Source organism: Arthrobacter sp. D2-10 (assembly GCF_054161285.1).
Genome location: NZ_CP096431.1, coordinates 2,521,202 through 2,748,056, shown reverse-complemented (window position 1 = coordinate 2,748,056; position 226,855 = coordinate 2,521,202). Strand labels below are relative to the sequence as shown.

The 226,855-nt window shown below is 64.3% G+C and carries 223 protein-coding genes, 4 tRNA genes and 1 pseudogene (2 of these 228 cut by a window edge); 151 read left to right on the top strand and 77 right to left on the bottom strand.

Translation table 11 applies throughout. The annotated features are described in order from the left end of the window. The 3 genes in view from M1D74_RS12885 to ccsB are tightly spaced (at most 55 nt apart) and all read left to right on the top strand, a layout consistent with a single transcriptional unit that may run on beyond the window. Positions 1 to 570: the 3' portion of a cytochrome c biogenesis CcdA family protein gene (locus M1D74_RS12885; protein ID WP_309071619.1), read on the top strand. It extends 144 nt beyond the left edge of the window; only the last 570 of its 714 coding nucleotides appear in the window; its start codon lies beyond the left edge, outside the window; it ends in the stop codon at positions 568 to 570. 55 nt (positions 571 to 625) lie between these two features. Further along, the gene (gene resB, locus M1D74_RS12880) at positions 626 to 2,314 is read left to right on the top strand and encodes a cytochrome c biogenesis protein ResB (RefSeq protein ID WP_309071609.1); all 1,689 of its coding nucleotides are present in this window, start codon (positions 626 to 628) and stop codon (positions 2,312 to 2,314) included. Next, positions 2,314 to 3,339, top strand: a complete 1,026-nt coding sequence (gene ccsB / locus M1D74_RS12875) for a c-type cytochrome biogenesis protein CcsB (protein WP_309071608.1) — start codon at positions 2,314 to 2,316, stop codon at positions 3,337 to 3,339. Before resB ends, ccsB begins: the two co-directional genes overlap by 1 nt. A 77-nt stretch (positions 3,340 to 3,416) precedes the next feature. Here ccsB and M1D74_RS12870 read toward each other — a convergent pair whose 3' ends face one another. Then, positions 3,417 to 3,809: a PLD nuclease N-terminal domain-containing protein gene (locus M1D74_RS12870; RefSeq protein WP_458115545.1), complete on the bottom strand. Its 393-nt coding sequence runs from the start codon at positions 3,807 to 3,809 to the stop codon at positions 3,417 to 3,419. Positions 3,810 to 3,839: 30 nt separating this feature from the next. Here M1D74_RS12870 and M1D74_RS12865 point away from each other — a divergent pair, with 30 nt between their 5' ends. Then, positions 3,840 to 4,133, top strand: a complete 294-nt coding sequence (locus M1D74_RS12865; protein WP_309071606.1) for a DUF4229 domain-containing protein — start codon at positions 3,840 to 3,842, stop codon at positions 4,131 to 4,133. An 83-nt stretch (positions 4,134 to 4,216) separates the two neighbouring features. On the opposite strand, the gene M1D74_RS12860 is transcribed toward M1D74_RS12865, so the two are convergent. The 4 genes from M1D74_RS12860 to M1D74_RS12845 all read right to left on the bottom strand — a co-directional run bounded on the left by M1D74_RS12860 (position 4,217) and on the right by M1D74_RS12845 (position 7,763). Beyond that, positions 4,217 to 5,101 (bottom strand): 1,4-dihydroxy-2-naphthoate polyprenyltransferase, encoded by an 885-nt coding sequence (locus M1D74_RS12860; protein WP_309071605.1) that lies wholly within the window; start codon positions 5,099 to 5,101, stop codon positions 4,217 to 4,219. A 63-nt stretch (positions 5,102 to 5,164) separates the two neighbouring features. Next, entirely contained in the window at positions 5,165 to 6,298 is a 1,134-nt protein-coding gene (gene menE, locus M1D74_RS12855) for an o-succinylbenzoate--CoA ligase (protein WP_309071604.1), read from the bottom strand. 6 nt (positions 6,299 to 6,304) lie between these two features. Next, complete coding sequence (locus M1D74_RS12850; RefSeq protein WP_458115544.1) at positions 6,305 to 7,276, bottom strand: 1,4-dihydroxy-2-naphthoyl-CoA synthase; 972 nt, start codon at positions 7,274 to 7,276, stop codon at positions 6,305 to 6,307. Positions 7,277 to 7,325: 49 nt separating this feature from the next. Beyond that, a complete protein-coding gene (locus M1D74_RS12845; RefSeq protein WP_458115543.1) occupies positions 7,326 to 7,763 on the bottom strand; it encodes a VOC family protein in 438 nt (145 codons plus the stop codon). Positions 7,764 to 7,930: 167 nt separating this feature from the next. On the opposite strand from M1D74_RS12845, the gene M1D74_RS12840 reads away from it, so the two are divergent. Both M1D74_RS12840 and M1D74_RS12835 read left to right on the top strand, forming a co-directional pair. Beyond that, positions 7,931 to 8,140 (top strand): dodecin, encoded by a 210-nt coding sequence (locus M1D74_RS12840; RefSeq protein WP_309124782.1) that lies wholly within the window; start codon positions 7,931 to 7,933, stop codon positions 8,138 to 8,140. Between the two features lie 66 nt (positions 8,141 to 8,206). Further along, positions 8,207 to 8,299: an ATP-binding cassette domain-containing protein gene (locus M1D74_RS12835; protein WP_375164466.1), complete on the top strand. Its 93-nt coding sequence runs from the start codon at positions 8,207 to 8,209 to the stop codon at positions 8,297 to 8,299. 49 nt (positions 8,300 to 8,348) lie between these two features. Here the strand turns inward: M1D74_RS12835 and M1D74_RS12830 are convergent, their stop codons facing one another. Further along, the gene (locus tag M1D74_RS12830) at positions 8,349 to 8,510 is read right to left on the bottom strand and encodes a hypothetical protein (protein ID WP_458115542.1); all 162 of its coding nucleotides are present in this window, start codon (positions 8,508 to 8,510) and stop codon (positions 8,349 to 8,351) included. Between M1D74_RS12830 and M1D74_RS12825 the strand changes: the two genes are divergently transcribed. From M1D74_RS12825 to M1D74_RS12810, 4 genes are read left to right on the top strand one after another with little or no spacing between them, the layout of a single operon-like run. After that, positions 8,509 to 9,705 carry a thiolase family protein gene (locus tag M1D74_RS12825; protein ID WP_458115541.1) on the top strand — a complete coding sequence of 399 codons (1,197 nt, stop codon included), beginning with the start codon at positions 8,509 to 8,511 and terminating at the stop codon, positions 9,703 to 9,705. The genes M1D74_RS12830 and M1D74_RS12825 overlap by 2 nt on opposite strands. Then, positions 9,705 to 10,457, top strand: a complete 753-nt coding sequence (locus tag M1D74_RS12820; RefSeq protein ID WP_458115540.1) for an enoyl-CoA hydratase/isomerase family protein — start codon at positions 9,705 to 9,707, stop codon at positions 10,455 to 10,457. Before M1D74_RS12825 ends, M1D74_RS12820 begins: the two co-directional genes overlap by 1 nt. Positions 10,458 to 10,504: 47 nt before the next feature. Beyond that, the gene (locus M1D74_RS12815; protein WP_458117184.1) at positions 10,505 to 11,314 is read left to right on the top strand and encodes a 3-hydroxyacyl-CoA dehydrogenase family protein; all 810 of its coding nucleotides are present in this window, start codon (positions 10,505 to 10,507) and stop codon (positions 11,312 to 11,314) included. 43 nt (positions 11,315 to 11,357) lie between these two features. Then, on the top strand, positions 11,358 to 12,197 hold the full coding sequence (locus M1D74_RS12810) for an endonuclease/exonuclease/phosphatase family protein (protein WP_309072781.1): 840 nt from the start codon (positions 11,358 to 11,360) through the stop codon (positions 12,195 to 12,197). Positions 12,198 to 12,200: 3 nt separating this feature from the next. Here the strand turns inward: M1D74_RS12810 and M1D74_RS12805 are convergent, their stop codons facing one another. Next, on the bottom strand, positions 12,201 to 13,016 hold the full coding sequence (locus M1D74_RS12805; protein ID WP_458115539.1) for an SGNH/GDSL hydrolase family protein: 816 nt from the start codon (positions 13,014 to 13,016) through the stop codon (positions 12,201 to 12,203). Positions 13,017 to 13,130: 114 nt separating this feature from the next. On the opposite strand from M1D74_RS12805, the gene M1D74_RS12800 reads away from it, so the two are divergent. Further along, positions 13,131 to 14,192 carry a class I SAM-dependent methyltransferase gene (locus tag M1D74_RS12800; RefSeq protein ID WP_458115538.1) on the top strand — a complete coding sequence of 354 codons (1,062 nt, stop codon included), beginning with the start codon at positions 13,131 to 13,133 and terminating at the stop codon, positions 14,190 to 14,192. Positions 14,193 to 14,217: 25 nt separating this feature from the next. Next, on the top strand, positions 14,218 to 14,976 hold the full coding sequence (locus tag M1D74_RS12795; RefSeq protein ID WP_458115537.1) for a tyrosine-protein phosphatase: 759 nt from the start codon (positions 14,218 to 14,220) through the stop codon (positions 14,974 to 14,976). A gap of 3 nt (positions 14,977 to 14,979) precedes the next feature. On the opposite strand, the gene M1D74_RS12790 is transcribed toward M1D74_RS12795, so the two are convergent. Further along, positions 14,980 to 15,339 (bottom strand): PaaI family thioesterase, encoded by a 360-nt coding sequence (locus tag M1D74_RS12790; RefSeq protein WP_309072238.1) that lies wholly within the window; start codon positions 15,337 to 15,339, stop codon positions 14,980 to 14,982. 158 nt (positions 15,340 to 15,497) lie between these two features. Here M1D74_RS12790 and paaZ point away from each other — a divergent pair, with 158 nt between their 5' ends. After that, on the top strand, positions 15,498 to 17,582 hold the full coding sequence (gene paaZ / locus M1D74_RS12785) for a phenylacetic acid degradation bifunctional protein PaaZ (RefSeq protein ID WP_458115536.1): 2,085 nt from the start codon (positions 15,498 to 15,500) through the stop codon (positions 17,580 to 17,582). Between the two features lie 68 nt (positions 17,583 to 17,650). On the opposite strand, the gene M1D74_RS12780 is transcribed toward paaZ, so the two are convergent. The 5 genes from M1D74_RS12780 to paaI all read right to left on the bottom strand — a co-directional run bounded on the left by M1D74_RS12780 (position 17,651) and on the right by paaI (position 22,000). Continuing rightward, positions 17,651 to 18,433 carry a hypothetical protein gene (locus M1D74_RS12780; protein ID WP_458115535.1) on the bottom strand — a complete coding sequence of 261 codons (783 nt, stop codon included), beginning with the start codon at positions 18,431 to 18,433 and terminating at the stop codon, positions 17,651 to 17,653. Between the two features lie 195 nt (positions 18,434 to 18,628). Further along, entirely contained in the window at positions 18,629 to 19,459 is an 831-nt protein-coding gene (locus tag M1D74_RS12775) for a DUF427 domain-containing protein (protein ID WP_458115534.1), read from the bottom strand. Positions 19,460 to 19,517: 58 nt separating this feature from the next. Then, entirely contained in the window at positions 19,518 to 20,120 is a 603-nt protein-coding gene (locus M1D74_RS12770; RefSeq protein ID WP_309072233.1) for a TetR/AcrR family transcriptional regulator, read from the bottom strand. Between the two features lie 54 nt (positions 20,121 to 20,174). Continuing rightward, positions 20,175 to 21,506, bottom strand: coding sequence for a phenylacetate--CoA ligase PaaK (paaK, locus tag M1D74_RS12765; protein ID WP_458115533.1), 1,332 nt, complete (start codon positions 21,504 to 21,506; stop codon positions 20,175 to 20,177). After that, positions 21,503 to 22,000 carry a hydroxyphenylacetyl-CoA thioesterase PaaI gene (paaI, locus tag M1D74_RS12760; RefSeq protein WP_458115532.1) on the bottom strand — a complete coding sequence of 166 codons (498 nt, stop codon included), beginning with the start codon at positions 21,998 to 22,000 and terminating at the stop codon, positions 21,503 to 21,505. Before paaI ends, paaK begins: the two co-directional genes overlap by 4 nt. A gap of 185 nt (positions 22,001 to 22,185) precedes the next feature. Between paaI and M1D74_RS12755 the strand changes: the two genes are divergently transcribed. Beyond that, complete coding sequence (locus M1D74_RS12755) at positions 22,186 to 24,027, top strand: gamma-glutamyltransferase family protein (protein ID WP_458115531.1); 1,842 nt, start codon at positions 22,186 to 22,188, stop codon at positions 24,025 to 24,027. 5 nt (positions 24,028 to 24,032) lie between these two features. On the opposite strand, the gene M1D74_RS12750 is transcribed toward M1D74_RS12755, so the two are convergent. Together M1D74_RS12750 and M1D74_RS12745 are read right to left on the bottom strand one after the other, a co-directional pair. Continuing rightward, positions 24,033 to 26,204 (bottom strand): S9 family peptidase, encoded by a 2,172-nt coding sequence (locus M1D74_RS12750; protein WP_458115530.1) that lies wholly within the window; start codon positions 26,202 to 26,204, stop codon positions 24,033 to 24,035. Positions 26,205 to 26,233: 29 nt separating this feature from the next. Continuing rightward, a complete protein-coding gene (locus tag M1D74_RS12745; RefSeq protein ID WP_309071845.1) occupies positions 26,234 to 27,265 on the bottom strand; it encodes a LacI family DNA-binding transcriptional regulator in 1,032 nt (343 codons plus the stop codon). Between the two features lie 144 nt (positions 27,266 to 27,409). On the opposite strand from M1D74_RS12745, the gene pulA reads away from it, so the two are divergent. The 8 genes from pulA to M1D74_RS12705 all read left to right on the top strand — a co-directional run bounded on the left by pulA (position 27,410) and on the right by M1D74_RS12705 (position 36,500). Next, positions 27,410 to 30,478, top strand: a complete 3,069-nt coding sequence (gene pulA / locus M1D74_RS12740; protein ID WP_458115529.1) for a pullulanase-type alpha-1,6-glucosidase — start codon at positions 27,410 to 27,412, stop codon at positions 30,476 to 30,478. Between the two features lie 170 nt (positions 30,479 to 30,648). Continuing rightward, positions 30,649 to 31,638 carry a 1,2-phenylacetyl-CoA epoxidase subunit PaaA gene (gene paaA, locus M1D74_RS12735; RefSeq protein WP_309071843.1) on the top strand — a complete coding sequence of 330 codons (990 nt, stop codon included), beginning with the start codon at positions 30,649 to 30,651 and terminating at the stop codon, positions 31,636 to 31,638. Continuing rightward, the gene (gene paaB / locus M1D74_RS12730) at positions 31,639 to 31,992 is read left to right on the top strand and encodes a 1,2-phenylacetyl-CoA epoxidase subunit PaaB (protein ID WP_309071842.1); all 354 of its coding nucleotides are present in this window, start codon (positions 31,639 to 31,641) and stop codon (positions 31,990 to 31,992) included. Next, positions 31,989 to 32,813 carry a 1,2-phenylacetyl-CoA epoxidase subunit PaaC gene (gene paaC / locus M1D74_RS12725; RefSeq protein WP_458115528.1) on the top strand — a complete coding sequence of 275 codons (825 nt, stop codon included), beginning with the start codon at positions 31,989 to 31,991 and terminating at the stop codon, positions 32,811 to 32,813. Before paaB ends, paaC begins: the two co-directional genes overlap by 4 nt. Further along, complete coding sequence (gene paaD / locus M1D74_RS12720) at positions 32,807 to 33,316, top strand: 1,2-phenylacetyl-CoA epoxidase subunit PaaD (RefSeq protein WP_458115527.1); 510 nt, start codon at positions 32,807 to 32,809, stop codon at positions 33,314 to 33,316. Before paaC ends, paaD begins: the two co-directional genes overlap by 7 nt. After that, positions 33,316 to 34,491 carry a 1,2-phenylacetyl-CoA epoxidase subunit PaaE gene (paaE, locus tag M1D74_RS12715; RefSeq protein ID WP_458115526.1) on the top strand — a complete coding sequence of 392 codons (1,176 nt, stop codon included), beginning with the start codon at positions 33,316 to 33,318 and terminating at the stop codon, positions 34,489 to 34,491. Before paaD ends, paaE begins: the two co-directional genes overlap by 1 nt. Before the next feature lie 34 nt (positions 34,492 to 34,525). After that, a complete protein-coding gene (locus tag M1D74_RS12710) occupies positions 34,526 to 35,305 on the top strand; it encodes an enoyl-CoA hydratase/isomerase family protein (RefSeq protein WP_458115525.1) in 780 nt (259 codons plus the stop codon). Positions 35,306 to 35,633: 328 nt separating this feature from the next. After that, the gene (locus M1D74_RS12705) at positions 35,634 to 36,500 is read left to right on the top strand and encodes an MBL fold metallo-hydrolase (protein WP_458115524.1); all 867 of its coding nucleotides are present in this window, start codon (positions 35,634 to 35,636) and stop codon (positions 36,498 to 36,500) included. On the opposite strand, the gene M1D74_RS12700 is transcribed toward M1D74_RS12705, so the two are convergent. Next, positions 36,435 to 37,130 carry a dTMP kinase gene (locus M1D74_RS12700; RefSeq protein WP_458115523.1) on the bottom strand — a complete coding sequence of 232 codons (696 nt, stop codon included), beginning with the start codon at positions 37,128 to 37,130 and terminating at the stop codon, positions 36,435 to 36,437. The genes M1D74_RS12705 and M1D74_RS12700 overlap by 66 nt on opposite strands. Before the next feature lie 87 nt (positions 37,131 to 37,217). Here M1D74_RS12700 and M1D74_RS12695 point away from each other — a divergent pair, with 87 nt between their 5' ends. The 3 genes from M1D74_RS12695 to M1D74_RS12685 are packed head-to-tail and all read left to right on the top strand — an operon-like array spanning position 37,218 to position 39,381. Beyond that, complete coding sequence (locus tag M1D74_RS12695) at positions 37,218 to 37,715, top strand: cupredoxin domain-containing protein (RefSeq protein ID WP_458115522.1); 498 nt, start codon at positions 37,218 to 37,220, stop codon at positions 37,713 to 37,715. Further along, positions 37,708 to 38,160, top strand: a complete 453-nt coding sequence (locus tag M1D74_RS12690) for a hypothetical protein (RefSeq protein WP_309071834.1) — start codon at positions 37,708 to 37,710, stop codon at positions 38,158 to 38,160. Before M1D74_RS12695 ends, M1D74_RS12690 begins: the two co-directional genes overlap by 8 nt. Before the next feature lie 9 nt (positions 38,161 to 38,169). Then, positions 38,170 to 39,381, top strand: coding sequence for an MFS transporter (locus M1D74_RS12685; RefSeq protein ID WP_458115521.1), 1,212 nt, complete (start codon positions 38,170 to 38,172; stop codon positions 39,379 to 39,381). Here M1D74_RS12685 and M1D74_RS12680 read toward each other — a convergent pair. Both M1D74_RS12680 and M1D74_RS12675 read right to left on the bottom strand, forming a co-directional pair. Beyond that, positions 39,372 to 40,292, bottom strand: coding sequence for a phosphatase PAP2 family protein (locus tag M1D74_RS12680; RefSeq protein WP_458115520.1), 921 nt, complete (start codon positions 40,290 to 40,292; stop codon positions 39,372 to 39,374). The two genes, M1D74_RS12685 and M1D74_RS12680, sit on opposite strands and share 10 nt — an antisense overlap. Positions 40,293 to 40,409: 117 nt before the next feature. Then, complete coding sequence (locus M1D74_RS12675) at positions 40,410 to 42,404, bottom strand: fibronectin type III domain-containing protein (protein ID WP_458115519.1); 1,995 nt, start codon at positions 42,402 to 42,404, stop codon at positions 40,410 to 40,412. 122 nt (positions 42,405 to 42,526) lie between these two features. On the opposite strand from M1D74_RS12675, the gene M1D74_RS12670 reads away from it, so the two are divergent. Next, positions 42,527 to 43,519 (top strand): o-succinylbenzoate synthase, encoded by a 993-nt coding sequence (locus M1D74_RS12670; RefSeq protein WP_458115518.1) that lies wholly within the window; start codon positions 42,527 to 42,529, stop codon positions 43,517 to 43,519. A gap of 55 nt (positions 43,520 to 43,574) precedes the next feature. On the opposite strand, the gene M1D74_RS12665 is transcribed toward M1D74_RS12670, so the two are convergent. After that, positions 43,575 to 45,623 (bottom strand): PhoX family protein, encoded by a 2,049-nt coding sequence (locus M1D74_RS12665; protein WP_458115517.1) that lies wholly within the window; start codon positions 45,621 to 45,623, stop codon positions 43,575 to 43,577. Between the two features lie 137 nt (positions 45,624 to 45,760). Here M1D74_RS12665 and menD point away from each other — a divergent pair, with 137 nt between their 5' ends. Then, complete coding sequence (menD, locus tag M1D74_RS12660; protein WP_458115516.1) at positions 45,761 to 47,428, top strand: 2-succinyl-5-enolpyruvyl-6-hydroxy-3-cyclohexene-1-carboxylic-acid synthase; 1,668 nt, start codon at positions 45,761 to 45,763, stop codon at positions 47,426 to 47,428. 22 nt (positions 47,429 to 47,450) lie between these two features. On the opposite strand, the gene M1D74_RS12655 is transcribed toward menD, so the two are convergent. From M1D74_RS12655 to M1D74_RS12635, 5 genes are all read right to left on the bottom strand, one after another. After that, positions 47,451 to 48,869: a D-alanyl-D-alanine carboxypeptidase family protein gene (locus tag M1D74_RS12655; RefSeq protein ID WP_458115515.1), complete on the bottom strand. Its 1,419-nt coding sequence runs from the start codon at positions 48,867 to 48,869 to the stop codon at positions 47,451 to 47,453. A 90-nt stretch (positions 48,870 to 48,959) separates the two neighbouring features. Further along, positions 48,960 to 49,712, bottom strand: a complete 753-nt coding sequence (locus M1D74_RS12650) for an amino acid ABC transporter ATP-binding protein (RefSeq protein WP_309071590.1) — start codon at positions 49,710 to 49,712, stop codon at positions 48,960 to 48,962. Between the two features lie 3 nt (positions 49,713 to 49,715). After that, positions 49,716 to 50,501, bottom strand: coding sequence for an amino acid ABC transporter permease (locus M1D74_RS12645; protein WP_458115514.1), 786 nt, complete (start codon positions 50,499 to 50,501; stop codon positions 49,716 to 49,718). A 78-nt stretch (positions 50,502 to 50,579) separates the two neighbouring features. Further along, positions 50,580 to 51,383, bottom strand: a complete 804-nt coding sequence (locus M1D74_RS12640) for a transporter substrate-binding domain-containing protein (protein WP_309071592.1) — start codon at positions 51,381 to 51,383, stop codon at positions 50,580 to 50,582. Between the two features lie 127 nt (positions 51,384 to 51,510). Continuing rightward, positions 51,511 to 52,863 (bottom strand): isochorismate synthase, encoded by a 1,353-nt coding sequence (locus M1D74_RS12635; protein WP_309071593.1) that lies wholly within the window; start codon positions 52,861 to 52,863, stop codon positions 51,511 to 51,513. Between the two features lie 83 nt (positions 52,864 to 52,946). On the opposite strand from M1D74_RS12635, the gene M1D74_RS12630 reads away from it, so the two are divergent. From M1D74_RS12630 to M1D74_RS12620, 3 genes are all read left to right on the top strand, one after another. After that, a complete protein-coding gene (locus M1D74_RS12630) occupies positions 52,947 to 53,711 on the top strand; it encodes a demethylmenaquinone methyltransferase (protein WP_458115513.1) in 765 nt (254 codons plus the stop codon). Further along, positions 53,712 to 54,980 (top strand): geranylgeranyl reductase family protein, encoded by a 1,269-nt coding sequence (locus M1D74_RS12625; RefSeq protein ID WP_309071595.1) that lies wholly within the window; start codon positions 53,712 to 53,714, stop codon positions 54,978 to 54,980. It abuts the gene before it with no gap. Positions 54,981 to 55,214: 234 nt separating this feature from the next. Then, on the top strand, positions 55,215 to 56,318 hold the full coding sequence (locus M1D74_RS12620; protein ID WP_309071596.1) for a polyprenyl synthetase family protein: 1,104 nt from the start codon (positions 55,215 to 55,217) through the stop codon (positions 56,316 to 56,318). A 137-nt stretch (positions 56,319 to 56,455) separates the two neighbouring features. On the opposite strand, the gene M1D74_RS12615 is transcribed toward M1D74_RS12620, so the two are convergent. The 4 genes from M1D74_RS12615 to M1D74_RS12600 all read right to left on the bottom strand — a co-directional run bounded on the left by M1D74_RS12615 (position 56,456) and on the right by M1D74_RS12600 (position 59,098). Beyond that, a complete protein-coding gene (locus M1D74_RS12615) occupies positions 56,456 to 56,884 on the bottom strand; it encodes an endonuclease domain-containing protein (RefSeq protein WP_458115512.1) in 429 nt (142 codons plus the stop codon). A 653-nt stretch (positions 56,885 to 57,537) separates the two neighbouring features. Further along, positions 57,538 to 58,011, bottom strand: a complete 474-nt coding sequence (locus tag M1D74_RS12610; RefSeq protein ID WP_309071598.1) for an HIT family protein — start codon at positions 58,009 to 58,011, stop codon at positions 57,538 to 57,540. Continuing rightward, positions 58,008 to 58,430, bottom strand: coding sequence for a hypothetical protein (locus tag M1D74_RS12605; RefSeq protein ID WP_309071599.1), 423 nt, complete (start codon positions 58,428 to 58,430; stop codon positions 58,008 to 58,010). The genes M1D74_RS12610 and M1D74_RS12605 overlap by 4 nt, the downstream gene beginning before the upstream one ends. 35 nt (positions 58,431 to 58,465) lie before the next feature. After that, a complete protein-coding gene (locus tag M1D74_RS12600) occupies positions 58,466 to 59,098 on the bottom strand; it encodes a trimeric intracellular cation channel family protein (protein WP_309071600.1) in 633 nt (210 codons plus the stop codon). Between the two features lie 62 nt (positions 59,099 to 59,160). Between M1D74_RS12600 and M1D74_RS12595 the strand changes: the two genes are divergently transcribed. The 10 genes from M1D74_RS12595 to M1D74_RS12550 all read left to right on the top strand — a co-directional run bounded on the left by M1D74_RS12595 (position 59,161) and on the right by M1D74_RS12550 (position 70,550). Further along, positions 59,161 to 59,919 (top strand): sirohydrochlorin chelatase, encoded by a 759-nt coding sequence (locus tag M1D74_RS12595; RefSeq protein ID WP_458115511.1) that lies wholly within the window; start codon positions 59,161 to 59,163, stop codon positions 59,917 to 59,919. Positions 59,920 to 60,044: 125 nt separating this feature from the next. Then, positions 60,045 to 61,781: a nitrite/sulfite reductase gene (locus tag M1D74_RS12590; protein ID WP_309071602.1), complete on the top strand. Its 1,737-nt coding sequence runs from the start codon at positions 60,045 to 60,047 to the stop codon at positions 61,779 to 61,781. Between the two features lie 98 nt (positions 61,782 to 61,879). Further along, positions 61,880 to 62,560, top strand: a complete 681-nt coding sequence (locus M1D74_RS12585; RefSeq protein WP_458117183.1) for a phosphoadenylyl-sulfate reductase — start codon at positions 61,880 to 61,882, stop codon at positions 62,558 to 62,560. Continuing rightward, positions 62,557 to 63,636 (top strand): sulfate adenylyltransferase subunit CysD, encoded by a 1,080-nt coding sequence (cysD, locus tag M1D74_RS12580; RefSeq protein WP_458115510.1) that lies wholly within the window; start codon positions 62,557 to 62,559, stop codon positions 63,634 to 63,636. Before M1D74_RS12585 ends, cysD begins: the two co-directional genes overlap by 4 nt. Continuing rightward, positions 63,636 to 65,048 carry a sulfate adenylyltransferase subunit 1 gene (locus M1D74_RS12575; RefSeq protein WP_458115509.1) on the top strand — a complete coding sequence of 471 codons (1,413 nt, stop codon included), beginning with the start codon at positions 63,636 to 63,638 and terminating at the stop codon, positions 65,046 to 65,048. Before cysD ends, M1D74_RS12575 begins: the two co-directional genes overlap by 1 nt. Then, positions 65,038 to 66,207, top strand: a complete 1,170-nt coding sequence (locus M1D74_RS12570; RefSeq protein ID WP_458115508.1) for an ABC transporter substrate-binding protein — start codon at positions 65,038 to 65,040, stop codon at positions 66,205 to 66,207. Before M1D74_RS12575 ends, M1D74_RS12570 begins: the two co-directional genes overlap by 11 nt. Further along, positions 66,204 to 66,917 carry an ABC transporter ATP-binding protein gene (locus tag M1D74_RS12565; protein ID WP_458115507.1) on the top strand — a complete coding sequence of 238 codons (714 nt, stop codon included), beginning with the start codon at positions 66,204 to 66,206 and terminating at the stop codon, positions 66,915 to 66,917. The genes M1D74_RS12570 and M1D74_RS12565 overlap by 4 nt, the downstream gene beginning before the upstream one ends. Next, positions 66,907 to 67,830: an ABC transporter permease gene (locus tag M1D74_RS12560; RefSeq protein WP_458115506.1), complete on the top strand. Its 924-nt coding sequence runs from the start codon at positions 66,907 to 66,909 to the stop codon at positions 67,828 to 67,830. The genes M1D74_RS12565 and M1D74_RS12560 overlap by 11 nt, the downstream gene beginning before the upstream one ends. After that, the gene (gene cobA, locus M1D74_RS12555; RefSeq protein ID WP_458115505.1) at positions 67,827 to 69,041 is read left to right on the top strand and encodes a uroporphyrinogen-III C-methyltransferase; all 1,215 of its coding nucleotides are present in this window, start codon (positions 67,827 to 67,829) and stop codon (positions 69,039 to 69,041) included. The genes M1D74_RS12560 and cobA overlap by 4 nt, the downstream gene beginning before the upstream one ends. Before the next feature lie 51 nt (positions 69,042 to 69,092). Beyond that, positions 69,093 to 70,550 (top strand): FAD-dependent oxidoreductase, encoded by a 1,458-nt coding sequence (locus M1D74_RS12550; protein WP_458115504.1) that lies wholly within the window; start codon positions 69,093 to 69,095, stop codon positions 70,548 to 70,550. Between the two features lie 40 nt (positions 70,551 to 70,590). Here M1D74_RS12550 and M1D74_RS12545 read toward each other — a convergent pair whose 3' ends face one another. Genes M1D74_RS12545 through M1D74_RS12530 form a run of 4 tightly spaced genes read right to left on the bottom strand, consistent with a single transcriptional unit; the run spans position 70,591 to position 74,401 of the window. Further along, positions 70,591 to 71,022, bottom strand: a complete 432-nt coding sequence (locus M1D74_RS12545) for an ATP-binding protein (protein ID WP_458115503.1) — start codon at positions 71,020 to 71,022, stop codon at positions 70,591 to 70,593. After that, positions 71,015 to 71,347, bottom strand: coding sequence for an STAS domain-containing protein (locus tag M1D74_RS12540; protein ID WP_309071337.1), 333 nt, complete (start codon positions 71,345 to 71,347; stop codon positions 71,015 to 71,017). Before M1D74_RS12540 ends, M1D74_RS12545 begins: the two co-directional genes overlap by 8 nt. Further along, on the bottom strand, positions 71,331 to 73,283 hold the full coding sequence (locus M1D74_RS12535; protein WP_458115502.1) for a glycosyltransferase family 2 protein: 1,953 nt from the start codon (positions 73,281 to 73,283) through the stop codon (positions 71,331 to 71,333). Before M1D74_RS12535 ends, M1D74_RS12540 begins: the two co-directional genes overlap by 17 nt. Then, positions 73,280 to 74,401, bottom strand: a complete 1,122-nt coding sequence (locus M1D74_RS12530; RefSeq protein WP_458115501.1) for a PP2C family protein-serine/threonine phosphatase — start codon at positions 74,399 to 74,401, stop codon at positions 73,280 to 73,282. The genes M1D74_RS12535 and M1D74_RS12530 overlap by 4 nt, the downstream gene beginning before the upstream one ends. Before the next feature lie 153 nt (positions 74,402 to 74,554). Between M1D74_RS12530 and M1D74_RS12525 the strand changes: the two genes are divergently transcribed. Further along, positions 74,555 to 76,258, top strand: a complete 1,704-nt coding sequence (locus M1D74_RS12525) for a sensor histidine kinase (protein ID WP_458115500.1) — start codon at positions 74,555 to 74,557, stop codon at positions 76,256 to 76,258. Between the two features lie 55 nt (positions 76,259 to 76,313). Here the strand turns inward: M1D74_RS12525 and M1D74_RS12520 are convergent, their stop codons facing one another. Further along, entirely contained in the window at positions 76,314 to 76,946 is a 633-nt protein-coding gene (locus M1D74_RS12520) for a putative glycolipid-binding domain-containing protein (protein WP_309071333.1), read from the bottom strand. 214 nt (positions 76,947 to 77,160) lie between these two features. Here M1D74_RS12520 and M1D74_RS12515 point away from each other — a divergent pair, with 214 nt between their 5' ends. Continuing rightward, entirely contained in the window at positions 77,161 to 77,391 is a 231-nt protein-coding gene (locus M1D74_RS12515) for a TraR/DksA family transcriptional regulator (protein ID WP_458115499.1), read from the top strand. Between the two features lie 3 nt (positions 77,392 to 77,394). Here M1D74_RS12515 and M1D74_RS12510 read toward each other — a convergent pair whose 3' ends face one another. Continuing rightward, on the bottom strand, positions 77,395 to 78,828 hold the full coding sequence (locus M1D74_RS12510; protein ID WP_458115498.1) for a PucR family transcriptional regulator: 1,434 nt from the start codon (positions 78,826 to 78,828) through the stop codon (positions 77,395 to 77,397). Between the two features lie 148 nt (positions 78,829 to 78,976). Here M1D74_RS12510 and M1D74_RS12505 point away from each other — a divergent pair, with 148 nt between their 5' ends. After that, entirely contained in the window at positions 78,977 to 80,407 is a 1,431-nt protein-coding gene (locus M1D74_RS12505) for a gamma-aminobutyraldehyde dehydrogenase (RefSeq protein ID WP_309071330.1), read from the top strand. Positions 80,408 to 80,434: 27 nt separating this feature from the next. After that, positions 80,435 to 81,799: a 4-aminobutyrate--2-oxoglutarate transaminase gene (gabT, locus tag M1D74_RS12500; RefSeq protein WP_309123756.1), complete on the top strand. Its 1,365-nt coding sequence runs from the start codon at positions 80,435 to 80,437 to the stop codon at positions 81,797 to 81,799. An 88-nt stretch (positions 81,800 to 81,887) separates the two neighbouring features. Here gabT and M1D74_RS12495 read toward each other — a convergent pair. Next, positions 81,888 to 81,983 (bottom strand): annotated as a pseudogene (locus M1D74_RS12495) (helix-turn-helix domain-containing protein); the annotation flags it as partial. A 215-nt stretch (positions 81,984 to 82,198) separates the two neighbouring features. Here M1D74_RS12495 and M1D74_RS12490 point away from each other — a divergent pair. Next, complete coding sequence (locus M1D74_RS12490) at positions 82,199 to 83,740, top strand: APC family permease (protein ID WP_458115497.1); 1,542 nt, start codon at positions 82,199 to 82,201, stop codon at positions 83,738 to 83,740. Here M1D74_RS12490 and rarD read toward each other — a convergent pair whose 3' ends face one another. Then, positions 83,741 to 84,703: an EamA family transporter RarD gene (gene rarD / locus M1D74_RS12485; protein ID WP_309071324.1), complete on the bottom strand. Its 963-nt coding sequence runs from the start codon at positions 84,701 to 84,703 to the stop codon at positions 83,741 to 83,743. Between the two features lie 174 nt (positions 84,704 to 84,877). Here rarD and M1D74_RS12480 point away from each other — a divergent pair, with 174 nt between their 5' ends. From M1D74_RS12480 to M1D74_RS12420, 13 genes are all read left to right on the top strand, one after another. Next, a complete protein-coding gene (locus M1D74_RS12480; protein ID WP_309123760.1) occupies positions 84,878 to 86,314 on the top strand; it encodes an FAD-dependent oxidoreductase in 1,437 nt (478 codons plus the stop codon). Positions 86,315 to 86,459: 145 nt separating this feature from the next. Continuing rightward, entirely contained in the window at positions 86,460 to 88,004 is a 1,545-nt protein-coding gene (locus tag M1D74_RS12475) for an ABC transporter substrate-binding protein (protein WP_458115496.1), read from the top strand. Between the two features lie 40 nt (positions 88,005 to 88,044). Further along, the gene (locus M1D74_RS12470; RefSeq protein WP_309123762.1) at positions 88,045 to 88,986 is read left to right on the top strand and encodes an ABC transporter permease; all 942 of its coding nucleotides are present in this window, start codon (positions 88,045 to 88,047) and stop codon (positions 88,984 to 88,986) included. Next, the gene (locus tag M1D74_RS12465; RefSeq protein ID WP_458115495.1) at positions 88,979 to 89,848 is read left to right on the top strand and encodes an ABC transporter permease; all 870 of its coding nucleotides are present in this window, start codon (positions 88,979 to 88,981) and stop codon (positions 89,846 to 89,848) included. The genes M1D74_RS12470 and M1D74_RS12465 overlap by 8 nt, the downstream gene beginning before the upstream one ends. Continuing rightward, positions 89,841 to 91,643, top strand: a complete 1,803-nt coding sequence (locus tag M1D74_RS12460) for an ATP-binding cassette domain-containing protein (RefSeq protein ID WP_458115494.1) — start codon at positions 89,841 to 89,843, stop codon at positions 91,641 to 91,643. Before M1D74_RS12465 ends, M1D74_RS12460 begins: the two co-directional genes overlap by 8 nt. Beyond that, a complete protein-coding gene (locus M1D74_RS12455; protein ID WP_458115493.1) occupies positions 91,624 to 92,997 on the top strand; it encodes an MFS transporter in 1,374 nt (457 codons plus the stop codon). The genes M1D74_RS12460 and M1D74_RS12455 overlap by 20 nt, the downstream gene beginning before the upstream one ends. A 102-nt stretch (positions 92,998 to 93,099) precedes the next feature. After that, positions 93,100 to 94,254 carry an FAD-dependent oxidoreductase gene (locus M1D74_RS12450; RefSeq protein ID WP_458115492.1) on the top strand — a complete coding sequence of 385 codons (1,155 nt, stop codon included), beginning with the start codon at positions 93,100 to 93,102 and terminating at the stop codon, positions 94,252 to 94,254. A gap of 38 nt (positions 94,255 to 94,292) precedes the next feature. Next, a complete protein-coding gene (locus tag M1D74_RS12445; RefSeq protein WP_309071209.1) occupies positions 94,293 to 94,577 on the top strand; it encodes an ArsR/SmtB family transcription factor in 285 nt (94 codons plus the stop codon). Then, entirely contained in the window at positions 94,574 to 94,987 is a 414-nt protein-coding gene (locus M1D74_RS12440) for a VOC family protein (RefSeq protein ID WP_458115491.1), read from the top strand. Before M1D74_RS12445 ends, M1D74_RS12440 begins: the two co-directional genes overlap by 4 nt. A gap of 68 nt (positions 94,988 to 95,055) precedes the next feature. Further along, on the top strand, positions 95,056 to 95,670 hold the full coding sequence (locus tag M1D74_RS12435; RefSeq protein ID WP_458115490.1) for a TetR/AcrR family transcriptional regulator: 615 nt from the start codon (positions 95,056 to 95,058) through the stop codon (positions 95,668 to 95,670). Between the two features lie 18 nt (positions 95,671 to 95,688). Then, entirely contained in the window at positions 95,689 to 98,250 is a 2,562-nt protein-coding gene (locus M1D74_RS12430) for an MMPL family transporter (RefSeq protein WP_458115489.1), read from the top strand. A 99-nt stretch (positions 98,251 to 98,349) separates the two neighbouring features. Next, positions 98,350 to 99,858, top strand: a complete 1,509-nt coding sequence (locus M1D74_RS12425) for an amino acid permease (RefSeq protein ID WP_309071213.1) — start codon at positions 98,350 to 98,352, stop codon at positions 99,856 to 99,858. 45 nt (positions 99,859 to 99,903) lie between these two features. Further along, a complete protein-coding gene (locus M1D74_RS12420) occupies positions 99,904 to 100,536 on the top strand; it encodes a TetR/AcrR family transcriptional regulator (RefSeq protein ID WP_309071214.1) in 633 nt (210 codons plus the stop codon). Positions 100,537 to 100,575: 39 nt separating this feature from the next. Here the strand turns inward: M1D74_RS12420 and M1D74_RS12415 are convergent, their stop codons facing one another. Then, positions 100,576 to 102,072 (bottom strand): catalase, encoded by a 1,497-nt coding sequence (locus M1D74_RS12415; protein WP_458115488.1) that lies wholly within the window; start codon positions 102,070 to 102,072, stop codon positions 100,576 to 100,578. A gap of 14 nt (positions 102,073 to 102,086) precedes the next feature. Beyond that, positions 102,087 to 102,563 (bottom strand): Fur family transcriptional regulator, encoded by a 477-nt coding sequence (locus M1D74_RS12410; protein ID WP_309071216.1) that lies wholly within the window; start codon positions 102,561 to 102,563, stop codon positions 102,087 to 102,089. A 93-nt stretch (positions 102,564 to 102,656) separates the two neighbouring features. Between M1D74_RS12410 and M1D74_RS12405 the strand changes: the two genes are divergently transcribed. Together M1D74_RS12405 and M1D74_RS12400 are read left to right on the top strand one after the other, a co-directional pair. Next, a complete protein-coding gene (locus tag M1D74_RS12405) occupies positions 102,657 to 103,409 on the top strand; it encodes an alpha/beta fold hydrolase (protein ID WP_458115487.1) in 753 nt (250 codons plus the stop codon). Continuing rightward, complete coding sequence (locus M1D74_RS12400) at positions 103,396 to 104,085, top strand: esterase/lipase family protein (protein ID WP_309071218.1); 690 nt, start codon at positions 103,396 to 103,398, stop codon at positions 104,083 to 104,085. The genes M1D74_RS12405 and M1D74_RS12400 overlap by 14 nt, the downstream gene beginning before the upstream one ends. Before the next feature lie 7 nt (positions 104,086 to 104,092). On the opposite strand, the gene M1D74_RS12395 is transcribed toward M1D74_RS12400, so the two are convergent. Further along, a complete protein-coding gene (locus M1D74_RS12395) occupies positions 104,093 to 104,833 on the bottom strand; it encodes an MBL fold metallo-hydrolase (RefSeq protein WP_458115486.1) in 741 nt (246 codons plus the stop codon). 146 nt (positions 104,834 to 104,979) lie between these two features. On the opposite strand from M1D74_RS12395, the gene M1D74_RS12390 reads away from it, so the two are divergent. Continuing rightward, on the top strand, positions 104,980 to 106,251 hold the full coding sequence (locus M1D74_RS12390; RefSeq protein ID WP_309071220.1) for an MFS transporter: 1,272 nt from the start codon (positions 104,980 to 104,982) through the stop codon (positions 106,249 to 106,251). Positions 106,252 to 106,268: 17 nt separating this feature from the next. Here the strand turns inward: M1D74_RS12390 and nagB are convergent, their stop codons facing one another. Genes nagB through M1D74_RS12375 form a run of 3 tightly spaced genes read right to left on the bottom strand, consistent with a single transcriptional unit; the run spans position 106,269 to position 109,562 of the window. Next, positions 106,269 to 107,045: a glucosamine-6-phosphate deaminase gene (nagB, locus tag M1D74_RS12385; RefSeq protein ID WP_309071221.1), complete on the bottom strand. Its 777-nt coding sequence runs from the start codon at positions 107,043 to 107,045 to the stop codon at positions 106,269 to 106,271. A 2-nt stretch (positions 107,046 to 107,047) separates the two neighbouring features. Further along, entirely contained in the window at positions 107,048 to 108,280 is a 1,233-nt protein-coding gene (gene nagA / locus M1D74_RS12380; RefSeq protein ID WP_458115485.1) for an N-acetylglucosamine-6-phosphate deacetylase, read from the bottom strand. Then, entirely contained in the window at positions 108,270 to 109,562 is a 1,293-nt protein-coding gene (locus M1D74_RS12375) for a PTS transporter subunit EIIC (protein ID WP_458115484.1), read from the bottom strand. Before M1D74_RS12375 ends, nagA begins: the two co-directional genes overlap by 11 nt. Positions 109,563 to 109,737: 175 nt before the next feature. Between M1D74_RS12375 and M1D74_RS12370 the strand changes: the two genes are divergently transcribed. The 5 genes from M1D74_RS12370 (at position 109,738) to htpX (ending at position 112,842) form a co-directional block, all read left to right on the top strand. Then, positions 109,738 to 109,968, top strand: a complete 231-nt coding sequence (locus tag M1D74_RS12370) for a glucose PTS transporter subunit EIIB (protein ID WP_309071224.1) — start codon at positions 109,738 to 109,740, stop codon at positions 109,966 to 109,968. Beyond that, positions 109,965 to 110,459, top strand: coding sequence for a PTS sugar transporter subunit IIA (locus M1D74_RS12365; protein WP_458115483.1), 495 nt, complete (start codon positions 109,965 to 109,967; stop codon positions 110,457 to 110,459). Before M1D74_RS12370 ends, M1D74_RS12365 begins: the two co-directional genes overlap by 4 nt. A 2-nt stretch (positions 110,460 to 110,461) precedes the next feature. Continuing rightward, positions 110,462 to 111,187: a GntR family transcriptional regulator gene (locus M1D74_RS12360; protein ID WP_458115482.1), complete on the top strand. Its 726-nt coding sequence runs from the start codon at positions 110,462 to 110,464 to the stop codon at positions 111,185 to 111,187. A 50-nt stretch (positions 111,188 to 111,237) separates the two neighbouring features. Continuing rightward, entirely contained in the window at positions 111,238 to 111,885 is a 648-nt protein-coding gene (locus M1D74_RS12355; protein WP_458115481.1) for a 4a-hydroxytetrahydrobiopterin dehydratase, read from the top strand. A 78-nt stretch (positions 111,886 to 111,963) separates the two neighbouring features. Then, the gene (htpX, locus tag M1D74_RS12350) at positions 111,964 to 112,842 is read left to right on the top strand and encodes a zinc metalloprotease HtpX (RefSeq protein ID WP_458115480.1); all 879 of its coding nucleotides are present in this window, start codon (positions 111,964 to 111,966) and stop codon (positions 112,840 to 112,842) included. A 171-nt stretch (positions 112,843 to 113,013) separates the two neighbouring features. Here the strand turns inward: htpX and M1D74_RS12345 are convergent, their stop codons facing one another. Continuing rightward, entirely contained in the window at positions 113,014 to 113,502 is a 489-nt protein-coding gene (locus M1D74_RS12345; RefSeq protein WP_309071229.1) for a YajQ family cyclic di-GMP-binding protein, read from the bottom strand. 180 nt (positions 113,503 to 113,682) lie between these two features. Here M1D74_RS12345 and M1D74_RS12340 point away from each other — a divergent pair, with 180 nt between their 5' ends. Beyond that, the gene (locus M1D74_RS12340; protein ID WP_458115479.1) at positions 113,683 to 113,904 is read left to right on the top strand and encodes a hypothetical protein; all 222 of its coding nucleotides are present in this window, start codon (positions 113,683 to 113,685) and stop codon (positions 113,902 to 113,904) included. 116 nt (positions 113,905 to 114,020) lie between these two features. Then, positions 114,021 to 114,102, top strand: a tRNA-Tyr gene (locus tag M1D74_RS12335). Between the two features lie 73 nt (positions 114,103 to 114,175). Here the strand turns inward: M1D74_RS12335 and M1D74_RS12330 are convergent. Further along, positions 114,176 to 114,754, bottom strand: a complete 579-nt coding sequence (locus M1D74_RS12330) for a hypothetical protein (protein ID WP_309123771.1) — start codon at positions 114,752 to 114,754, stop codon at positions 114,176 to 114,178. 309 nt (positions 114,755 to 115,063) lie between these two features. On the opposite strand from M1D74_RS12330, the gene trxA reads away from it, so the two are divergent. Continuing rightward, the gene (gene trxA / locus M1D74_RS12325) at positions 115,064 to 115,459 is read left to right on the top strand and encodes a thioredoxin (RefSeq protein WP_309072650.1); all 396 of its coding nucleotides are present in this window, start codon (positions 115,064 to 115,066) and stop codon (positions 115,457 to 115,459) included. A gap of 194 nt (positions 115,460 to 115,653) precedes the next feature. On the opposite strand, the gene M1D74_RS12320 is transcribed toward trxA, so the two are convergent. Then, positions 115,654 to 116,616 carry a DNA-3-methyladenine glycosylase family protein gene (locus M1D74_RS12320; protein ID WP_458115478.1) on the bottom strand — a complete coding sequence of 321 codons (963 nt, stop codon included), beginning with the start codon at positions 116,614 to 116,616 and terminating at the stop codon, positions 115,654 to 115,656. 75 nt (positions 116,617 to 116,691) lie between these two features. Here M1D74_RS12320 and M1D74_RS12315 point away from each other — a divergent pair, with 75 nt between their 5' ends. Genes M1D74_RS12315 through M1D74_RS12300 form a run of 4 tightly spaced genes read left to right on the top strand, consistent with a single transcriptional unit; the run spans position 116,692 to position 119,744 of the window. Further along, entirely contained in the window at positions 116,692 to 118,068 is a 1,377-nt protein-coding gene (locus tag M1D74_RS12315; RefSeq protein WP_309072652.1) for a cystathionine beta-synthase, read from the top strand. A 27-nt stretch (positions 118,069 to 118,095) separates the two neighbouring features. Further along, positions 118,096 to 119,250: a cystathionine gamma-synthase gene (locus M1D74_RS12310; protein WP_458115477.1), complete on the top strand. Its 1,155-nt coding sequence runs from the start codon at positions 118,096 to 118,098 to the stop codon at positions 119,248 to 119,250. Positions 119,251 to 119,310: 60 nt separating this feature from the next. Next, entirely contained in the window at positions 119,311 to 119,496 is a 186-nt protein-coding gene (locus M1D74_RS12305) for a maleylpyruvate isomerase N-terminal domain-containing protein (RefSeq protein WP_458115476.1), read from the top strand. Between the two features lie 5 nt (positions 119,497 to 119,501). Continuing rightward, entirely contained in the window at positions 119,502 to 119,744 is a 243-nt protein-coding gene (locus M1D74_RS12300; protein ID WP_458115475.1) for a hypothetical protein, read from the top strand. Between the two features lie 6 nt (positions 119,745 to 119,750). Here the strand turns inward: M1D74_RS12300 and M1D74_RS12295 are convergent, their stop codons facing one another. Both M1D74_RS12295 and M1D74_RS12290 read right to left on the bottom strand, forming a co-directional pair. Then, positions 119,751 to 120,203 (bottom strand): hypothetical protein, encoded by a 453-nt coding sequence (locus M1D74_RS12295; RefSeq protein WP_309071459.1) that lies wholly within the window; start codon positions 120,201 to 120,203, stop codon positions 119,751 to 119,753. Between the two features lie 3 nt (positions 120,204 to 120,206). Then, positions 120,207 to 121,379 (bottom strand): amidohydrolase, encoded by a 1,173-nt coding sequence (locus tag M1D74_RS12290; protein WP_458115474.1) that lies wholly within the window; start codon positions 121,377 to 121,379, stop codon positions 120,207 to 120,209. Between the two features lie 65 nt (positions 121,380 to 121,444). Between M1D74_RS12290 and M1D74_RS12285 the strand changes: the two genes are divergently transcribed. Both M1D74_RS12285 and M1D74_RS12280 read left to right on the top strand, forming a co-directional pair. Continuing rightward, positions 121,445 to 122,194 (top strand): SDR family oxidoreductase, encoded by a 750-nt coding sequence (locus M1D74_RS12285; RefSeq protein WP_309071457.1) that lies wholly within the window; start codon positions 121,445 to 121,447, stop codon positions 122,192 to 122,194. A gap of 35 nt (positions 122,195 to 122,229) precedes the next feature. After that, a complete protein-coding gene (locus tag M1D74_RS12280; protein ID WP_458115473.1) occupies positions 122,230 to 122,895 on the top strand; it encodes an MOSC domain-containing protein in 666 nt (221 codons plus the stop codon). Between the two features lie 23 nt (positions 122,896 to 122,918). Here M1D74_RS12280 and M1D74_RS12275 read toward each other — a convergent pair whose 3' ends face one another. Next, positions 122,919 to 124,691, bottom strand: a complete 1,773-nt coding sequence (locus M1D74_RS12275; RefSeq protein ID WP_458115472.1) for a BCCT family transporter — start codon at positions 124,689 to 124,691, stop codon at positions 122,919 to 122,921. Between the two features lie 424 nt (positions 124,692 to 125,115). Between M1D74_RS12275 and M1D74_RS12270 the strand changes: the two genes are divergently transcribed. From M1D74_RS12270 to M1D74_RS12205, 14 genes are all read left to right on the top strand, one after another. Continuing rightward, complete coding sequence (locus tag M1D74_RS12270) at positions 125,116 to 127,020, top strand: DEAD/DEAH box helicase (protein WP_309071454.1); 1,905 nt, start codon at positions 125,116 to 125,118, stop codon at positions 127,018 to 127,020. Positions 127,021 to 127,172: 152 nt separating this feature from the next. Beyond that, positions 127,173 to 127,244: transfer RNA gene (locus M1D74_RS12265), tRNA-Thr, on the top strand. A 55-nt stretch (positions 127,245 to 127,299) separates the two neighbouring features. Then, positions 127,300 to 127,373, top strand: a tRNA-Met gene (locus tag M1D74_RS12260). Positions 127,374 to 127,499: 126 nt separating this feature from the next. Continuing rightward, positions 127,500 to 128,924 carry an ATPase gene (locus tag M1D74_RS12255; RefSeq protein ID WP_458115471.1) on the top strand — a complete coding sequence of 475 codons (1,425 nt, stop codon included), beginning with the start codon at positions 127,500 to 127,502 and terminating at the stop codon, positions 128,922 to 128,924. A 67-nt stretch (positions 128,925 to 128,991) separates the two neighbouring features. Next, on the top strand, positions 128,992 to 129,558 hold the full coding sequence (locus tag M1D74_RS12250; protein ID WP_458115470.1) for a type 1 glutamine amidotransferase domain-containing protein: 567 nt from the start codon (positions 128,992 to 128,994) through the stop codon (positions 129,556 to 129,558). Positions 129,559 to 129,649: 91 nt separating this feature from the next. Continuing rightward, positions 129,650 to 130,564: a DUF2797 domain-containing protein gene (locus tag M1D74_RS12245; protein ID WP_458115469.1), complete on the top strand. Its 915-nt coding sequence runs from the start codon at positions 129,650 to 129,652 to the stop codon at positions 130,562 to 130,564. Between the two features lie 148 nt (positions 130,565 to 130,712). Further along, positions 130,713 to 131,741 (top strand): extracellular solute-binding protein, encoded by a 1,029-nt coding sequence (locus M1D74_RS12240; RefSeq protein WP_458115468.1) that lies wholly within the window; start codon positions 130,713 to 130,715, stop codon positions 131,739 to 131,741. Further along, the gene (locus M1D74_RS12235) at positions 131,738 to 133,432 is read left to right on the top strand and encodes an ABC transporter permease (RefSeq protein ID WP_309124574.1); all 1,695 of its coding nucleotides are present in this window, start codon (positions 131,738 to 131,740) and stop codon (positions 133,430 to 133,432) included. The genes M1D74_RS12240 and M1D74_RS12235 overlap by 4 nt, the downstream gene beginning before the upstream one ends. After that, complete coding sequence (locus tag M1D74_RS12230; protein ID WP_458115467.1) at positions 133,422 to 134,570, top strand: ABC transporter ATP-binding protein; 1,149 nt, start codon at positions 133,422 to 133,424, stop codon at positions 134,568 to 134,570. The genes M1D74_RS12235 and M1D74_RS12230 overlap by 11 nt, the downstream gene beginning before the upstream one ends. 5 nt (positions 134,571 to 134,575) lie before the next feature. Continuing rightward, the gene (locus M1D74_RS12225; RefSeq protein WP_458115466.1) at positions 134,576 to 137,131 is read left to right on the top strand and encodes an AMP-binding protein; all 2,556 of its coding nucleotides are present in this window, start codon (positions 134,576 to 134,578) and stop codon (positions 137,129 to 137,131) included. Positions 137,132 to 137,191: 60 nt separating this feature from the next. Continuing rightward, positions 137,192 to 137,443, top strand: a complete 252-nt coding sequence (locus M1D74_RS12220) for a hypothetical protein (protein ID WP_309071447.1) — start codon at positions 137,192 to 137,194, stop codon at positions 137,441 to 137,443. A 65-nt stretch (positions 137,444 to 137,508) separates the two neighbouring features. Beyond that, a complete protein-coding gene (locus M1D74_RS12215; protein WP_309071446.1) occupies positions 137,509 to 137,958 on the top strand; it encodes an FAS1-like dehydratase domain-containing protein in 450 nt (149 codons plus the stop codon). 3 nt (positions 137,959 to 137,961) lie between these two features. Further along, on the top strand, positions 137,962 to 138,402 hold the full coding sequence (locus M1D74_RS12210; protein WP_309071445.1) for a MaoC family dehydratase: 441 nt from the start codon (positions 137,962 to 137,964) through the stop codon (positions 138,400 to 138,402). Further along, entirely contained in the window at positions 138,399 to 139,472 is a 1,074-nt protein-coding gene (locus M1D74_RS12205) for a UDP-N-acetylmuramate dehydrogenase (RefSeq protein ID WP_458115465.1), read from the top strand. Before M1D74_RS12210 ends, M1D74_RS12205 begins: the two co-directional genes overlap by 4 nt. A gap of 21 nt (positions 139,473 to 139,493) precedes the next feature. Here the strand turns inward: M1D74_RS12205 and M1D74_RS12200 are convergent, their stop codons facing one another. From M1D74_RS12200 to M1D74_RS12165, 8 genes are all read right to left on the bottom strand, one after another. After that, positions 139,494 to 139,934, bottom strand: coding sequence for a hypothetical protein (locus M1D74_RS12200; protein WP_458115464.1), 441 nt, complete (start codon positions 139,932 to 139,934; stop codon positions 139,494 to 139,496). 182 nt (positions 139,935 to 140,116) lie between these two features. Continuing rightward, on the bottom strand, positions 140,117 to 141,271 hold the full coding sequence (gene asd / locus M1D74_RS12195) for an aspartate-semialdehyde dehydrogenase (RefSeq protein ID WP_309071442.1): 1,155 nt from the start codon (positions 141,269 to 141,271) through the stop codon (positions 140,117 to 140,119). A gap of 100 nt (positions 141,272 to 141,371) precedes the next feature. Continuing rightward, complete coding sequence (locus M1D74_RS12190) at positions 141,372 to 141,953, bottom strand: dihydrofolate reductase (protein ID WP_309124320.1); 582 nt, start codon at positions 141,951 to 141,953, stop codon at positions 141,372 to 141,374. Next, a complete protein-coding gene (locus tag M1D74_RS12185; protein WP_309072321.1) occupies positions 141,950 to 142,759 on the bottom strand; it encodes a thymidylate synthase in 810 nt (269 codons plus the stop codon). Before M1D74_RS12185 ends, M1D74_RS12190 begins: the two co-directional genes overlap by 4 nt. Positions 142,760 to 142,802: 43 nt before the next feature. Further along, positions 142,803 to 143,768, bottom strand: coding sequence for an NUDIX hydrolase (locus M1D74_RS12180; RefSeq protein ID WP_458115463.1), 966 nt, complete (start codon positions 143,766 to 143,768; stop codon positions 142,803 to 142,805). After that, positions 143,768 to 145,993, bottom strand: a complete 2,226-nt coding sequence (locus M1D74_RS12175) for an RNA degradosome polyphosphate kinase (protein WP_309072323.1) — start codon at positions 145,991 to 145,993, stop codon at positions 143,768 to 143,770. Before M1D74_RS12175 ends, M1D74_RS12180 begins: the two co-directional genes overlap by 1 nt. 71 nt (positions 145,994 to 146,064) lie before the next feature. Beyond that, on the bottom strand, positions 146,065 to 147,048 hold the full coding sequence (gene mshD, locus M1D74_RS12170; protein WP_309072324.1) for a mycothiol synthase: 984 nt from the start codon (positions 147,046 to 147,048) through the stop codon (positions 146,065 to 146,067). Positions 147,049 to 147,266: 218 nt separating this feature from the next. Beyond that, complete coding sequence (locus tag M1D74_RS12165; RefSeq protein WP_458115462.1) at positions 147,267 to 147,971, bottom strand: winged helix-turn-helix transcriptional regulator; 705 nt, start codon at positions 147,969 to 147,971, stop codon at positions 147,267 to 147,269. Between the two features lie 247 nt (positions 147,972 to 148,218). Here M1D74_RS12165 and M1D74_RS12160 point away from each other — a divergent pair, with 247 nt between their 5' ends. From M1D74_RS12160 to M1D74_RS12145, 4 genes are all read left to right on the top strand, one after another. Further along, positions 148,219 to 148,950 carry a hypothetical protein gene (locus tag M1D74_RS12160; RefSeq protein ID WP_458117182.1) on the top strand — a complete coding sequence of 244 codons (732 nt, stop codon included), beginning with the start codon at positions 148,219 to 148,221 and terminating at the stop codon, positions 148,948 to 148,950. A 192-nt stretch (positions 148,951 to 149,142) separates the two neighbouring features. Then, complete coding sequence (locus M1D74_RS12155; RefSeq protein WP_309072326.1) at positions 149,143 to 149,742, top strand: nitrobindin family protein; 600 nt, start codon at positions 149,143 to 149,145, stop codon at positions 149,740 to 149,742. Between the two features lie 80 nt (positions 149,743 to 149,822). Beyond that, positions 149,823 to 150,908 (top strand): CAF17-like 4Fe-4S cluster assembly/insertion protein YgfZ, encoded by a 1,086-nt coding sequence (gene ygfZ / locus M1D74_RS12150; protein ID WP_458115461.1) that lies wholly within the window; start codon positions 149,823 to 149,825, stop codon positions 150,906 to 150,908. Further along, complete coding sequence (locus M1D74_RS12145) at positions 150,905 to 151,306, top strand: ankyrin repeat domain-containing protein (RefSeq protein WP_458115460.1); 402 nt, start codon at positions 150,905 to 150,907, stop codon at positions 151,304 to 151,306. The genes ygfZ and M1D74_RS12145 overlap by 4 nt, the downstream gene beginning before the upstream one ends. Here the strand turns inward: M1D74_RS12145 and M1D74_RS12140 are convergent. The 5 genes from M1D74_RS12140 to M1D74_RS12120 form a co-directional block, all read right to left on the bottom strand. Further along, positions 151,299 to 152,039 (bottom strand): GNAT family N-acetyltransferase, encoded by a 741-nt coding sequence (locus M1D74_RS12140; RefSeq protein ID WP_458115459.1) that lies wholly within the window; start codon positions 152,037 to 152,039, stop codon positions 151,299 to 151,301. The two genes, M1D74_RS12145 and M1D74_RS12140, sit on opposite strands and share 8 nt — an antisense overlap. Positions 152,040 to 152,059: 20 nt before the next feature. Further along, positions 152,060 to 153,085, bottom strand: a complete 1,026-nt coding sequence (locus tag M1D74_RS12135) for a 6-phosphofructokinase (RefSeq protein WP_309071917.1) — start codon at positions 153,083 to 153,085, stop codon at positions 152,060 to 152,062. 132 nt (positions 153,086 to 153,217) lie between these two features. Beyond that, the gene (locus M1D74_RS12130; protein WP_309071918.1) at positions 153,218 to 153,460 is read right to left on the bottom strand and encodes a PspC domain-containing protein; all 243 of its coding nucleotides are present in this window, start codon (positions 153,458 to 153,460) and stop codon (positions 153,218 to 153,220) included. A 59-nt stretch (positions 153,461 to 153,519) separates the two neighbouring features. Then, the gene (locus tag M1D74_RS12125; RefSeq protein WP_309071919.1) at positions 153,520 to 153,741 is read right to left on the bottom strand and encodes a hypothetical protein; all 222 of its coding nucleotides are present in this window, start codon (positions 153,739 to 153,741) and stop codon (positions 153,520 to 153,522) included. Beyond that, positions 153,738 to 155,213 (bottom strand): PspC domain-containing protein, encoded by a 1,476-nt coding sequence (locus M1D74_RS12120; RefSeq protein WP_458115458.1) that lies wholly within the window; start codon positions 155,211 to 155,213, stop codon positions 153,738 to 153,740. Before M1D74_RS12120 ends, M1D74_RS12125 begins: the two co-directional genes overlap by 4 nt. Positions 155,214 to 155,337: 124 nt before the next feature. Between M1D74_RS12120 and M1D74_RS12115 the strand changes: the two genes are divergently transcribed. After that, positions 155,338 to 156,582 (top strand): ATP-binding protein, encoded by a 1,245-nt coding sequence (locus M1D74_RS12115; RefSeq protein WP_458115457.1) that lies wholly within the window; start codon positions 155,338 to 155,340, stop codon positions 156,580 to 156,582. Continuing rightward, positions 156,575 to 157,225, top strand: a complete 651-nt coding sequence (locus M1D74_RS12110; protein ID WP_309071922.1) for a response regulator transcription factor — start codon at positions 156,575 to 156,577, stop codon at positions 157,223 to 157,225. Before M1D74_RS12115 ends, M1D74_RS12110 begins: the two co-directional genes overlap by 8 nt. Before the next feature lie 120 nt (positions 157,226 to 157,345). Here M1D74_RS12110 and M1D74_RS12105 read toward each other — a convergent pair whose 3' ends face one another. After that, positions 157,346 to 158,578: a pyridoxal phosphate-dependent aminotransferase gene (locus M1D74_RS12105; protein WP_458115456.1), complete on the bottom strand. Its 1,233-nt coding sequence runs from the start codon at positions 158,576 to 158,578 to the stop codon at positions 157,346 to 157,348. Positions 158,579 to 158,844: 266 nt separating this feature from the next. Between M1D74_RS12105 and M1D74_RS12100 the strand changes: the two genes are divergently transcribed. The 8 genes from M1D74_RS12100 (at position 158,845) to rplL (ending at position 164,151) form a co-directional block, all read left to right on the top strand. After that, positions 158,845 to 158,917 (top strand) — tRNA-Trp (locus tag M1D74_RS12100). Between the two features lie 48 nt (positions 158,918 to 158,965). Next, a complete protein-coding gene (gene secE / locus M1D74_RS12095) occupies positions 158,966 to 159,283 on the top strand; it encodes a preprotein translocase subunit SecE (RefSeq protein WP_375164425.1) in 318 nt (105 codons plus the stop codon). A 59-nt stretch (positions 159,284 to 159,342) separates the two neighbouring features. Then, entirely contained in the window at positions 159,343 to 160,167 is an 825-nt protein-coding gene (nusG, locus tag M1D74_RS12090) for a transcription termination/antitermination protein NusG (RefSeq protein ID WP_309071925.1), read from the top strand. 119 nt (positions 160,168 to 160,286) lie between these two features. Further along, a complete protein-coding gene (gene rplK / locus M1D74_RS12085; protein WP_309071926.1) occupies positions 160,287 to 160,715 on the top strand; it encodes a 50S ribosomal protein L11 in 429 nt (142 codons plus the stop codon). Between the two features lie 198 nt (positions 160,716 to 160,913). Continuing rightward, entirely contained in the window at positions 160,914 to 161,621 is a 708-nt protein-coding gene (gene rplA / locus M1D74_RS12080; RefSeq protein ID WP_309071927.1) for a 50S ribosomal protein L1, read from the top strand. A 123-nt stretch (positions 161,622 to 161,744) separates the two neighbouring features. Continuing rightward, on the top strand, positions 161,745 to 162,839 hold the full coding sequence (locus tag M1D74_RS12075) for a GNAT family N-acetyltransferase (RefSeq protein WP_458115455.1): 1,095 nt from the start codon (positions 161,745 to 161,747) through the stop codon (positions 162,837 to 162,839). 271 nt (positions 162,840 to 163,110) lie between these two features. After that, complete coding sequence (rplJ, locus tag M1D74_RS12070) at positions 163,111 to 163,710, top strand: 50S ribosomal protein L10 (RefSeq protein ID WP_309071929.1); 600 nt, start codon at positions 163,111 to 163,113, stop codon at positions 163,708 to 163,710. A 60-nt stretch (positions 163,711 to 163,770) separates the two neighbouring features. Continuing rightward, a complete protein-coding gene (rplL, locus tag M1D74_RS12065; protein WP_309071930.1) occupies positions 163,771 to 164,151 on the top strand; it encodes a 50S ribosomal protein L7/L12 in 381 nt (126 codons plus the stop codon). Between the two features lie 71 nt (positions 164,152 to 164,222). On the opposite strand, the gene M1D74_RS12060 is transcribed toward rplL, so the two are convergent. Further along, a complete protein-coding gene (locus tag M1D74_RS12060; RefSeq protein ID WP_458115454.1) occupies positions 164,223 to 165,425 on the bottom strand; it encodes an acetyl-CoA C-acetyltransferase in 1,203 nt (400 codons plus the stop codon). Positions 165,426 to 165,813: 388 nt separating this feature from the next. Here M1D74_RS12060 and rpoB point away from each other — a divergent pair, with 388 nt between their 5' ends. The 37 genes from rpoB (at position 165,814) to M1D74_RS11875 (ending at position 196,674) form a co-directional block, all read left to right on the top strand. Beyond that, complete coding sequence (gene rpoB / locus M1D74_RS12055; protein ID WP_458115453.1) at positions 165,814 to 169,323, top strand: DNA-directed RNA polymerase subunit beta; 3,510 nt, start codon at positions 165,814 to 165,816, stop codon at positions 169,321 to 169,323. A 173-nt stretch (positions 169,324 to 169,496) separates the two neighbouring features. After that, entirely contained in the window at positions 169,497 to 173,390 is a 3,894-nt protein-coding gene (locus M1D74_RS12050; protein ID WP_458115452.1) for a DNA-directed RNA polymerase subunit beta', read from the top strand. Between the two features lie 367 nt (positions 173,391 to 173,757). Further along, entirely contained in the window at positions 173,758 to 174,132 is a 375-nt protein-coding gene (gene rpsL / locus M1D74_RS12045; RefSeq protein ID WP_026545668.1) for a 30S ribosomal protein S12, read from the top strand. 1 nt (position 174,133) lies between these two features. Further along, a complete protein-coding gene (rpsG, locus tag M1D74_RS12040) occupies positions 174,134 to 174,604 on the top strand; it encodes a 30S ribosomal protein S7 (RefSeq protein ID WP_026545667.1) in 471 nt (156 codons plus the stop codon). Between the two features lie 83 nt (positions 174,605 to 174,687). Then, a complete protein-coding gene (gene fusA / locus M1D74_RS12035) occupies positions 174,688 to 176,802 on the top strand; it encodes an elongation factor G (protein ID WP_309071295.1) in 2,115 nt (704 codons plus the stop codon). Positions 176,803 to 176,923: 121 nt separating this feature from the next. Beyond that, on the top strand, positions 176,924 to 178,114 hold the full coding sequence (gene tuf / locus M1D74_RS12030; RefSeq protein WP_309071296.1) for an elongation factor Tu: 1,191 nt from the start codon (positions 176,924 to 176,926) through the stop codon (positions 178,112 to 178,114). A 72-nt stretch (positions 178,115 to 178,186) separates the two neighbouring features. Next, positions 178,187 to 178,789, top strand: a complete 603-nt coding sequence (locus M1D74_RS12025; RefSeq protein WP_309071297.1) for a hypothetical protein — start codon at positions 178,187 to 178,189, stop codon at positions 178,787 to 178,789. Positions 178,790 to 179,190: 401 nt separating this feature from the next. Continuing rightward, complete coding sequence (gene rpsJ, locus M1D74_RS12020) at positions 179,191 to 179,499, top strand: 30S ribosomal protein S10 (RefSeq protein ID WP_003803825.1); 309 nt, start codon at positions 179,191 to 179,193, stop codon at positions 179,497 to 179,499. A 16-nt stretch (positions 179,500 to 179,515) separates the two neighbouring features. Further along, positions 179,516 to 180,172 carry a 50S ribosomal protein L3 gene (gene rplC / locus M1D74_RS12015; RefSeq protein ID WP_309071298.1) on the top strand — a complete coding sequence of 219 codons (657 nt, stop codon included), beginning with the start codon at positions 179,516 to 179,518 and terminating at the stop codon, positions 180,170 to 180,172. A 2-nt stretch (positions 180,173 to 180,174) separates the two neighbouring features. Then, positions 180,175 to 180,840: a 50S ribosomal protein L4 gene (rplD, locus tag M1D74_RS12010; protein ID WP_309071299.1), complete on the top strand. Its 666-nt coding sequence runs from the start codon at positions 180,175 to 180,177 to the stop codon at positions 180,838 to 180,840. Beyond that, complete coding sequence (gene rplW, locus M1D74_RS12005; protein WP_309071300.1) at positions 180,837 to 181,142, top strand: 50S ribosomal protein L23; 306 nt, start codon at positions 180,837 to 180,839, stop codon at positions 181,140 to 181,142. The genes rplD and rplW overlap by 4 nt, the downstream gene beginning before the upstream one ends. A gap of 31 nt (positions 181,143 to 181,173) precedes the next feature. Continuing rightward, positions 181,174 to 182,013, top strand: coding sequence for a 50S ribosomal protein L2 (gene rplB / locus M1D74_RS12000; protein WP_309071301.1), 840 nt, complete (start codon positions 181,174 to 181,176; stop codon positions 182,011 to 182,013). A gap of 12 nt (positions 182,014 to 182,025) precedes the next feature. After that, positions 182,026 to 182,307, top strand: coding sequence for a 30S ribosomal protein S19 (gene rpsS / locus M1D74_RS11995; protein ID WP_011692805.1), 282 nt, complete (start codon positions 182,026 to 182,028; stop codon positions 182,305 to 182,307). A 40-nt stretch (positions 182,308 to 182,347) separates the two neighbouring features. Then, on the top strand, positions 182,348 to 182,713 hold the full coding sequence (gene rplV, locus M1D74_RS11990) for a 50S ribosomal protein L22 (RefSeq protein WP_026545659.1): 366 nt from the start codon (positions 182,348 to 182,350) through the stop codon (positions 182,711 to 182,713). Beyond that, positions 182,714 to 183,556 carry a 30S ribosomal protein S3 gene (rpsC, locus tag M1D74_RS11985; RefSeq protein WP_309071302.1) on the top strand — a complete coding sequence of 281 codons (843 nt, stop codon included), beginning with the start codon at positions 182,714 to 182,716 and terminating at the stop codon, positions 183,554 to 183,556. After that, positions 183,557 to 183,973, top strand: coding sequence for a 50S ribosomal protein L16 (rplP, locus tag M1D74_RS11980; RefSeq protein ID WP_026545657.1), 417 nt, complete (start codon positions 183,557 to 183,559; stop codon positions 183,971 to 183,973). Between the two features lie 2 nt (positions 183,974 to 183,975). Next, positions 183,976 to 184,323, top strand: coding sequence for a 50S ribosomal protein L29 (gene rpmC, locus M1D74_RS11975; RefSeq protein WP_309071303.1), 348 nt, complete (start codon positions 183,976 to 183,978; stop codon positions 184,321 to 184,323). Beyond that, on the top strand, positions 184,320 to 184,613 hold the full coding sequence (gene rpsQ / locus M1D74_RS11970; protein WP_309071304.1) for a 30S ribosomal protein S17: 294 nt from the start codon (positions 184,320 to 184,322) through the stop codon (positions 184,611 to 184,613). The genes rpmC and rpsQ overlap by 4 nt, the downstream gene beginning before the upstream one ends. A gap of 326 nt (positions 184,614 to 184,939) precedes the next feature. Further along, entirely contained in the window at positions 184,940 to 185,308 is a 369-nt protein-coding gene (gene rplN, locus M1D74_RS11965; protein ID WP_026545654.1) for a 50S ribosomal protein L14, read from the top strand. A gap of 2 nt (positions 185,309 to 185,310) precedes the next feature. Beyond that, the gene (gene rplX, locus M1D74_RS11960; protein WP_309071305.1) at positions 185,311 to 185,688 is read left to right on the top strand and encodes a 50S ribosomal protein L24; all 378 of its coding nucleotides are present in this window, start codon (positions 185,311 to 185,313) and stop codon (positions 185,686 to 185,688) included. Continuing rightward, positions 185,688 to 186,263 (top strand): 50S ribosomal protein L5, encoded by a 576-nt coding sequence (rplE, locus tag M1D74_RS11955; RefSeq protein WP_309071306.1) that lies wholly within the window; start codon positions 185,688 to 185,690, stop codon positions 186,261 to 186,263. Before rplX ends, rplE begins: the two co-directional genes overlap by 1 nt. 91 nt (positions 186,264 to 186,354) lie before the next feature. Then, a complete protein-coding gene (gene rpsH / locus M1D74_RS11950) occupies positions 186,355 to 186,753 on the top strand; it encodes a 30S ribosomal protein S8 (RefSeq protein ID WP_167994165.1) in 399 nt (132 codons plus the stop codon). A 20-nt stretch (positions 186,754 to 186,773) separates the two neighbouring features. Beyond that, positions 186,774 to 187,310 (top strand): 50S ribosomal protein L6, encoded by a 537-nt coding sequence (gene rplF, locus M1D74_RS11945; protein ID WP_309071307.1) that lies wholly within the window; start codon positions 186,774 to 186,776, stop codon positions 187,308 to 187,310. A 2-nt stretch (positions 187,311 to 187,312) separates the two neighbouring features. After that, positions 187,313 to 187,696, top strand: a complete 384-nt coding sequence (gene rplR, locus M1D74_RS11940) for a 50S ribosomal protein L18 (protein ID WP_309071308.1) — start codon at positions 187,313 to 187,315, stop codon at positions 187,694 to 187,696. Between the two features lie 29 nt (positions 187,697 to 187,725). Next, a complete protein-coding gene (gene rpsE / locus M1D74_RS11935; protein WP_309071318.1) occupies positions 187,726 to 188,424 on the top strand; it encodes a 30S ribosomal protein S5 in 699 nt (232 codons plus the stop codon). Further along, positions 188,424 to 188,636, top strand: a complete 213-nt coding sequence (rpmD, locus tag M1D74_RS11930; protein ID WP_458115451.1) for a 50S ribosomal protein L30 — start codon at positions 188,424 to 188,426, stop codon at positions 188,634 to 188,636. Before rpsE ends, rpmD begins: the two co-directional genes overlap by 1 nt. Continuing rightward, positions 188,636 to 189,184: a 50S ribosomal protein L15 gene (gene rplO, locus M1D74_RS11925; protein ID WP_309071310.1), complete on the top strand. Its 549-nt coding sequence runs from the start codon at positions 188,636 to 188,638 to the stop codon at positions 189,182 to 189,184. Before rpmD ends, rplO begins: the two co-directional genes overlap by 1 nt. A 259-nt stretch (positions 189,185 to 189,443) precedes the next feature. After that, entirely contained in the window at positions 189,444 to 190,757 is a 1,314-nt protein-coding gene (gene secY, locus M1D74_RS11920) for a preprotein translocase subunit SecY (protein ID WP_309071311.1), read from the top strand. Continuing rightward, positions 190,754 to 191,326, top strand: a complete 573-nt coding sequence (locus M1D74_RS11915) for an adenylate kinase (RefSeq protein WP_309071312.1) — start codon at positions 190,754 to 190,756, stop codon at positions 191,324 to 191,326. The genes secY and M1D74_RS11915 overlap by 4 nt, the downstream gene beginning before the upstream one ends. Positions 191,327 to 191,328: 2 nt before the next feature. Continuing rightward, positions 191,329 to 192,156 carry a type I methionyl aminopeptidase gene (gene map / locus M1D74_RS11910; RefSeq protein WP_458115450.1) on the top strand — a complete coding sequence of 276 codons (828 nt, stop codon included), beginning with the start codon at positions 191,329 to 191,331 and terminating at the stop codon, positions 192,154 to 192,156. A 280-nt stretch (positions 192,157 to 192,436) separates the two neighbouring features. Further along, a complete protein-coding gene (gene infA / locus M1D74_RS11905; protein WP_019481515.1) occupies positions 192,437 to 192,658 on the top strand; it encodes a translation initiation factor IF-1 in 222 nt (73 codons plus the stop codon). Between the two features lie 87 nt (positions 192,659 to 192,745). Continuing rightward, positions 192,746 to 192,859 (top strand): 50S ribosomal protein L36, encoded by a 114-nt coding sequence (rpmJ, locus tag M1D74_RS11900; protein WP_024475611.1) that lies wholly within the window; start codon positions 192,746 to 192,748, stop codon positions 192,857 to 192,859. A gap of 164 nt (positions 192,860 to 193,023) precedes the next feature. Beyond that, positions 193,024 to 193,401: a 30S ribosomal protein S13 gene (gene rpsM, locus M1D74_RS11895; RefSeq protein ID WP_309071314.1), complete on the top strand. Its 378-nt coding sequence runs from the start codon at positions 193,024 to 193,026 to the stop codon at positions 193,399 to 193,401. Between the two features lie 52 nt (positions 193,402 to 193,453). Beyond that, positions 193,454 to 193,855, top strand: a complete 402-nt coding sequence (gene rpsK, locus M1D74_RS11890) for a 30S ribosomal protein S11 (protein WP_026545640.1) — start codon at positions 193,454 to 193,456, stop codon at positions 193,853 to 193,855. A gap of 155 nt (positions 193,856 to 194,010) precedes the next feature. Next, positions 194,011 to 195,021 carry a DNA-directed RNA polymerase subunit alpha gene (locus M1D74_RS11885; RefSeq protein ID WP_309071315.1) on the top strand — a complete coding sequence of 337 codons (1,011 nt, stop codon included), beginning with the start codon at positions 194,011 to 194,013 and terminating at the stop codon, positions 195,019 to 195,021. A gap of 65 nt (positions 195,022 to 195,086) precedes the next feature. After that, positions 195,087 to 195,719, top strand: coding sequence for a 50S ribosomal protein L17 (gene rplQ / locus M1D74_RS11880; RefSeq protein WP_458115449.1), 633 nt, complete (start codon positions 195,087 to 195,089; stop codon positions 195,717 to 195,719). Positions 195,720 to 195,744: 25 nt separating this feature from the next. Then, positions 195,745 to 196,674, top strand: a complete 930-nt coding sequence (locus M1D74_RS11875) for a tRNA pseudouridine synthase A (protein WP_458115448.1) — start codon at positions 195,745 to 195,747, stop codon at positions 196,672 to 196,674. A gap of 31 nt (positions 196,675 to 196,705) precedes the next feature. Here M1D74_RS11875 and M1D74_RS11870 read toward each other — a convergent pair whose 3' ends face one another. Beyond that, entirely contained in the window at positions 196,706 to 198,376 is a 1,671-nt protein-coding gene (locus tag M1D74_RS11870; RefSeq protein WP_458115447.1) for a sensor histidine kinase, read from the bottom strand. 259 nt (positions 198,377 to 198,635) lie between these two features. Between M1D74_RS11870 and M1D74_RS11865 the strand changes: the two genes are divergently transcribed. Beyond that, a complete protein-coding gene (locus M1D74_RS11865) occupies positions 198,636 to 199,415 on the top strand; it encodes a response regulator transcription factor (protein ID WP_309072197.1) in 780 nt (259 codons plus the stop codon). Between the two features lie 8 nt (positions 199,416 to 199,423). Here the strand turns inward: M1D74_RS11865 and M1D74_RS11860 are convergent, their stop codons facing one another. From M1D74_RS11860 to M1D74_RS11815, 10 genes are all read right to left on the bottom strand, one after another. Further along, positions 199,424 to 199,876: an Hpt domain-containing protein gene (locus M1D74_RS11860; RefSeq protein WP_458115446.1), complete on the bottom strand. Its 453-nt coding sequence runs from the start codon at positions 199,874 to 199,876 to the stop codon at positions 199,424 to 199,426. A 108-nt stretch (positions 199,877 to 199,984) separates the two neighbouring features. Then, positions 199,985 to 200,872, bottom strand: a complete 888-nt coding sequence (locus M1D74_RS11855; protein WP_458115445.1) for a type II secretion system F family protein — start codon at positions 200,870 to 200,872, stop codon at positions 199,985 to 199,987. Between the two features lie 10 nt (positions 200,873 to 200,882). Then, positions 200,883 to 201,809: a type II secretion system F family protein gene (locus M1D74_RS11850; RefSeq protein WP_458117181.1), complete on the bottom strand. Its 927-nt coding sequence runs from the start codon at positions 201,807 to 201,809 to the stop codon at positions 200,883 to 200,885. 13 nt (positions 201,810 to 201,822) lie between these two features. Beyond that, positions 201,823 to 203,298, bottom strand: coding sequence for a CpaF family protein (locus tag M1D74_RS11845; protein WP_458115444.1), 1,476 nt, complete (start codon positions 203,296 to 203,298; stop codon positions 201,823 to 201,825). Next, entirely contained in the window at positions 203,299 to 204,492 is a 1,194-nt protein-coding gene (locus tag M1D74_RS11840) for an AAA family ATPase (RefSeq protein WP_458115443.1), read from the bottom strand. It lies immediately after the preceding gene. Continuing rightward, the gene (cpaB, locus tag M1D74_RS11835; protein ID WP_458115442.1) at positions 204,489 to 205,253 is read right to left on the bottom strand and encodes a Flp pilus assembly protein CpaB; all 765 of its coding nucleotides are present in this window, start codon (positions 205,251 to 205,253) and stop codon (positions 204,489 to 204,491) included. The genes M1D74_RS11840 and cpaB overlap by 4 nt, the downstream gene beginning before the upstream one ends. Then, positions 205,250 to 206,296 carry a Tad domain-containing protein gene (locus M1D74_RS11830; protein ID WP_458115441.1) on the bottom strand — a complete coding sequence of 349 codons (1,047 nt, stop codon included), beginning with the start codon at positions 206,294 to 206,296 and terminating at the stop codon, positions 205,250 to 205,252. The genes cpaB and M1D74_RS11830 overlap by 4 nt, the downstream gene beginning before the upstream one ends. Beyond that, on the bottom strand, positions 206,293 to 206,700 hold the full coding sequence (locus M1D74_RS11825) for a TadE/TadG family type IV pilus assembly protein (protein WP_458115440.1): 408 nt from the start codon (positions 206,698 to 206,700) through the stop codon (positions 206,293 to 206,295). The genes M1D74_RS11830 and M1D74_RS11825 overlap by 4 nt, the downstream gene beginning before the upstream one ends. Before the next feature lie 74 nt (positions 206,701 to 206,774). Next, the gene (locus tag M1D74_RS11820) at positions 206,775 to 207,011 is read right to left on the bottom strand and encodes a Flp family type IVb pilin (RefSeq protein ID WP_458115439.1); all 237 of its coding nucleotides are present in this window, start codon (positions 207,009 to 207,011) and stop codon (positions 206,775 to 206,777) included. Positions 207,012 to 207,171: 160 nt separating this feature from the next. After that, entirely contained in the window at positions 207,172 to 210,030 is a 2,859-nt protein-coding gene (locus M1D74_RS11815) for a hypothetical protein (RefSeq protein ID WP_458115438.1), read from the bottom strand. A gap of 314 nt (positions 210,031 to 210,344) precedes the next feature. Between M1D74_RS11815 and rplM the strand changes: the two genes are divergently transcribed. The 3 genes from rplM (at position 210,345) to glmM (ending at position 212,791) form a co-directional block, all read left to right on the top strand. Beyond that, complete coding sequence (gene rplM / locus M1D74_RS11810; RefSeq protein ID WP_458115437.1) at positions 210,345 to 210,788, top strand: 50S ribosomal protein L13; 444 nt, start codon at positions 210,345 to 210,347, stop codon at positions 210,786 to 210,788. A 39-nt stretch (positions 210,789 to 210,827) separates the two neighbouring features. Then, a complete protein-coding gene (rpsI, locus tag M1D74_RS11805; protein WP_458115436.1) occupies positions 210,828 to 211,325 on the top strand; it encodes a 30S ribosomal protein S9 in 498 nt (165 codons plus the stop codon). A gap of 113 nt (positions 211,326 to 211,438) precedes the next feature. Continuing rightward, a complete protein-coding gene (glmM, locus tag M1D74_RS11800; RefSeq protein ID WP_458115435.1) occupies positions 211,439 to 212,791 on the top strand; it encodes a phosphoglucosamine mutase in 1,353 nt (450 codons plus the stop codon). 57 nt (positions 212,792 to 212,848) lie between these two features. On the opposite strand, the gene mscL is transcribed toward glmM, so the two are convergent. From mscL to coaA, 3 genes are all read right to left on the bottom strand, one after another. After that, the gene (mscL, locus tag M1D74_RS11795) at positions 212,849 to 213,244 is read right to left on the bottom strand and encodes a large conductance mechanosensitive channel protein MscL (RefSeq protein ID WP_458115434.1); all 396 of its coding nucleotides are present in this window, start codon (positions 213,242 to 213,244) and stop codon (positions 212,849 to 212,851) included. Between the two features lie 106 nt (positions 213,245 to 213,350). After that, positions 213,351 to 214,244 (bottom strand): M15 family metallopeptidase, encoded by an 894-nt coding sequence (locus M1D74_RS11790; protein ID WP_458115433.1) that lies wholly within the window; start codon positions 214,242 to 214,244, stop codon positions 213,351 to 213,353. 35 nt (positions 214,245 to 214,279) lie between these two features. Continuing rightward, entirely contained in the window at positions 214,280 to 215,260 is a 981-nt protein-coding gene (coaA, locus tag M1D74_RS11785; RefSeq protein ID WP_375164463.1) for a type I pantothenate kinase, read from the bottom strand. Between the two features lie 123 nt (positions 215,261 to 215,383). On the opposite strand from coaA, the gene glmS reads away from it, so the two are divergent. The 7 genes from glmS to M1D74_RS11750 all read left to right on the top strand — a co-directional run. Then, positions 215,384 to 217,306: a glutamine--fructose-6-phosphate transaminase (isomerizing) gene (gene glmS / locus M1D74_RS11780; protein ID WP_309072615.1), complete on the top strand. Its 1,923-nt coding sequence runs from the start codon at positions 215,384 to 215,386 to the stop codon at positions 217,304 to 217,306. A gap of 8 nt (positions 217,307 to 217,314) precedes the next feature. After that, positions 217,315 to 217,686 carry a holo-ACP synthase gene (locus tag M1D74_RS11775; RefSeq protein WP_309072614.1) on the top strand — a complete coding sequence of 124 codons (372 nt, stop codon included), beginning with the start codon at positions 217,315 to 217,317 and terminating at the stop codon, positions 217,684 to 217,686. A gap of 10 nt (positions 217,687 to 217,696) precedes the next feature. Further along, entirely contained in the window at positions 217,697 to 219,226 is a 1,530-nt protein-coding gene (locus M1D74_RS11770) for an NAD(P)H-hydrate epimerase (RefSeq protein ID WP_458115432.1), read from the top strand. 112 nt (positions 219,227 to 219,338) lie between these two features. Continuing rightward, complete coding sequence (glgX, locus tag M1D74_RS11765; protein WP_458115431.1) at positions 219,339 to 221,525, top strand: glycogen debranching protein GlgX; 2,187 nt, start codon at positions 219,339 to 219,341, stop codon at positions 221,523 to 221,525. Between the two features lie 44 nt (positions 221,526 to 221,569). Continuing rightward, a complete protein-coding gene (gene treY, locus M1D74_RS11760) occupies positions 221,570 to 223,900 on the top strand; it encodes a malto-oligosyltrehalose synthase (RefSeq protein WP_458115430.1) in 2,331 nt (776 codons plus the stop codon). Beyond that, entirely contained in the window at positions 223,897 to 225,651 is a 1,755-nt protein-coding gene (gene treZ, locus M1D74_RS11755; protein ID WP_309124351.1) for a malto-oligosyltrehalose trehalohydrolase, read from the top strand. The genes treY and treZ overlap by 4 nt, the downstream gene beginning before the upstream one ends. A 15-nt stretch (positions 225,652 to 225,666) precedes the next feature. Further along, positions 225,667 to 226,855: the 5' portion of an FAD-dependent monooxygenase gene (locus M1D74_RS11750; RefSeq protein WP_458115429.1), read on the top strand. It continues 362 nt past the right edge of the window; only the first 1,189 of its 1,551 coding nucleotides appear in the window; it begins with the start codon at positions 225,667 to 225,669; its stop codon lies beyond the right edge, outside the window.

Below are 226,855 nucleotides of genomic sequence, written 5' to 3'. Positions count from 1 at the left end.
GTGGCGGGTATCGGTCTGTTCGTCGTCGGCTTCTCACTGGTGTTCATGGCGTACGGCGCGCTGTTCGGACAGCTCGGAGCATGGATGGCAGGCTCCCAGGAGTGGCTCATCCGGGTTTTCGGTGTCGTCGTCATCCTGCTGGGTATCGTCTTCATGGGCGGACTCTCATGGTTCCAGCAGGACAAGAAGCTTCACGCACGCGTCCCGAGCGGGCTCTGGGGAGCGCCGCTTCTCGGCCTCACCTTCGGACTCGGCTGGGCGCCGTGCATCGGGCCGACGCTTTCGGCGGTGCAGCTGCTCGCTTTCTCGAACGACGGCGCCAGTGCCGCCAAGGGAGCTCTGCTCACCTTTGTGTACTGCCTGGGTCTCGGGCTGCCGTTCGTGCTGATCGCTCTGGGATTACGTCGGGGAATGGGCGCCATGGCGTTCTTCCGGCGCCACCGGTTGCTCCTGCAGCGCTCGGGCGGCGGCATGCTGATCCTGGTTGGTGTGCTGATGGCGTCCGGCGTCTGGAACCTGTGGATCAACGAGCTCCAGCAGTGGCTGGGCAGCGTCACGCTACCGATCTGAGTAAAAAATGGCTGAACCCAAGCCCGAATTGAAGACAGAAGCTAAGGACAGTTCAATGGCAGCGAAAGACCGCGGAGACAACGTCGCGCTCCCCGCTCTTGGGTTCCTTGGCACCCTGCGCTGGATGTGGACGCAGCTGACCAGCATGCGCACCGCCCTCTTCCTGCTCCTGCTGCTCGCCGTGGCTGCCGTACCCGGATCGCTCTTTCCGCAGCGGCCCGCGAACCCGGCCGTTGTCACCCAGTACATCCGGGACAATCCGGAGACCGGACCCATCCTGGACTGGTTCCAGCTGTTCGACGTGTACTCATCCGTCTGGTTTTCCGCGATCTACCTGTTGCTGTTCATCTCCCTGATCGGCTGCGTCATCCCGCGGGCCATCGCCCATGGCCGTGCCTGGCGGTCCAAGCCGCCCCGGACACCCAGCAGGCTGTCGCGGATGCCGGTGCACGGATCGTTCGCCCTGCCGTCCGGGTCGGATTCCCAGTCCGGCGGACAGGCAGGCGGGCGGCCGACGTCGCCGCATGCCGCCGTCGTCGACGCCGCTGCCCTGCTGAAGAAGCGTGGCTACCGTGTCGACGTGCGCGATGAGCAGGGCTCACAGCCCTCCGTCGGTGCCGAGCGCGGCTTCCTGAAGGAACTCGGAAACCTTGTCTTCCACCTGTCCCTGATCGGCGTGCTGGTTTCCGTGGCGGTCGGGGGACTGTTCGGCTACCGCGGTCAGAAGATCGTGGTTGAAGGCGAGACCTTCGTGAATACGCTCGTGGGTTATGACTCATTCACCCCGGGCACCAACTTCTCCGAGGACAACCTCGACCCCTACTCGATCACGCTCGAGAAGTTCGACGTGACGTTTGACCGGCAGCTGACCCACTACGGGCAGCCCATCGACTTCACGGCAACGATGAGCACAAAAACTGCTCCCGGTGCCGAGCCGGAACAACGGATTCTCAAGGTCAACGAGCCGCTGACAATCGGAGGCACCAGCGTCTACCTCGTCGGGAATGGTTATGCACCCGTGGTCACCGTGCGGGACGGCGACGGAAACATCGCCCATCAGGGGCCGGTGGTGTCCATTCCGCAGGACGGACTGTTCACCTCCTTGATGGTGCTGAAGGTACCGGACGCTCGTCCGGAGCAGCTCGGGTTTGTCGGCTTCTTCCTGCCCACAGCGGCCATCGATGAGAACGGAGTTTCCTTCTCGCGCGACCCTGATCCGTTCCTGCCGCAGCTGAACCTGAATTCCTACTACGGCGATCTCGGCCTGGACGACGGCGAGCCCCAGAACGTGTACGTCCTGGACACCGACACACTGACCGAGCTGAACAGCCGGAACAGCGAAGCAGGCGGCATCGTCCTCGACGCCGGGGAAACCTTCGAACTCCCCGAAGGCAAGGGCTCGATCACCTTCGACGGGCTGCGACGCTACGCCGCCCTGGATATCACCCATGACCCCGCAGAGCTCGGCGCCCTGGTGTTCTCATCGCTGGCGTTGGCGGGGCTCAGCGCGTCGCTGTTCATCGGCCGCCGGCGCGTGTGGATAAGGGCGGCCAGTGGTCCGGACGGCCGCGTCACGGTCGAGTACGGGCTGCTGGCCCGCGGGGAGGACCACAGGCTCGCCGGAGAAGGGGCAGCGATCGAGAAGCTGCTGCGGGAACGCTGGCTGGCGGACACCATCGAACACGACGAGAATGAGACAGCGCACGTGGGGGCGTCGGCGCCCGGAAGCGGTAAGGACAACTGATGCAGAACATAAACCAGACTCTGGGGCAGTACAGCGAGCTGTTCATGCTGCTCGCAGCCCTTGCCTACACGGCGGCGTTCCTGGCCTTCACCTGGGACCTCGTCAAGAGCAGCCGGCGTATCCGCGAGATGGAAGCCGGGCTGGCAGAGACCGCCGAGGAGCGTCAGCTCGTGCTCGCCGGCGCGGTTGCCGGTGGTAAGCGCGGCAAGTCAGCGGGCGCGCTGCAGGGGTCCACGGCAGATGATGCCATGGACTACCAGGGCGAAAAGCGCTCGGCCGCGCGCATCGCCGTCGCACTCACCGTTCTTGCTGCTGCTGTCCATGCTGTTGCCGTGGTCAGCCGGGGCGTAGCCGCCGGCCGCGTGCCCTGGGGCAACATGTACGAGTTCTGCACCACCGGCGGGCTGGTGGTCGCGGTCGTCTTCCTGCTGGTCCTCACCCGCAAGGACCTCCGGTTCCTCGGCACTTTTGTGATCGGCCTGGTGGTGGTCATGCTCTGCGCAGCCACCATCGGCTTCCCGACGCCGGTGGCCAACCTGGTGCCCGCACTGCAGAGTTACTGGCTCATCATCCACGTGTCCGTGGCCGTTGCGGCATCAGCACTATTCACCCTCACCTTCGCGATGTCGGTACTGCAGCTCCTGCAGGCCAGCCGCGTGGCACGCCTCGCCGCCGGCGGCGGGGACCGGATGCCGTTCATGCGCCTCGTCCCCTCGGCGCTCAGCCTTGAGAATCTCTCCTACCGCATCAACGCGATCGCCTTTGTGCTGTGGACGTTCACCCTCATGGCCGGAGCCATCTGGGCGGAGAAGGCCTGGGGCCGCTACTGGGGCTGGGACACCAAGGAAGTCTGGACGTTCGTGATCTGGGTGGTCTACGCGGGTTACCTGCACGCCCGTGCCACCCGCGGCTGGACGGGCACGCGTGCCGCCTGGCTCTCGATCGTCGGCTACCTGTGCATCGTCTTCAACTTCACGATCGTGAACATCTACTTCTCCGGCCTGCACAGCTACGCCGGAGTCTGATACTCCGCCTCCCTGATACACAAAGGACCCCCGTACCGCGCAAGCAGTACGGGGGTCCTTGGTGTATGTGGGGTGGACTAGGCTGTTTTGCCGTCGCTGGCTGTGCCCTCGTCATTCTTCTTCTTCTTCTTGTCCGCTTCCCGCGCGCGACGCTCCGCCTCGCGTTTGCGCTGCTCGGCTTCACGGGCCTGCTGGCGCCGACGGACCTCAAGGTTCCGCAGGAACTGGGGATCGTCGTCGGGTGCGGTGGGGCGCCGGGTCTGGCGCTGGCTGGGGCGTTCCTCCCCGCGGGGGCGCCCGAACAGAAACCATAGTCCGGCACCCAGCAGGGGAACAAGGAGGATCGTGAAGAACCACGCAGGTTTCGAGATGCTGCGCACTGATTCCGCCCGGCTCATGATGCAGTCGAACAGCGCATAAATAATGACGGCGATCCCCAGGATCACGAGGAACAGCAACAGGCGCGGCATGCATCAATTGTAGGCGAGTAAACTTGGGACGTGCCTTTCCTCAAATTCACCGCTCTACGCCTCGGCTTCGTCGCGGTGTTCTTTGTGATCTGCTATTCCCTCGGGCTGGGCGCGATCTTCTCCGTGATCGCCGCGGCCATCATGGCCTGGTGCGTCACCTACCTGTTCTTCCGCTCGCTGCGGAACGAGGCAGCCTCGACCCTGCAGCGCAGGTTCCGTGACGGTGCTCCGCCGGTACGCACGGCCAGCGAGCTGCGCGACGCGGACGCCGAGGACAGCCTCGACCCGAATACTCCGGTCAACTCGGACCGCCGCCGGCCCTAAAGCCCGGGCGGCTGACACGCCAGCCCGGGCGGCTGACACGCAAGCCCTGAAGGGCCGTTCAGCAGCAACTGACCAGCCGGAGGCTACGACAGTACGCTGGAGATCACTACGCCGGCGCCGAAGAGCACGCTGAAGCCAAGGTTGATGATGCTCGTCTGCTTCAGCACCGGGATGAGGCTCCGGCGTTTCTTGCCCTTGAGCATCAGCCAGCTCGGCATCAGGCACAGCGGGATCAGCAGCAGGACGAGCAGCACCCAGGGGTAGTCATACACGAGCAGCAGCGGTAGCAGCAGCGCCACGGCGAGCATCATCACGTAGCTGACCCGGGCGGCTGAGTCGCCCAGACGGACCGCGAGAGTAAGCTTGCCGGCTTCCCTGTCGGTCGGAATATCCCGCACATTGTTGGCCATCAACAGGGCCATGGCGATGATTCCGGTGCTGACGGCGCCCACCCAGGCAGCGGCACTGAGCTGTCCCGCCTGCGTATACGTGGTGCCCAAGGTTGCCACCAGGCCGAAGAAGACGAAGACGAACAGGTCGCCGAGGCCCATGTATCCGTAGGGGTTGCGGCCGCCCGTGTAACCCCAGGCGGCGGCGACACAGCCCAGCCCCACGAGCAGCAGGAACCAGGCCTGGGAAAGCACAATCAGTGCGACGCCGGCAACCATGGCCAGCGCGAAGCATCCGAATGCTGCCCATTTGACCTGCTGCGGTTTGGCTGCCCCTGAGCCCGTAAGCCGCAGCGGTCCGACGCGCTCAGCATCCGTGCCGCGGATGCCGTCGGAGTAGTCGTTCGCGTAGTTGACGCCAACCTGCAGCAGAACCGCTACGATCGCGGCCAAAAGTGCGTTCACCGGTTTGAACGCCCCGAGGTCGAAGGCTGCAGCGCACCCGATGATCACGGGCGCCACCGCCATCGGGAGGGTGCGCGGACGCGCTCCCTCCACCCATTGCGCAGCTGTTGCCAAGGTGTTCCTCCGGTTGTCTACGGTTGTTGTTGCTTGTCTGAAGGCTCGCAGCGCCGGAGCGCGTTACAACGCTGACTGCTCGAAGAGGGCACGCACGGCCAGCCGGTCCGGTTTGCCGTTCGGCAGCATGGGCAGCTTGTCGAGCGTCAGCACGATCTTCGGCGCAGCATGCGAGCCCAGATGCTCCTGGGCATGCCGCCGTACCGCCTCCGGATTGACGGAGCCGACGACGGCGGCCGCCACCTGAGCTCCCCACTCCTGGTGCGGAATCCCGAGCACCAGCGCTTCGCTGACCCCTGCCATTCCCTCGATGACGCTGGACACTGCGACAGCAGAGACTTTAAGCCCGCCGGTGATGATGACGTCGTCCACCCGCCCATGGACGGTGACGACGCCGTCGTCAATGGTGCCGTCGTCGTCGGTGCGAAACCAGCGGCGGCCGGAGTTGAAGGGGAACTTCTCCCGCGTCAGTTCGGGCTGGCCGAGGTAACCGTCGGCGAGGACCGGCCCGCCGATCCAGAGCCGTCCGTCGTCGTTGGTGACCTTCACTCCGTCGAGAGGGACGCCGTCGTAGACGCAGCCGCCGCAGGTTTCGCTCATGCCGTAGGTGCGCACTATTTTCAGTCCGTGCGCCCGGGCCCGGTTCCGCAGGCCTTCGGTCACAGCGGCTCCGCCGAGCAGGATCGCGTTGAACCGCTGCAGCACCTTGATGGTTTCTGGCGCCGGGTCCTCGAGCAGTCGGTGTAATTGGGTAGGAACCAGGGAGGTGAAGCGGACCTTGTCGGTGAGTTCACCTGCCGCCTCCGTGAAGCGCTGGGGGCTGAAGCTCCCCGTGAGATCCATCGCCCACGGCCTTGTCCCGGCGTACAGCGAACGCACCAGGACCTGAAATCCTGCAACGTAGTGCACGGGCAGGGTCAGCAGCCACTGCCCCTCTGCCTTCAGCGCGAAGGCGGTGCCCATGGCGGACGCGGCGAGTGCGTCGACGCTGAGCATGGTCTGCTTGGGTGCACCGGTTGAGCCCGATGTGCTGAGTACGGCGGCGATCTCGTCGTTAGGGAGTTCGCCGTTGAAGCTCTGGTGTTCTTCGGCGTGCGGCGCCACAGCGGGACCCTCGCCTGCCAGGGCGGCAGCGAGTGGGGCCAACAGGGTGTGCGGATCGAAGCCCTGGGGAGTGTGAACGGGAAAGAGTTCCATGGGCGCCTAGAAGTAGTAGGGGAAGTTGGACCAGTCAGGGCTGCGCTTCTCGAGGAACGCTTCCTTGCCCTCCACTGCTTCGTCGGTCATGTACGCCATCCGGGTTGCCTCCCCGGCGAAGACCTGCTGGCCGGCCAGGCCGTCGTCAGCGAGATTGAAGGCGAACTTGAGCATACGGATGGCCTGCGGGCTTTGCTTCGCGATATCTGCGGCGTACTCGAGGGCAACGTCCTCCAGTCGCGCGTGGTCGACGGCTTCATTCACAGCCCCCATGGCTACCATGTCTTCGGCCGAGTATTCCCGGGCGAGGAAGAAGATTTCCCGTGCCCGCTTCTGGCCGATTTGGCGGGCGAGGAGGGCCGACCCGTATCCGGCGTCGAAGCTGCCCACGGTCGCGTCGGTCTGCTTGAACCTGCCGTGCTCCCGCGAGGCGATGGTCAGGTCCGCGACGACATGCAGGCTGTGGCCGCCTCCTGCTGCCCACCCATTCACGACGGCGATGACTACCTTCGGCATGGTGCGCATCAATCGTTGGACTTCGAGGATATGGAGTCGCCCGGCGCGCGCCGGATCGATGGTCTCCTTGGTCTCGCCCTCTGTGTTTTGTACTACGTACCGGTAGCCGTCCCTGCCGCGGATCCGCTGGTCCCCGCCGGAACAGAACGAGTGACCTCCGTCCTTGGGGGAGGGGCCGTTACCTGTCAGGAGGACGGTCGCGACGTCCGGAGTCGACCGGGCGTGGTCCATCGCCCGATACAACTCGTCCACCGTGCCGGGCCGGAAGGCGTTGCGTACCTCAGGCCGGTTGAAAGCGATACGCACGGTGGGAAGGTCGCGCGTGGTGTCGCCGCCGTCGTCCTGGCTGCGTTCTACCTGGCGGTGGTACGTGATGTCCTGAAAGTCCTCAAACCCCTCCACGAGCCGCCACCGGGCAGGGTCGAAGATTTCAGATACCTGGGCTGGAAGGTCTGTGGTCACCAATCGAGTCTAGCTTCGGAGACCGGGGGGACATCAAAGCGGCTCTGGCCTAGCTGATGCAGAACTCGTTGCCCTCAGGGTCGGCCATGGTGTACCAGACGTGCGGCCCCTCGTTGCCCTGGTGGAGGAAGCGCGCGCCACGGTTCTCGAGTGCCGCGCGGACTGCGTCCCTGTCATCGCCATCCAGGTGAATGTCGAGGTGAATACGGTCCTTTACTGTCTTCGGTTCTGGCACTTTCATGAAGAGAATCCGCTGGCGGTTCTTTTGGCCTTGCTCTTCCGGGCGGCACACCGCCTCACCGGTTTTCCAGACCCGGATGCCGTTGTGCTCGATGACATCGCCCTCGGTCGCGTAGCCTTCGGCAAGCATCTTGTCGATGAATGCCTGGTCCGTCGGTTCAACCACCCATCCCAGGGTTTCAGCCCACCAGTCGGCCTGTGTATGGGGATCCGAGCTGTCCACTACTACCTGAAAGTTGTACGTCATGGCTTCGAGCGTAAGCACGCGTCCGTCAGCCTGCCAGACCATTCCGGACAGCCCGGGTCCGCTATTGCCGGACGCAGCCGTGCCCGAGGGGTCTGGACCGGAACTGCGGGGAGGACTAGCGTGACACCCACCCGCCGGACACGCCGGCGTCCATCGAAGGAGGAAGCATGGCGAACCACACGTACAGCATCTCTGAGGTTGTCGGAACATCACCCGAAGGCGTGGACGCTGCGGTGACCAATGCGGTGACGCAAGCCGCCAAGACCCTCCGCAACCTTGACTGGTTCGAGGTCAAGGAGATCCGCGGGCACCTGGTGGATGGCGCCGTCGCGGACTGGCAGGTGACCGTCAAGCTCGGATTCCGGCTGGAGGAGTAAGCCCGGCTGTTCCCCACGTGGTCCTAACCCGCACCAGTCTTCTCGCCGGCGTTGAGCCCAGCCCCGATGCACGTGAACCTCACCCTTTCAGTGGGTGAACGTGCGGCGCTCGTCGGAGAGAACGGCTCCGGCAAGTCCCACGGTGCTCGCCAATCATGACAGGGTGCTGCGCCGCTGGTTCTCGGAACTCGGCGGTTCAGAGCTACGCCTAGAGGCGGGCTCCTCGAACCTGCAGGGAACGGACCGTGTTCGACACGCCGGTTGACCGTCTCCGCGCCCCGTGCGATTCTTTATAGAACGAACGGTCGGTAAATAAGCCGCCCTCGAGCAACTCGCTGACTATGACGACGATGATGACGGAGGCTGGCATGGCCGAGGCTTTTCTGGTGGGCGGGGTTCGCACCCCGGTGGGACGGTACGGCGGAGCCCTTTCGTCCGTGCGGCCGGACGATCTGGCAGCCCTCACGCTCCGCGAACTGGTCCACCGCACCGGCCTTGATCCCGAGACCGTCGACGAAGTCATCCTGGGTAACGCCAACGGAGCGGGTGAGGAAAACCGCAACGTCGCGCGCATGGCCACCCTGCTCGCCGGCCTTCCCAACACCATCCCGGGAATCACAGTGAACCGGCTCTGCGCTTCGGGGCTCTCGGCGATCATCATGGCCTCGCACATGATCAAGGCGGGGGCCGCCGACGTCGTGATCGCCGGTGGTGTCGAGTCCATGAGCCGCGCGCCCTGGGTGATGGAAAAGCCGACGACGGCATTCGCCAAGCCGGGCGCTGCCTTCGATACGTCGATCGGTTGGCGCTTCACGAACCCAACCTTCGCCGCGCAGGAGAAAACGACGTTCTCGATGCCGGAAACAGCCGAAGAAGTGGCCCGCGTGGACGGCATCACCCGTGACGACGCCGACGCCTTCGCGCTCCGCTCGCACCAACGGGCTGTCGCCGCGACCGAGGCGGGACGGTTCGCGGACGAGATCGTCCCGGTCAACACCACGCACCGCAAGAAGAACGTCACGGTGGACGCCGATGAGGGCCCGCGTCCGGACACCACCCTTGAGGTACTTGGAGGGCTGAAGCCGGTGGTCGCCAAGGACGGCGTTGTCACTGCCGGCAACTCCAGCTCGCTCAACGACGGTGCGTCCGCGGTGATCGTCGCCTCGGAGGCAGCCCTCAGCCGGCTTGGTCTGACTCCGCGCGCCCGCATCATCACGGGCGCTTCCGCCGGGGTGCCGCCGGAGATCATGGGGATCGGCCCCGTCCCGGCAACGCAGAAGGTGCTGGAACTGGCGGGCCGCTCCGTCGGCGACCTCGACGCCGTCGAACTCAACGAAGCCTTCGCCACCCAATCCCTGGCGTGCATCCGCAGGCTCGGTCTGGATGAGGAGATCGTCAACCGCGACGGCGGGGCAATCGCGTTGGGTCACCCGCTCGGATCCTCAGGATCCCGCATCGCCATCACTCTGATGGGGCGCATGGAGCGGGAAGGTGGAAGTTTGGGCCTTGCCACCATGTGCGTCGGTGTCGGTCAGGGCACCGCGCTGCTTCTGGAGCGCGTGTAGTGGAGACCCTGAAAATCGACGACGGCGGTGACCGCCTCAGTGTCCAGCTCAACCGGCCCGAGGTGCGCAACGCGATCGACCAGCAGATGGTCGACGAGCTACATGAGGTGTGCACCGACCTTGAGCGGAATCCGCGGATTCTTCTGCTCTCCGGGTCCGGCGGCGTCTTCGCCTCCGGGGCCGACATCGCGCAGCTGAAAGAACGACGGCGCGACGACGCTCTCGCCGGAATCAATTCGACACTGTTCTCACGCATTGCGCGGCTTCCGATGCCGGTGATCGCCGCTTTGGACGGCTATGCACTCGGCGGAGGCGCCGAACTCGCCTTCGCTGCCGACTTCCGGATCGGCACGCCCGGACTCAAGATCGGCAACCCCGAGACCGGGCTGGGGATACTGCCCGCGGCGGGCGCCACCTGGCGGCTCCGCGAACTGGTGGGAGAGCCGCTCGCGAAGGAAATCCTCCTGGCAGGCCGAGTACTGAGTGCTGATGAGGCGCTCGCCGCCCGGCTCATCACGGAGATCCACTCACCCGAGGAACTGCTTGCGGCCGCCCATCGCCTCGCCGACCGGATCGCCCGCCAGGACCCGCTGGCCACCCGCATCACCAAGAGCGTTTTCCACGCACCGCCGGAGGCGCATCCAGTCATCGACCAGCTTGCCCAGGGCATCCTGTTTGAGTCAGATGCCAAGTTTGAGCGCATGCAGGCATTCCTGACAAGGAAAGACGCAGACAGGAAGAAGAACAAGTGATCACTCAGGCAATCCCGGACAGGGTCGGCGTCCTCGGCGGAGGACGCATGGGTGCGGGTATTGCACACGCGTTCTGTGTGGCGGGTGCCGCCGTCGTCGTCGTTGAACAGAACGACGACGCGGCGGAAGCCGCCCATGGACGCATCACCGCCGCGCTCGATCGAAGCATCGCCAGGGGGACCACGACGGAGAGTCTTGACGCGCTCTCCACCCGCCTGCAGGTGGCTACCGACTACACCGCCTTCGCATCCTGCGGCCTGGTTATCGAAGCGGTACCGGAGGACTTCGCGCTGAAGTCCGCTGCGCTGCGCAGCGTAGAGGAACAGCTCGACGCCAATGCCTGGCTCGCGACGAACACGTCGTCCCTGTCGGTCGGTGATCTGGCCGGCGTCCTGCAGCGGCCGGAGCGGTTCTGCGGTTTGCACTTTTTCAATCCGGTGCCTGCTTCGACGCTCATTGAGGTGGTGCTGGCGCCCGGAACCTCTGCGGAACTCGCGGAACTGGCGCGCGGGTGGACCGAAGCGCTGGGAAAAACGCCGGTTGTGGTCAGGGACGCGCCGGGTTTTGCCAGCTCGCGCCTTGGCGTAGCGATCGCGCTGGAAGCGATGCGCATGGTCGAGGAGGGCGTTGCTTCTGCCGAGGACATCGATACGGCGATGGTGCTTGGCTACAAACATCCGGTCGGCCCGTTGAGGACAACCGACATCGTCGGGCTGGACGTCAGGCTCGGGATCGCCGAGTACCTTGCGTCAACGCTGGGGGAGCGGTTCGAACCGCCGCAGATCCTGCGGGAGAAAGTGGCACGCGGGGAACTGGGACGAAAGGCCGGTCAGGGCTTCTTCACCTGGGACGACTGAAATAGCCGGCCCGCGCGAGGGCCAAAAGGACTATGGTTTTTTCATGAGTGAGCGGACCGCCCTAGCAGACAAGCCACTGATCGGACCTGTTGAGGCGCCCCAACTGCACATCATGACCTACAACATCCGGCGCCGGGTGGCTCACGTGAACCCATGGAGTCATGATTTCTGGGGACGCCGGGAACCACTGGTCCGCCGCCTGCTTTCGGCCGAGCAACCCACCATCCTTGGCGTTCAGGAAGCCCTTCCTGACCAGTTGCCCGCGATCCTTGAAGGCCTCGGTGAGCATTACAGCAGTATCGGCCGAGGCCGCAACGCCGACGGCGACGGTGAGCAATGCCCGATTGTCTACGACGCCGACCGCCTCGAGCTCCTTGACTGGGACCAGGACGCCCTCTCTAACACCCCGGACAGGCCCGGCTCCAACGACTGGGGAAATCTCATCCCCCGCATTGTCGTGACCGGGCGCTTCCGGGATCGCGCCACGGGTAAAGAACTGACCGCCGTCAATACCCACCTGGACCACATGTCACGAAAGTCCCGTCAGCGGTCGGCGGAGGCAATCCGGTCTCTTGTAGCGCGGACGGAGGGCGCCGTCGTCGTCATGGGTGACTTCAATACCGGCGCGGCGTCGCAGCCCTACGAAGTGTTGACCAGCGGCGAAGTGCTCGCTGATGCCTGGGACGCAGCGCAGGAGCGGCTGACTGAGCTGTGGGGAACTTTTCCGCACTACCGCGCCCCGAAGCAGGGGCGCAAGCGGATTGACTGGCTGATGGTGAACGCGGAAGTCACCGTGTGCGAGATGGGCATCAACACCACGCGCTACAACGGCGCGTGGCCCTCGGACCACACGCCGGTGCAGGCGATCATTACGGTGAAATAGTTCCTAGTTGAGGGCGTTCCGGATCTCGTGAAGGTACCCGTTCTTGTAGCCCTTAGCGTTGGGGTGGAGGGCGCTCGGGTCCGTGAAGGGCTGGATCCAGGGCTGCGGTGAACCGAGACCGTGCTTGTCGAACCGCTTGACGACGTCGACGTAGGTGAAGCCGGCAAGTGTCGCCTGAGTCCGGATGATCTCGTTGAGCACGTCCGTGCCGTCGTTGAGTGTTTGTTGCTCGGCGGTACTGAGGGTAAACGGCTGGCCGGTAGCCGGATTGATGATGGGAAGTGTGATCGCGTTACCGAATTCCGGTGAGAACAGATGCGGGTAGCCCGTCACCACTACCTCGGCGTTCGGAGCCGCAGTCGCAATGTTGCGGTACAGCGCCGCCAACGCGGGGGCGAGATCACGCTGTGCAAGGAATAGCGCCCCGTTCACGGTCTGCTCGCAGGTGTTAGGGCTCTGAACGCAGAGAGAAATGATGTTGAGGTATTGGACATCGTTGCCGCCGACCGTCAGCGTCACGAGCTCAGTACCGGCATCGAGGGCGCCGAGTTCGCCAAAGACCACCGCCACGGTGTCGCCGCCGCAGGTCGCATTGACCGTCAGGTCGATCTGCTTCCGCTCATCGAGCAAACCGGGATATCCGAGCGGAGACTGGCCGCAGACTCCGAGGGAGCCGGCCCCGACACCGGCCGCGTACGAGTCGCCAAGGGCGACATAGTCGAGAGATCCGCGGTCGCCTGCCGACGCTGGCAGAATGGACGAACCCGCAACGAGACCCGACGCCAGGAGTGCGCTGGCCGCAATTCGTAAGTGTTTCATTGGCTCAAGATACTCCTTATCGTCCGCCCCGAACATAGGGCTGCAACTCCTCCTTGTCAGCCAGTTCCCGCGGGTCCATCCTAGGTTCAAACGAACCTCAATCACGGAGGAAACGTGGCTTCCGAACCTGACGCAGAGGCTGTTGCCGAGCGCGTGTTCAACGCGGCCCTCGGCACCATGGACGTGCTTGCCATCCACCTCGGCGATCGGCTCGGCTGGTACAACGCCCTGGCATCAGACGGTCCTGCTTCGTCCACCGAACTCGCGGAGCGCACCGGTACCTCTGAGCGGTATGCACGCGAATGGCTCGAGCAGCAGGCCATCACAGGCCTGCTGACCGCAAACGACGACGGCGACGCCCGCCGCTTCACGCTGCCTGCCGGGGCGGCGGAGGTACTGACCGATTCCACCAGCCTTAATTACCTTGCCCCGCTGGCAAGGATGATCGCGGGTGCGGCGGTGCAGCTTCCGGCGCTTCAGGCCGCGTACCGGGAGGGTACGGGTGTCGGCTGGTCCGAGTTTGGCGAGGACGCGCGGGAATCCCAGGCGGACATGAACCGGCCCTGGTTCGAGCACGAACTCGCCGGTGCGCTGCGGCAGGCGCCGGACCTGGTGGCTCGCTTGCATGGGGAGGGAGCGTCCGTCGCCGACATCGGCTGTGGGGCCGGTTGGTCCACCATCGCACTCGCCCGAACATTCCCTACGGCCCAGATCACGGGGTTTGACATTGACCAGGCATCGATCGAGCTGGCCAACAGCAACGCCTCAAGTGTCGATAGCACCGCCCGGTTCCAGGTGGCCGACGCCGCCGGAATGCCCGAGCAGCAGTTCGACGTGGTCTTCGCCTTCGAATGCATCCACGATCTGCCCTACCCGGTGGACGTGCTCGCGGCGGCCCGGCGGTCCCTTCACAGCGGCGGCACCGTCGTCGTCATGGATGAAGCGGTGGCCGAAGCCTTCGCTCCGCCGGGCGATGAGGTGGAGCGCCTGATGTACGGGTTCAGCCTGCTGATCTGCTTGCCCGACGGAATGGCCCACCCCGACAGCGCCGGTACCGGGACAGTCATGCGGCCGGCCACGCTGCGCCGGTACGCTGCCGATGCCGGGTTCTCGGACGTCCGGATCCTGCCGATCGAGGGCTTCGGCTTCTTTCGCTTCTACGAACTGGTGCCGTAAGCGTCCTTCCTCGCTAACCTGAACCATGACCTTGGACGAATGGGACGAATTGGACGACGTCGGGCGTATCGGTTCCTCGCGGAACGTCGCCTGGGAGGGTGCAGTCAACGCCCGGGATCTCGGCGGGGTCACTCCACAAATCCGGCGTGGACGGCTGTACCGGATGGGCAGGCACGAGTGGCTCACCGATGCAGGCTGGCAACAGGCTTACGACGACGGCGTCCGCACCGTGATCGACCTCCGGAACCCCGGGGAGCGGAGACGGCGCGATACCGACCCCGTGCTGAACACCTCCGTCCTGGACCGCTTCCGGGTGCTCAACTGCCCGACGGAGGACCAGTCGGATGAGGACTTCATGCAACTGGTCGGTCCCTACCTCAACTCGCCGGAGTACTACCGGGAGAACCTGCACCGCTGGCCCGGGAAGATTGCTGCGGTGGTGCGGGCAATTGCGGAAGCGGAGGGCGCCGTCGTCGTGCACTGTGCGGCGGGGCGCGACCGCACCGGCATGGTGACCGCGGTGCTGCTTGCACTCATGGGCGTACCGCCGGAGGACATAGCGGATGACTATGCGCTCGCCGTGCAGGGCATCAATGAACACCACCGTTCCCAGAAGCGGCCGCGAGAGCAGCCGAAGTCACCCGAGCAGTTGCAGGAGTGGATTTCACGCGCCCGAGTTCACCTGCTCGATCTGCTTGAGGGGTTTGACGCGGAGTCGTATCTCCGGAGCGCGGGGCTTTCGGCGGAGGACATAGAGGCCGTCCGGGCGCGGCTGGCCTCATAGGACCTAGTTCTCCGGCTTTTTCTCCAGCAGCAGGTTGGTGATGCGCAGGGTGCAGAGGCGGCCGCCGTCGTCGTTGGTGATCAGCACCTCATGGGTGGTGAGGGTGCGCCCCAGGTGAATCGGCGTGGCGGTGATGGTGATGGTGCCGTTGCGGGCGGACTTGTGGTGCGTGGCGGAGACGTCGACGCCCACAGCAGTCTTGCCGAGGGTGCTCGCGTGGATCACGGCCGCCCAGGAGCCGACGGCCTCTCCGACAGCCAGTGACGCGCCGCCGTGCAGCAGGCCGAAGGACTGGCGGTTGCCCTCCACCGGCATGGTCGCGACGACCCGCTCGACCGACTGCTCGAGGATCTTCACGCCCATCTTCTCGTCGAGTTCGCCGAGGGTAATCTGCCAGGGTTCGACGGTCACTTTGGGCTCCTTGTGGGGTGTGGCGGTATCGGGCGTTCATGTACTCTGGACATATTACCGAACGTCCGTTCAGTAATGTTTCCTGAGCTCCCGAACGCGAAAGGTCAACGATGACTTCGACCGCCCTCAGCGTGGACATCGTCCCCAGCTTCATCCGCGACGCCTGGTGGACCCCCGACCAGCACACCCTCTCCGAGGACAACTCCAGCGAGGTGCGTGACGCCAGTACCGGCGAGATGCTCGCCCTGGTCAGCACCAGTGGGCTCAACACGGCCGACGTCGTCGACTACGCGCGCACAGCGGGCCAGGAGGAGCTCGGGAAGCTCACGTTCCACCAGCGCGCGCTCAAGCTCAAGGCCCTCGCGCAGTTTCTGAACAGGCAGCGGGAGCACCTGTATGAGCTGTCCGCGCGCACCGGTGCCACCAAGATCGACTCCATGGTGGATATCGACGGCGGTATCGGCGTGCTCTTCACCTTTGGATCGAAGGGGCGGCGGGAACTGCCCAACGCGCAGGTGGTCATCGACGGGCCGGTGGAGGTGCTGTCGAAGGACGGGTCCTTCATCGGAGAGCACATCTACACACGTATTCCCGGAGCCGCCGTCCAGATCAACGCCTTCAACTTCCCGGTCTGGGGGATGCTGGAGAAGCTCGCGCCCGCCTTCCTGGCCGGCGTGCCCACGATCGTGAAGCCTGCTACTCCGACGGGGTACCTGACGGCCGCCGTCGTCAAGCTCATCATTGAGTCGAACCTCCTTCCGCTGGGATCGCTGCAGCTCATTTCCGGTCCTGCCCGCGACATCCTGGACCACCTCGACTACCGGGATCTCGTGTTGTTCACGGGCTCAGCGTCGACGGCGAACCGGCTGAAGTCACATGAGAACGTCACCACCGGCGGTGTGCGCTTCTCCTCCGAGACAGACTCCCTCAACGCGGCAATCCTCGGCGAGGATGCCGTACCGGGCACCCCCGAATTCGACGCCTTCATCAAGTCCCTCGTCACGGAAATGACCGTCAAGGCCGGCCAGAAGTGCACCAGTATCCGCCGGACGCTCGTTCCGAAGGCGCTGGTGAACGACGTCGTTGCTGCCGCCCGCGAACGCATCGAACAGCGCGTCACGCTCGGTGACCCGCGCGCCGAAGGTGTGACCATGGGGGCGCTCGCCTCTGTGGAGCAGCTACGCAGCGTACGGGCCGCTGTCGAGTCCATGCTGGCTGCGGGCGGAGAGCTTGCGTATGGCACCCTCGATTCCCCGCGCGTGACCCACGCCGACGGCACCGTGGATGTCGCTGAGGACGGCGCATTCATGGCTCCAGTCCTCCTCACCTGGCAGAACGCCGACGCCGTCGAGCTCCATACGGTGGAGGCTTTCGGCCCTGTAGCCTCGGTCGTCGGGTACGACGACGTCGCGCACGCGGTCCGTCTGGCGGCCATGGGCGAGGGGTCGCTGGTGGCGACCGTGTGCACCAACGACCCGGATATTGCCCGCGAGCTGGTGACCGGCATTGCTGCCCACCATGGCCGGGTGCTGCTGCTCAATCGCGAGGATGCACGGTCCTCGACAGGGCATGGGTCGCCCGTGCCTCATCTCGTCCATGGCGGGCCGGGACGCGCCGGCGGCGGTGAGGAGCTCGGAGGCATCCGGTCCGTGCTGCACCATATGCAGCGCACAGCCCTGCAGGGTTCACCGAACATGCTGACCGCCATCACCGGTGTCTGGCACACCGGAGCTGACCGGAACTTCGACGAGGAGCATCCGTTCCGGAAGAACCTGGCAACGTTACGCATCGGCGACGCAGTGCGCTCTGACCTCCGCCAGGTAACCCTGGAGGACATCACCGCGTTCGCGAACACGACCGGGGACAAGTTTTACGCCCACACCAACGAGGAAGCCGCTGCATCGAACCCGTTCTTCCCGGGGATTGTGGCGCACGGGTACCTGTTGCTTTCGTGGGGTGCAGGCCTGTTCGTGGAACCTGCGCCGGGTCCGGTCCTCGCCAACTACGGGCTGGAGAACCTGCGGTTCATCACGCCCGTTGCCGCCGGTGACTCGATCCGCGTGACCCTGACGGCGAAGAGCATCACGCCGCGCGAGGACGAGGAGTACGGCGAGGTGGCCTGGGACGCGGTGCTGACGAACCAGAACGACGAGATTGTCGCGACGTACGACGTCCTGACCCTCGTCGAGAAGTAGGCCGGCGTTCCTGTCCGGACAGTCCCATCGAACATGAGCGTTCGGTGGGATAGTCCGGACAATCCCAGTCAACCTGCAAGCTCGGTGGGACGGTACTTCGCAATCCCTCGTCGAACCAGTTCAATGAACTCCTCCGGTCGGTCGACGATCAATTGGTAGGTCGCACGCAGCACGGGCGTCCCATTGAGCATCAGGACGTTCCCGCGACGCCTGTCCTCCTCGAACTCTCTCGCGTCGGTGTGATGCTTTCTGCCGTCGGCTTCAATGCCGAGGATGCCCTCCACGAATATGTCGAGACGTCCAACGCCTTTCACGTAGACCTGAGTCTGTACCGAGAACCCACCGGCCTTCAGGCGGTATCGCGCAGCTGTCTCCAGGATCGATTGCGAGTGTGGGTCGATCATCCCCACGATGCGACGAAGTTTACGATCCCGTGCGCCACCCGTACGGCTGCGCAACTGTTGGAGCGTGACAAGCCGCTTCACTACGGCAGACTCCACCACGCACAATGCCTCAAGCTCCGGAAGACATCGCATGCATTGCAGGCAAATGTCCAGCGGCGTCAGCTGCTTCGCCGAGCGGTGTACCCGGAAGTTTCCCTCGAGGGGACGTCCATGATCAACGCAGACGTGGATAAAGCGAGGCTTTGTGAGGATCCAGAGGCCCAGTCTCTCAGCGGCATTCACACATGCAAGTTCGGCTTTGACGCACGCAGCGGCCAAGAGTGCAGGGTCTGCATCGGGCGTCACGTACACTCCGCGAATCGGACGGCTCAGCCGTCCATCCGGGACGGCTTTGAGGATCTCGTGACCGCTGAATCCCGCTTTCTCAAGTTCTCGTCGACGGGCCACGCCACCTTTCCTGCAACCTCACGCACGATGTCCATGCCATCCATGCTCGGTGCGAGTGCCCAACCGTGGTGGGGGAGATGGCCCTATGTGGACAGCTGTCTCAACGGGAGATCCCGTCCACGGAAGGTGTTGAGCGGGATAGTCCGAACAATCCCGCTGACGAGGCGCCTTTGACGGGATATCCCACCGGGGAGGTCAGGACCAGGGGGTGACGGGCTTCGGCTGGGGCTCGCCGTTGACAAGAACATCGACGCGCTCGTTGAAGAAACACACCAGGCCATGGATCTGCGTTGCGTCGGGGAAGCGGGAATCATACTGCCATGCGACGTCCTTCCCCTTCGGCGAGCCTGGGTAGGAGAAGTAGTTTGCCTGGCCCTTATAAGGGCAGACAGTCGTGGTTGCACTTGGCTCCAGCGCATCAAACCTCACGTCCTCGGGCGGGATGTAGAGCCGCGGGGGAAGGAGCGTTTCATACAGGACGGCGGCGCGGGACGTATCCGCGAGTGTGATGCCGTCCATCTGTACGGTGATGCGGTCAGCGGAGTCGCGGATATCGATGCGGTGGAACGGGTCACGCGGATGCCCGATGATCGATTCGTCGTCCTCGCGCCAGCTCAGGGAATCGAAGTCGAGCAGCACATATCCAGCCAGCGCAGGGTCATCCGGGCGGAATGCCGCGCCCGGCAGGACGGCGCCGGCTGCGGTGATGGTGAGGGGAGTCCCCGTGGTGGTGTGCCGGCTGAAGGGCGTCCGCGGGTCGAGGACCGGCGGACCCTCGAGCATGATCGCTACCGGATATTCTTCGCCCGCCTCGTGCCCTGACATGGCGGCAGACAGCTCCGCCCGGAGATCCTCCTCCGGCACCGCGAAGATCGGCGTCACCCGTTTCGGCTCCCAGACAAGCAAAGCCCGTCGGGTATCGATGACCGTGGTCTCACCGAGGTCACCCCGAACCCGTTTCGACGTGGGCTCATACCGAAGATCGGAGAGCATACCCAGCATGGTGTCGGAGAGCTTGACGGACATAGCATCAGCGTCCGCTCAGGATGCGCATCAGTCAAGCGCGCCGCTTCCCCGGGGATAGTCAGACGTGGTGTAAACCCTCAAACGCCATCGCGATGACGTCGTCTGCGAGCTTCTCCGGGGTCAGCGGACCCCCTGGCTTGTACCATTCGACAACGGAGTTGATCGTGCCGAACAGTAGCCTCGTCGTGGTCCGTGGGTCTATGTCCTTGCGGATGGACCCCTCGGACCGGGCAGCCTCAACCAGCGCTGCAACCTGGTGGTCAAACGCACGACGGCGCTCAAGGGCTTCGCGCTCAACCTCCGTATTGCCGCGCAACCGCAGCAGGAGAGTCACGAAGGGAAGCCGCTCGGCCAGGACGTTGATCGTACCGCGCAAGACGTACTCGAGCCGTTGGTCCGCTTTGCCGGACGTCGCCTCCGCATGAGTCAGTACGTCCTCGAGCCCGCCGAGGGCGTGGTCGAGGGCAAGCCGCAGCAGGTCACCCTTCGACGGCACGTGGTGGTAGATCGCCGACTTGCTGATGCCCAGGTTGTCGGCGAGGACTCCCATTGAGGTCGCCTCATAACCGTGCCGGTTGAAGACATCGACGGCGATGTTGAGCACGGTCTGCTGGTCGTATCCGGGTCGTCCGCGGCGGGTAGCGGCCTGTGAACTGGGCATACCGGCTATTTTCGCACGAACGTTCGGTCAGATAGCGCCACCGTGCACACTGGGTCAGGCTTTCGGGCGCAGGTCGTAGATGCGCCGCAGCTTCCCGCTCGAGCGCGCCAGCGACCCGCTTTCGACGACGGACACCGCGCAGCTGGACCCGATGTGGATCTTGATCTGCTGGCTCAGTTCCGACGCCGCCGCGGCGGCTTCATCGGCGCTGACGCCTTCCCGCGGTTCGATCCTGACGGTCAGCTGGTCCATGCGCTGACCTTCCGGGCGTGTGAGCTCCAACTGGAAGTGCGGGCTGAGCGCGGGGATGCGTAGCGCGATCTCCTCGATCTGGGTCGGGAAGAGGTTGACGCCGCGCAGGATGATCATGTCGTCGCTCCGTCCCGTGATGCGGTCCATGCGGCGCATACCCGGTCGGGCGGTGCCGGGGAGCAGTCGGGTCAGATCGTGCGTACGGTAACGGATGATCGGAAGCGCTTCCTTGGTGAGGGAAGTAAAGACAAGCTCCCCAGGCTGGCCGTCGTCCAGTACTGCATCGGTGAAGGGGTCGATGATCTCTGGACGGAAATGGTCCTCCCAGATGTGCGAACCGTCTTTGGTCTCAACGCACTCACCTGCCACACCAGGACCCATCACCTCGGATAGTCCGTAGATGTCGCAGGCATCAAAGCCCATGCGATGCTCAAGCTCCTGGCGCATCTGGTTCGTCCAGGGCTCAGCGCCCAGAACCGCCGTCCTGAGGGACGTGCTGTGCGGATCGATTCCGGCCGCCACCATCGCGTCGAGGATGGTGAGGAGGTACGTCGGGGTGCTGAGGATTGCGTCAGGCTGGAAATCCTGAATGAGCTGCACCTGGCGTTCGGTCTGGCCGCCGGAGATGGGGATCACCGTGCAGCCGAGCTTCTCGGCTCCGAAGTGTGCACCGAGTCCGCCCGTGAAGAGCCCGTACCCGTACGCGTTGTGGACCTTGTCGCCCTTCTTGACCCCGCTCGCGCGGAGGCAGCGCGCAACAAGCGTCGCCCAACGGTCGAGGTCGCCGGAGGTGTAGCCGACGACGGTGGGACGTCCGGTGGTGCCGGATGAGGCGTGAATTCGCGCAACGCGCTCCTGCGGGACGGCGAACATTCCGAAGGGGTAGGTCAGGCGCAGGTCTTCCTTGGTGGTGTAGGGAAACTTCGCCAGGTCCGAAAGTTCCCGAAGGTCAGCGGGGTGGACGCCGGCGTCGTCGAACTTGCGGCGGTACAGGTCCACGTTCTCGTAGGCATACTTCACCGTCCACTGCAGGCGTTCAAGCTGCAGTTCCTCGATCCGGCCCCGGTCGAAGCTCTCCTCAGGATCGAGGGTGGCGGGGTCGGCAGCGGTCGCCTTGATGGCGGTGGTGGTCATGCGTTCCTCGATTCGGAAGAGTCGGGCAGGCTTCCCGTTGGTGTCAGGTTTCGGTTCCGGCGGTTGGGGACGGTTCGCGAGCGTCCACGGAAGAGGGCGACAGTGCGCTCCGCATCAGGCGCGCCGCCGTCCTGGCCCGCGGTGATCGTGATGTCGTAGATGCCGCTGCGCCCGGTTGCGCTGGTTCGAGTGGCGACGGCGGTCAGGATCTCGCCGGGCAGCGCTGAGGACAGGAAATTGATGTCGACGCCGGATGCAACCGTTATGGTTTCCGTTTCGCTGACAGGGTTGCAGGCCAGTGCAAACACTGTGTCGGCGAAGGCGAAGATCATTCCGCCGTGGGCAATGCCGAAGCCGTTGAGCATTTCCTCGCGTACCCGCATGGTGGCCGTGGCATGCCCGTCGCCTAAGTGCAGCACCTCGACGCCGAGCCACTGGGAGGCATAGTCCTTATCCAGCATGGGATGAACAGGGCGGACGTCAGTGTCCCTCATGGAGGCCTCTCAGAATTATTTACCGATCGTTCATTAGGTAATACCGGAACGCCCCTGACTGTCAAGAAGATGTGGATCCTTCCGGGGAATATGAAGCACACAACGAGCGATTGAAGGGGCTGCCCGTCGGCGGTGTCCGCTGCTATTCTTTCCGCACAGCGTCGCTCCGCGAAAGGGGTACGCACATGCGGCATCCGATTGTCCGGTTCCTGGCCATCGTTCTCTGCGCCGGGTCTACCGTCACCGCGTGCACAGCCCAGGATTCCGGTCCGGATCGCACTCCCTCACCGGTAGCCGCGGCCACGGAGTCAGAACCGCCGGGACCGCCGGCATCCACATCCGCCGTCCCACAGCCGTCACCGACGAGCGCTGGGCCCGAACTGCAACCCCAGGTTCAAGCCGTGGTCTGCTCGAATTTCCAGGCGACGGAAGCAGGCGCCGCGATCCTCACGGCTGGGGGATCAGCAGCCGATGCCGCTGTCGCTGTCGCGTCCGTCCTCACCGTCGTGGAGCCCTACTACTCGAGCGTGCTCGGCGGCGACACCTGGGCGCTCTACTACGACGGCGGCACCCGGGACGTCACCAGCCTCAACGCTGTGGGGCCGGTGGGGAGCAAGGCGACGCTCGAGGACTACACGCCCCGGGCAGGCGAGTATGGGATGCATCAGGCAATCCTGCCGGGCGCCTGGGACGGGTGGATGCTCTGGCTGCGGGATCACGGAGAACTGCCGCTGCGCCAGGTTCTGGCACCCGCAATCGACATAGCGAGGGCGGGCTACCCGGTCAGCTCGGAGATGACCTTCTGGCTGACACAGCAGGAACAGGACATCCGCAACAGCCCCCAACTCAGCGAGCTCTACCTGCGCAACGGAGCTCTCGTCGCTACCGGGCAGGCAGTTACCCAACCGGACCTCGCGGCCACGCTGGAAGCACTGGCAACCGCGTACGACGACGGCGCTGCCGCCGCCGGCGAGACAACCGCCCGTCATGCGGCGGGCATCCAGGCGGCGCGTGACTACTTCTACCGCGGTCCGCTCGCAGAGGCGATCGTGCAGTATTCCGACCAGTTCGGCGGCTACCTCACACTGGAGGACTTTGCCCGGTACGAGGCCGAGCTGGTGGCGCCCATCTCGATCGACTGGGCCGACGGTATCCGGGTTCTGCAGAATCCGCCGAACAGCCAGGGCATCGCGATGCTTCAGGCGTTGAACATCCTCAAAGCGGAGGACTGGTCCGGCAGATCGCCAGCTGAACCGGACGTGATCCATCGCCAGATTGAAGCCGTGAAGCTCGCCTTCGCTGACCGGTTCGCGTACGTCGGCGATCCTGATCGAACGCCGGTGCCCGTCGAGGAGCTGTTGTCGGATGATTACGCAGATCAGCTGCGCGGCCGCATCGACATGGGTAGCGCCGCCGAGTGGCCGATCGAGGCCGGACTGGACCGGCAGTCGAGCGATACCACCACCTTTCACGTGACCGACAGCGAGGGAAACGCGGCGGCGGTGACGACCAGCCTCGGAGGCCAGTTCCTGGTGGTGGGAGATACCGGCATCCACATCAACGAACGCATGAAGTTCATGTCAGTGGATCCCGGCAACGTGAATGTCGTCGCGCCCGGTGCCACAGTACGGCACACATCGAACCCATACATGGTGCTACGGAACGGTCGGCCGTATCTTCTCGGAGGGAATACCGGCGTCGACACGCAGCCGCAGGCACAGCTCCAGCAATTCATGAGCGTGGTCGCCTTCGGGCTTGAACCCCAGGAAGCGGTCGCTCAGCCGCGTTTCGTGAGCACAGCGTTCCCGGCCTCAATCTTCCCGCACCCGGCCGACAACATTCTCCATGTGGAAACCAGCTTCCCACCTGCAGGCATCGCGGACCTGCGCGAACGAGGGCACAACATCGCGGTAGGAGTCGGCATCTTCGGCACAGCCAACATGATCGAACTCAGCGAGGACGGCACCGTAGCGCAGATCGGAGCCGAGCCGCGGAACCAGACGGCAAGCGGCGTCGTAGTGCCCTGACGGCGTTACCCCATCACGCTGGCTGTCCCCGAAAGAACGCGGGTCGCACCCAGCGCATCGGCCACGAAGGCGTAGTCCCAGGCCACGTCCTTCCACTGCTCGTAGCGTCCGCTGGCGCCGCCGTGGCCGCCGTCCATCTCGGTCTTGAGAACTATCGGCTCACTGCCCGTCGTCACTTCCCGCAGCCGGGCTACCCACTTCGCAGGTTCAACGTAGAGCACCCGGGTGTCATTGAAGCTGGTTACCGCAGCGATGCGGGGATACGCCGTCGGGCGGATGTTCTCGTACGGGGTGTATTCCTTCATGTACCGGTAGACGTCCGGGTCGGTGATGGGATTGCCCCACTCTTCCCACTCCAGCGCGGAGAGCGGGAGTTCCGGGTCCAGAATCGTTGTCAAGGCATCCACAAAGGGAACCTGCGCGACGATCGCCCGGTACTTCTCGGGGGCGAGGTTGGCAACCGCGCCCATCAGCAACCCGCCGGCTGATCCGCCGATCGCAGCAATGCGCTCCGGGTCCACCCAGCCCGATTCGGCCACATGGGTGGTCGCGTCCACGAAGTCCGTGAAAGTGTTCTTCTTCGCGAGCTTCTTCCCGCTCTCGTACCAGGTTCGTCCCATCTCACCTCCGCCGCGGATATGAGCGACGACGAAGACTACGCCTCGGTCCAGCAACGACAGTCTCGAGATGGAGAATCCCGGATCCATGCTGATCTCGTAGCTGCCGTAGGCGTAGATGACTGCGGGGTTCATCCCGTTCTGCTCAAGGTCACGCCGCCGCAGGACGGACAACGGGATGAGCGTCCCGTCGGCGGCCGGTGCCCACTGGCGCTCCGCAACGTACTCCTCGGAGCGGTAGCCGCCGCGCACTTCGGTCTCCTTGCGCAGAGTCAGGACACCGCCGGCGAGCAGGTAGTCATAGACCCGGGGCGGGGTGAAGTAGGAAGCATAGGAGAGCCGGATCATGGGCGACTCGAACTCGGCACCGGCGAGGTTGCAGGTGTAGAGCGCCTCATCAAAGGCGGGCTCGATGGCCGGCTGCTGCGCCGGCGTTCCAAGGCCCTCCCGGGGCATGATCTGCACGCGCATGGTGGTGTCCTTGCGCACCGACACAAGCACGTGCGTGGCGGTGACGGTGGCGCCGTGGACGCGGACGGCGTCGTCGTGCTCCACAACGGTCAGCCACTCCTGCTCGGCCAGCGGGCGGCTGAACTGCTCGGCGGCAGCAAGGCTCACCATCGAGTTCTTCGCACCGCGGTCGTGGGTCAGCAGGTAGTGGAGCCGGCCCTCGACGCGCAGCGGCTCAGCTTCATAAAGGACCCGCTCGGATCGCGGGATCAGTGTGACGAGGCCGGCGTCCTGGTTCTCAAGGTCCAGCACGCGGTACTCGCTGTACTCCGAGCAGCCGATGCCGATCAGCAGCTGCGTGCGGTCAGCGGACAGGTCGAACCCGGTCCACATTGCGACGTCATCCTCCTGGTACACCAGCTCGTCCTGTTCGACGGCGGTGCCCAGCCGGTGTGATTTCACCTGATAGGGACGCCAGCTGTCATCGACGACGGTGTAGAAGACCTGGGATCCGTCCGGCGAGAACGCCAGGCCGTAGAAGACGTTCGGGATCTCATCGGGAAGTAGCTCACCGGTGCGCAGATCCTTGATCCGCAGGGTGAAGCGCTCATCCCCAGCGTTGTCCACGCAGAATGCCAGCAGGGCACCGTCTTCGCTGACGGTGAGTCCGCCGAGCGAAAAGAAGGGCTTGCCTTCCGCTTCGGCGTTGCCGTCGAGCAGTACCTGCTCGCCGTCGACCGGCTGACCCGGCACTACTTCCGGCGGAGTCCAGTCGCGCGCGAGGTCGCCTGTGTCCGTAGCCCCCACCCGGCAATGGATGCTGTACTGCTTTCCCTCTTCCGTGCGGGAGTAGTACCACCACTCCTTCTTCCGGGCCGGGACGGAGAGGTCGGTTTCCTGGGTGCGGTTCTTGATCTCGTTGAAGATCTCCTGGCGCAGTTCCTCCTGGCCGGCGGTAACCGCTTCGGTGTAGGCGTTCTCAGCCCGGAGGTGCTCCACGACCTCTGCATCATCCTTGGCGCGTAACCACTCGTAAGGGTCGATGAAGGTGTCGCCGTGGTGCGTGCGCTCGGTCAGGACCTTCTTGGCAACGGGAGGAGTGAGAGTCATGAAACTATCCTGCCAGAGGGCGGCGCAGATCAGCTGGGCGCGGCCGCGGTGGATCCCCGGACGATCAGGTCCGACTCGAACAACGACTCCGTGCGGCTGCTGCGTCCGCCCGACAATTCCGTGAGCAGCGCCTGGACGGCCGCCTCTGCCATGCCGGCGACGGGTTGGCGGAGCGTCGTCAGCGGGGGATCAGTGAACGCCATCAGGGGGGAGTCATCGAAGCCCACCACGGATACGTCGTCGGGCACCCGCAGGCCCCGTGAGCGTGCGGCGCGGATGGCGCCGAGAGCCATGACGTCGGACGCGCACACGATGCCCGTGTGGCCAGTCTCCAGAAGCTCGACGGCGGCGCTGTGCCCGCCCTCGATGCTGAACATGGTGACGGCCGTGTGCTCTGACGGATCCGTCTGGCCGAGATGTTGCTCAAGCCCTACCCGAAAACCTTCGAGCTTCCGGCGACTTGGAATGAAGTGTTCAGGCCCGGTGGCAAATCCGACCTTCCGATGCCCAAGCGATGCGAGGTGGCGAACGGCGGTCTGGATGGCCATGGAGTCGTCATTCGCGATGGAGGGTGCATCGACCTCCGGCCGGGTGCCGTTGGTCAGCACAAACGGGATGCCGCGGGCTCGCAGCCGGTGATATCTCTCGACGCTTGCACGGCCATCCGCGTGTGCGGCGCACACGAAAATCAATCCGCGGACGCCTTGATCCAGCAGCAGGGAAACATATTCATCCTCAGTGACGCCGCCGCCGGGGAGGGTGCACAGGGCCGGGATGAAGTCATGGGGGGCAACCAGCGCACTGATGGCTCCGGCGAAAGCGGGAAAGATCGGGTTCACCAGATCGGGCACCACAATGCCGATCTGCCCGTTCGCCCGGCCGGAGAGACGGTCCGGACGCTCGTAACCCAGATCGTCCATTGCGGTGAGGACGGCCTGCCGGGTCTCTCGTGAAGCGCCGCTGCGACCGTTCATCACCCGCGAGACGGTGGGGACGCTGACTCCTGCGCGGCGCGCAACATCCTCCAGCCGGGGCTTGTCGGTCAACGGTGGGAGCGTCACGGATCCATCCTATCTTCCGCGCGATCGACGGGTGAAACTTTCATGAAAATTTCAGTAAACCCTTGACGGTCATTCGGCCGCTTCCTAGGGTGAAGTGGCCTACTACCGAACCGGACGTGCAGTGAAGCGCGTCAAGGAGGATCCATGCACACCACCTCATCCATTCACCGCAGGCGACGGCGCTTCGCCGGGCTCGCTGCCGGTGTCGTGACCGGACCGCTACTGGTCAGCCTGATGCCTTTGCCGGCGCTTGCTGACCACAGCCCATCCCCGCAATCCGTGACCCTCGTGGGCTCGCTCCAGTCAGAGCTTGGGTGTGCCGGCGACTGGCAGCCCGAATGCGCCGCGACGGCCTTGAGTGAAGTCGCTGGGTCGCCGGGAATCTATAGCGGTACGTTTGAGGTTCCAGCGGGTGACTACGCCTACAAAGCAGCGCTCAACGGGAACTGGACCGAAAACTACGGCGACGGCGGCGCAGCAGGAGGAGCCGACATCGCCCTGACCTCGCAGGGAGGGCCGATCACCTTCACCTATAACCACAGCACCCACGTCATCACCAGTGACGTTCAGCAGTCCGCGATTGCCGGGGCTGCGGCGCATTGGCTGGCGCCGGGAACCTTCGCCTGGGACCTGGATGAAGCGCCCGAGGGAGCCTCCTACCGTCTTTACTCCTCGACAAACGGCGGCCTGGAGGTAGTGGACGGGGCGATAACCGGTGGTGACTACCTCAATCTGGAACGCAGGGGCGATGCACTCGATCCCGAGTTCGCTGCGGCCCAGCCACACCTGAAGTCTTTCGATCTCCTGACGCTGCCCAGCAAAGCGGCCGTCCAGGCAAGGAAGCTGCTCAAGGGAGAGTTGCTTGCCGTCCAGGTTGGCGCTGATGGGTCGGTGCTGCAGGCCACGCGCGTCCAGGTGCCGGGCGTCATCGACGCGCTGTACCCAAACGCTGTGAAGCGGTCACTCGGACTGAGCTGGAAGGGACCGCGCCCGCGCTTCGACCTCTGGGCACCAACTGCCCGCGAGGTCAGCCTCCACGTCTACCGGGAGGGTTCCGGCGGGGAAGTCCTGGCCAGCGTTCCCTTGAAGGAAGGGCACGACGGCGTCTGGTCAGTTGTGGGGGAGAAGAATTGGAAGGATGCGTACTACCTCTATGAGGTGGAGGTCTACGTACCTGAGACCGGCCAGGTTGAGCGAAACCTCGTGACGGACCCCTACAGCGTCGGCCTGTCCACCAACTCCGAGCGCAGCCTGATCGTGAACCTGACGGACCCGCAACTGGCGCCTTCCGGCTGGGAGTCGCTCAAGAAGCCGACCCTCGCCCAGCCCGAAGACCTCTCACTCTACGAGCTGCACGTGCGCGATTTCTCGATCAATGACGCTACGGTTCCGGAGGAGCGTCGTGGAACCTACGCCGCCTTCGCCGAGAGGGACAGCGACGGCATGAAGCGCCTTGCGGACCTCGCGGACTCCGGTTTGAATGCTGTACACCTGCTGCCGGTCAACGACATCGGAACAATCGAGGAGCGCCGCGACGTACAGGCCGAGCCGCAGTGCGAGCTTGCGAAGTTCGCCCCAGACAGCGAAGAACAGCAGGCCTGCGTGGCCGCTGTTGCGGGCAAGGACGGCTTCAACTGGGGCTACGACCCGCTGCACTACACGACGCCTGAGGGCTCGTACTCGACAGACCCAAGCGACGGCACCCGCATCCGCGAATTCCGGGAGATGGTCGCAGGCCTGAACACTGCCGGGCTGAGGGTGGTCCAGGACGTGGTTTACAACCACACCGCAGGCGCCGGGCAGGCCTCAAACAACAACCTCGACCGCATCGTGCCGGGCTACTATCACCGGTTGAACGCCACCAGCGGAGCTGTCGAAACCTCGACCTGCTGCCCCAATACGGCAACCGAGAACGCGATGATGGGCAAGCTCATGGTTGATTCGATCGTGACGCTCGCCCGCACCTACAAGCTTGATGGATTCCGGTTCGACCTGATGGGCCACCACAGCAAGCAAAACATGCTCGACGTGCGAGCAGCCCTCGATGAACTGACTCTTGAGCGGGACGGCGTGGACGGCAAGAGCGTCTACGTCTACGGGGAAGGGTGGAACTTCGGCGAGGTCGCAGACAATGCACGCTTTGAGCAGGCAACCCAGGCAAACATGGCGGGCACGGGAATCGGGACCTTCAATGACCGACTCCGTGACGCAGTGCGCGGTGGCGGACCCTTCGATGAGGATCCGCGTGTACAGGGCTTCGGCTCGGGCCTCCTGACGCAACCCAACGGTGCCGAGGTGAACGGCAGCCCCGCGGACCAGCGGGCCAGACTGCTCCTGAACCAGGACCAGATCAAGGTGGGTCTGACGGGCAACCTCCGGAACTACAGATTCGTTGACCGCACGGGCGCCGAAGTGAGTGGAGCCGACATCGACTACAACGGCAGCCCCGCCGGCTACACTGCGGATCCGCAGGAAGCCATCAGCTACGTCGAGGCCCACGACAACGAGACTCTGTTCGACAGCCTCGCCTTCAAGCTGGCCCCGGAGACGACGATGGCGGACCGCATCCGGTTCCAGACGCTCTCGCTCAGTACCACCGCGCTCGGACAGGGCGTGTCCTTCTGGCACGCCGGGGGAGAAGCCCTGCGCAGCAAATCCCTGGACCGTAACAGCTATGACTCGGGTGACTGGTTCAACCTTCTGGACCACACCGGGACGGAGAACGGATTTGCCCGTGGATTGCCGCCGCGCGCCGACAACGCCGACAAATATGAGTTCATGAAGCCGTTGCTCGCGGATCCGGCACTCAAGCCCACACCGGCGGACATCGCCACGGCTCGGGAACAAGCGAAATCGCTCCTTGAGATCCGCAAGAGCTCGTCGCTGTTCCATCTCGGCTCTGCCGACCTGGTTCAGCAGAAGCTGTCGTTTCCCTCCGGTGGACCGGAGCAGACACCGGGCGTAATCGTCATGCACATTGATGACACCACCGGATCGGATGTCGACAGCGAGCGGACCGGCGTCGTCGTCGTTTTCAACGCATCCGACACGACGACCACGCAAACGGTGCCTGCCGCCGCGGGGCAGGCCTTCGCTCTGCACCGGGTCCAGCAGGGCGGCTCGGACGAGGTGGTGAAGGGTGCGGCCTTCGATTCGTCGACGGGCAGCTTTACGGTCCCGCCGCTGACCGTCGCTGTCTTCGAGGCGAAGTAAACCTCAGCAACTCGTGAAGGCCGGACAGCTTGACCAGCTGTTCCGGCCTTCACGTGTGTCAGAGTCCTGCCAGTGTTGACTCTGAAGTCGCGTCGCCGATATCCTGAACGAACGGTCGGTAATTATTTCGGGCCGGCATATCGCCGGCCTCGCACAGTGAGGTGACCATCATGACAACCGCGACTGACACTCCGCAGGACCTGACCGCGGAGCAGGAACAGTTCGACAGGCTGATCGCCGAGGACTCCCGGATCGAACCCCGCGACTGGATGCCTGAGGCATACCGCAAGACCCTCACCCGCCAGATCTCGCAGCACGCACACTCCGAAATCATCGGCATGCAGCCCGAGGCGAACTGGATCACCCGAGCCCCCAGCCTGAAGCGCAAGGCCATCCTGATGGCCAAGGTCCAGGACGAAGCTGGGCACGGGCTGTACCTGTACTCAGCGGCCGAAACCCTCGGGACCACGAGGGACTCCATGATGGCGGACCTCATTGCCGGCAAGGCGCGCTACTCGAGCATCTTCAACTACCCGGCACGCACCTGGGCCGACATGGGTGCGATCGGTTGGCTCGTCGACGGCGCTGCGATCGCCAACCAGGTGCCCCTCTGCCGCGCCTCCTACGGGCCGTACGGGCGTGCGATGGTACGCATCTGCAAGGAAGAGTCCTTCCACCAGCGCCAGGGCTTCGAGATTCTGCTTGAGCTGTCCAACGGAACGCCGGCCCAGAAACAGATGGCGCAGGACGCCGTCAACCGCTGGTACGCACCGAGCCTCATGATGTTCGGTCCGCCGGATGAGGACTCGCCCAACTCCCAGCAGTCGATGGCCTGGAACATCAAGCGGTTCTCGAACGATGAGCTGCGCTCGCGGTTCGTGGGCATGATCGTCGAACAGGTCAAGACCCTCGGACTCACCCTTCCGGATGACCAGATCCGCTACAACGACGCCACAGGCAGGTGGGAACACGGCCCGCTCGACTGGAACGAGTTCAAGGAAGTCCTCGCCGGCCGTGGACCGTGCAACGCCCAGCGCATGGAGCGGCGCAGGGAAGCGCACGACGGCGGCGCCTGGGTTCGTGAGGCCGCCGCCGCTTACGCGGCGAAGCAGGCAGCGAAGCGCGCTGACCAGCGCGATATGACAGTAAAGGCGGCGTAGATGGTCAGCGGATCACAGACGGGCGACGACGGCTCCAAGGCTCCCAGCGCGGAGCAACCCGACCACCCCACAGCAGAGCCCTGGCCGCTCTGGGAAGTGTTCGTCCGCTCCTCACGCGGCCTCAGTCACGTGCACGCCGGGTCGCTGCACGCGCCCGACGCCGAGATGGCTGTCCGCAATGCTCGGGACCTGTACACCCGGCGTAACGAGGGCGTGAGCCTTTGGGTGGTCCCCGCATCCGCCATCATCGCCAGCGATCCGGACGCCAAGGGCCAGTTTTTCGAATCGCCGCAGGGCAAGGATTACCGGCACGCCACGTACTACACGAAGAGCGAAGGAGTGAAGCACCTGTGAGCGAATCCAACGCGAGCGCCACCCGCATCACTCCGGGAAACGCGCTGCGGCCCGAAGACATCGCCGCCTCCGGGGTCAAGCCGACCGGGGCTGTCGGGGAGTATGCGCTGAGACTTGGCGACGACGCGCTTATCCTCGCCCAGCGTCTGGGTTGGTGGATTTCCCGCGCTCCGGAGCTCGAGGAGGACGTGGCCCTCGGCAACATCGCCCTCGACCAGATCGGCCACGCGCGTTCTTTCCTGACCTATGCGGGCCATGCCTGGGACAAGACCGAGGACGACCTGGCGTACTTCCGGGGAGAGGACGAATTCCGCTCCGCGCATCTTGTGGAGCAGCCCAACGGGGACTTCGCCCGGACCATCGCACGGCAGCTGGTTATCTCCCAATACCAGTACGACCTCTACTCCCGTCTGGTGAATTCCGCCGACGCCACGCTCGCAGCGATCGCGGCGAAGGCCGTGAAGGAAGTCGACTACCACCGCGATCACGCCCGCCAGTGGGTCCTGCGCCTGGCGCTCGGAACCGACGAGTCACGCCGCCGCATGATCGAAGGGATCCTCCTGACCTGGCCGTACGTCGGGGAGCTATTTGAGGACGATGAGCTCGTGACCTCACTCGACGGCGTCGCGGTCAAGCCGTCCTCGCTCCGCGCCTCGTTCGATGCGGAGATCGAGGCGCTGTTCTCTGAAGCCGAACTCGAGGTTCCGGACGTTCCCGTTTCCGTTGGCGGCGGACGGCAGGGCCGCCACAGTGAACACCTGGGCTACATCCTGGCCGAGATGCAGGTTCTGGCCCGCGAGCACCCGGGAGCAACATGGTAGCCACCCTGCAGTCGCCGCGAACCGCTCGTGAGGCGACTCTCTGGGAGATCGCCGCCACTGTGGCGGATCCCGAAATTCCAGTGCTCACCATTGAGGATCTCGGCGTCCTCCGTGCGGTCTCCATTGACGACGACGGCGCCGCCACCGTCACGATCACGCCCACCTATTCGGGGTGCCCGGCGATGGACGCGATCCGCGACGACATCATCACGGCCCTTGTCTCCAAGGGTCATACGGATGTGAACGTGAAGCTCGTGCTGTCACCGGCGTGGACCACAGACTGGATGAGTCCGTCGGGCAAGGCCAAGCTGGAAGAGTACGGAATCGCCCCGCCCACCGGTAAGGCCGCCGCCGGCAAGGTGAGCGTGGGGCTGAGCGTCAAGTGCCCGCAGTGCTCCTCGCTGAACACCCGAGAACTTACCCGCTTCGGTTCCACATCCTGCAAGGCGCTCTATGTCTGCCAGGACTGCAGGGAACCCTTCGACTACTTCAAGGTCCACTAATGGCAGTGAAACTCGCACCGTCGACCAAGCGTCGGACGGCCTTCCACGAACTGACGGTCGCTGAAGTTCGACGGCTCACCGAGGACGCCATCGAGGTGACCTTCGCTGTTCCCGAGGAACTGGCCGGGCGGTTCGATTATGTACCGGGGCAGTACGTCGCGCTCCGGACGATGCTCGACGTCGATGGCGAGCCGAAGGAAGTCCGCCGCAGCTATTCCATCTGTGCGGAACCGCGTACTTTCGAAGACGGCAGCAGTGAGATCCGCGTCGCCATCAAAAAGGACCTCGGGGGCACGTTCTCCACCTGGGCCAACGAGTTCCTGAGGGCAGGCGACAAGCTCGACGTGATGAGCCCGATGGGCCAGTTCATCTCGAAGCACCCGATGACCGAAATCAACACCCCCGAGAGCATCGACACGACCACGGAGCATTCCTTCGTGGCCGTCGCTGCGGGTTCGGGCATCACTCCGGTCATTGCCATCGCGCGATCGGTGCTTGCAGCGAACCCGGCGGTGCGTCTGGATCTCATTTACGCCAACAAGGCGGCCATGGACGTCATGTTCCTCGAGGAGCTCGCCGACCTGAAGGACCGTTATCCCGCCCGGTTCGCTCTGCACCACGTGCTCTCGCGCGAGCAGCGCATCTCGCCGTTGCTGAGCGGACGTATCGATGCGGGGAAACTCCGGACCATGCTGACCAGCGTCATCCGGACCGAAGAAGTCGATGAGTGGTTCCTCTGCGGGCCCTTCGAACTGGTTCAACTGTGCCGTGACACCCTTGCCGAGCGGGGCGTGCCGGCTGAGAAGATCCGTTTCGAGTTGTTCACTACCGGTGAGCCCACAAAGCCGGAGGGCCAGATCGGCCGTCCGGTCAGCACTGACGGCAGCGAAGACAGCTACGCCATCAACTTCAACCTCGACGGATTGAAGGGCACCGTGTCGAGCCCCACCCACGCCCGGGAATCCATCCTGAACGCGGCGCTGCGCGTGCGCCCCGACGTTCCCTTCGCATGTGCCGGAGGTGTCTGCGGGACGTGCCGTGCCAAATTGGTCAGCGGAACCGTTGACATGGACGAGAACTACGCTCTTGAGCCGGATGAGCTCGCGAAGGGTTACGTGTTGACGTGTCAGTCCCGACCCACCAGCTCCGAAGTCACCGTCGACTACGACGCCTGATACCTACCGGATATTCATAGAAGAGGAGCGATCGTTGATCGAGTTGATAATCGAGAACGGTGTCGCCGAGATTGTGCTCAACGCGCCGGAGAAGCTCAATTCGCTCGACGAGGACGCTCTTGCCGAGCTGTCGGATGCGTACGACGACGCCGCCTCCGCTGCAGCAGACGGCCGGGTGCGTGCCCTGTTGCTGCGAGGCGAAGGCCGGGCATTCTGCGCCGGTCGCGACATCTCCGGCGTCGAGCCGGAAACGGACGACGCAGTCGCTTACCTCGACGGACTGGTCACCCCGCTGTTGAAGAAGATGTCCGCTTTTCCGGCACCTACGTTCGCGGCGGCTCACGGTGCATGCCTCGGCGTGGGACTGGGTCTGCTTATTGCCACGGACGTTGTTTATGTCGCTGACTCCGCGAAGATCGGTTCACCGTTCGCCAAGCTTGGTGCAACGCTCGATTCCGGCGGCCATTGGCTTTTCACGGAGAGGCTTGGAGCACATCGAACGCTCGACCTCATCTACACCGCCGACCTCATGAGCGGAGCGGACGCCGTCGCCAGCGGTCTGTTCAGTAGGGCATTCCCTGCCGAGGAGTTGCTTCCAGCCACCCGCGTCACCGTTGAACGCGTCGCACAAGGCGCCACTGGTGCGTTCCGGGCGTCGAAGGAGCTCGTCGCTTCCATCCGGGATCGAAGGCTAGGCCTCTGGGAATCACTGGGGGACGAAAACGCGGCACAGGGCCAGCTGTGCAGCAGCGCCGACTATGCGGAGGGTTTCAGGGCTTTCCAGGAGAAGCGGATGCCGGTTTTCCGCGGCTAGCGGTGATTTCTGACCGGTCTGATACATCGGAGCAACGAGTTCTGCAACGTTTTGAACTCAATAACAGATAATTTCCGGTGGAGGTACCACATTTATTCTTTCGTGGCATTTACTAGGACATGTGGCCGGGGCAGTCCGCCGGGGGGCCTCATGGGGGACGGTGACGTTCAGAACGGGACGTCACCTCCAGAACGGCGGACGCCCGGTCATCCACGCGCTCGCACCTGGACCCTGCCGATAGCGCCCATCGGCTCCCCGGAGCTCGCTGCGCTCGCACCGGGACCCTGCCGATAGGCTTAGGGTTTCAGCCGCGACCCGAGAGGAACCTATGTCCGAGCCGCTCGTTGAACAGTCCCACCCATGGAAACAACTGGGGGACCGGGCGTGGATGCTGCAGACAAATCCCTACGCTCTGAACACAGGGCTGGTGCTTGGGACAGAACGCGCGCTCGTGATCGACACGGGGGCCGGGCCGCAGCAGGCTGCCGAGATCTTCGAGGCGGTGCGGCAGATCACAGAGCTGCCGCTCTGCGTTGTGAACACGCACTCCCACTTCGACCATGTCTTCGGGAACGCGTACTTTGCGGCGCAGGGCGTGGCGGATTTCTGGGCGACCGAGCGGTGTGCCGCCGTCATACGTGAAAGCGGCGAGGAACAGCGGGTGGAGGTCACCGAATCGGAGCCGGCCATGGCTGCCGGCGAGGGCGAGCACACCGCAGTCCATCCGGCGAACAGGGTCGTGTCCGGATCGCCGGTCGACCTGGACCTCGGCGGCATATCGGTGACCTTGTTCCACCTGGGAACAGGGCACACGGACAACGACCTTCTGGTAGGCGCAGGCGATGTCCTCTTCACCGGGGACCTGGTGGAGGAAGGTGCCGATCCGGCCTTCGAGGACTCCTTCCCGACGGAGTGGATCCGCACGCTGGGCAAGATCGCGGCGCTCGATGATTTGTACGACATCTTCGTGCCCGGGCACGGGGCCCCCGTGAACGCGGAGTTTGTGGTGACCCAGCTGAACAAGATGCGCAGCGCAGTCCGGGTCACGAAAGTGGCGATGGATGAGGCTTCGGTGGACATGACCAAGGCCATCCCGATCCTGCCGTATGGACCGGAGCAGTCCCGGGCCCTACTGACCCGCCTCCGTACCCTCGCGCACTGGAAGTGGCTGGAGCGGCAGACCGACAGAGGTTGAGCCCTTTGGCGCGAGGAGTTGTAGCAGGGGCTCGACCTTCGCCAGGAACGCAGCCGCCGTCTCGGCGGCAGAGCCATTCGCCTCGATCACTTCATAGCTGCCAAAGTCAGGAAGGCGCCTGTAGGAGGCGTCGAGAACGCTCAGGAACTCCAGCGTTTCCCGGTCGGTGTTACGCGAAGTGATGCGGGCTTTTGCCGTGCGCGGGTCAACACTGAGGTAAACGACGAGGTCCGGTTTCGGGAGCATGCTCAATAGCCAGGGCAACACGACGCCGCAGGGCAAGCCACGCACCTGCCGAAGAGCGAGCTGGCATTGAAGGTGGCGGTCGAAGATGATGACGCCCCGGCGTCGTCGTGATTGAAGGGTTGAGCGAAGCACCGCCAGGACGCGGAGGACCGTCTCCATCCTGTCCAGCATGCGCGCGCCGAGCATCGACTCGGCGGTTTTTGACCAGCGCGACGCCCAGCGGTCAAGGGTGCGCCGTCCGCCGGGATTTCGGAACAACTGGGCGTCGATGCCCCGCTCGTGAAGCTTCTGAATAACCGTTCGCGCAACAGTGGTTTTGCCCGCCCCGTCGATTCCGAGCAGGACCACACGCAGAACCTGTGGATTCCTTGGGAACTGGGTCATTTTGGCCTTTCGCGGGTGTACTCTCTGGAAACAATCATCGCAAGGGCGACTGGGTGAAGACTGGTGGTCCGCAATGAGGGGAGCACCATGAATATCCCACGTAGTGCACTAGGCCTGGTTCTTGCGACGGTGCTGGTCGGCGTCGCCGGTTGCGCGTCCGGCGGTGAACCCACGAGCGAAGCTCCCCCTGCAGAGACCAGCGCCGCGGCAGAGACCACAGCAGAGTCCACGCCCGAGGAGACGGGATCCGCCGAGGAGTCCAGTGAACCCGCCTCGGAGGCACCCAGTGAATCAGCCTCGGAGGCACCCAGTGAAGAAGCACCGGCTGAGGAGATCGTCATTACGATCCGTAACTTCGAGTATGAGATGCCGGAGACCGTTCCGGCCGGAGCCGAGATCACGGTAGTCAACGAGGACACCGCCCCGCATACCGTAACAACCACCGAGACCGAGGACTTCGACGCCATAGTGCAGGGTGGTGAGACCACCACGTTCACGGCCCCGTCGGAAGCGGGCGAGTATCCGTTCTTCTGCACTTACCACCCCAACATGACGGGCACTCTCGTGGTGAGCAGCGATGGCTAACGCAGCCACCCACGGGTCTGTTGCCCGTCCACGGTCGGCACCGCTGATGATGGTGCTTCGTGTCCTCATTGCGGTAGGACTGGCCATCGACGCGTACGTGCACTTTGTCCTCGCTCCGAACTACCAGTTCGCTTACCCGGACGGCATCGGTGGAGGCAACCTCTTCCGGATTCAGGCCGTTGTAGCCATCCTGGCTGCGCTCTATGTCCTAATTCGCGGGAGCCGTCTGTCCTACGCCGTCGCAGCCCTGGTAGCGCTCTCGGCGTTCGCCGCGGTCGTATTGTCGGCCTACATCCAACTGCCGCAGGTCGGACCGATTCCGGCGATGTATGAGCCGCTCTGGTTCTTCGAGAAGACCGCGAGCGCCGTAGCTGAGGGCGTCGCCGGGGTACTTGCCGTCGTCGGATTCTTCCTGGCGCCACGGAAGGATGCCGCACTGCGCTAGCGTTGAACGGTGCGCCAGGAACCGTTCAATCTTCGCAGGATCGCCGTTGGCGCCTACGGTCCGTCGCTTCTCTATGGCGCCGCAACCGGATCGATCGTGCCGGTCATCGTGCTTTCGGCCACCGAACTTGGGGCGGACATTGCGACGGCGGCGCTGATCCTCACCCTGACCGGCATCGGGTCGCTGGTCACGAACGTTCCCGCCACCTTGATCACCTCCCGTTTCGGGGAGCGGTGGTCCCTCGTCGCTGCGTCCCTCTGGTGCTCGGCAGCGATGATCCTCGCGCTGGCCTCAACCAATCTGGCCATGTTCGCTGCCGCGATCTTCATGATCGGCATGGCGGGGGCCGTTTTCGGTCTTGCCCGCCAGAGTTACCTCACTGAGGCTGTGCCCATCCACTTCCGTGCCCGGGCGCTGTCCACGCTCGGCGGAGTCACCAGAATCGGCGTCTTCCTCGGGCCCTTCGCGGGCGCCCTCGCGATGAGTTTTCTCGGGCTCGACGGCGCGTATTGGGTTGGCGCCGTAACCACTTTGATCGCTGCCGTACTGAGCTTCCGTGTGCCGGAACCAGGCAGTTCACACGGCAGATCCGCGCCCGGCGGCACCGACGGTCAACCCGCAGCTCCGCCGACTCTGCGAGCGATCCTGCGCGCTCACGCGCGGATCTTCGCCACTGTGGGCGCAGGAGTGCTGCTGATCGCAGCGGTCCGCGCCACGAGGCAGGCGGTCCTGCCGCTCTGGGCGCAGGAAATCGGACTGGATCCTACGACGACGGCGCTCATCTACGGTGTCTCCGGCGCCATCGACATGCTTATCTTCTATCCCGCGGGGAAGGTGATGGATGTGTATGGCAGGCGCTGGGTAGCGGTGCCCTGCATGCTGATCATGGGCACAGCGCTACTCCTGCTGCCCTTGACCCGTGATGCTTTCAGCCTCCTCGCCGTTGCCCTGCTCATCGGATTTGGAAATGGGATCGGCTCGGGCATTGTCATGACTCTGGGGGCAGACTTTTCGCCGTCGCCCGGCCGCCCCCAGTTCCTGGGGATCTGGCGGCTTCTGACGGACATTGGCACCATGGCCGGCCCGGGGATTGTGTCCGCGGTGACGGCCGCGGCCTCACTGGCGGGAGGAATCTGGACCACCGGTGGTCTGGGGCTGGTGGGGGCAGTCATTCTGTGGCGGTGGGTGCCGCCGAAGCCACAGCGAGTGCGTCAGTCCTGAAGCTCGGTTCCTCGCAGCCGCGCCTGCGAGGCGAACAGCCAGCACGCCGTCGCGCTCAGCGTAAAGCCGACGCCGACAATGAGCGAAAGACCCGACCAGAAGAAGAGGGGAGTGCCGGCAGTGCCGGGGACAGGAGCAGGACCAATTGCCTGCACGTACAGGTACAGTCCGGAGGACAGGGCGAGCCCGATGAGACCGGGAACCCAGCAGAGCATGAGCCACACCCGGGAGGCAGACCAGGACTCCCCAAAACCGCCCCACACGTTCCAGTGGTTGCCGGTACGCATGATGACAAGACCGCCGATCAGTGTCCACGCGCCAACCACCAGGTAGGCAGCCACAACGTCCGCGGGGCGATGCCAGAGGTTGATGAAGGTCGCTGCCCCGGCCAGGACCGAGTACGTGCCGCCGGCCGCCGCGACGAGCGGTCGCCATCGGGGCGAGACCACGAGGAAGACGGCCGCTGCGGCCGACGCCGCTAGCGTGGTGTGCCCGGACGGCAGGGAATTGAAGTCAAGCGTCGGGACGCCCCGGTCAGGGCGGTCGAACAGGAGGTTTTTCAACAGCTGGGTTGTGAGGTTTGCGCCGACAATCGTGGCGAGCGCAACACCGGCTGCCCCCCACCGCCGCCGTCCCAGCGTGACGAAGAGGATCACCGCTGCGGCGATGAAGACTGAAATCAGGGGCAGGCTGTCCAGGAACCGCAGGAAAGGAGCCTGAGTGTCTGGTGCTGCGATGCCCGCTTCAGCCCACGCGGACTCGTCCGCGAACTGGCCGGTGGTAGTGCGCACGAACGCCCAATAGGTCCACCCCAGGGCTACGAAGCATCCGAGTGCGCCGAGAACAAACAGCACGGGGTGCCGAGCGGCCGTTGAGGTACGGCGAGACGTGGTGGATTGCTGGGTGCTCACCTGATTAACACTGACACAACGACGGGATGGTTCCTGAATCGGGAATGCTGCGGCGCACAGAACCCGTCCGCACGCTGGAGTGGCGTGCGGACGGGTTCCTGCTTCAGTGTTCTGCCGTTACCGGGTACTGACGGATACGGTGGTGGATCCGCCTGCCGAAGACGAGATCTTGATCGTCGGCGTCACGGCAACGTTGGAGTTACGAGTGCGGATAGTCCAGCTGCCGTCTGCGGCGACTGTGGCCGTTCCGATCACGGATCCGGCAGTGTTGGTACTGCGCGCCGTGATGGTGTTGCCGGCGGTGATGCTCGCGGTACCACTGATCCGCCATTCCCTCCGGTCAGAGCGGAACTCTGCGGTGGCTGTGAGCTGATCCGCAGGAGTGACCGACGACGGAGCACCCGCGACGAAGGCGGCGGGGGCGCTGTCTCCGCCGGCACTGGTGGCCACGAGCTTCAGCGCGTAGGTGGTTCCGTTGGTCAGCCCGCCCAGTACCGCGCTTCGTGCCGCTGCGTCGGTTCTCACCTCGACCGGAGTGCCTCCTGAAGGCGTGGCCGTCAGGATGTACCCGGTGACCGGCGTGTTCTTCGCAGTTGCTGCTTGCCATTCGACGGTGGCGGTGCCATTGCCGGTAGTGACCCGGACAACGTTGGGAGCTGATGGTGCTTCCAGGGATCCTGCCTTCGCGGTGAAGGCAACAGGCCCTGCTGAGGTGTTCCCAGCGGTGCTGTTTGCTGTGACGACGACGGAGTACGTGGTGCCGGGCTGCAACCCCTCGAGCTTGGCCGACGTGGCCCCGCTGGCAGCTGTAGCTGTGGCGACTTCTGTGGTTCCGGACAGCGCCTTGACGGTGTAGCCGGTCACCGCAGCACCGTTGGCGGCAGCTGGGCTCCAGGTGACGTCAGCGGTTCCGAGCAGGGAACCGTCCTTGACGGCCACACTGCCGGGAGCCGACGGAGCCGAAGCGGTCGGCGCTTCTGCAGCGCTTGTCACAGTGACTGTGCCCGCTGCCGCCGGGGTACTGGCCTGGCCGTTCAGCGCGACTACCTTGACGGGGTAGGCCTGCGTGTTCACCAATCCGCGCAGGGTGGCGCTCGTGGCCTGCGCGCCGACCTTGATGCTGACCTCCTGGCCGAGGACGGTATCTTCAGCGATCACTTCATAGCCGGTGATGGCCGGAGCGTCTGCGGGAACCGTTGAAGGCTTCCAGGTAGCGGTGATGCTGTTGTTGCCCACTGCACTGGCGAAGACTTCGGTCGGCTGATTGGGCGCCTGTCCTGAGGGGCCGGCGGGGCAACCACCGAAGCCCGGGCCGTCGATCTCCTTGAACTCGGAGATGGTCAGGCCGAGCTGGGCTTCAACGCCGACAGGCTCGGCCTGCCAGCTGGCAACCGATGGATCACCGGCGAAGGCTGCGTCAGTTTCTGCCTTCGAGAAGAACCCGTATGTGACGGTGAACGTACCGTTCTCAGCGTTTCCATCCACTGTATAACCGGTAGGCACCTCGTCATCCGGCCAACCAATTGCCCGCTCACCGATGCCCATGTCTCTCATGTCGGGGTTGACGATTTCCACCGCCATACGCTCGAGGTTCACGTCAGAGCCGTAAGTTCCGGAGACAACAACCTTGCCCTCGACATCACCGGTTGCCGCAGTTGCCGGCAGATCCTGCCGCGCCACGTTGGTGATGACCGCTGATCCAGCCACCGCTCCATCCGAGACGCCCTCGGAGAATTCGACGGTGACTTCATCGCCCCCCGAAATGTTCGGGGTCACCACGTCCCAGCACGAGCCGCCTGGGTGGTTCACCTCAAGGAAGCCGGTGGAATCGACCACGCCGTGTGCAACGCCGATGAGGGAGCCGCCGCGCGACACCCGGATAGTGGCGTTCTCACCCGCCTGCGCGGTGTAGCCCTCGATAGCCACCATGTCGCGCTTGGTAAAGATTTCTATGTTTCCTGGCCCGGTGGGTGGGTTCGCCGCCATGACGACGGACGCTCCTCCCGCAACGAGTGCCAGCGTGGTGGTTCCGGCGAGCAGGTTCGTAATGCGCTTTCGCGAGCGTGGAGCGCCTCTGGACTTACTGGGCATAACGGGGCTATGTGAATGCATCTCGCATCCTTCCGTGATGGGGCGGACGGCCCCAAAAGAGAATGCAGACCGATCGCCTGCTGAGCCAACGATCGCCCCAGGAGGTTGGAATTAGCTTGTCGGTGCTCCCGTACGCTGGTGCAATGGAGCAACCCACCCCCGAGGAACTGCTGGCGACTGCACAGGTCGTAGCCCTCCCCATGCGGGTCCGCTTCCGAGGAATCACCCACCGTGAGGCCCTGATTCTCCGTGGACCGGCGGGCTGGGGCGAATTCGCTCCCTTTCCCGAGTACCCGGACGACGAGTCGGTTGCCTGGTTGCGTGCCGCGATCGAAGCGGCCTGGGAGGGATTCCCGGCACCGGTGCGCTCCCGGGTCCCCGTGAACGCAACCATGCCCGCAGTGGGGGTGGCCGACGTCGAACCCGTTCTGAAGCGGTTCGGTGCCGTGAGCGCCGTCAAAATCAAGGTCGCGGAACGGGGACAATCCCTCGCCGACGACGTGGCTCGGGTGGCGGAGGTTCGGCGGCTCCTTCCCGGGGCCAAGCTTCGCGTCGACGCCAATGGAGGCTGGAACCACGCCGAAGCTCTATCGGCTCTCGAGGCTCTTGCACCGTACTCCCTTGAGTATGCCGAGCAGCCCGTTATGGACACAGATGGTTTGCGGGCGGTTCGGCTGGAAGTGCGACGGCGCGGGATTCCGGTGCTCATCGCGGCCGACGAAAGCATCCGCAAGGCCGAGGATCCGCTGCGTGTGGCACGTGAGGATGCAGCGGACCTCATCGTCGTGAAAGTTGCACCGCTCGCCGGAGTCCGACGCGCACTGGACATTGTGGCTCAGTCGGGTCTTCCCGCCGTCGTAAGTTCTGCCCTGGACACCTCCGTGGGTATTCAAGCCGGTGTGGCGTTGGCTGCCGCCCTGCCGAACCTGCCGTACGCCAACGGACTGGCCACGCTCTCACTGATGGAAGGCGACGTGTCGGATGAGCCGCTGCTGCCCAGCGGTGGCTGGTTGCCAATGCGTCCGGTATCGGTGTCAGAGGAACTCCTCGAACGCCACGCTGCGCCGGCCGACCGCGTCGAGTGGTGGCGCAACCGGCTGCGGCGCGTCCACGCCATCCTTGCGTCCGGGGCTTAACGGCGAAGGCCGGGGTATGCGATGTCCGCATACCCCGGCCGCGTCCGCGCAGAGGCTACTTGCGCAGACCCTTGCCGTTCTTTCCGCGGAAGACCTGGGCCACTGACGGGCGGGGGAGGCCGGTTCCGTCGTAGGGGAACAGGGAGGTGTTGTTACCCCACGAGCCGTCTTCACCCGGGTGCTGCACCGCGACGAAGACCATGCCTTCCTGGTCATGAATGACGGGTCCGCAGGTCTCAGCGTCGCGCGGCACGGAGAGGAACTGCTCAACCTTGCCGCGGTTGGGGCCCTCGAGGGTGACCTTGAACAGGCCATCGTTGTATCCGATGCCGGACGGCGCACCGTCGGTCGAGATCCAGAGGTTGCCCACGGAGTCGAACGCGACGTTGTCCGGGCAGGAGATCGGAGACACCTGGTCAACGGGGTATCCGCTGAAGTACGTCACGTCACCCTGCGCAGGATCGCCACACACCATCAGCAGGTTCCAGTTGAACGTGGAAGCCGTGGCGTCGTTGTTCGTCTCGGTGATCTCAACGATGTGGCCGTCACGGTTCTGGGTGCGCGGGTTGGCTTCGTCAGCCTTCGCGCGTGTACCGACACCGCGGTTGAAGTTGTTGGTGCAGGCGACGTACACCTTGCCGGTGACGGGGTTGGGCTCGACGTCCTCCGGGCGGTCCATCTTGGTGGGGCCGACCTTGTCAGCCGCAAGCCGCGTGTAGACAAGTACTTCTTCCGTGCTCATACCCGGGACAGCGCTGCGTCCGCCGCGGGTCAGCGGGATCCACTCGCCGGTGCCGTCGAATGCGCCGTCCGAGGGCACTGCGCCCGAGCCGTCGATCTCGGCCTCGGAGTTGCCGCGGAAGCGTGCAACAAAGAGGTCACCGTTGGCCATCAGGGTCTTGTTGTGCTCGCGGTTGCCCTCGATGTACTTGTCGCGGGATACGAACTTGTACAGGTAATCGAACTGCTCGTCGTCGCCCATATAGGCGACTACACGGCCATCATCATTGACCCGGACATTGGCACCCTCATGCTTGAAGCGGCCCATGGCGGTGTGCTTGACCGGAGTGGAGTTGGGGTCCATCGGGTCCAGCTCAACGATGTAGCCGAAGCGGTTCGGCTCGTTCTTGTACTCCTCGGTCGAAGCATCGAAGCGTGGCTCGTCGAGGTGCCAGCCGCGTCCGGGGTTGGCGTTGGTCATCCCGTAACGGCGCTGTTCAGCAGTGGGAGCGGTGACCTTGAAGTAGCCCTGGAAGTTCTCTTCGCCGGAGAGGATGGTGCCCCACGGAGTGGTTCCGCCGGCGCAGTTGTTCAGGGTTCCAAGAACAGTCCGTCCATCGGGATCCGCTGCTGTCTTGACTAGGTCCGATCCGGCGACCGGGCCGGAGAGCGTGAACGGAGTCGACATGGTGATGCGGCGGTTGAGCCTGGCGCCGCGCACGTACTTCCAGGGGAAGCCCTCGTTCTTGCGCTCGAGTTCCACGACCGCCATGCCGTGGGCATTCTTGGCGATCGCCCGGATGGTGGCGGCATCGGTGCCCGGAGCGAACATGATGTTCTCGTTGGTGTACTCATGATTGGCAACGAGGACAGCGCGGGTCTTCTTCTTGTCCAGCGGCAGGATATCCAGGTAGTCGTTGTTGTACCCGAACTGGCCGGCCTGTGACTCCGGGGTCTGGTTGTTGGGGTCGAACTCGGGGGCACCCGGAAGGATGGGGTCGCCCCAGCGGATGATGGGCTCCCACGAGTAGGTCTTTGGGACAGTGAACTCGTCAACGGATGCTGGCACTGGGGCAATAGCGGAGAAGCTGAGGCGCCCGCCTGCCTTCGCGGCGGGGGAGAGTCCCTGAGCTGCCGCGGACGGTGCCTGATTGACGGCGTTGGCACCAAGGAGCAGGGTCAGCGCGCCGACAGCACCCACACCGAGAACATTTCGACGTGAATATTCGGCGGAAACGATATCCCGCATGTAGCTGTTGTCCGACGTGTTGCAGACGGCTTTAGCGCAGGCATTGTCACACTTGAGCGCGCAGGTGACGGCACTGCGCTTGCCCTTCACATGGTCGAGCATGGGGAGGAAACGGCGCCGGGGTTCGATTGTCATGGGGGAGTCAAGCCTTCCAAAGGAGTACGGTCGAGTCCGAGGGTGCCAGCCCCACCTGTCGGTCCAAGGACCAACAGGTGAACCGCGAGTTAACTGTTGAGCGCGGCCAAGCGTCGGTGCATCAGTGCAAGGATGGGATGGTGAACTCGATCGAATCCGCGCGCGCAGTTGTCCACGCGCTTCGCGCTCACTCAATCACCGACGTCGTTCTTGCTCCGGGCTCGCGCAGCGCTCCGCTTGCCTACGCGCTGGCAGAGGCCAACGATCGCGGTGAGCTCCGCATCCATGTTCGGGTGGACGAGCGCGTGGGCGGGTTCACCGCCCTTGGTCTGGCGCTCGGTTCCCAGCGCCCAGCGGCAATCGTCACGACCTCCGGGACCGCCGTCGGAGAGCTGCTTCCCGCCGTCATGGAAGCCAACCACGCGGCAGTGCCCCTCGTGATCCTCTCCGCCGACCGTCCGGACGAACTGCGCGGAACCGGCGCGAACCAGACCACCCGCCAGGCAGGCCTCTTCGGCCACCACGTCCGCTCCGCCGTGGACGTGCCCGCCGGAACGGACCCGACATCCTTTGTGGCACAGGCGCTCGCCGACGCTCAAGGCGCCAAAGGACCGTCCGGCCCCGTTCAAGTGAACCTGGCGTTCCGGGATCCGCTTGTGCCGGGTATTGCGGACTCATCGGAGCGGCCCACGACCGTTCCGGCCCCTGGGGCGAGCAGCCTCCGCGACCCGAGTGAACCAACGACGACGACGCCGCCCACCGCTGCGTCCGACGGTACACGGACCATAGTGCTTGCGGGGCACGGAGCGGGTGAACTCGCGGCGGTCTTCGCGCAGCACCTTCGCTTGCCGCTCCTCGCCGAGCCGTCGTCGAATGCCCGCTTCGGATCGTCAGCGATCGGAGCCTACCGGCTTGTGATCGAGCACTTCGCCGACCGCATCGAGAGGGTGGTGGTTTTCGGCCGGCCGACCCTGTCCCGGCCGGTTGCCGCGCTGATGGCCCGCACCGACATCGAACGTGCGCTGTACGTTCCCGAACCGCAGGCGTGGTTTGAAGAGGGGCGGCGCAGCGAACGGCTGATCGACTCCCTCGAGGGGTTGCTCGCCTTCGCGGGGAAAGGCAGCGAGGGTTGGCTTGAGCAGTGGCGGGAAGCCGGTGCCCGCGCCGAGGCGGCACTTCAGTTGCGCCTCGATGAGGAACCGGCGCTCACGGGCCTGCATGTGGCCGACGCCGTATGGGAAAACACCACGGGGAACCTGGTGATCGGGTCGTCCAACCCCATCCGCGACGTCGATCTGGCGGCAACGGGTGACTGGCATCCCCTTGAGGTCTACGCCAATCGCGGGCTGGCAGGGATCGACGGGACGGTCTCCACCGCTACCGGCATTGCGCTGGCAGCCGGAATCCCGACCCGCCTGCTGGTCGGCGATCTCACCTTCCTGCACGACGCCGGCGGCCTCCTGCTCGGCACGGGAGAAGAAGAGCCTGACCTGCAGGTGGTTGTGCTGAATGATTTCGGCGGAGGTATTTTCGGGCTCCTCGAGCACGGGGAGCCGGCCACGCTGGAACGCTACGGCTCCGCCGTCGAGCGCCTGTTCGGTACCCCTCACACTGCAGACCTGGCGGCACTCGCCGCAGGGTACGGGGTCAGTCACCGCTTGATCGGCACCGTCGACGAACTGGACGCCGCACTGGAGGTGCCAATCCGGGGGCGGTCGGTCCTGGAAGTCAGGACCGACCGTACCGGGCTGCGTTCCTTTCACGCTCGGGTGAAGCAGGCGGTGGCTGCCGCCGTCGGGCGCTGATTGGCGCTCGTTGCGCTCCGCGTCAGCGGAAGATCCGGTAACTCTGCCAGCCCTGGCCGATGCCGGAGGCAGTTCCCCACCGATTGCCCGGCATCGGGTAGTAGATGAGGCCACCGGTTCCCGTGCGTGCCCGCAGTCCGTAGGTTCCCGGGCCCTGGAAGCCTGAGACGGCCGTGAGACTGTCCATGTTCTGCCAGCCCTGGCCGATTGCCCTCGCTGGTTCATTCATGAAGCGGCCTACTCCGTTGGAACGGTAAAGCATCAGCTGACCGCTGCTCCTCGTCGCCAGAATGTCCTGGTTTCCGTCGCGGTCCCAGTCAGCCATGGCCAAGCGCATGTCGCCCCAGCCCTGCCCGATCCGCGTAATGGCGGACGTGGAGAAGCCGCCCCCGGACGCATTGGGATAGTGCCACACGGCTCCCGCGGGGTCCTTCGCTACAACCGACGGATACCGGCTGCCGCGGATCCAGGTGCCCACAACGACGTCGTACGAGCCCCAACCGTTGCCGATCTGGACCGGCGCCTGGAAGCCTCCGCCGCGCAGTCCGCGGTAGAGCGTGAGCCTGCCGTCGGTCCACTGGGCGAGGATGTCCTGGTATCCGTCGGCGTTCCAATCGGTGTTGAAACCCGCCTTCAGTCCTGCCCAGCCTGCTCCGAGCCGACCCCGCGGACGGAACCCGTTCAGGTAGCTGGCCGGGTAGTTCCACAGCGTGCCCGTGGAATCTGCGGCGACAAGGTCGGCGGAATACTTGATCGATGGGTTGGAGCCGTTGTAGTAGTGCTCCATGGTGGGGATGCCGCGGGTCCTCATCTCGGTTGCCACGGACCGACCGACATACCGCAGATGCCACGGTTCGAAGGTGTAACCGGTGGTGGACTGGTACCCGTCAGGGTAGCGGATGATGAACCCGTAACGGTGAGCGTTCGCTGCGACCCAGCGGCCGCCGGCCGTCGTGGCGAAGCAGGCGTTGAGACCGCAGGAGCCACTGGCATTGCCGACGTCGACGGCGAGCCCGGTCTGGTGTTCACTGTGGCCGGGACGTGCGGAGATGGTGTCGGCAACCGCCTGGCCGTACTGGGCCACGTACGAGTTGTACAGGGCGGCCTGCTGGTCATAGGAACGGTAGGCGCTGACGACAGCAAGCGGAACCCCGGCGCTGCGGGCACCGGCGAAAAGATTCTGCAGGTTCGCGGACACCTCGCGCCGGAGCACGTAGCCCGTTCCGGGATAGGTCACGAGGTCCGGCGGGACGTACCTGAGCGGATTCAGGGGCCGGGACTTGGTCACCAGCACCTGGACATTGTTGGGATCGTTGACCGGGAGGGCGGCTGTTGCAGGCGGTGCGGTCAGCAGCCCCAGGAGCAGGGTGAGACAAACAACGACGACGGCGGCGAACCGCGCCCTCAGGCGCGGACGTCCGGCGGTAGCGAGCTCGGACATGAGTTTCCTGAGATAGGGGAGACTAAAGCGGGTTGGTGCGTTTCATCTTCCCACGCACCAACCCATTTCGGAATGGCCCTTAAATCACGGTTAGAGAACCTTCGAGAGGAAGCCCTGGGTGCGCTCGTGCTGGGGGTTGCCGAGGACGTCCTCGGGCTTGCCCTGCTCAACGACCACTCCGCCGTCCATGAAGACCACACGGTCGCCGACTTCCCGCGCGAAGCCCATCTCGTGGGTGACCACCATCATGGTCATGCCGTCACGGGCGAGCTGCTTCATGACATCCAGGACGTCGCCTACCAGCTCCGGGTCAAGCGCGCTGGTGGGCTCGTCGAAAAGCATCATGTCCGGGTCCATCGACAGGGCACGTGCAATGGCCACACGCTGCTGCTGGCCGCCCGAAAGCTGCGACGGGAAGGCGTCCGCCTTTTCGGCGAGCCCGACCTTGGCGAGGTTCCGGCGCGCGATCTCCTCCGCTTCCGCCCTGCCTCGCTTCTTCGCGCGGATCTGCGCAAGAGTGAGGTTGCGGAGCACGTTCAGGTGCGGGAAGAGGTTGAACTGCTGGAAGACCATGCCGATGCGCGTGCGCACCTTGTCCAGATCGGTGTCTTCGTCGGTGATGTCCATGCCCTCAACCATGATGGTTCCCGACGTAGGCTCCTCCAGCCGGTTCACGCAGCGCAGCAGCGTGGACTTCCCCGACCCTGACGGGCCGATGACGCACACCACCTCACCCTGGTCAACGTGGAAGTCGATGCCCTTGAGCACCTCGTTGTCCCCGAAGGACTTGTGCAGCTGGCGTACCTCGATGGCGGGTACGTCGGTCCTGATCCGTTCGGTCATGACCTACCGGCCTCTCTTGTTGTGGCGTTCGAGCTTGGCGACAAGCTGTGTGAGCGGAAGGGTGATGACCAGGTAGAACAGTGCGGCAAGCACCAGCGGCGTCGAGTTCGCCTGCGAAGAGACTGTGTCACGTGCGAACGTTGTCAGTTCCCTGTCGCCGAGCGCCATACCGGCAATGAAGAGGAGCGAGGTGTCCTTGATCAGGATGACCAGCTCATTGGTCAGCGGAGGAGTGATGATCCGGAACGCCTGTGGCAGCACAACGGACACCAGCGTCCAGGACGGACGCATGCCGAGCGAGCGCGCGGCTTCAACCTGCCCCTTCGGTACGGCCTCGATGCCTGCCCGGATAGTTTCAGCGATGTAGGCCGACGAAACCACGATCAACGCGATCAGGCCGGCTCCGGTCGAGCCCCCCGGCGGACGCCATGAAAAGGCGATCGGAACTGCGAAGGCAAAGCCGAAAATCACGAGCAGCGCGGGGAGGCCTCGAAAAAGCTCGATGTAGGCGGTGGCCACCCAGCGGTAGGGACCTACGGGAGAGAGCTTCATCAGCGCCAGGATCAGGCCGCCGATCATACCGCCGATGAACGCTATCACCGTGTAGATGACAGTGTTCTTGGCCGCCTCGGTAACGATCGTGGGAAAAGCCTCAGCCGCCACATCAAGGTTGAAGAAGTTGGTGCGGATCGCTTCCCAATCCGCCAACACAACGACGACGACAACGGCGACGATGAAGATGGCGTAGAGGACACCGCGGAACAGGCGCTTGCGGGTAGTTGGTCTCACGTGTTTTACCTATCTTTCAGGAGGTGGACACGGCTGCGGCAGTCCCAGAACCTGGAACTGCCGCAAGTCCGTGGAAGCTTACTGCTCCTCGAAGTAGGTGTTGTAGATTTCGTCGTACTTACCGCTGTCCCGCAGCTCAGCAAGCTGGGCGTTCACAGCCTCGACGAGAGCTTCGCTGCCCTCCTTGGGGAACGCGAAACCGTACTGTTCATCGGTCTCGAACTCCGCGGCGATGGTGTACTCCCCATCCTGCGTGTGGTTCAGGTTGACGGGAAGATCCTGGAGGATCGCTGCCACGTTGCCGGCCTGAAGTGCTGCATACAGTTCAGCGTCGCTCGGGAAAGCAACCACTTCGGTATCTCCGGGAACGTTGTCGCGGGCGTAAGCTTCGCCGGTGGTTCCCTGCTGGACGCCCACGGATTCGCCCGCGAGGTCCTCAAGCGTAGCGATGTCCGAGTCGGCCGGTACCAGCAGCGACTGCAGTGAGTCGTAGTACGGATCGGCGAAGGTCAGGTTCGCTTCGCGCTCCGGGGTGATCGTCATGGCGCTGGCGCCGACGTCGCACTGACCGGCAGCGAGCACTGCACCGGACTGCAGACCGTCGAACCCGACGTCCTGAACGGACAGTTCGAGGTCGAGGCCGGTGGCGATCTCGCGCATCAGGTCCATATCGAACCCGACATACTCACCGTTTTCCTCGTACTCGAACGGCTCGTAGGGGATGTCGGAGCACACCGTGAGCGTGCCGGGGGACACGAGGTTCAGCTCGGAGCCACCTGCTGCTTCGCCGCCCTCCTCGGATTCGGATCCGCCGCCGCAGGCGGTCAGTGCAAGGGTGCCGACTGCCACAACGGCAAGCGACCTGTAAATCTTCGAAAACATGCAGTACCTCAGCTCAGGGGACGGAGTAAGTAAAGAAACGTCATCGACGATTCTAGCCTTTATCGAGATGTGCATCACAGGCTACAGGTGTTGCCTATTAGTAACCAACAGTTGAGGCCTAATCGGATTAGGAACGGGCAGGAGTCCGGAGGCCCAAGGCCTCGATCATGGGGCGGAATTTACTCCACGTCTCAGCCAATTCCGCCACCGGTTGCGAGCCTTCGACGATGCCGCACCCGGCGTACATCCGGATACGCGTGGGTGTCTCAATGACAGCGCCGCGCAGGGCTATACCCCATTCGCCGTTGCCCTCCGAATCCATCCAGCCCACCGGCCCGGCGTAGGGGCCGCGCTCAAGGTGTTCCAACTCGCGGATCAGCTCACCCGCCACCGTGGTGGGCGTCCCGCAGACGGCGGCGGTTGGGTGCAGCGCTTCAACCAGCGCCAACGACGACGGCACATTGCCCTCGCTGTCAACAGCGAGTTCCGCGCTCACATCGGAGGCGAGGTGCCACACGTTCGGGAGTTCGAGGACAAAGGGTTCACTGTGTGAGGTCATGGTCCGGGTGAACGGCTCCAGCTGCCGGGTCAGGGAGTCGATGGCGATTTCATGCTCGTGCTGCTGCTTCTCAGAGCCGGCCAGTACCCGTTCCGCGTAGCCGGTCTCACCTGCGGGCTCCGTCGACCGGTCAAGAGTGCCCGCCAGGACGCGGGCGCGCGCTGTCCGTTCTTCAACCTTGATGAGCATCTCCGGCGTCGAGCCGATGAGCCCGTCCACCGAGTACGTCCAGCAGTCGGAGTACCGGACAGCGAGTTCACGGAGGACCTGCGCCGTGGAGACCGGTGATCCGAGTTCCGCGACAACGTCGCGGGCCAGGACAAGCTTGTTCAACTCACCCTCGCGGATGTGCGCAACGCCCCGACTGACGGCGTTCATCCACTGCTGTTCCGTCAGGATTCCCGGAGCGAGCCGGTCCTCCGGGCAGGGTTTGCGTTCTGGTTCGACTTCATCGAGATAGTCAGCCAGCAGTGCTTCTGCGGCGGAGGCACTCAACTCGGCTCCGTCGTCGTCCGTGATGTAGGTCAGCCAGCCTTTACCTTCGCGGCTGCCGACGATAATCCGCGGCACGATCAGCCGGGACAGATGGCGGGAGGTCTTCGAGAAGGCGAATGAGCCGAACGCCATCAACCCGGAGCCGGGCTGAGCGAGAGGGTCGACGACGTCGGCCGCCGCAACAACCTCACGCCACCACGCCTGCCCCTCGGCGAAACGGCCGGGTCCATGCGTAGTAAAGCGCGCGACCTCACCGAAGCCCACGATGCCGCCGCCGCGACGAATCCAGGTGTGCACGTCATTGCGCACCACGTAGTCCAGCAGGCCGGTGTCGAGCTGGAGGTCGCCCCGCTCAAAAGTGATGCTGCGAAGGGCCGGCACCTGGTTCAGCGGTGTCGCCACTGCAACAGGGGACGGATTGTTCATGATGCCCTAGCCTACTCCCGCGCCGCAGTACCCCCGATCCCTCGTGATTGGGGGAGCTGTTCAATGTTTGAGACAATGACGGGGTGAATCGAGCATCGCTGGATAAGCGTCCCGACGAAGTTGCTGCCATGTTTGACGACGTGGCGCCCAAGTACGACGTCGTCAATGACGTGCTGTCGCTGGGCCAAACCCACCGCTGGCGGCGGGTGGTCGTCGATGCGGTGGACGCCAAGCCGGGTGACCGGGTGCTTGATCTGGCGGCCGGCACCGGAACCTCGAGCGAGCCGTTCGCCGACGCCGGTGTCCACGTGGTTGCGTGTGATTTCTCACTCGGCATGCTGCGGGTAGGCAAGCGCCGCCGCCCGGACATCGACTTCATCGCCGGTGACGCCACGAACCTGCCGTTCGCCGACAACTCCTTCGACGCCTGCACCATCTCCTTCGGGCTGCGCAACGTGGACCGTCCCGCCAGCGCGCTGGAGGAAATGCTTCGCGTCACCAAGCCCGGCGGCCGCCTGGTGATTGCCGAGTTCTCCCAACCCACCATCCCGCTCTGGCGCACCATGTACACCGAGTACCTGATGCGGGCCCTCCCGGCAATCGCCACCAAAGTCAGCTCCAACCCGGCAGCGTACGTCTACCTGGCCGAGTCCATCCGCGCCTGGCCCAACCAGGACGAGCTTGCCGCCTGGATCACCGGCAGCGGCTGGGACTCGGTGGCCTACCGCAACCTCAACGGTGGAATCGTCGCGGTGCACCGTGCCACCAAGCCGGAAGCCAGCATCACGATGACTGCGGCAGCCTCCCAAACGCGCCAGCGCCGCCGCAGCAGCAGGGCCGCGAACTAAGTGTCAGTTCTCATCATCGGAGCGGGGCCGGCCGGATCGACCGCTGCCTACTACCTCGCTTCCGCGGGCATCGAAACGACGGTTGTCGAGAAGACCTTCTTCCCCCGGGAGAAAGTGTGCGGGGACGGCTTCACGCCCCGTGCGGTACGGGAAATCCAGCTCCTGGGACTCCCGCACGGCGAGGAACTCGGATGGCGGCGGAACGTCGGCCTCCGGTTGCTGGCCGGCGGGAGAACCGTTGAGCTTCCCTGGCCGGAGCTGTCAGACTTCCCGTCCTACGGTTTGATCCGCACCCGCCTCGGCTTCGATGAGCAGCTCGCGTCGCATGCCCGGTCCGCAGGTGCGCAGATTCTCGAGGGCCACTCCGTGACCGAAGCTGTACGGGACGCCAGCGGGCGGGTGACCGGCGTCGTCGTGAACGTTCTCGGTCCTGACGGCCGGCGGACGGGCGAGCAGAAGACGCTGAGCGCCGACGTCGTGCTGGCCGCCGACGGCAATTCGACCCGCACGGCGGTGAGCCTTGGCATGGCCAAGCGGGACGACCGCCCACTCGGGGTTGCGGTGCGGACCTACTTCACCAGTCCCCGGCATGACGACCCCTGGATGGAGGGCTGGCTGGAACTGCCGGATGCCTCCGGGAAGCCGCTGCCCGGCTACGGCTGGGTGTTCGGTGTGGGTGATGGGACATCGAACGTGGGGTTGGGAATCCTCAACTCCTCAGCTTCGTTCGGGAAGCTCGATTACAAGCAGGTACTGCGCGACTGGACTGCCGGGATGCCTGCCGAGTGGGGGTTCGGCGAGGACAACCAGGTCGGTGAGATCCGCGGCGCCGCCCTGCCGATGGGGTTCAACCGCACTCCGCACTACTCGCCGGGCATGTTGTTGCTCGGTGACGCCGGCGGGATGGTGTCGCCGTTCAACGGTGAGGGAATTTCCTATGCCATGGAGTCCGCCCGGTATGCGGCAGAGTTCATCGAAAGGTCGCTCGCCGTGGAACCCGGAACTGCGCGGGACACTGTGCTGTCCGGTTACGCGCCGTATATCCGGGACCAGTGGGGGAGCCACTTCACGCTGGGACGAATCTTCGCTCAGCTCATCGGCAAGCCCGCCATCCTCCGCCTCGCCTTGCGCACGGGCATGCCCATCCCGGTATTGATGCGGTTCGTGGTGCGGATGCTGGCCAACCTGACCGATTCAAAGGGCAGGGGATTTGAGGATCGGCTCATTCATGTCCTCGAACGCCTCGTGCCCGCCACAAGCAACCAGTAATCCCGTCCCGTGCTGGCCCCCTCGCTCGCTGCGCTCGCAGCGGGCCCCTCGCCCGATAGCGCCTATCGGGCTCCCACTACTCGCTGCGCTCGCAGCGGGCCCCTCGCCCGATAGCGCCTATCGGGCTCCCACTACTCGCTGCGCTCGCAGCGGGCCCCTCGCCCGATAGCGCCTATCGGGCTCCCACTACTCGCTGCGCTCGCAGCGGGCCCCTCGCCCGATAGGCTTAGACGCATGACGGACTCCCCCCAAACCAGCTGGACCAGCGCTGGCCATCCGCGCCCGCTCATCGACGAGCTGGAGCCGAGTACCGGCGTGATCGCCACTGGGCTGCGCCTGCCCGCAGGTTTCGCCCTGATTGCTGAGGATCCGGAGCTCGGCCCGGCAGTATCGACCTGCCTTGCGAAGGTCGAGAAACAGCTGCGGGAAGCCATCTCCAGCTCCGACCCCCTGGCCGACGCCACCTCCCGGCATCTCGTTGAAGCCGGCGGCAAGCGAATCCGTCCGCTGCTGACAATCCTCGCTTCCCACCTCGGGGATGCAACCAAGGCAGAAGTGGTGGTTGCCGCCGTCGTCGTCGAACTGACGCATCTTGCAACCCTGTACCACGACGACGTCATGGACTCCGCGCCATTTCGCCGTGGAGCCCCGACCGCGCATGAGGTATGGGGCAACTCGGTAGCCATCCTGACCGGCGACCTGATCTTCGCGCGGGCGTCCATCCTCGTCTCTGAGCTGGGCTCGCGTGCGCTCGGGATCCAGGCGCGAACCTTCGAGCGGCTCTGCCTCGGCCAGCTGCACGAGACCGTCGGCCCGCAGGACGGCGAGGACCCCGTGGAGCATTACCTCTCGGTCATCGCCGACAAGACCGGCTCCCTGGTTGCAGCGTCAGGCCAACTGGGTGCAATTTTCGCGGATGCGCCGGCGTCAGCCGTTGACGTCATGATTTCTTACGGCGAGAAGGTCGGCGTGGCCTTCCAGCTTGCTGACGACGTCATCGATGTCACTGGGCTGAAGGCGAAGTCCGGAAAATCCCCGGGCACCGACCTGCGCGAGGGCGTACCCACGCTGCCGGTACTCCTGCTGCGCCAGGCTGCTGCTGCCGGCGATGAGTCAGCGCAGCGTGTACTCGAATTGGTGGACGGCGACCTGACCTCGGACGAGGCTCTGGCCGAAGCTGTGTCCGCCCTCCGGGAGCATTCCGCGACGCAGCAGGCCTGGGCTGTAGCGCAGCAGTGGGCGGAAGACGCCGTAACTGCCCTCGACCCGCTGCCCGAGAGCACCGTGAAGACGGCGCTGGCGAGCTTCGCGCAGGCGGTCGTCAGCCGGGACGTCTAGCTGCGCTGGGAGGTTTGCCTGTGTGCACAATCCTGCACATTCTGGGCTGCCCAAAGGAGTGCCGGCGTGCCCGCCCGCGTCACTGCTGGGGTGACGGTGGAGAGGTCGCCGAGGAAGTGCAGGATTATGCGCGTGTGTTAGCCGTTGCGGCGGCGCCCTCGTCGTAACTCCAAACGGATCTCGTCCAACATGGCTTCCTGCTCGAACATGACGTCCTCATAGCCGTAGCGGAGAATGAGGAACCCGTTCAGAAGCGTCGAGTTGTTTCGGCGGTGGTCCCGTCGGAGCGCCTTGCGATCGGAGTGGAAGGCTGCACCGTCGATCTCGACGACGAGAGAATCGTTGAGGAGGAAGTCGACTCGTCCTACGCCCTCGATGCGCACCTGCGTCTCCACGTGGAACCCAGCGGCGACAAATAGTAGCCTCGCGACGACCTCGATGGGCGATTCAGCGCACCCGGTCACCTGTTGCAGCGCGGTGCGGGCCTTGCCATTTCGATCTCCCTCGAGGTGCTCGAATAGAAAGGAAAGCGCGATATCGCCACGTCTCACGGCACTTTCGACCATGACCACTGCTTCAGGCAGGGGACGGCACCTGAGGGCGTGCAGGAGCACGTCACCCAACCCCACCAGCGGTAGGTAAGGGTGAGCGGGCACAGTGAGAGATCGGTGATTCACGTGGACGCCGCTGGCCCCGTCAGGGCAGCACATGTGGAGGGGACCAGATGAATTCAAACACCACAAACCGAAGTGGCTCGCGGCAGAAACGCAGGTTAGGCGACCGTTGTGGGTTACTGCCGAGACGAAGTCAGCAGCGGCTCCTGGGACGGCGAGTATTCCTCGTCGCACTTTGATGACTGAGCCCGAGCTGACAGCGGCATCGATTGCACGGCGGCTGATGCCCCGCTGTCGGAGCGTTCGCACCGGCGCTGCGCCGCCCACACGATGCAACGCTTGAGAGGGATCCATGCTGCAAGTCTCAAACGGCTGGCGGAGCCTCCGGTGGCTTGAGGCGGCTATGTGGGTAAAGTCGGCTGCGGGGGAATCGTGTGGAGCGGCAGTGTTCTGGAGTCCGGTCGGGCAGAATCCTGCATCTTCTTGACCGGCGGCGAACCTGACCCGCGTGTTCCAGCCGAATTCTCCAACACAGAGCCACATATCCAGCCAGAAAGTGCAGGATTGTGCGCGGCACGCGGCCACGGGCACACCAGGACGGAGGACTAGAGGCCGAGCGCTGACCGGAGCTCGGCGGCCTTGCGTGCGCGGATGGCCGGGGCCACGATCGGGCGCTTCGGCGTGAAGTAGAAGCCGTCGTCGTGCCAGCGGGGGAGCACATGCTGGTGGTAGTGCCAGACGTGCTGGCTGCCGGCCGGCTCGTTGTGCTGGCGGGTGGAGACGCCGTCGGGATTCCACGCACGCTTGATGGCGATGGCCATGTCGCGGGTGACCGTCATGATGCGGCCGGCGACGTCGTCGGGCAGTTCATACAGCAGCTCATAATGGGCGCGCGGTGTCACCAGCACGTGCCCAGGGTTCGGATCGAAGCCGTGGGAGGCGATGAACGCCAAAACCAGTTCATCCGAGTAGATCAGGTCGCCCGGCTCGCAGAGGTTGGTCGCGAACCTGAACTCGCCCGATGCCAGGTCGCAGAACGGGCACTCGTAGCCCTCCGGCGCGTGGGTATTCCAGGTCATTCGGCCTCTTCGTCGAACACCCAGTCGAACATGTCGAGCATGAACTCGCTGAACGTTCCTTCCTCGTTTTTCCAGGAGCCGCGGGCGTTGTTGCGCCGCCATACGATCGGATCCGGGACGTTCAACTGGTCCGCCTTGACTCCCCAGACGAATTTTTCGTCGACGTCTTCCATGAACAGCAGGAACCCGTCCTCGATTTCCAGCTCGTCCGGATCCCACACGTAGTGGAACGCTTCCATGAGGTCCTCGGAGGCGCCGACCGCGAGGTAGAACTCGCGCAGTGCCAGCGGCAGGGGGAAGTCCTGGCCCTCGCGCAGTTCGGCCAGTTCGTCCTCGGACAGGCCGTCTTCCGGCACCCACGCTTCCTCGAAGTAGGCGGGTACAAGGGCGCGGAATTTATCCAGGAACAGCTCGGTCACAGTGGCTCCAGGTGGTGTCGGGGGGATAATTCATCCTATCCCGCGTGCGGGGGTTCGAAATGACGTGATTGAGCCGCGAGCGGTACCTTCCAGCCCGACCGCCAGGCGAGCAACCGGAGGGTAAATACCAGGACGGCGACCGCTATTCCGGTCACGACGTTGAACAGTCCGAGCATCTCCAGTGACACAGCCAGGGTGGCCCCGAGGAACGCGGGGAGCGCGTACAGGTCACCGGAGAAAAGCTGCGGCACCTCGTTCGCGACGACGTCGCGAAGCAGTCCGCCGCCGACGGCGGTTGTCACCCCAAGCAGCACTGCCGCCACGGGATTCAATCCTTGGTCGATTGCCTTGAGGGCCCCGACGATGCAGAACAGCGCCAAACCGCCGGCGTCGAACAGCACCAGAAGCGTGCTCACCTTCTCGAGGTGGGAGAAAAGGAAGAAAACCAGCACGGCCGCCAGAAGCGGCGGCACGAGATACAGCGGGTTGTAGAACGCCACAGGCTCGACGTCGATGATCAGGTCGCGCGCCACGCCGCCGCCCAGCGAGGCAAGGCAAGCCAGCAGGAGCGACCCGATGAGATCGAAGCCCTTGCGAGCTGCCAGCAAAGATCCAGAGACAGCAAAGAAGAAAACGCCGACAAGGTCAAGGATCAGCGGCGCGTTCATGAGGTCTTTGCGTTACGGGACACAACTGTCAATAGTCGCAGGCGGGTGCTTCAATGGCCAACATGCAGACGTCTAACCGACCCGTCCTGATCGCATGTTCACACGGCACCAGCAGCGCTGAGGGGCAGGCCGCTGTGAACCGGTTGCGTGATGAGATGCGTGCGTTGCGGCCCGAGCTGGACATCCGCGAAGCGTACGTTGACGTTCAGGAGCCTGACCTCCCGGAGGTCGTCGCCGCACTCCCGCACGGGCCTGCTGTCATAGTGCCCTTGCTCCTCTCGGTGGGTTATCACGTCAAGGTCGACATCGCTGAGGCAGTGCAGAGTCGGCCGGACACCTTCGCCGCCGCGCCGCTCGGACCTGACCCGAAGCTGGCGCAGCTGCTGCAGCAGCGGCTGGAGGAATCAGGAGTGGGGTCGGCAGATGCCGTCGTACTTGCAGCTGCAGGGTCATCGGACGCGTGTGCTGCCGTCGACGTGGGGGAGCTCGCGGAGCAGCTCAAGGAGCTGCGCCCCGGGCGCATCGTCGTCGGATACGGCGCCAGTGCGCGCCCGTCGGTTCCCGAAGCGGTAGCCGAGGCGCAGGACGGCGCCCGAAGTCCGGCCATCGCGTCCTACCTGCTGGCGCCCGGCTACTTCCACGACCAGCTCGCCAAGGCAGGTGGGACAGTGGTGAGTGCACCCCTGCTCCCGTCCACGGCGGTGGCCGAAATTGCGCTTGCTCGATACGACGACGCCGTCAGCCGCCTTGAGACGCCGGACCCCACCCGTGACTGTGGCCGTCCCTGCAGGGCGCATGTGTCGGCGTGCGCCCGTCCATAGAGCCGGTCACCTTCCGGTGCGGGCACTGTCAATACTTTGACGCGATTGTGACGTGCCGTGTCGCCACGTGAACGGGTGTTGCCGAACCTTTGAAGGGCGTCTGAAGCGGGTCCTACTGTCGTTACATGACGAGTTCAGTCGCGACCGAAGCAAGCCCGGCAGGCGCACGTAAACCCCGTGCCACAAGGCCCGCAGCCAAGCCGCACGGCCAGTGGAAAGTCGACGGCACCACGCCCCTCAATGCCAACGAAACCTGGAAGCAGGAGGACAACGGGCTTAACGTTCGGGAGCGGATCGAGAACATCTACGCGAAGAACGGCTTCGACTCGATCGACAGCACCGACCTTCACGGGCGTTTCCGCTGGTGGGGCCTGTACACCCAGCGTCGCCAGGGTATCGACGGCGGCAAGACCGCCACGCTTGAACCCCACGAGCTCGAGGACAAGTACTTCATGCTCCGCGTGCGTATCGACGGCGGTGCTCTCACCACCGAACAACTGCGCGTTATCGGCGGCATCTCCACCGAGTTCGCTCGGGATTCCGCGGACATCACGGACCGGCAGAACATTCAGCTGCACTGGGTTCGGGTCGAGGATGTCCCGGAGATCTGGAACCGGCTCGAGTCCGTCGGTTTGTCCACCACCGAGGCCTGCGGCGACGTTCCCCGCGTCATCCTCGGTTCCCCCGTGGCCGGCATCGCGAAGGACGAGATCCTCGACCCGACACCGCTGATTCACGAGCTGAGCGAACGGTTCATCGGAGATCCGGAACTGGCGAACCTTCCGCGCAAATACAAGACCGCGATCACCGGCCACCCCAGCCAGGACGTGGTGCACGAAATCAACGACTTCGCTCTGGTCGGCGTGGTTCACCCCGAGCTTGGCGCCGGGTACGACCTTTGGGTGGGCGGCGGCCTCTCCACCAACGCACGCCTGGCCGAGCGTCTCGGCGTGTTCGTCACTCCTGACGTGGCCGCTGAAGTCTGGCTCGGCGTGACCAGCATCTTCCGTGACTACGGTTACCGCCGCATGCGCACCAAGGCCCGCCTGAAGTTCCTCCTGAATGACTGGGGTGCAGAAAAGTTCCGCCAGGTCCTTCAGGATGAGTACCTTGGCTTCGAGCTTCCTGACGGTCCGGCTGCACCGAAGCCCGAAACCCCGGGCGACCACGTGGGTGTCCATGAGCAGAAGGACGGCAAGTTCTTCATCGGTGTTTCGCCCACTGTAGGCCGGGTTTCCGGGACCATCCTTACCTCGCTCGCGAACACTCTGGAAGCACACGGCTCCACCCGCCTGCGCACCACACCGCACCAGAAGCTCGTGGTCCTCGATGTCGAGAAGGACCGTGTTGAACCGCTCATCGCTGAACTGGATGCGCTGGGTCTTTCGGCACGTCCGTCACTGTTTCGCCGCTCGACCATCGCCTGCACGGGCATCGAGTTCTGCAAGCTCGCGATCGTCGAAACCAAGGTCACCGCCGCCACCGCTATCGCTGAACTGGAGCGCCGGCTCGCCGACCTCGTCGACAACGGGATCCTGACCCAGCCCATAGCCCTGCACATCAACGGCTGCCCCAACTCCTGCGCCCGCATCCAGACGGCGGACATCGGGCTGAAGGGCATGATGCTTCCAACGCCCGACGGCGATCCCACGCCGGGCTTCCAGGTTCACCTTGGGGGCGGCCTGGCAGCCGTCGATCGCGGTGAAGCCGGCCTTGGCCGGACCATCCGCGGCCTCAAGGTCACGGTCGAGAACCTGCCCGACTACGTGGAGCGCGTCGTGCGCCGCTACGCCGAAGACCGCCACGAGAACGAAACCTTCGCCCAGTGGGCACACCGTGCCGAGGAAGGAGTGCTGCAGTGAGCCTGTCACCCCTACACGCCGCCGGCAGCGTCCCCACGTCTGCTGACACCGCACCCCTCACCGACGTCGCAAAGCCTGCCCGCCGCTCCGAGGAGGAGTTGAAGGCGCTTGCCGCCAAAGGCGCCGAAGAGCTCGGCTGGGACTCCTCCGCCGAGCAGGTCATCGCCTGGGTCGCCCGCAACTTCGACCTGTCGCAGGCTGCGGTAGCGTGCTCCATGGCCGACGCCGTCCTGCCTCACCTGGTCTCGCAGCAGTTCCCGGGAATCGACGTGCTGTTCCTCGAGACCGGCTACCACTTCACCGAAACGCACATCACGCGTGACGAAGTGGCGGGGCAGTTGGACGTCACGATCGTGGACGTAATGCCCGAGCTCACTGTCGCCGAGCAGGACGCCACCTACGGGAAGGACCTGTTTGGCCGGGACCCCGCCACGTGCTGTGCGCTCCGCAAAATGGACCCTCTGAAGAAGGCGCTCGCGGGCTACGAAGTCTGGTTCACCGGAGTACGCCGCGAAGAAGCGCCTACCCGGACCAACACGCCCCTGGTCACCTGGGACCGTGTCCACAACCTCGTCAAGATCAACCCTCTGGCGGCCTGGAGCTTCGATGAACTCCTCGACTACGCGGGTGAGCACCAGGTTCCCGTGAACATGCTGCTGTCCAACGGCTACCCCTCGATCGGCTGCAAGCCCTGTACGCGTCCGGTAGCCCCAGGAGAAGACCCGAGAGCCGGCCGCTGGGCCGGTCTAGCGAAGACAGAGTGCGGAATCCACCAATGAGCCACACCACCCAAACCATTGAGGACACGATGCGGACTGAAGGTGCCCCCCAAAGCGCAGAGGCAGCGAATGCCGGCCAGGGAGTGGCATCGGGCCTGTCGGAGCCGCGTGGCGGACTGATCATAGATCAGCCGCGCGGCGAAGGGGCGGGGCCGGCATTCGCTGCGTCCGCGCCTACGGCGAAGCGGCTCTCCTCCCTTGACGCCCTCGAGTCCGAAGCCATTCACATCATTCGTGAAGTTGTCGCCGAGTTCGAGCGGCCCGCGCTGCTGTTCTCCGGCGGCAAGGACTCCGTGGTCATGCTGCACCTTGCTACCAAGGCGTTCTGGCCCGGCAAGGTTCCGTTCCCGGTGCTGCATGTGGACACCGGTCACAACTTCCCCGAGGTTCTCGAGTTCCGCGATCGCACCGTGGAGCGGCTGGGAGTCAGGCTCGTTGTGGGGTCGGTCCAGGAGTACATCGACCGTGGCGAGCTGAGCGAGCGCGCCGACGGTACGCGTAACCCGCTGCAGACTGTGCCGCTGCTGGACACCATCAACGCCAACCGGTTCGACGCCGTCTTCGGTGGCGGACGGCGCGATGAGGACAAGGCCCGGGCCAAGGAGCGCATCCTCAGCCTGCGTGATGAGTTCGGCCAGTGGGATCCGCGCAACCAGCGGCCGGAGCTGTGGAACCTTTACAACGGCCGCCACACCGTCGGTCAACACGTGCGTGCCTTCCCGATCAGCAACTGGACCGAGCTGGACGTCTGGCGCTACATCGAGCGGGAAAATATCGAGCTACCGGGCCTGTATTACGCCCACGAGCGCGAGGTTTTCCGCCGCGACGGCATGTGGCGCGCGGTCGGTGACGTCTCACAGCCCACCGAGAAGGAAATTGTCGAAACGCGAACGGTCCGCTACCGGACGGTCGGTGACATGTCCTGTACCGGAGCAGTGGAATCCGACGCAGCGACCGTCGCGGCAGTAGTCCGGGAAGTCGCCCTCAGTACACTCACCGAACGCGGCGCCACCCGCGCGGACGACCGGATCTCGGAAGCCGCCATGGAAGACCGCAAGAAGGACGGCTACTTCTGATGTCTACCCCCACCGCTGTTGAGACAGCAGCAAACATCGACCACCTCTCTTCCGCTTCACTGTTTCGATTCTGCACGGCAGGGTCAGTCGACGACGGCAAGTCCACCCTCGTGGGCCGCCTCCTGCATGACAGCAAGTCGGTCCTCGCAGACCAGCTCGACGCCGTTGCCCGCACCTCCGCGGAGCGCGGTTTCGGTGGCGAGCGCGGAGACGGCGTCCAGCGGCTTGATCTCGCACTCCTCACCGACGGACTGCGGGCCGAACGCGAGCAGGGCATCACCATCGACGTGGCCTACCGCTATTTCGCCACCGCCAACCGCACCTTCATCCTGGCGGACACCCCGGGGCACGTTCAGTACACCAAGAACACGGTGACAGGTGCCTCCACGGCGGACGCCGTCGTCGTACTCATTGACGCCCGCAAGGGTGTGCTGGAGCAGACCCGCCGGCACCTGGCCGTGGCGCGCCTGCTGCGCGTGGCCCACATCATCGTTGCGGTGAACAAGATCGACCTCGTGGACTACAGCGAGGACGTGTTCCGCGACGTCGAAGCGCAGCTGAAGCAGGCTGCACGTGAACTGAAGGTCGACGAGCCCGCAATCATCCCTGTATCCGCCCTCGAGGGCGACAACGTGGTGGACCGGTCCGGGAAGACACCGTGGTACGGCGGGCCCTCGTTGCTGGAGACCCTCGAGCAGTTGCCGGCGCTCGCTGACCTTGAAACTGACATCGAAGCTTTCCGCTTCCCGGTGCAGACCGTCATCCGCCCGCAGGGCGCCGTGGCGCCGGGACTGGACGCCGACACGTATCGCGACTACCGCGGGTACGCGGGCCAGGTCGCGGCAGGCTCCATCCGCGTGGGCGACGCCGTCACTGTGCAGCCGTCCGGACGTGAGACCACCGTGACGGGCATCGATTTCGCCGGGCAGGAACTGGAGGAAGCCTTCGCACCGCAGTCTGTGGTGCTGCGCCTGGCCGACGACATCGACATCGCCCGTGGTGACCTGCTTGCCGAGGCTGGCTCGGGCACGTCGATCGCGCAACTCCCGCAACCCACCCAGGACCTGTACGCCGCACTCTGTTGGCTCTCACCGAAGCCGCTCAAAGAGGGCTCGCGGCTCCTCATCAAGCACGGCAGCAAGACGGTCCAGGGCTTGGTTCGCCAGGTCATCAACAAGCTGGATCTGTCTACGTTCGCCGATCAACCGGCGTCGGGCCTTGAGCTCAATGACATCGGGACCGTCCACATCAGGCTCGCATCCGCGTTGCCGGTGGACAACTACGTGAACTTCCGCCGTACCGGAGCTTTCCTGGTGATCGACCCCTCCGACGGCAATACCCTGGCGGCAGGTCTGGTGGAATCCGACCACCTTGAACTGTCCGCCCGCGAGGACGAACGTTATGTCATCTAACCCGAATACTCCCGTCAACGAGAACGCAGCCCGCCCAGCCAAGCGGGGTTTCCTGCTCAAGAGCCGTGTCGCAGAGGGTGCGATCGCCGGTGTCGCAGTCGTCGCAGTGGCCACTGGCGCTGCAATCGCTGCGTTCGGCAACTCCCAGTCCTCCCCGGAGCAAGCGACGACTGCCGCCCCCGTCTCCGATGCCACCGAACTTCGCCTCGGGTACTTCGGCAACCTCACGCACGCACCCGCGCTGGTGGGACTGGAGAACGGCTACTTCGAAGAAGAGCTCGGCGATACCGCCCTGAGCACCCAGGTGTTCAACGCCGGCCCATCAGCCATTGAAGCCCTGAACGCCGGGGCGATCGACGCAACGTTCATCGGTCCCAATCCAGCGATCAACTCCTTCGTGCAGAGCAAGGGACAGTCGCTGAGCATCGTTGCCGGCGCCACATCAGGTGGGGCTCAGCTTGTCGTGACGCCGGACATCAAGTCCCCGGAGGATCTGGCGGGGAAGTCGCTCGCGACGCCGCAGCTGGGCAACACACAGGATGTTGCGCTGCGGGTCTGGCTTGATGAACAGGGCTACGAGACCACGATCGACGGCGGCGGCGACGTGGCCATCGTCCCCACCGAGAATGCCACGACCCTCCAGCTGTTCCAGAACGGTGATATCGACGGAGCCTGGCTGCCTGAGCCCTGGGCCTCGCGGCTCGTGGTCGACGCAGGGGCCGAGGTCCTCGTCGACGAGGCCGAACTCTGGCCCGACGGCAAGTTCGCCACGACGGTCCTGGCCGTGAACAAGCAGTTCCTCGCGGAGCACCCCGAGCAGGTCAAGGCGCTGCTGAGGGCAGAGCAGCGCGCCATCACCTGGCTCACTGAGAATCCCGAGGAAACGCCGGATCTCATCAACGCCGGTCTTGAGGCCGCCGATGCCAAGCCGCTCGCGGTGCCCGTCCTGGAACGCGCGCTGGAGAATGTGACTTTCTCCCAGGAGCCGCTCGCCGGCGCGCTTGCCCAGTTGCTTGATGACGGAGTGCACGCCGGAACCACCGAGGACGCCGACATCACCGGCATTCTGGACCTCAGCCTGCTCAACGGGCTCCAGAAGGAAGCCGGCGAACCAGCGTACGACGACGCTGGGCTGGGCTCCGGAACTACCTCGCCATGACTGCGGCGCAGATAGAGATCACCGGGCTATCCAAGCGGTTCGCCGCAGACGCGCCCCTGGTGCTCGACGACGTGAACCTGCGGGTCCGGAAGGGTGAGTTCGTCGCCCTGCTCGGGGCTTCGGGCTGCGGCAAGTCCACCCTGCTGAACCTGATCGCTGGACTGGAAGAGCCGACGTCGGGCACTATCGCGTCGCCCAAGGCGGCGTTCATGTTCCAGGACGCGTCCCTCTTCCCGTGGCTGTCCGCCCTGGCCAATGTGGAGCTTGCTCTTGAACTGCGCGGTGAACCGAAGGCAGAGCGGAAAGCCGAAGCGTTGCGTCTGCTTGATCTCGTCCATCTGTCAGACGCCGCCTCGAAGCGGCCGCACGAGCTGTCGGGGGGCATGCGCCAACGGGTTGCCCTGGCGCGGTCCCTCGCGCAGAACCGGGACATTCTCCTCATGGACGAGCCGTTCGCGGCGCTCGACGCGATCACGCGCGACCTGCTGCACGACGAGCTGCAGCGGGTCTGGAGGGAGACCGGCCGGACCATCGTGTTCATCACGCACAACGTCCGTGAGGCTGTCCGGCTGGGCCAGCGCGTGCTGCTGATGTCATCCCGCCCCGGCCGGGTCGTTGCCGAGTGGGCCGTGGAAGGGCAGGACCACGCAGTGCTGACCGAGGAGATCACCACGGAGTTGCGCAAGGAGATCCGGCGTCATGCAGCCTGAATCAACACTCACCAAGGCAGAACCGGCTTCGGGACCGCCGGCACAGCTTTCGCCGGAGGACGACCGTGCGCTCGAGAAGGGGCTCGACAATCTCCAGCGGGAGGTGAGCGCCCAATCGTCCTGGAAGGTCAGCATCAGCAAGGCGCTGCTGCCCGTCGCTGCGTTGGGTGTAGCGATCTATGTCTGGCAGATGTACGTGTGGATTGTCCGGCCACGGCCCGACCAGGTGCCGGGTCCGGCTGATGTCTTCGGAACCCTCGGCACCCTGTGGCAGAACGGCGATGCGGTCGAGACGGTCCTGACAAGTCTCCAGCGCGGCGTCGTCGGGTTCATCATCGCCGTCGTCATCGCCACGCCGCTTGGCCTTCTCCTCGCTCAGAGCAGGATCCTGCGCGGAGCGTTCGGGCCGCTGATCTCCGGTCTGCAGGTGCTGCCCTCCGTGGCATGGGTTCCAGCCGCCGTCATCTGGTTCGGCCTTAGCGACGCCACCGTGTACTTCGTGGTGCTGATGGGTGCCATCCCGTCAATCACCAACGGACTCATCGCCGGTGTCGACCATGTTCCGGACCAGCACCGCCGCGTCGGCCACGTCCTGGGTGCCAGCCGGTGGCAACTCGCTACCCGAATCATCCTTCCAGCCGCGCTGCCAAGCTATGTCGCCGGACTGAAGCAGGGCTGGGCATTCTCCTGGCGCTCCCTGATGGCGGCGGAAATTATCGCGACAGGCGGAACTCTCGGATTCGGTCTCGGAGCACTCCTGGATCAGGGACGACAGTTTTCCTCGATGGCAACGGTCATCGCTGCCATCCTGCTCATCCTATTCATTGGAATCGTCGTGGAACTGTTGATCTTCGGCCCCCTCGAGCGCCGCTTGCTGCGCCGCCGAGGCTTGCTCGTCGGAGGCTCCCAGTGACGTATCCCCTCGGACTGCAGTTGCGCGGCCGCCGCGTACTCGTCGTGGGCGGCGGCCCGGTGGCCGCCCGCAGGGTGCAGGGACTGCTCGACGACGGCGCCTTGGTCACGGTAGTGGCGCCGTTCGCCTGCGAGGACATCGCTGAAGCCGCTGCAGACGGCCGCGTGGACTGGCAGCAGCGCGAGTACCGCACCGCTGACCTCGACGGCGTGTGGCTGGTCCTTGCCCACTCGGGATCCGCTGAGGTGCAGGACCGCATCGCTGCTGAAGCCGACGCCGCTCGCGTCTGGTGCGTCAAGGGCGGTGACCACCGGGCATCCAGCGCCTGGGTGCCCGCCGTTGCACGCATCGATGATGTCACCGTGGCCGTTAACACCCACGGTGATCCCAAGCGTGCAGCAGCCCTGCGTGACGGCGTCGCCGCCGCCCTCGAGTCCGGCGAGCTGCCGCTGCGGCGGTTCCGCCGCAAAGACGGAATGGGTTCGGTTGCGCTGGTTGGCGGCGGACCGGCCGACGCCGGACTCATGACCACGCGCGGTCGCCGCCTCCTGGCCCAGGCTGACGTCGTCGTGGCTGACAGGCTCGGCCCGCGCTCCCTACTGGCGGGCCTCGCCGCCGAGGTGCAGGTCATCGAGGTGGGTAAGCTTCCCGGACACCACCCGGTGCCGCAGGATGAGATCAACCGGATCCTGGTGGAGCAGGCGCTGCTCGGCAACCGGGTGGTCCGGCTCAAGGGCGGAGACCCCTACGTCCTCGGACGCGGCGGCGAAGAGGAAGCCTACTGCCGGGACCACGGGGTGCCCGTCGAGGTAATTCCCGGGGTTACGTCGGCTATCTCAGTACCCGCCGCCGCAGGCATCCCCGTGACACACAGGGGAGTGGCGAAGGGATTCAGCGTCATCACCGGGCATGAGGACATCCGCCAGCAGACCGGCCTCATCCCGGCCGGCAGCGATCACACCCTGATCCTCCTGATGGGGGTGTCACTCCTGCAGTCCTCCGCAGCCTCGCTCATCGACGGCGGGCGGGCGGCGTCAACACCCGTGGCCATCATCGAGGACGGCTGGATGGACACCCAGCGCGTCACCACCGGCACCCTCGGAGCGATCGCCGACCTCGCCGGGGAGCGCGGAGTGAAGTCTCCCGCCGTGATCGTGGTGGGCGACGTCGTCGCGCTCTCACCTCACTGGCAAGCCCCACCCTCCCGCTGATTCAGCGCTTTCGAACTGCTAGAACCACCACCACAGCAAAGGAACACAGCCGTGTCGCAACCACCACTCTTCTCCCACGGCGCCCCCCAGCGCCCGCTGCGCGTCGCCGTCGTCGGCTCCGGTCCGGCCGGAGTCTACGCTGCCGACATCCTGACCAAGTCCGCACCGGTCGCTTCCGGTGAACTTACCGTCAGCATTGACCTCTATGACCGCTACCCGGCGCCGTACGGCCTCATCCGTTACGGTGTTGCGCCCGACCACCCGCGCATCAAGGGCATCGTCAACGCGCTGCACAAGGTCCTGGACCGCGGCGACATTCGCTTCTTTGGCAACGTTGAGTACGGCACGGACCTCACCATGGAGGACCTCCGCACCCATTACGACGCCGTCATCTTCGCCACCGGCGCGATCAAGGACGCCGACCTCAACATCCCCGGCATCGAGCTTGAGGGCTCCTTCGGCGGGGCGGACTTTGTCTCCTGGTACGACGGGCACCCCGACGTACCGCGTGAATGGCCGCTCGAGGCCAAGGAGATCGCCGTTATCGGGAACGGTAATGTGGCGCTCGACGTGGCGCGCGTCCTCTCCAAGCACGCCGAGGACCTCCTCGTCACCGAGATCCCGGACAACGTCTATCAGGGACTGAAGAATTCTCCGGTGACGGATGTCCACGTGTTCGGGCGCCGCGGCCCGGCACAGGTGAAGTTCACACCGCTGGAATTGCGCGAGCTCTCACACTCCCGGGACGTCGACATTGTGCTCTACCCCGAGGACTTCGAATTCGACGAAGAGTCCGACCGGCAAATCCAGACCAACAACCAGACCAAGACCATGGTCGGAACACTCACCAACTGGATCGCGGAGCAGCCGGAGGACCCCTCCGAGTTCACTGCCTCCCGCCGTCTCCACCTGCACTTCCTCCACAACCCCGTGGAGGTTCTCGGCGAGGACGGCAAGGTTGCCGGCATCAAGTTCGAGCGCACCGCACTCGACGGCACGGGCAACGCCGTGGGCACGGGGGAGTACATCGACTACCCGGTACAGGCCGTCTACCGCGCGGTGGGCTACTTCGGGTCCGCCCTGCCGGAGGTGGAGTTCGACCACCGCCGCGGCGTCATCCCGAACGACGGCGGGCGCATCCTGGATGCCTCCGGCGCCCATGTGCCGGGGCTGTACGCGACGGGCTGGATCAAGCGTGGACCGGTGGGACTTATCGGCCACACCAAGGGCGACGCCCTCGAAACCATCACGTACCTGCTCGAAGACCTCGAGAACCTCCCGGCGGCAGGAACGCCCGACGACGCCGCCGTCGTCGAACTTCTGGCCTCCCGCGGGGTGCAGTTCACCACCTGGGAAGGCTGGCTTGCGCTGGATGCCCACGAGCGGGCGCTCGGCGACGCCGCGACGGAAATCGACGGGGTGGTCCGCGAACGCATCAAGGTCGTGCCGCGCGGGGACATGGTCTCCGTCTCTCGAGCCGTGCTGGTCGACACGCTGGCCGACGCCTAGTCGTCAGCCGTAGTCAGCCGGCAAGAATCGGTGCTCCGGCCTACTGCCGGGGCGCCGATTCTTTCGAGAGTACCCAGATGTTCGTGTTCCCCTGCCGTTCCACGGTCACCGTGGTCACCAGAGCGTTGATGAGGAACAGTCCGCGTCCTGATTCCAGGTCCGCCGGGTCTCCCGTTGCCGGTGTCAGGGGATCCGGATGGGCTGCGGCATTGATCTCGAGGATCCGTGCCTGTAGCCGGCTGGAAGTTGCGTTCAGTTCGACGCCGAGGCGCACTCCGTCCCGGTCCAGGGGAACTCCATGTTCCACGACATTTGAGGCGGCCTCGATGACGGCGGTGGTGAACGCCATCTGGTCCTCGAACGGCACATCGTCCAGGGCGCTCCAGAAACGATCAAGTTCGTCATGCAGATCGTTGACCGACTCGGGCTTTGCATCAGCCTCGAACCGGCGCTGCAACTCACGGTCAGTCACGCGCGAATGCCTCTTCTACGGTGCCGTAAGGCGCGAGCACGCGATTCATATTCGTCAGCTCAAGGACCATCTGCACCTGCTTCTGCACGCACGCAATGCGCAAGTCGCCTCCGGCCTGGCGGGCCACCTTCAGACACCCAATCAGGGCGCCGAGGCCGGATGAATCCATGAACTCGGTTGCGGCAAGGTTCACCACAATGTGCCGGCTGCCGGCGCCTACCGCCTCATCGACGGTTGCGCGCAGGGTGGGCGCGGAGACCATGTTGAGCCGGCCCGTGGCCACCACCTCGGTGTATGTTCCCCGGTCCTCAATCGCGAACTGCATCGGCGTTCCTTTCCTCGGTAACGTAACCCTCGTATTTCACAGCCTTGATCAGCACGCTCAGCACGATCAGGTCGAAGACAACCCAGACCACGTTCACGAACGTACCGAGCGGTTCATTCAGGCCGGTGGCCAGCCGGATGGTGCCCACTATCGCGGCCACGGCGAGCAGAACCATGACAATCAGCTGCGGACGGATCAGGCTCCAGCTGGGGCCGCCGTCCTGACGTGCCTTCGGCGTGACAGCGAAGCCTAGCGGACGGCCGAACCAGACGTTACGGGCCGCCGTCGTGCAGGCCTTGATCCAGGTGGGGAAGAGCGCGAGGCTGTACTGCTGGCCGCGCCACGTGCTGACGCCCCGGCCCACCACCGCGAACAGCAGCTGATTGACGATCATGAACGGTAGGAAGCGGATGAAGAAGTCGAAGCTGATGCTGGTCACTGGAAGGATGCCGAGCGTCAGGTAGATGATCGGTGCGGCGAAGTACACGACAGCCGCGAACCCGCTGAGATAGCTCCACATGGTCGCGAAGTACATGAGCCGCTGGACGAGGCTCATTCCCTTCTTGGCCAGCGGATTCTCGCGCAGGAGCACCTGGATGGTGCCCTGCGCCCAGCGCAGCCGCTGCGTGAGCATGGTCTTCAGGTCTTCGGGCGCCAGGCCGTAGGCGAGGATCTCGTGGTGGTAGACGCTCTGCCAGCCCATCGCGTGCATGCGCATCGACGTGGCCATATCCTCGGTGACTGAGATGGTCGCCAGCGGCATGACGGGCTGTGCCTCGTCATCGCGGTCCACCGAGATCGCGTCGAGCACCGCTTGGACCGACTCCAATGCGCCGAGCGGTGACCAGGCGCGGTCCGAGAGCTGCTGGACGGCTATATCCAGATTGTCAGGAACCGCGACGCCGGGCTCACTGCCCAGGTCCATTGCCGCAATTTCGGCCAGGTCTGCCTCCATGGCTGACATGTCCGCAGCGACCATCTGCTGCACGGCGTTGTCCACCGACCGGCGAACACGATAGGTGACTTCTGCGAGCGGCGCCCCGGCCGCCTGCTCGGCGCGGGCTGTGTCAACTGCCCTGTCGACATCGTCCAGCAGGCGGGTGACCAGCGGATTGGCGGCTTCAGCGGATTTGCGTGCCCGACGCACTGCGGCCCGTGCGGACTTGAGGGCTGCGGTGACGGCGCGTTCAACTTCCTCCACATACCCGGCGAGCCCGAGTTGCATAAGTGCTTCACGACGCAGGATGGCATTGGATCCGCAGAAGAAGGCGGCGTTCCAGCCGTCCTTGCCCTGCTGGATCGGACCGTAGAAGAGCGGCGCCTGACTTCCGAGCGGATCGTCTTCGGGAACGTTCACGAAGTACTGGGGCGTCTGGACGAGGCTGACCCGGCGGTTGTTGAAGTAGCCGAGCGTTCTGTCGAGGATGCGGGGATCGGGGACCTGGTCGGTATCGAGGATGAGCATGAACTCGCCGGAGGTCATCATCAGGGCGTTATTGAGGTTTCCCGCCTTGGCGTGGCGCGGGCGGTTCGCCCACTCCGGTCCACGCGTGATGTACCCGACGCCAAGCTTCTCGGCTCCCTCCTGCAGTTCCGGACGGGATCCGTCGTCGAGAATCCAGGTTTCGTGAGGGTAAGTGATGCGTTTCGCCGCCTCGGCTGTCTTGAGCACCATGTCGATGGGTTCGTTGTAGGTGGTGATGAAGACGTCAACCGTGGCGCCGACCGGCGGTTCAGGAGGGATGCGTCGCTTCAGCCGCCAGACCGTCAGCCCGAAGAGCGCGACATCGATCAGGCTGTAGGTTTCAGCCGCCACCAGCGGAACAGCGATCCACCAGGCGTCCCAATTGAGCGATTCGAGCCACCGCCAGGCGATGTAGTTCACGCCGAGGATGACGGTGAGAACGACCAGTAGCCGCACCCAGAAGACACTCATGCTGCTTCGCCGCCATTCCGTCGTACGACTACCGCGGTCACGTCATCCTCCACCCGCGGGTCTTCACCCAGGACCAGCAGCTTCTCGCAGGCATCGCGCGCCGAGTCTGCGCCGGCAACGGTGCCGGCGGCGGCCACCGCGAACTCCTCAAGCGTGTTGTAGATGTCCAGCAGCCCGTCGCTGATGATTGCGAGGGAGTCACCTGGACCCAGTGTGAGCCGCACCACCTCCCACTTCCAACCGGGGACCGTGCCCAAGGGCACACCACCGGAAGCCAGGCGACGCCATGACCCGTCCGGGCTGATGTGGAGAGCGAGCCCGTGGCCGGCGTCGATCAGGTCCACGCCGCCGTCGGCCGTCGAGAGACGGCCGTGCAGCAGGGTAACGAAGGAGGACGCCCGTTCGAGGTCGCCTTCGAGGGAGGCTGCAGCGGAGGCGAAGGCCTGCGCGAGGTCGGGTTCCTCGGCCGTTGAGCGAAGCACGGCGCGGACCGTTGCCGCGACGAGGGCTGCGCCCATACCCTTGCCCATGGCGTCCGCGACGGTGAAGTGCATGCCGTCCGCGGCGGGGTACCAGTCGAAGAAGTCCCCGCCGACCGCCCGCGATGGCCGGAACTTTCCGGCGACGTCGTACTCCTGTAGCTGAAGGCCCTGCCGGGGCAGCAGGCTCTGCTGCACCTGGGCAGCACGGCGGCGTTCATTCTCGTCGGCCGCGCTGGCAGCCTCAGTTGCGGCGAGCTGCCGGTTCTGGCGCCGGAAGAGTGAGTTGATGCGCGCGACGAGTTCACGCGGGCTGAACGGCTTGGTGATGTAGTCGTCCGCACCGGAATCCAGGCCCGCCAACCGGTCTATCTCGGTGCCGCGCGCGGTGATCATGAGGATGTAGGCGTCGGAGATCGGGCGGATTTGTGCACAGGCATCCAGTCCGTTGCCGTCGGGCAGGTTGAGGTCCAGGGTGATGATGTCGACACCGCGGCGGGCGGCTTCCACACCTTCCCGAACCGTCGCGGCCTCTTCCACCAGGAAACCTTCGCGTTTCAGGACTCCCACCAGAAGCATTCGAATGTCCGCATCATCTTCGATCACAAGGGCGCGGCGTTCGGGAGCTGAGACGGTCATGGGTCCATTTAACCCACAACTGGGAGTCTTGTGGCGAAACGCGTTGTCACCTCCGCGTCAGCGCGGGTTGTTCCGGCCCATCCCGTACCGACCGCACCCTCTATAGAGTGGGCAGTGTCGGAACTGCACCGGACGTTAGGAGCACCAGTCACCATGGACAATGTCCTGTCCTATCTGACGTTCAACACACGGCAGTTCCACGAGATGTCGATGCGCTCGAGGGTGCTCCTCAGCCAGGCGCCGTTGTCCATCACGACGGCGCTGCTGGCCGTTGGGAGTGTGTTCTTCCACCCGGTCGTCTGGGAAACTGCCGCATTCCAGTGGGGGATAGCGCTCAGCGTCGCCCTTCTGTTGGCTTGTGCACTTACGCCGTGGGACAAGCTGCCGTACGGACTGTTCCTCATCATCCCGGTTTTGGATTTCATACCCATCGGCCTGCTTCGGTACGGTGCCGACGTCGAAATTCTTGGGGTCGGCTTGATGGCCGTGTTTCCGGTGCTGTGGCTGACCGCCTCCGGCCTCCACCCCCGACTGGCGCTGGCCGTAAGTCTCCTCGGTCCCTTCGCGATGATCTGGGTGCCGCTTTTCATCACCCGGACCGATATCCGACCGTCCGACCTCACGCAGTCCGCCCTGTTGCCCACCATCATTTTCGGAATCGCCGTGACGATACGCGTCATGACGGCAAGCATGATGGACCAGCAGCGCGCCATGGAGGAGAAGGACCACGCGCTGCAGCAGCTCCTCCAGCGAAGCGCCCAGCGTGAGCGGCTGCTCAACGCCACGGTGAACACGGTCGACGTCGGACTTCTCGCCATTGACGCTGACGGCCATGACATTCTTTTCAACCGCAGGCAGCACGAGATCCACCGGGCAGGGCTGCCGGAGGGCGTGGACGACGCCCCGGAAAAGGACCTCCTGCTGTTCAGTCCCGACGGCGTGACCCCCATGCCCCCGGAGCTGCGCCCGGCGTACCGCGCTGTTGCGGGTCAAACCTTCTCCGACTACCTCATCCGCGTCGGCACCGGCGAAGACCAGCGCGTGCTCTCGGCCTCTGCCCGCATGATGCTGGATGAAAGCGGCAAGCGAGAGGGCGCCGTCGTCGCCTTCAATGACGTGACCGAGCTGGTGAATGCGCTCAACGCCAAGGAGGAGTTCGTCGCCATGGTGTCCCATGAGCTGCGCACTCCGCTCACCGTCATTGTGGGCTATCTGGAACTCCTGCTCGACGACGACGACCTCCCGCCTGAGACGGAGGCGAGCCTCAACGTCATCGCCCGGAATGTCTCGCGCCTCCGCCGGCTCGTCGACGATCTGCTCACCGCGGCTTCGGGTCCTCCGGAAGTCGCCCCCGTCCTTTCCGATCTCGGCGGTATCGCGGCGGAATCGGTTGCGGCCATCGCCTCCCGCGGCAAGGAAGCAGGGGTAACCATAGTGAACGAGATTCCTGCGGGCACCATCGCCCGCTGCGACCCGGCCCGCATCGGCCAGGTGCTGGATAACCTGCTGTCCAATGCCGTGAAGTATTCACCGGCAGGCGGCACCGTGACGGTTCGTGCACAGAAGATGCCCGGTTCGGTGATCTGTGAAGTGGAGGACCAGGGCATGGGAATGAGCCCGGAAGACAGCGCGGAGGTCTTTTCCAAGTTTTTCCGCACTTCAGCTGTGCGGCAGGCGGCGATTCCCGGCGTCGGGCTCGGTCTGGCCATTGTCCGCGCGATCGTGGAGGAACACGGCGGCCAGATCCACTGCCGCAGCGAACTGGGCCGGGGCACCACGTTCACCTTCGAACTGCCGGACAATCCCCAGGGCCAGGAGCCCGGCATGAGCAGGTCGGTCAGCGAGGCCAGTCAGTAGGATTCCCGGCACAGAAGACGCAGAGACCGACCATGATGAGGAAAGTTACCGAATCTCAGCGGATACGCGTAGCCAACCCCGGGTATTCCAGCACGATCCCCTCCTGGTCGACCTGCAGTTCCGCAGTGAAGCCGTGGTTGTCGGAGCTGAAGAGCACCACGCCATTGTGGTCTCCTGTTGCGGCCCGCAACTGGCTGTACATCTGCCCGCTGCGCATCACCCGTAGACTCGGGACCTCCACCCACGCCATGACCATTGAGGTTTCGTCCGCCGGAGCCAATTCCTCGGAGTGGAGGTTCAGCCGGAGGATGGGCATGGTGTTGGTGACCGGGCAGAGGCCGAGGTCGCAGTCGAGGGCGCCTGCCAGCAGCGCCGCGTCTTCGATGCCGGGTGCGGGGAGGTCACATTCACCGGAACTGGAGCTGGTGCTGGTCCATGCTCCATCGTCGTGGCGTTCCAGCTCCAGGTGGCGGCTCCAACCATGACCGTGCGCCGTGACGGTCAGGCGGCGGGTTACCCAGCCGTCGACTGTGGTCAACGCCCAGCTGAGGGCATACGAGTCGGTGCGGGATGTGCCGTGTGCGCTTAACCGTCCGGGCTCGAGGTTGATGGTGGCGGAATCCAGGCGGCCAGGATCGTCGATGCCCTGCCAGGTGTGCAGGAGACTTGTATGCAGTTGATTTCCCATTCGTTCACCTTATGAAGCCGCGGGGCCGCCGCGCCAGAGCCTTGGCCGGATATTGCAGGAGTAGGATCCGAGCATCACTGATGGGCGGAGGGGACATGAGCATGGAAGAGCGGATGCGCCCCTTGCTTCAGCAGGAACTGGCTGACTCCCGAAAGTCGCGCGCCGCCCTGGCATCGGACATCGATTCCACCAGCGACCTGCCCGCGACTCAAACGTGGATGATGAACATGATCCGGAGGGTTCCACCATCGCGTTTGAACTGTCGCAGTCCGGTACGCTCCTGCGGGACACAGACGCGCGTATCAGTGAACTGGAAGCGGCCCTGACAAGATTGGACGAGGGACGCTACGGCAGGTGCGAAGCGTGCGGGGCAGAGATCGCCGAGGGCCGGCTGGAGGCTCGGCCCTGGACGAGGTTCTGTATAACCCACGCCGGTTCACGCTGACCGCTAACGAAGTCCGCGAACGTTCATCGCGAGATACAGGTGCACCCGGTCGGCCGTGACGGCGGGGTCGTAGCCGGTCAGGTCCACGATCTGCTGCAGCCGATACCGCACGGTGTTGCGGTGCAGCTGCAGGACGTCCGCCACTGCAGCCACTGACCCGTTGTGCGCGAGGTACTTCTCGAGTGTGAGCATCAGCTCGGCGCCGTGCCGCTCGTCGAACGCCACCAAAGGATCCAGTGCCTCCGCTGCGAGGTCCGCCAGCGGAACGTCCTCGCTGGCCATGAGGAGTGAGGTGAGGCTGAGCCGATCGGGCCGGTTCACCTGCTGGCCCCGGGTGAGGGACTCGCGCGCTTCGAAGTAGCTCCAGCGCAGCCCGCTCACCTGCGCATAGCCACCGCCGAAACCCACCCGCGCGGTGAAGCCCGCCCCGTGCAGGTAGGTACTCAACGCACGGCTTAGGCTCTCACCGTCGCTTGCCGGCACCACGATCACCAGCCGGTCTTCGAGGACGGCGGTGACGACGTCGTCGTACTTCCCCGGCAGGGGGAGCGTCCGGAGGGCCCGGCGCTGGCCGGTGGCCACGTCCGCCAGCACGACACACTGCTTGCGTGCAATGTCGATGCCGGCACTTCCCAGGCGCGCCGCTGCCTCACCCCCGGCGAGGGTGCCGCGCACCACATCCTGCAGCAACTGCCCGACCACGGCACGCTCGGAACCCCGGCGCCTCGCCTGGTTGCTCAGTTCAACGCTGATCAGGGTCTGGGCGTAATCCGTAATCGCGTCGCGCCGGTACGGCTCGGCGATGGCCAGGGTGCACCGGTCCTTGAGCCCTGTTGCCACGGGAATGCGGTGCCAGGCGCGGCCCTCATCCCCCGGTGAGGAGGAGGAGAATCTGCTGCCGGTCTCGGCCAGCTGAGTTCCATACTGGGAAAGCTCGACGTCGGTGGCCAGCATGGCGGCCAACTCACGCAGAAGTTGCGGCAGTCCGCCGCCGCCCAGAAGCGCATTGGCTAGAGTCTGATGGCCCTTCAGCAGGTTTTCGAGACGGGCGTAATGCTCGGCAGACAGGGAGTCGGCGACGATCTTGCCGATGGCGATGAACGGGGTTTCATAGGGGACACGGAATACCGGCAGGCCCAGTTCGTCTGCCTGGTCGAGGAAGGCGGCAGGGACCCTTTCGTGGCTGAGGCCGGTGGCGAAGCCGATAGCGAGTGCGCCGGACGCGTGTACATGCCGCACGAAATTGCGCTGGGAGGTAGCGGACTTCTGTCTCAGGCCGGTGGTGAGCACCACCTCGCCGCCGCTGAGGAACGGCTTCGGATCTTCAAGTTCCGTGACCGCAACCCATTGCACCGGTACATCTGTGGCTTCACTGGTACCCACCCTCTGGAGCTTCAGCGCGGGCGTGGCAAGGAGCGCCGGGAGTGTGATCGCCATGACATCAATCATAGGCCCGCGGCCTTGTGCGGATGCATGACGATACGCCGATTGCGCTGTGCGTCTACACCTAGGCTGCGTGGTGTGCACCACGTAGGGTCGGCAATGAATTTGGGCAAGCATGTCCCAAAGCGAAAGGAAAAACGCCGTGGTCACCACACTGCAGAACTTCATCAACGGGAAGTTCGTCACGCCGAGCGGCAGCGAGATGCTCGACATCGTCAACCCCACCAACGGGGAAGTAGTGGCACAGTCGCCGGTCTCCGTGCAGGCAGACATCGACGCCGCGATGAGCGCGGCCAAGACGGCCTTCTCATCCTGGAAGCGGGTGACTCCCGGCCAGCGCCAACTCATGCTGCTGAAGCTCGCAGACGCCATCGAGGCCAACAGCGAGGAGCTCGTCGAAGCCCAGCACCGCAACACCGGCCAGGTGCGCGAAATGATCGCCTCCGAGGAGGTCGCCGCCGGGGCCGACCAGATGCGGTTCTTCGCCGGCGCCGCACGCCTGCTCGAGGGCAAGTCCGCAGGCGAGTACTTCGAGGGCCACACATCGTACGTACGCCGCGAACCCGTGGGCGTCGTCGCACAGGTCGCACCCTGGAACTATCCATTCCTGATGGCTATCTGGAAGATCGGCCCGGCGCTCGCAGCGGGAAACACCATCGTGCTGAAGCCGAGTGACACCACGCCGGAGTCCACACTCGTCCTCGCACGGCTCACCCAGGGAATCCTGCCCGACGGCGTCCTCAACGTTGTGCTCGGCACAGGTGAGACCGGAGCGGCCATGGTTGAGCACAAGACCCCCGCCATGGTGTCGATCACCGGCTCGGTACGTGCGGGCATCGCTGTCGCCACCGGCGCAGCAAAGAACCTGAAGCGGGCGCACCTCGAACTGGGAGGCAAGGCTCCCGCCATCGTTTTCGCCGACGCGGAGGTGAAGAAGACCGCCGCAGCCATCGCTGAGTTCGCCTTCTTCAACGCGGGCCAGGACTGCACCGCGATCACCCGGGTACTGGTGCAGGACTCGGTACACGATGACCTCGTGTCAGCCATGGTGGAACACACCAAAACCCTCACGACAGGCGATGCGGACGACACGAAGAACTACTTCGGTCCGCTGAATAACATTAACCACTTCAACGCCGTCAGTGCCGTCATGGACGCTCTGCCCTCGCACTGCTCCGTGGCCACCGGCGGAAAGCGTTCGGGCGACAGGGGCTACTTCTTCGAAGCGACCATCGTCACCGGCGCTCAGCAGACTGACGATATCGTGCAGAAAGAAACCTTCGGCCCGATCATCACCGTGCAGAAGTTCACCACCGAGGACGAGGCAGTCGACATGGCGAACGACGTCGATTACGCCCTCGCCTCCAGCGTCTGGACCACCGACCACGGTACGGCCATGCGCGTCTCCCGTGATCTGGACTTCGGTGCGGTCTGGATCAATACCCACATCCTCCTCACCGCCGAGATGCCGCACGGCGGCTTCAAGAGTTCCGGTTACGGCAAGGATCTCTCGATGTACGGCGTCGAGGACTACACCCGCATCAAGCACGTCATGAGCGCGCTGGACGCGTAACAGCGCCCGCCCAGAAAGGACCTACCCATGACCACCCAGGCACTCCAGGAATTCCGGCTCGAACAGAAGCGCCGCATCATCGGTGACTTCCCCGGCCCCAAATCCACCGCGCTGAACGCGCGCCGCGCCGCCGTCGTCGCCAAGGGCGTCTCCTCCGGCGTTCCCGTTTACGTAGCTGACGCGGACGGCGGCGTTGTGCACGACGTCGACGGCAACTCCTTCATCGACTTCGGATCCGGCATCGCGGTGACGAGCGTCGGCGCGTCCGATCCCGCCGTCGTCGGCGCCGTGAAGGAGCAGGTGGAGCACTTCACACACACCTGTTTCATGGTGACCCCGTACGAGGGTTACATCGCCGTCGCCGAGAAGCTCGCCGAGCTGACGCCGGGTGACTTTGAAAAGCGCACGGTGCTGTTCAACTCCGGAGCGGAGGCGGTCGAGAACGCCATCAAGATCGCCCGCCTGGCAACCGGCCGGCCGGCCGTTGCCGCCTTCGACCACGCCTATCACGGCCGCACCAACCTGACCATGGCGTTGACCGCCAAGTCCCTGCCGTACAAAGGCGGCCCCGACGGCAACTTCGGTCCGTTCGCCTCGGAGGTCTACCGGCTTCCGATGAGCTACCCGTTCCGCGAGGAGAACCCGTCGATCACGGGCGAGGAAGCGGCCAAGCGGGCGATCTCCGTGATGGAGAAGCAGATCGGCGCCGAGTCGCTCGCCGCCATCATCATCGAGCCTGTGCAGGGGGAGGGCGGCTTCATTGTTCCCGCCGAAGGCTTCCTGCCCACCCTTGCCGCGTGGGCCAAGGAGAAGGGGGTCGTCTTCATCGCCGACGAGGTTCAGTCGGGCTTCTGCCGCACCGGCGAGTGGTTCGCGGTGAACCATGACGGTGTGGTCCCGGACCTCATCACCATGGCCAAGGGCATTGCCGGCGGTATGCCGCTCTCGGCTGTCACCGGCCGTGCCGACCTGCTCGACGCCGTCCACCCGGGCGGTCTCGGCGGAACCTACGGCGGCAACCCTGTTGCTTGCGCTGCAGCGCTCGCCGCCATCGACACGATGACCGAGTTCGATCTTTCGGCGCGTGCGCGGCGGATCGAGGAGATTGTGGTGCCCCGGCTGCGCGCACTCCAGGAGGAGACAGGGATCATCGGTGAGGTACGCGGCCGCGGTGCAATGCTCGCCGTCGAGTTCGTGATGCCCGGCACGAAGGAGCCGAACGCCGTAGCGACGAAGGCCATTGCAGCGGCGTGCCTGCAGGAAGGCGTCATCATCCTCACCTGCGGCACGTACGGCAACGTCATTCGCCTGCTGCCTCCGTTGGTCATCGGTGAGGAGCTCCTCAACGACGGCCTGGACGTCCTGGAAGCGGCGATCCGCGCGGTCAAGTAACACCAGAGCTCCTGCACGACGACGACGACGGCGGTCGGCTGGGCAGCCCAATCCGGGCTGTACCGGCCGGCCGCTGTCGTCTGTTCGCTCAGGCGCCTGTGCGGCCGATCTCGAGCAGGTCACCGACCTCGCACTCAAGAACCTCGCAGATGGCTCGGAGGGTCGAGAAGCGGATGGCCCGAGCCCAATTCCGGTGCCGAGGCTGAACCAGCAGCCAGCGCTCTTAGCCGGTCACCTCACTCACTCAACGTGATTTCAGCTTCCCTATTGCGTCGGGGTGTTCAAAACCGGCATACTAAACGAACGCAATTCGTTTTGTGATCCCGGTGACAGTGGCAAACCCGCTTCCCCACACGGCGGTCCTCAAAATATTTTCCTAACAAAGAGGTAAGGAACCCCATGAGCACTATGCAAGTGCGCACCGGCGATCCAGACAGCACTCCCACCTACTCCGGCAAAGGACTGAAGACGGGGCAGCTCGGCCTTCTGGCCGTCATCGTCATCGGTATTTCCACCATTGCCCCCGCCTATGTCCTGACCAGCACGCTTGGACCCACGGTGCAGAGCATCGGTGTCCATCTGCCGGCAATCTTCATCGTCGGCTTCATCCCGATGTTCCTGGTAGCCCTCGGGTATCGGGAATTGAACGCTGACACCCCGGACAGCGGCACCACCTTCACCTGGGTGACCAAGGCCTTCGGGCCGTATATCGGCTGGATCGGCGGATGGGGGCTGCTCGCGGCTAACATCATCGTGCTTTCGAATCTGGCCGGTGTCGCCGTCGACTTCTTCTATCTCTTCCTTGCACAGCTCACCGGGCAGGATGCGATTGCGGACCTGACGAGCATTCGGTGGCTGAACATCCTGACCTGCCTCGTCTTCGTGGGTGCCGCGGTCTGGGTATCCTGCCGCGGCGTGAAGACCACCAAGGCCGTGCAGTACGCCCTCGTCGGACTCCAGGTAGCTGTTCTTGCCTGGTTTGTGGTTGCCGCTTTCAGCCGCATTCAGCAGGGTGCTGCAGCTGACTCCATTTCATTCAGCTGGGATTGGTTCAACCCCTTCGCGATCGAGAGCTTCTCCGCCTTCGCGCTGGGCCTCTCACTGTCGATTTTCGCCTTCTGGGGCTGGGACGTCTGCCTCACGGTGAGCGAGGAATCCCGCGACGGAAAGCGCACCGCAGGCCTGGCAGCTGCGGGCACCGCCGTCGTCGTACTGGGGATCTACCTGCTCGGCGCAATTGCAACGGTGATGTTCTCCGGAGTCGGAACGGAGGGCCTCGGCCTCAACAATGCGGACATCTCAGAGAACGTCTTCGCGGCGCTTGCAGCCCCGGTCATGGGCCCGTTCGCAATCCTGCTGTCTCTTGCCGTGCTGTCCAGCTGCGCGGCGTCCCTGCAGTCGACGTTCCTGTCACCGGCACGCAGCCTGCTCGCCATGGGCTATTACAAGGCACTGCCCGACAAGTTCGCAACGGTTCACCCGAAGTTCCGTTCGCCCGTCTTTGCCACTGTGGTTGCCGGCGTCATCTCCGCGGGCTTCTACTCCCTAATGCGCGTCATCAGCGACAACGTCCTGAACGACACCATCATGGCGCTCGGCCTGATGATCTGCTTCTACTACGGACTCACCGCGCTCGCCTGCGTCTGGTACTTCCGCCGGACGGCCTTCAGCTCGGCGCGTAACTTCGTCTTCCGTTTCCTTGCCCCACTGCTCGGCGGCATCGGTCTGGTGATTGTCTTCCTGCAGACCGCCGTCGACAGCTGGGATCCGGCATTCGGCAGCGGCTCGGAGATCTTCGGCGTCGGCCTGGTGTTCGTCATCGGCGTCGGGATCATCGCACTGGGCGTGGTCGTCATGATGCTCGTCCGCCGCTCCCGCCCCGGGTTCTTCCGTGGCGAGACGCTGCGCAAGGACACCCCCGCGCTGGAGGTCGCCGAGTAACTAAACGCCCGCGGGCTGCCCAAGCTGCTCGCGGTGGTGAGGCCTCGCGTTCTTCCGGACCGTACGGACCATGTCCACGGTGAGGAGCGCGAGGCCCAGCCATACCAGGCCGAATCCGATCCACCGCTCCAGCGGCATCTCCTCCCCGAAGACGGTGAGGGCGAGGATAAATTGCAACACCGGTGCCAGGTACTGGAGCATTCCGATGGTCGTGAGTGGCAGCCGCCGGGCTGCTGCGCCAAAGAAGATCAACGGGACGGCCGTGATGATGCCGGACGCGGCCATGATCCAGAAGTGGCCCGGGCCCTCTGTGGTCAGCGTCGCTCCGCCGGAAACCGTCAGCCAGATCATGACCCCCGCGGCAATCGGCGTTAGGACCGCTGTCTCGATGCTCAGGCTCGAAACGGCGTCGACACTCGGCCCGACCCGTTTCTTCACGAACCCGTAGAGCCCGAACGAGAACGCAAGCGTCAGGGCGATGAACGGCACGCTGCCGTATCCAACCGCCAGAACGACGACGGCGACAACGCCCATCCCCACGGCCGCCCACTGGAGCGGGCGGAGCTTCTCGCGAAGCACGAAGACGCCGAGAAGTACCGAAACGATGGGGTTGATGAAGTAGCCCAGCGAGGCTTCGATGGCATGTCCGTTGGTGACGCCGTAGGTGTAGACGAACCAGTTCACGGCGATCAACAGCGCGGCAACCGTCAGGGTCCCGAGCACCCGCCGGTCGGAGACGGCGACGCGGAACGTCTTCCAGGAGCGCAGCACTGTGAGCAGCAGGGCACAGAAGATCAACGACCAGAGCACCCGGTTCGCCACGATCTCGACGGCGGTGGCCGGCAGTAGGATCAGGAAATACAGGGGGAGCATGCCCCACAAGCCGTAGGCGCCGATGCCGAACAGGATGCCCGTGGCGTTATCGCTGCGGGCGGGGCGCGGTGTCTTGTGGGTGCGGGTCACATGCGTGCCAACCGTCGACGTGCTGTTCCTATTCCACCCGCCTTCCGGGTGAGCCTCGCCACTGGTTTCGACGCGGGTCGAATCGGGGATTTAGAATAGGAAACTGTGCGCTAATGCGCGCGTTCCCATCCCTCCGGGGAAGCTCCCAGGTACTCCACCAGGAAGAAGGCATCAGTGTCCAGCACGACGTCGGCCCGTCCGCTTCGGGTCGCCATCATCGGCGCAGGCCCGGCCGGTGTTTATGCCGCAGACATCCTGACCAAGTCGCAGGAGGTCAAGGGCGGAGACTTCGAACTCTCCATCGATCTCTTCGACCAGTACCCGGCACCGTATGGCCTGATCCGCTACGGCGTGGCCCCGGATCATCCGCGCATCAAGGGCATTGTCACTGCACTGCACAAGGTGCTGGACCGCGGCGACATCCGCTTCCTCGGCAACGTGAACTACGGCCGCGACCTCACATTGTCAGACTTCCGGACCTTCTATGACGCCGTCATTTTCGCGACGGGTGCCGTGAAGGACGCCGATCTGAACATCCCCGGCGTGGAGCTCGAGGGATCCTTCGGCGGGGCGGACTTCGTCTCCTGGTATGACGGACACCCCGATGTCGACCGCGACTGGCCGCTGGACGCCAAGGAGATCGCCGTCATCGGTAACGGCAACGTGGCGCTGGACATCGCCCGCGTCCTGTCCAAGCACGCCGACGACCTCCTGGTGACCGAGATTCCGGCCAACGTCTACGCCGCACTGAAGCGGTCTCCGGTGACGGACGTGCACGTCTTCGGCCGCCGCGGCCCGGCGCAGGTGAAGTTCACGCCGCTCGAGCTGCGCGAGCTTTCGCACTCCCGTGACGTCGACATCGTGCTTTACCCGGAGGACTTCGACTTTGACGAAGCATCCGAGCAGCAGATCGCCAGCAACAACCAGACCAAGACCATGGTCAAGACGCTGACCAACTGGCTCGTCGAACAGCCGGAGGACCCCTCCGAGTTCACAGCCTCGCGCCGCCTGCACCTGCACTTCCTGCACAGCCCGGTCGAAATCACCGATTCCCCTGAAACTCCGGGGAAGGTGGCGAACATCCGCTTCGAGCGCACCCGCCTCAACGGCACCGGCGGAGTCGAGGGGACCGGGGAGTACCTCGACTACCCGGTCCAGGCCGTGTATCGCGCGATCGGCTATTTCGGATCTGAGCTGCCGGAGGTCGGTTACGACGAGCAGAACGGCGTTATCCCCAACGAGGGCGGCCGCGTCATTGACGAGTCGGGCAACCCGGTTCCGGGGATCTACTGCACGGGCTGGATCAAGCGCGGACCGGTCGGGCTGATCGGCCACACCAAGGGCGACGCGCTCGAAACCATCGGCTTTCTCCTCGAGGACCGCCTGAACCTCCCGCCCGCCGAGCACCCATCCGAGGACGCCATCATCAACCTCCTTGAGGAGCGCGGCGTCCGGTACACCACCTGGGAAGGCTGGCTTCGGCTGGATGCCCACGAGATGAAGTTGGGTGCCAACTATATGCACGACGACGCCAGCCTCCCTGAGCTGGTTCGCGAACGAGTGAAGCTTGTTCCGCGCGAGGACATGATCGCTATCTCCCGCGGGGAGTAAGCTGCGAGGCCGGTTTGATGACGGCCTGATGAAGTGTTTTTTGGGCGGCAAGTTAGGTTTGCCTACACTTGCCTTGGCCCTCCGGCCGTTTCTCCCGTGTCTGCAGCTGAGATATCAGCAGACGCTTTAGCTAGGTGGTTTCCCGTTGCGCACTTCACTCGCGTCCGTTTCCCTGGGGCTTGTTGCCCTGCTGTCCATCTCCGGCTGCACCTTCAGCGGCACGTCGGGCAGCGCGGGCGAGGCTGCTGACCCGGACCAGCGGGTCGTGGTCAACAACTTCCGCGCGCCCGTCGCCGACTGGGCGCTCGAGAGCGACGCTGCCTACATCCTCTCCCTGTCCGGGTGTCTGGAGACACTGACCCGATATGACGAGGAGCAGGGGAAGATCGTTCCGTCCCTCGCAACCGAGTGGACACAGGTTTCACCGCTTGAATGGGACTTCACCATTCGCGAGGGTGTCATGTTCCAGGACGGCACTGTGCTCGATGCTGCCGCTGTGGTCGGTTCACTGCAGAACGTGCTCGACGCCGAAGTTCCAGCCCGCGCCTTCAGCACCGCCGTGGTCAGCGAAGTCACTGCGGTAGACGAGTCCACGGTTCGTGTCACCACCCCTACCGAGAGTCCGCTGGTTCCTTACCGTCTGGCCAGCGTCAACACCGGGATCCTGTCGCCCGCGGCCTTCGAGGGTGAAACGGTAGACCCGTTCGGCCACTGCACAGGGCCGTTCGAGCCCGTGTCCGAAAAACCCAAACAGTCGTTGACGGTTGACCGCAACGAGGACTACTGGGGCGGTGAGGTGCAGCTCGCCGGCGCCGAGATCCGGTTCATCACCGACGGCGCCACACGCACCGCCCAGATTCAGACCGGTGAAGCGGACGTCTCCCTCTCCATCCCAGTCTCCGGCCTGGCGGCCCTTGAAGCCGACCCGAACGTGAGTGTCCTGAAGGCCGATTCGCCGAGAACCGCCACGCTGTACATGAACAACGGCAGGGCGCCGTTCGACGACGTCGACTTCCGTAAAGCCGTCCGCTCAGCCCTGGACCTGGAAGCACTGGCCGCGAGCGTTTATGAAGGCGCCGCAATCCCGGCAACCGGTCCCTTCGCTCCGTCGGAGCCGTGGGCTGTCGACGGCGCAGCGGTGCCGCAGCAGGACGTTGATGCCGCCAAGGAGCTACTCTCCTCCGCCGGCTACAGCGCCGACCGTCCGCTCGAGATCGTCGCCATCGTGGAGCGAGCAGAGTTCGCCGATGTGGCCACCGTCATCCAGGAGAACCTGAAGACGGTCGGTGTTCCCGTGAAGATCACGACCAAGGAGTACGCCGCTGTGGAACCGGACCTGCTGTCCGGCAACTATGACATGGTCCTGAGCCAGCGCAACCGCCTGATCGACATCGCCGATCCCATCGGGTTCCTCACCGCTGACTACACGTGTGAAGGCAGCTACAACCTGAGCCACTTCTGCAACCCGGAGTACGACAAGTTGGTGGCGCAAGCCGCCACCACGGCCGACACCGCCGAGCGTTACACGCTCTACGCCGAAGCCGGGCAGATCCTCCAGGACGAGGCCGTGAACATCTGGCTCGTCAATGAGCAGGCTATTGACGCCGTGCGCACCGATCTGCAGGCCCACGTGCAGGATCCGCTGTCCCGGTACGTGCTCCGTGCGGGAACGGCCAAGTCTGCGTCCTGACCATGGCCCTCCCGCGTAGGCCCGAAGATCAGGGCCGCTCATGATGCTGTTCCTCGCCAGGAGAACGGCTGCCCTGGTGGCGGCCGTTCTCCTGGCGTCTTTCGCGGTCTTTCTAATCCCTTATGTCACGCCCGGCGATCCAGTGCGGAAGATCATCCGCTCCAGGGTGTCCGGCGACATGGTGGACGGATCCGCCGTCGAATCCCTGTCCCTTCAGCTGGGGCTTCAGGACCCGCTCTGGACCCAGTATCTGCGCTGGCTGGGTCAGCTGGTCCGCGGAGATATGGGCTTGTCCTACACGAGCCGCACCCCCGTGGTGGAGCAGGTACTGCCCGCCCTCTGGATCACTCTCAGCCTCGTGGTCATGACTCTTGCCGCGGCCGCCCTGGTGTCCGTGGTCCTCGGCGTTACGGCGGCCCTCACGGAGGGCCGTGCGGCGGACAAGGCCATCACCGCGCTCAACCAGGCCTTCATCGCCATGCCCGAATACTGGCTGGCGCCGATGCTCGTCCTGGTCTTCGCGATCCAGCTCTCCGTGCTGCCGTCGGCAGGGTGGGAGGGCCCGACGTCGGCTGTGCTGCCGGTCGCGGTCCTCGCCTTGCGCCCCACAAGTCATTTCACGTCTGCGGTACGCGACGGGATGCTTGAGGCCCTGGCAGCAGACCACGTGGTGGCCGCACGGGCCAGGGGGCTCAGCCGCTTCGACACCGTGCGGAAGCACGTCATTCCCAACGGACTGCTCCCGCTGACGACGCTGGTTGCCGTCTGGTTCGCAGGTCTTCTGGGAGGATCGGTCATCATTGAGGTGATCTTCGCCATTCCGGGCATGGGGCGCCTGCTTTTTGACGGCGTGCTGAACAGCGACATTCCGCTGGCGCAGGGCGCGGTCGTCCTCGTCGTCGGGCTTGCGGTGGTGCTGACCACTGCGGCCGACCTTGTGCACGGACTCCTCAACCCACAGGTCAGGATGCGCCATGCGTAAGCTCACCCGGGCAGTGGGCCGTCTGCCGGTGCACCTTCGCATCGCGACCGCCGTGCTCGCGCTCATCGTACTGTCAGTCGCCCTCGGCGCCTGGATTGCGCCCTATCCGCCGGCCGAGCAGGATCTCGTATCCCGGCTTGCTCCGCCTGGTGCTTCACACTGGCTGGGCACGGACCACCTGGGCCGTGACACCCTGAGCCGACTGCTCGACGGCGGCCGCTTCTCACTGACCATCGCAGCCCTTGCCACCGTACTTACCGCGGCAATCGGCACAGCGATCGGTGTGCTTAGTGCACGCCGGCGCGGATGGCTCGACGAGTTTTTCACCCGTACCAGTGACGTTCTGCTGGCGATGCCGGAAATGGTGATTGCACTGTTCCTGGTTGCGGCGCTTGGCGCGGGGTACCCATCACTGCTGCTTGCCCTGACCGTGACCGGCTGGACACCCTTCGCCAGGCTGGCCAGGGCACTGGCCTACGACGTCTCGGCGCGCGGGTTCATGGACGCAGCCAGGGTGCTGGGGTGCCCGCCCTGGTTCATAGTGCTGCGGCATATCCTGCCCCATCTTGCTGGACCTCTGCTCGGGCAGGCCACCCTCCGCTTCGGCCAGTTCCTCATCAGTGTCGGCGCCCTCTCCTACCTGGGCCTGGGGGTGCAACCTCCGCAGTCGGATTGGGGGTCGATGCTCGCCGCCGCCCAACCCTACGCAGTAAGGTCGCCCATGACCATGCTCGCCCCGGGCCTGGTCATCTTCGTCGTCGCGCTCTGCGTGACGCTTCTCGGCCAGCATCTGGCACGTATGTCGGGCAGCACATTGCTGCCCGCCGCATCAGTTCCGACGGCGGCTGCCGGCCATGGGTGAGGGTCTGTCCATCGAGGGTCTCAGCCTCGCCGGGTCCAGCACCGGGCCGGCTGCTCGGCTGCCGTCCGGAGAAGGCGGGGTTCCTCCGCTGCTGCTTTCCGGCGTCGGGCTCTCTGTGGCGCCGGGTGAGATGGTGGCTCTGGTGGGGGCCTCCGGAAGCGGTAAAACCATGACTGCGCTGTCGGTGCTGGGATTGCTTCCGCCCGGGATCCGTGTTGCGTCCGGCTCTATCCGGCTCGGCGGGACAGAACTCCTGCGCTGTGAAGACAAGGAGCTCAACCGTATTCGCGGCGGCCGGCTGGGCATGCTGTATCAGCAGCCGAAGCGCATGTTGAATCCGAGGATGACGATCGGACGCCATCTCGCTGAGCCGCTGAAACTGCACCGCGGACTGCGCGGACGAGCTGCCAAAGCGCAGGCACTGAGGCTGCTTTCCGACGCCGGGTTCGAGGATCCGACCCGTTGTGCGCGCTCGTACCCGCATCAGCTCTCCGGCGGGATGGCACAGCGGGCCATGCTCGCGCTTGCCATGGCCGGCCAGCCGGAGATGCTGCTCGCCGACGAGCCGACGTCGGCGCTGGACAAAGTGCTCGAGCGGCAGATCCTGGAGCTGATCGATACGCAGAGAAACGTGCACGGGCTCGGGGTCCTCTACATCACCCATGACCTGGCCACCGTCTCGGCATTCGCTGATCGGGTGGTGGTGATGGACGGCGGCCGCATCCAGGAGACTGGTCCGGTCAGGACTGTATTGAATACACCGCAAACCACGTTCACGCGGGAACTGCTCTCGGCGTCAGCCCTCACAACGGCGACGGTCGACCCCGCGCGGGAACCTGTGCGCATCCCGGTGGAGAGCCTGCTCCGGGCCCGCACGGTTCAGGCAAGGGCGGCTGAGACGCTTCCGCGCATCCCGGTCCGCGTTGCGGCGGAGAAGCAAGGAGGTGGCCATGCGGTCCGGACTCCGCTCCCGACGCCGGTCGCCAGGGGCGGGGCCTCCTCGGTCGAGCCCGGGTCGCCACGCACCATCTTGGCACTGGAGAACGTCACCAGGCGGTTCCCCTCGAACGGGCGCGGTGCCCGACCGGCTCTCGACGGAGTCTCCCTCAGCGTGCGGGAGGGGGAGATCCTTGGTGTGCTGGGGCAGTCAGGTTCCGGAAAAAGCACACTCGCCCGCCTGCTCGTCGGTGTGGAGACGCCAGATCGAGGCCGAATCATTCGATCGCCGCGGCCGAGGGAGGTGAAAGACCCAACGGCAGTGCAGTTGGTTTTCCAGGAGCCGCACGACGCATTTGACCCACGCATGAAACTGCGCGCCAGCCTGGAAGCTGCGTTGCTGCGCCGTCGTGCCCTCACTGCGGACGAGCGTGAGGCGCTCATCAGGCAGTCTGTCCGGGACGTTGAACTGGGGGCGGATCTGCTGGAACGCTACCCGAGCCAATGTTCCGGCGGACAACTTCAGAGACTTACGATTGCGAGGGCGCTCCTCCTGGATCCGGCGGTACTGATCTGCGATGAGGCTACCTCCGCCCTGGACGCCGTTACCCAGCGCAAGGTCCTGGACCTGCTGTTGCGCCTGCACCACGACCGCCGGCTCGCACTCATCATGATTTCCCACGACATGAACGTCATCCGGTATATGAGCCGGCGGGTGGCAGTGCTCTATCAGGGCGCCCTCGTTGAGCTGGCACGCACGACCGACTTCTTCGCGAAGCCGGAGCACAGCCACAGCAAGCAGTTGGTTGCTGCTGCGCAAACGATACAGAGACCGACCAGTGTCGCGATACCCCTCTGAAACGCGCACACTTCTCGGTGCGCAGCTGGTCTTCAACCTGGGCTTCTATGCTGTAATACCCTTCCTGGCCGGAGCCATGGGCGGGGATTACGGGCTGGACGCGGCCGCCGTCGGGCTTGTCCTTGGTGCCCGGACCTTCAGTCAGCAGGGCATGTTCCTCTTTGGTGGTCTGCTGGCCGACCGGTGGGGTGCCCGCCGTGCCATCCTCACCGGCTGTCTGGTCCGCATCGCCGGTTATGCGACGCTGGCGGCGGCGTCGGACTTCACCCTATTTCTCCTGGGCGCCGTGCTCACCGGGGCAGGGGGTGCGCTGTTCTCGCCAGCCCTTGAATCCCAACTCTCGCACGCGGACCGTTCGAGACAGGTTCCCCGCACGAGCCGTACACCCTCGAACGCCGACGGACGGAAAGGCGCCCGGTCGGTGTTCGTCTGGTTGGCCATCACAGGTGAAATAGGAGCGCTGCTCGGACCCCTGCTTGGAGCGGCACTGCTGGGGTGGGGGTTCGATGCAGCACTGGTCGCAGGAATAGCTGTCTTCGCCGCCGTGACCATACTGCTGTGGTTCCGGCTGCCCGCCGACGTCCCGGTACGCCGACCGCAGGAGGGTGAAGCGGAAGTCGAAGCGCGCCGCCCCGGTGACGCTCTTGCGTGCCTGCGAAACCGGCGGTTCGTCGCCTTTTGCCTTCTTGCAAGCACCAGCATGCTGGCGTACAACCAGCTCTATTTCGCGTTTCCGCTCGAATTGGGCCGGCGGGGACTGGAGAGTTCGTGGCTGGCCGTGCTGTTCCTGACCGCTTCGGTGATGACCCTGCTGCTCCAGTTGCCCGTCGCTGCAATGGGCCAACGGATCGGGCCGGGGCGGGCCGTGTCGGTGGGGTTCCTGCTGATGGCCAGTGCGATGGGGATCACCGCACTGACGGCGGTAGCTGCAGGGACGCGCTCCGAGGCATCAGGCTGGGACGCACAGGGAGCAGGACCAGCCATCGCGGGAGTACCGCACGCCGCGGTACTGATGGTCTGCATCGTCGGAGTCCTCATGCTCGGTCATATGCTGATTCGGCCCACGGTCCTCGCGCTCATACCCAGCTTCATCCCGGAGAGCGCCGGAGCGGGAGCAGGCCGTGGCGCCTACTACGGGCTCTCAGCAACGTGCGGCGGCGTCGCAGTGCTGGCTGGAAACGCACTGCTGGGCTGGCTGCTGGACCTGACCGACCGGCATCACTGGTGGCCGGGAACCCCCTGGCTGCCACTCATCGCACTTGCCCTGCTAGCAGCGCTCCTGCTGCCGAAGCTGCTGCATGGAAGTCACCCCGCGCTCCGGCACCCTGAGTCGACCCGAAGGACGAGGCAGTAAGCAGTCGCCCTTGTCAGGTGAGGTACTCCAGAGAATAATCCGCACTGGTACCGGTCCGTCGGCGGGATGCGGCGCTGCTCCGGGCTGTGGGAAGGACTGACCGTGAAAGCAATCGTCGTGGGCGCGGGAATCGCGGGTCTCGCCACCGCCGTCAACCTTGCTGACGCGGGGTGGCAAGTGGAGATACTCGAGAAGTCAGGCGGCCCTAGGGCCAGCGGTTACATGATGGACTTCTTCGGCGCCGGATACGACGCCGCGGAGAAGATGGGTGTCCTACCTGCACTCGAGGCACGTGCCTATTCCGTTGATGAAGTGTCCTACGTCGACTCGGCGGGTCGCACCACCGGGCGGCTCAGCTTCAAGCGATTCGCTGAAGCCGTCAATGGACGGCTGCTGAGCATCATGCGGCCCGATCTCGAGGAAGCGCTGCGGGAGAGCCTTCCCGCGTCGGTTCCGCTTCGCTACGGTGCGACATTTACGCGGATCGAGAATAATGCCGACGGAGTCCGGGTCCATACAAGTGACGGTCGATTCGTTGACGGTGATCTTCTGGTCGGCGCAGACGGTATCCACTCGGCGGTGCGGGAAGCCCTCTTCGGGCCGGAGGCGCAGTTCATCAGGTACCTCGGATTCCATACTGCAGCGTTCACCTTTGACGATTCCGAGATCAATAGTCAGGTCAGAGGCCGCTTCGCGGTCAGTGACACCAAGGACAAGCAGATAGGGCTATACGGGTTGCGGGGCACCAGGGTCGCGGCCTTCCTGATCCATCGCGATGGATCGCCAATCCTGCCGGCCAACCGGAGGGAGACCCTGCGCAGGGAATTTGCGGATGCTGGCTGGCTTGCCCCGCGCGCGCTCGACCAGGCGCCTACGAACCCCTACTACGACGTCGTTGCCCAGGTCCACCTGGATCGTTGGCATACGGGGCGCGTAGTCCTGGTGGGTGACGCGTGCCAAGCCGTTTCCCTGCTCGCAGGTCAGGGATCCTCATTGGCTATCGCGGGAGCCCGGGTCCTGGTCGCTCTCCTTGTGCATGCTCCGTCAATCAATGACGGTCTCGCTGCCTATCAGGATCATTGGATGCCCGTCGTGCGCGAGAAGCAGGAGGCGGGACGGCGCGCAGGGCGGTGGTTCCTGCCGTCGTCGGACGCGGATCTGATGGTGCGGCGGGTGATGACCAGGCTCTCCCGCCTTCCGCTCGTCAACCGGTTCATCGGGAATGCGCTGGCGGGTAAGGCAGTGCGAATTCCATAACCTTGATAAGCAAGCGTTCACTTGCGTATTATTGACCGGTGGCTGATATCTTCCGGGCTCTCGACGACGAGACAAGGCGGCTGATCCTCGATGAATTGTTCGCGCGGGACGGCCAGACGCTGTTCGAAATTTGCTCGGTTCTGACCATGCGGCATGAAGTGGCCAGCTCCCGGCAGGCTATTTCACAGCATTTGGCGGTCCTCGAAGCTGCCGGCCTGGTCACGACCGAGCGCCGGGGGCGTTCGAAGTTCCACTACTTCAATCCAGGGCCACTCGCCGAGATCGCGAACCGGTGGCCTGCCAGTGAGAGGGCAAGTGCATGAAAATCGCGCTGACGAGCATTTTCGTCGATGACCAGCGGGCGGCTCACGCCTTTTATACGGATGTCCTCGGGTTCCGGACCCGCCATGATATCCCGCTGGGTGAGGACTTCTGGTTGACCGTCGTTTCTCCGGAGGCGCCGGACGGGCCGGAGTTGCTCCTCGAGCCTGCGGGCCACCCGGCCGTCAAGCCCTACCGGGATGCCCTGGTGGAGGATGGTATCCCGCTGGCTCAGTTCAACGTCGATGACCTTGCCGCGGAGCATGCTCGGCTTGCCGGCCTCGGGGTTCAGTTCACTCAGCCGCCCACTGACATCGGCACGGCCCTCGTCGCTGTGCTGGACGATACCTGCGGCAATCTCATTCAACTGATCGAGCTGAAAGCTCCAGCAGACGACGGCGGCGCCTCCTAAATTAGTTCCCGAGCAATCAGGACCTGAATAACTTGCACGGTGTGCAAACTTGCACCTAGTGTAAGTATGTGACTCCGCAGCAAACCAGTCGTCGCGAGCAGAACAAGCTCGACACCCGGCGGGCAATAGCCCAGGCCGCTCTTGACCTGGCCCGATCCGAAGGTCTCGGTGCGTTCACCGCAGAGCACATCGCCGAGCGGGCAAACATCTCCCGTCGCACCTTCTTCAACTACTTTCACAGTGCCGAAGAGGCGCTAAGCGTCTCCACCGAAGCATTCCTCGACCAGGCTGAAGCTGAGCTGACAAAACGTCCTGCCGACGAGCCGATCCTTGACGCGATGATCCAGGCGCTCGCAGCAACCACGAAGGTCGAGAACCTGCAGGACTGCGGCGATCTCTTCCGCATGGCCGCGGGCAATCCGGACCTCCTGGGCACACAGCTTCTGGCCTGGGAGCGCGCAGAAGCGCGCATCATCAGCGCGGTCGAAGAGCGCCTGGAGGGACAGGCATCGAGTCTGTACATCCATGCGCTCGTCGGCTCGCTACTTTCCTGCGCCAAAGCCGCCATGCGCGAATGGGCTTCCAGCGAGAACCCTGACCGCGACGCGGCACAGACACTCGAAAACCACATCGTCACAACGCTCACCATGCTGCATGACGGCTTTTCTCACCCGACGCTCTAGCCCAGGACGCAGATCACCATGGCATTCCTCCTGTACCGACTCGGTTCGTTCGCCTACCGCCGCCGCTGGTGGGTGGTCTCCGCCTGGCTGGCCATCATGGTCGCGGTCGGCGGGTCAGCCGTTGCCTTCTCCGGCACCCTCAGCAACAACTTCACGATTCCAGGCACAGAATCCCAGCGCGTCCTCGACGAGTTGAAGGAAGAGATGCCTGACGCCGTGGGCGGAATGGGGACCATCGTCTTCGAAAGTCCTGACGGTGAATTCAGCACCGATCAGCGCGAAGACGTCAGCAGCGTACTGAGTGACGTCGCTGAGCTCGAGGGCGTGGAAGCGGTGATCGACCCCTTCGTCACCGCTCAACAGATCGCCGACAGTCGGGAAGAGCTCGAGAACGGGCGTGCTGAGCTTGAAGCAGGCGCCCAGCAGCTCCGCGACGGCGCCGCCCAGCTCGACGCAGGACAGGCACAGTTGGATGAGCAGCGCGCGCAGTTCGAAGCCGGAAAGTCCTTCCTTCCGGCCGAGCAGATCGATGCCACTGTGGCTCAACTCGACGCCGCCCAAACCGAGATCGATGCGCAGCGTGGGCAATTGGATGAAGGACAGGCAGAACTCGATGCCGCCCGCGTCGAACTGGAGCTGGGGGAACGCCAACTGGAGGCTTCTTCCGGAGTGCAGTTCGTATCGGAGGATGACACCACAGCCGTCGCAAGCATCCAATTCACGTCGTCGGTGGACGCAATCAGCGTCGAGACGCGAGAAGCTGTCCAGGCGGCCGCGGACCGGGCGACCGAGGCCGGTCTCTCGGTGGAGTACAGCAAGGAGATCGTTCAGGACATCTCCGAGATTTTCGGTCCCGCGGAAGTCATCGGCCTCGCCGTGGCCGCGCTCGTCCTGATCCTGATGCTCGGAACGCTCATCGCCGCTGGCCTTCCGCTGCTGATGGCGATCGTCGGCGTAGGTGTCGGCGTTGGCATCACCTTCGCGCTCACCGGCGTCATTCAGATGAGCTCTATCTCTCCGGTACTCGCGCTGATGCTTGGACTCGCCGTCGGGATCGATTATTCGCTGTTCATCGTGAACCGCCACCGTACGCAGTTGCTGCGGGGCATGCCTGTGCAGGAATCGATCGCGCGTGCCACCGGTACAGCAGGCAACGCCGTGTTGTTCGCGGGTATCACCGTTGTCATCGCGCTTGCCGCCCTCGCCGTTCCAGGCCTTCCGTTCCTCACCATTCTTGGCATGTCCGCGGCTGGAACCGTGGCCGTAGCTGTCATCGTCGCGCTGACCCTGACGCCCGCGCTGCTCGGCTTCATGGGTCGTCGGGTCATCTCGAAGCGCCGTTGGGCGAAGGCGGAGTCCGCAGGTGCTGACGCGCAGGCCGCTGAAGAACACTCCGCGGACGATTCCTATGCGGCGGGCCGAGGCTGGGGCGGTGCCGTGACCCGCAAGCCGATCCTGACGGTGCTTGCGGCCGTCGCCGCGCTCGCGGTGCTCGCCATCCCCGCCCTGGAACTGCGTGTGGGACTGCCCGACGGCGGTTCCGAACCCGCTGATTCGACTGCCTACCGCGCGTACACGCTTGTCGGTGAGAAGTTCGGTGAGGGCACCAACGGTCCGCTGCTCGTAGTGGGCAACCTGCCGCCCATCGAAGACGAGGCTGACCGCACGGAACTGCAGCTGGACGTCGCAGACGAACTCACCCAGGTCGAGGACGTTGCTGCGGCGGTGCCCGCGGCCATCAGCGACGACGGCCGCACCGCGATCTACCAGGTCATTCCCGAGGAAGGCCCGGCAAGCGAGAGCACCGAACAGCTTGTCCGCGACCTGCGCGCTGAGGCGGCGAACATCGAGGACGCCACCGGTGTGACAGTTTCCGTCACAGGCCAGACCGCCGCAAACATCGACGTGTCCGCCAAACTCATGGAGGCCATGCCTCTCTACCTAGGCATCGTCGTCGGGCTCTCATTGATCCTGCTGCTCTTGGTCTTCCGCTCCATCCTCGTGCCGCTCATCGCCACAGCGGGGTTCCTGCTCTCACTGATGGCCAGCTTCGGGGCCACCGTGGCGATCTACCAGTGGGGCTGGCTCGGTGATTTCTTTGGCGTCACCAACCCCGGCCCGATCCTGAGCTTCCTGCCGATCATCCTGATCGGCGTCCTGTTCGGTCTTGCCATGGATTACCAGATGTTCCTTGTCTCCGGAATGCGCGAGTCCTTCGTGCACGGCCGGCCGGCGAAGGAAGCGGTACGCGTCGGCTTCAGCCACGGGGCACGGGTGGTCACGGCGGCGGCCATCATCATGGTGTCGGTGTTCGCGGGCTTCGTCTTCTCCCACCTCACCATGGTTCGACCGATCGGATTCGGCCTGGCCTTCGGCGTGTTGCTGGACGCCTTTGTGGTGCGTATGACCCTGATCCCCGCAGCGATGCACCTCCTCGGCCGGTCAGCCTGGTGGCTGCCCAGGTGGCTGGACCGCATCCTCCCGGATGTCGACGTTGAGGGCGCCCGGTTGATGGAGAAGACGGACCACGACGCCGGCCGGGACGTGCCGTCGTCGGATCCGGTACCGTCGGGCCGCTGAAGGGGATCAAACCGTCTCACATGGTGAGACTAATGCGGAGAAGTATTTCGTAATCTCTAGGATTATGCGGTCAGTTTTCCCCATCAAGGACACATAGCCGTGAATCTTTTCCGTACCAAGTCGATCGAACAGTCGATCGCAGACTCAGGTGAGAAGGGCCGCACACTCAAGCGGTCGCTCACCACCTGGGACCTCATGATCATGGGCGTGGCTGTTGCTGTCGGCGCCGGCATTTTTTCGGTCGGCGCTCAGGCAGCGGCCTTCAACGCCGGGCCGGCAGTGACCATCTCGTTCGTGCTGGCTGCAATCACCTGCGCGCTGGCCATCATGTGCTACGCCGAGTTCGCCACAGCGATCCCTGTTGCAGGCAGCGCCTACGTCTTCACCTACGCGACCATGGGTGAGCTTCTCGCATGGATCATCGGCTGGAACCTCATTCTTGAGTTGCTGATGGCCGGAGCGGTGATCGCGAAGTTCTGGGGCGTGTATCTCAGTGACCTGTTCGCGGTGCTCAACCTGGACGTTCCGTCCCAGGTCAACGTCTTCGGTATCACCATGTACTGGGGGCCGCTCATCATCGTGGCGATCTTCACCGTCATTCTGGTGCTCGGAACCAAGCTGTCAGCCCGTGTGAACAACATCTTCACCATCATCAAGATCGCCATCGTGCTGTTCGTGATTGTTGCGGGATTCTTCTTCATCAACGGCGAGAACTACCAGCCGTTTGTCCCGGCCTCCGAGCCGCCCGCGGCACTGGATGCGGACTGGACCTCGCAGCCCTTCCTGTCCTTCCTGTCGGGTGCCAACCCGGCCGTCTACGGTTTCACCGGCATCATCTCCGGTGCAGCGTTGGTCTTCTTCGCGTTCATCGGCTTCGACGTCGTTGCCACCTCCGCCGAGGAGGTCAAGGACCCGCAGAAGACCCTTCCGCGCGGAATCTTCGGTGGCCTGGCGCTGGTGACCGTGCTCTACATCCTTGTCACCCTGGCCGTGACCGGGATGGTGTCGTACAAGGAACTTGCCGCAGCGGAATCGCCGTCGCTGGCCACCGCATTCCAGCTGGTGGGAGCAGACTGGGCCGCCGGCATCATCTCGGTGGGAAGCCTCATTGGCCTGACCACCGTAATCATGGTGCTGCTCATGGGTCTGGCACGGGTCATCTTCGCGATGAGCCGTGACGGGCTAATGCCCCGAGGGCTGAGCCGTACCTCTGAGAAGCGCAGCACTCCGGCCCGCACACAGATCCTCTGCGGCGTCGTCGTTGCGCTGCTGGCCGGCTTCACCGAGGTAGAGCTGCTCGCCGAGATGATCAACATCGGCACGCTGTCAGCGTTCGTCACGGTCAGCCTCGGCATCCTGGTGCTCCGCAAGAAGCGCCCTGATCTGAAGCCGTCCTTCCGTGTGCCTTTCGGCAAGGTGATCCCGGTTCTGTCGGCGGTCCTCTGCCTGTACCTCATGCTCAATCTGGCCACCGTGACCTGGGTGTTCTTCGGCATCTGGCTCGTCGTGGGTTTCGCGATCTACTTCGCGTACGGTCGGCGGCACTCACGGCTGGCATCAGGAAACGCAGATGAACCCGAGCTGGAAGAGTCCCGCGCGGGACGTTGACCTTCGGCGGGAGGGGCGCGTCAGGGCGGACTGTAATATTCAGCCATGGCGCGCCCCCCGAAACCGGAACGCAAGAACGAGCTTCTCGACCAGATCGTCGAGTATCTGCTCGACAAGACGTTCGCGAGCCTGAGCTTCCGCACCCTTGCCGATGGGCTGGGCATCAGCAGCTATGTGCTCGTTTACCACTTCGGAAACCGCGAGGAGCTCATCAACGAGATCGTCGCGCATATTGAGGCACGTCATGATTCCATCAAGCCGACGAATCCCGAAAGTTTCACCCGGGACGACTTTCGTGAATGGCTCCTGGAATCCTGGAATGAACTGCTGGTCGACAGGAACCGAAGTCTGCAGCGACTGGAGTTCGAAGCCGCCGTTCAGGACTCCGTGAGTCCCAACCCCCGCGGCAGTGCCCTGAGGAAGTTCTCGTTCTGGCACGAACTTGCTGCCGATTGGCTGGTGAACCAGGGCCTGCCGCGCGAGGCGGCGGAGGGTTCGGCGCGACTCTTCGTATCAAGCCTGTACGGTCTGCAGTACGACTTTGTGCTGAACAATGACGGAGCGTCCGTGAAGCGGGCGCTGCACCTGCTGGTTGAGCGGTTCTTCAGTGGCCTGGACCATGCGCTCGCTGCAGTCCATTCGGAGGCCGGAAACAGCGAAAAGGGAGGACGGGCCTGAGCCCATCCTCCCTTTCCGCTTGCTTACACGGGTTACACCCTAGAACTTGTTCGCGGCCTCGGCCTCGGAGTTCTGGGCCGCACCGGAAGCGCAGCCGAGGTTGGCGCGAAGCTTCGCGCCAAGGTCCGCGTCAACGTTCGTCCAGTACTGGATGGCGCGCTCACGGATGTCCTCGATGGTCACACCGCTGACCGCACCCGTGATGGTCTCCAGGAAGCGCGCCTTCTCAGCGTCGTTGTAGACCTCCCGGTACAGCGTGCCGGCCTGACCGAAGTCATCGTCCTCTGCATGGAGGCTATGCGCGGCGCGCACCAGGTCGCCGTCGCTCTCCCAGCCGCCGTGCTCACCGTACTGCGCGGGATCTGCAGCGGGGCCGCCCACCGAGTTGGGAGCGTAGACCGGGGTCTGCGGGGAATTGAAGAAGAAGCGGGCGGCACCGTCCTTCGAGTAGTTTCGCACCTCGTTCTTCGGTGCGTTGACCGGCAGCTGCGCATGGTTGGTTCCCACGCGGTAGCGGTGCGCATCGGCGTAGGAGAAGATGCGGGCCTGCAGCATGCGGTCGGGGGATGCCGCGATACCCGGAACGAAGTTCGACGGCGCGAAGGTGGCCTGCTCGATCTGCGCGAAGTAGTTCTCCGGGTTGCGGTTCAGGGTGAGGCGACCGACCGGAATCAGCGGGTAGTCAGCGTGCGGCCAGACCTTGGTCAGGTCGAAGGGGTTGAACCGGTAGTTCTTTGCCTCTTCGTACGGCATGACCTGGACCTTGAGGTCCCAGCTGGGGAAGTTGCCCTGCTCGATGTTCTCGTAAAGGTCGCGGATGTGGTGATCTGCGTCCGAACCCGCCAGTGCCTCAGCCTCGTCGCCGGTCAGCGTCTCGTGGCCCTGGTTGGACTTGAAGTGGTACTTGACCCAGAACTTTTCGCCGGCCTCATTGATCCACTGGTAGGTGTGGGAGCCGTAGCCGTTCATGGTGCGCCATGAGGCGGGCAGTCCGCGGTCGCCCATCAGCCAGGTCACCTGGTGCGCTGACTCAGGGGAGAGGGTCCAGAAGTCCCACTGCATGTTGGCGTCGCGCAGGTTTGAACCGGGAAGGCGCTTCTGCGAGTGGATGAAGTCGGGGAATTTGATGCCGTCGCGGATGAAGAACACCGGGGTGTTGTTGCCCACAAGGTCGTAGTTGCCCTCGGAGGTGTAGAACTTCAGTGCGAAGCCGCGGGGGTCGCGCCAGGTGTCCGGGGAGCCCTGCTCGCCGGCAACGGAGGAGAAGCGCAGCAGCGTCTCGGTCATGGCACCGGGCTGGAAGAGCGCAGCCTTGGTGTACCGACTGACATCCTCCGTGGTCTCGAACATACCGAAGGCACCGCCGCCCTTGGCGTGCACAACGCGCTCGGGAACGCGCTCACGGTTGAACTGCGCGAGCTTCTCGATCAGGTAGTGGTCAGTCAGCGGGATGGCGCCGTCGCGGCCCAGGGCTGAGGAATTGCTGTCGTCGACAACGGGGGCACCCGATTGGGTGGTGCTGAAGTTGGCAGTCATGGATTCTCCTTCTTTCAGTGTGTTTCTGTTAGTTCGGGAAGATTTGGGGAGGTCTCGCGGCAGTCGGTGCAGAGACCCTGATACACCACGTCGGCAATCTGAATGGTCATCCGGCTGGATCCGGGCGACCAGGATGGAGTGAGGCAGGGCGCGTGTCCGACAGCGCAGTCCACGTCTTCGATCCGGCCGCACCCGGTGCAGACCGCGTGGTGATGGTTGTCATTGACCCGGGTTTCATACCGAGCGGGGGAGTGGGGCGGCTCGATCCTGCGCAGCAGCCCGCTCTCCGTGAGATCGGAGAGGACCACATACACCGACTGCACGGTGATATCGGCGAGTTCACTCCGAACCGCGGTCACGACGTCGTCGGCGGTTGAATGCGGTGACCGTTCGACGGCGGCAAGCACCGCCAGGCGCTGCCTGGTCACCCTTCGCCCCGCTGAGCGCAGCGGCGCAGCCCAGGGGCTCACGGGCGCATTCTGTTCGGTCATGCGACCAGTAAAACACTTATTCTGAGTGACTCATAATAAGCCTCGCCTAACGGGCTAGGCTGTAGGGATACATTGGCGATGAAGGGTTGAAGAATGGGCCGTACGCCCTGGGAAGAAAGACGCCAGGAGCGCGTTGGAGACTGTGTTGTCAACGTTCGGAGGACAGGTCAGGGGCAACCGATCGTCCTTGTCCACGGCATCGGCGTCTCCGCCCGCTATTTCGAGCGGTTGGCCGCCGAACTGGCTACGAACAGCGCTGTCTACGCGGTCGAACTTCCGGGATTCGGTCCTTCGCCCTGGCCGCGGCGGGCGTTGTCGGTGCCGGAGCTCGGTGAAATCGTTGTGGCTGTCCTGCGAAGGCTGGACCTGACCGGGGTAGTTCTGGTCGGCCACTCCATGGGGTGCCAGGTGGCCACAGAGACTGCGGCCCTTGCTCCGGAGCTGGTGCACAAGCTCGTGTTGCTCGGGCCCACTGTGAATGATCAGGAGCGTTCGGTCAGTCAGCAGGCGCTGCGCCTGGCGCAGGACACGCTCCGTGAGCCGCCTGCCGTGAACTGGATGGTCTTCACCGACTACCTTCGTTCGATCGTTCCCTACCTCCGCACGCTGCCGGCCATGGTGAGCCACAGGCTTGAAGATGCGCTACCGCGGGTAGCCTGCCCGGTCGTCCTCATGCGGGGGAAACGCGACCCGATCGTGCCGCCGGATTGGCTCCAGCGCTTGGCCGCCGCCAATCCGAACTCCGTGATCGTGGAGGTGCCGGATGTGCCACACATCCTGATGTTCAGTCGCCCCGCAGAAACTGCCCGGGGACTGTTGACCGGGGACCCGCATGCGGCTGCTTAAGCGGGGGTGGGCCTGGGGCCTCGACTACGCCTACGTCGGTTTCTGGCAGGCGCGCGGCTTTATCTTCCGGGGCGACGCCGGCTCCCAGCTGTCCGGCGACAAGGCGCCCGTGGTCCTGCTCCCGGGGATCTACGAGCCCTGGCAGTTCATGCACCCGGTCGCTTCCCATCTCCATGCAAACGGGCACCCAGTGCACGCGGTCACTGCGCTGGGTTACAACCGGGGCACGGTTCCAGCGATGGCGGAACTCGTCGCCCAGTACCTGCGGGAGCGGGACCTGCGCAACGTGATCCTTGTAGCGCACAGCAAGGGCGGGCTCATCGGAAAATACGTCATGACCCTTCCGGAATCTGCGCCGCGCGTACACCAGCTGGTTGCCGTGAACTCGCCCTTTTCCGGTTCCGTCTACGCGATGTTCGCGTTCCTTCCCAGCCTGCGTGCATTCTCGCCACGGAACCGGACGCTGAACGCACTGCGGGCCAACCTTGCCGTGAACTCACGCATCACCTCCATCTACGGAACGTTCGATCCGCATATCCCGGGCGGCAGCGAATTGGTCGGTGCGACCAACGTGCGGCTCGACATCATGGGCCACTTTCGGCCCCTCGGAGACAAGCGCGTACTCGACGCTGTCGATACAGCCATTGCAGCCCACGCCCCGGAGCCCGCGGGATAGGAACCCTTCAGGAGGGTCCAATTTTCTTGGCGATTGCGACGGCCTCGGCCGGGCTTGAAAGCCACGGCTCGCCGTGGCCGGTCAGCACCTTGTCGGCGTGCAGCGCCGCGATGCGGTCGAGGGAGTCCAGGGCCTGCGGAGAATTGGCCGTTGCTGCGCCGGACACGATCTGTGGTCCTTTCACCCCGGTGTAGGGATTCAGGGTGACCAGTGCGTCGCCGATGATCAGCACACCGCGATCAGCGAAATGAAAAGCAACGTGGCCCGCGGTATGGCCCGGGACATGGATGACCTCCGGCGTCCCGGGGAGGTTGGCCGCCAGCCCGGGGGCGAGCGGCAGGGTATCGGTGACCCCGCGCACCCGTAGGGCTCCCGCCAGCGTCATCCGGCCGAGGATGGGCAGGCTGCCGGGGTTCTGCAGGGGCACCACAAATCGGTTCAGCTCGTGCTTGTAGCGGTATGGATGGGCGGCAATATAGGCGTCATCCGGGTGGACGAGTATCGGCACCCGGTAGTGACTCCTTATCCGCGCAGCTACTCCCACGTGATCGAAGTGACCGTGGGTGAGGACCAGCGCCACTACCAAGTCCTCGAATCCGAGTTCGCGCAGGGCTGCCCGGACTCTGGGCCAAATTGCAGGGAGGCCCGCATCGATGATCATGACACGGCCTTCCTGTTCGACGAAGTAGACGTTGACATGGGCGTGTTCCAGCCAGTGGATTCCCTCGGCGACTTCGCTGGTGAGCATGGCGGTTCCTTCACTTGACGATCGGTTGCGAGCGGCGCTGTGAGTGCAACCCTAGTCATCCGCACCCGTAAAGTCAGCAGGCTGATGAATTGCGAACACGCGCGGGTCGTTGCCGGAGGTAACGGCTCCGCCGGTAGACTTGGCCGGTGCCAAGACTCCTCGCCGACATCACTCCGCTGAAGGAGAGTCCGGCTTTCCGCAGGATGTATTTCGGGACGGCGCTCTCGGCAGTCGGCACCAATCTGACGTTGGTGGCTGTGAGCCTGCAGGTCTATGACATCACCGGCTCAAGCCTCAACGTCGGTTTGATCGGTCTATTCGCCCTGGTGCCGCTGATCTTCGCCGGACTGTACGGGGGAGCGGTTGCCGACGCCCATGATCGGCGCAAGGTCGCCCTCCTGTCCGGAATCGGCCTGTGGGCATCGACGATCGGCATAGCGCTGCAGGCCTGGGCCGGAGCCGACAACGTTTGGCTGCTCTACGTCCTGATCGCCGTGCATAGCGGATTTGCCGGCATCAACCAGCCGACACGGACGGCCATCATTCCGCGGCTGGTGCGGCCTGAGTTGCTGCCTGCCGCCAACGCCCTGTCGATGATCACCTTCGGGCTCGCGTTCACCGTGGGACCGATGCTTGCGGGGCTGCTCATCGCACAGGTGGGTTACGGCTGGACCTACACCATCGACGTCGTCACCTTCACCGCCGCGCTGTGGGCACTCTTCCGGCTCCCCGCCATGCCTCCTGAAGGGCCGGTGCGGCGAGCAGGACTCGGCACAGTCATCGAGGGGTTCCGCTACCTCGGCACCAGGCCGAACATCCGGATGACCTTCCTCATCGACCTCGCCGCCATGGTGATGGCACAGCCTCGCGTGCTGCTGCCCGCAGTAGGCGCCGTTTTCATTGGGGGCGGCGAACTGACAGTCGGAATCCTGCTCGCGGCGAGTGCCTTCGGAGCCGTGCTCTCCGGCTTGTTCTCCGGTCCGCTGGGACACGTTCACCGTCAGGGCAGAGCTGTCCAGTGGTCTGTCGCCGCATGGGGAGCATCGATCAGCGCGTTCGGACTCGTCGTCATCCTTGCCGGACGTTCGCCCGACGGCGGGATGACCCCGTGGATCATTCCCGCCGCCCTCTGCCTTCTGCTGGCCGGCGTCTCCGATTCCGTCAGCGGCGTGTTCCGGAGCACCATCCTGCAGTCGGCCACTCCCGATGCCATGAGGGGACGACTTCAGGGAGTGTTCATTGTCGTCGTCGCTGGTGGCCCCCGGCTGGGCGAACTGGCCGGGGGCGGGGCGGCCGAGTGGATCGGTGAGGGCTGGACCGCGCTGTGGGGCGGGATCGTGTGCATGCTCCTGGTGGTCCTGCTGGCCCGACTTCAACCGCGCTTCGGCCGGTACGACTCCCGCACCCCCGAACCGTAAGCGACCCCCGCTGAGCGCTACCGGGCGAGAAGCCGGTCGTTCAGCTCCTGTGCCCTGTGGTAGTAATCGGTGAGCTGCAGTTCCGAGGCTGCCTCACGATCGAGGACGACGACGGCGCGAGGGTGCAGTTGCAGGACCGAGGCGGGGCAGAAGGCGCTGACCGGACCCTCGACCATTGCGCGGACGGCGGCGGCCTTGTTGGAGCCGATAGCCACCAGCACGGCCTGCCGTGCCTCGCTGATGGTCCCGAGCCCCTGGGTCAGGCACAGCTGTGGGACCTCACCGCCGGGAAAGAACCGCGCGTTGTCGGAGCGCGTGATGCGGGCAAGAGTCTTGACCCGGGTCCGCGATGTCAGGGACGACGTCGGCTCGTTGAACCCGATGTGCCCGTTCGCGCCGATCCCGAGGAGTTGGACGTGGATACCGCCGGCCTCGCGGATAGCGGTGTCATAGCGGGCCGCCTCTGCACGGAGATCTTCGGCATCCCCGTGCGGGGTAAACAGACGGGACAGCGGGAGGTCCACGTCGTCCAGGAATTCCCGCCGGATCGTTGAATGATACGACTGCTCGTGATCCAGCGGCAGTCCCGCGTACTCGTCGAGTGTGAAGGCGGTGGCATCTCTAAAGCTGAGATCCTCCTCGCGGTGGCGCCGAATAAGTTCGCGGTAGGTTCCCGCAGGTGAACTGCCGGTAGCCAGTCCCAGAACCGCGGGCCCGCGCCGCACATGCTCTTCGATGATGTCCGCTGCGCGCGAACCGACCTGTTCCGGTGAGTCGCAGATGATGACCTGCACGGTTATGCCCTTTCTGTTGTTGCGTGCTCAAGCAGGTGACCGGCTTGGTACACCTGCAGAACTTCGAGTTCGTCCGAGGCGACCACCACGTCTGCCCGGCGCCCTGCGGCGAGGGTGCCGACGTCGTCGTTCCCGATCAGCCGTGCCGGGGTCGAGGAAGCGGCCGCAACCGCATCCGCGAGAGGGATGCCCCACTCACGGCAGCGCCGGACATTTTCCAGCAGTCGGCTGGTGCCGCCGGCGATGGCGCCCTGGCTGCCGTCAGGGACTGCAAGCCGCGCCGTGCCGCTCCGCACCTCAACGTCGAGCGCACCCAGGGTGTAGTCTCCATCCAACATTCCGGCCGCGGCCATCGCGTCCGTGATGAGGGCGATGCCGCTCGGACCGACCAGGCCGAAGACCATCCGGACCGTTTCCGAATCCAGGTGCGCGCCGTCGGCTATGAGTTCAAGGACCACGGTTTCCGGTGCGCGCCGGGCGGTTTCGAGCAGCACGGCGATAGGGCCGGGGCGGCGATGATCGAGCGGCGGCATGCGGTTGAACAGATGGGTCGCTGACCAGGATCCCGCTGGGCTGCGCTCAAGGGCCCCCCGCATTTCGGCCGCTGTCGCTGCGGTGTGCCCTACCGAAGGTACGACGGCGTGTTCCCGGCAAAGTGCCACGAGCTCGTCGAAGTGGGCGGTTTCCGGAGCGAGCGTGATGGTCCGGACGGTTCCCCGTCCGGCCTCCAGCCACTGACGAAGCAGCGCTGGGTTACCCTCGATGATCGCCGCCGGGTTCTGCGCTCCGCACATGTCGGCGGCGATGAACGGCCCCTCCAGGTGAAGGCCCGCCAGCGTTCCGTCGTGCACCAGCTCTCGGAGCACCTCGATCTGGCCAAGCAACTCATCCGCCGGCGCCGAGACCAGCGAGGCAAGCAACGACGTCGTCCCATGGGCTGCGTGGTGGCCGGCAATCGCCCGCGCACCGTCCTGATCGGCGGAGAAGGTGTGTCCCGCTCCGCCGTGGCAGTGGAGGTCGACCAGTCCGGGCAGGATTACCGGGACCTGCTCGATCCGGTCAGGAGCACCGGACGGCAGCGCCGATGCCGGGCCGCACCATTCGATGCGGCCCCCGGCGAGCCAGACGGCGCCGTCGTCGATCACGTCCTCGGCCGGCCGGCCGGTGACCAGCCGGCCGGTGACCAGCCGGCCGCGAAGAACCCGGTCCTCGCCGGGGCCGGCGTCAGCTAGCATCCGGGCGAGCCATCGACGGCGCGTCAGTCGTCTCGTCCTCGCGGCCCATGGTGCGGAGGTTCCACTTGCGGATGACGAAGCGGAAGAGCACGTAGTACACCGCAGCGAAGGCCAGGCCGATCGGGATCAGGAGCAGCGGATTCTGGGCGATGCCGAAGTTCAACACGTAGTCGATCGCACCCGCCGAGAACCCGAACCCGTGGTGGATGTCCAGGACATTCACCACCATCATCGATACGCCGGTGAGGATCGCGTGAATGACGTACAGCGGCCAGGCGACGAACATGAACGAGAACTCGAGGGGCTCGGTGATGCCGGTCAGGAAGGCGGTCAGGCCGGTGGACAGCATGATGCCGCCGACGAGCTTGCGCTGGGACGGACGTGCTTCCTGCCAGATCGCCAGAGCGGCCGCCGGGAGGGCGAACATCATGATCGGGAAGAAACCGGTCATGAAGACACCGGCCTCCGGGTCGCCGGCGAAGAAGCGGTTGAGGTCACCCTGGGCACCTTCGTAGTCCCCGATGATGAACCAAACGATCGAGTTCAGGATGTGGTGCAGGCCCAGGGGGATGAGCATGCGGTTCAGGAATCCGTAGATGCCGCTTCCGGCCACCGTGTTTTCCGAAACAGTGTTGCCGACGGCGGTGAGGCCGCGGTCGAAGAGCGGGTAGATGAGCGCCATGACCACGCCGATGGCGATGGCCGCGAACGCGGTGAGGATCGGCACCAGTCTGCGGCCGGCGAAGAAGCCCAGCCAGTCGGGCAGCTTGGTGCGGTGGAAGCGCTGCCAGAGCCACGCCGTCGTGAGGCCCATGACGATGCCCGCAAGGACCCCGTAGTTGATGACCGGATCTTCGCCGCCCTCCGGCGCCTCACCCAGAACCAGCGGTGCCATGACCTCGAAGACGTTCGTCAGCACGAGGTAGCCGACGACGGCGGCCAGGGCTGTGGATCCGTCGCCCTTCTTGGCGAAACCGAACGAGATGCCCACTGCGAACAGCAGCGGGAGATTCTCGAACAGCGCGCCACCAGCTGCGCCGATAACGTGCGCCGCGGTGGAGAGCGATTCGAAGCTGCCCAGCAGGTCGTCCTGGCCCGGGCGAAGCAGGAGCGCCGCCGCCGGCAGGGCGGCGATCGGAAGCATCAGGCTGCGCCCGAAACGCTGGAGGTTCTGCAGGGCCTTACCGCTTCCCTTGGTCTTTTCCGGAGTATTTGTTCCTGGGTCACTGGGCGCTTCAGCAGCGCCCTTGCCCGGCTCAGGGTTGGTGCTTGCGGTGGACATGTGAATCCTCGATTCGTGGAGGGAGGGCGCTTGTGTGTCTTTGCCGAAGTCAGTAGAGTCATCCTCACTGGTTATAACCAGTGACAACCATCACTGTGATGCGCTGGAGTCCGATTGTCAACCCGGGCTGCGGAAATACGGTCCACAGTCCAGCATCACCGACGAAGGAGGAGACATGTCCAAGGCCGAAGACATCCTGGCGGCGCTCGGCGGAGCAGATAACGTCGAGGAGATCGAGGGCTGCATCACGCGGCTGCGTACTGAGGTGATTGACTCCTCGCGCGTCAATGAGGCCGCGCTGAAAGCAGCCGGCGCACACGGCGTCGTGGTTGCCGGAACCGTGGTTCAGGTCGTCGTCGGCCCCGAAGCGGACAGCCTTGCCGATGACATTCAGGACCTCATGTGAGTCCTGAAGTAGAGGAGGGCGCACAGGGAGCGTTGACGGTCGCTTCGCCGCTTCCCGGCGTCGTGCTCGCGCTGAGCGAGGTCCCTGACCCTGTGTTCGCCCAGGCGCTGGTGGGAGACGGCGCTGCGGTCATGCCGGAGGACGACGCCGGTGTGCTCACCGCTGTGGCCCCGGTGGACGGGCGCGTGGTCAAGGTCATGCCTCACGCCTACATCGTCCAGCACGCATCCGGGCCGGCTGTCCTGGTGCACGTCGGAATCGACACCGTGCACCTGAAGGGAGAAGGCTTCACAGTCCGGGCTGCCAAGGGCGACGAGGTCCGGACGGGGGACCCCATGGTGGACGTCGATGTGGCTTTCCTGCGCGGCCGGGAGCTCAGCCCGTGCTGCCCCGTGGTTGTGCTCGATTCGAAGCAGGGGACAGTGGCGGTGGGCAACCCCGGAGCTTACGTCCTGGCCGGACAGCCCCTGTTTAGTCTTCCGCAGGTGTGAGGGTGCCTGGAAGCGGCCCGGCATCGGGAGAGCTCAAGCACCTTCGTCTTCGCCGGGAACTCCAGGAACTGGCGCGAACGCTGAAGCCCGGCGAAGCGCTGCCCGGTGAACGGCAGCTCGAGGAGATGTTCGAGGTTTCCCGGATTACCGTCCGCAGGGCCATCTCAGACCTTGTCCGTGACGGCGAACTGGTTCGTGAGAAGGGCAAGGGAACGTTTGTTTCCCACGGCATGGTGCGGTCGGTGCTGCACCTCGCCTCCTTCAATGAGGACATGCGCGCCGCCGGCTTCGTGCCCAGCACCCGGGTGATCACGGCCGACCTCGATGAACCGCCCGAAGGTGCCGTTGCACATCTGCGACTGCGGACGGACGAGTCGGCGTACCGGCTGCGCCGACTCAGGCTCGCCAATGATGCGCCGGTGAGCGTGGACGAATCATGGCTCCCTCCCGCGTTGCTTCCCGACCTGCTCGCCGAGGACCTCACCGGCTCGCTCTACCGGGTGCTGTCCACCTCCGGCCACCCGGTACGGCGGGTGGAACAAACCGTCCAGGCCAGTGCCGCCTCCGAGGAGATAGCGCCGCTACTGGATATCGCTCCGGGTGCCCCCGTCCTGCTTTTCCACCGGCGATCCTTCACTGGCCCGGAAGGACCCGGAGTGCCCATCGAATACTCAATCTCCGCCTACCGGTCCGATCGCTACCAGATCTCGATGACGCTCGCCCAGTAGGACCTCCTCCGGGCCGTTGCACCGGTTCCATACCGCGACATACTGGGGTCATGGACAAGCTCACCAGCAAGCAGATTCTCGATGCCGGGCTCGACGACTGGCGCCAACTCGCGCAGGGCATTCACGCCCGCTTCCGGGCCGGCAGCTTCACAACAGGCCTGCGGTTCGTGACTGCCGTCAGCGATGCCGCCGAAGCCGCCAACCACCACCCGGATGTCACCCTCACCTATCCTCACGTCGACCTGAAACTGATCAGTCACGACGCCGGTGCCCTGACGCAGCGGGACGTCGACCTCGCGCGGGCCATCAGTTCCATCGCACGGGAGCAAGGGCTGACGCCGCAGCCCGAGACGCTCGCCGAGGTGGAACTCGCGCTGGATACCGCCGCGCTGGCCGCCGCTGGACCGTTCTGGGCGGCGCTGCTCACCGGTGACGCCGGCAATACTGCCGGTGACGACGTCGTCGATCCCTCAGGCCGTGTGCCGCTGCTGTGGTTCCAGGGCACCGATGCCCACGAAACTCCACGCCAACGGTTCCATCTGGACGTATGGGTTCCCCACGACATGGCGGAGGCCCGCATCGCAGCTGCTGTTGCTGCTGGTGGAACCGTTGTCGATGATTCGCAGGCGCCGTCCTTCACGGTGCTCGCCGACGGTGAAGGAAACCGGGCCTGCGTGTGCACCGTGCTGGAGCGCTGACGGGCTACAGAAACAGTCGTGGAACAGCGCGACCCGCATCGCCGTTGTACCGGTAGGTAAGTTCAACAAGGAGAACAGGTGCACAACCACTTCAATGGAGCCAAGACGGCCCTGCTTTTCGGATCCCTCATGGGCATCTTCCTGCTGTTCGGGGCCGTGGTCGCATCGGCGACGCGCAGCTCGGCATTCCTCTGGATTTTTGCGCTCATCGGCGTGGGCTCGATCGCGTACAGCTACTGGAACAGCGACAAGCTGGCTATCCGGAGCATGAAGGCCGTTCCGGTGACCGAACAGCAGGCACCGGCGATGTACCGGATCGTGCGTGAGCTGAGTACCAAGGCGGGCAAGCCGATGCCTCGCCTGTACGTCTCGCCGACCATGGCTCCCAACGCCTTCGCCACCGGCCGTAACCCGGAGAACGCAGCGGTCTGCTGCACCCAGGGCATCCTGCAGATTCTGAACGAACGGGAATTGCGCGGTGTCCTTGGACACGAGCTGATGCACGTCTACAACCGCGACATCCTGACCGGGTCCGTTGCGGCCGCCGTCGCCGGCGTGATCACGTCAGTGGCGCAGATGTTCGCCTTCACGGGCATGATGGGCGGCAACCGCAATTCGGGCGGTAATCCGATCGCCGCACTCCTGCTCGCGTTCCTCGCACCGCTCGCCGCAGGACTGATCCAGATGGCTATCGGCCGTACGCGCGAATACGACGCAGACGAGGACGGCGCCCGCCTCACCGGTGACCCGCTGGCCCTCGCTTCGGCGCTCCGCAAGCTCGAGCGCGGAACCCAGCAGGCGCCGCTGCCTCAGAGCCAGCAGCTGGTGAATACCTCGCACCTGATGATTGCGAACCCGTTCCGCGGCGGCGGCGTCCAAAAGCTCTTCGCGTCCCACCCGCCCATGGCGCAGCGGATCGCCCGCCTGGAGGGCATGGCGGGCCGGGCGATCCAGTAGTTCCTCGAGCTTCCCCGGTCGGTGGGAGATCCCATCGAACTCACACCTTCGGTGGGACTATCCGGACTATCCCGCTGATCCGGACACTTCGCCGGGATACTCCACCACGTACGACGACGGCGACGCACCCAGGAAGGGGAGCGTCGCCGTCGTCGTGGTTGGCTGGTTTTCCTAGCGGAAGTTGACGAACTGCAGGTCAGCCTCGTCAAAGTTCTTGAGCAGTGCCATCGTGGCCTGAAGGTCATCCCGGGACTTGGAGCTGACACGCAGCTCGTCGCCCTGAATCTGGGACTTGACACCCTTGGGCGCTTCATCGCGGATGAGCTTGTTGATCTTCTTGGCAACGTCCTGGGCGATGCCCTCCTTGATGGAGGTTTCCAGGCGGAACTCCTTGCCGGAAGGGTAAGGCTCACCGGTGTCGAGGGACTTCAGGGAGATGCCGCGCTTAATCATCTTGGACTGCAGGACGTCCAGCACCGCGAGGACGCGCTCTTCCGAGTTTGCCTTCATGAGAATCTTCTCGCCGCTGAAATCGACCTCGGCTCCGACGCCCTTGAAGTCGTAGCGCTGGGCGAGTTCCTTCTGCGCCTGGTTCAGCGCGTTGGCGACTTCCTGCTTGTCTACCTTGCTCACAACGTCGAATGTGGATTCGCTGGCCACCGTTGCCTCCTTCTGGGTTGGTGTTTTCCTGCTTCTACCCTAATTCACAGCTTCACAACAGGCGGCTCCCATTACCGGGTGAAAGCGTGGAGATCACGGTGTTCTCAGGAGGAACTTTTGACCGCGCAATCGCGTCGCTATTTTGTTCGTGCTCGTCATGCTGTTGCTGGGTCGTTGATCATGGCCGCATCGCTGACCGGGGTCGGGGCGGCGCCGTCGGTTGCTTCCTCGCCCATAGTGACGAGACCGCAGGAACCGGATGCCGAGAACCGCACGGTGACGGACCGGCTGGAGGGTGTCCGGACTGAGCTCGAGAATGCTGTCGCGCTGGGGCTTGTCACTGCTGACCAGGCAGGAAGTTTCTTTGCACAGATCGAGCGTCGGATAGCTGCCGGCCTGTGACTTTGCCCCGCCAAACCACCGATTCGATTCTGGGCGGGATGTTCTGTAAAGTTGTTTTGCCTGCGGACGGCGATCCGCAGGTGGTCTTCTTGAAGAGAATTCTTCGAGGGGCGTTCGGCAGATTACCCGAGCGGCCAAAGGGGGCTGACTGTAAATCAGCTGGCACTGCCTACGGGGGTTCGAATCCCTCATCTGCCACTCGCCACGAAAGGCCCGCACTCCAGGGAACTGGGTGCGGGCCTTTTGCTTTCGTCAACTGCCAGCCCCGATCTCACCCGGGGTAAGTCCACTCCCATGCGCTGCCCGTGTACAGGTCTTCGAAGATCAGCGTTCCTGCGGGATGTTCAACGTCGAGGAGCACAATGCCCTGAGCGTTTTCGCCCGGACCGATGGAACTTGGGAGGAGCGCTGTGTCATCGAGGCACAGGAAGGCAGCGAACGTACCGGGATCTGCGTTGGATGAGATGCCCTCCGGCGAAATCGTACGGAACAGCGACGACGACATGTCGAAGCTTGAAATGAGTGCGTCAGGTGCCGCCATGGCGGGTGAGGTCTGAACTGATACATCGACAGCGACAAAGAGACCGTTCTCGGCCGGTTCGGCGGATGCTTCCGTGCACTGCACGTCCGGGGAAATGCTGTTGATGACGAAGTTGGCCAGCCGCTCGCCGTTTCCGTCGATGATTCCGGCAGGTTCGCCGATCTGCTTGATCAGGTTTCCGCGAGGTGACAGTTCAGGCGCCAATGGGTCTAGCGACTCGGCGGCCGGACTGGAGGGCTCCGCGCTGGCTGGGGGAGCGGCGGAAGCGGCAGTCGGTGCGCCCGTCGGCGTCGCGCTGGCAGACGGCAAGGGCGAAGCGGAAGAAGCGGAGGCCGACGGACTGGGTTCCGATGTGGGTTGAACCTGAGGTGTGTTGGCACCGGAACAGCCGGTGCACAGAATCACGAGCGCAATCTGCAGCGAACTCGGCTTCATCTTCGTTCCCCCTCGACCCTGTAGGAGGTTCATTATGCGCTGACATCCCGGTGCTCGCCAGAAGTTTGAGACGGTGCACCCTTGATGGACAATCACACCCCTCGACGGTCTCGTTGTACCAAGCAGCCTCGCGCTCAGCGAACAGGAGGCGACATCCAGGCCGATTCTCGTTAGCGTGAAGATATGGCAACTATTGACATCACAGAGGCAACCTTCCCCGAGACTATCGAGTCGAACGACATCGTGTTCGTCGATTTCTGGGCTGAATGGTGCGGCCCGTGCAAGCAGTTTGCTCCCGTGTACGACGCCGTCTCCCAGCAGCACAGCGACGTCACGTTCGCCAAGGTGGACACAGAAGCCGAGCAGTCGCTCGCCGCGGCAGCAGGCATCACCTCTATCCCTACGCTGATGGCATTTCGCGAGAAGGTCCTCGTCTTCTCCCAGCCGGGCGCACTGAACAACAGCCAGTTCAGTGAACTGGTTGACGCCGTCAAGGCACTGGACATGAAGGAAGTCCACGCTCAGGTCGCCGAGCAGCAGGCCAAGGCGCAGGCCCAGGGCACGCAGCCGCAGGCATAACAAGCTTCACGACAAAGGCTCCGGCTCCCATCGACATCGGGAGCCGGAGCCTTTGTGCTTCTCGGATGCGAGCACAATCCTGCGGGTTCCAGTGCAGTCAGGGGCCGACGGCGGAGTAGAACCCCGGGAACAGGGGTGGCCGAAGGGCTCAGGCGGCCAGAAGGTGCAGGATTGCGTGCGCGTCCGAACAGGACCTACCGCCGCCGGTGGTCCTCCGGCGAGAGCCGCGGACCGTAGGCCTGCTTTCGGAAACCGCTTGCGTAGAGCATCCGGACGACCCGTTGGCGCTGCCCTGTCCAGGGTTTGAGCAGTTCAATCATCCCGGCGTCATCGGTGCGCTCACCGGTGAGCGCCGCTCCCACGAACGCCGCAAGGTGAAAGTCCCCGACCGAGATCGAGTCGGGGCATCCGTGCGTCCGCTGCAACACTTCGGCCGTCGTCCACACCCCGATCCCCGGAATTGAGCACAAGCCGGCGGATACTTTGGCAGCGTCCAGCGACGCCAACCGCTCCAGCCCGGACGCGACGCCGGCGGCCCGCAAGGCTGCAGCCGACCGTTTGGAATCGACCCCGCCCTTATGCCACTCCCACGACGGAACCCGCCGCCACTGCGCCGCCGTCGGAGGCAGCCGCAGTTCCCGGGGGGCACCCGGAGCAGACGGTGCAGGATCGCCGAATCGGGTCACCAGGTACCGCCACGCACGCTTTGCCTCAAGCCCCGTCACCTTCTGCTCCAGAATCACGCGCACGACGGCGTCGAGCATCCTTCCGGTTGCCGGCAACCGGACACCGGGCTGCAGATAGCGGCCCTTCCTCGCCAACTCAGGCAAACCGGCTGAAAACCCGGGAGAATCGAACAAGCTCCAATCATCGTGGAGTCCGATCAGCCGGGGGACTGAACCAAGCGCAAGGGCGGCACCGGGACCCCAGGCGGTCGCATGAATGGAAGCAGAGCGCAGCCCGCCTCGTTGGTCGAGGCGGAGGGTGGCAGCGCCGTCGTCGTTCCGGAAAGCAAGCCAGACCGCTCCATCCCCGAAGATGAGCGTGGGATCGCCCGGGCCGCACTGCAGCGGGCCCACCGAGGCCAGCAATGAGTAGGCGCCCTCCGGCTCCAGAACTGCCGACAGAGCGGCCGGAGCGGAATCGGTGAGGGTCATGCCGTTAATGCTCGCACGTACCCCCGACAGTTCGCCCGTCCGGGACTGTCACACTCGCGCGGTAACTTGTTAACCATGAAGTTTGCCAACTCCGTCGTGGATCTGATCGGTAACACCCCACTCATCAAGCTCAACAAGGTGACCGAGGGGATAGCCGCAACGGTTCTGGTGAAGGTGGAGTACATCAACCCCGGCGGTTCGGTGAAGGACCGCATCGCGGTGAAGATCATCGACGCGGCAGAGCGGGAGGGCAAGCTCAAGCCCGGCGGCACCATCATCGAGCCCACGTCCGGGAACACCGGCGTCGGGCTTGCTCTGGTTGCCCAGCAGCGCGGGTACAAGTGCATTTTCGTGGTCCCCGATAAGGTGGGCGTGGACAAACGGAATGTCCTTGCCGCCTATGGTGCCGAGGTCGTGGTCACTCCAACGGCTGTGGCGCCGGACAGTCCGCAGTCGTACTACGGCGTCTCGGACCGGCTCACCCGCGAGATCCCGGGAGCGTTCAAGCCTGACCAGTTCTCCAACCCCAACGGCCCACTCAGCCACTATGAGAGCACCGGGCCCGAAATCTGGCGGGACACCGACGGGCGGCTCACCCACTTCGTAGCCGGCGTCGGCACCGGCGGCACCATCAGCGGCACAGGCCGCTACCTCAAGGACATCTCCAAGGACCGGGAGTCGGGACCGGTGCGCATCATCGGTGCTGATCCGGAGGGCTCGGTCTATTCCGGAGGCACCGGTCGTCCCTACTTCGTCGAGGGCGTCGGTGAAGACATGTGGCCGGATGCCTATGACTCCTCGGTTCCGGACCAGATCATTCCAGTGAACGACGCCGAAAGCTTCGCCATGACGCGCAGGCTCGCCCGTGAGGAGGGACTCCTGGTGGGCGGCTCGTCGGGCATGGCGGTCGTGGCCGCGCTGCGGGCGGCCAAGGACCTCACAGCGGACGATGTCGTCGTCGTCCTCCTGCCCGACAGCGGCCGCGGTTATCTGGGCAAGATCTTCAACGACGACTGGATGAAGTCCTACGGCTTCATGGACAGCGGCGACGAGGCAACGGTCGGCGAAGTCCTCCGGTCGAAGAATGGCGCTCTCCCGGACCTGGTGCACACCCACCCCAACGAGACCGTTCGCGACGTCATCCAGATCATGAACGAGTACGGAGTCTCCAACATCCCGGTCCTGTCCCAGGAGCCGCCCGTGGTCATGGGTGAGGTCCTCGGATCGGTTGACGAGCGGCTCCTGACCGAGAAGATCTTCCACGGCACGGCCAAGCTCACCGACAAAATCTCCCAGCACATGGGGGAGAGAATGCAGATCATCGGATCGCTGGAGTCGGTGACGACGGCGCGTGAACGACTGCAGGAAAGCGACACGCTGATGGTGACGTTCGTCGGGGCGCCCGTGGGAATACTTACGCGCCACGACCTGCTGACGTACTTGAGCAGCTAAAACCCCCTTACGTTTGGAGAGCATCCAGTGACTTCAGGAAACGGCTTCAACACACGCGCTGTCCATGCCGGGCAGACGCCGGATCCAACCACAGGTGCGGTCATTCCCCCGCTGTACCAGACCACCACCTTCGCCCAGGACGGCATCGGCAAGCTGCGCAACGGGTATGAGTATGGTCGCGGCACCAACCCGACCCGCGACTCGCTGCAGGCTCAGCTCGCCGCCCTGGAGGGAGCCGCGCACGCGTTCAGCTTCTCGTCCGGGCTTGCGGCGGAAGACGCCCTGATCCGCGCTGCACTCCGTCCCGGCGATCACATCGTGCTCGGCAATGATGCATACGGCGGCACCTACCGTCTCATCGACCGAATCCTGTCGGAGTGGGGGATCACCAACTCGGCAGTCGACATGTCGGACCTCGACGCCGTTGAGCAGGCGGTCGCTTCCGGAAACACCCGCATGGTCTGGGTTGAGACGCCGTCCAACCCGATGATGAAAATCACGGACATCGCAGCAATCGCCTCCGTCGCGAAGAACGCGGGAGCACTGCTGGTCGTCGACAACACCTTTGCGTCTCCCTACCTGCAGCAGCCGCTCTCCTTCGGCGCTGACGTTGTGATCCACTCCACCACCAAATACATCGGGGGCCACTCCGATGCCAGTGGCGGCGCCGTCGTACTGAATGATGGGGAGTTGGCCGAGAAGGTGGGCTTCGTGCAGTTCGCGGTCGGCGCGGTTTCCGCGCCCATGGAAGCGTGGCTCACCACGCGCGGGCTGAAGACCCTCGGGGTCCGCATGGACCGGCACAGCTCCAACGCCCTCGCCATCGCGGAGTGGCTCTCCGGCCGTGCGGAAGTGGAGCGGGTCTACTACCCGGGTCTGCCGGACCACCCGGGGCACGACCTCGCTGCCCGTCAGATGCGGAACTTCGGCGGAATGATCTCGGTGTCGTTCAAGGGTGGTGAACAAGCTGCGCGCACTGTCGCGGAATCCACCGAACTGTTCACGCTTGCGGAGTCCCTCGGCGGGATTGAGTCCCTGATGAACTACCCGTCGGAAATGACTCACGCCTCGGTGAAGGGGACGGAGCTCGCCGTACCGGAAAACCTCGTGCGCCTCTCCGTGGGTATCGAGGACGTCGAAGACCTTATCGCGGACCTCGAGAAAGCGTTCACGAACCTCTAACGGGAACCTCCGGCAGCGAACCTCTCAACAAGAGTCGCGGTTGTCGGCATACTGGGTCGCATGGACACACAGGTTGATCTTGGTCTGGCAGCGGCGCATCTGGCTGCTCTGGTGAAGGGCGTCGCTGATGAGCAGCTCGCACTGCCGACTCCGTGCCGGGAGTACCCCGTTGAGGTCCTGTTGCAGCACATCGACGGGCTGTCACTTGCCTTCACCGCGGGGGAGTCGACCTGCCGGGACCGGTAGCCGCGATGGTCGCCGCCGACGAACTGGTCATCCACGGCTGGGACCTCGCCCGGGCGACCGGCCAGGCCTTTGAGTGCGATCCCGGCGCGCTCGGCCTTGCAACCCAGTTCGTGGAGGCGATGTCCGCCCCCGGCGAATCCCGCGAAGGGTTATTCGGCCCGGCGGTTCCGGTGCCCGACGGCGCCTCCGAACTCGAACGCGTCATCGCTCTCAGCGGCCGGGACCCCCACTGGACGACGGCCGGCTGACCACTGTCAGCGCTTCCGGAAGGGACTGACCGTCCGGCTGGCCAGCCGCACCCACTTGTTCTGCGGCTTGGGGCTGATGCGCTGGAACCAGGCGGTCGACGTCGGCAACCACATCAGCACCACCCCGACGAGCATGACGGCGGAGACCACGGAAAGCCCCGGTGTCCTGCGCACGAGGATCGGAACGCCGACGATGATCGCGATGGTTGTCAGAAGTTCCCGGGCGCCGCGCTTGCCCCGCCTTAACCCCAGTACCAGGGTCAACTGAACAAGTGCGATGCTTCCCAGCAGTGCGCCGAGGCCGATAAGCCCCGCCCGGTCAATCTCCTGAGAAGCCGCCGACAGCAGGAATGAGCCCGCGGCAATCAGGAAAAGGACGCCGACCAGTGCCGCCACGGCGATCGCAGCCCGGATGGTCAGCGGCCGCGGGGGAAGGTCCGGGCGGGGCTTGCGTGCCATGGATCAGCGGGGGGCGACGACGCCGGTGCGCGCGTCTTCGTCGTAGCGGTAGACCTCTTTGCCGCCGATCCAGACAGTGAGGGCACGCTGCATGACGTCCAGCGGGTCACCGCTCCAGAGCACGATGTCGGCGTCCTTACCCGGCTCAAGGGAACCAATGCGCTCTGCCAGCCCGAGCACCTTTGCGGGGTTGATGGTGATGGAGCGCAGCGCCGTAACGGGGTCCAGGCCCTCCTTCACGGACAGCGTCGCCTGGTGCACGAGGAAGTTGATCGGGATGACCGGGTGGTCGGTGATGATTGAGATCTCGACGCCGGCCTTCGCCAACTTGCCCGGATTGGCAATGGAACGCCCGCGCAGCTCCACCTTCGACTTCGTGGTGAACAGCGGACCGATCAGGACCGGTACGCCGCGCTCGGCCAGCACGTCCGCGAGCAGATGCGCTTCGGTGCCGTGGTCAAGGACCAGGTCATAGCCGAACTCGTCAGCGATGCGCAGCGCGGTCGCGATGTCGTCGGCGCGGTGCGCATGCTGGCGCCAGGGGATTTCGCGTCGCAGCACCATGGCCAGTGCCTCAAGCTTGGGATCCCGGGCGTTCTCGTCCGCCTTGCCCATGTAGTTCTGGGCGTCCATGAAGGCCTTGCGGATCACCATCGCGGTGCCGAGCCGGGTGGACGGCGTCTGCTTCTTCTCCCCGTACACACGCTTGGGGTTCTCGCCGAGAGCCGACTTTAGCCCGCTGGGGGAGCGCAGCACCATCTCCTCGATATACCGGCCGTGAGTGTGGATAGCGACGGCCAACCCTCCGATGGGGTTGCCGGACCCGGGATTGATGTTTACGGCTGTCACTCCACCGGCAAGGGCGTCGTCGAAGCCGGGGTCGAATGGGTTCACGGCATCCAGGGCGCGGACACCGGCGGTGACCGGGTCGGTCATCTCGTTGGTGTCATCGCCCGCCCAGCCTTCGCCCTCTTCGTGCGTACCCAGGTGCACATGGGCGTCGACGAAACCGGGAAGAAGCCATCTGCCGGCGGCGTCGACAACATCGGCCCCTTCCGGTGCGGCGACGTCGGCGCCGAGCGCGGAGATCTTTCCGTCTTCCATCACGACGGTGCCATCGAAGGGTTCACCCTCGATCGGGACCACGTGCGCGTTGATGAATGCTGTGACAGTCATGGGTGGAGACCTTTCGCCGATGATGGGGGTCACACTCAAACTTACCGTCTGCCTACACTGATGCGATGATGCGACGATCAGCCCTGGTGACAGGTGCAGGGCGAACCGCGGGGCTGGGTGCAGGAATAGCCCGTGCACTCGCTGCTGACGGATGGGACCTGGTGCTCTCCTACTGGCACCCTTACGACCAGCGCGTGAACCAGGCTGAGGATCCGTACGGGGAGCTCCGTGACCTGGCGGCGGAACTGGAAGCGATCGGATCGCGGGTGACGCTCCTGCCTGCGGACCTTGAGCAGCCGGACGCTGCCGAAGCCCTCATCCAGGACGCAGCAGAGCTGGGGCCGCTGACCGGGTTGGTGCTCTCGCACACAGAAAGTGTTGACTCGTCCATTCTCGACACGACCCTGGAAAGCTTCGACCGTCACTTCGCGGTCAACGTCCGCGCCGCCTGGCAGCTCATCCGCGCCTTCGCACTGCAGTGCCCGGACGACGGCGGCGCCATTGTCGCACTGACAAGTGACCACACCGTGCATAACCTCCCGTACGGTGCGTCAAAGGGCGCGCTGGACCGCATCGTCATCGCCGCTGCCCGCGAACTCGGCGGCCGGAACATCAGTTCCAACGTGCTCAATCCGGGTCCGGTGGATACCGGGTGGATGACCGATGACGTGCGCGAAGCGCTTACCCGGCAGCAGCCAACCGGAAGGCTGGGCACACCGGCGGATGTGGCCGGCGTCGTCGCCTTCCTCCTCTCACAGCAGGGACGCTGGATCAGCGGTCAGCTCGTCAAGGCTGACGGCGGGTTCTCCGCCTGAAGTTCCCGTCGGAAGTAGCCGGTTAGGATCATTCCATGACTGCTGGTCTCCTTCTCGCCGTGTGCCGCGTTCACGCCCTGCTGCCTACCAAGGACTCCACCGGCGTCACCGCTATCGACAAACGGGCGGCCGAAGGGCCTGTGAAGGTGCACCCCCTCGGAATCACCGGCGACATCCAGGCCAGCCGCAAACACCACGGCGGTCCGTCCAAGGCCGTGTATGCCTACTCCCAGGAGGACGCCGACTTCTGGTCAGCAGAACTGGGACGCGAAATGGAGCCCGGCAAGTTCGGAGAGAATTTGCGCGTCTCCGGAATTGAGGCGTCGCACGCGGTCATCGGCGAACGGTGGCGTATCGGGGAGGTGCTGCTGGAAGTGACCGAGCCTCGGACCCCGTGCGTCAACTTCGCCCGCTACCTTGGTGAGCCGAACTGGGTGAAGCGCTTCGCGGGCGAGGGCCGGATCGGCACGTATCTCCGCGTGGTCAGGGGCGGCCAGATCGAGGCGGGGAACCCCGTCGTCGTCGAACACCGCCCGGCGCACGGTGTGACCGTCGGCCAGCTTTTTGCCGGTCCCTCGCCGGAGCAGGCGGACAGGCTGCAGGCAGCGCACGACGCCGGGGCCAAGCTCACCCCCGACGTCACCAAGGTGCTCGCCCGCGTGCAGGCGCAGCGCCCGCCGGCACAGCAGGTTTCCGCCTAGCCGCTGGGTGCCGGACTGCGTGCCTAGGTGCGTGATTCCGGCCGGGACCTGCGGCGGGGGAGCCAGGGACGGGGACGAGTGTCGATCTCGCTGGGCAGCGCGGTCTCGATGCGGTCGTCCACCTGGTCGCCGAAGTGCTCGCTGAAGTTCTCGGACAATTCACTGGTGACGCTTTCGCCGATCTCCCGCTGCAACTCCTCCCGGCGTTGACGACGTTCCGCGCGCACCAGTAATTGGTGCTCGGCATGTAGGGCTTTGTAGAGACTGATGCACATGCCGATAATCACCACGCTGATGGGTAGCGCCGTGAGGATCGATCCGGTCTGAAGGGCAGCAAGGCCGCCGGCGAGCAACAGTGCGATCGCCAGGGCTCCTTCCAGGGAAGCCCATAGCACCCGGCTCCACTTCGGCGGATTGGTCTCGCCGCCGGAGGCCAGCATATCCACCACCAGGGAACCGGAGTCAGAGGAGGTGATGAAGAAAATTGCCACCAACGCGATGGCAATGATGGACAGAAGTCCGCCCAGGGGCAGGCCCTCGAGGAGATTGAACAGAACGCTCTCCGAGACGATGCCTTCCGCGGGATCGAACAGTCCGCCGTTGAAGTCCTCGAATGCGCGGTCGATTGCGGTTCCGCCCATGACGGCGAACCAGATGAAACTGACCATCGAGGGAACGAGCAGCACGCCTAGTACGAACTCGCGAACAGTGCGCCCGCGGGAGATACGGGCGATGAAGAGGCCAACGAACGGCGCCCAGGACATCCACCATCCCCAGTAGAAGATGGTCCAGGAGCCCTGCCAGTCGCGGCCTTCCTGTCCGGCGAACGCGCTCGAATCGAAGGTCAGTCCCACGACGGACTGCAGGTAGCCTCCGAGCGCCTGGACGAACTCACGGAACAGGAAGAGTGTGGGGCCGAGGAGCAGGACAGCGATCAGGAAGACCCCGGCCATCCCGAGGTTGATGTTCGAGAGCCACTTGATGCCCTTGTCGACCCCGCTGACAACGGAGAAGATGGCGATGAAGGTGATGACGATGATGAGCCCCACCAGGAGCGCATCAGAGGTCTCACTGAACGCTCCCAGTTGAACCAGTCCTGCCGAGATCTGCTGCACTCCGAGCCCGAGCGAGGTTGCCACACCGAAGACGGTGCCAACAATCGCGATGATGTCGATGACGTCTCCGACACGTCCGCGAACCCGGTTGCCTAGGAGCGGCTCAAGAGCCCAACGGATGGAAACCGGCCTGCCCTTGCGGTGAATGGCGTAAGCCAGCGAAAGGCCGACGACGGCGTAGATGGCCCACGCGTGGAAACCCCAGTGCAGGTAGGTCTGCGTCATGGCCGCGTTCGCGAGATCCCTTGCATCCCCCTCGACCCCGGGCTTGGGGTTGACGAAGAAGTTCAACGGCTCCGCTGCGCCCCAGAAGACGAGACCAATTCCCATCCCGGCAGCGAAAAGCATCGCAAACCAGGAGAGCAGCTTGAACTCCGGCTCGCCGTCATCCTTGCCCAGCTTGATATCGCCGAACCGGCTCAGCCCCATCCACACGGAGAAGACAACAAATCCTGCGACGGCAAGAATGTAGTACGGGCCGAAGACCGCTACCACTCCGGTCTGTGCGGCTGACAGGACAGACCCGGTGCCCTCGGGAAAGACAATTGCCAGCAGTGCGGCAGCGAGGATGATGACCAGAGCGGGCCAGAAGATCCTCGGAGCGAGAATCACGCCCTTGCGGCCGCCTCGCTGCTTCCCGGACGACATTTCCTCCGCGGATGATTCCCGTTCTGATTTCATGACGACCCTTCAAAGCTGCGAGCTGTGAGCAAATTCGGATCACCAGTTTTTCGCGCTTGGATAGGCATTGCAAACGAGCGGTAGATCGCCCGATCGCAACCTGTGGGCATCCTCACGCCCGGGACGGCGCCGAAGTGGGGAACCGGATCAGGCGAGTACGCTACACTTGAAACATCCCCCACACCGGTTTTCCCTTTATTCCTGCCCTGAAGCGGCATGGATTGGTTGTGTTGGGGCCCGCAGCGATAAGCAAAGCGGGCAGATTCATTCAGGGAGCGCCGGTCATCAGAACATTGCACTTCACCGCTGTGAGAGCGGCCGAAGCTGGAATGTAAGGTCCTGCCGCGGGATTGAAACAGCGCTGGATTTCCTGTTCATACGGCTCATCGCAGCCGCCCGGCTCCTAGTGAAGGTCAACTTCCCCATGCCTGAAAACCTGTCCCCTGACGCCTCCGTCACCCCTGAAACCGAAACTCCGGACGTGAAGTTCACCGACTTCAACCTGGATGGCCGCGTCCTTGCTGCCCTCTCCGACGTCGGCTACGAGAAGCCTTCGCCGATCCAGGCAGCCACCATTCCGGCCCTGCTTGAAGGGCGCGACGTCGTCGGTCTGGCCCAGACCGGAACCGGTAAGACCGCAGCATTCGCCATCCCGGCACTGTCGAAGATGGCCGAGCTGGCAGACCTCAACGGTCCCGCGAAGTTCACGCAGGTCCTGGTCCTGGCTCCGACCCGCGAGCTCGCGCTTCAGGTTGCCGAGGCCTTCACCTCCTACGCCAAGCACATCGACAACTTCACCGTGCTGCCCGTCTACGGCGGTTCCGCCTACGGCCCCCAGCTTGCAGGCCTGCGCCGCGGCGCCCAGGTAGTTGTCGGTACCCCGGGACGTGTCATCGACCACCTGTCCAAGGGATCGCTGGACCTGTCCAACCTGCAGTACCTCGTGCTCGATGAAGCCGACGAGATGCTGCGCATGGGCTTTGCTGACGACGTGGAACAGATCCTCGCCGGAACCCCGGAGGACAAGCAGGTCGCGCTGTTCTCGGCGACCATGCCGAGTGCTATCCGCCGCATCGCCCAGAAGTACCTGAACAACCCGCAGGAAATCACGGTCAAGTCCAAGACCACTACCGGCGCCAACACACGCCAGCGGTTCCTGCAGGTCATGGGCCCGCACAAGCTCGACGCCATGACCCGCATCCTTGAGGTCGAGGACTTCGACGGAATCATCGCCTTTGTGCGCACTAAAATGGCCACTGAAGACCTGGCGGACAAGTTGCGTTCCCGGGGCTTCCAGGCCGCTGCCATCAACGGTGACATCCCGCAGCAGCAGCGTGAGCGCACTATCGAGGCATTGCGCGACGGCAAGATTGACATCCTCGTGGCAACGGACGTCGCAGCCCGAGGCCTCGACGTCGAGCGCATTTCGCTCGTGGTCAACTACGACATCCCTCATGACACCGAGTCCTACGTGCACCGCATCGGCCGCACCGGCCGTGCGGGCCGTTCCGGTGACGCCATCCTGTTCATCACGCCGCGTGAGAAGTACCTGCTGCGCTCCATCGAGAAGGCAACCCGCCAGCCGGTGGAACAGATGCACCTGCCTTCGACGGAGGCCGTCAACGAGCTGCGCCTGAACAAGTTTGCGGAGCGCATCACGGAGACCCTCGCCACCGAGGACGTCTCGATCTTCCGTGACCTGATCGCGAACTACGAGGATGAGCACAATGTGCCCGCGGCGGAGATTGCTGCTGCACTGGCCGTCATGGCTCAGGGCGGAAACCCGCTCCTGGTCAAGGACATCCCGCAGGCACCTGTCGGTCAGAAGGAACGCGCAGGCGGCCGCAAGGACGCCTTCGGCTCCCGCGGCCCCACGCGCACCCTCACCGAGGGCAATGCGACCTACCGCATCGCAGTCGGCCGTCGCCAGCGCGTCATGCCCGGCTCCATCGTTGGCGCCATCGCCAACGAAGGTGGACTATCGTCGTCGCAAATCGGCGGGATTGACATCCGTGCGGACCACACCCTGGTCGAGCTCCCAGCCGAGCTCTCCAAGGACCAGTGGCGTGCGCTGTCCAAGACCCGCATCGGCGGCGAGCTGATCCACCTCGAGCTGGACAAGGGGCGCCGCCCCAACCGCGAGCGTCCCGCCGGCGACTTCAAGAAGCCGCACCGCAAGGGGGACGGCGACTTCCGCGCCGAGCGCTCCCACGGCAGTGACTTCCGCAGCGAGGGAACGCACAATGACCGCGGCTTTGGCTCCGACGACCGCAAGGCCCGTCACAAGAAGGGTGCCGGCGCCGGCACCGGCCGTCGCGACAAGTGGTGATTTTGCTCTCCCTGTAGGGAACTAGAACGACGCCGGTCTTCCGCAGTTGCGGAGACCGGCGTCGTTGTTTCTGGGGTCGGTTCAGCTCCCAAACGGGCCCCTGGGGCTCGATTTTTCAGCACGCGATTTAGCTGGTAAAGTTTTCTGCTGTTGCCCCCCTAGCTCAGTGGTAGAGCGCGTTCTTGGTAAGAACGAGGTCACCGGATCGATTCCGGTGGGGGGCTCGAAATGGGAGGCCCGCTGAAGATCGTAAGATTGAATGCGGGCAGTCTCATTTGTGGCGGTGTAGCTCAGCTGGTTAGAGCGCACGACTCATAATCGTGAGGTCGCGGGATCGAGTCCCGCCACCGCTACAGATACCAGGCCGGCGGCTCAGAGAGCTGTCGGCCTGCTGTGTTTTCGGCTGGTCCCGCTGCGGGCGGGCTGTGGTCAGCCTCCTTATAGTATGGGCCCGAGGCACATCGACAGGACAAGGAACCATGACTGATAACGATTCGGCCTGGGGGCCGGGCGAAAACCCGGAAGATTTTCCGACCCGCGCAAGCCGACGCCGCTCCGGACGTGAACCGGGCACAGGTCCCATCTCGGAAGTCCCTCGGTTCGCGGACCGCCTGACACCCGCACCGCAGGCTGCCCAGCCGGTACCAGCGCAGTCCCCGGCGCCAGCCCAGCCGGCACCAGCCCAGTCTCCGGCGGCAGAGCCGGTCGAGGACACAGTCCGCCGCCCGGTGCTCGACATCCGTTTCGACGAGTCAGCCCACAGCGTCCGGACCATGTCGGTCCCCGTTGTTCTTCCCCAGCAGGCACCGGTCGCGGTGAGCACGGTGCCCCCGGCACCGGTGGCAGCCCCTTCCGCAGCATCCGAGGACGCAATGCAGTCAGAAACGGGTACCCGAACCACGACGCCGGTCACTGAGGTGCCGGTTGTTCCCACCGTCCCGACCGCTCCCGCCGATCCTCCCCGACAGACGCGCAGGCAGGAGGAGGGCCGACGTCGTTCCTTCCTCGCCGCAGATAACGGCACTATCCCCGCAGAAACGGGACTGCGGGGGCTGCTCTCGCGCCTGGGCATCCGCATGGCCCCGTCACAGCGGGAGCTCACTGCACGTGCCCATACCCGCGCCGTGAGCCAGCACTGGCCCGGCCCGCGCACCATCTCCGTGGTGAACGGCAAGGGCGGCGCCAACAAGACCCCGACCACCGTGATGCTTGCCGCCGTCTTCGCACGGAACGGTGGGGGACCGGTGCTCGCCTGGGACAACAACGAAACCCGCGGCACCCTCGGCTGGCGGACCGAGCAGGGCCCGCACAACTCCTCGGTCATGGATCTGCTGCCCGAGACCAGCCAGCTGCTGGCACCCTCGGCGCAGTCCGCGCTGCTCGCCCGGTATGTCCACCACCAGACGGAAGACAAGTACGATGTCCTCCGGTCCAAGCCGGACGTGCTCGCCTCCGAACAGAAGATCACCGCTGACGACTTCGACGCTCTCCACGAGGTGGCGTCCAAGTATTTCCGCCTGAACATCGTCGACTCCGGGAACGATGAAACGGCAGAGCGCTGGCTGCGCATGATTCACCACACCGACCAGCTGGTGATCGCTACCACCACGCTTGAGGAACATGCGGAAGCCGGCGCCCTTTTGCTCGAGGCGCTGCGCGGCCGCGGCGGCAAGTACGCCCAACTGTCGCAGAACGCCGTCGTCATAGTCAGCCAGTCGGACAAGAACGGTACCGCAGCGCAGGCGCAGCACATCGCCGATGGATTCGGACAGCTGGCCCGCGCGGCAGTGACCATCCCGTACGACGTGGCCTTGCTGAAGGGCCGCATCCGATGGGGGGCTCTCAAGCCGGCGACCCAGAGTTCGTGGCTCGCCGCCGCCGCCGCTGTTGCCGACGGGCTCTGATACTCAGCTTGCTTATCATTCCGATCATTCCTAGGCTGGATATGTAAGCCAACGGAATGGAGGAAGCATGACTATGCACGATATTTCCGGCAAGAAAGTGGCCTTCCTGCTCACGGACGGCGTCGAACAGGTCGAGCTGACCAGCCCCTGGGAAGCCGTCAAGGGCGCCGGTGGAGTGCCAACGCTCGTAGCCCCCAGCGAGGGTTCAGTGCAGGGCTTCAACGGCACCGAGAAGGGCGATACGTTCCCCGTCGACCTCACGGTGAGCCAGGCGAAGGCTCAGGACTTCGACGCGCTGGTACTGCCCGGTGGAGTCGTCAACGCCGATCACCTGCGCGTTGACAAGGACGCGCAGGCCTTCACCCGCAGCTTCTTCGAGCAGCACAAGCCCGTCGCGGCGATCTGCCACGCGGCGTGGCTGCTCATTGAGGCCGGTGTGGTGAGCGGACGCTCCATGACGTCCTACCACACGCTTGAGACCGACCTCAGAAATGCCGGCGCGCAGTGGACCGATGATGAGGTTGTGGTGGACCAGGGCTTCGTGACGAGCCGTAACCCCGATGACCTCCCGGCCTTCAACGACAAGGTGCTCGAGGAGATCGCCGAGGGTCCGCACGAGGGGCAGACCGCCTGACCCTCCTCCTTTGTTTCGCCCGGCTGCCCCGTCCCTGACGGTTTGCGTGGCGGCCGGGCGGCTTCAACCACAGGTCCGGTAGCGTGGCGACATGCTTACCGGACCTTTCCTGTGCCACGGCGTGTCCTGGAGCAGGTCCGGCCCATCACTGACGCTCGCCAGCCCGCAGGGCGCTGTGACGCCCATGCCTCTGACCGGTCTGCCGACTTTCCTGGGCTTCCGGATCCTCAGCCGCAGCGGAGAGCGGTTCTGCCTCGGTTATTCCAAGGCGCTTGGCGCCAACGGACGCCGATCCTTTCCCTGTCCCGAACAACGGACGGCTGACCGCGGTTACCAGTGCGGACCCTGCTTCGCCCGGGACGACTTCCGGTTCATGCACGACGTGCACCGCTCGGGAGTGGCGCCCGAGGGCCTCACCGCCTACCTCGCGCAGGACCACTGGCTGTATGTCGCCACGTTCGCTGACGGCTCCACCAAGGTGGGCACGGCATCGGACCGCAGCAAGTGGACCCGGCTCGCGGAACAGGGAGCCGTCGTCGCCCGCTACGTTGCCCACGCCGAGGACGGCCGCGTTGTCCGGGTCCTTGAAGACGCAGTCACCCGGCATGCCGGCCTGCCGCAGGCTGTGCGGTCGGCAACGAAGACTGCCGCGCTCTTCCGCCCCCTGGCATCGCCGGAAGTGGACAAAGAGAACCGGGAGGCCGCCGGCGTCGTCCAGGCCCTGCTTGCCCAGGGGATGGATATCGACGGGTTCGAGGCGGTGGAGGAGCAGTGGGAGGCACCGGAAAGTTGGCCCGTGGTGCTCACGGCGCGGGCGCCGGTCTACCCTCTCAGCCTTGACGCCGGGGACCACGGGGGACGGGTGCTGGCGCTCCTCGGGCAGACCGCGCTGTTCGAGCTTCCGGAAGCTCGCTTCCTGCTGAACCTCACATTGTTGCGCGGACGCCGTATTGAGCTTGGCGAATTCCGGTCCGCGCCGGTTGCCGTCCAGGACGAGTTGTTCTGAGGACTCCGCCCGGGAATCCCACACGAGGGGGAAGGCGGATGTGAAGCACCTGGGGAAACACTATTCGCTGGGCAAACATAGGTTCGGTTAGGCTTACCTTTGTTCGTTTGCCTGCGGCCGCTGCCGCTACCTCCAGGAGTACCAACTCATGAACCGACCGAAGCTCGCTGCTGCCTGCGCTGCATTCACCATCCCCATGCTGGCGCTGTCGGGCTGCGGCGTCCTTGGCATTGGCAGTGCGCCTGCCGACCTGCAGATCTACACGGCCCGGCACTATGACCTGGAGGGTGCGTTCGGCGAATTCACCGATGAAACCGGCATCAGCGTTGAGTTCATCACCGGTGATGATGCCGAGTTGCTCGAGCGGCTCAAGGCGGAAGGAAGCGACACGCCTGCCGACGTTTTCATGACCGTGGACGCCGGCAACCTCTGGAACGCTGCCCGTCAGGATGTGCTGGCCGCGACGTCGTCGGCCACGCTGGACGAAGCCGTGCCGGAGGATCTTCGCGACCCCGAAGGGCAGTGGTTCGGACTCGCCATGAGGGCCAGGACCCTGACCTACAACCCGGACAACGTCGATCCGGCAGAATTCGACGCCGCCGACAGCTACGCGGGACTGGCCGACTCGAAGTGGAAGGGGCGGCTCTGCATGCGCGACGCCACCTCGTCGTATACCCAGTCACTCGTTGCGAGCCTCATCGACCTGCACGGACGCGACCGCGCCCTTGAGATCGTCGAAGGGTGGGTCGCCAATGAGGTGGACATTATGAGCAATGACGTCCTGCTGCTCGAAGCGATCGACGCCGGCGCCTGCGACGTGGGAATCAACAACCACTACTACCTGGCCCGCACCCTCGAAGAAAACCCTGACCTTGCCGTGGACCTCTACTGGGCAAGCCAGGAGGGCGCCGGTACCCACGTCAATATCTCCGGGGCGGGCATCGTCGCCAACTCCGACAACGCCGAGCAGGCGCAGCAACTGATCGAGTGGCTCGCCACGACGGGACAGAATTCCTTCGTCGACGCCAACCATGAGTTTCCGGTCAATCCGGAGGCCGAGCCCGAACCGGTCATCGCCGGATTCGGTGAGTTCAACCGCATGCCGCTGAACGCTGAAGCGTACGGTGACCTGAATGCCGAAGCGATCGACGTACTGGCTGAGGCCGGCTACAAGTGAGTGACCCGGCTGTCCTGGTTGACGCCGCCGTTTCCGGCAGGCGCCGGCGCCTGCTGACCGGGAACGGCCGTCCGCTGTGGTCGGCGGCAGTCCTGCTGGCAGCCCTGCTGGTGGCAACTCCGGTCGTCGCGGTGGTGATCGACGGGCTGGGAAGCCTGAACTCCGGCAGCCTGCCGCAGGACATCGGTCCCATGATCCTCACCACGGTTCTCCTGATGGCGGGGGTGGGCACCGGCACGCTGCTGATCGGGGGCGGGTTGGCCTGGCTGGTCACTGCCTACGACTTTCCCCTCCGCAACCTGCTCTCGTGGGCGCTGGTGCTGCCGTTGGCCATGCCGGCCTACATCCTCGGTTTTGTCTTCCTCTCCACTTTCGATGTGGGCGGACCGGTGCAGTCATTCCTGCGCACGGTCCTTGGCCCCGGCGCCTGGTTGCCGGAGGTTCGAACCCTGCTCGGCGCTGTCGTCGTGATGTCACTGACGCTCTATCCGTATGTCTACCTCCTGGCCCGTTCGGCGCTGGTTGAGCAGAGCGCCACAACGTACGACGCCGCACGCACCCTCGGTGCCAGCCGCTCACGGACGCTGTGGAGAGTGGTGGTGCCGATGGCGAGGCCCTCGCTTGCAGCTGCCCTTGCGCTGGTGATGATGGAAACCCTGACGGACTTCGCAACCGTCCAGTACTTCAATGTCCAGACCGTCGCCGTCGGGGTTTACCTGGTGTGGAAGGGCAGCTTCGAGTTCCAGGCAGCAACGCAGCTCTCGATGCTTGTGCTCCTGTTCGCGGTCGCGGTCCTGGCCGGTGAACGGCTCCTCCGCGGACGCTCCCGCTTCCACCAGAAGCACGGCCGCGGTGAAGGGCTGCGTGCCCGGCGGCTCACCGGTTGGACCGGCTGGGCAGCCGCTTTCGTGGGCCTGGCCGTGCTCGGCGCGGGGTTCGCCCTTCCTGTTGCCCAGCTGGTCGGATGGGCCATCGGCGAGGCCGTCGGCGGTTCCGAGCCGTTGCTGGATCCGCGCTTCGCCCAATACCTCGTGAACAGCATTGCCGTTGCCTCGATTGCTGCCCTGTTGTGTGCGGCGCTTGCGCTGATGATCGGACACGCACAGCGGCTGGGCGGCGGCCCGGTTGTGGCAGCGGCAGCGCAGCTCACCACCTTCGGTTATGCCGTGCCGGGCGCGGTGATCGGTATCGGTGTGCTCATTGCCTTCGCCCGGCTGGATGAGTGGCTCGAGGTTGCAGGAGTCCCGGGTGGGACCGGCCTGCTCGTGACCGGCTCAGTAGCCGGCATCCTTTTCGCCTACCTCGTGAGGTTCCTTGCCCCTGCCTACCAGGCTGTGGACGCCAGCTTCGCCAAAATCTCCCCCGCCCTCACCTTCTCCGCGCTGAGTCTCGGGTCGACGCCGCGCAGGCTCCTGACCCGCGTACACCTCCCGCTGGCCCGCCGCGGTGCAGCCGTAGCGCTGGTACTGGTGGCGATCGACGCCGTGAAGGAACTGCCGATCGTGCTCCTGCTTCGGCCTTTCGGTTTCACCACCATCTCTGTATGGGTCTACGAGCTGGCCCGTGAAAACTTCTGGGAGAAGGCAGCGCTGCCCGCCCTGGGGATCGTCGTGGTGGCAGTGATTCCCGTGTACTTCCTTTTCCGCCGGACGGCCGGCCTCAAGAACGGAGCGGTGGCGCATGGCCAGTAACCTGATCGACGTCACGACGCCGGCGTTGACCCTTGAGGGAATCAGCAGGCGCTACGGCGGAGTCTCGGCAGCCAAAGCACTGGATCTGACGGTGGCAGCCGGTGAATTGGTGACCGTGATCGGGCCGTCAGGGTGTGGAAAGTCGACCATGCTTCGGCTGATCGCCGGCCTTGAGCGCCCGGACTCCGGATCGATCTCGATCGCTGGGGAGGTGGTTGCCGACCGGCGGCGGTTCCAGGAACCCGAACGACGCCGGGTGGGACTGGTCTTCCAGGACCACGCACTGTTCCCCAATCTCACCGTCGCCCGGAACGTCGCCTTCGGGGTCAATCGCCTGCCGGCCAGAGAAAGGGAGCAGCGCGTTGCCGAGGTCCTGGAACTGGTGCGCCTGAACCACCTTGCTGCCCGTTATCCGCACGAGCTCTCGGGTGGAGAGCAGCAGCGCGTCGCCCTTGCGCGTGCCTTGGCGCCCCGCCCCGCCGTCGTACTCCTGGACGAGCCGTTCTCCAGCCTGGACGAGACCCTGCGCGGCAGGGTGCGCTCGGATATTGTCGCGGTGTTACAGGAAACGGGCACCACGAGCCTGCTCGTGACCCATGACCAGACCGAAGCGCTCTCCGTGGGGGACCGCGTGGTGGTGATGCGCGACGGCGTGATTGAGCAGGCTGATACGCCCGAACGGGTCTTCGAGCAACCGAGCACACGATTCGTGGCGTCCTTCATGGGAGACGCGGACTTCCTCCCGGCGAATGTTCACAATGCGCTGCTGACCTGCGAGATCGGTGTGGTCTCGACGGTGCCGGGCTGGGCGAACTGCGACGTCGATGTCGACGTCGTGCTCCGGCCTCACGAAGTAGCGCTCGCCCTCGATCCGAGTGCGTCTGCGCAAGTCGTGTCCCAGGAGTATCGGGGCGCCTTCGTCCTGCACCACGTCCGTCTGGCATCCGGCAGGACCTTGCGGTCCTGGCAGCCGCACCACGTCCGCTATGCACCCGGGACCCGGGTCAGCGTGACTGTCGCTCCCGGAACATCCCCCACCCTGCTGGTCAATGACCGAGCCATCACCGAGCCCCCGATCGCCGCCGCCGGCCGCGCACTGCAGCTGCCGGAGCCGTCGCCCGTCCCCACCTCGAGGTAGCACCCGTGTCGATCACAACGCAGACTCTGCCCCTGGAAGCTGCAACTCGTTCTGTGGCTTTCGCAGCCGGACTCGCCCGCTTCGCCGACCGGCCCGCCGTCGTCACTGAGTCCGGGACTCTCACCTACCGGCAGCTGGCGGAGCGGGTGGAAGCGGTCGCGGACCGCCTCGGTCCCGTCCGTCGCCTGGTACTGCTCGCCGCAACCAACGATGTCGACTCTCTCGTCGCGTACCTTGCTGCACTCTCCAGCGGGCATCCTGTCATCCTGGTTCCCGGGGACAAGCCCTCAGCCGTCGAATCGATCAGGGATAAGTTCGATCCCGACGTTGTCATGGCAGCAGGGGAGGGGGACGGGCGACCGAGCCTGAAGGAAGTTCGCGTTGGGACCGGACATGACCTCCATCCTGATCTCGCCCTCCTGCTGAGCACGTCCGGCTCGACGGGCTCACCCAAGCTGGTCCGGCTCTCGCACCGGAACCTGGAGGCCAACGCCGCGGCGATTGCGGAGTACCTCAGGATCGGACAGGCAGACCGCGCCGTGACCACTCTGCCCATGTCGTACTGCTACGGCCTCTCGGTCATCAACAGCCACCTCCTCAGCGGTGCATCGGTGGTCCTCACGGACCTCTCCGTGGTGGACCCCTGCTTCTGGGAGCTGTTCCGCAGCACCAAGGCAACCGCTTTTGCAGCCGTGCCGTACACGTTCGAGTTGCTGGAACGCGTGGGCTTCGACGCTATGGACCTGCCGACGCTGCGGTACGTGACGCAGGCCGGCGGCAGACTCGCTCCCGAGCTGGTGCAGCGGTACGCGCAGCTGGGCGAGGAACGGGGTTGGGAGCTGTTCGTCATGTACGGGCAGACCGAAGCCACCGCGCGGATGGCTTACCTGCCGCCCGCCCTTGCAGCGCGGAATCCGTCCAGGATCGGCGTCCCGGTGCCAGGAGGAAGTTTCAGGATTGACCCGGTTCCGGGGTTGGAGGACGGAGAGCTCGTCTACACCGGTCCCAACGTCATGCTCGGCTACGCGATGGACCCTGCCGACCTCGCCGACGGGCGCACCGTGAACGAGCTGCGGACCGGTGACCTTGCCCGGCGTCACCCGGACGGCCTGTACGAGGTGGTAGGGCGCCGCAGCCGGTTCATCAAGATCGCCGGCCTGCGCGTCGACCTTGGACGCGTAGAGCAAATTCTCGCCGGGTTCGGAGTCGACTCCACCTGCGCTGGCAAGGACGAACTCCTGGTCGTCGCTGTCCAGGGCGATCACGAACCCGACCTACTCCGGAAGGTGTTGGCCCGCGAGCTCGGCATCCCGCGCGGCGCCCTGAAGATGTACGCAGTGGAGAGCCTTCCGCGGCTCAACAGCGGGAAAGCGGATTATCAGGCTGTGCTGGCCCTTGCAGAACCTGGGGAGCCATCGCTCAGGGCACAGCCGGGGCGGAAGGAAGGACCGCAGGACGTACGAACCATTCTGGCGGAGCAGCTGGAGGTTTCCGCCGTCAGCGGCGACAGCACCTTTGTGTCGCTGGGAGGCGACTCACTGTCGTATGTCGCGACGTCGGTCCGGCTGGAGAACGCTCTTGGCACCCTGCCTGCCGATTGGCACCTGCGAACTGCCGCTGAACTCGAGCAAGGCGGCTCCCCGGGCCGGCGCCGCCGGTTCTTCGCCGCCATCGAATCGAGCATCGTTCTTCGCGCAGTTGCCATCATCCTCATCATCAGCACACACATCGGACTGTTCCACTGGGAGGGCACAGCCCACGTGCTGATGGCTGCCGCCGGCTATAACTTCGCGCGGTTCCAGCTGCAGGGCGAGCGCGGTGAACGGCTGCGCAGACAGCTGGTCAGCATCGCCCGCATTGTGGTACCCAGCATGGCGCTCATCGCCGTCGGCTACGTCATCACGGATCACTACAGCGTTGCGAACATCTTCCTCCTGAACGCGATGGTGGGTCCCCAGGAGGTGACCCCGGAGTGGCACTTCTGGTTCGTGGAGGTTCTGACCTACCTCCTTGTCTGCGCCGTTGCGCTGCTCGCTATTCCGCCGGTCGCGCGCCTGGAGCGGCGCTTCCCCCTGGGTTTCCCGCTCGGGCTGGTGGCCCTCGGCTTGCTGACGCGGTTCAACATCGTCGATCTGGACCTGCCAAATACCGCTCCTGCGCTGTGGCTGTTCGCTCTCGGGTGGGCGGCCGCCCAGTCACGGACGGTCGTGCACCGGTGCCTCATCACCGCCGTCGTTCTTTCATGCGTGCCGGGCTTCTTCTTCCACGACCAGCTCCGCGAGATGACACTGCTGGTTGGCCTGCTGGTGCTCGTCTGGTTGCGGACCCTGCCGGTTCCCCGGAGTCTGCAGCGCTTCACCGTGGTCCTGGCCAGTGCGTCTCTGTACATCTACCTCACCCACTGGCTGGTGTTCCCGCATCTGGAAGCCATGCATCCTGCGGTGGCCGTGGCCGCCTCGCTCGTTGCCGGGGTGCTCTATTGGGTGTTGGTGATGCGGGTGCCGGGTTGGGTCCGGTGGTCTTCGAGCCGACTGCGTGGACGGCACGAAGTGGCCGTCTGATCCGGTGGTGCCACATTCTGTGATGCCCGGGCTCAGGGTCCCGGACTCTAGGATGGAACCATGCTCAACACACCCTGGGACACCGGATCGCCGCTGTACCGGAAGCTGGTCATCAGCGCGCTGATCCTTACCGGCGTCGGTATTCTCCTGGCCGTCGCCGGGGCGATGCTGCAGACTGATCCGCTCGTGTTTGCCGCACTGCCCATCATCGTCGCGGGCATGGCGGCCCATCTCGCAGGCCTGGTGGTACGCGGACGGGACGCCCGTCGTCGTGCGCGACCGGGGAACGGTAACCCCCGGACCGGCCGGTAGCCGGACGAACAGTTACGCTGGACAGGCGCGTCAGCGCCTGAGAGGCCCCGATTACAAGGAGTTCCATGACGATCAATCCCGACCTTCAGGGGCGCAGCTACCCGGCTGCCGAGGTCTACACCGTTGGACGCGAGAAAATCCGTGAATTCGCCGAGGCCGTGAAAGCCACGCATCCGTCGCACTTCGACCCGGAAGCTGCACGGGCACTAGGCCACCGGGACGTCGTTGCCCCTCCCACTTTCGCAATCATCGTCGCCCAGCGCGCCGATGCGCAGCTGATCAACGACCCGGAGGCCGGCATCGACTTCACCCGGGTCGTCCATGCTGACCAGCGGTTCACCCACCACCGGCCGATCGTCGCCGGTGACGAGCTCGTTGCCGAGCTCCATGTTGACCAGGTCCGTGCCATGGGCGGCGGCGCGATGATCACCACCCGCGCCGAGATCTCCACGGTGGAGGGCGAGAAGACCGCAACAACCACGTCGTCCATCCTGGTGCGCGGGGAGGAGCAGTAAATCATGGCAATCACGCTGACAGACCTCGAAGTAGGCCAGGAGATCGGCCGGACCTCCCTTGGGGTCACCCGACTCGACCTCGTGAAGTACGCCGGTGCGTCCGGTGACTTCAACCCGATCCACTGGAACGAATCCTTCGCCCGGAGCGTGGACCTGCCCGGCGTCATCGCCCACGGGATGTTCACCATGGGCTCAGCGGTTCAGGTGGTGGCCGACTGGGTTGGCGATCCGACCGCCGTCATTGACTACCAGACCCGCTTCACACGGCCGGTGGTCGTCGAGGACACCACTGACCAGCCGGGTGTGGCAGGTGCGGCCATCGAGGTGGTCGGAATTGTGGGTGCACTTGATCCGGATAACTCCACCGCCCGCATCGACCTCACCGTCTCGGCAGGCGGTCAAAAGGTCCTGGTCAAGGCCCAGGCAGTGGTGCGGATTTGGTGACATCGCTTGCGGAGTTCACGACGTCGGCGGTCGGAGGTCCGGCCCGCGCCCTGATTGAGGCGCGCACGGAGGCCGAGCTCATCGACGCGGTTCGGTCCGCCGACGAGGCGGGGGAGCCCTTGCTGCTCATCGGCGGTGGCTCCAACCTGCTGGTTGCTGACAGCGGCTTCGCGGGCACCGTGGTCCGGATCGCTTCAACGGGCTTCACCGTGAACGACGACGACGCCACCTGCGGAGGCGTGATGGTCACCGCCCAGGCAGGCCAGCCCTGGGATGAGCTCGTCGAGTACACGGTGCGTCATGCGTACTCCGGGCTGGAAGCCTTGTCCGGCATCCCTGGCTCCACCGGTGCCGTTCCGGTGCAGAACGTCGGCGCGTATGGTGCGGAGGTTTCGCAGACCATCGCCATGGTGCGCACGTACGACCGCGAGACTCGGTCCATCACGTCGCTTGCCAACTTCGACCTCAAGTTCGGGTACCGGGATTCGCTGCTGAAGCGCACCACCGACTCCGGATCTCCCCGCTACGTGGTGCTCACGGTCCAGTTCCAGCTTGGCCTTGGCCGCATGAGCGCGCCGGTGCGGTACGCGGAATTGGCCCGGGAACTGGGCATCGAGGTGGGCGAACGGACGTACGCCAACGATGTGCGGCGGGCCGTGCTGAAACTCAGGGCGGCGAAGGGCATGGTGCTCGACCCGGCCGACCGCGATACGTACAGCACCGGATCCTTCTTCACGAATCCCATCGTTGACGCCGCCGTGGCTGAGTCCCTGCCTGCCGGCGCCCCGAGATACCCGATGCCGGACGACTCGGTGAAGCTCAGTGCGGCCTGGCTGATCGAGCAGGCCGGTTTCGGTAAGGGCTTCGGGCTCTCCGACGACGCCGGCTACCAGGCGGCAGGCGGTAGGGCCGCGCTGTCCACCAAGCACACTCTCGCCGTCACAAACCGTGGCGATGCCTCCGCGGAGGACCTCTTGAGCATCGCCCGACTGGTAGCCGATGGTGTGGACCAGCGCTTCGGCATCCGCCTTCACCCGGAACCGCTGCTGATCGGCTGCGCGCTGAACTGAGCGTGTGGCCCGCCGGACCTCTCAGGTTGTTGCATGCCGTCGTGCTTTCTCCGCCGCTGCACGCGTCTGCATGACTGCGTGCCGGTGCCAGCGGCTGTCAACCAGCTCCCGGCTGCACAGCCACTGCACAAGACGGGACACGAGGCTTATCTGCGCGAGGCGATCGTGGAAGTCCTCGAGGAGCCATGTCCTGCTGAGGAAGCGGGGGAGAGCGAAGACCAGCTGCTCAGCGCCAAGTATTCGCTCGAAGGCGCCCTCCGCCTCAAACTGCCGCTCCAGGGCCAGCAGCGAGGCTGTCTCGGCGCTGACGACGGAATCGCCCTCCTGCTCGAGGAAGAGACGCAAGTGGGCCAGGACGCGCCCGTAGCGCTCAACCGTGGCTGGGTGCCTGCCTGAAGCGCTCGCAGAGAAGTACCGCGTCAGGACCTTGTCTACTGGAATGTCTGCTGGAATCTGATTCATGCAGGACAGTCTGCACCCTGCTTCTGACATTTTTCTAGTACACAGCTTCGAAAGCCCGCCAGACGCGACCTACATAAAGAACATGCGCTGCAGGCAACGCGTGTGTGTTGCCTGCAGCGCATGTTCTTTCTCGAGAAGATTCCGCTCCCGGTCCGTCAGGTGAGGCCCGGCCGCGCGAGCTGTCAGAGGTTGCCGGTGGCGATGAGGAGCATGCGGCGCAGCGGCTCGGCTGCACCCCACAGAAGCTGGTCTCCTACCGTGAATGCGCTGATGTACTCGGGGCCCATTTCGAGCTTGCGGATCCGCCCGACCGGGATCTGCAGGGTTCCGCTGGCCGCCACCGGGGTAAGCCCCTGGAGAGTTGCTTCCTTGGTGTTCGGCACCACGGTTGCCCACTCATTGTCCTGATCAATGAGGTTCTCGATCTCACCGACCGAGAGGTCCTGGGTGAGCTTCAGCGTCAAGGCTTGGGAATGGGAGCGCATAGCGCCGATCCGTACGCACAGGCCGTCAAACGGGATCCGGGAGCCGTCGGCGACGTCGGTTCCCAGGATCTTGTTCGTCTCCTGGCCGGCCTTCCACTCTTCCTTCGACTGTCCGTTGCCTAGATCGGCATCGATCCACGGGATGACGGAACCCGCGAGCGGCACACCGAATTGGGAGGCGTCCATGTCAGGGTTCTTCTGCTGCGCCAGAACGGCGCGGTCGATGTCAAGGATTGCCGACGCGGGGTCTGCCAGGTTCCCGGCCACAGTGCCGTGGATTGAACCGAACTGATTCAGCAACTCACGCATGTGCCGTGCACCGCCGCCGGATGCTGCCTGGTAGGTCATGGAGGTGCCCCACTCGACCAGGCCGTTCCTGAACAGGCCGCCGAGGCCCATGAGCATGCAGGAGACCGTGCAGTTGCCGCCGATGAAATCCCGCACACCGCGGGAAAGGCCGGCGTCAATGACGTCGCGGTTGACCGGATCGAGCACAATGATGGAGCTGTCCTCCATACGTAGCGTGGAAGCAGCATCAATCCACAGGCCGTCCCATCCTGCGTCGCGCAGCTTCGGGTATACCTCCGAGGTGTACCCGCCGCCCTGAGCCGTGACGATGATCGGCAGCTTCGCGAGAGTCTCGACGTCGTAAGCATCCTCAAGAGCGCCGGCGCCCTCAGCGAACGACGGCGCAGCGCCGCCGGCGTTGGAGGTCGAGAAGAAGACCGGGTTGATGCGTCGGAAGTCGCCCTCGTCCTGCATTCGCTGCATCAGGACAGAGCCGACCATTCCACGCCAGCCGACCAGACCGACGGAGGGCACGGACGAGGACAGATTCGCTGCGGAAGTCATGAATCAAGTTTAGGGGAGCGGGTCAAACTGCCCCGGTCGGTTACGCCAACACCGAAACATCCCGGAAACAACGCCGGGTCACGAGCGAGTACGACGACGCCTAATGCCTCAGCGGTTCCCTGCCACCCGAATCGGACCGGGTCCACAAACTGATCCTGAAGCGAGTGCCGTTGGCTGAGGTGCTCCATCCCTCCGAGGGATCAACGCCCGTGAGGTTCCAGGCATTCGCCAGCGCCGGTGCGTGAGTGTCGCCCTCCATAGCGGAATCGATCACTGTCACCAGCGCCACATGGGCATGCGGAGCCGCCTCCGCGTAGATTTGCCCGCCGCCGATGACCCAGATCTGGTCACTGCCGTCACTCATCCCCGCCTCGCGGAAGGCGTCCTCAAGTGAATGTACGACGACGGCGCCCGGATAGCGGGCCGGGTCCAGCTCCTGCCGGCTCACCACGATGTTGGTGCGGCCCGGCAGCGGACGGTACTTTTCCGGGAAGGACTCCCAGGTGCGCCGTCCCATGATGACCGGGTGCCCCTGCGTGGTCCGCTTGAAGTGGGCCAGGTCCTCGGGCAGGTGCCAGGGCATGCTGCCGTTCCGCCCAATGACACCGTCGACGGTCTGGGCCCAGATCATTCCGACCAGGGGAGTGCCGGCCGGCTTCGCGAACTCCCAGTCGCCACTCATACGGCGATCGGTGCCTTGATGGTGGGGTGGTGCTGATAGTTCTCGACCGCGAAGTCCTCGAGCTCGTAGTCGAAGATGGTCTCCGGCTTCCGGATCAGGCGAAGGGTCGGGTAGGGGTAGGGGTCCCGAGACAGCTGCTCCGTGACCTGCTCCACGTGGTCTTCGTAGATGTGCACGTCACCGCCGGTCCACACGAACTCGCCCGGCTCCAGGCCCACCTGCTGGGCCACCATCAGCGTGAGCAACGCGTAGGACGCAATGTTGAACGGTACTCCCAGAAACATGTCCGCCGAGCGCTGGTACAGCTGGCAGGACAGCTTTCCGTCCGCCACGTAGAACTGGAAGAGGGCATGGCACGGGGGCAAAGCCATGTTTTCGATTTCCGCCACGTTCCAGGCAGAGACGATGTGCCGACGCGAGTCCGGGTTCGCCTTGAGCCCGTCAATCAGACGCTCAATCTGGTCAATGTGCCCGCCGTCCGGCGTCGGCCAGGAGCGCCACTGTACGCCGTAGACCGGGCCCAATTCGCCGTCGTCGTCCGCCCACTCATTCCAGATCCGGACGCCCCGCTCCTGCAGCCAGCGGACGTTTGAGTCACCGCGCAGGAACCAGAGCAGTTCCAGGGCGACGGATTTGAAGTGGACCCGCTTGGTGGTGATGAGCGGGAAGGACTCGGAGAGGTCGAACCGCAGCTGCCGTCCGAAGACGCTGCGCGTGCCGGTACCGGTCCTGTCCGACTTGGGTGTGCCGTTGGCCAGGACGTCTCGGAGCAGATCTTCGTAGGGTGTGGGAACCGGGGTAGTCACGGGATCCAGTCTAGGAGTATCACCGGCAGGAGCATGAACAGACTCAGTCGTCATACGCACGAAACTGCTCGACCGAGACCACTTGTCCCGCCTTCTTGCAGCTCACCTGGCAGATGATTGCCTCACCGGGCGCGAGGTATGGATCCGACGTCGGCAGCAGCCGTCCGAGATGCGCGGGCATATGTGCCCTGAGGACATCAAGGATCAGCGGCAGCACCGGCCGGTGACTGCAGACGGCGACCGGGCTCCGCCGGTCGAAGAGCTTCTCGATAGTGCCGGCGGCGCGTCCGGGCTTACGGGCGGCGTCGCGTTCAGTGATGGCGTCCACGAGCTTCAGTTTCGCGTCGGAGCGCCTGATGTACGGCATGACGGTTTGGACGCAGCGGTCCCAGGGGCTGCTGACGATGCGATCGGGCGACCAGGCCAGCAGCAGGCGGCTGACCGCCTGGGCCTGGCGCCGTCCGGAGGCTGCGAGCGGGCGCTCCCCTTCGGCACGCGTCCAGGAAGACCGCGGCTTGGCCTTCGCATGGCGGACGACAATGAGCGGCCAGGTGGCCAGGTTGTCCTCTGCGAACGCCTGGGTAAGGGCATTCAGGGGTTCCCGGTCGGATGATTTGCTCAGCAATTCGGCCGCCCGCTCCGGGGAACACCAGAGGAAATCATCGACCTCCTTGCCGTCCGGCTTCGGCGTCATGCCTTCCGCCTTGGCCGCCCAGTAATGCACCACCTTGAGCCCGGAGGTGACCGGGTACTCAATGGTCGGCAACGGGATGCCGAGCTTGACCGACAGGCCGATTTCCTCGAAGACCTCGCGGACGGCGCACTCTGGAGTGGTCTCGCCCGGATCGATCTTGCCTTTCGGCCAGGACCAGTCGTCATAACGGGGGCGGTGGATCAGCAGGACTTCCAGCGCGCCGGACCGCTTGCGCCAGCACAGGGCACCGGCAGCGACGACGGCGGCTCCCCGCCTGCTCTGCTTGCTGTCAACCGCCGTATCGGGCTGCGTCATCACCGTCGAGCGGGCCGCAGCCGGCTGCGGGAACGGGAGGCAAGCAGCCACGACTGGACGTCGTCGAGTGGTTCGCCGTCGTCATCCTTGTGATGGCGGATCCACTCGCCGTCGCTGTCCAGATGCCAGCTGGCAGTTCCGCTGTCGAGGTAGCGATCCATGAGCGAGATCAGGTAAGTGATGTGCTCCGGCGCGGATAGCTGGACCAACGCCTCCACCCGGCGGTCGAGGTTGCGGTGCATCATGTCCGCCGAGCCGATGAAGACGGCGGGATCGCCCGCATTGGCGAAAGCAAAGACACGCGAGTGTTCCAGGAACCGGCCAAGCACGGAACGAACGGTGATGTTCTCGCTGAGGCCGGGTACACCGGGGCGCACCGAGCAGATGCCGCGAACGATCACGTCGACCTGGACACCGGCCTGCGACGCCCGGTACAGGGAGTCGATGAGGGCCTCGTCAACAATCGAGTTCACCTTGATGATGACCCGCGCTTCGAGGCCGGCCTGGGCGTTCGTGATCTCCTGTTCGATGCGTTCGATCAGGCCGGACCGGACGGAGCGCGGCGCGACGAGGAGGCGCTTGAACGTCGACTTCGGGGCGTAGCCGGAAAGCTGGTTGAACAGCCTGGAAAGGTCCTCGCCCACCTGATGATTGGCGGTGAGGAGTCCGAGGTCCTCGTAATAGCGTGCGGTACGCGGGTGGTAGTTTCCGGTGCCGATGTGGCAGTAGCGGCGAAGCCCGTCGATTTCCTGGCGAACCACGAGGGAGAGCTTGCAGTGGGTCTTCAGGCCCACGATGCCGTACACCACATGAACGCCGGCCTGTTCCAGCTTCCGGGCCCAGGAGATGTTGGCCTGCTCATCGAAGCGGGCCTTGATCTCAACCAGCGCCAGCACCTGCTTGCCAGCCTCCGCGGCGTCGATCAATGCGTCGACGATCGGGGAGTCGCCCGAGGTGCGGTACAGGGTCTGCTTGATGGCCTGGACCTTTGGGTCCACCGCCGCCTGCTCAAGGAACGCCTGCACCGAGGTGGAGAAGGAGTCATACGGGTGATGCAGCAGGATGTCCCGCCGGCGCATCGCTGCGAACACGTTCGCGGCTTTGGACGTTTCGCTCTCGTTCAGGTCACGGCTGGTGTGCGCCACGTGCTTCGGGTAATGCAGGTCGCCGCGGTCGATGCCGGCGATGACCGAGAGCCCCCGCAGGTCCAGCGGTGCCGGCAGGTCGTAGACCTCGGCTTCCTCCACGCCGAGCTCGCGGGAGAGCAGCGCCCGGATGCTCGGGTTGATGTCGGTGGTGACCTCAAGCCGGACCGGCGGTCCGAAGCGGCGCCGCAGGAGCTCCTTCTCAAGCGCCTGGAGCAGGTTCTCGGCGTCGTCTTCCTCGACCTCAAGGTCCTCATTCCGGGTGACTCGGAAGGTATGGTGCTCGAGGACCTCCATGCCGGGGAACAGCTGGTCCAGATGGACGGCGATGACTTCTTCCAGGGGGATGAAGCGCGCGGTCCGGCGGGCGACATTTCCGGCGCGTGGCCCGTCGACGGAAACGAGGCGGGGCAGCTGGTCGGGCACCTTCACACGGGCGAACAGTTCCTTGTCGCTCACCGGATTGCGCACGACGACGGCGAGGTTCAATGAGAGCCCGGAAATGTACGGGAACGGGTGGGCCGGATCTACAGCCAGCGGCGTCAGGATCGGGAAGACCTTCTCCGCGAAGAGTTTGTTGAGGTCGGCCTGCGCGGCAGCGTCCAGTTCGTCCCAGGTGGTGAGATGAATGTTCTCGGCCGCGAGCGCCGGCCGGATGTGCTCCGAGAAGACAGCGGCGTGGCGTCGCTGCAGCGCCAACCCCTCGGACATGATCGTCTCGAGCTGCTCGATGGGGCTCAGCCCGGCTGCGGAGGGTACCGCCAGCCCCGTGGCGATGCGGCGTTTCAGTCCCGCCACCCGCACCATGAAGAACTCGTCCAGGTTCGACGCGAAGATTGAAAGGAAGTTGACGCGCTCAAGCAGCTGAAGGTCCGGGTCCTCCGCCAGGTCCAGGACCCGCGCATTGAAGTGGAGCCAGCTCAGTTCACGGTCGAGGAAACGATCCGCCGAGATCTCGCCTGAGGGCAGCAGGCTTGGGGCGAAATCGGGGATGTCGATGCGGTCCTGTGTTGCCCGCGCGGGAGCCACTTCCGACGATCCATACCGGGCCGGGACGCGCGCGGCGGTTTCGGCTTCCATAGTGTCTCCTTCGTGGTTCGGGCGAGGCACAGCGCGTGCCTTAAAAGGGGCCGTTGGAGCCCTCCTCAACCTTACAAGTTGTCCGCGGTGTTCCCGGGTGCGTACATCACATCGACGTCCCACCGGGTGAAGCCGAGTGACCGATAGAGCGCCACGGCGGGAGTGTTGTCCGCGTCGACATACAGCATGATCGCTTGAAGCCCCAGTGAATGCAGGTGCTCAATTCCCGCGATCGTCAGAGCCTTGCCGAGTCCCATGCCCTGGGCAGCGGGGGTCACACCCACCACATACACCTCGCCGATGGCCGGGTGCTTGCCGCTTCGCGGGTGGACCTTTGTCCAGTGAAACCCGAGGAGCTGCCCATCCGACTCCCGAACGGCCAGTATCAAACCCTTGGGGTCGAACCAGTCCTCCGCCATGCGAGCCTGCAGGTCCTCAAGGGTCAGGGAACCCTGCTCCGGATGGTGAGCGAACGCAGCAGCGTTGGCCTCGAGCCAGGCCTGCTCGTCCTGGCCCGGCGAGAAGGTACGCAACGTCACGCCTTCGGGAACGACAGCCTGGGGAACTGTCGCCTCAAGCGCTGCACGGGTCTGTCGCATGCGCCATAGTTCGCGGACGGGAGTGAATCCGGCCTTGACGGCGAGCTCGACGGCGGCAGCGTGGTTGCCGTGCGACCAGGCCCGCAGCTCGGGGAGTTGGTGGTCCTGCAGCGCCCGCACGAGGCTGGTGCCGACGCCCTGGTTCCGGTAGGTGGGCCGCACCACGAGCTCAAGGACCCCCACTTGTCCGGGAATACGGGGAAGGCTCACGACGGCGACGCCTGCAAGTTCTTCATCGTTCTCATCACCGTCGCTCGCATACGTGGTGAAAACCAGCAGGGACTCCGGGTGGGTGTGGGAAGTGCGCAGGTTCACCAGCGTCTGTTCCGACAGTGGGGGGTTGCCGTCCGCGTCCTCGGCAGCGTGTGCAAGGCCGACGATGTCTTCCAGTACCTCACCGCGCGGCGCACCGCCGATGGTGAGGATGGGCCAGGTGGGTGTCTGGGCTGCTGTCATCTGATCAGCGTAGCCGTGAGGACTGCGGTTCCGGGAGGCTTTTTGGTGGCATCGTCGCCGTGCTGTAGGCTTTTCAAGCGCTCGAAAGAGTGCAACCGGGGGGATGCGCCAGTGGGGCGCCCGCGATACGTTCGACCCGTATGTCCTCCACGAATAAGGAAGGCTCCCTCGCCGCAGCAGCGGAGGGGGAGCCTTCTCTTGTGTCTTCTGGTTGGCGCTTACGCCTTCTGGTTGATCGTGGAATCTTCCGGCTGCCGGGAGAGCGTGAACCGGTAGCCCACGTTCCGCACGGTGCCGATGAGCTGCTCGTGGTCGGCGCCGAGCTTGGCCCTGAGCCGGCGGACGTGGACGTCGACGGTGCGGGTGCCCCCGTAGTAGTCATAGCCCCACACCTCATGCAGCAGCTGGTCACGTGTGAAGACCCGTCCGGGATGCTGCGCGAGGTACTTCAGAAGCTCGAATTCCTTGTAGGTGAGGTTCATGGGTTCGCCTCCCACCCGTGCGGTGTAGCTGGCCTCATCGATGATGACGCCGGATGCGTGGATTTCGCTTGAGACTTCCTCGGCGGCGGTGTTGGCCCTGGCGATGACGAGGCGCAGACGTGCTTCCACTTCCGCGGGTCCCGCAGAGTCGAGGACTACGTCGTCCGCCAACCAGTTGGCCGCAACAGCGGCCATCCCGCCTTCGGTGAGCACGAGCATCAGCGGTGCGCTCAACCCTGTGGCCCTCAGCAGTTGAGTCAGGGACCGGGCACCGACGAGGTCCTTGCGCGCGTCGATGATTACGACGTCGCAGGGTTCGGTTTCGAGCAGGGCGGTTGGTTCTGCGGGAAGGATATGAACCTTGTGGTTCAGGAGCTCAAGCGCAGGGAGGACATCCACGGACGAGCCCTGACTGTTCGTGAGCATCAGGATGTGCGGCATGTGTCCTCCAAAGGTAGGGACGCGCATCATCGGGCGGGCAGCGGTGACCGGGCGTGCCGCGAACGGGAGCGTTCCGGCAGGCCGGCAGCGGATTCGCACCAGTATACCGGTGTGACTCTCCGCACCCCGTAATATTCGGCGGGCGCCACCTCATAAGGGACTCTCCCGCAACCGGGCTCCTGAGCGCCGCACCGCCCGCTTTCGACGCCTTCCGCACCGGTAGGGCAGTATTGCAGGGGTGAGAATCATGATGGCGGCACTGGTCGCGGCGGTAGCTCTGATCGCTGTGGTCGGCGCGTCTTACGCGTCACTGGCGGTGACCGCCGGCGTCGTCGTCGTCCTGATTCTTGTGGCCGCGATCGGTTGGCCCTCCGTATTGGGAGTGCCGGCGCGCAAGAGCCAGTCCGCGGCCATAGCCATCAGCGCGCTCGCCGCCTGTGCCGCCGCTTACCTGTCTCCCTCGGGGACGGCGCTGACTTGGTTGCCGGTCGCAGTGGCGCTGGGTGTGGGAGCGGTCTTCCTCATTCAGCTCGTCCGCGGAACCGGCCAGAGTCTCCGGCTCGAATCAACACTCGGCGCCAGCTCCGGCGTGCTCATCATCGCCCTCGGTGCCGGCTGGATCGCAGCCGAAAACCTCAGCATCAACTCCGGGGCCTCCGCCGTCACTCTCGCCACCGGGACCAGCGTGCTGGCGGCCGTCGCTGCTGCGGTTCTTCCCTGGCCGAACCGGGTGGTCGTCCCACTGGGCGTACTCCTGGCCGCGCTCGCCGGCCCGCTGGTTGCACTGGCTTTTCCCGTGGAGGCGGGCCCCGCCGCTATCATCGGTGCGGTGTGCGGAGCCGTCGTGATGGCAGGCCGCCGCCTGGTCATGAGCCGGGAGGAGCCCCTTGATACGGCCGCGCTCCTCTCCGTGGGAACTGCGCCGATCCTGGCCATCGGATCGCTTGCGTACTTCCTTCAGCGGCTCCTGCTGAGCTGAGACTCGCCCTTCCAAGGTTGTTCATAGTGGCGAAAGCGGTGGAAGCCCGGCGTTAGGATGGAGCCATGTCAATTCTTGCGCTGGAAATCTTCTTCATCTCGCTGCTGGTCATTGCTGGGCTGGGCATGGCCGGTTTCGCTGCACTCGTCATCGCACGCCTGTACAAGGGCCAGAAGTAACCTCCGCTGATCCATGTCCTTTGAGATCCCCACAGACCTGACACCCGAGCTCGTTCCGCTGTCCTGGCTGCTGGGCACCTGGGAGGGCTCCGGCCGGCTGGGTGAGGGTAACGCCGACTCGGAGCATTTCTACCAGCGTGCCGTCTTCACACAGCATGGGCTGCCTTTCGTGCAGTACACGGCTGAGAGCTGGCTGACGGATGAGGAGGGGAACACCCTCCGCCCGTTGTCCGTGGAAACCGGCTTCTGGGCGCTTGACCGTAAACTGAACGACGCCGACGTCGGCCCCGGTCTGTCACCGGCGGACATCGTGCCCGCGCTGAAGAGCGCGGACGATGTTGAGCAGTTCCGCAACGACGCGGGCGGGTTCGACATCACTGCCACCATCGTTCACCCCGGCGGCATTGCGGAGCTGTACTACGGAAACATCAAGGGACCGCAGATCCAGCTCAGCACCGACCTCGTCATGCGCGGGCAGCATTCGAAGGATTACTCGGCCGCCACGCGTCTCTTCGGGTTGGTCAACGGGGACCTGTACTGGCGCTGGGACATTGCGGCGGACGGCAACTCGCTGGAACCGCACGCGTCCGCCATTCTCAAGAAGACTTCCTGAACCAGTCCGCCGGTACCGGCATCGCCGCTGATGCCGCGTCGGTCGGAATACCCTTCACCACCAGGGGCGTTGCACACGGTATGACCTTCTCAAGTCCGCTTCTTTCCCTGCCCGGCGCCGTGGCTGCCGGTGCGCCCGACGCAGGAGTGGCGGCACACTACGGTGACCCGCTGCGCGAACAGCGCTCCCTGGCACGCGGAGACGCCGTCGTCGACCTGTCCCACCGCGGCGTGGTCACGGTCTCCGGCCCGGACCGGCTGAGCTGGCTCAACACGCTTTCCTCTCAGCTTCTGCTGAACCTTGCGCCCGGTGAGTCCACCGAGACGCTTCTCCTCACAGTTCAGGGGCGGATTGAGTACAGCCCCAAGGTGATCGACGACGGCGCCACCACCTGGCTGCTGACGGAGAGCTGGGAAGCCGGTCCGCTCGCGCAATGGCTCGAGCGCATGAAGTTCATGCTTCGCGTGGAGGTTGCCGACGTCACCGGCGAATGGGCCACGATCGGTTCCGTGAAGCCCGTTGAGAGCCTGGGCAGTCACCTCACCTGGGTCGATGCCTGGCCGCACGTCCGCACGGGCGGCTACTCCTACAGCGTTGTGCCTGAAGGTTCCCACCCTGGTGCTGAACGGCCCTGGTACGAGTACCTTGTTCCCCGTGCAGACCTCCCCGCCACACTGCACGGTCTTCAGCTGGCCGGCATGATGGCGGCCGAGGCCCTCCGCATCGCGGCCTGGCGGCCGCGTCTCGGCATCGAGACCGACGAGCGCACCATCCCGCATGAGCTTGACCTCCTGCGTACTGCAGTCCATTTGTCGAAGGGCTGCTACAAGGGGCAGGAAGCCGTCGCACGGGTGCATAACCTCGGGCACCCGCCGCGGCGCCTCGTCTTCCTGCAGCTGGACGGCAGCCAGCACACCCTGCCGGCGCGGGGGAGCGCCGTCGTCGTCGGTGGACGGACTGTCGGCACGTTGACCTCCGTCGGCCAGCACTACGAGATGGGGGCGGTGGGACTGGCCGTCATCAAGCGCAGCGTCGATCCCGATGCAGCGTTGGAGGTAGTGGACGGTGAAGAGCGCTACGCGGCCGCCCAGGAACTGATCGTTGCCACGGACGCCGGGCAGGTCGTTGGCCGGCCAACCGGGCTGCTGAAGGGTGGAAGAGCATGACGGACCAGGACACGCCGGATCCCTCAGCCGACGCGGCGATCGCGCTGGCCCACCGGCTCATGGACGCGGCACGCGAAGGCGATGTCGCTACCCTCCGCCGTTACCTCGATGCAGGTGTCCCTGCCACGCTGACCAACACAGCCGGGGACAGCCTCCTGATGCTTGCTGCTTACAACGGGCACGCGGCGGTGGTGAGCGATCTTCTCGCCCGCGGTGCGGACGCAAACGCGGCCAATGACCGCGGCCAGACCCCGCTGGCCGGAGCGGTCTTCAAGGGCTACACCGATGTGGTGGCCACGCTGCTGGGTGCAGGTGCAGATCCCGATGCCGGGACGCCCTCCGCGCGGGCTGCCGCCGGCATGTTCGGCCGATCAGACATGCTGGAGCTCTTCACCTAGCGCTGCGCCCTGGCTCGCCCTCCAACACCACGGAGGTTTGGGTCCCCGCACGGACAAACCCAGACCGTACCGCTGTTCGCTGCGACCCCACGTTGTCCGTTCTGGCCCGCCACTGTGGAATGAGGCCGGCCGCCATTGCTTCCTCGACGGCGACTGCCACTGCGTAGGTGGCCCGTCCCCGCCGTCGTTGGTCAGGAGGTGTGAGAGCTCCGACGTGCGCGAGGATGCCCTCCCAGATGTCGTAACCGGCGCCGGCGAGGGGCAGCGGCGGGTGGGAGGACTCGTCCACCAGCACGCAGCTGTGTTCCATGCTGCTCAGTCCCACTTCGGCGACGTCGTCCGGGGGGCAGAGGCGCTCAAGCGCGAGGGCATCGTCGGGGTCGCTGCTCACCGGCGGCCCCTCGTCCGGGAACGACGGCAGGGTGTCGCAAAAGAGCAGCGATGCTTCGCCCAGGCCCCGGCCGCCGTGGGTCCGGCTCATGGACAGCAGCGTCGAGTGCCTGGCCAGTTCGACGCCGGACAGATCCTTCGCCGCATCCAATGCCCAGGCGGGTCCCACCAGCGCTTCCCTCCCGAAGAGCGAAACGAAGGTCAGGAGGGGCGCAGCATTGTCCTCGCGATAGATACGCGCGCCGCTCCCGGCGAGGGCCTCATCATCGAGCCCGAGCCGCCTCGACCAGGCAAGCTGGATGATGGCGATGGTGCCGGGTTCGAGATTCATCTCGAGAGTCATACAGCCACGTTACGACGTGCTTACCCGAAGAGCACGGCCGCCTCGTCGTAGCGGTGCTGCGGGACTCGCTTCAGATTGCCCAGCGCGGCTTCGAATCCCACGTGCGCAATTTCCGTGCCGTGAAGGGAGACCATCGTGCCCCAGAGCCCGTCGATGACCGAGTCCACGGCAGCCATGCCGAGCCGGGTAGCCAGCACCCGGTCGAAAGCGGAAGGGACACCTCCGCGCTGGATGTGACCGAGGATCGTCGAGCGGGTCTCGATGCCGGTGCGTGCTTCAATCTCAGGAGCCAGCTGGTCGGCGATGCCCCCGAGCCGGGGCCGGCCGAAGGTATCTAGGCCGCGTTCCGAGTGCGCCTGCTCCAGATGCGAGGGCACAAAGCCTTCCGCAACGACTACCAGAGGAGCGCGGCCACGGTCGCGGGCATCGGTGACCCACTCGCAGATCTGGTCCATGGAGGTCTGCTGTTCGGGGATGAGGATGGCGTGGGCGCCGGATGCCATACCCGCGTGGAGTGCGATCCATCCGACGTGACGGCCCATCACTTCAGCGATCATGCAGCGCGAGTGCGATTCACCGGTGGTGCGCAGGCGGTCGATCGCTTCGGTGGCGATCTGTACTGCCGTGTCGAACCCGAAGGTGTAGTCGGTCGCATCAAGATCGTTGTCCACGGTCTTGGGGACGCCCACGATCTTCAGTCCGGCGTCGGTCAGGCGCTTCGCGGCGGCAAGTGTGCCCTCACCGCCGATGGCAATCATCGCGTCGATGCCGAGACGGTCGAGGTTGGCCTTGATGGCGTCCGGACCGCCCTTGCCCTCGAACGGGTTGGTGCGGGACGTGCCGAGGATGGTGCCGCCCTGCTTTGAGATGCCGCGTACCGCGTGGCGGGGAAGATCGATGATGTCCCCGTCGACCACGCCGCGCCAGCCGTCCCTGAATCCCACGAACTCGAGGTGGTCGGTCTTGATCCCCTTGAGGACAGCTCCGCGGATCACTGCGTTGAGCCCGGGGCAGTCGCCACCGCTGGTGAGGATTCCGATCTTCATGTAAGGCGTTTTCCAATCAATCGTGGACGGGTGACTTGGTGAGGCGCCTCCTTGAGCCAGATATGATTCTAGACACACTTAACCGCCGCGGGAGTTTATGAAGCCTCCCGCGGCGGTGCGTGAATGCTGCGATCAACGGTTGGAGATGAGCCTCTCCAGGGCGATTGTTCCGTCCGTCTTGGGAAGGAGCAGCCAGAGCGCCACGTACACCGGCGGACCGATGACGGGAAGCAGGAAGCTGAGCAGGATACCGATCCTCACCAGCCCTACCGACCAACCGAACTGCAGGGCAATGCCGGAAGCGATGCCTCCGAGCCACCCACCGGGAGCGCGCTTGATGGGCGAGGAGCGGAGGGCGTTGAAGAAGGAGTTCATGTGTCCATGCTTTCGTATCGGGATGGCGATGTCACGGGAAGCGGGGCCGGCCGGCTCGCTCATCGGTTGCGCCGGTTCATCGACAGGACGCCGCCGATGATCAGCGCCAGGCCGGTTCCGACGAGGAGCACCATCACCACGAGCACGGGGTCAAATACCAGGCCGATGAGCTCACCGGCGAGGACGAGGGTGCCGATGATGATGGCCAGTGCTCCCCAGATGATGGTGCCGGCGCGGGGCCGTGTGTCGTCGTCGTGCTGGTGTGAATAGAGGGTGCTCATGGTTCCTGTCCGCTTTCGGTGTCGACAAGTGCGTCTTCTGTGGTGGCTATGGTGACGTGGCTGACCACGCCGCGAACGTCGAGGATGATGCGGGGGCCGTCCGCGTCCTCGTTCAGGCGGAGGGTGCCCGGCTGCCAGATGCCGCCGACGCTCGTGGTTTCCTCGGAGGACACGACCTCGGTTGAGCTCAGCGCGGTGCGTGAGCGAACCTCCACGGGGACATTGTCGGGAACGAGGATTCCGACGTTTCCTGCCGCCGCGCTCACAGGAATGACGACGTCCTCGGTGATGGTCCCGAGTTGGGTGAGATCCACCCTGCCCTGACCGGCGACGACGGTGTATCCCTCAGACTGCGGACTCGCGGCGGTCATGGACCATCTGCCATGGTCCGCGAGGACCCAATTGCCCGTCGCCGGGGCGGATGACGAGATGATGGTCGCCACTATTCCCACGGCGGCCAGGAATCCCAGCGCCCCGGACGTACGTCCGCGGATACCCAGCAGGACAATGCCGATACCAAGCACGACGACGGCGGTCGCGAGTGCGACAGGGATGACACTGCCTCCAAGGTCAAGAACCCCCACGTAATCCAGGACGAGGACGAGCGCTGCGAAGAGGAGCGCCCCGCCAAGGAAAATTGCGACGTCGGCGCCCGTTGGGCGCGGTGCGACAGGCTTTGAGGGAACCTGCGCTACAGGTCTTGTCGGGGTGGTGAAGGGCTGGGTGGGAGGAGTGGTCCACGAATAGGTATCAGTGGGTGCGGTAGCCGGCGGGTACTCGTCGGTTGACAAGGTCCCCGGACCTGAACCCTGCGGATAGAAGTCGGTGGGTGACGTGCTCGATGCGGATGCGCTCGTGGAGAAGGCGTTCGGCGCGCTGGTGCCGGTGACGCCGTTTTTCTTGCTCCTGTTTGAGTTGGAAATCCAGTAGACGATGAAGACCGCCACGCCGATCCAGAACAGGCTCCAGAGGAAACCCCCGAACCCGCCGGAGTTTCCGAAGAACGGTGCGTCCGGACGCCAGAGGCCGAGGAGCGACACGATCAGGGCACCGGTCATGCCGGAGGTCCAGCTGCCGCGGCCGGCGGACTCGAGATGGATACGGCCGTCCGGTTCAGGCAGCAGCGCCCACGCCAAGCCGTAAGCCAGCAGGCCGATGCCGCCGAAGACCGCGAGCACCACGAAGATGCCGCGCACGAGGATGACGTCCAGGCCGGTTCGGTCGGCAATACCTGTTGCCACGCCGCCGATCCAGCGATCCTGGCCGCGGACGATCCTCAGGCTCCTCACCCAGCCGAAGAAGCCGGTGCCGGCTCCAGTACGAGGAGGAACGGCGGGTCCGGCCGGATTGCCCTGGGCGCCAGGGCCACCGGGAGGAATGCCATGGGCGCCGCCGCCGGCTGCGGATTCGGCGGGGGATTGTGGGACGTCGTCCGCGTCCCTGGGTGAGGAAGGGTCTTGTTGCGAGTTCATATCTTCATCTTTGTCTTCGGCCGTTCGCCCAACCATCGGGGCTGACCCTGAACCTCCCCTGACCCCCGCCGGGATTCCCCTGAGAACGGGTAACACCGGGCCCTGAGCGTGCTTGGATTGATTCATGAGACCCCCGCTGCTTCGCTCCAGCGACGCCCTGATCGCTGGCGTCTGCGCAGGTCTGGCGGCACACCTCGGAATGTCACTGCGGGCCGCCCGAATCGGGATGGTGGTGCTCTCCCTGTTGGGAGGTGCCGGCGTCGTTCTCTATGGCTGGCTGTGGCTGTTGGTGCCCACCGCGGAAGAACGACGCCGGGGTGTTGCCACACCTGCCGGCCTGCGGCTGGGTGCGCCTGCCCTTGCCGCACCCGAGACGCGTCCGGCACGGTCACTGCGTACTCCGGGCGGGCACGAGGTACTGATCGGCGTGGGGCTACTGGTCGTTGCTGCCGCTCTGGTCGCCCAGCAACTGGGAGTCAACGTCCAGTGGGGATGGCTGCTTCCGGTCGGGGTGGTGGCGCTCGGGGCGGTCCTTGCGTGGTCCCAGCTCGACGAGGCACGACGCGCGCGGCTCATGGACCACGCGGGTGCTACCCGGGCTGAAGGGCTTGCCCGTCTCGCGGCCGGTCTGGTCCTGGTGATGGTCGGCGTACTCATCCTCGTGTCCGGCTCACTGTCCTGGGAATTCACGTGGCCGGCGCTGCTGGCAGCGGCGGCTGTGCTTGGCGGTGTCGCCCTGGTGCTGGCGCCCTGGGGACTGAAGTTCTGGAAGGACCTCGAAGCCGAACGGGCAGCGCGTGTCCGTGAGACCCAGCGCGCCGAGATTGCCGCTCATCTCCACGACTCCGTGTTGCAGACGCTGGCGCTGATCCAGAACCGTGCAGCTTCTGAGCAGGACGTCATCCGTCTTGCGCGCGCCCAGGAGCGGGAGCTGAGGCGATGGCTCTATGTTGATGCCGCTGAGCGCACCGGCAACCTGGCCGACCGGATCAAGGCGGTCGCAGCGGAGATAGAAGAGGCCTATGGGCATCCGGTCGACGTCGTATCCGTCGGGGACACGCCGATCACCCCGCGGCAGGATGCACTGGTGCAGGCAACGCGCGAGGCCGTTGTCAACGCGGCCAAGCACGCAGGCGGCGCGATCTCCGTCTATCTTGAAGCGGGGACCGCTGTATCACAGGTGTTCGTACGCGACCGCGGATCCGGTTTCAATCTCGACACCGTGCCGGAGGATCGGCTCGGAATTCGGGAATCGGTGTTCAACCGGATGCAGCGCCATGGCGGCACTGCCCGGATCCGCAGCTCGGACTCCGGAACGGAAGTTCACCTCACCATGCCCGAAGAGGAAGCAGGAACCAACCATGACTGAGCCGATCACCGTCGTCGTGGTGGATGACCACGCCATTTTCCGGTCCGGAGTGAAGGCAGACCTCGACGGGCGCGTGCAGGTGGTCGGCGAAGCAGCCACCGTGGAGGAAGCGATCGCGGTCATCCGGAAGCACCAGCCGCAGGTCGTCCTCCTCGACGTACACTTGCCCGGCGGACGGGGCGGCGGCGGTGCTGAGGTGATCGCCGGCTGCGCCGATGTGCGCCAGTCCACGCGGTTCCTGGCGCTCAGTGTCTCGGACTCGGCTGAAGACGTGGTCACGGTCATCCGTGCCGGTGCCCGCGGTTACGTCACCAAGACCATCTCGGGGGCAGATATTTCAGACGCCGTACTGCGGGTGGCTTCAGGGGACGCGGTGTTCTCGCCGCGGCTTGCGGGATTCGTTCTTGACGCGTTCGGCACAGCAGCCGTTGCGGCCGCGGACAGCGAACTCGACCGGCTGTCTGCGCGGGAGCTGGAGGTCATGCGGCTGATCGCACGGGGCTACAGCTACAAGGAAGTGGCCAAGGAACTGTTCATCTCGATCAAGACCGTGGAAACCCATGTCTCGGCGGTCCTGCGCAAACTGCAGCTCTCCTCACGGCACGAGCTCACGCGCTGGGCAGCCGAACGTCGTCTGCTCTGACCCGGTTGCCGTGGGTGCGTTACCCGACGGCCGCCTCGGGCCCTGCCCGCTCCGCGATGCCCAACCACTCCGGGGCATTGCGGCCGCCGCCGTGTAACGCGCGTCCAGTGGTCCGCCGTGTCAGCGGACTTTGCCCAGGAACTCCTGGAGCCGGCCGACGCCCTCCGCCAGGTCCTCGTCGCCGAGCGCGTAGGAGAGGCGAATGAAGCCGCTTGGACCGAAGGCCTCACCAGGCACCACGGCCACTTCAACCTTGTCGAGGATCAGGGTAGCCAGTTCCGCCGACGTGAGCGGACGCGCGCCGGCAAGTTCACGGCCGAGCAGTTCGCGAACATCCGCGTACGCATAAAAGGCACCGTGCGGTGTGGGGCACTGGACACCGTCAATCCCGTTCAGTCCGGAAACCATCGCACGACGACGGCGGTCGAAGGACTTCTTCATTTCCTCCACCGCGGTCAGCGGGCCGGAAACAGCCGCAAGGGCCGCCATCTGGGAGACATTCGCGACATTCGACGTCGCATGCGACTGAAGGTTGGTGGCCGCCTTGACGACGTCCTTCGGGCCAATCATCCAGCCCACGCGCCAGCCGGTCATCGCGTAGGTCTTGGCGACGCCGTTGAGGATGACCACGCGGTCACCGAGCGAGGGGGCGGCTGTCGCGATGGAGGTGAACGGGACGTCGTCGTACGTGAGGTGTTCGTAGATCTCGTCGGTGACCACCCACAGGTTGTTGCTGGCGGCCCACTCGCCGGTCTCCCGGACCTGCTCGGGGGAGTACACAGCGCCGGTCGGGTTGGACGGGGAGACGAACAGCAGGATCTTGGTCCGGGGCGTGCGGGCCGCCTCGAGCTGCTCGACGGTTGCCAGGTAGGACTGTTCCGGGCCTGCGAAGACCTCGACGGGCACGCCCCCGGCCAACCGGATAGCTTCCGGGTAGGTGGTCCAGTACGGGGTGGGAACGAGGACCTCGTCGCCCGGATCAAGCAGCGTGGCGAAGGATTGGTAGACCGCCTGCTTGCCGCCGTTGGTCACCAGAACCTGGGCGGGGTCAACCTGATAACCGGAATCTCGCAGCGTCTTCTCGGCGATGGCCTGCTTCAGCTCGGGCAACCCTCCGGCGGGGGAGTAGCGGTGGAAGCGGGGCTGCCGTGCGGCGTTGATTGCTGCCTCAACGATGTACTCGGGCGTGGGGAAGTCAGGTTCGCCGGCACCGAAACCGATGACGGGGCGCCCGGCAGCCTTGAGTGCCTTGGCCTTCGCATCAACGGCCAGCGTCGCGGATTCCGCAATAGCGCCAATTCGCTGGGACACGCGTCCGTTCGATTGCTGGGACAGGGCGTCGGCGGCAGTCATGGTCTTCCCGTCAGTCGTGGTTGATTGGGGTGAAAAAGCATCAGGCGCAGGCCTCATCCCAGCTTAGGGCTTATCGCCCCGGGCAAGACGGTCATGACGCGCTGGATGGCGTTCCCTGACCGTGTCTCGAAGGGTGCGTACGGCCCGGTTCGACGTTGCGTCTCTGATTGCGTAGACTAGTTCCTCGGTGTTGAAGTCGCCATGATGGTTCGTGCCTGCACTGCGGTAGCCGCAGGGTATCGAAGCGTGGCGAAAATTCACTCCAAAGGGTAGTGGCGCAATTGGTAGCGCAGCGGTCTCCAAAACCGCAGGTTGCAGGTTCGAGTCCTGTCTGCCCTGCGCATCACCGTCATGGACAGCATGCGGCAGTGCGGCGTTGAACGCTCTATGAGTGATGGGTCAGTGCGGCCAGCTCAGGTACCTACAAGATTGGTGAGGTTGAAGGTGACCGATACGGCTGCGAGCAGCTCCAAGGGAAGCCCCGCCGGCAAGCAGGATCCGAAGCGAGGATTCTTCGGCCGGATCATCCTTTTTGTACGGCAGATCATCGCCGAACTGCGCAAGGTGGTTGTACCCACCCGCAAGGAACTGATCCGATTCACCATCACCGTCTTGGTGTTCGTGGTCATCATGATGCTCATTGTGACCGGGTTGGACTTCCTGTTCGGCACCGGTGCGGTGTGGGTCTTCGGCGGCAACAGCTAGTTTCTGCCCCACAGCGGCAGTATCGAGCAAGCACAGCAATCCAGAAAGCAGGCAGCTAGGTGTCCGAGCAAGAACTCGAACGACAGATCACCCCCGACGAGGAAGATCTGGGTACCGAGGATCAGGTAACTGCAGCAGAGGCGGAAGACGCTTCTGCTGATGCCGCTGTGCCCGCGGACAGCGAGGACTTCTCCTTCGACGAGGATTCAGCTGACGAGCCGGCTGAAGATTCCGCTGAAGAGGGATCTGTCAGCGATACCGAAGAGGTCCAGGAGCCCGAGGTTGACCCGGTGGCCGAGTTCAAGGCCAAGCTGCGTCGCCAGGAGGGCGACTGGTACGTCATCCACTCCTACGCCGGCTACGAGAACCGCGTGAAGGCGAACCTCGAGACCCGCATCCAGACTCTGGACATGGAAGATTTCATCTTCGAGATCCAGGTGCCCATGGAAGAAGTTGTGGAAATCAAGAACACGACGCGGAAGATCGTCAACCGCGTCCGTATCCCCGGCTATGTCCTGGTGCGCATGGACCTCACTGATGAGTCCTGGGGCGCCGTTCGCCACACGCCTGGCGTCACCGGCTTCGTCGGAAACGCACATGATCCGGTGCCGTTGAGCCTCAATGAGGTGTTCTCCATGCTGGAGCACACCATCGTGAAGACCGGCACGGAGGCTGGAAAGCCGGCCCGTACCCAGACCACGCCAACCCTGGTGAACTTCGAGGTCGGCGAGTCGGTGACGGTCAACGAGGGACCGTTCGAGACCCTCCCGGCGACCATTTCGGAGATCAAGCCGGAATCGCAGCAGTTGGTGGTCCTCGTCTCGATCTTCGAGCGCGAGACACCGGTTACCCTCTCCTTCAACCAGGTAACCAAGATCCAGTAGATTTCGTCCTCGCCGGGTTGCTTTGAACCGGCACGGACGGCCGACCGCCACGCCATGGCGGTCACTATCCCCGGGACGCTCCTGTCCCGAGGAACGAAATGTAAGAAAAGGACCCTTTCATGGCCCCCAAGAAGAAGGTCACCGGCCTCATCAAGCTGCAGATCCAGGCAGGCGCCGCCAACCCGGCTCCTCCTATCGGTCCCGCGCTTGGTCAGCACGGTGTCAACATCATGGAGTTCTGCAAGGCATACAACGCCGCAACAGAATCCCAGCGCGGAAACGTTATCCCCGTTGAAATCACGGTGTACGAGGACCGCTCGTTCACCTTCGTCACCAAGACCCCTCCGGCTGCCGAACTGATCAAGAAGGCTGCAGGCGTTCAGAAGGGTTCCGCGACGCCGCACACCGTCAAGGTTGCCAAGCTGACCCAGGCACAGGTTGAGGAAATCGCCACCATGAAGATGGAAGATCTCAACGCAAATGATGTCCAGGCAGCAGCCAAGATCATTGCCGGCACTGCCCGGTCGATGGGAATCACGGTCGACTAACGAGGAGTTTACGTACGGTGGAGCCGAGGAACGAGGATCCGCCGGGAGTAAGCCCCGCAAGCTAGTCGACAATCGAACACCGTCGACTAAGTCGGCACTCAATAAATCATTTAGGACACCGAGCCTCACCGGCATCGGATGTCTGTGGCAGGGCCCAGCGCGGTCCGCAGACCACGACTGCATAAGGAGAAAGAGCAGATGGCAAAGCGCAGCAAAGCATATGAGGCAGCTGCCGCCAAGATCGACGCGAACAAGCAGTACGCGCCGGTAGAGGCAGTAGCCCTGGCGAAGGAAACCAACCCTTCGTCGTTCGACGCAACGGTTGAGGTGGCTTTCCGCCTCGGCGTCGACCCCCGCAAGGCAGACCAGATGGTGCGCGGCACCGTCAACCTGCCCCACGGCACCGGCAAGACCAAGCGCGTTCTGGTCTTCGCAACCGGCGAGAAGGCAGAAGCAGCAATCGCTGCCGGCGCTGACTTCGTTGGTTCCGATGACATGATCGAGAAGGTTGCCGGCGGCTGGGTCGATTTCGACGCAGCAGTTGCCACGCCCGATCTGATGGGCAAGGTTGGCCGCCTCGGTAAGGTTCTCGGTCCCCGTAACCTGATGCCGAACCCGAAGACCGGCACCGTTACTCCGGATGTCACCAAGGCTGTCAATGACATCAAGGGTGGAAAGATCGACTTCCGTGTCGACAAGCACTCCAACCTTCACTTCATCATCGGCAAGGTGTCCTTCGACGCCCGCAAGCTCGCTGAGAACTACGCGATCGCACTGGAGGAAGTGCTTCGTCTGAAGCCGTCCGCCTCCAAGGGCCGCTACATCCAGAAGGCAACGGTTACCACCACCTTCGGACCGAGCATCTCGGTCGACCCGAGCGTTACCAAGGTTCTGGCCGACGCGTAAGGTTCTCATTGATCAAAAGGCGGGTGCAGCGATTGCTGCACCCGCCTTCTGCATGCTCGGCGTCGGGCGATGACCGGGCCCCAGTGATTGACAGTTCCCAATCGCTAGCGGATGATACTTGCTATGACCGCTACCGTGAGCATCCAGCAGTATGCGCTTCCTGAGTCGCTGGACGTCCCCGAAGCCCGCCCGTTCATCGCCGCTTCTGATTTGAGCAACCTCATTGAGCGTGAGGTGTGGGGCAATGATGACCATTGCCATTCGGCCCAGACGCGCTTCGAGAGTTCCCGGCCGAACGACTACGAGGAACGCACGACGTTCCTCGCGTTCGAGGGCGAGGGGGTAGTTGGCAAAGCCGTGGTCGATATACCGCTCGCCGATAACCTTCAGACCACTTACGCGTCGGTGCTGGTTCATCCTGACCGCCGGCGCACCGGTCTCGGTTCCGCTCTGTATGCTGCGGTCGAGGAGCATGCGCGGCGTCGGGGGCGGAACACGGTCATGGGTTGGACGGACCATCGAGCCGGTTTTGATGCTGCCCATGATGTGCTCGTTCCAGCAACAGGTGCAGGTGCTTTTCCAGCGGCGTCACTCGCTGCCCGTTTCGCAACCGCCCACGGGTTCGCACTTGCCCAGGTGGACCGCTGCAGTGTTCTGCCGGTGGAGGCGGATAACGGAAGGCTCAACGCGTTGGCGCATGACGCTGCGACGACCGCCGGCTCGGACTACGAACTCGTTGACTGGCTGGATAGCTGCCCGGAGGAGCTGCTTGAGCAATATGCGCAGCTCCGCAGCACCATGAGCACCGATGTGCCGATGGGTGAACTCGAGTGGGAAGAAGAGAGCTGGGACGGTGCGCGTGTCCGGGAAGGCGAGCACCGGTTGGCACGGGAAGGCGGAAGCAGTCTTGTCCGCGCCGTGCTGCACAGGCCAAGCGGGCGGTTGGTGGGCCACACCATCCTCGAACGACGTGCCGAAAAACCCGACACCGTCTATCAGGAGGACACGCTGGTGCTCTCCCGGTATCGGGGCCACCGTCTGGGAATGTGGCTCAAGGCGGCCAACCTCCTCGCCGTCGTCGGCATCTGGCCCGAGGCGAAGCGCATCTACACCTGGAACGCGGAGGAGAACCACCACATGCTTGCCGTGAATATCGAGCTGGGGTTCGCCCCGGAAGGTTACACAGCAGCGTGGCAGAAGAAGCTGGGCTCCGTGTGAGGTGACCGGCAGGGGCGGCCGATTTGGCTGCCTCGGCCGGGTCCCGTAAGCTTGAAGAACCAAAGACCGTCGGTCGATGAACACTCACGCCCTGAATTCGTTCGGAAGTGCTGTGTGCATCTGAAAGTTCCCGTAAGGGCGGCCAGCGCAGGTGAACGAAGCAATTCCTTCCGCAGAGCATTCTGTTCTGACCAGGTTTCGCCCCGTGCAGCTGCGCGGGGCGTTTTTTATTGGAACCGCTCACCGGCACCAATTCCCCGGAAGGAGGGTTATGGCAACGCCAACAAAGGTTTCGGCCGTGGATGAGATCACCACCGATTTCAAGGAATCCACTGCTGCTGTCCTAACCGAATACCGTGGGCTCTCCGTTGCACAGCTCAAGGAACTGCGCCGCTCGCTGGGTGCAGAGACCAAATACGCTGTCGTCAAGAACACCCTGACTGGCATTGCAGCCAAGGAAGCCGGCATCGATGCGTTCGATGGCCAGCTTGCCGGCCCCACTGCAATCGCCTTCATCAAGGGTGACGCCGTTGCTGCGGCAAAGAGCCTGACGGATTTCGCGAAGACCAACCCACAGCTCGTCATCAAGACCGGTTACTTCGAGGGCAAGGCCCTCGACGCTTCGGCGGTAGCCGCGCTTGCTGCTCTTGAGTCGCGTGAGTTCCAGCTGGCCCGTGTTGCAGGTGTCCTCAAGGCACCCATGTCCGCACTGGCCCGCACCGTCGATGCCCTGCGCATCAAGTTGGAGGAGAACGGGGACGCTGCACCTGCGGCAGCCGCCGAAGCTCCCGCGGCAGAGGAAGCACCCGCTGCAGCGGATGCCGCTCCTGCCGAGGCTGCAGAAGAAGCAGCTGCCCCCGAAGAGAAGTAATTCTCTCACCCACCAAACTCCCGGTGCCGCGCGCACCATATCAGGAAGGATGCTTTTGCCATGGCGAAGCTCACCAACGAAGAGCTCATTGAAGCTTTCAAGGAACTGTCCATCATCGAGCTCTCGGACTTCGTAAAGCTGTTCGAGGAGACCTTCGACGTTACCGCTGCTGCTGTTGCAGTTGCAGGCCCCGCCGGTGGCGGCGCTGGCGAAGCTGCCGAGGAAGAGAAGGACTCCTTCGACGTCGTCCTCGAAGCTGCCGGTGACAAGAAGATTGCAGTCATCAAGGAAGTTCGCGCACTCACCTCCCTCGGCCTCAAGGAAGCCAAGGACCTGGTTGACAGCGCACCCAAGGCTGTCCTCGAAGGTGCAAACAAGGAGACGGCAGAAAAGGCCAAGGAGGCCCTCGAGGCCGCTGGCGCCACTGTCACCCTCAAGTAAGTTCCTCGAACTTCCAAAACAGCCCCGGAACCGTTTGGTTCCGGGGCTGTTTTGCTGTCAGTACAAAGGAATCAGTCGCGGTAGAGGAGCAAGGCCTCGCCCTGGCCGCCGCCGCCGCACAGGGAAACGGCGGCTTTGCCGGTGCCCCTGCGCTGCAGTTCCATCGCTGCATGAAGGGCAAGCCGGGCGCCCGATGACCCGATGGCGTGACCCAGCGCGATCGCGCCGCCATGGAGGTTGCATTTCTCAAGCGGCAGGTCCAGGTCCTTCAGTGACTGACAGGCGACTGAACCGAAAGCCTCATTGATCTCAATGAAATCGAGGTCCCCGGTAGTCCACCCCGCGCGTTCCAAAGCCTGCTCGATCGCGCGCGATGGCTGTGAGTGCAGTGAGTTATCAGGGCCGGCCACCTGCCCCGGGCGCCCCACGACCGCAAGGATCTCCCAACCCTTGGCCTCTGCGTTCTGCCTGTTAGTCAGCACAAGGGCGGCCGCGCCGTCGGATAGGGGAGAGGAGTTGCCCGCGGTGATCGTGCCGTCCTTCGCAAAGGCGGGCTTCAGGTTGGCAAGAGTCTGCACCGTAGTGTTGGGCCGGACCCCCTCATCGGTGGAGACCACCAGGGGATCACCCTTGCGCTGGGGTACGTGCACGGGGACGATCTCATCCTTGAACACGCCGGATTCGATTGCGGCCGCTGCGCGCTGGTGCGAATGGGCGGCGACTTCATCCTGCGACGTACGGTCGATGCCCAGCCTGACATTACCCCGTTCGGTTGATGCGCCCATCGATTCCTCGTCGAAGGCGTCGGTCAGCCCGTCATGGGCAACGGAGTCAACGGCCGGCATGGTCCCGTAAGTCCAGCCCTGCCGTACACCCGGCAGCAGATGGGGTCCGCGTGACATCGATTCCTGTCCGCCGGCGACGACGACGTCCGCCTCACCGCCGCGGATCAGCCGGGCGGCGTCGATCACTGCGGTGAGACCTGACAGGCAGACCTTGTTCACGGTGACGGTGGGAACATCCCAACCGATTCCTGCCTTGATGGAGGTCTGGCGCGCTGGATTCTGGCCGCACCCAGCCTGCACTACGTGGCCCATGATGACAGCGTCCACATCGCCGGCTGCAACTCCGGACCGTTCCAGGGCCCCGCTCACAGCGAAGGCTCCGAGCTCGACCGCGGTAAAAGCCGCCAACTGGCCATTGAGCCGCCCAGTGGGAGTACGCGCACCCCCGACGATGACGACGTCCTGGGGGGTTTGCTCAAGACTGTTCATGGGATGTTGTGCTCGCTTTCGTCATTGAATGTGAGGGGGAGGATTGCTCCCGGCGTCTCGTCCCCAAGTTTACCGGAGTGGGCTGCAATTTCAGCTAATGGCCATTCACTGAGCTGCTGTCCACGTACGACTCGGCTTCAGAACCCATATACCACATCCGGTTGGACATTGTCGCTACCCTCGCGTACAGTAGATATTTGCGTCTTCCCTCATAACCTCAGCCTTCATATAGCGGTGGGCTTTGCCACGCATTCGTCATTTAACGGATAGTCCCGTCGGTTCCCCCGTTGGGCTGTTCAGTGAGCGAATGCAGGCGTCAGGTTGGCACCTTTCACGGTGCGGGGAGTGATCGTAAGAACACGCCTGTTGGTCTGTGGAAGGATCCCTCTTGGTCGCCCCGAGCACCTCACTTAATGCAACCGCTACCAGCCAGGTCGACGCCGACGGCGCCGCACCCCGGCTTTCATTCGCAAAGATTCACGAACCGCTGGATGTTCCCAATCTTCTCGCCCTCCAGACAGACAGCTTTGACTGGCTTGTCGGCAACGAGCGCTGGAAGGCGCGCGTAGAAGAGGCGCTGGAGCAGAACATTCCCGGCGTGGCCACCACCTCCGGCCTGGCTGACATCTTCGAAGAGATTTCTCCGATTGAGGACTTCCAGGGAACCATGTCCCTGAGCTTCTCGGAGCCTGAATTCGCTGACCCCAAGTACACCATGGCCGAGTGCAAGGACCGCGACGCAACCTACGCGGCGCCCCTGTATGTCAAGGCCGAGTTCATGAACAACAACACGGGCGAGATCAAGCAGCAGACCGTGTTCATGGGCGACTTCCCGCTGATGACCGAAAAGGGAACGTTCGTCATCAACGGCACCGAGCGTGTCGTTGTCTCCCAGCTTGTCCGTTCGCCCGGTGCCTACTTCGAGCGCGCTGCCGACAAGACCAGCGACAAGGACATCTTCAGCGCGAAGATCATCCCGTCGCGTGGTGCCTGGTTCGAGCTCGAGATCGACAAGCGCGACCAGGTCGGCGTTCGCCTCGACCGCAAGCGCAAGCAGTCGGTCACTGTGCTCCTGAAGGCCCTCGGCTGGACCGAAGGCCAGATCCTCGAGACCTTCGGCGAGTACGACTCCATTCGTGCAACCCTCGAGAAGGATGCAACGGAGACCCAGGAAGACGCCTTGCTGGACATCTACCGAAAGCTCCGTCCGGGAGAGCCGCCCACGGTCGAAGCCGCCAAGACGCTGCTGGACAACCTGTACTTCAACCCGAAGCGCTATGACCTGGCTAAGGTTGGCCGGTACAAGATCAACCGCAAGCTCGGCATCGACAAGAACCTCGGTGACTCTGACGCCTCGGTCCTGAACATCGACGACATCGTCGCGATGATCAAGTTCCTGGTTGCCCTGCACGCCGGCGAGACCACACTGACCGGCAAGCGCGACGGCGAAGACGTAGAGCTGCGCGTCGAGGTCGATGACATCGACCACTTCGGCAACCGCCGCATCCGCGCCGTCGGCGAGCTCATCGAGAACCAGGTCCGCACCGGCCTGTCACGTATGGAGCGTGTTGTCCGCGAACGGATGACCACTCAGGACGTCGAAGCGATCACGCCGCAGACCCTGATCAATATCCGTCCGGTTGTTGCTGCGATCAAGGAGTTCTTCGGAACCTCCCAGCTCTCGCAGTTCATGGACCAGAACAACCCGCTCGCCGGCCTGACGCACAAGCGTCGTCTGTCCGCGCTGGGCCCGGGTGGTCTGTCCCGTGACCGTGCAGGCATGGAAGTTCGTGACGTCCACCCGTCGCACTACGGACGTATGTGCCCGATCGAGACCCCTGAAGGCCCGAACATCGGCCTCATCGGTTCGCTCGCGTCCTACGGCCGCATCAACACCTTTGGGTTCATCGAGACGCCGTACCGCAAGGTCGAGAACGGCATCGTCACCGACCAGATCGACTACCTCACGGCAGACGACGAGGTTGAGCGACTGATTGCCCAGGCAAACGCGCCGCTCGATGCGAACAACAAGTTCGAAGAGGACATGGTCCTCGTGCGTACCCGTGGTGGTTCTGGCGAGCCTGTTCTGGTCGAGGCTGCAGACGTTGAGTACATGGACGTCTCCCCGCGCCAGATGGTGTCCGTCGCAACCGCGATGATCCCGTTCCTGGAGCACGACGACGCCAACCGCGCCCTGATGGGTGCGAACATGCAGCGTCAGGCCGTGCCCCTGCTCCGTTCCGAGCGTCCCCTCGTCGGAACCGGCATGGAGCGGAACGCAGCCGTTGATGCCGGTGACGCAGTCACCGCCAACAAGGCAGGTGTAGTCTCCGAGGTTTCGGCTGACCTGGTAACGGTGCTGAACGACGACGGCACCGAGACCAACTACCCGATCATGAAGTTCGCACGCTCCAACCAGGGCAACGCCTACAACCAGCGCGTGCTGGTTGCCGAGGGCGACCGTGTTGAGTACAACAGCATCATTGCTGACGGCCCGTCCACCGATCAGGGTGAACTGGCGCTCGGCAAGAACATGCTCGTTGCGTTCATGTCCTGGGAAGGCCACAACTTCGAGGACGCGATCATCCTGTCGCAGCGCATCGTTTCCGACGATGTGCTGACCTCGATCCACATCGAAGAGCACGAAGTTGACGCCCGCGACACCAAGCTCGGTGCCGAGGAAATCACGCGTGACATCCCGAACGTCTCCGAAGAGGTCCTTGGTGCCCTGGACGAGCGCGGCATCATCCACATCGGTGCAGAGGTCGAGGCCGGCGACATCCTCGTTGGCCGTGTTACCCCCAAGGGTGAAACGGAACTCACCCCGGAGGAGCGCCTGCTGCGCGCCATCTTCGGTGAGAAGAGCCGCGAGGTCCGCGACACCTCCCTGAAGGTTCCCCACGGCGAGTCGGGCACCGTCATCGGCGTGCGCATCTTCGACCGCGACAACGACGACGAGCTGCCCCCGGGCGTCAACCAGCTGGTCCGCGTCTACGTTGCCCAGAAGCGCAAGATCACGGACGGCGACAAGCTTGCCGGCCGCCACGGCAACAAGGGTGTTATCTCCAAGATCCTCCCGATCGAGGACATGCCGTTCCTCGAGGACGGCACCCCCGTCGATATCGTCCTGAACCCGCTGGGTGTTCCGGGCCGTATGAACGTCGGACAGGTTCTGGAGATCCACCTCGGCTGGGCTGCGAAGCAGGGCTGGAAGATTGAGGGCGAGCCTGAGTGGCTGAAGAACCTCCCGAACCTTCCGCGTGAGGTTTCCTCGACCACCGTCGCAACCCCCGTGTTCGACGGCGCCACCGAGGACGAGATCGTCGGACTGCTCGGTTCCACGAACGTGACCCGCGACGGACAGCGCCTCATCGGCGAGTCCGGCAAGGCCCGCCTGTTCGACGGCCGCTCCGGCGAGCCGTTCCCGGATCCGATCTCCGTTGGCTACATGTACATCCTGAAGCTCCACCACCTGGTGGACGACAAGATTCACGCCCGTTCCACCGGCCCGTACTCCATGATCACCCAGCAGCCGCTGGGCGGTAAGGCACAGTTCGGCGGACAGCGCTTCGGTGAAATGGAAGTGTGGGCCCTCGAGGCCTACGGTGCGGCCTACACGCTGCAGGAACTCCTGACCATCAAGTCGGACGACATCCACGGACGCGTCAAGGTGTACGAGGCCATCGTCAAGGGCGAGAACATCCCCGAACCGGGTGTTCCGGAATCCTTCAAGGTTCTGATCAAGGAAATGCAGTCGCTGTGCCTGAACGTGGAAGTCCTCTCCACCGACGGCACCACGATTGAGATGCGTGACTCGGATGAAGAAGTCTTCCGGGCCGCGGAAGAGCTGGGCATCGACCTCTCACGGGCCGAGCCGAGTTCTGTCGAAGAGGTCTAGCCGTTCAGGCGCCGAATCGGTGTTCGAACGCGGCCAACGAAATTCCGGCGGCCGCAAGCGGCCTTGGAATATTAAAGGCCGCTTCCTCGAACACCGGTCCGGCGCAGGGCAAGACCCTCGCCGCACCCCATAAGACTTTTTGAATTTAGAGAATAAAGAGAGACAGGGACCATATGTCCAGCGAATCCTCATTCGGCCTCATGCGAATCGGCCTGGCCACCGCGGAAGAGATCCGCGGATGGTCGTACGGCGAAGTCAAGAAGCCGGAAACCATCAACTACCGCACGCTCAAGCCCGAGAAGGACGGACTCTTCTGCGAGAAGATCTTCGGTCCTTCCCGCGACTGGGAATGCTACTGCGGCAAGTACAAGCGCGTGCGCTTCAAGGGCATCATCTGTGAGCGTTGTGGCGTTGAGGTCACCCGCGCAAAGGTACGCCGTGAGCGCATGGGCCACATCGAGCTCGCCGCTCCCGTAACGCACATCTGGTACTTCAAGGGTGTTCCGTCACGCCTCGGCTACCTCCTTGACCTGGCACCGAAGGACCTCGAGAAGGTCATCTACTTCGCCGCCTACATGATCACCTCGGTTGACGAGGAGAACCGCCACGCCGAACTGCCGAACCTCCAGGCCGAGCACGACCTCGAGAAGAAGCAGCTCGTCGACCAGCGTGACTCCGACATCGCCGCGATTGCCCGCGACCTTGAGAACGAGCTTGCCCGTCTCGAGGGCGAAGGCGCCAAGGCTGCAGACAAGAAGAAGGCACGCGACTCCGCCGACCGCCAGATGGCGAACGTGCGCAAGCGCGCCGACGCCGAGATCGAGCGCCTCGAGCAGGTCTGGGACCGCTTCAAGAACCTGAAGGTCGCCGACCTCGAAGGCGATGAGGGCCTGTACCGCGAACTGCGCGACCGCTACGGTCTGTACTTCGAAGGCTCCATGGGTGCCGAAGCCATCAAGAAGCGTCTTGAGAACTTCGACATGCAGGCTGAGGCAGAGCTGCTGCGCGACATCATCCAGAACGGCAAGGGCCAGCGCAAGACCCGCGCCCTGAAGCGCCTGAAGGTCGTCAACGCGTTCCTCACCACCACCAACAGCCCGCTGGGCATGGTGCTCGACGCCGTACCGGTGATCCCGCCGGAACTGCGCCCGATGGTGCAGCTGGACGGTGGCCGCTTCGCGACCTCCGACCTGAACGACCTGTACCGCCGCGTGATCAACCGCAACAACCGCCTGAAGCGCCTGCTCGACCTCGGGGCTCCCGAGATCATCGTGAACAACGAGAAGCGCATGCTCCAGGAAGCTGTTGACTCCCTGTTCGACAACGGCCGCCGCGGCCGTCCGGTCACCGGACCGGGCAACCGCCCGCTGAAGTCGCTCTCTGACATGCTCAAGGGCAAGCAGGGTCGTTTCCGCCAGAACCTCCTCGGAAAGCGCGTTGACTACTCGGGCCGTTCGGTCATCGTCGTCGGCCCGCAGCTGAAGCTGCACCAGTGTGGTCTGCCCAAGCAGATGGCCCTGGAGCTCTTCAAGCCGTTCGTGATGAAGCGCCTGGTTGACCTCAACCACGCACAGAACATCAAGAGCGCCAAGCGTATGGTCGAGCGCTACCGCCCGCAGGTCTGGGACGTTCTCGAAGAGATCATCACCGAGCACCCCGTGCTGCTGAACCGTGCACCAACCCTGCACCGCCTGGGTATCCAGGCATTCGAGCCGCAGCTGGTTGAAGGCAAGGCGCTTCAGCTCCACCCGCTGGTCTGTGGTGCGTTCAACGCTGACTTCGACGGCGACCAGATGGCAGTGCACCTGCCGCTGAGCCCCGAAGCCCAGGCTGAGGCGCGCATCCTGATGCTGTCCTCGAACAACATCCTGAAGCCGTCGGACGGCCGCCCGGTGACCCTGCCCTCACAGGACATGATCATCGGTCTGCACCACCTCACCACCAAGCGTGAGGGTTCGGCAGGGGAGGGGCGCGTTTTCTCGAGCCCGGCTGAAGCGATCATGGCGTTCGACGCTGGTGAGCTGCACCTGAACTCAGTTGTGAAGATCCGCGTTCCGAACTTCGTTCCGGGTCCGGACACCAAGGCTCCTGAGGGCTGGGAAGAAGGCACGCCGGCTCTGATCGAAACCTCGCTCGGGCAGGTCATCTTCAATGACACCCTGCCTGCGGACTACCCCTGGGTAGAGCAGGTTGCGGACAAGGGCCAGCTCTCCACGATCGTCAACGACCTCGCGGAGCGCTACCCGAAGGTTGTCACCGCGGCGACGCTGGACAACCTGAAGGACGCCGGCTTCTACTGGGCAACCCGCTCAGGCGTCACCGTTGCCATCTCCGACATCTCCGCGCCGATCAACAAGGCCGGGATCATGGAGGGCTACGAGACTCAGGCTGCCAAGGTCCAGGCTCAGTTCGACAAGGGCCTCATCGCTGATGAGGAGCGCCGTCAGGAACTGATCGACATCTGGAACAAGGCAACCAACGAGGTCGCCGAGTCCATGCGCGGTGCCATGCCGAAGGACAACACCATCAACCGCATGGTTTCCTCCGGTGCCCGTGGTAACTGGCTCCAGGTTCGTCAGATCGCGGGTATCCGTGGTCTGGTGGCCAACCCGAAGGGCGAGATCATCCCCCGTCCGATCAAGTCCTCGTACCGCGAGGGCCTGTCGGTTTTGGAGTACTTCATCGCGACCCACGGTGCCCGTAAGGGTCTTGCCGATACCGCTCTGCGTACCGCGAACTCGGGTTACCTGACCCGTCGTCTCGTTGACGTGTCGCAGGACGTCATCGTCCGCGAGGACGACTGCGGTACCGAGCGCGGTCTGAACGTGACCATCGCTGTTCCGAACCACGACGGCGAGCTCGTCCTGCATGAGGAAGTCGAGAACTCGGCCTACGCACGCACGCTGGCCACCGACGTCGTTGATTCCAACGGTGAGGTGCTGGCTCCAGCAGGTTCCGACGTCGGCGACGTGCTGATCAACAAGCTGTTCGCAGCAGGAGTGACGGACATCAAGGTCCGCTCGGTCCTGACCTGTGAGTCCAGCGTCGGTACCTGTGCACTGTGCTACGGCCGCTCGCTGGCCACAGGCAAGACCGTCGACATCGGCGAGGCAGTCGGCATCATCGCTGCCCAGTCCATCGGTGAGCCCGGTACCCAGCTGACCATGCGTACGTTCCACACCGGTGGTGTTGCTTCTGCTGAAGACATCACCCAGGGTCTGCCCCGTATCCAGGAGCTCTTCGAAGCACGTACGCCCAAGGGTGTCGCGCCAATCTCGGAGGTTGCCGGACGGGTCACCATCGAGGATGCAGAGAAGCAGCTGCGCCTCGTGGTTACTCCGGACGACGGATCCGAGGAGATCGCGTACCCGGTCCTGCGGCGTGCACGACTGCTGGTTGCCGACGGCGACCACGTCGAGGTCGGCCAGCAGCTGGTCTTCGGTGCGGTGGATCCCAAGCAGATCCTCCGTATCCTCGGCCCGCGCAAGGCCCAGGAGTTCCTCGTGGACGAAGTGCAGCGCGTATACCGCAGCCAGGGCGTAGGCATCCACGACAAGCACGTGGAAGTCATCGTCCGCCAGATGCTGCGCCGCGTCACGGTCATCGAGTCCGGCGATTCCGACCTGCTCCCGGGTGAGCTGGCCGAGCGTCGCCGCTTCGAGGACGAGAACCGCCGCGTGGTATCCGAGGGCAAGAAGCCGGCATCAGGCCGTCCCGAGCTCATGGGTATCACCAAGGCATCGCTCGCCACCGAGTCCTGGCTGTCGGCCGCTTCCTTCCAGGAGACCACGCGTGTCCTCACGCAGGCCGCCATGGAAGGCAAGAGCGATCCGCTGCTCGGCCTCAAGGAGAACGTCATCATCGGTAAGCTCATCCCGGCCGGTACCGGCCTGGACCGCTACACGAAGATCACGGTCGAGCCCACCGAGGAAGCCAAGGCCAACCTGTTCACCGGTCCGAGCGCGTTCAGCGACTTCGACTACGCAGGTGTCGACGGCGGACTCAGCCCCGAGTTCCACGCCATCCCGCTGGATGACTACGACATGGGGTCGGGCGACTTCCGCTGAGTAGCCCGATAGGCAGTTCACGCTGCTGACTTTGGAGGGGCCCGGACCGCAGTTTGCGAACTGCAGTCCGGGCCCCTCCGGCGTCCCTCTACCATGCCGGCAAAGCCGAAGGCCGCAATCTGGTAGACTTGTCTGGAATTGTTTGTGTGGCAGTGGATTGGCGTCTCTTCGGACGTATCTCCGTGTTGTAGGGAACTTGTACAACGAATGCCACATTTTTGCACGCCTACGGTCGTTTTGCTTACGTCCTCAGTAGGCACGCCAAGCGACTGACAAGCTCTGATCCGTTGTTCACGGCCATGTGCCGGGAGTGCGGCGCGGAGTCAGCAGAGATCTGATCTCAAGACAACATACGGAGAACTGAGAAGTGCCTACCATTAACCAGCTGGTCCGCAAGGGCCGGTCACCTAAGGTCTCCAAGACCAAGGCGCCCGCACTGAAGGGCAGCCCCATGAAGCGCGGTGTCTGCACCCGTGTTTACACCACCACCCCGAAGAAGCCGAACTCGGCTCTGCGGAAGGTTGCCCGTGTTCGCCTCAACGGCGGCATCGAAGTAACTGCCTACATCCCGGGCGTCGGCCACAACCTCCAGGAGCACTCCATCGTGCTCGTGCGCGGCGGTCGTGTGAAGGACCTCCCCGGTGTGCGTTACAAGATCGTCCGTGGCGCACTGGATACCCAGGGCGTGAAGAACCGCAAGCAGGCTCGCAGCCGCTACGGCGCAAAGATGGAGAAGAAGTAATATGCCTCGTAAGGGCCCGGCCCCGAAGCGGCCGCTCGTTGTAGATCCCGTTTACGGTTCCCCTCTGGTCACGCAGCTGATCAACAAGGTGCTCGTCGACGGCAAGAAGTCCACCGCTGAGCGCATCGTCTATGGTGCACTCGAAGGTGCCCGCGCCAAGACCGGGGGAGATCCGGTTGCAGCGCTCAAGAAGGCTATGGACAACGTCAAGCCGACCCTCGAGGTTCGCTCCCGCCGTGTTGGTGGCGCCACCTACCAGGTGCCCGTCGAGGTCAAGCCGGGCCGTTCCACGGCCCTCGCCCTCCGCTGGCTGGTCGGTTACTCGAAGGCTCGCCGCGAGAAGACCATGACCGAGCGCCTCCAGAACGAGATCCTCGATGCTTCGAACGGTCTCGGTGCCGCTGTGAAGCGTCGCGAAGACACGCACAAGATGGCCGAGTCCAACAAGGCCTTCGCTCACTACCGCTGGTAATCGCGCTGCCGGTCCTGATCTCCGTAATGCGGGGCGAGGGGCCGGCGGTCCAGTAGAACTCCATCTTAGAAAAGGGAGACACCGTGGCACAGGACGTGCTTACCGACCTCAACAAGGTCCGCAATATCGGCATCATGGCCCACATTGATGCCGGCAAGACCACTACTACCGAGCGCATCCTGTTCTACACGGGTGTAAACCACAAGATCGGCGAGACCCACGACGGCGCCTCGACGACTGACTGGATGGAACAGGAAAAGGAACGCGGCATCACCATCACCAGCGCCGCGGTGACCTGCTTCTGGGAGCAGAACCAGATCAACATCATCGACACCCCCGGTCACGTTGACTTCACCGTTGAGGTAGAGCGCTCACTGCGCGTCCTCGACGGCGCAGTTGCAGTGTTCGACGGCAAGGAGGGCGTTGAGCCCCAGTCCGAGACCGTCTGGCGCCAGGCCGACAAGTACGAAGTTCCCCGCATCTGCTTCGTCAACAAGATGGACAAGCTGGGCGCTGACTTCTACTTCACCGTAGACACGATCATCAGCCGCCTCGGTGCAAAGCCGCTGGTCATGCAGCTGCCGATCGGTGCCGAGAACGACTTCGTCGGCGTCGTCGACCTGCTCTACATGCGCGCACTCGTGTGGCCCGGTGACTCCAAGGGTGACGTGACCATGGGCGCCAAGTACGAGGTCCAGGAGATCCCCGCTGACCTCCAGGCCAAGGCTGAGGAATACCGTGCAGCCCTGGTTGAGGCCGTTGCTGAGTCCTCTGACGAGCTGATGAACAAGTACCTCGAGGGCGAAGAGCCCACCATCGAGGAACTCAAGGCCGGCATCCGCAAGATGACGATCAACTCGGAGATCTACCCTGTTCTCTGTGGTTCCGCGTTCAAGAACCGCGGCGTGCAGCCGATGCTCGATGCTGTCATCGACTACCTACCCTCCCCGCTGGACGTTCCGGCCATGGTTGGTCACGATCCCCGCAACGAGGAAACCGAGCTGACCCGCAAGCCCAGCACGGAGGAGCCTTTCTCGGCCCTCGCGTTCAAGGTCGCAACCCACCCGTTCTTCGGTCAGCTGACCTTCATCCGGGTCTACTCCGGACATGTCACTGCCGGCACGCAGGTTGTGAACTCCACCAAGGGCAAGAAGGAGCGCATCGGAAAGCTCTTCCAGATGCACGCCAACAAGGAAATCCCTGTTGAGGAAGCCTTCGCCGGACACATCTACGCTGCGATCGGCCTGAAGGACACCACCACCGGTGACACCCTGTCCGACGCTTCGGACCAGATCGTCCTCGAGTCGATGAGCTTCCCGGAGCCCGTCATCTCTGTTGCGATCGAGCCCAAGACCAAGGGTGACCAGGAGAAGCTGTCCACGGCTATCCAGAAGCTCTCGGCTGAGGATCCCACCTTCCAGGTTTCCCTCAACGAGGACACCGGCCAGACCATCATCGCCGGCATGGGCGAGCTCCACCTGGACATCCTGGTGGACCGCATGCGCCGCGAGTTCAAGGTTGAGGCAAACGTCGGCAAGCCTCAGGTTGCCTACCGCGAGACCATCCGCGGTACGGTCCAGAAGCACGATTACACCCACAAGAAGCAGACGGGTGGATCCGGACAGTTCGCGAAGATCCAGATCATGATCGAGCCCATGGACACGTCCGAAGGCGAGCTGTACGCCTTCGAGAACAAGGTCACCGGTGGCCGTGTTCCGCGTGAGTACATCCCCAGTGTCGACGCCGGCATCCAGGATGCCCTCAACGACGGCATTCTGGCTGGGTACCCGGTGGTCGGCATCAAGGCAACGCTGCTCGACGGCGCTTACCACGATGTTGACTCCTCCGAAATGGCCTTCAAGATCGCCGGTCGCATGGCGTTCAAGGAGGCGGCCCGCATGGCAAAGCCCGTGCTGCTCGAACCGCTGATGGAGGTGGAAGTCCGCACGCCCGAGGAGTACATGGGTGATGTGATCGGCGACCTCAACTCCCGCCGCGGCCAGATGCAGTCCATGGAGGACGCGAGCGGTGTCAAGGTTATCCGTGCGCACGTGCCGCTGTCCGGCATGTTCGGATACATCGGTGACCTTCGCTCGAAGACTCAGGGCCGCGCCGTCTACTCAATGCAGTTCGACAGCTACTCTGAGGTCCCGAAGGCAGTAGCCGACGAGATCATCCAGAAGACCCGCGGAGAGTAACCCCGGCTCGTCCGGACCGTAATTTCACCAAAATAAAAGCCCCCAGTAGACTTGCATGAGTTTCAGCCGCGAAAAGCGTGGCTGGGGAGTAAGTCTTCTAAAAACGTTCTAGGAGGAACCCGTGGCGAAGGCAAAGTTCGAGCGGACTAAGCCGCACGTTAACATCGGCACCATTGGTCACGTTGACCATGGAAAGACCACGTTGACGGCTGCCATTTCCAAGGTGCTGTACGACAAGTACCCCACCCTCAACGAGCAGCGTGACTTCGCGTCGATCGACTCGGCCCCCGAGGAGAAGCAGCGCGGCATCACCATCAACATCTCGCACGTTGAGTACCAGACCGAGAAGCGTCACTACGCACACGTCGACGCTCCCGGTCACGCTGACTACATCAAGAACATGATCACCGGTGCGGCTCAGATGGATGGCGCCATCCTCGTTGTTGCCGCTACCGATGGTCCGATGGCCCAGACCCGCGAGCACGTTCTGCTCGCCCGCCAGGTTGGTGTTCCCTACCTGCTGGTCGCGCTGAACAAGTCCGACATGGTCGACGACGAGGAACTGCTTGACCTCGTTGAAATGGAAGTTCGTGAGCTCCTGAGCTCGCAGGGCTTCGATGGTGACGACGCTCCCGTGGTTCGCGTCTCCGGCCTGAAGGCCCTCGAGGGTGACCCCGAGTGGGTCAAGTCCGTTGAGGACCTGATGGAAGCCGTTGACAACAACGTTCCTGACCCGGTTCGCGACAAGGACAAGCCGTTCCTCATGCCTGTTGAGGACGTCTTCACCATCACCGGCCGTGGAACCGTTGTTACGGGCCGCGCCGAGCGTGGAACCCTCGCCATCAACTCTGAGGTCGAGATCGTCGGCATCCGCCCGGTCCAGAAGACCACGGTTACCGGTATCGAGATGTTCCACAAGCAGCTCGACGAGGCTTGGGCCGGCGAGAACTGTGGTCTGCTGCTCCGCGGTATCAAGCGCGAAGACGTAGAGCGTGGCCAGGTTATCGTCAAGCCGGGTTCGATCACCCCGCACACCGACTTCGAGGCCAACGTCTACATCCTGGCCAAGGACGAGGGCGGTCGTCACAACCCGTTCTACTCCAACTACCGTCCGCAGTTCTACTTCCGTACCACGGACGTGACCGGTGTCATCACCCTCCCCGAGGGCACCGAAATGGTCATGCCCGGCGACAACACTGAGATGACCGTTGAGCTCATCCAGCCGATCGCTATGGAAGAGGGCCTCGGCTTCGCTATCCGCGAAGGCGGCCGCACCGTTGGATCAGGTCGCGTTACCAAGATCATCAAGTAGTTCCTGACTACTTCGCAAAGCCCCGCTGCGTCAGCGCAGCGGGGCTTTCGCCTTTTAACGTAGAGTGAGGCGGTGCAAATTTACTCGAGCATTCCACTCCAGCGCGGCTGGCAGATCCTGACCGACCTTCTTGCGGTCGCCGCCGTCGTCGTTGCCTGGCTTTTCTCGCGTGCGACCTTTGAAGCTATTACCGGACTCGCGGTGTTCGGTCGGGGCATGGAGGATGCCGGCAGCGGATTCCGGAGCACCATGAGTGATGCTGCTGAAAGCATCGGGGGAGTACCCGTGATCGGCGACGAGGCAAGTGCCCCCTTCCTGAATGCTGCGGAAGCCGGAGGGTTCCTCATCGATGCCGGCCAGGACCAGCAGAATTCGGTGGCTCAGGCAGCAACGGTGGTGGGATGGGCCATCTTCCTTCTTCCGGTTCTCATTCTTATCCCGATGTGGCTGGTTCCCCGCGTGCAGTTCGTTGTCCGGTCTACTCGGGCGCGGCGGCTGCATGGTGAAGACGGCGGCAGGGAGCTCCTGGCGTTGCGGGCGCTGGTGCTGGCGAAACCCGCCCAGTTGCGGAAGGTCTCCGAAGACCCGGTACGTGCCTGGCGCGAAGGTGATCCGGCGGCCCTGGACGGTCTGGCGCAGCTTGCTCTGCGACGCGAAGGTGTACGGGCCAGATAGCATCAACGCGGCGTGTCGGCAAGCTAACACGAGGCCGGATTCGCATTGTGCTTCATAATCTGGCAGACTAGTTGAGTTGTTCAAGCGCCTTTTGCGCGCGGTTTGAGCTGTAGTCCCGGTCAGGATAATGCCTGACGCAGGGTCGCATCCACCGCGGAATCTGGCCCAAATATAACCCACCCCAATCCAATAGCTCGGATTACTGCGGAATTCTTCGCACTCCTATGTGAAAGATGCGCGACACGCCCGAGCGCGGGGGTCGGAGCCTCAGCAGGGTGAGGAACCCGGAACTATCCGGATTCAGTCTGTTGGAGGAGCGCCACAGCAACGGGCGCATGCAAGTAGCCAGGAGCGTCACCGCACGGTGTCGTTCTTCATGACAGAGAGAGAGTCGAGACGCCATGGCGGGACAAAAGATCCGCATCCGGCTGAAGTCGTATGACCACGAGGTCATTGACGTTTCAGCTCGGAAGATCGTTGAGACGGTGACGCGCGCAGGCGCGACGGTAGTTGGCCCTGTGCCGCTGCCGACGGAAAAGAACGTTTACTGCGTTATCCGGTCGCCGCACAAGTACAAGGACAGCCGCGAGCACTTCGAAATGCGCACGCACAAGCGTCTGATCGACATCATTGACCCCACGCCCAAGGCCGTCGACTCGCTCATGCGCCTCGACCTTCCCGCGGACGTGAACATCGAGATCAAGCTGTAAGGGAGAGAAGATAACTATGTCTACTTCGCTTACGCGCCAGGTCAAGGGACTGCTTGCTACCAAGCTCGGCATGACCCAGGTCTGGGATGAAAACAACCGCCTCGTTCCGGTAACCGTCCTGCAGGCTGACTCCAACGTCATCACGCAGCTGCGCACCGCTGATGCCGATGGCTACAGCGCTGTGCAGATCGGCTTCGGCCAGATCGATCCGCGCAAGGTCACCAAGCCGCTCGCCGGTCACTTCGAGAAGGCCGGCGTCACGCCGCGCCGCCACGTCGTTGAGCTGCGCACGTCTGACGTCGACTCCTACTCGCTCGGCCAGGAACTCTCCGTTGAGCTGTTCGAAGCCGGCCAGCAGGTCGACGTCATCGGCAAGACCAAGGGTAAGGGCTTTGCAGGCGTCATGAAGCGTCACGGCTTCTCCGGCGTCGGTGCTTCCCACGGTGCGCACAAGAACCACCGCAAGCCCGGCTCGATCGGTGGAGCATCCACCCCCAGCCGCGTCTTCAAGGGCATGCGTATGGCAGGCCGTATGGGCGCCGTTCGCCAGACCACACTGAACCTCACCGTTCACGCTGTGGACGTCGAGAAGTCGCTGCTGCTGATCAAGGGTGCCGTCCCCGGTGCCCGCGGACAGGTCGTACTCGTACGCACCGCCGTGAAGGGAGCATAGTCATGGCTACGAACACTGAAGCCAACACTGTGAGCGTTGATCTCCCCGCCGAGATCTTCGACGTACAGACCAACGTTCCGCTGCTGCACCAGGTCGTCGTGGCTCAGCTTGCTGCTGCCCGCCAGGGTACGCACAAGACCAAGACACGCGCTGAGGTCAGCGGAGCCGGTCGCAAGCCGTTCAAGCAGAAGGGCACCGGCCGCGCTCGTCAGGGCTCGATCCGCGCTCCTCACATGACCGGTGGCGGCATCGTTCACGGACCCACCCCCCGTGACTACAGCCAGCGCACCCCCAAGAAGATGAAGGCAGCCGCCCTGCGCGGTGCCCTCTCCGACCGGGCACGCAACGGACGCATCCATGTCATCGAGTCCCTGGTTGGTGGCGAGAAGCCTTCGACCAAGGCTGCAATGGCTACCCTGCGCTCCGTCTCCGAGCGTCCCAACCTGCTCGTCGTCATCGAGCGTTCAAACGACATGGCCGCACTCTCCGTGCGCAACCTCGTCGAGGTCCACACGATCTACGTGGACCAGTTGAACACCTACGACGTGCTCGTATCCGACGACGTGATCTTCACGAAGGCCGCTTACGACGCATTCGTCGGTTCGGCTGGGAGCGAGGATGTTGCCGCTGACTCCGTCGCGACTACAACTGAGGAGGACGCCAAGTGAGTGGCTCCATCGCAAAGGATCCCCGCGACGTCGTCATTGCGCCCGTCGTGTCGGAGAAGAGCTACGGCCTGATCGACGAAGGCAAGTACACCTTCCTGGTCGACCCGCGCTCCAACAAGACCGAGATCAAGCTCGCCGTGGAGAAAATCTTCTCCGTCAAGGTCGACTCGATCAACACCATCAACCGTGCCGGTAAGCGCAAGCGCACCAAATTCGGATGGGGACAGCGCAAGGACACCAAGCGCGCAATCGTCACCCTCAAAGAAGGCACGATCGACATCTTCGGCGGTCCGCTCAGCTAGAGCGGAGACCACTTTAACGAGGAACTGAAAAATGGCAATCCTTAAGTACAAGCCGACAACACCGGGCCGTCGTGGCTCGAGCGTTGCCGACTTCGCAGAAATCACACGGTCGACGCCGGAGAAATCCCTGGTGCGTCCGCTCCCCAAAAAGGGCGGCCGTAACAACACCGGTAAGATCACCACCCGTCACAAGGGTGGTGGACACAAGCGTCAGTACCGTCTCATCGACTTCCGTCGCCACGACAAGGACGGCGTAAACGCCCGCGTTGCTGAGATCGAATACGATCCCAACCGCACCGCGCGCATCGCGCTCCTGCACTACGTTGATGGAACCAAGCGCTACATCATCGCGCCGAACAAGCTGAAGCAGGGCGACTTCGTTGAGGCCGGCCCCGGTGCCGACATCAAGCCCGGCAACAACCTGCCGATGCGCAACATCCCCGTGGGTACCGTTATCCACGCGGTGGAGCTGCGTCCCGGTGGCGGTGCCAAGATGGCCCGCTCCGCTGGTGCTTCGGTACAGCTCGTCGCCAAGGAAGGCCGTTTCGCGCAGCTTCGCCTGCCGTCTGGTGAAATCCGCAACGTTGACGTGCGCTGCCGCGCAACCATCGGCGAGGTCGGCAACGCCGAGCAGTCGAACATCAACTGGGGCAAGGCAGGCCGCATGCGCTGGAAGGGCGTTCGCCCGACCGTCCGCGGTGTCGCCATGAACCCGGTTGACCACCCGCACGGTGGTGGTGAAGGCAAGACTTCCGGTGGACGTCACCCCGTCAACCCGAACGGTAAGGCCGAAGGCCGTACCCGCCGTCCCAACAAGGAAAGCGACTCGCTCATTGTGCGTCGCCGTCGTTCCGGCAAGAACAAGCGATAGGAGCCTGGAAACATGCCACGCAGCCTGAAGAAAGGCCCCTTCGTCGATCAGCACCTGTTCGTCAAGGTGGACCGCGAGAACGAGAAGGGCACCAAGAACGTCATCAAGACGTGGTCCCGCCGTTCCATGATCATCCCGGACATGCTCGGCCACACGATTGCCGTGCACGATGGGCGCAAGCACATTCCGGTGTTTGTCACCGAGTCGATGGTCGGGCACAAGCTCGGCGAATTCGCTCCCACGCGGACATTCCGCGGCCATGTTAAGGACGACCGCAAGGGCAAGCGCCGCTAAGGCGCCTGTTTCTACGGCTAAGACGAGAGAAGGAAAAGCAATGGAAGCCAAGGCTATTGCGCGTCATCTGCGCGTAACGCCTATGAAGGCCCGGCGCGTCGTCAACCTTGTTCGTGGTAAGCAAGCGAATGAGGCTCTGGCAATCCTGAAGTTTGCCCCCCAGGCAGCTTCGGAGCCGGTATTCAAGGTAGTTCAGTCGGCAGTTGCAAACGCCCGTGTCCTCGCGGACCGCGACGGCGTTGCATTCGACGAAGGCGATCTCATCATCAGCGAAGCATACGTCGATGAAGGTCCCACGATGAAGCGGTTCCAGCCGCGTGCCCAGGGCCGCGCCTACCGCATCAACAAGCGGACCAGCCACGTCACTGTTGTTGTCGCTACCCCTGAGAAAGTGGAGGACCGCTAAGTGGGACAGAAAGTAAACCCGCACGGGTTCCGACTCGGCATCACCACTGACCACAGGTCACACTGGTTTGCTGACAGCAACAAGCCCGGCCAGCGCTACAAGGACTTCGTCCGCGAGGACGTCAAGATCCGCCAGCTCATGTCCACGGGCATGGACCGCGCCGGCATCGCCAAGGTAGAGATCGAGCGCACCCGCGACCGTGTCCGCGTGGACATCCACACGGCACGTCCGGGCATCGTCATCGGTCGCCGCGGCGCCGAGGCAGACCGCATCCGCGGGGAGCTCGAGAAGCTCACCGGCAAGCAGGTTCAGCTGAACATCCTCGAGGTCAAGAACCCCGAGATCGAAGCACAGCTTGTTGCCCAGGGCATCGCTGAGCAGCTCTCTTCGCGTGTGGCTTTCCGCCGCGCCATGAAGAAGGCCATGCAGTCGGCACAGCGTGCCGGTGCCAAGGGTATCCGCGTACAGTGCTCCGGCCGCCTCGGCGGCGCTGAGATGAGCCGTTCGGAGTTCTACCGCGAAGGCCGTGTTCCCCTGCACACCCTCCGTGCGAACATCGACTACGGCTTCTTCGAGGCCAAGACCACCTTCGGCCGCATCGGCGTGAAGGTATGGATCTACAAGGGCGACGTCACCGCCAAGGAACTGGCTGCCCAGGCAGCTGCTGCGCCGTCGCGCGGACGTGGCGGGGATCGCCCCGGTCGCGGCCCTGCCGGCGCCGACCGTGGTGACCGCCGTCGTCGTAATGCCGACCGCGCTCCCGGCCAGGGTGAGGCTACCGCCGCTCCCGCCGAGTCCGCACCGGCTGAGTCCGCTGCTGCAGCGGAAGGAGGACAGGCTTAAATGCTTATCCCACGTCGAGTAAAGTTCCGCAAGCAGCACCACCCCGGTCGTTCGGGCGCTGCTACCGGCGGCACGCAGGTCAGCTTCGGTGAGTGGGGTATCCAGGCTCTGAGCCCGGCATACGTCACCAACCGCCAGATCGAATCTGCGCGTATTGCAATGACCCGTCACATCAAGCGTGGCGGAAAGGTGTGGATCAACATCTACCCGGACCGTCCGCTGACCAAGAAGCCCGCTGAAACCCGTATGGGTTCCGGTAAGGGTTCCCCTGAGTGGTGGGTAGCCAACGTCAAGCCGGGCCGTGTTCTTTTCGAACTCTCCGGTGTCAATGAAGAGGTAGCTCGCGAGGCCCTGCGCCTGGCGATCCACAAGCTGCCGTTGAAGGCACGTATCGTGCGTCGTGAGGGTGGTGAATAGTCATGGCACTCGGTTCAAAGGAACTGGCAACCGACCAGCTGGATGGGTTCGATAAGGACCGTCTGGTGGAGGAACTCGCCAAGGCTAAGGAAGAGCTGTTCAACCTGCGCTTCCAGTCAGCCACCGGTCAGCTTGAAAACCACGGTCGCCTGCGCGCTGTGAAGCGGGATATCGCCCGCATCTACACCGTGCTGCGTGAGCGCGAGCTGGGAATTCGGCCCGACGTCGTTGCCCCGGTAGAAGAAGCAAAGACTGAAAAGGCCGGCAAGAAATCGAAGGGTTCCAAGGCTGCCTCCACGAAGGACGAAAAGTCCGTGGAAACACAGGCTTCTGAGGAGGATGCCAAATGAGTGAAGAGAAGAATGAGGCTGCAGTACTGGAGTCCTCAAAGCGCGGTTACCGCAAGACCCGCCGCGGCTACGTCGTCTCCGACAAAATGGAGAAGACCATCGTCGTCGAGGTTGAGGACCGCGTAAAGCACGGCCTCTACGGCAAGGTCATCCGCCGCACCTCGAAGGTCAAGGCCCATGACGAGCAGAACACCGCTGGTGTCGGCGACATGGTCCTGATCAGCGAGACCCGCCCGCTGTCCGCTACCAAGCGGTGGCGTCTGGTCGAGGTCATCGAGAAGGCCAAGTAAACCCTCGTTCACACGAGTCGTTTCACACCGAGCAGTCCCTCGTTCCGACATGAGCGGGGGACTGCTTGCTTTTAAATCCGTGCTAGGATATTGAGTTTGTGTGGTGCCTTCCGTGCGCCATTCTGAAACCTCGTAAACAATCGTGCTCCGGCATAGTACTTCCCTGCGCCCCGCGCTTGGGAGGCAAATGCCTCGGGCACGGGCGTTTAGGCCCTCCACTGGCAAAATCCAGGTGGGTCCAGAGACACCCCGATCAACCGTTCCGCAAGGCTCATTCCGTATGCAGTATTTCGGTCTGAGAACCAGCGCGACGCAAGGAGTAAATAGTGATTCAGCAGGAGTCACGACTCAAGGTCGCCGACAACACTGGTGCTAAGGAAATCCTTACCATTCGTGTTCTCGGCGGTTCCGGACGTCGTTACGCAGGAATTGGTGACGTCATTGTCGCCACCGTCAAAGACGCTATCCCAGGTGGAAACGTCAAGAAGGGCGATGTGGTCAAGGCCGTCATCGTCCGCACCAAGAAGGAACGCCGCCGTGCGGATGGTTCCTACATCAAGTTCGACGAGAACGCAGCTGTCATCCTCAAGGGCGACGGCGATCCTCGTGGTACCCGCATCTTCGGCCCGGTCGGTCGCGAACTCCGCGACAAGCGCTTCATGAAGATCATTTCACTGGCTCCGGAGGTGCTGTAGTCATGGCTCAGACCCGTTCGAAGCTGAAGATCAAGAAGGGTGACCTCGTTCAGGTCATCACCGGCGCCAAGCAGGATCGCGGCGGAGACCGCGGCAAGCAGGGCAAGGTCCTCAAGGTATTCCCTGAGAGCAACCGTGTACTGGTCGAGGGCATCAACCGCATCACGAAGCACACCAAGGTCGGACAGTCGCAGCGCGGCACCAAGACCGGTGGCATCGAGACCGTTGAGGCCTCAATCCACATCAGTAACGTCGCAGTGGTAGACCCGGAGACCAAGAAGCCCACCCGTGTCGGCTACCGCACCGAAACCGTGGAGCGGGACGGCCGTGAGCGCACGGTCCGCATCCGCGTCGCCAAGGCATCAGGGAAGGATCTGTAATGACTGCTGAAGCCGTAGAAACAAAGATCACCCCCCGCCTGAAGACCCGCTACGCATCCGAGATCAAGTCGGCGCTGCTGGAGGAATTCAACTACAGCAACGTCAACCAGGTTCCCCGGCTCGTCAAGGTCGTTGTGAACATGGGTGTCGGAGATGCCGCCAAGGACTCCAAGCTCATCGACGGTGCGGTCCGCGACCTCACTCAGATCACCGGCCAGAAGCCGCAGGTCACCAAGGCACGCAAGTCCATCGCGCAGTTCAAGCTCCGCGAAGGCATGCCGATCGGTGCGCACGCCACGCTGCGCGGAGACCGCATGTGGGAATTCGTTGATCGCCTGGTCACGCTGGCACTGCCCCGTATCCGCGACTTCCGCGGCCTCAACGGGCGCCAGTTCGACGGCAACGGCAACTACACCTTCGGCCTCACGGAGCAGTCCATGTTCCACGAGATCGACCAGGACAAGATTGACCGTGTCCGCGGCATGGACATCACCGTTGTGACCACCGCCAAGACCGATGACGAAGGCCGCGCACTGCTCAAGGCGCTCGGCTTCCCGTTCAAATCCGAAGACTAATCAACTACGTTGCAGGTCCGTTCCGCGACGGCCAGCTGATGCTGGACTTCGCCGGAGACCGGAAACCGTTACGAGGAAGGGCTAGAGCCCAATGACAATGACAGATCCAGTTGCAGACATGCTTACGCGTCTCCGCAACGCCAACTCGGCATATCACGACACCGTGTCCATGCCATACAGCAAGCTGAAGGCACGCGTTGCCGACATCCTGAAGGCCGAAGGCTACATCGCCGGCTGGAAGGAAGAAGAGGCTGAGGTAGGCAAGAAGCTCACCATCGACCTCAAGTTCGGTCCCGACCGTCAGCGCTCCATCGCGGGCATCCGGCGCATCTCCAAGCCCGGTCTGCGCGTGTACGCAAAGTCCACCAACCTGCCGCACGTTCTGGGCGGGCTGGGCATCGCCATCCTGTCCACGTCCTCCGGTCTGCTCACAGACCGCCAGGCAGCCAAGAAGGGTGTAGGTGGGGAAGTCCTCGCCTACGTCTGGTAGCGGGAAAGGGAAAGAGAAACATGTCACGTATTGGACGTCTCCCCATCACCGTGCCTGCAGGCGTAGAGGTCAAGGTCGACGGCAATGTTGTATCCGTCAAGGGTTCCAAGGGCGAGCTGAGCCACACTGTAGCCAGCCCGATCCAGGTTTCGCTTGAGGAAAGCACCATCACCGTCTCCCGCCCGAATGACGAGCGCGAAGCGCGTTCGCTGCACGGCCTGACCCGCACCCTGATCTCCAACATGATCGTTGGAGTTACCGAGGGCTACAAGAAGAACCTCGAGATCGTCGGCACCGGTTACCGTGTGCAGGCCAAGGGTTCCGACCTGGAGTTCGCGCTGGGCTACAGCCACCCTGTACCCGTCAAGGCACCGGAAGGCATCACGCTGACCGTAGACAGCCCCACCAAGGTTTCTGTCTCCGGCATCAACAAGCAGCAGGTCGGCGAAGTTGCTGCGAACATCCGCAAGCTGCGCCGTCCGGATCCCTATAAGGGCAAGGGCATCCGCTATGCGGGCGAAGTTATTCGCCGCAAGGTCGGAAAGGCTGGTAAGTAACCATGACACTGAGCATCAACAAGAAGCGCACGTCGAAGAGCAAGTCCGCCCAGCGCGGACGCCGTCACCTTCGCGTCCGCAAGCGCATCACCGGTACCGCTGTTCGCCCCCGCCTGGTGGTCAATCGTTCAGCCCGTCACGTATTCGTGCAGGTTGTCGACGACACCAAGGGCATCACCGTTGCATCGGCGTCGACCCTCGAGGCCGACCTGCGTTCGTTCGACGGTGACAAGACTGCCAAGGCCAAGCGCGTGGGCGAGCTCGTCGCTGAGCGGGCAAAGGCTGCAGGCATTGAGGCAGTCGTCTTCGACCGGGGTGGTAACAAGTACCACGGCCGGGTTGCCGCAATCGCAGACGGCGCACGTGAAGGTGGGCTGGCACTGTGACCGAGCAGAACAACGCAAAGGAAGCCTCATTGAACACCGCAAAGGCTGAGCAGCCTGCAACTGACGCTCCCGCGGCTGAGTCCACCGAGACGGCGTCGGCAACCGACGGCCGCGGCGGACGTCGTGGAGAGCGCGGCGGACGCGATGGCGGCCGTGGCGGTCGCGATGGCGGCCGTGGCGGACGTGACGGCGGCCGCGGCGACGACAAGGACAAGTTCGTAGAGCGCGTCGTGTCGATCAACCGCGTCGCGAAGGTCGTCAAGGGCGGCCGTCGCTTCAGCTTCACCGCACTCGTTGTTGTCGGCGACGGCAACGGCATGGTCGGCGTGGGTTACGGCAAGGCCAAGGAAGTTCCCTCGGCTATCTCCAAGGCAGTCGAGGAAGCCAAGAAGTCCTTCTTCAAGGTTCCCCGCATCGGCGGCACCGTTCCCCACCTGGTTCAGGGTGAGGCAGCGGCCGGCGTCGTGCTCCTGCGTCCGGCATCGCCGGGTACCGGTGTAATCGCCGGTGGTCCTGTGCGCGCCGTACTGGAATGCGTCGGTATCCACGACGTTCTCTCCAAGTCGCTGGGTTCCTCCAACGCCATCAACATTGTTCACGCAACCGTTGACGCGCTGAAGCGGCTCGAAGAGCCTCAGGCAGTGGCTGCACGCCGCGGCCTGCCGCTGGACGAGGTTGCCTCAACATCGATGCTGCGCGCAATGCAGGATCAGAAGGCAGGTGCGTAATGGCAACTCCGAAGCGTCTGGTTGCCAGCTCCGCAAAGCTGGAAATCACACAGATCAAGTCCGCCATCGGCGGTAAGCAGAACCAGCGGGACACCCTTCGTTCACTCGGCCTGAAGCGGATCGGACACACCGTTGTCCGCAACGCTGACGAGGTGACCGTAGGCATGGTCAACACGGTTCCGCACCTCGTGAAGGTTGAGGAGGCCAAGTAATGGCAGAGAAGAAGACGGTGGAGGAATCCACCGAGACGAAGCCGGCCCGCAAGCCTGCTGCCAAGGCTGCTGCAGCTCAGGAAACTACTGAGAGCACGCCTCGCGTCCACGCGCTGAAGGTACACCACCTTCGTCCCGCCCCCGGAGCCAAGACCGCCAAGACCCGCGTTGGCCGTGGTGAAGGCTCCAAGGGTAAGACCGCCGGCCGTGGTACCAAGGGCACCAAGGCACGCTACTCGGTCAAGGCAGGTTTCGCAGGCGGCCAGCTGCCGCTGCACATGCGTCTGCCGAAGCTGCGCGGCTTCAAGAACCCGTTCCGCGTTGAGTACCAGGTAGTCAACCTGGACAAGCTCAACGAGCTGTACCCCGAAGGCGGCGAGGTGTCGGTAGACAGCCTGATCGCCAAGGGCGCAGTGCGCAAGAACCAGCTCGTCAAGGTGCTGGGAACGGGCGACATCGCGGTTAAGGTGGACGTCAAGGTTCACGCCGTGTCCGCCAGCGCTGCCGAGAAGATCACCGCCGCAGGCGGTTCGGTCTCCGGCCTCTAGTTCCCAGCGTCGCTTTCCCGCCGTCGTCCGCCGGTTCGTCCTTCGGACAGCCTGACGACGACGGCGGGGGAGCCGACTGTGATCTAGCTCATGAAGCAACTAGACTCTTGGTGGGCCGGGATCCCCGGCTCGCCAGGAGTCTGTTTCGTTTAACAGGCTTCGTTTGATGCCCGGGTTCTCGCCTGCCCGGTTCCAGCCGTTAGACTCGGTTGGTGTGTATCGCCCGCGTAGGGCCACTAAGACTTAATCAGGAGGACGCTTGCTTAGCGCTATTGGCCGGGCTTTCCGGACGCCAGACTTGCGGCGCAAGCTGTTGTTCACGCTGGGAATCATCACCATCTTCCGTTTGGGTGCATTCATCCCGGCGCCCGGTGTTGACTACGGCAACGTGCAGCAGTGTTTGCAGCTCGGCAACACAGAGGGCGGCCTCTACCAGTTTGTGAACCTCTTCAGCGGCGGAGCCCTGCTACAGGTGTCCGTGTTCGCGCTGGGAATCATGCCCTACATCACGGCCAGCATCATCACCCAGCTGCTCCGGGTAGTTATCCCGCGCTTCCAGGAACTTCACCAGGAGGGTGCGCAGGGCCAGGCCAAGCTGACCCAGTACACGCGCTACCTGACCATCGCCCTTGGGCTCCTCAATGCCACGACGCTGGTGTCGCTGGCGCGGTCGGGTGCCTTGCTGGGCAATTGTCCGGTGCCGATCATCCCGGATGACAGCCTCATCACCATCATCCTCCTCATCATCACTTTGACGGCCGGTACCGGCCTGATCATGTGGTTGGGCGAGCTGATCACCGAGCGCGGCGTCGGAAACGGTATGTCGCTGCTCATCTTTACCGCCATCGCGGCCGGATTCCCCACCTCGCTGGGCGAGATCCTGCGCACCCAGGGCTGGAACGTGTTCATCGGAGTCCTGGTGATCGGCGTGTTCGTGGTCATGCTTGTGATCTTCGTCGAGCAGTCCCAGCGCCGCATCCCGGTGCAGTACGCAAAGCGCATGATCGGCAGGCGCACCCTGGGCGGCAGCAGCACCTACATTCCGATCAAGGTCAACATGGCGGGCGTTATCCCCGTGATCTTCGCATCGTCGATGCTGTACCTGCCCTCGCTGATCGCGCAGTTCAACACCCCCACCGACGGCCAGACGCCGCCGCCGGAATGGGTCAACTGGATCACCACCTACCTCACCACCGGTGACCACCCCCTCTACATGGCGCTCTACTTCGCGATGATCGTGTTCTTCACGTACTTCTACGTGGCTATCACCTTCAACCCGGAGGAAGTCTCGGAGAACATGAAGAAGTACGGCGGCTTCATCCCGGGGATCCGGGCTGGGCGCCCCACGGCGGAGTACCTGCAGTACGTCCTGTCCCGCATCACCTTGCCCGGTGCGATCTACCTCGGCATTGTTGCGCTCATTCCGTTGATCGCGCTCGTAGCCATCAACGCGAACCAGAACTTCCCGTTCGGCGGAACCTCCATCCTCATCATGGTTGGCGTGGGTCTTGAGACGGTGAAGCAAATTGACGCGCAGCTGCAGCAGCGCCACTACGAAGGACTATTGCGATGACACGGATGCTCATCATTGGACCCCCCGGATCAGGCAAGGGAACCCAGGCAGCTCGTATCTCCGAGCGGCTCGGCGTTGTGGCCATCTCCACCGGCGACATCTTCCGCGAGAACGTCAAGAACGAGACGCCTTTGGGCATAGAGGCGAAGAAGTACATGGATGCCGGCGACTTCGTCCCGGACAGCGTCACCAACAACATGGTGCGTGCGCGTCTCAACGAGGACGACACCCTGGACGGTTTCCTGCTGGACGGGTATCCCCGTACGGCAGCACAGGTGACCGAGCTTGACGACATCCTGCAGGCGAACGACCTCGCACTCGACGTCGTACTCCAGCTCACTGCCGACGACGAGGAACTCGTTCGCCGGCTCCTGAACCGCGCACGGCTCGATGGCCGTTCGGATGACAACGAAGTTGTCATCCGGCACCGCCTTGACCTCTACCACGAGCAGACAGAGGCAGTCGTGTCCCAGTACGAGGCACGCGGCATCGTCACACGCGTAGACGGCATCGGCGCGATCGATGAAGTCACCGAGCGCGTCATGACCGCCCTGAAGGTCAGCCAGTAGTCGTGATGTTTCGTCAGCAGCGGGTCGAATACAAGTCGGCAGACCAGATCCGGATCATGCGCGAAGCGGGCCTTGTGCTTTCGGAGGCGCTGGACCGTACGGTGGCTGCTGCCCGCGTGGGCGTGACCACCCGCCAGCTCGACGCTGTGTTCGCCGGTGTCCTCAAGGAGGCCGGCGCCACGTCGAACTTCCTCGGCTACCACGGCTTTCCCAACAGCATCTGCACTTCCGTGAACCACGAGGTGGTCCACGGCATCCCCGGTGACTACGTGCTGCAGGACGGCGACATCATCTCGATCGACGGCGGCGCTGTGGTTCGCGGCTGGCACTCTGACTCCGCGCGCACGGTCATTGTGGGTACGCCCCGGCCGGAGGACGTTCGTCTGTCGAAGGTTACCGAGGAAGCCATGTGGCGGGGGATCGCTGCTTTGGCCAACGGTAAGTACGTGGGCGATATCGGGGCAGCCATCGACGACTACGTGTCGTCGGTCGAGGGCCCGGAGCTTGGAATCCTGCAGGACTACGTTGGCCACGGCATTGGTACGCAGATGCACCAGTCCCCGGACGTGCTGAACTACCGCAGCAGCCATCGCGGTCCCAAGATCAAGCCGGGCCTCTGCCTGGCGATCGAACCGATGCTGGTTCAAGGCCGCCTGGAGACCTCTGTCCTGGAGGATGACTGGACTGTGGTCACCGTTGACGGCAAGCGCGCCTGCCAGTGGGAACACACCGTGGCAGTGCACGACGCCGGCATCTGGGTTCTCAGTGCAGCCGACGGCGGTGCGGTGAAGCTCGCGGAGCTGGGCGTCGTCGTCGTTCCGCTCGACTGAAGTAGCCGCATCCAGGTGCTCATCGGATGATCGAGTCAGCCCGCTTCCTGCAGAGGAGGCGGGCTGATTTAACTTATCGGGCGCCGTAGCGTAAAGTTGATTGCTGGTTGTCTCTACTCCTGCGCCCTTTCGCGCCCAACGTCGGTTCGGTCATTCTGTATGGAATTCATATGGAATGCTGTCCCGCCCGGTGTGCGCCGCAGATACGCGGTCAGTTCCGACAATCAAAACCCCAAGACCGTCCGCCCCGCAAGTGGCGGCACAGAAGTTAGCGGAGGATATGGCCAAGAAAGACGGTGTCATTGAGATTGAAGGCACTGTGAACGAGGCTCTGCCCAACGCGATGTTCCGCGTTGAGTTGGCCAACGGACACATTGTTCTAGCCCACATCTCGGGAAAGATGCGTCAGCACTACATTCGAATCCTCCCCGAGGACCGGGTGGTAGTGGAGCTTAGCCCGTACGACCTCACACGTGGTCGTATTGTCTACCGCTACAAGTAGACGGTTCTGAGTATTTAGTTCCGAGCCTCCCGGCCCACCGGACGCGGAGGCAACACTGCAACAACTGCAAGAACGCAAAGGAAAACCATGAAGGTACAGCCGAGCGTGAAGCGGATTTGCGACAAGTGCCAGGTGGTTCGCCGCAAGGGCAACGTACTCGTAATCTGCGAAAACCCGCGCCACAAGCAGCGCCAGGGCTGAATCCTCTTTTCGAGGGTCACCCACGCGTAGTAACACCACAATAAAAAAGCAGTGCAGGGTTCGTCCATGAGGCGAGTCCACACCCCCGGTACGGAGGCCGGGGACCGGAGCAATCCGGGTCGCACTGTTTCAGACCTCCGGTCATCAAAAGGAGAACCGCCACTATGGCACGTCTCGCTGGCGTAGACATCCCCCGCGAAAAGCGGGTAGTCATTGCGCTTACCTACATCTACGGCGTGGGCAAGACCCGTGCAGACCAGACGCTCGCCGAAACCGGGATTGACCCGAACACGCGCGTGAAGGATCTGACTGACGCTGAGCTCGTCCAGCTTCGCGATTACATCGAAGGCAACTACAAGGTCGAGGGTGACCTCCGCCGTGAGGTAGCTGCAGACATCCGCCGCAAGGTTGAGATCGGCAGCTACGAGGGTCTCCGGCACCGCCGCGGCCTTCCTGTGCGCGGACAGCGCACCAAGACCAACGCTCGTACCCGCAAGGGCCCGAAGCGCACCGTCGCAGGCAAGAAGAAGGCCGGACGCTGATTCAGCGCTCCACCCTCAACTCCCTCTTTTCTAAAACTTTGTAGGAGAAGTAATGCCCCCCAAGACTCGTGGAGCGGTGCGCAAGCCGCGTCGCAAGGACAAGAAGAATATCGCCTTCGGTCAGGCGCATATCAAGAGCACGTTCAACAACACCATCGTCTCGATCACGGACCCCAGCGGAGCAGTTATCTCCTGGGCTTCCGCTGGCGAGGTCGGATTCAAGGGCTCACGCAAGTCCACCCCTTACGCTGCGCAGACTGCTGCAGAGGCCGCTGCGAAGCGCGCCCAGGAGCACGGCGTCCGCAAGGTCGACGTTTTCGTGAAGGGTCCGGGATCCGGACGCGAGACCGCGATCCGTTCGCTGCAGGCTGCCGGCCTCGAGGTCGGATCCATTCAGGACGTCACCCCCAGCGCTCACAACGGCTGCCGCCCGCCGAAGCGCCGCCGCGTCTAGTAGCTTCCTTGGCTCCAGGTTCGCCCGTGCTCCATTCGGGGTGCGGGCGTACCTGGGGCTGACTGTCGTTTAGCTACTGAGTCCTGCTCTCTAGCTTTCCCTTTCCACCATTTGTGTTGCGTCATATAGCGGATGCTCCCTGAAAGGAAATGTAAGTGCTCATTGCACAGCGCCCCACCCTGACTGAAGAAGTAGTCGCCGACAACCGCTCGCGGTTCGTCATCGAACCGCTGGAGCCCGGTTTCGGCTACACCCTCGGCAACTCGCTGCGTCGCACGCTGCTGTCCTCGATTCCCGGAGCGGCTGTCACCAGCATCCGGATTGACGGCGTCCTGCACGAATTCACCACCGTTCCCGGTGTGAAGGAAGACGTCACCGAGATCATCCTGAACATCAAGAACCTCGCGGTGTCCTCCGAGCACGACGAGCCCGTGGTCGCCTACCTGCGCAAGCAGGGACCCGGCGTCGTGACCGCGGCTGACATTGCTCCTCCGGCAGGTGTGGAGTTCCACAACCCGGACCTGCACATCGCGACCCTGAACTCGAAGGGCAAGTTCGAGCTCGAACTGACCATCGAGCGTGGCCGTGGCTACGTGTCCGCTTCGCAGAACAAGTCCGGCGATTCCGAGATCGGCCGCATCCCGGTCGACTCCATCTACTCGCCGGTTCTCAAGGTGACTTTCCGCGTGGAAGCCACCCGTGTCGAGCAGCGCACCGACTTCGACCGCCTGATCGTCGACGTCGAAACCAAGGACGCCATCGCACCGCGCGACGCCGTTGCATCGGCCGGCACCACCCTGGTTGAACTGTTCGGCCTTGCCCGCGAGCTGAACACCGCCGCTGAAGGCATCGAGATCGGCCCGTCGCCAACTGACGCCGCCCTCGCCGCCGACATGGCCCTCCCGATCGAGGATCTCGAACTTACCGTTCGTTCCTACAACTGCCTCAAGCGTGAGGGCATCCACACCGTGGGTGAACTCGTTGCCCGCTCCGAGGCTGACCTGATGGACATCCGTAACTTCGGTGCCAAGTCCATCGATGAGGTCAAGGCAAAGCTGGTTGAGCTGGGTCTGTCCCTGAAGGATTCCCCTCCAGGATTCGACCTTGCAGCCCGCGCAGCTGCGATTGAAGAGGACGACGACGCCTACGGCGACGACGCTCTCTAAAACGTTAGAAACCTGGCGCCGCTAAGGATGCGGCCTCGGGCACATTTATGAGGAGATAACACATCATGCCCACACCCACAAAGGGCCCACGCCTCGGTGGCGGTCCGGCGCACGAGCGCCTGATGCTCGCCAACCTGGCCGCCTCGCTGTTCGAGCACAAGCGCATCACCACCACGGTGACCAAGGCAAAGCGGCTCCGCCCCTACGCCGAGCGCCTGATCACCTTCGCAAAGAAGGGCGACCTGGCTTCGCGTCGTCGTGTCCTGGCTGTCATCAGCAACAAGGGCGTCGTCCACGAGCTGTTCACCGACATCGCACCGGCTGTAGCCAACCGCGAGGGCGGCTACACCCGCATCACCAAGATCGGCAACCGTAAGGGCGACAACGCTCCCATGGCTGTCATCGAGCTGGTGCTTGAGGCTGTTTCCCCCAAGCAGGCCGTTGTCGCTGAGGCTTCGAAGGCTGCCGGCAATGCCGCTGCCCGCGATGCTGCAGCTGCTGCCCCGGTTGAGTCCGCAGATTCGCCTGAGTCGGCAGATTCGCCTGAGTCGGCAGATTCGCCTGAGTCGGCAGAGTCCGCTCCTTCGGCTGACGAGGTTGCTGCTGAGGACACCACGGTAAGCGCCTCTGAGGGCGACGCCGAGGAAACCGTCGTCGTTGAAGAAGGCTCCGTGCCGGAGGAAGACGAGAAGAAGTAATCCTTCTGCTCCCTTTCTGAAGTACATGAACGAACAAATGCCCGTCACCCCGTCCGTGGGTGACGGGCATTTGCGTGTCCGGATAGATATTGCGTACGACGGTGGCCCCTTCTCCGGTTGGGCGGTTCAGCCCGGTCTGCCGACAGTCCAGGGCACGGTGGAGTCGGGGCTGGAGCTGCTGTTCCGGCGCCCGGTCCGGCTGACCGTCGCCGGACGGACCGACGCCGGCGTTCACGCCCGCGGTCAGGTCACGCACATAGATCTTGAGCCGGCGGAATGGTTCGCCCTGACCCGGGGCAAGGACATCGACCCCGCGCTTGCTCTGAAGCGGCGTCTGCAGGCCACCGTCAACCGCTTCCTTCCCCCGAGCGCCGCCGCACGCACGGTGTACGCGGGGAACCCGGCGTCTCCCGTCGTCGTGCGCGCCGTCAGCCTTGCTCCGGTGGGGTTCGACGCCCGCTTCTCTGCGCTGTGGCGCCGCTACAGCTACCGCATTGCCGACCGTTCCGAGCTGCAGGATCCGCTCAACCGCTCCACAGTGCTATGGCACTCCGAGGAGCTGGACGAGAGGCTCCTCAACGAAGGTGCCGGTGCGCTGCTCGGCCTGCAGGACTTCCTGGCCTTCTGCAAGCCGCGCGTCGGCGCTACGACGGTGCGTCAGCTGCAGCGGTTCGAGTTTGAACGCGAGCCGGACGGCATCCTCAAGGTGACCATCCAGGCCGATGCGTTCTGCCACAATATGGTGCGCGCCCTGATTGGGTCGGCTCTTCGCGTGGGAAGCGGTGAGGAACTGCCGCAGTGGCTGGGGGAGCGCCTGCGCTCACGGCGGAAGGACTCACGGTCCGTCCTCGCACCGGCGCACCCGCTGGTCCTGGAGGAAGTGCGCTACCCCGACGACGCCGCCGAGCTGGCTCTGCGGGCGGAACTCACCCGCGCGAAGCGGGACGGCGCTTAACACCACCGCGGCGAAGGCGAGCCTTTCCTGGCTAGTTCTGTTCTGACCTGGTCTGCTCCGAGCGGTGCAAGGGGAGCGTCACCGTGAAAGTGGTACCGGCACCCGGTTCGCTGCTGCATCGGATGGATCCGCCGTGGCTGTCGACAATCGCCTTGGTGATGGAAAGGCCAAGACCTACACCGGGAATGGACGATTCGCGCGCTGCAGCAGTGCGGAAGAACTTCCCGAAGACCAGCTTAGTCTCATTCGGCGACATTCCGATGCCCGTGTCCTGTACCTCGAGCAGTGCAGCGTCACTTTGCTTGCGTGCGCGGACGGTGACCTTTCCGCCGTCGGGCGAGTACTTGATGGCATTCGAGATGAGGTTGTCGAGGACCTGGCGGATCCGCAGCGGGTCAGAGGTGGTCCACAGGATGTCCGGCACGTCAGCTTCGAGGGTCACGCCGGTGTTGACGGCCTGCGGCCAGGCGGACTCGATGCTGTGCTCCACCAGCCCGGACAGGTCAGTCGGACGCAGGTGGACGCTGGCAGCGCCTGACGCGGACGCAAGAAGATTGGAGACCAGCGCGTAGAGGCGCTCGGCATTGCGCCGCGCCACGGAGAGCTGCTGGGTGACGTTGTGGGGGAGGGGATGGTCGTCGTCGAGTACGAGATCAAGGTGCCCGATGATCGAGGTGAGCGGGGTCCACAACTCGTGGGACACGTTGGACACGAAATCCTCTTTGGCGGAGAGCGCCTCAACCATGTCCGTGACGTCGTTCGAGACGATCACCGAGCCGGCGAACTTGTCCTCGCTGTCCCACATGGCAGTGGCTGCCGTGGTGACAGCCCGTTGGGAGTCCTCCGGGCCCAGCCAGACCAGATAGTTGGCGAACGTCTCTCCGGCAGCGGCACGCTGCACCGGATATCGGCTGACTGCAACGGGCGTGGTCTTGTCCGCGGCGTAGAGGTGACTGATGCTGTCGCCGTCGGAATTTCCCGTCTGGACAAGGAGGTCATAGGACCGCTGCTGACGGTTGGTGAGCATGCGGTTGCCATTGGCGTCGAGGACTACGAGGCCGACGTCGATCGTGTCAAGGATGGCTTCGAGCAGCAGTTCACGTTCGGTGTTTTCGCCCTGGAGCCGGTCCACCTCGGCCTTCGATGCCGCGAGCTTCCGCTGGCTGTACACCGAGTTGAGGCTGGCGAAGCGCAGCGAGATGGACACCACGGCCAGCGCCAGGCACAGCAGGAGCGCGGTTCCCAACTGGCTCCTTGGGGCGGAGCCCAACAGCGGGGAAACGCCGAGGATGAGGAACGGCCCGATAAAACAAGACAACAGGCTGAGCCACGGTTTCATCTCCGAGGCGGAAAGCCAGATCACCGGGAAAATGGCCAGCAGGCTCAGCCCTGGCAGTACGTCTGCCGCACCGTTGCGGGTGAGGGCGATGGCCAGGAAGTCCAGCAGGGGGATGATCACGTACGAGCCGTCGCGCAGCCGCTCCCAGGGAGCGAGGAACGCCGCCGCGAGCAGCACTGCGTGGAAGACGAGGCCGCCAAGGAAAAGCGGGTTCATCAGCAGGGCAGGGGAGACGACCACAACGATAATCGCGATAACGGCAACCAGCAGAGCCAGCGGCAGCTCACAAAGCCCCACGCGGGTCCGGAAACTCAGGTTCGAGTAGGCCCGCTTGGCCGCCAGGAACATGACGCGATCGCTCATGACACCACCCCGGCGCGCGCGCAGACAGCGCTAGGGACATGCCTCTGAGACCACGACATAACGTTCATTATCTCTGACGGGACAGAGCAGAAGCACCATAATTCCGAACCGGTTCACAAAGTTCACTATTTGTGACCCTGAACAGCGGTACGCGCGTACACTGTGAAAGCACGTTTCGGCGGTTCACCGTCATCGCGGTGATCCGTACTTTTGTGATGAACTGTGGTCTTGCAGTTCTGTTGGGGACCAGGAGGAAATAGTGCGCGATCCAGGTGTGGCGGTAGTGGTCGAGGATGATCTTGACGTTCGCAACCTCGTGAGCACGGTTCTCACGCAATCGGGCTTTGTTGTCCATGCTGCGGGCGACGGTCGCGCCGGGGTGGAAGCGGTCAAGGAGCACAACCCCACGCTGGTCACTCTCGACGTAGGGCTTCCCGATATCGACGGGTACGAGGTACTTCGCCGGATACGTGGACTCAGCGATTGCTACGTGATCATGCTGACCGCGCACAATGAAGAAATCGATACCCTCACTGCGCTGCAGGCGGGGGCGGATGACTTCGTCACCAAGCCCTTCCGGCCCCGTGAGGTCCGCGCCCGCATCGCCGCAATGCTGCGGCGCCCGCGCGGCGGCCTCACCAGCGAACAACCGACGACGACGGCGGCCGCCCCCGCCCCGGAGCCGGCATCACCGGCGCGGCCGGACTCCGTGCTGCGGCACAACGGCCTTGAGCTTGATAAGGACACCCGGACCGTCACGGTGCGGGGCGAGGAACTGGTGCTCACCCGCAGCGAGTTCGACCTGCTGCACGAGCTGCTACGCAGTTCCGGTGCTGTCAGGACGAAGGGCGACCTGGTTCGCGTGGTCCGGGGCCAGTACTACCGGACCGAGACCTATATCAGCGAAGCCGATGAGCGAGCCATCGAGGTGCACATCGGGAACCTGCGCCGGAAGTTGGGGGAGGACCCCCGAAGCCCGCGCTGGCTGATGACCGTCCGGGGCGTTGGTTACCGGCTGGTGCCGCGTCGCGCTGACTGATCTCGGGCTTACTTTTGATCGAGGTGCATGACGGTCAGCTCCCGCATGGTGCGCAAGCCGCACCGGTGAACCTGCGGCAACGCGGCCGCAGCCTCCTCGAGCTTTCCCTCGCGCAGTAAGGCCTCGAGGTTGGTGGCCAGGGACACGAGCTGGGTCGCCCCCACCATCGTTGACGTGATCTTCAGGCTTAATACTGCGTCCAGTGACGCGGCCTGGTTTCGCCGGGCGATTGCCGAGGAGATGCGTGCGTCTCTCTCATCCCAAACAGCCACGTAGTCGCGCACGAACGCGCGGGCTGCGGAGGCGCTGTTGAGCTGATCCTCGAGATCATGAAGAACATTCGCGTCCACGAGTGGCGTCCTGTCTGCGCTGTGCCCGCCGACCACTTCCCGTGGCTCAGCGCCGACGCCGCGCAGGAAGTCTGCGTCGTCGTCGTTCGCGCCAGGGCGGGAGAGGGCCATGAGCTAACGCTACTTTCTGGAAATGTGAGAAATATGAGATTGGAAGGATGCTGTGCAAACACTGCGGAATTCTTCGGCTTGCGTTCTAGCAGCGTTTTGTGAGCCTACTTATTGTCCGCTGAACGTGGCGATCGCGTTGATGACCGCCGGACCAAGAATGATGATGAAGAGCACAGGAAAGATGAAGAACAGGAGCGGGAACAGCACCGTCACGGGGAGCTTCATAGCCTTCTCCTCCGCCCGCTGGCGGCGCTTCACGCGCATCACCTTCGCCTGGGTGCGCAGCACGCCGCTGAGCGCGATGCCGTAGGCATCCGCCTGAACCACAGCCTTCACGAAGCTGCGCAACTCGGGGATGCTCGTGCGGTCAGCGAGGGCCAGGTATGACTCACGCCGGCTGCGGCCCACCTGCATGTCCTGCAGCGTCCGCACCAGTTCCTCGGCGAGGGGGCCCTTGCCGGTTTCGCCCGCGCGCTGCATGGCACTTTCGAAGCCCAGGCCGGCCTCGACGGAGATCAGCATCTGGTCCAGCGTGTTGGCGAGCTCCAGCTGCATCGCTTTCTGGCGTTCCTGTCCCTTGCTATAGAGCAGTAGATCCGGGATGAAGTAGCCGAACAGGGTCAGGAAGATCGCGAGCATGGTGATCGTCGGCTTCTGGGCGGCGTTCGCCATGAGGAAGCCGAGCGCACCCGCCACGAGGCAGAGGGCGGGCTTGGCGCCGAGCACCTTCCCGAGGGGCATGGAAGCAGGGCGACCCGCCAGCGCGAGAAGCTTGTCCAGCTTTTGGATGTAGCCCGCCGGTGTGATGGCGTAGCCCAGTCGGGCGAGAAGACTGGGACGGACGGCCGCCCGTGACTCTTCGGCACGCCGCGCACCACGGCGCAGATTCTCCTGAACGTTCTTGTGGGACTGGTTGCCGGGGCTGAGCAGAGCCCAGCCCAGGTAGCCCAGTGGTGCCGCAACGAGGAGCAGCGATGTCAGTACTACGGGATTCATTGCTGCCCTCCTAGAATTTCAAATCGATGATCTTGCGGAGCCAGAGGCAGCCAATGGTCATCATGACGACAGACGCGCCGATCATGACCCAGCCGAGCGGCTCACTGAACAGCGGGTCCACATATCCGGGGCTCACCAGCATCAGCATTGCACCGATGCCAAAGGGGAGTGCCACCAGGATGTAGGCCGAGAACTTTCCTTCCGCAGCCAGCGCACGGATCTGTCCCTTGATCTCGCTGCGCTCGCGGATGGTGGCAGCCACCTGATCGAGGACTTCCGCGAGGTCGCCACCAACCTCGCGGTTGATCTGAATGGCCTGAGCGATCCAGGCGAAGTCCTCGCTTTCCATGCGCTTTGCGGTATCGAGCAATGAGGTGAGCAGGTCTTTGCCGAGGCTCGTCTCGGTGACGACACGCCGCATCTCGTCCGACGTCGGCGAGTCAGCTTCGGTGGCCGCAGCGTCGATGGCACGCAGGATACTGTGCCCGGCGCGGAGACCACCGGTCAGTAGCTGAAGGGTATCCCCGAGCTGGTCATCGAACTTCGCGCGGCGCCGCCCGATCTTCAAGACGAAAACCAGATGCGCGATGGCGGGGGCAAGCAGCAACAGGAGGATACCGAGGAACGGAACGCCAACCACCAGCCCGAATGCCAACCCGGCGATAGCGCCGGCGATCACCAACAGGAACATGTCAGCCTGGGTCAGACGCACGCCGGCGGTCTCCAGCAATTCCTGCCGGTACAGCCGCTGAGGATGCTTCTTCAGGAACCGTTCCATGGCGCGGACTGCTGACCCTGCGAACTTGGTGAGCTGAGAGTCTGATTCCTCAACCGGAGGACGACGACGGTCCAGCGGTACCGCTGACTGGCGAGGCCGGGTGGCAAACAGCAGAAGTCCGAGCGCGGCCAGACAGAGTGCTGTCCCATAGACGAACATCAGGACCACGGGACTACCTCCGGCCGCTCAGTGCGGCGCCGAAGACGGCAGGAGACACGGTGATGCCCATGTCCTCGAACCTCTCCATGAACCGGGGGCGGATCCCTGTGGGGACCGGCTTTCCCAAGAAACGACCCGAGGAGTCGACGCCGGCGGAGTAATCGAACACGAAGGCGTCCTGAAGGGTGACGATGTCGCCTTCCATGCCCTGCACCTCGGTCACGTGCGTGATGCGGCGGGTGCCGTCACGCAGGCGCGAGATCTGGATGACGAGGTTCACTGCGGAAGCCAACTGCTCTCGAATCGCCCGCAACGGCAGATCCATGCCCGCCATCAGCACGAGGGTCTCCAGACGCGCGACGGCGTCGCGTGGCGAGTTGGCGTGCACGGTCGAGAGTGAGCCGTCGTGACCGGTGTTCATGGCCTGCAGCATGTCGAGCGACTCACCGCCACGAACCTCACCAATCACGATGCGGTCAGGACGCATACGCAGCGAATTCTTGACCAGATCGCGGATCGTTACGGCGCCCTTGCCCTCGGTGTTCGGGGGCCGGCTTTCGAGGCGCACCACGTGTGCCTGCTGAATCTGCAGCTCGACAGCGTCCTCGATGGTGACGATGCGATCGTCGTGGGGCAGGAAGGAAGACAACACATTGAGGAGCGTGGTCTTACCAGTACCCGTACCACCGGACACGATGATGTTCAGCTTCGCTTTGACGCACGCGTCGAGCAGCTCGGCCATCTCCGGCGTGAGCGTTCCGAAACTGATGAGCTTCTCGATTGTGAGCGGCTTCTTGCTGAATTTACGGATGGTCAGCGAGGAGCCGTTCACTGCGAGTGGCGGGATGACGGCGTTCACACGGGAGCCATCTTCCAGGCGTGCGTCGACGAACGGGGAGGACTCGTCGATCCGGCGGCCTACCTTGGAGACGATGCGTTCAATGACCCGACGCAGTTGTTCCTCGGACTGGAAGGTCGAGTCGGAAAGCACCAACTTGCCGCGGCGCTCGATGTAGATCTGGTCGGCGCGGTTCACCATGATTTCGGTGACGTCCTCATCGTCGAGTAGACGCTGCAGCGGACCGAGGCCTAGCACATCGTCGGCCACATCCTGAATGAGTCGACGGCGCTCGTCGGGGGTCAGCGGCACCTGCTCGGCGTCAATGACCTGGCTGAGCTCTTCGCGCGCAACCGCGCGAAGGTCTTCCTCCTTGAGCGTTGAGTCACTGAAGCGCGCGCCCATCCGCTCGTAGAGCGCCTCAGCGGCGCGCTGCTTCAGCCCGGCGAAGGCATCAATGCGGGCTGTTACCGGTGCTTCGGTGGAGGCCCCGCCGGTGACTACTGCGCTGTGGAAGATGGGCTCGATCACGTCAGGAACGCCGATGACCGGCGCGGCTTGCTCGGAATTCAGAGCTTGCGCAGTTTCGTCGGGAGCTGCTGCAGGTGTCGACGCATTATTGGCCTGATTGAGCCGTTCAGAGAGTTTCATTTAGATCACCACACGGCGGTGCAGCCCACGCTGACTGCGCGCACGCCACTTCGGATCGAAGCGTTCAACCAGACCTTTCAGGTTCTTGGTTGCCGGATCTCGGACCTCTTCCTGCAGGAGAGGAACACCACGGTTGGTGGCGAGCGAGATGCCACGGGAGCGTGGGATGGAGATGTCCACTGGAGCACCGAGGGTCGCTTCGACGTCCTGAACGGACAATCCTGTTTTGGAGTCGGCGAAGTTGAGAACCACGTGTCGGGTTTCGGGAAAAAGGTCCAGCTTGCTCAGTACATCGAGGCCGGAGCGCAGGCCACGGACACTGGGAACGTCCATCCCCGTAACCCAAACCGCGTCGGTGCTCTGTTCCAGGGCAGCCAGGCTGTGCTCGGTGAGGCCCGGACCGGTGTCCAGGACCACGTAGGCAAACTCCGCGGACAGCTGTTTGATCAGCACCTCGAGCTGAGCGGCCGTGATGCTGTCGGCATCTGCCGGGTTCGCAGGCGCGCAGAGAGCGTAGATACCGGACGGGTGCGGCGTCAGGAACGCCTTGAGGATCATCGTGTCGGTGCTCGCTGAACTGGAGACAGCATCAAGTACCGAGTACTCAGGGTCGAGATAAAGATTTGAGGCGACATCACCGAACTGCAGGTCGAGGTCGACGAGGACAACGCCCATCGGCGCCAACCTGCCGAGCCCTACCGCGAGATTGGTCGCGATGGTAGTCTTGCCGACGCCACCCTTGGGTGAGAACACACCGACAACCAGACCGTGTTCCTGTTTGGCGGCAGCTGGAGCATTGTCGGTACGAGTGCGGCTGGCGAACGCATGGCAGGCGCGTTCAAGGAGCATGCGGACGGTGGGGATGTCCGCGGTTGGGTCTACGATGTCGCGGATACCGGCGCGCATCGCCTGCAGGGCGACTTCCGATTCATCCGGCGTGATGAGCACGAGGCTGACGTTCGGGAAACGGACGTCGACGACGGTGGCCAGGCGAAGGGCGCCTTCCATCGCCAAGCCTGGGCCAAGTATCAGTACCTCGGGCTGCTGTACGGCCACCAGGTTGAGTAGGTCCTCGGGCCGGGCCAGCAGATCGGGGCGGACAGCGAGAACTTCTCCGGGCAGCCCGCCGGCGGTCGCCAAACGGACCTTCTGCTCGAAGGCGTTGTCCGCCGTGATAATGAGGAAGCGGCTCATCGAAATAGACCCTCGTCTTTCACAACGAATGGAGGAGCATCATTGCCGGCTGCTGTAGCTTTGCTGAGCCAGACCGACTCGTACTCGCTAGCGAAGATGAGCCGTGATGCCTCGTCCGGATTGACTGCAAGAGTCACCATGAGGGAACCGGTCGGAAGAGACTCGGCCTCAGCTGCTGCAGCCTCCTCCTCGGATGCATTGGGATCGGCGGGGGCGGGTTCGGGGGCTCGCTGCACGGCCGAGATCAGTACGCGAGGCAGCACAAGTTGAGTCGACTCCGTTTCGGGCGCAGCTATGATTCCGCCGTCTGATTTGGAGGCGAATACGCCCACGAAATCGCCAGCAATGACACGGCCGCCCGCGATGCGCTTGGGCTCGACGAGTATGGATACTTCGTGCAGCCCCTTCGGCACTTCGACTGCTCCCGGAGTCACCAGGTCTTCGGGTTTCACCAGTCGCTCCGTGAGGAGTTGTTCCCCCGGAACAAGGTCTACCGCTGTCACAGTACCGGCCGCATTGTCCAAGTTCTTCAAAGCGGTATCGGCTACGGAGGCGGCAGGCACCTGTTCCACGGCAAGCGATGCGGCCAGCTCCGCCACGGCGGTTCCGGCAGGGACAGCCTCCTGCACAACTAGGACGTCGATCGGCTCCAAATTCTGCATCGCGCGCGCTTCGGCCCCATTTGCATAGCTATACACCATCACGGCTCCAACAAGGGCTAAAGCGATGGCAACGACGCCGACTGTCAGACGAGACTTCATGGCGATTCTCCGAGAGTAAGTTTGACTACGTTCGCGCCGTATCCGCCTTCCGGCATGGGCTTGATCTCAAAAGATGAGTCAAGGGACACATACTCAACAAATCGGCCCACGAAGCCCCTGTCGCTGTTCTTGTACTTTGAGTTGAAGAGCGTTTGTGCGTCTGGAAGCATGAAATCGTTGCCGGCGTTGAAGTGCCAGCCCCGGATTTCGAAGGCTGCGAACGCATGCATCCGAAACTCGCCGTTGTTCCCTCCTTCGCCGTTAGTGTCGTCGAAGATCGGGATGAGTTCGATGACGCGCTCGCCTTTCTGCAGCCGGGACTTCCAAGCGTCCAGCTTCGCTGCACAACCGGTCTTTATGCCTGACCCTGTGTCGCTTCCAATCCATGGTGATGATGGATCAATAACTACTCCGCACGAATGACCGGAACTTTGATCAAGCCAGCCGAATCCGCCTGGAAGTTCGTGCCCGGAGGAGGTACCGGTGCAACCACCATCCGTGTCATCCGCTCCGTGTGACTTCAGGAACTGCAAATTCCCGTCACCGTCGATCCCTGAATCGACTTCACACTTTGAGAAGGCGATAGCGAAAGGAGCAACTCCGCCGACCGGGACACCCCATGCTGCGCTCGACTTTGCGACTACCTCTGCGTCCGACACGCCAAGTGCGTTGGCGAAGATGAGGGAGACGCTGTTCGCGGCCGAACCATCCTCGAGGGCACCAACTTCTGCTACGACAGCGCCCTTATCCCAATCGATGTCGACATTCCGAGGATTGCTTTGTGCGTCCAATGAATTCGCATCGGCAAGCTTTTTAGCGAGGGAGCCAGAATCAACAGATTCGAGACAGTCAGGTGTGGGTGGAGTCTCAGCACAGGCCTGAGCAACGCCAATAGCAGTGGCGTCTGCACCGTTTCGTAGTTGTGCTTTTTCGGCATACAGCATGCCGACGTCCACGGCGATTGCAGCAAATCCGAGTAGGACGACCAAGAGCAGAGCGACGAGTACTGCAACAGCACCGTTTTCTTCGCTTTCCTGATTCATCCGCCGCATAGCATCGTTCCTTTGCCGGTTAGCGTGAATGGTCCGGCTATGCCGGTGAGAGTTGACAACTGGTAGGAGAAGGTCAGGGTCACTTGCTTGTGCCCCCCTCCTGGGACATGTGCGCAAGTAGCTGGCGATGATGTAGGACTGGTCGAAAAAGTGATCGTCGAATTGGACGAAGTTGGCGCGAGTATTTTCGCAGCATTACTTGCGGCGGCTTTTGCCTGGGACTGGTCGTCCGCGAGCGCCATAACTCGAACGCCCTCCCGTGCTGAGTTGGTGAGCGTCATCTGAACGTTGTATGCCCGGCCGAGTTCCATAATGCCGAGCAGTAGAAGGAGAAGGACGGGAAGTAAGATGGCAAACTCGACTGCTGCAGCACCCCGTTCCCGGTCGTCTCGCATCGTTCTTCTCCCGTAGTTCAAGTTGTGGAAGGCCCGTGCCGTCGCAAGGGAGCGCGGCACGGGCCCTACAAAAGCTACGGAGTACCTCCGGTGGTGGCGGCAGGAGCAGGAACAGTTCCATCGGGGACGGTGCCAGCAACGTTGTTGAAAAGATTTAGGAGGTCACCACCGAGCAGGGTAACTCCCGCAATGATGACAACAGCGATGAGGGCAACCATGATGCCGTATTCAACGGCGGTGGCGCCGGTCTCGTCGCGGTTGGTGTTGGCCTTGATGGTGGACTTGGCGTCAGCCAGGAATGCAGACAGCATTTCGTTTCTCCCTGATGTACGAGGATGGGTGGCTGGCCCCTTGCCAGCTCTGCCAAAAAAGTAGCAGCGGAAATCCCCGGAAACTCCAAGTTTGAACTAATCCTGCGCGAACCCTATCTGGTGCGGCTTTTCCTGCGCTTTTCCTTGAGCTTTTCCTGCGTTATGACTCGTCATTCCCGCGGTGACGCGCGGTATATTCGGCCGGTACTTCGATCATCGTCGTCTCCTGCTTGTCGACAGCGGATTGATCGAGATCGCCCGTTCCAAATGCAGCATCAGTGGGATTGTAGGCCTCACTTGGAGTCACCCGCGGACGGCAGAACCTTCCGATCAGCACCAGTAGAAGTACCTGAATCGCAGCGAGAGTTAGAAGGGGCATTACCGCGATCAGCAGCGGCACCCTAAGCCCCTCGGCCGCATCAACAACCGCCGATTGCACCAGAACCGGAACGGCAAGGGCAGCGATCGCGAGTCCGCTCGCGAACCCCAGCACGATGCCAACACCAGCCACTTGGGACAACCGCGGTTGAGCCGGTGCACGTGCGCTCAACCCGATGCCCACACCGCCCAACAAGAGGTTGCCGACAACCGCTACCCACAACACAGCAACCGCCGGATCGAGGAACCGCGCAGTCATCCTGCTGTCACTAGCCGTTACCACGGTGCCGGCTCCGGCAGACGCTTGCGCGCTCTCCTTGGCGTCATCGAGATCAGTAGTGGCAAGCCAGATCTCACCGGCAGCCGAGGGAGTAGGCAAAGTGGCGAGGGACGCCGCAGAGTAGGCCTGCCAGTTCACCAGCACCGCAGCCGCTTCCGAGGTCCCGGGAATAATCGGAGTTACGGCGGCCAGCACGGCCGGAAGGTCTACCTCGCCAGCGCTAAGGGGTATTGGGTCACCAACAGAAAGACCCAACTTGGCAAGTAGCGAAGAGCTGAGAGCTACCGGGAGCCTCTCGTCGAACACTTCGGCAACCAGTCGAGCCCGCACAGTATCGCCAGCAGAAGGTCCGGCCGGAAAACGGACTCCCACACCGTCGTCGAGCGGTGCGATCTCCGACCGGCCGGCACCGAACGCTTCGGGCGCCAGTCGCAACGTGGATTCTTCGGCGAGCCGGGACTGACCATTGCCGATGCCGCCGTCGCTCGAGACACCGGTGAGCTTCAGGTCGTAACCAGCGGGGTTCTCCGCAGCTTCCAGTGCTATGTCTAGCGCCGCAACGGCGACGGGGCGCGAACCTTCAGGCAACGAGAAGGACAGCGAATGCGCCTGCGCGCTGGTGCCAGCCAGTGCCAGCGTGCCTGCCGGAACAGAGACAAGCGCACGGTTCTCTGTTCGGATCCACGCTGTTACGGAAGCTGCGCGGGCGGACGCGTCGTCGTCGGTTGCGGGCTGAGTTGTACCAACCGAACTGAACTGAAGACGCACCTGAGTAGCAGACGGCAGGAGCGTCAGCGCGGGCTCCGGGACTGGCAGCTGGTAGGCCAGCGCCCCCGCGAGTTCATCCACGTCGATCAAATCGGCCCCGGCGCCGAGCAGACTGGGAAGCGATTCGGCATCCACCGCAACCAGCTGTGCGGTTTCGGAAGCCACCTGCACATCCCCGCGGTACGCCCAGGACTGAGCCCGCACTAACTCGCCGTCGAACGATTCCAGCGGAGGAAGCTCGCTCGCCGGAACGTCGGGAAGTTCGACCCGCACGTCCGAACCGTTGACCAACTGCGAAGCCGCCGCCTGCGTCCGGTGCAGCGCCTCCGAATAGGCGGCAGCAAAAGTGGCCATCCCGATGGTCACCGCCACCAGGACCATCGGAATCACCGCCGAGGAGTGCCGATGCAGGAACCGCGGTACCGTCACCGATTTGGGCAGCTTCCTCAACACGGACGCGACCCATCTAACGACGACGGCGCCCGCCACACAGAGCAACGGCACTGCCCAGCTTGCACCAGCAACGTTGCCCGCCCGTGCGAGATACGAAGCGCCGCCATCGAAGAGAAGCGGCACCTGTACGACTGCGGCGCCCCACCCTAGCACGCAGGACCCACCCGCGCTGAGTAGGACCCGGCGCGACGGCGCAACCCGTCGAGCGAATAAGGCCAAGGTCAGCACCCCGGCGACCGCCACCGCGGCCAAGGCGATCATCAAGACAGCGCGAACCGATTCATTCGCTTTCGTGGTCGAATCCAGCAGCGCGACCAACTCACCCGAGACTTCTACGTCACCTTCAAAGGCGGGGTCCTCTGTCAATCGCTCCGGAAGCTCGCGCAAGGCGTCCGCGAGTCGGGGGAGTGCCGTAGCCGATGCTGAGTCCTGATCCGCGGTCAGCGCCCACTGGAGCGCAGGGTCCGCGCTGAACGCCCCCATAGAAGAGGGAGGAACAATGACGGTGGTCGGCGCGGTCTCCACTCCCTCCGCCGGCGCAGGGTCGAGGAACGCGGCATCCGGACCGCTAGGATTGAGGGTTGCGACCAATTCCAGCCGGACGGTTCCCTGGGCACCTTCGACAGCGAAGGTGTCGCCGGGAACCAGGCCGAGGGAGTCCGCGGCTAAGGCCGGCATCGCCGCCGGAACGGGACCGGACCTGCTTCCGGGTGCACCGTCCGGGGTGAGGTTTTCGACGAAGCCGGCCACCGGCGTCGTCGTCGGTGCCCAACCGACCGGCTGGAACGTGAGGTCGGCGGGGAGATTGGTGGCGCTGCCGCCCGAAGGAACAAGGGGGAGCGGTGCGGAGAACGATGCGGTCGAGACCTGCAGACCATCGGTAAGGCCAAGTTCCGCGAAGATTGATTCTGCGTCGGCGAGCTGCGCACCGGCGTCGTCGGCCACGGTGGTGGAGACCCGGAAGTAGCCCTGAGGGCCCGGCGCGGTGGCGAGCGACCGCAACGCCTCGGTTGCCGCAAGCTGCGCATACCCGATGATCCCGGCCAGAACGGCGGTCAGGAGGGCGAGCGTCAACGCTAGAATGGCCAGGAGGCTCCGGCGGGAACCGGCACGACGCGAAGCACGATGGATCAGCTTCACCTCACGCCCTTCCCCCTAGATGACCTCAGAACATCCTATGTGTTGGCCGTGCCTACCCTGTTTTGACCCGAGGGTCACGTCCGCGCTAACCTTGGAAGTCGTTGTGCGTGTCCCATCTCGATACGTCCATGTCCGCGTACGGCTCAGTTGCAGAGCCACCTGGTCGCGGAAATGGCCGAGAACCCAGGGATCACCGGTGTTTATTCAGCCCTCACCTGAAGTTCCGGTAACGCATGCATCAGCTGCGTTGGCATCTGGAGCTCACGCTCCCGTAAGCCAGCGTCACCGTAGAACAAGAAACGAAGGCAAAAACCGTGCGTACGTACACCCCGAAGCCCGGCGACATCAACCGCCAGTGGCACGTCATTGACGCCACCGACGTTGTCCTAGGCCGTCTTGCCAGCCAGACCGCAACACTGCTGCGCGGAAAGCACAAGCCGACCTTTGCCCCCCATATGGATATGGGCGACTTCGTCATCATCATCAACGCTGAGAAGGTTGCCCTCACCGGCGCCAAGCTCGAACAGAAGCGTGCCTACCGCCACTCGGGTTTCCCGGGTGGTCTGAAGTCCGTCACCTACGCAGAGCTGCTGGAGAAGAACCCGGTTCGCGCTGTGGAGAAGGCCATCAAGGGCATGCTCCCCAAGACCTCCCTGGCTGCCCAGCAGATGGGCAAGCTGAAGGTGTACCGCGGTGCGGAGCACCCGCACGCGGCCCAGAAGCCCCAGACTTTCGAAATCACCCAGGTCGCTCAGTAGTCCTGGCCACCACAGACTAAGAATCACTCAAGGAGAACCGTGGCTCAGAACACTGAAGAGCTGAACGAACCTACCGAGGAGCTCACCAGCTACACCTCGGAATCCGCGCCTGCTTCGGACACCCCGGCCAAGGAGCGCCCCGCGCTTACCGTCGGTGGCGCCGCTGTAGGCCGTCGCAAGGAAGCCGTTGCACGCGTTCGCGTTGTGCCCGGCAGCGGCAAGTGGATTGTCAACGGCCGCGAACTGGCCGACTACTTCCCGAACAAGCTGCACCAGCAGGAAGTCAACGATCCGTTCAAGCTCCTCGAGCTCGACGGCGCGTACGACGTCATTGCACGCATCCACGGCGGTGGCCCTTCCGGCCAGGCCGGTGCGCTGCGCCTCGGTGTTGCCCGCGCGCTCAACGAGATTGACCGCGAGAACAACCGCCCCGCCCTCAAGAAGGCAGGCTTCCTGACCCGTGACGCCCGCGTCATCGAGCGTAAGAAGGCTGGTCTCAAGAAGGCACGCAAGGCGCCTCAGTATTCCAAGCGCTAGATCTTGCTCCACCCGTTACGCCCGCTCGGCAATCGCCGGGCGGGCGTAACGCTTTAACGCGTTCTTTGCCCCCAGCGCGGGTCCGCAACTTCTCTGACTTAGGATGGACCACGATGAGTAGATTATTTGGGACCGATGGCGTCCGCGGTCAAGCGAACGGCCTCCTCACCGCAGAACTCGCATTGCAGCTAGCCCAGGCGGCGGCCGTAGTCCTCGGGCACCAACAGTCCGACGGCAGGCGGCCCACAGCCGTCATCGCACGCGACCCCCGCATCAGCGGTGACTTCATCGCGGCTGCGGTCGAGGCAGGGCTGGCGAGTGCCGGCGTCGACGTGTATGACGCCGGTGTGCTCCCCACGCCCGCTGCTGCCTTCCTCGTCGCCGACCTCAAGGCCGACTTCGGCGTCATGATTTCCGCCTCGCACAATCCGGCGCCGGATAACGGCATCAAGTTCCTGGCACGCGGCGGCAAGAAGCTCGACGACGCCCTTGAGGACGCCATCGAAGCCGCCCTCAGCACGCCTGCGCACCGCCCGGTGGGGCCCGACGTCGGCCGTATCCAGCGTTTCGCCGACGCCGAGGACCGCTACGTGGTTCACCTCCTGCAGTCCCTCCCGCACCGCCTCGACGGGCTCAATGTCGTGCTCGACTGCGCCAACGGCGCCGCAAGCGGATGCTCCCCGCAGGTGTTCTCCGACGCAGGTGCGGAAATCGTTGTCATTGGAGCTGATCCCGACGGCAACAACATCAATGACGGCTGCGGTTCCACCCACCTCGAGAAGCTTCAGGCAGCTGTCCTGGAACACGGCGCGCACCTGGGCATAGCCCACGACGGCGACGCTGACCGTTGCCTCGCGGTGGACCACGAGGGCACCGTCGTGGACGGCGACCAGATCATGGCCATCATGGCCGTGGCCCTGAACTCCGCCGGCCGGCTGAAGGACAACACGCTCGTCGCCACGGTGATGAGCAACCTGGGACTGAAGCTCGCCCTCCGCGATGCGGGCATTAGCATGCGGGAAACCGCCGTCGGTGACCGCTATGTGCTGGAGGGAATGCGCGACGGCGGTTACAGCCTCGGCGGCGAACAGTCCGGTCACGTGATCTTCGCCGACTACGCGACCACGGGAGACGGCGTTCTTACCGGTCTTCAGCTCGCCGCTCAGGTCGCGAAGTCCGGGCGGAGCCTGAAGGAACTCGCGACGATCATGACCAAGCTCCCGCAGGTGCTGATCAACGTCAAGGGCGTCGACAAGTCGAGCGTCAACAGGAACGATGAGGTCCAGCGCGCAGTTCGGGAAGCTCAGGAATCCCTCGGCGAGACGGGCCGCGTCCTGCTCCGTCCGTCCGGTACCGAACCCGTGGTCCGGGTGATGGTGGAAGCGGCCGACATGGCCACCGCCGAAAGCACTGCGGCAACCCTGGCCGGAATCGTGCAGAACCAGCTCGCGCTCGAGCCTGCCTAGACAGTGCTGAGTGAACTGAGGACCGGAGAAATCTTCGGTCCTCAGTTCGTCTCCGAGTCAGGCGCGCTGGCGAAGGCTGTCGCGGATTTCCGTCAGCAGGGCAACCTGGGGATCCACCTCCGCCTTAACGTCCTCTTCGAGTTCCAGCTTGCGGTCGCGCCGCCTGAAGAGCTTGTTCATCGGCAGCACGATCAGGAAGTAAACGGCGGCCGCAATCAGCAGGAAATTGACGATGGCGGTGAGGAAGACCCCGAACAGGATCTCGTTGCCGTTGATGGTCACCTTCGCGAAATCGTCGAAGTTGGGTGAGCCCACCAGCGCTGAGATCAGGGGCATGAGGACGCTCTCCACGAGGGCGTTGACCACTGCGCTGAAAGCCGCACCGATTACCACGGCAACCGCCAGGTCGATGACGTTGCCCTTCATGATGAATTCCTTGAAACCGTTGATCATGGGTTTCACGCTACGGGATGTTCTGTCCGGATCCGGTGAGGCAGCCCGAAGCTGCCAGGCCTACACAAGACTTCCTGCGGAACAGAAACCGGAACAGTAACCGGAATCAGTAACCGGGGGCGGCAGGGAGGCCGAAGTACTCTTCCAGGGTGGCGGCGCCGTCGTTCCGCATCGCTTCGGCGACGTCCACGCCCACATACCGATAATGCCAGGCCTCGCCGGAGAATCCGGTGACAGCTTCCGCCCCGGCCGGGTACCTCAGGATGAAGCCGAACCGGTGCGCATTGGCGGCCATCCACCGCCCGGCCGCGGTGTCCGCGAAGCACGGGGCCAGGGTGCACGCGCCGTCGGACTGCCCGACGTCGAACGCGAGCCCCGTCTGATGCTCCGAGAACCCGGCCCGCGCTGAGATACGGTCTGCGGCATCGGTGTTGCCGCCGTTCTGGGCTACCCAGTGGGCGTAGGTGGACACCTGGTCCTGATAGGAGCGGTACCCGCTGACCAGGGTGAGGCCGACGCCGTCGTTCGCCGCAGCCTCGAAGAGGTCCTCGACTGCAGCTGCGGTGTCGCCGCGCAGCAGTGCATTCGGTTCCTGCACCGCGAGCGGCACCGACGGCAGCACAAGCCCGGACGGGAAGTAATCAACGGGGTTCAACGGCCGGCGCTTGTTGACCACTACGGTCAGCGACGACGGGTCGCTGTACTCGGCCGGCTCGGGACGGGGCGCAGCAGCCGATGACCGGACTGCACTCGGCACGGCAGTCGGCGAGGCAGTCGGCACGGCCTGCGGAGCGGCAGTGGAAGGCGCGGCTGCAGAGGGGTCAGCGGGCTCGGGTGCGCGCTGGGCCGGAGCCGGAATGGTCCCGGGAGTGAGGGTGGCGGCAGGGCTGGGAGGTGCGGTTGTCGCTGGAGCCGTTTGCGCCGCCGTCGTTGTGGCCTCGACGGTAGGGGCAGGCGTACCGCAGCCTGACAGCGCGACGAGCAGCACCGCCGTCGTCACCCACACAGGGGAGGAGCGGTGCCGCGTGGGCGCCGTCAGGTTTTTCGTAGCAGCATTCTTCGGATCGAGTGGTCGGCTTCCTTGGTGAGGACCAGGGTGGCGCGGCCGCGGGTGGGAAGGACATTGGCCATAAGGTTTGGTTCGTTGATGCGGTGCCAGATGCCGAGTGCGGTTTCGCGTGCCTCTTCATCCGTGAGGGAGGCGTACCGGTGGAAGTAGGACTCCGGGTTCGCGAAGGCACCGCTGCGCAGCGACTGGAAACGCTGGACGTACCACTCCTCAATATAGGAGGTTTTGGCGTCCACATAGATGGAAAAGTCGAAGAAATCGCTGAGCGCAAGGCCGGAGCGTCCATCGGAGCGGGTGCGTGCGGGCGCGAGAACGTTCAGTCCTTCGACGATCAGCACATCCGGCCGCCGGACCACCACTTCCCGCCCCGGAACGATGTTGTACGTCAGGTGCGAGTACCAGGGAGCCCGGACCTCTTCGGCCCCGCTTTTGACCTCGCTGACAAAGCGCAGCAGACGACGACGGTCGTAGGACTCCGGGAAGCCCTTCCGCTGCATCAGGCCGCGGCGTTCCAGTTCCTCGTTCGGGTACAGGAATCCGTCCGTCGTCACCAGTTCCACATTCGGCGTGCCCGGCCACCGGCGCAGGAGCTCGCGGAGCACACGGGCTGTCGTGGATTTGCCGACAGCCACCGAGCCGGCCACCCCGATCACGAACGGCGTCCGGGTGGTGGTCTCGCCAAGGAACGTGTTGGTTGCGGCATGCAGCTCACCGGCAGCAGCAACATAGAGGGAGAGCAACCGGGACAGGGGGAGGTAGACCTCGCGCACCTCATCGAGGTTGAGTGCGTCCCCGAGGCCGCGCAGCCGCCTGATGTCCTCCAGGTTCAGTGGGGACTCGATCTCATTGGACAGGCGAGCCCACGTCTGCCGTTCGAGTTCGACGTACGGTGTGACACCAGCGTCCACCGTTGCCGTGGGCCCGATTCCGGACGATTGCTCACTCACCCTAGGAATTCTGCCCCCTGGTCTGGACATTAACAAACGGGTGGACGGCGCACGCGGTGTGGCTCACCTCACCGCGTGCGACCGCGACAGGGGAAAGGGCGCGCGGCAGGTAGGCTTAAGCCCATGTGTGGAATCGTAGGATACGTAGGCCGCAACAGCGGCGCCTCCCTGAACAGCGCGGTAATTGACGACGTCGATTCAAACGGCAGCCACGGCGCCCTTGATGTTGTCATGGAAGGCCTGCGCCGGCTCGAGTACCGCGGCTATGATTCCGCGGGTGTGGCTGTGCTGACCGAGAACGGCATCCAGTCACGCAAGAAGTCGGGCAAGCTCACCAACCTGGTCGCCGAGCTGGAGGCCGAACCCCTTCCGGATTCACTCACCGGCATCGGTCACACCCGCTGGGCCACGCACGGCGGGCCCACGGACCAGAACGCCCACCCCCACCTCGCTGACGACGGCAAGCTCGCCCTCATCCACAATGGCATCATCGAGAACTTCGCCGAACTGAAGGTCGAACTCCTCGACGCCGGCGCAACGTTCATCTCCGACACCGACACCGAAGTGGCAGCGGTCCTGCTGGGCAGCATTTACCGCCGCCTTGCCGAAGCCGGCACCGAGGACACACTGACCAAAGCCATGCAGGAAGCCTGTCAGCGCCTCGAGGGTGCCTTTACCCTGCTGGCCATCCACCAGGACGCGCCCGACGTCGTCGTTGCCGCCCGCCGCAACTCACCTCTCGTTGTGGGCCTCGGCGACGGCGAGAACTTCCTCGGCTCCGACGTCTCAGGGTTCATTGACTTCACCCGCCGCGCAGTCGAGCTGGGCCAGGACCAGGTCGTCACCATCACGCCCGAAGACGTCACCATCACCGATTTCTTCGGTGCGCCCGCCGAAGGCAAGGAGTTCCACGTCGACTGGGACGCCGCTGCAGCGGAAAAGGGCGGCTACGACTCCTTCATGGAGAAGGAAATCAACGACCAGCCCGACGCCGTTGGCCAGACCCTGCTGGGCCGCACCGACGCCAAGGGCAACCTGGTGCTGGATGAGCTCCGCATCGACGAGTCGATCCTGCGCTCGGTCGACAAGATCGTTGTCCTCGCCTGCGGTACCTCCGCGTACGCCGGCCAGGTCGCCAAGTACGCCATCGAGCACTGGTGCCGCATCCCCACCGAGATCGAGCTCTCCCACGAGTTCCGTTACCGGGACCCGATCGTCAATGAGAAGACGCTCGTGGTTGCCATCTCCCAGTCCGGCGAAACGATGGACACCCTGATGGCCGTCCGCTACGCCCGGGAACAGGGCGCCAAGGTGATCGCCATCTGTAACACCAACGGCTCCACCATCCCGCGCGAATCCGACGCCGTCCTGTACACGCACGCCGGTCCGGAGATCGCGGTCGCATCGACCAAAGCGTTCCTCGCGCAGATCACCGCTGCCTACCTGCTGGGCCTCTACCTGGCCCAGCTGCGCGGCAACAAGTTCCGCGACGAGATCAACCGCATCATGGGTGACCTCAGCGAGATGCCCGCCAAGATTCAGCAGGTTCTCGACAACGCGGACGACGTCAAGAAGCTCGGCCGGGAGATGTCCGATGCCAAGTCGGTGCTGTTCCTCGGCCGCCACGTCGGCTTCCCCGTGGCCATGGAAGGGGCGCTCAAGCTCAAGGAGCTCGCCTACATCCACGCTGAAGGGTTCGCTGCGGGTGAGCTCAAGCACGGCCCCATCGCACTGATTGAAGAGGGCCAGCCGGTCGTCGTCGTCCTGCCGTCTCCACGTGGCCGCGACTCCCTGCACTCCAAGGTGGTCTCCAACATCCAGGAGATCCGCGCCCGCGGTGCCATCACCATCGTGATCGCAGAGGAGGGGGACGACTCGGTGGAGGCGTTCTCCGAGCACGTCATCCACGTCCCGCAGACCTCGACGCTGCTCGCGCCGCTGCTCACCACCGTTCCGCTGCAGATCTTCGCGCTGGAGCTGGCTTCCGCCAAGGGCTACGACGTGGATCAGCCCCGCAACCTCGCGAAGTCCGTCACGGTCGAGTAGGCCGCCCGATGATCATCGGCATCGGCGTCGACGTGGTGGACGTAGCCCGGTTCGAGCGCCAGCTTGAGCGGACCCCCGGGCTGCGTGACCGCCTGTTCGTCGGCGCGGAGCGCGAGCTCAACATCCGGTCCCTCGCGGCGCGCTTCGCCGCCAAGGAAGCGGTAGCCAAGGCGCTGGGTGCTCCCGCCGGGATGAACTGGCAGGACTGCTGGATCGGTCTTGACGCCAACGGCAGCCCCACCGTCCAGGTTTCAGGCACCGTGCAGGCCGTGGCTGAGAAGCGCGGCGTGCAGCGTTGGCACCTGTCGCTCAGTCACGACGGCGGTGTCGCAACCGCCATGGTGGTGGCCGAAGGGGAATATCCGGACACCACCCGCTAGGATTCTAAGCATGCTTAGTGCTTATGCCGGGAGTTCGGTCCGGGCAGCGGAATCCCCGCTGCTCGAGGCCGGCCTCGGCGATCAGCTCATGCAGCGTGCAGCGCACGGCCTCGCGCAGGCCTGTGCAACGGAACTCCAGGCGACGGGCCGCACCTACGGACGCTCCGTCGTCGTACTGGTGGGCAGCGGCAACAACGGTGGCGACGCGCTCTACGCCGGCGCCCGGCTTCACCGCCGCGGAGCAGGCACGACGGCGGTGCTCACCTCCGAACGCGTGCACACCGACGCGCTGGCCGCGTTCCGCGCTGCCGGGGGTGGGATTGAGCGGCTCACCGAAACCACCATTGACCGCATCGCCGGACTCACCACCAGAGCGGACCTCGTCCTTGACGGCATCCTCGGCACCGGCGGTGTCGGCGGACTCCGCGGCACAGCGGCGCAGTTGGTCGCCAGGGTGAACTCGCAGGGAACAACTGGACGGGTAGTCGCCTGCGACGTACCAAGCGGCGTCAACGCCGATACCGGTGAAGCCGCAGGTGAGGTACTTGCTGCGGATCTCACCGTGACCTTCGGGGGCCTGAAGTCGGGCCTGCTCGTCGGGGCCGGCGCACGGTTGGCCGGACGGGTCACGACCATCGACATCGGACTCAGCGGCACTCTTCCTGCACCCGGCACCTATTCGCTGGAACCGGACGACTTCAGCCACTTCTACTCCCAGCCGCAGCCGGCGGATCACAAGTACAGCCGCGGCGTCCTCGGTATCGCCGCAGGGTCCGTCACGTACCCGGGCGCCGCTGTCCTGGCCACGGGCGCTGCGCTGGCCACCGGCGTCGGAATGATTCGTTTTCTCGGGCCCGCCCCGGTGACCACGCTCATCAACACCGTCCACCCGGAAGTGGTGTGCTCGCAGGGCGCAGTCCCCGAATCCCACGTCCAGGCGTGGCTCGTCGGGCCGGGCGCCACGGAAGACCCCGGCCAACGCCAGCGGGCCCGGGACGCCGTCGCGTCCGGACTGCCCACCGTCGTGGATGCCGGTGCCCTTCCGCTGCTGCCGGAGACGGTCGGGAACCACGTGATCCTTACACCCCATGCGGGTGAACTGGCGGCGCTGTTGCAGCGTCGCGGGGAGCCGGTGGAGCGCACCGCGATCGAAGCCGAACCGGCCCGATTCGCCGTCCGGGCGGCGGAAATCACCGGCGCCACCGTGCTGCTCAAGGGCTACACCACTGTGGTCGCCGCACCGACCGGCGAGGTCTTCAGCCAGGCCAACGCAACCCCCTGGCTCGCCACCGCCGGTTCCGGCGACACCCTTGCCGGAATCCTGGGCGCACTGGTCGCCACCAACGCCTCAAACGACGACGCCGGGGCCGCCCTGGGATTGTCACCGGACGCACGCTGGGCTGCGTTGGCTGCGACAGCAGCGATGCTGCACGGGCTGGCAGGGCAGCGGGCGGCCAAACGCGGTCCCGTTGTGGTGAGCGATCTGCCCCGCCACATCGGTCGAACGATCCGCGACCTGCTGCACCCCGACCCGCCGTAACCTCCGCATGCCCGTAACGCATGTTCACCAAAATGTCAGATCCCTGCGCTATGAAAAGATGCAGGACAAGCGCCCGAGGATGTCGGAGCGCACAATCGAGCAAGGAGCACACATGGAGCTATGGCCAGGAGATGCCTACCCGCTGGGGGCGACCTATGACGGCACCGGCACCAACTTCGCCCTCTTCAGTGAAGTAGCAGAAAAAGTGGAGCTGTGCCTGATTGATGATGACGGCACCGAAACCCGCATCGAACTCAAGGAAGTCGACGGCTACGTCTGGCACGGCTACCTTCCGCACGTAGTGCCGGGACAGAAGTACGGCTACCGCGTGCACGGTCCCTACAACCCGGCCGAAGGCCACCGCTGCAACCCGAACAAGCTGCTGCTCGACCCGTACGCCAAGGCGATCCATGGCGAGTACGACTGGGATCAAACCCTGTTCAGCTACAACTTCGGCGATGAGAACTCCGTCAACAATGACGATTCCGCCGCTCACACCATGCTCGGCGTGGTGATCAATCCGTTCTTCGACTGGGACGGCGACCGCCGGCCAAAGATCCCTTACCACCAGTCGGTCATCTATGAAGCCCACGTCAAGGGTCTGACGCAGTTGCACCCTGACGTGCCGGAGGAACAGCGCGGCACCTACGCGGGCATTGCACACCCCTCGGTCATCGCACACCTGCAGAAACTCGGAGTCACCGCCATCGAACTGATGCCGGTGCACCAATTCGTCAACGACAGCACCCTGCAGGACAAAGGCCTGTCCAACTACTGGGGCTACAACACCATCGGCTTCTTCGCCCCGCATAACGCCTACGGCTCCACCGGGGACACAGGGGAGCAGGTCCAGGAGTTCAAGGCGATGGTGCGGGAACTACACCTCGCGGGCATCGAGGTAATCCTCGACGTCGTCTACAACCACACGGCCGAGGGCAACCACATGGGGCCCACCCTCTCCATGCGCGGGATCGACAACGCCGCGTACTACCGGCTCGTGGAGGACGACAAGCAGTACTACATGGACACCACGGGCACCGGCAACTCTCTGAACGTAGGCCACCCGCACGCCCTGCAGCTGCTGATGGACTCCCTGCGCTACTGGGTGACGGAGATGCACGTTGACGGCTTCCGTTTCGACCTGGCATCAGCGCTGGCCCGCGAGTTCTACGAAGTGGACCGCCTCTCGGCGTTCTTCGAACTGGTCCAGCAGGATCCGGTGGTTTCGCAGGTCAAGCTCATCGCCGAGCCCTGGGATGTTGGCCCTGGCGGCTACCAGGTCGGCAATTTCCCTCCCCAGTGGACGGAGTGGAACGGCAAGTACCGCGACACTGTCCGCGACTTCTGGCGCGGCGAACCCTCGAGCATCGGCGAGTTCGCCGCACGCCTGACCGGTTCCGCCGACCTCTACGAGCATTCGGCACGCCGCCCGGTGGCCTCCATCAACTTTGTCACGGCACACGACGGCTTCACGTTGCGGGACCTCGTCTCCTACAACGAGAAGCACAACGAGGCCAACGGCGAAGACAACAACGACGGCGAAACCCACAACCGCTCCTGGAACTGCGGCGTGGAGGGGCCTACCGACGACCCCGAGGTCCAGTCCCTCAGGGCGCGCCAGCAGCGCAACTTCATCGCCACGCTCCTGCTCTCACAGGGTGTGCCGATGATCGCCCACGGCGATGAGCTGGGCCGTACCCAGGACGGCAACAACAACACCTACTGCCAGGACTCCGAGCTGTCATGGGTGCACTGGGACAAGCTGGACCAGCCACTGCTGGAATTTACTGCCGCCGTGAACAGGCTGCGCTCCGAGCACCCGACCTTCCGCCGTCGTCGCTTCTTCGACGGGCGGCCGGTCCGCCGCGGTGAGGGCGAGGCACTGCCGGACATCGTCTGGCTGGACACTGCCGGGGAGCTCATGGCGCCCGAGGACTGGAACGCCGGATTCGGCCGGTCCATCGGTGTCTTCCTGAACGGGCAGGGCATCCGCGGCCGCGATCAGCGCGGCCAGCGCATCACCGACCTGAACTTCCTGCTGTACTTCAACGCCAATGACGAGCCCGTGACCTTTACCGTCCCGTCCGAAGAGTACGGGCCCATGTGGGACGAGGTCATCGACACCGCCGGTGTGTACGCGGACACCGATCCCATTGCTGCCGGGAACCAGGTAACTGTCGAGGCAAAGTCCATGGTCGTGCTGCGTGCACACGAGGAGGTCGAGGAACCGGATCACTCGGTCGCAGCATCGTTGGCCATCCTCGCCAACGAGCACACGTCGCGCGCGGGTTCGGCCTGATCCCTTCACCGGCAGGCAGAACCACCCACTACAGGAGGAACAACGTGCAAACCCCCCGCTCGACCTACCGGTTGCAGATCCGCTCGAGCTTTGACCTGACCGCTGCGGCTGAGACCGTGCCGTACCTCGTGGACCTCGGTGTGGACTGGGTGTATCTCTCGCCAGTCCTAACCGCGGAGCAGGGATCCGATCACGGATACGACGTCACCGATCCAACGTCGATCGACCCTGAACGGGGCGGTCCCGACGCGTTCGATACCCTGTGCCGGGCCGCCCATGAGGCTGGGCTCGGTGTCCTCGTGGACATCGTCCCCAATCATGTGGGCGTCGCCACCCCGGCACAGAACGCCTGGTGGTGGGACCTGCTGAGCAAGGGCCGCGAGTCCCGTTACGCCGAAGCCTTCGACGTGGACTGGGACGCAGGCAACGGCCGCATCCGGGTGCCCGTACTGGGTGACGGTGAGAATGAGGAAGAGCAGCTCAAGGTAGTTGACGGGGAACTGCACTACTACGAGAACCGGTACCCGATCGCCGAAGGCACCGCTCAGCCCGGAGACACCGGAGCGCAGGTCCATGCGCGGCAGCACTATGAATTGGTGAACTGGCGGCGTGCGGACACCGAGCTCAACTACCGGCGCTTCTTCGGCGTCAACACGCTGGCCGGTGTGCGCGTGGAGGTGCCGTGGGTCTTCGACGAGGCGCACTCTGAGGTACGCCGCTGGTTCGAAGAGTCACTTGTGGACGGTGTCCGGATCGACCATCCGGACGGTCTTGCTGACCCTGCGGGTTACCTCGAAAGGCTGCGGGAGCTGACGGGCGGCGCCTACACGCTGGTCGAGAAGATCCTCGAACCCGGAGAGGCGCTCCCCGGGCAGTGGGCCTGCGAGGGAACGACCGGCTACGACGGTCTTGCCGTGGTGGACCGACTCTTCGTGGATCCTGCCGGCGAGCCCGCGCTGGACGCGGCAGTTCCCACCGTGCGGTTCGTGCACATGATCCACGGCACCAAGCGCGGCATCACCGACGGAATCCTCCGCTCGGAGGTGCTGCGCCTGGCCCGCCTCGTCCCGGCGTCCGCGAACCTCGAACCGGAGCAGAGCGCCGATGCCATCGCTGAGCTGCTGACGTGCTTCCCGGTGTACCGGAGCTACCTGCCCGACGGCGCCGGCCACCTGGCCGAAGCTGTGCTCAACGCCAAGGTGCGCCGCCCGGACCTGACACCGGTGATCGACGCACTGCACCCGCTGCTGAATCCGTTCCTCGCGGGCTCCGAGGGTGATTCAGCCACTCCTGAGCTCTCAGAGTTGGCGGTACGCTTCCAGCAGACCTCTGGAATGGTGATGGCGAAGGGCGTCGAGGACACCGCGTTCTACCGGTTCAACCGGCTGACCTCGCTCAACGAGGTCGGAGCGGACCCTTCGATCTTTGCCCTGGACACCTACGAGGTGCATCGCGCACTGCTCGAGCGCCAGGAATCTGCGCCGCTGACCATGAACTCGCTCAGCACGCACGACACCAAGCGCGGCGAAGACACGCGGGCTCGCATCTCCGTGTTGTCCGAGATGGCAGGGGAGTGGACCGACACCCTTGAGCAGTTGAACCGGCTCGCACCCATCGGAGACCCGGCGTTCGCGTCCCTGATGTGGCAGGCCCTCCTGGGCGCCTGGCCGCTCAGCCGGGAACGGGCGCACGCGTACGTGGAGAAAGCCTCCCGTGAAGCAGATGCCAGCACCCATTGGACGGCGCCCAATGCAGCCTTCGAAGAGAAGATGCACGACGCCGTCGACGCAGCTTTTGACCGTCCCGAAGTGAACAGCCTTATCACCACCCTCGTTGGGAAGACGGCTGCGCCGGGCTGGTCGAACTCGCTCGGAGCCAAGCTGGTACAGCTCACCATGCCCGGCGTACCGGATGTCTACCAGGGGTCCGAGCTGTGGGAAACCTCCCTTGTGGACCCCGACAATCGCCGGCCGGTGGACTTCGCCGCCCGGAAGCAGGGCCTGGTTGACCTCGCCTTCGGGGCGCTGCCGGAGGTCGACGACGCCGGACTCGCCAAGCTGCTGGTCGTCTCGCGTGCCTTGCGCTTGCGGCGGGACCGCCCGGAGCTGTTCTCCGGGTACCGCTCGGTGATCTCCACCGGTGCGGCGGCGGAGCACATCTTTGCCTTCGACCGCGGCGGCGCCGTCGCTGCGGTGACACGTCTGCCGCTGGGGCTGGAGCGTGCCGGCGGGTGGCGGGACACCGCCGTCGTACTTCCGGAGGGCACCTACAGCTGTGCGATCACCGGTACCGGCTTCGAGGGCGGACCGGTTCCGGCCAAGAAACTGTTCGAAACCTATCCCGTTGCACTTCTCGTGAAGGAGGAAGCTGAGTGAGCTCGAAGTTTGAGGAGCATTCGCGATTTGCCGTCTGGGCGCCCAAGGCGCAGTCCCTGACTCTGGTGGCCAACGGAGAGCAGTATCCCATGGTGTGCCGGGAGGGCAGCTGGTGGGAGGCCCCAGGGGCTCCCGCGGAGGGCGAGGTTGATTACGGTTACCTCCTGGACGGTGCCGAGAGTCCGGTTCCGGACCCCCGGTCACGCCGGCAGCCGGAGGGCGTGCACAAGCTGTCCCGGACGTTCGACGCCGGGGCGTACTCCTGGGGTGACAGCAGCTGGGTCTCACCCGGGCTTGATGGAAACGTCATTTACGAGATGCACATCGGCACCTTCACGCCCGAGGGGACGCTCGACGCGGCAATCGGGAAGCTTGACTACCTCGTGGGACTCGGCGTCCAGTACGTCGAACTGCTGCCGGTCAATGCGTTCAACGGCACCCACAACTGGGGTTATGACGGCGTTCTCTGGTATGCGGTACAGGAAACCTACGGCGGGCCCGAGGCATACCAGCGCTTCGTCGACGCGGCACACCAGCGCGGACTCGGCGTGATTCAGGACGTGGTCTACAACCACCTCGGTCCCAGCGGAAACTACATCACGCAGTTCGCCCCGTATCTGACCGAGGGCAAGTCCAACACCTGGGGTGACTCGCTCAACCTGGACGGCCCGTTGTCCGATGAGGTGCGCAAGTACGTGATCGACAATCTGCTGATGTGGTTCCGGGACTATCACGTGGACGGGCTCCGGCTCGATGCCGTGCACGCCCTGCACGACGAGCGCGCCATCCACATCCTCGAAGAGTTCGCGGTCGAGACCGACCGGTGCGCCGCGGAGCTGGGTAAGCCGCTGTTCCTCGTTGCGGAGTCGGACCTGAACAATCCCCGGCTCATTGCACCGCGCAGTGCCGGCGGCTTCGGCCTGGCCGGCCAGTGGAGCGACGACTTCCACCACGCCGCGCACGTCAACGTCACCGGAGAAACGGTCGGTTACTACGAGGACTTCGACTCCATTGGGGCGCTGGCGAAGGTGTACAAGGAAGGCTTCTTCCACAATGGCACCTGGTCGTCCTTCAGGGAGCGTTCGCATGGCCGTCCGATCGATCCGGCGAAGCACACCCTGCACCAGCTGGTGGTCTGCACGCAGAACCACGACCAGATCGGCAACCGTGCGGCCGGCGACCGTATCAGCGCCACGCTGAATACCGCCCAGCTGGCCCAGGCAGCAGTCCTGAACATCGCCGGCCCGTTCACGCCGATGCTGTTCATGGGGGAGGAGTACGGGGCCAAGACTCCGTGGCCCTTCTTCACCTCGCACCCGGAACCCGAGTTGGGGAAGGCCACCGCCGAGGGGCGCCTGCGCGAGTTCGAGAAGATGGGCTGGGACCCGGACACTGTGCCCAACCCGCAGGATCCTGAGACCTTCGCGTCCGCCAAGCTCGACTGGACCGAACAGGAACGGCCCGAACAGGCACGGCTGCAGAACATCTACCGCGAGCTCATCGCGCTGCGTCGGACGAACAAGGACCTGCACAATCCCGACTTCACGTCAGTGAAGGTCGACTTCGACGAGGACCAGCGGTGGCTGGTGCTTCACCGGGGCGGCACCGCCGTCGTCGTGAACTTCGCGGACAGCGAGCGGGAGGTGCCGGTGGCCGCGAAGAAGGTTCTGCTCAGTACAGAGCCGGGAGAGTCCATCGGCGACGGGAAGGTCTTGCTGCCGGCGCACGGTGCGGCGATTCTGGGGGTCTAGGAGGAGGAGCCGGCCATGCGCGAGCTCAGAACCGATGTGTTGATCATCGGAGCGGGTCCCACCGGACTAATGCTCGCCGCATGGCTGGCCAAACTCGGCGTGAATGCCGTGCTCGTGGACGGGAAGGGCGGTCCCACCCGGGAGTCGCGTGCCCTCGGCGTGCATTCGCGCAGCATGGAGATCTATGACCAGCTGGGGGCCGTCGACCGGGTTCTCGCGGAGGGGTACGCAGCTGTCACCATCCGTCCCGGATATGAGAACCGGTCCTTCGGTGCTGTGCCGATCGGCCGGTTCGGCGAGGGGCTGACCCCGTACCCCGGCCTCCATGTCCTCGAGCAGAGCAGGAACGAGCGCATCCTGCTGGAGCGGCTCGAAGAACTCGGTGGGTCCGTTGAGTGGGACCACCCCTTGACCAGTCTCGCGACAGACGACGACGGTGTAACCGCCGAATGCAGCGGACCCTCGGGCCCGCTGCGGGTCCGGGCACGGTTCTGCGTCGGGGCGGACGGCGGGTCGTCGGCGGTCCGGAAGCTTTCCGCCATTCCGTTCGAAGGCCTGACCAACCAACACACGTTCTACGTGGCCGATGTGCTGGGCGTCAGGGGCATTGCCGAGGACAGCGCGAACCTGCGTTTCGGCGCCGAGGAATTCCTGCTCGGCTTCCCAATGGGCGCGGACGGCCACCACCGGTTACTCGGGGTGCTGAGGACAGCGCCCGGTACCGACGTGCCGGAATCGGTTGCGCTTCAGCGGCTCGATGCTGTGTTTGGGGTGACCTACCGGGAGCGCCTCTGGTTCTCGACCTACCGCATTCATCACCGCGTTGCCGCCCGCTTCCGGCAGGGCCCCGTGTTTCTCGCGGGTGACGCAGGGCATGTCCATTCGCCCGTCGGCGCGCAGGGGATGAATACCGGTCTCCAGGACGCGCACAACCTGGCGTTCAAACTGGCGGACGTGATCCAGGGGCGTGCCTCGGAGTCCCTGCTTGACCGTTACGAGTCGGAGCGGCGCCCGGTGGCGCTCCGACTGGTGAACAGCACAGATCGGGTGTTCGCCCTGGTGACCTCGGACCGGCCGCTGGCCCGTACCGTCCGGCGAGTTCTTCCCCGGCTGTTCGCCCCAGTGGCGATTCGCCTGGTGCCCAGGCTTCCCATCGCCCCGCGCCTCTTCGGCTACCTCTCCCAGATCCGTATTCACTACTGGA

Coding starts and splice junctions, on each gene's coding strand:
- resB (WP_309071609.1), top strand. CDS start 626: ATGGCAGCGAAAGACCGCGGAGACAACGTCGCGCTCCCCGCTCTTGGG.
- ccsB (WP_309071608.1), top strand. CDS start 2,314: ATGCAGAACATAAACCAGACTCTGGGGCAGTACAGCGAGCTGTTCATG.
- M1D74_RS12870 (WP_458115545.1), bottom strand. CDS start 3,809: ATGCCGCGCCTGTTGCTGTTCCTCGTGATCCTGGGGATCGCCGTCATT.
- menE (WP_309071604.1), bottom strand. CDS start 6,298: ATGGAACTCTTTCCCGTTCACACTCCCCAGGGCTTCGATCCGCACACC.
- M1D74_RS12845 (WP_458115543.1), bottom strand. CDS start 7,763: ATGACGTACAACTTTCAGGTAGTAGTGGACAGCTCGGATCCCCATACA.
- M1D74_RS12840 (WP_309124782.1), top strand. CDS start 7,931: ATGGCGAACCACACGTACAGCATCTCTGAGGTTGTCGGAACATCACCC.
- M1D74_RS12835 (WP_375164466.1), top strand. CDS start 8,207: ATGCACGTGAACCTCACCCTTTCAGTGGGTGAACGTGCGGCGCTCGTC.
- M1D74_RS12825 (WP_458115541.1), top strand. CDS start 8,509: ATGGCCGAGGCTTTTCTGGTGGGCGGGGTTCGCACCCCGGTGGGACGG.
- M1D74_RS12830 (WP_458115542.1), bottom strand. CDS start 8,510: ATGCCAGCCTCCGTCATCATCGTCGTCATAGTCAGCGAGTTGCTCGAG.
- M1D74_RS12815 (WP_458117184.1), top strand. CDS start 10,505: ATGGGTGCGGGTATTGCACACGCGTTCTGTGTGGCGGGTGCCGCCGTC.
- M1D74_RS12810 (WP_309072781.1), top strand. CDS start 11,358: ATGAGTGAGCGGACCGCCCTAGCAGACAAGCCACTGATCGGACCTGTT.
- M1D74_RS12805 (WP_458115539.1), bottom strand. CDS start 13,016: ATGAAACACTTACGAATTGCGGCCAGCGCACTCCTGGCGTCGGGTCTC.
- M1D74_RS12795 (WP_458115537.1), top strand. CDS start 14,218: ATGACCTTGGACGAATGGGACGAATTGGACGACGTCGGGCGTATCGGT.
- M1D74_RS12790 (WP_309072238.1), bottom strand. CDS start 15,339: ATGGGCGTGAAGATCCTCGAGCAGTCGGTCGAGCGGGTCGTCGCGACC.
- paaZ (WP_458115536.1), top strand. CDS start 15,498: ATGACTTCGACCGCCCTCAGCGTGGACATCGTCCCCAGCTTCATCCGC.
- M1D74_RS12775 (WP_458115534.1), bottom strand. CDS start 19,459: ATGTCCGTCAAGCTCTCCGACACCATGCTGGGTATGCTCTCCGATCTT.
- M1D74_RS12770 (WP_309072233.1), bottom strand. CDS start 20,120: ATGCCCAGTTCACAGGCCGCTACCCGCCGCGGACGACCCGGATACGAC.
- paaK (WP_458115533.1), bottom strand. CDS start 21,506: ATGACCACCACCGCCATCAAGGCGACCGCTGCCGACCCCGCCACCCTC.
- paaI (WP_458115532.1), bottom strand. CDS start 22,000: ATGAGGGACACTGACGTCCGCCCTGTTCATCCCATGCTGGATAAGGAC.
- M1D74_RS12755 (WP_458115531.1), top strand. CDS start 22,186: ATGCGGCATCCGATTGTCCGGTTCCTGGCCATCGTTCTCTGCGCCGGG.
- M1D74_RS12750 (WP_458115530.1), bottom strand. CDS start 26,204: ATGACTCTCACTCCTCCCGTTGCCAAGAAGGTCCTGACCGAGCGCACG.
- pulA (WP_458115529.1), top strand. CDS start 27,410: ATGCACACCACCTCATCCATTCACCGCAGGCGACGGCGCTTCGCCGGG.
- paaA (WP_309071843.1), top strand. CDS start 30,649: ATGACAACCGCGACTGACACTCCGCAGGACCTGACCGCGGAGCAGGAA.
- paaB (WP_309071842.1), top strand. CDS start 31,639: ATGGTCAGCGGATCACAGACGGGCGACGACGGCTCCAAGGCTCCCAGC.
- paaD (WP_458115527.1), top strand. CDS start 32,807: ATGGTAGCCACCCTGCAGTCGCCGCGAACCGCTCGTGAGGCGACTCTC.
- paaE (WP_458115526.1), top strand. CDS start 33,316: ATGGCAGTGAAACTCGCACCGTCGACCAAGCGTCGGACGGCCTTCCAC.
- M1D74_RS12705 (WP_458115524.1), top strand. CDS start 35,634: ATGTCCGAGCCGCTCGTTGAACAGTCCCACCCATGGAAACAACTGGGG.
- M1D74_RS12700 (WP_458115523.1), bottom strand. CDS start 37,130: ATGACCCAGTTCCCAAGGAATCCACAGGTTCTGCGTGTGGTCCTGCTC.
- M1D74_RS12695 (WP_458115522.1), top strand. CDS start 37,218: ATGAATATCCCACGTAGTGCACTAGGCCTGGTTCTTGCGACGGTGCTG.
- M1D74_RS12690 (WP_309071834.1), top strand. CDS start 37,708: ATGGCTAACGCAGCCACCCACGGGTCTGTTGCCCGTCCACGGTCGGCA.
- M1D74_RS12675 (WP_458115519.1), bottom strand. CDS start 42,404: ATGCATTCACATAGCCCCGTTATGCCCAGTAAGTCCAGAGGCGCTCCA.
- M1D74_RS12670 (WP_458115518.1), top strand. CDS start 42,527: ATGGAGCAACCCACCCCCGAGGAACTGCTGGCGACTGCACAGGTCGTA.
- M1D74_RS12665 (WP_458115517.1), bottom strand. CDS start 45,623: ATGACAATCGAACCCCGGCGCCGTTTCCTCCCCATGCTCGACCATGTG.
- menD (WP_458115516.1), top strand. CDS start 45,761: ATGGTGAACTCGATCGAATCCGCGCGCGCAGTTGTCCACGCGCTTCGC.
- M1D74_RS12655 (WP_458115515.1), bottom strand. CDS start 48,869: ATGTCCGAGCTCGCTACCGCCGGACGTCCGCGCCTGAGGGCGCGGTTC.
- M1D74_RS12650 (WP_309071590.1), bottom strand. CDS start 49,712: ATGACCGAACGGATCAGGACCGACGTACCCGCCATCGAGGTACGCCAG.
- M1D74_RS12640 (WP_309071592.1), bottom strand. CDS start 51,383: ATGTTTTCGAAGATTTACAGGTCGCTTGCCGTTGTGGCAGTCGGCACC.
- M1D74_RS12635 (WP_309071593.1), bottom strand. CDS start 52,863: ATGAACAATCCGTCCCCTGTTGCAGTGGCGACACCGCTGAACCAGGTG.
- M1D74_RS12620 (WP_309071596.1), top strand. CDS start 55,215: ATGACGGACTCCCCCCAAACCAGCTGGACCAGCGCTGGCCATCCGCGC.
- M1D74_RS12615 (WP_458115512.1), bottom strand. CDS start 56,884: ATGGTCGAAAGTGCCGTGAGACGTGGCGATATCGCGCTTTCCTTTCTA.
- M1D74_RS12610 (WP_309071598.1), bottom strand. CDS start 58,011: ATGACCTGGAATACCCACGCGCCGGAGGGCTACGAGTGCCCGTTCTGC.
- M1D74_RS12600 (WP_309071600.1), bottom strand. CDS start 59,098: ATGAACGCGCCGCTGATCCTTGACCTTGTCGGCGTTTTCTTCTTTGCT.
- M1D74_RS12595 (WP_458115511.1), top strand. CDS start 59,161: ATGCAGACGTCTAACCGACCCGTCCTGATCGCATGTTCACACGGCACC.
- M1D74_RS12590 (WP_309071602.1), top strand. CDS start 60,045: ATGACGAGTTCAGTCGCGACCGAAGCAAGCCCGGCAGGCGCACGTAAA.
- cysD (WP_458115510.1), top strand. CDS start 62,557: ATGAGCCACACCACCCAAACCATTGAGGACACGATGCGGACTGAAGGT.
- M1D74_RS12575 (WP_458115509.1), top strand. CDS start 63,636: ATGTCTACCCCCACCGCTGTTGAGACAGCAGCAAACATCGACCACCTC.
- M1D74_RS12570 (WP_458115508.1), top strand. CDS start 65,038: ATGTCATCTAACCCGAATACTCCCGTCAACGAGAACGCAGCCCGCCCA.
- M1D74_RS12565 (WP_458115507.1), top strand. CDS start 66,204: ATGACTGCGGCGCAGATAGAGATCACCGGGCTATCCAAGCGGTTCGCC.
- M1D74_RS12560 (WP_458115506.1), top strand. CDS start 66,907: ATGCAGCCTGAATCAACACTCACCAAGGCAGAACCGGCTTCGGGACCG.
- M1D74_RS12540 (WP_309071337.1), bottom strand. CDS start 71,347: ATGCAGTTCGCGATTGAGGACCGGGGAACATACACCGAGGTGGTGGCC.
- M1D74_RS12535 (WP_458115502.1), bottom strand. CDS start 73,283: ATGAGTGTCTTCTGGGTGCGGCTACTGGTCGTTCTCACCGTCATCCTC.
- M1D74_RS12530 (WP_458115501.1), bottom strand. CDS start 74,401: ATGACCGTCTCAGCTCCCGAACGCCGCGCCCTTGTGATCGAAGATGAT.
- M1D74_RS12525 (WP_458115500.1), top strand. CDS start 74,555: ATGGACAATGTCCTGTCCTATCTGACGTTCAACACACGGCAGTTCCAC.
- M1D74_RS12520 (WP_309071333.1), bottom strand. CDS start 76,946: ATGGGAAATCAACTGCATACAAGTCTCCTGCACACCTGGCAGGGCATC.
- M1D74_RS12510 (WP_458115498.1), bottom strand. CDS start 78,828: ATGGCGATCACACTCCCGGCGCTCCTTGCCACGCCCGCGCTGAAGCTC.
- gabT (WP_309123756.1), top strand. CDS start 80,435: ATGACCACCCAGGCACTCCAGGAATTCCGGCTCGAACAGAAGCGCCGC.
- M1D74_RS12490 (WP_458115497.1), top strand. CDS start 82,199: ATGAGCACTATGCAAGTGCGCACCGGCGATCCAGACAGCACTCCCACC.
- M1D74_RS12470 (WP_309123762.1), top strand. CDS start 88,045: ATGATGCTGTTCCTCGCCAGGAGAACGGCTGCCCTGGTGGCGGCCGTT.
- M1D74_RS12465 (WP_458115495.1), top strand. CDS start 88,979: ATGCGTAAGCTCACCCGGGCAGTGGGCCGTCTGCCGGTGCACCTTCGC.
- M1D74_RS12460 (WP_458115494.1), top strand. CDS start 89,841: ATGGGTGAGGGTCTGTCCATCGAGGGTCTCAGCCTCGCCGGGTCCAGC.
- M1D74_RS12440 (WP_458115491.1), top strand. CDS start 94,574: ATGAAAATCGCGCTGACGAGCATTTTCGTCGATGACCAGCGGGCGGCT.
- M1D74_RS12430 (WP_458115489.1), top strand. CDS start 95,689: ATGGCATTCCTCCTGTACCGACTCGGTTCGTTCGCCTACCGCCGCCGC.
- M1D74_RS12420 (WP_309071214.1), top strand. CDS start 99,904: ATGGCGCGCCCCCCGAAACCGGAACGCAAGAACGAGCTTCTCGACCAG.
- M1D74_RS12415 (WP_458115488.1), bottom strand. CDS start 102,072: ATGACTGCCAACTTCAGCACCACCCAATCGGGTGCCCCCGTTGTCGAC.
- M1D74_RS12410 (WP_309071216.1), bottom strand. CDS start 102,563: ATGACCGAACAGAATGCGCCCGTGAGCCCCTGGGCTGCGCCGCTGCGC.
- M1D74_RS12405 (WP_458115487.1), top strand. CDS start 102,657: ATGGGCCGTACGCCCTGGGAAGAAAGACGCCAGGAGCGCGTTGGAGAC.
- M1D74_RS12400 (WP_309071218.1), top strand. CDS start 103,396: ATGCGGCTGCTTAAGCGGGGGTGGGCCTGGGGCCTCGACTACGCCTAC.
- M1D74_RS12395 (WP_458115486.1), bottom strand. CDS start 104,833: ATGCTCACCAGCGAAGTCGCCGAGGGAATCCACTGGCTGGAACACGCC.
- nagA (WP_458115485.1), bottom strand. CDS start 108,280: ATGCTAGCTGACGCCGGCCCCGGCGAGGACCGGGTTCTTCGCGGCCGG.
- M1D74_RS12375 (WP_458115484.1), bottom strand. CDS start 109,562: ATGTCCACCGCAAGCACCAACCCTGAGCCGGGCAAGGGCGCTGCTGAA.
- M1D74_RS12370 (WP_309071224.1), top strand. CDS start 109,738: ATGTCCAAGGCCGAAGACATCCTGGCGGCGCTCGGCGGAGCAGATAAC.
- M1D74_RS12355 (WP_458115481.1), top strand. CDS start 111,238: ATGGACAAGCTCACCAGCAAGCAGATTCTCGATGCCGGGCTCGACGAC.
- M1D74_RS12340 (WP_458115479.1), top strand. CDS start 113,683: ATGGCCGCATCGCTGACCGGGGTCGGGGCGGCGCCGTCGGTTGCTTCC.
- trxA (WP_309072650.1), top strand. CDS start 115,064: ATGGCAACTATTGACATCACAGAGGCAACCTTCCCCGAGACTATCGAG.
- M1D74_RS12320 (WP_458115478.1), bottom strand. CDS start 116,616: ATGACCCTCACCGATTCCGCTCCGGCCGCTCTGTCGGCAGTTCTGGAG.
- M1D74_RS12315 (WP_309072652.1), top strand. CDS start 116,692: ATGAAGTTTGCCAACTCCGTCGTGGATCTGATCGGTAACACCCCACTC.
- M1D74_RS12305 (WP_458115476.1), top strand. CDS start 119,311: ATGGACACACAGGTTGATCTTGGTCTGGCAGCGGCGCATCTGGCTGCT.
- M1D74_RS12300 (WP_458115475.1), top strand. CDS start 119,502: ATGGTCGCCGCCGACGAACTGGTCATCCACGGCTGGGACCTCGCCCGG.
- M1D74_RS12295 (WP_309071459.1), bottom strand. CDS start 120,203: ATGGCACGCAAGCCCCGCCCGGACCTTCCCCCGCGGCCGCTGACCATC.
- M1D74_RS12290 (WP_458115474.1), bottom strand. CDS start 121,379: ATGACTGTCACAGCATTCATCAACGCGCACGTGGTCCCGATCGAGGGT.
- M1D74_RS12285 (WP_309071457.1), top strand. CDS start 121,445: ATGATGCGACGATCAGCCCTGGTGACAGGTGCAGGGCGAACCGCGGGG.
- M1D74_RS12280 (WP_458115473.1), top strand. CDS start 122,230: ATGACTGCTGGTCTCCTTCTCGCCGTGTGCCGCGTTCACGCCCTGCTG.
- M1D74_RS12275 (WP_458115472.1), bottom strand. CDS start 124,691: ATGAAATCAGAACGGGAATCATCCGCGGAGGAAATGTCGTCCGGGAAG.
- M1D74_RS12270 (WP_309071454.1), top strand. CDS start 125,116: ATGCCTGAAAACCTGTCCCCTGACGCCTCCGTCACCCCTGAAACCGAA.
- M1D74_RS12255 (WP_458115471.1), top strand. CDS start 127,500: ATGACTGATAACGATTCGGCCTGGGGGCCGGGCGAAAACCCGGAAGAT.
- M1D74_RS12250 (WP_458115470.1), top strand. CDS start 128,992: ATGACTATGCACGATATTTCCGGCAAGAAAGTGGCCTTCCTGCTCACG.
- M1D74_RS12245 (WP_458115469.1), top strand. CDS start 129,650: ATGCTTACCGGACCTTTCCTGTGCCACGGCGTGTCCTGGAGCAGGTCC.
- M1D74_RS12240 (WP_458115468.1), top strand. CDS start 130,713: ATGAACCGACCGAAGCTCGCTGCTGCCTGCGCTGCATTCACCATCCCC.
- M1D74_RS12230 (WP_458115467.1), top strand. CDS start 133,422: ATGGCCAGTAACCTGATCGACGTCACGACGCCGGCGTTGACCCTTGAG.
- M1D74_RS12220 (WP_309071447.1), top strand. CDS start 137,192: ATGCTCAACACACCCTGGGACACCGGATCGCCGCTGTACCGGAAGCTG.
- M1D74_RS12215 (WP_309071446.1), top strand. CDS start 137,509: ATGACGATCAATCCCGACCTTCAGGGGCGCAGCTACCCGGCTGCCGAG.
- M1D74_RS12210 (WP_309071445.1), top strand. CDS start 137,962: ATGGCAATCACGCTGACAGACCTCGAAGTAGGCCAGGAGATCGGCCGG.
- M1D74_RS12200 (WP_458115464.1), bottom strand. CDS start 139,934: ATGAATCAGATTCCAGCAGACATTCCAGTAGACAAGGTCCTGACGCGG.
- asd (WP_309071442.1), bottom strand. CDS start 141,271: ATGACTTCCGCAGCGAATCTGTCCTCGTCCGTGCCCTCCGTCGGTCTG.
- M1D74_RS12190 (WP_309124320.1), bottom strand. CDS start 141,953: ATGAGTGGCGACTGGGAGTTCGCGAAGCCGGCCGGCACTCCCCTGGTC.
- M1D74_RS12180 (WP_458115463.1), bottom strand. CDS start 143,768: ATGACGCAGCCCGATACGGCGGTTGACAGCAAGCAGAGCAGGCGGGGA.
- M1D74_RS12175 (WP_309072323.1), bottom strand. CDS start 145,993: ATGGAAGCCGAAACCGCCGCGCGCGTCCCGGCCCGGTATGGATCGTCG.
- mshD (WP_309072324.1), bottom strand. CDS start 147,048: ATGACAGCAGCCCAGACACCCACCTGGCCCATCCTCACCATCGGCGGT.
- M1D74_RS12165 (WP_458115462.1), bottom strand. CDS start 147,971: ATGCCGCACATCCTGATGCTCACGAACAGTCAGGGCTCGTCCGTGGAT.
- M1D74_RS12160 (WP_458117182.1), top strand. CDS start 148,219: ATGATGGCGGCACTGGTCGCGGCGGTAGCTCTGATCGCTGTGGTCGGC.
- M1D74_RS12155 (WP_309072326.1), top strand. CDS start 149,143: ATGTCCTTTGAGATCCCCACAGACCTGACACCCGAGCTCGTTCCGCTG.
- ygfZ (WP_458115461.1), top strand. CDS start 149,823: ATGACCTTCTCAAGTCCGCTTCTTTCCCTGCCCGGCGCCGTGGCTGCC.
- M1D74_RS12145 (WP_458115460.1), top strand. CDS start 150,905: ATGACGGACCAGGACACGCCGGATCCCTCAGCCGACGCGGCGATCGCG.
- M1D74_RS12140 (WP_458115459.1), bottom strand. CDS start 152,039: ATGACTCTCGAGATGAATCTCGAACCCGGCACCATCGCCATCATCCAG.
- M1D74_RS12135 (WP_309071917.1), bottom strand. CDS start 153,085: ATGAAGATCGGAATCCTCACCAGCGGTGGCGACTGCCCCGGGCTCAAC.
- M1D74_RS12130 (WP_309071918.1), bottom strand. CDS start 153,460: ATGAACTCCTTCTTCAACGCCCTCCGCTCCTCGCCCATCAAGCGCGCT.
- M1D74_RS12125 (WP_309071919.1), bottom strand. CDS start 153,741: ATGAGCACCCTCTATTCACACCAGCACGACGACGACACACGGCCCCGC.
- M1D74_RS12120 (WP_458115458.1), bottom strand. CDS start 155,213: ATGAACTCGCAACAAGACCCTTCCTCACCCAGGGACGCGGACGACGTC.
- M1D74_RS12115 (WP_458115457.1), top strand. CDS start 155,338: ATGAGACCCCCGCTGCTTCGCTCCAGCGACGCCCTGATCGCTGGCGTC.
- M1D74_RS12110 (WP_309071922.1), top strand. CDS start 156,575: ATGACTGAGCCGATCACCGTCGTCGTGGTGGATGACCACGCCATTTTC.
- M1D74_RS12105 (WP_458115456.1), bottom strand. CDS start 158,578: ATGACTGCCGCCGACGCCCTGTCCCAGCAATCGAACGGACGCGTGTCC.
- secE (WP_375164425.1), top strand. CDS start 158,966: ATGAGTGATGGGTCAGTGCGGCCAGCTCAGGTACCTACAAGATTGGTG.
- rplK (WP_309071926.1), top strand. CDS start 160,287: ATGGCCCCCAAGAAGAAGGTCACCGGCCTCATCAAGCTGCAGATCCAG.
- rplA (WP_309071927.1), top strand. CDS start 160,914: ATGGCAAAGCGCAGCAAAGCATATGAGGCAGCTGCCGCCAAGATCGAC.
- M1D74_RS12075 (WP_458115455.1), top strand. CDS start 161,745: ATGACCGCTACCGTGAGCATCCAGCAGTATGCGCTTCCTGAGTCGCTG.
- rplJ (WP_309071929.1), top strand. CDS start 163,111: ATGGCAACGCCAACAAAGGTTTCGGCCGTGGATGAGATCACCACCGAT.
- rplL (WP_309071930.1), top strand. CDS start 163,771: ATGGCGAAGCTCACCAACGAAGAGCTCATTGAAGCTTTCAAGGAACTG.
- M1D74_RS12060 (WP_458115454.1), bottom strand. CDS start 165,425: ATGAACAGTCTTGAGCAAACCCCCCAGGACGTCGTCATCGTCGGGGGT.
- M1D74_RS12050 (WP_458115452.1), top strand. CDS start 169,497: ATGTCCAGCGAATCCTCATTCGGCCTCATGCGAATCGGCCTGGCCACC.
- rpsG (WP_026545667.1), top strand. CDS start 174,134: ATGCCTCGTAAGGGCCCGGCCCCGAAGCGGCCGCTCGTTGTAGATCCC.
- rpsJ (WP_003803825.1), top strand. CDS start 179,191: ATGGCGGGACAAAAGATCCGCATCCGGCTGAAGTCGTATGACCACGAG.
- rplC (WP_309071298.1), top strand. CDS start 179,516: ATGTCTACTTCGCTTACGCGCCAGGTCAAGGGACTGCTTGCTACCAAG.
- rplD (WP_309071299.1), top strand. CDS start 180,175: ATGGCTACGAACACTGAAGCCAACACTGTGAGCGTTGATCTCCCCGCC.
- rplB (WP_309071301.1), top strand. CDS start 181,174: ATGGCAATCCTTAAGTACAAGCCGACAACACCGGGCCGTCGTGGCTCG.
- rpsS (WP_011692805.1), top strand. CDS start 182,026: ATGCCACGCAGCCTGAAGAAAGGCCCCTTCGTCGATCAGCACCTGTTC.
- rplV (WP_026545659.1), top strand. CDS start 182,348: ATGGAAGCCAAGGCTATTGCGCGTCATCTGCGCGTAACGCCTATGAAG.
- rplP (WP_026545657.1), top strand. CDS start 183,557: ATGCTTATCCCACGTCGAGTAAAGTTCCGCAAGCAGCACCACCCCGGT.
- rpmC (WP_309071303.1), top strand. CDS start 183,976: ATGGCACTCGGTTCAAAGGAACTGGCAACCGACCAGCTGGATGGGTTC.
- rpsQ (WP_309071304.1), top strand. CDS start 184,320: ATGAGTGAAGAGAAGAATGAGGCTGCAGTACTGGAGTCCTCAAAGCGC.
- rplX (WP_309071305.1), top strand. CDS start 185,311: ATGGCTCAGACCCGTTCGAAGCTGAAGATCAAGAAGGGTGACCTCGTT.
- rplE (WP_309071306.1), top strand. CDS start 185,688: ATGACTGCTGAAGCCGTAGAAACAAAGATCACCCCCCGCCTGAAGACC.
- rpsH (WP_167994165.1), top strand. CDS start 186,355: ATGACAATGACAGATCCAGTTGCAGACATGCTTACGCGTCTCCGCAAC.
- rplF (WP_309071307.1), top strand. CDS start 186,774: ATGTCACGTATTGGACGTCTCCCCATCACCGTGCCTGCAGGCGTAGAG.
- rplR (WP_309071308.1), top strand. CDS start 187,313: ATGACACTGAGCATCAACAAGAAGCGCACGTCGAAGAGCAAGTCCGCC.
- rpmD (WP_458115451.1), top strand. CDS start 188,424: ATGGCAACTCCGAAGCGTCTGGTTGCCAGCTCCGCAAAGCTGGAAATC.
- rplO (WP_309071310.1), top strand. CDS start 188,636: ATGGCAGAGAAGAAGACGGTGGAGGAATCCACCGAGACGAAGCCGGCC.
- M1D74_RS11915 (WP_309071312.1), top strand. CDS start 190,754: ATGACACGGATGCTCATCATTGGACCCCCCGGATCAGGCAAGGGAACC.
- infA (WP_019481515.1), top strand. CDS start 192,437: ATGGCCAAGAAAGACGGTGTCATTGAGATTGAAGGCACTGTGAACGAG.
- rpmJ (WP_024475611.1), top strand. CDS start 192,746: ATGAAGGTACAGCCGAGCGTGAAGCGGATTTGCGACAAGTGCCAGGTG.
- rpsM (WP_309071314.1), top strand. CDS start 193,024: ATGGCACGTCTCGCTGGCGTAGACATCCCCCGCGAAAAGCGGGTAGTC.
- rpsK (WP_026545640.1), top strand. CDS start 193,454: ATGCCCCCCAAGACTCGTGGAGCGGTGCGCAAGCCGCGTCGCAAGGAC.
- rplQ (WP_458115449.1), top strand. CDS start 195,087: ATGCCCACACCCACAAAGGGCCCACGCCTCGGTGGCGGTCCGGCGCAC.
- M1D74_RS11875 (WP_458115448.1), top strand. CDS start 195,745: ATGAACGAACAAATGCCCGTCACCCCGTCCGTGGGTGACGGGCATTTG.
- M1D74_RS11870 (WP_458115447.1), bottom strand. CDS start 198,376: ATGAGCGATCGCGTCATGTTCCTGGCGGCCAAGCGGGCCTACTCGAAC.
- M1D74_RS11860 (WP_458115446.1), bottom strand. CDS start 199,876: ATGGCCCTCTCCCGCCCTGGCGCGAACGACGACGACGCAGACTTCCTG.
- M1D74_RS11855 (WP_458115445.1), bottom strand. CDS start 200,872: ATGAATCCCGTAGTACTGACATCGCTGCTCCTCGTTGCGGCACCACTG.
- M1D74_RS11850 (WP_458117181.1), bottom strand. CDS start 201,809: ATGTTCGTCTATGGGACAGCACTCTGTCTGGCCGCGCTCGGACTTCTG.
- M1D74_RS11845 (WP_458115444.1), bottom strand. CDS start 203,298: ATGAAACTCTCTGAACGGCTCAATCAGGCCAATAATGCGTCGACACCT.
- M1D74_RS11840 (WP_458115443.1), bottom strand. CDS start 204,492: ATGAGCCGCTTCCTCATTATCACGGCGGACAACGCCTTCGAGCAGAAG.
- cpaB (WP_458115442.1), bottom strand. CDS start 205,253: ATGAAGTCTCGTCTGACAGTCGGCGTCGTTGCCATCGCTTTAGCCCTT.
- M1D74_RS11830 (WP_458115441.1), bottom strand. CDS start 206,296: ATGAATCAGGAAAGCGAAGAAAACGGTGCTGTTGCAGTACTCGTCGCT.
- M1D74_RS11825 (WP_458115440.1), bottom strand. CDS start 206,700: ATGCGAGACGACCGGGAACGGGGTGCTGCAGCAGTCGAGTTTGCCATC.
- M1D74_RS11820 (WP_458115439.1), bottom strand. CDS start 207,011: ATGCTGTCTGCATTCCTGGCTGACGCCAAGTCCACCATCAAGGCCAAC.
- glmM (WP_458115435.1), top strand. CDS start 211,439: ATGAGTAGATTATTTGGGACCGATGGCGTCCGCGGTCAAGCGAACGGC.
- mscL (WP_458115434.1), bottom strand. CDS start 213,244: ATGATCAACGGTTTCAAGGAATTCATCATGAAGGGCAACGTCATCGAC.
- glmS (WP_309072615.1), top strand. CDS start 215,384: ATGTGTGGAATCGTAGGATACGTAGGCCGCAACAGCGGCGCCTCCCTG.
- M1D74_RS11775 (WP_309072614.1), top strand. CDS start 217,315: ATGATCATCGGCATCGGCGTCGACGTGGTGGACGTAGCCCGGTTCGAG.
- M1D74_RS11770 (WP_458115432.1), top strand. CDS start 217,697: ATGCTTAGTGCTTATGCCGGGAGTTCGGTCCGGGCAGCGGAATCCCCG.
- glgX (WP_458115431.1), top strand. CDS start 219,339: ATGGAGCTATGGCCAGGAGATGCCTACCCGCTGGGGGCGACCTATGAC.